This is a genomic window from Spirosoma humi (assembly GCF_054776575.1).
On sequence record NZ_BAAHBR010000020.1, the window covers coordinates 1 to 221,862 of the forward strand.

Genomic DNA, 221,862 nt, shown 5'->3' on the forward strand with positions numbered 1-221,862 from the left:
AGGTCAATGTCAAAGACTTTGGGGCCAAGGGCGACGGGAGCACCGATGACACCCAGGCCATCCTCAATGCCATCAAAGCCACCCCAACCGGGGCCACCCTCTACTTACCATCCGGCACTTACATTGTCACCAACACGCTCACCCTCAAGAACAGTCTAATCGTTAAGGGCGATGGACCCGGGAGCACCTTCATCCGTTGTGGGGCCAACTTCTCGAGCGGCTCCTATGGCCTGCTCTACATGCAGAACCTAACCAACCTAGAGGTCAGGGATCTGGCCCTGGAAGGCAACCGCACCTACCGGGGAAACTACAGCGTGCCCATCTACGGACGAGCTGCTACCCAGCTCCGGCTCACCAACCTCAAGCTCAACTTCCCCGGCTACGACCCCCTGGACCTCCACCTGAGCCAGTATGTCTTCCTGACCAACTGTGAGATCATCGGCAAGCTCACCTTCCTGGGTAACTGCTCACAGCTCTTCATCGATCAGTGCCACTTCAAGATGACCAACGACACCGAACTGGCCCTGCATTCCTGGGGGGGACTGGGGGTGAGTCTGACCAACTCGAGCTGTGAAGACCTCGATAACACAAACCCCAACGATGGGGCGGGATGGGGGCTGGGCCGCTTCTTTGTGGGCAATGGGGCCTGGGGCGGCATGCGCGCGACCTACATTGGGGGCAACACCACGCGCGACCTGGCCCCCCGCCCCACGGGCGTGGACCAGAACACGGGCGAGCAGTTGCTGTGGGAGGGCATGAGCACCGACTGGACCGGCACGGCCAGTGCATCGACCCCGTTGACCACCACCCTCAATGGCCTGTCAGGCAATATAAGTAACCCGGACTACCTGCGGTACGCGGTCATTATCAAGGGCAAGGGGCTGGGCCAGTCGCGCCGGATCGTGGGCTACAACGGGGAGAGCATCACCCTGGAGAAGGCCTGGAATGTGCCCCCCGATGGCCAGAGCTGGATCTCGATTGGCCGGTATCTGGATCAGGTGGTGGTCTACAACAACCAGTTGGATGGCAAGCAGGCGGCCGTGGAGAGTGTGGCTCACAGGGCCTCGGCCGGCATTGAGCCGTTTGGGGGGGTGTTCAACTTCATTGCCGACAACAACACCATTCAGGAGACGCGGTATGGGCTGGCCAACTGGGCCCTGGAGCATTCGGGTCAGTTGGACCCCAACTATTTCAGCTTTTATGCCAACAACAAGCTCATCAACTGCCGATGGGGAATTCACAATGCAGTAGGCATCACGAAAGCTTTCGGCACGGGTATGCTTGGAACTGTTTTTCGAAATAATACGGTTAGCAACGCTCGCCAGTCCGGCATTGCCAACTCACTGGGAAAGTCCGTCTTACCCACCAGCAATAGCTTCATTTATGAGCACAATACCATTACAGGTGTACCCAATGGCTATACAACGAGTGGTGATGTAGGCCCTTACGAAATACCCTTAACTGGTAACGAGATAGAGAATCAGTTTTTCTACAAAAATACGATAGCTGGTTCAGCAGGGTATGGCCTCAAAGTAACGCCCAAGATAGCCTTGCGCGAAAACAGTATTTCTGGTTTCCCAACCCCCTATAATGGCAGTCTACTGGTTCTCGAAGCTCCCATACATGTCATTGACATGAGTGGCTGGATTGGAGGGGAAAATATAAAAGCAGGCTTCCAGCTATGGAATTCTGGAGTTAATTCAATGGCCTGGACGGCCTCATGCAACGTACCCTGGCTAACCTTGTCGGCCACCAGTGGCACGATTCAGGATCAAAATGGCAGTACTACCCTTGAATTGAGTGCAAATCCTAGCGACTTTAAAACTGAGGGATACTTCTCAGCTACAATTACAGTGATAGCTGGAAATCAGACTAAAACATACACTGTGGTATTGAAACTATTGGCTGATGCAGCGATAACTTTTTTAAACACTCGCCCTAATCCATCACAGGAAAAAGTTACAATCGAATTTACACTCCCTGAAGACACAGATGCTATGCTTCAAATTTTTAATACTTACGGAGTTTTATTAGAAACTCTATTCGATGGACATTCAGCCATTGGCGAAAGTCATATCCTAGAGTTTGATGGAAGAAAGCATCCAGGTAATGTCTATTTATGTAAACTTACCTATGGACAAAAATCAATAACTAAAAAGTTAATTTTAAACAAATAGAATTATCTACAGCACAATTGATAATCAGAAATATCGCTCTTATTATTTTCCCAGTCGTTAGTGATAAAATTTAATTAGCCGACAATAAGTTTTAATCATAATTAGCGCGTAAATCGCTAATCGTTTTACTTCTTGAATCTCAAGATCGATTTTATTAATTGTTTTGTCTGGTGCTCTAACAAGCCTATGCCTTGTGTTAAACGAAAACGAATAGATTCATAAGATCGATTCGACTTCCACTTTCCGTATCGATCCATAACCGGTCCGGTTAATGCTTCCTCCCAAATAGTAGCAATAGTTACTTCATTATACTGTACTGCTTTTTTGTTTCCATTTTGAACAAGTTTTGAATATAATTCGGGATCATTTTGTAGTCGGCTAACCACGGCTAAAACTTCCTGCGGATTCGTCGCCAACAGGTAATCTTCATCTGGATTACCAACTTGTTTATAAGCTGAATCATTTCCCCCAACGAAAGGTATCTCGGCATGCCATGCATTAAAAAGCTTGCTAGGCGGTTTGGTATCATACGGATTTGAATTAAATCCCCGCAAAGCGATAAGAACATCAATATTGCTCATATCATGCCAGGATTCGGCCGAAAGCGTTGTAAATTCGATATTATTGGGTTCAAAAAGATGCTTCCAACTCGTTTCAGAACCGGCGAAGTTTCCATTCCACGTCTGTCCGGAGTAAGCTACTCTTTGTATACCTTTTCTATTAATATTTCGTTTGATTAAGCCCGGTTGAATCCACAGTGGAATAAAAAAACTATTCGTTCTTAGTTGATTTTTATTTTGCACAAGCGTGTAATGCGCCCATCTTCTTCGTGGATAATCTGCCTGTACGCAAACAATAAAAAATGACGCATTTCCTTTCAACTTCAGAAGGGTATCAGAATGAACTATATTTACAGCATTCTTCATTAATTTATTAGAGCACTGAACAGATATATTTTTTCTTTTAGAAAGAATCAAAAACGTTTGAAGACACCACAAATAATCACCTCTGTAAGAAATCTCAAAGGCGGAGTCAACATTTTTACTTGTATATTCATACAGCGAATTAACACTTGTGTACTCAGCAAGTTTTGCATCTTCGCAATCAATGACAAAATTGAACATGGTAGACATATTTTTCATTTTCAAGACAATCAATTTATTATCTAGTTTAAAAATCTAAAATAAAGCTCGCACAGCAGAATAAACACATAAAATTGTGTACCAATGACTTATCTTAAACTTATAATGAGTTATTAAAATAGAAATCAACTATTTGCCAATCTAATCACTTATCGAAACCTACTTTAATTTTTCCGCTCAACTACCCGGATAAATATATTGAAAAAGCATTCCTTTTTTGCAGCTTAACAGTAAGATTTATTCTATGTCAATATCTGACAAGTTGTAGCTCGGCATTCCGTTCTTTAAGTGGTTTACACGGATGCCCAGCGCAAACCATCCAAGGGGGCATATCCTTAGCGACTACCGATCTAGCGCCTATTATACAGCCTTCGCCAATCGTTACGCCAGGATGCACAAAAGCTTCAGTTGCAATCCATGCTTTGTCACCAATGTGGATTGGTTTGGTAAAAAGGGGGAAACCCAGCTTCGTGTAATCATGAGTACCCGTAACCAAATGCGCCCCTTGAGATACAACTGATCGTCGGCCAATGTAAATTTTTCCTTGTGAATAGAGAGTAGCTCCATTTCCGACCACACATTCATCCGCCAAGTTCAGATTCCAGGGTGCCCAGATGTTAACGCCAGGATAAACGTGTACACCATAGCCCACCTTTGCCCCGAAACACCGAAGGACAAAGGAGCGCCAGCTATGCATCGGCTTAGGTGAAAATCGACATAATAGAAGCCAAGTCCCTCCCCAAATAACCCTGGCTATGCGGTTTTTGAGCGAAAACGAGGGGCCGGTAAACATATCCTGGTTATGCATCAGCCAAAGTTTGAACGTGTTATTGATTAGTTTGAATGATACTGACGAAACAAATAAGCAAGCAGGAACAAAGCTTGATAGACACTATATATTTGTTTTCAGCATATCGGCGCCAAAGCTGAGTGATTCTACAGACTGAATCGCATTGAGTGCTCCCTCAGCAAAACGGTCTGGGCCCCATTCACGGATTATAACTGAGCCTTTGTTGCCTAAACGTCGGGCAAGTGTCGGATCGACAACAAACTGTTGCAGTAAATTACAGAGCTGGTCAACATTGGTAGGATCAAAACAAAATCCATTTTTCCCTTCCTCTACTAAGTCTTGCGCACATCCTACATTGTCAGACACTAAGACGGCGGCTGCACAGGCCATTGCTTCGTTAATGACCAGTCCCCATTCTTCATATAAACTAGGCAGAATGAAGGCTTCACAATGCGAGAAAAATAAGGGTGTTTTATCAATCTGCTGGAATGGATAGAAGACAACTTCGGGGCCATTTGTTGGTCTTGAAGCACTGTTAAGCCCATTACGAACGTGGAGATTTAAGTCAGTGGCCAGCTGGCGAATAGCGTTCTCTTCGCTACCTTCTCCCACTAGTACCAGCGCTATGGACATTGAATGGTTAAGTTTCACCAGTTGAGCATATGCCTGAATCAGGGTCCCTATGTTTTTCTTAGTAACAAATCGTCCGAGGTTCAGGAAGTACCGCGCGGGCAGATTAGGAATCGGCAAGTCCTGGGTAGGTACGTCCTTCCAGCGTTTGGATTCCTGCATGAAGTAATTTATATCCACGGCATCATACCCCAGAAAAACCCGGGATCGCTTTTGTCCATAGGCGTATGCGTACTCCCGCTGGGGTGTCCCCGCTACCAGGGAAGCATCGAATAATCGTATTATCAAATGCTTAAGCCACCTTCCAACCAGCCTAGCCTGTTCACTCCCATGCCAGGAATCAATCATCATGATTGTTTTGCGGTTGAGAAACTTAGCGCTGACTAAGCAAAGCAGGTTCGGTAAGGGTGAATAACTAGGTAAGAAAACAACGTCGATATTTCTCTTCTGCAACTCTGTCCTGAACGCCCTAGCCACTTTAAACGCATCGTACGGCCCTTCTGGTGGCTTTTCAGCCAACGTAACGACGTCTACTCCCACCGGAAGAACTGGTTTCCACCCATAGATATTACTCGATTTAGAAAACTGAAAGGCAAACAGCTTACTTTCCTGAGCACTTAGAGCAGCGGCTAAAGCCTCGATTCTTACAGCATGATAAGGCCCAAAATCAGAAAAAAGGATGCCTACGTTCATTTGTTATACTAATTTGGAGTCAGCTCGACTCAAGCCTACCATTAATTAAGATGAGATGCTTCCATGCTCAGCATAGGGCAATACTGTATCTGGCGTATGATTTGCCAAAATCTGTTTGTATTGATCCATTGATTGTTCGGGGCTAAACCGTTCACGAATTAGCCTTATGGCATTGTCTGAGGCAATAGACAGAGGATCTCCTCCCGTTGTAAACCATTGCAGTGCCTTTGTTAAGTTATCCACCGATAGCTCTACGACCAATCCCGCCCCATAATCGGCGACTTCAGGTATGTTGCAACCTCTGGTTATGATTACGGGCAGCCCATAGGCCATTGCTTCCAGCACAGCCATGGGTACCCCTTCACTCTGAGAAGGTAGTATGAAGCTATCAGCGGCCTGAAAATGTCGTTCTTTATCGGCACCCGTTACCAAACCTGAGAAGCGAACCATCTTGCTCAAACCACCCTGTTCTATCAGGTTTTCAATTTCGGTTTTATAACGAGCGTCACTATACTCTCCCGCGATCAGTAAGCTAAACGTACGCTGATGAACTGGGAGTAAAGCCATTGCCTGTAGCAATACATGCAAGCCCTTTTTGGGGTGCATACGACCCAAATAAAGCAACACAGGCTGGTGGGCATCGAGTCCCAGGCTACGCTTGGCCTCCCGCTGCTGTGGCTCTGGTATATTCGTTATATTTACCCCATTGGGTATAACCAGCGTGTTTTTCGGACTAACCCACGGCTTCCGAGCATTGTGCGCTTCCGACTTGCTGTTGAAAATTAAACCAGTAGCTTGGTTCAGGTTTTTCTCCACGTACAGTAGTCGGCCTATCTGCTTCCTAAGGGGGTGGCGGTTGACAATATAATCTTCCAACATGCCGCAAACACGGATGTAGACTGGCTTTTGAGGTTGCCAGGCCAGGCGCAACGCAAAGCCATCTATTGGCCCCCAAATGCCCGAGGTAATGACCAGATCATGCTCCTGGATGAGTTGCTTGAGATCACGAGTAGCTTGCCACCAGGAAAGTGTCGGGAAGACCGGGTTTTCGAATTCAACGTACTGGACGTCAGGATGCAGCGGCAAGCTTTGATGACGAGCCGTTGGACAGGCCACCGTAACTTGAACACCCTCTTGATGTACCATGAAATTTGTTAACTGAACAACTTCCGTCGCTGGTCCGCCCGATTCAGGTGCCATACTGGCAATAAGTAGCAACAACTTCATAAGCGTAAAAATTAATTTAATGAATACGTTACAACGGTATAAGACGAGTATCTATAGCTTGATTTAGACTGGTATTGGAAACAGTAAACGTGCATTTATACTAAATTCCTGGCCGTTAAGATTGTGGTTAATTCAGCAATTAACTGGTCTCCGGCGGTGTTCCAATCGCCCAATTTTTGAGCTGCCTGCAAGGCGGCTTCTGACATACGAGCGAGCAGCTCTTTATCATCAGCCATTTGCTGCAACCGTTCTCGTAAAGCAGTTGCATCGGCTGGCGGAACGATAAAGCCTTCTACCCCATCTTTAATGAGATCGTCTCCGCCGGTGTTGGTCGTAATTAACAGAGGTGTTCCAGCCGCCAAAGCCTCCCCCTGAACCAACGCGAGGCCCTCTTCTAAACTAGGAAGTATAAAAACGCTGGCCTGGCGGTACTGTTCTTTAAGTGCCTCATCCTTGAGTGGACCTGTAAAAACAACGCCTTTAGGAATCTGTGTTTGCTCCAAGCCGGTTATGGCCATTTTAGCGCCCACAATGACGAATTCTTTATTGGGATGTTGAAGTTGACGGAAAGCTTCAATAGCATACCGTAATCCTTTACGATAATGAAGTTGACCAACGTATAAAATCCGGAACGGTTCACTGTCCAACTTTGGGGGTTTAGCCGTCGCAATCTCAATCGGCGGAAAGCCAAAATTAACTTTGATCAGCCGCTCCGGTGCAAAGCCTTTGGCTAAAAAAGAACGCTTTACGAACTCAGATGGACACAGAATACAATCGGCTTCCTCATAAGCCTTGAGCCGTAATTTATGGTCCGGCAGGTCGTCGCTATAATTCCCTAAACCAAGCCGTTTCAATTCCTGCTGCATCAGGTCATGCTGCACATCAATATGGCTGTTCACTTCTTCCAGGACACATAACGTCTGTTTGCCTGTTCGATGAAGCCGCCTGGTGGTATTGTACCCCTGCGTTCGGTAATAGATAAACACATCTGATTCTTTTGCCCACGCATAAGATACCTGATCGAGCCGGTAAGCAGACAGGCGGTCGAGTGCAGACGTAATAGTAGCTGGTGAATTAAGCCTTACACTGGCGATGTACAGCGTTTGAAAAAAATCATGCCGTTTCAATTTTGTATCCACATGATGAAGGCCAGCGCGCGGACTTAACCGACTAAATCCAGATACGAATGCATGCAGATGACCGGCTCTATGTAGCGCATCCGCGTATGGGTAATGGTGAGATCGGTTAGGTGCTGTATACGTGATTTGCATTGGGTTTGAACATTTGTATCAGCTTGAAGAAAAGAATCAGAAAGATGATTGGGTATGAAAAGCTCATTAAAGCAAAGAAGGCACGGAACCCCCAGAATGCCAGAAATACCCCTAAGCCTAAAATCCCGACAGAAATGGGTCTATCTCGATGAGTATAGAAAGTGATTCCATCGAAGAAAAGCAAGAACACACCATACAGTAATGCATAAACGAGCAACCCTATGGTACCATTTGCCTGGTAAGCCTCGCCAACAATTGAGTAGGAAAGACTGGTTGTTCCCATAATAACAGGGCCATCTAACGCAAAGGCAGGCTGTTGGGATATATCTTTAGCACCAATCAGAAACGGTTTGCCAGGCCAGATAGATCTTGGTATTGGATTGACAAGAACCGTAAACAAATCGCTAAATCCCTGAAAAGCATAGCGCTTCGGATAACCTTGGATAATCAGGCACAGAAAATACATGTTATTATCCCGGTGCGATTCCGTCGGATCGAAGGTTGTTGCCGAAGCCAGACCATTTTCCCGAGCGGCCCGGGATGGATCGGCAAGAACGCCGAGAAGGTTGCCTCTGAATCGTTCCTGCAACTCCATCACACCAATTAAAACAAATAATATTGCCGTTGCTGTGATCCAAAATTTTAAGCCACGATCCCAATTATAGTAAAAGAGAAAGAATAGAAATGGAGCAACAGTGGACATCATTATACCACGAGAGCCGCTAAGGAAAAAGACAAAACTTACGAGCACCCCCAAACTCAAACTAAGTACCGCCATCGGTTGAAGCTTGTTTTTTGAGGAGACGAACGCAATGGCACCCAACAGGGGAGTTAGCTGCCACACAGAGCTGATAGGAACGAGTATTCCACCCAACGTACCTACCGATTGCCTCACCAGTTCCTCTCCGGTGCGCCCTGCCGTTAGAGCCACCCACATAATGTCGAAAGAACGGTATACGTAATAGAAGCCCATTAAAGGCAAGATGAAACAGACAATAGTAGCTCTTTGGTAGAAAACAGGCTTCAAATTAACTGTCTTCAGTAACGAGAATGTCTGTACAGAAAAACGGCTGATCGATTGCCAGAATAGTATGTAGGCTAAGTTTATAAACAATAAGAAGAGTGTAGTCCAAAATAATGCCTCCATTCTGAGAGCAGGCAGTATATACGCATAGGCATCATAACCTGGTAAAGAAGCCTCAAGATAAAGAAACCATACAGGAGCAATATTGAATGCACTGATGCAACTGAACACCAACAAAAACCGCTTATTGAAAAGGGCGTATAAAACGGGTATTACAGCAATTAATATTGCTAATACAGCACATCCTACAGCAATGTCATTGGATTTAGGAAATAGTAAAGAACAGAATAAATAAACAATGGCGGCCCAATAGTGAACACAAGCGCATACCCATGCCATGCGCTTCAAATGAAGCATGTTATCTATTTCACCTGAATCTGTGACGTCAAAATGTTTTTTTACGGTTACCATAAGCGATCAAAATACGGGTAATGTCCTACGCCGTTTTTTACTCTTTATACCTCCAAGGCCTGTTACTTCTGGGATAAACTAGGTACGAACTTTGACGTTATACGGACAAGCGTATTGACTTCCTCCTTCAAACCCGTTATGAACCCATGCCAAGTGTCATTAGTCAGTTTCAAAGACGTTTTGAATACGTAAGGAATCATGACAATATCGCCAACTAGCGTTGAAACGGCCGCTCCGGCAATACCAAAAAAGTAGGATAACGATAAACACGCGATTGCGGATAGACTAACCGCCGTTAAATAACGAACGGCCAACTTTTCGTGCTGATTACAGGCCACATGTACAACACTACTGGTGAACCATAAGGCATTGAAGGGTATAGGAAGCAGAAACAAAATCAGTAACTGCTGAGTAAGTGGAATCGTATTCCCGGTCCAGAAGTCGTACAAAACCTGTCCGAACAGCGCCAAAAATAAAACGCTAACACAGGCAGCAGTTATCGAAATAGCTACGCCAATCCGGTGCAAACGAGCTACCTGAAACAGGTTACCTGCGCCAAACAGAAGGCTAAGTTCCGGCCAGATAACCTGATTCACCATTTCCAGCATTTGATTGATGGAACGTACCAATGTCCGAACTGTACCAAATATAGTAACCGCTGTAGGGCCCAGGATCAGTTGCACAATTAGCAGATTACCTTGAAAAAGCAATGCATTACCCAATGGAAAGGCTTGAAAAGAAACTCCCTTTCTAAATAGAAATCCATAATGGGCAGAACTTACCTCAGCCCTTGAAAATACGAGTGATGGAAAAGCCCGCCAGCTAAACCATTTGATGGCAAGGAGAAAAACTACATTAGAGACGAGTACAGCCAGTGCCATGTAATCAAAGCGCATGCTGAATTGAAGGATGACATATAGACTAAGTAATTCAAGCCACGGATGGAACGATGACAATACCATACTCATATGCGCTTTGCGAGCGGCCCGAAACCGAACACCGTATGCATCCCCTAAAAAGGAAAGCAACGTAGAAATGACAAAGTAGATTACCGCCCTGGTGAGTTGATCATGCTTTTCGGGAGAAGTCCGAAAAACATTTTCCCAAGGTACATAGGGCACTACCACTACGGCAATAATTGAACCCGCCACCATAATGCCAGCCATCAAGGCAATAACGGTCGCATAAATACTACGGGCCTTCTCCTGTTCTCCACCAGCTACCGATATAGAAATCTCATTTGCGGCTACGCTGCCAAAACCCAGATTAGCCAGGTAAATCCAGGATGGAAATGAATACAACACTAACCACCGCCCGTAGTCTTCTGCACCTAAAGCAGAGAGAAGCAATGGAACTTGTATAAATCGGAATAAGACATTCGATAACTTACCGAAGCCGCTTGCCAGAGAATTACGAATAAGTAGATTCTTGAGTCGCATACGAACTGATTTTATGTACTGTGCCGGCTCCGTGCAGAAAAAGGAGCCCTAACGGTCAATTCTTAGCTTAACCCATCAGATATTTCCCTTTCGATTTCTTCTTAATCTGGCCATACCCGTATCCATACCCGTCTCCATTTTGCTTCTTCGCATCATTGAGTACAATCAAAGGGTTTGGTAAGGTGTTGTTTTTGGCTATATTATCTACTAATTCTACCTGTCCCTTAAGCGTGTAGTTGTAGCGTATTATGAAGATAGTGGTATCCACAAAAGATCTCAGACTAAATGCGTCGGCTACCTGCCCCACAGGAGCCGTGTCAATAACGATGTAGTCAAAACTTACCTTCAATTCATTGATTAAATAGGCAAGTTTTGGTGACGTCATTAACTCGGCAGGATTGAGTGGTAACGAACCAGAACCGGCTACGAACAAATGCTGTACCTTGTCGGCGGGAGTAATGATGTCAGCGATAGAGATGTCATCCGATAGTAAATAATTAGTGATGCCCATACTCTCCCTCACGCCAATTTCCTGCAGCAAGTCCGGGGCACGAAGATCTAGTTCCAGCACAATTACTTTTTTGCCAGTTAGAGCTAAACTGGCTGCCAGATTAATACTGAAAAATGTTTTTCCTTCCCCGCTCATACTAGAGGTAACAAGCAGTACCTGATTTGCTTTATGAGCTGTAGCAGCATTGAGGTGAGCACGTATAAGACCAAACATTTCAGCAATTGGACTGAAATTACCTTTGGTAACTACCACCGTTTTAGACTTATTATGGGAAATCTCACCCAGGATAGGTACCGTTGTCAGCAGCTCTATCTCCTGCTTGGTCTGTACCCGGTCATTAAGGTTGTCTTTAATTCGAATGAGCGCAAATGGTAAGCCGAAACCGAATAATAAAGCCATCAGGTACATCAATTTCGGATTGGGACTAATCGGGTAATCACCGGATGTAGCAGGATCAATCACCTTAGAGTTAGATACCGTTGCCGCTAATGCCAAAGCGGCTTCTTCACGCTTTTGTAACAGATACAGATATAGCGTCTGCTTAATCGTCTGCTGCCGATTGATATCCAACAATTCTCGCTCAATAGAAGGTACTTTTTTAATTCGCTCCTGAAACTTGGTCGAGTTATCCTTGAAATTTCGGCTGGTAATGATGAGGCCATTCTTGATATTTCGCAGATTTTCGAGAATACTGATTCGCAGTTGGCTGAGCTGTTCATTTATATTCTGAATCAGCGGATTATTAGCCTGTGCCGTACGCAGCATACGTTCACGCTCCAACTGCAACGTGTTGAATTTAGTAATCAGATCCAGCAACGTCTGATCCTGAAGGCCCAATGTACTGGGAACCATCTTATATTGAGTTGCATTTTTACTCAGGTAATCTTCGATAGATTCAAGTATATCAATCTGAATAGCCCATTCAGACAACTTTTTATTGTAATCGCTAGCCTGCGCGAGATAATTTGATGCCTGCGTATCGACATTAATTACTTCATTTGTACGTCTGTACTGTTCTACGTTCTTCTCAACTCCATTCAGGGCAGCAGTAATGCGTTTCAATCGCTCGTCGACAAACGACAATGTGTTGGTAGCCAACAGATTTTTATCCTCCAGCGCTTCTTTGTTATATACTTCCAGCAACTTATTCATGATATCTCTCCCACGTTGTGGAAGAGGATCCGTAAAATTGAGGTTAAGCACATTGGCGTCCTTGTTGACTGGCAGCACCGAGAAGTTCCAGCTATATTGCTCTGCCAGCTTCCAGGTATCAAGAAATGTAAACATAAGCTCCGGCGAAGTTGCTGAGAACGGAGTTTTTGACGTCCACAAAACAGTAAACACACCATAGTGTTTTTCTATTTGCTGGCCAAATTGATACGATTTAACTTCTCCATCTGGATCACGCAAATCAAATAAACTGTCGGACTTTATAAAAATAGAAAAGGGTCTATTGTATATGGTCGAATCCAATTTAGTAATAACTATTTTAATCGGCAGGTCATTACCATAAACTTCCGTATCTTTTATCTTTCCTTTTATCCTATAACTAGTATATAACAAGAGCTCATTTAAAACGCGCTGCATCAAACTCTTCGATTTAAGTAGCTGCATCTCGTCATTAATATTTCTCGTTACGCTGGATTTATCATCATTGAAAGCGCTATTTGTCGATATATTTGAACGACTATTATCGGCTTTAATTAATAATGTACTGCTTATGTTATATTGAGGGACAGCATAGTAACGCAGGTATAAATTTGCAGCTGACATAGATAGAAATATACCTATTAAAAATAGATACCAATAGCGGAAATATTTTTGCATGATTACAGACTAAATAATTTACAACTTACTAAATTTATAAGAACCTCTATGACTTGCAGTGTCAACCCTAGTTTATATTAATTCTGGTTAAAACGATAGCGAAAATTGAAGCAATTGAAAGGTAAATGGGTAGATTAACGTTCCGCTTACTGACCTGTAGCGCTCTAGCTTTATCGGGCTCTACATACACAATATCGTTCTGTTGTAGATAGAAATAGGGAGAACTTAGTACTTCTTTGTTATTCAAATTAATTCGGGTCATAGTACGTTCGCCGTCTTTTTCTCGAATAACCAATACGTTTTCTCGTTTTCCAAAACCAGTCATATCACCGGCCAACCCCAATGCCTCCAAAACATTTATTCGTTCTGTCGATACGACAAATGTAGATGGGCGGTTAACTTCACCGATGACTGTTACTTTAAAATTTAGAAATCGAACATTGACAATTGGGCTCTTAATATAATTCTCCGCGAGAATTCCTGTTAGCTTATCGGTTACTTGTTCACGCGTCAGGCCAGCGAGTTTGATCTTACCTAAGGCAGGGAAGTTAATAAAGCCGTTTTTATCAACTAGGTACCCTTCATTCGACTTAGCCGATAGTTCTATACCAGTAGTTATATTACCCGCGGCAGGCAATACTGCATTATTGAAAAAGTTATTTGATTCAGCACTTAAGCTGCTCACGGTAATTCCCAACAAATCATTTTGCTGAACTGCAGGTTCTATATTACTTTGGCCAGGTATTTTATATACTGTAGAACCTTTTAAATCACTAAAATATACTAGATTTCGCTGAGCACCACACGACGTAAGCCCCAGCAAGATTAATAGGTATGTAATTTTCCGACTCATATTTAGTTAATCTAGTTTCAAAATCTGGTTAGGTTTTTACTATAGTAAAGATTAAACTAATGACAGCAGTAAACAGTATGCCACTGCCATTGCTAATTATAAGATTAGATTATAACCAGTAAAAGACTACTACTCATACTTATCAATTAGTATCAGAGAGCGTTGGTACTGGAACGGCAGGCTGGATAATTAAATTGGGTGTTGATTCGTATATTACTGTTGTCTGCTCGCTGGAATTTGTAAGAAATCGTACAGTTTGTTCGAATTCTTTTAAAATACCTTCTTTACTCAAATACTTCTCAGCATACACTCTGGCATTACTCCTATACACATCTAAATCACTATCTAATGCATTTTTAATAGCGGTGCTTAAAGCTTCCGCGGATTCAGGCTCCACTAATATTCCAAACTTATGATTATTGACTACTTCATATAATGTGGTATCTGGAAGAGCCGTTACAACCGGACATCCTCCTGCGGCCAGGATACTTGTCAGTTTGGATGGCATCACTAAGTCCGAAGCTGATTTTTTCTGTAAGACCAAATGTAGGTCGGCAGAAGCCAGCATTGCCGAGAGTTTTTCATAAGGCTGTAGTGGAAGCAATTTCACATTAGTAAGTTGATAATGACTTATCATTTCTTCCAACTTATACTTTGCTCCACCAGAACCAATAATTAAAAAATATAAGTTATTATGCAGTCTTAATGAATTTGCAACCTCAATAATTAACTCTAAACCTTGTTTTTCACCCAAAGCACCAGAATACATAACAACTTTATCTGTTTGCTTCAAGCCAAATGTTGATCGCAATGAATTGGCTTTAGATACGGGCTTTACATAGTTTTCATCTACCCAGTTCGGGAATAAAATGCACTTTTCACTATCAACACCTTTCAATATAACTCTTCCTAGCATGCCTTCACTAATAGTAGAAACTCTTGTACTATGGTTTAGAATAAATTTTTCTGCCTTAAATAGAATGGATAATAAATTTTTATTTTTAATCATCCCTAAATCCTTCGCTGCGTCTATTTGCAAATCTTGAATATGGTATATAAGGGGCACTTTTCGAAGCTTACTATACAACAAAGCTAAAAAGGCTAAATGGAACGCAGGAGCCACGCAGATTACTACATCATGACGTTTTCGAAATATGGCCTTTAACCAATACGGAAAACTAGCTGCAACGAAAGAAAATTCATGAATCATCCGTGTCAATGACGTTACTTTATTAGGCACATATAGGGGCGCACGACTAACTTTAACCCCCTGTATTACTTGCGAAGACCAGCCTTTTCTTTGATAAGATGAATGAACCTGCCATTCGGGATAATAAGGTGGTGCCGTTATAACCTCTACTTCGTGCTTATTATTGGCTAGCCAAGCGCCCATCTCGCCGGAATATTTACCGATACCTGTAAGTTCTGGTGCGTAATTAATTCCGTATATCAGTACTTTCATTTTAAAATCGCTTAAATGAATCCTATTGCACGTTACACTAAATAAAGCAGTGAGTAAGGGCAATAATAAATCCACAATTCTGATTATTGATCCTTCAACAAAAGGAAAACTCAACTTTCACTACGGCAGTTACCAAGCATTTTTATCGCCTTTTACTGTCAAATTCAGCGTTTGAAATAATATTTTCATATCCAGCAAAAAAGTTTGATGGGTAATATAAAGATGGTCATAACGAATCCTGTGCTCCATTTGTTGGATTCTATTTGTTGCACCACGAGAGCCTCTAACTTGAGCTAAACCTGTGATACCTGGCCGTACCCAATAACGTTCACGATAAGCTGATGATGCCCAGTGTAAAGCATCATGAGGAACAGCATGCGGGCGGGGCCCGACAAGACTCATATGGCCAAAAAACACATTAAAAAACTGAGGCATTTCGTCTATGTTGGTTCTCCGTAGAAATTTACCTAAATCTGTTACTCGTTTATCGTCAACATCAGTCTGTTTGAATATATTTTTTGGCGTATTAGTATGAAACATTGTACGAAATTTCAAACATAGAAAAGGTTTTCCTCTTTGACCAGATCGAGTTTGAAGAAAAAAAACTGGCCCTTTTGATTCGATTAAAATCAACACACTCAAGATCGGAATCAACCACGATAGAATGAAGATAATAACTAGACCTGACACGGTCACGTCAATCAGCCGTTTCCCAAAGTCAATGTAAAAAGTTCGTTGTGGTAAAGAAACAAACTTCTGTTCAGGCGTCCATTGCAGGAAAATATTTATTAGCGCTTGGCCATCTTTATGCAAATCAATATCGACAGGAGCATAGTCTACTCCAAATTCATCCGGAATAACTTCTGAATTATTTTGCTTGAAGAGAGTAGAAATTATATTCATAGTTTATGATGGATAAAAAAGTAAAGGCAATTTATAACACGAGCATTAAAAGCAGACATTAATCACAAAACAAACAGAACTTGCTCTTGAAAATTATTAACAATATTATCGTAATAAAAAAAACCTAAGGAGCTATATCGTTATAAATCCGTGATGTGACAGTAAAACAATACTTTTTTACCGCTTTAACATATTTTACTATCTCTACTACTAATGATTACCTAGGTAACATGAAAGATTACTAGATATAATAGTTCAGCTCGCTGCCAACACGGGTAATTTGCTAAATTCTTTTGATATATATTTCGGGCAGTTGAAATAACAAATATCAGTTGAGTAAATTTTGAGCACTTTAATTTCCCAAACAGCACATTTTAATGGCCAACTTAACAGACCAACTCATAATAAAAATTTACATAAGAGTTTAATTAGCCAATAATCGTTATATGAATTGACCGACGGAAGTAGGTTTTTCTGTATCTACCTATCGCCAACCGTAGCATTCTGAAAGTAGGCGAGCTTGATGAGTATCAGCTTAACCCTACGAATAGGGTTATTTGAGAATTTAATCTATGTAAACGTTTAGCTTGTGCGAGAATGAATGCGGAAAGATGTTTCATTAGTGGTAAGATATGGCTTAACTTCCTTGATAATAATCGGTGGGCTCTCTACAAAATACAGCTTGATGAATAGAAAGACTTAGTGCAATACTACTTGATAGAGGTACAGCAAGCAAATCAACAATTTGATTTTCAATTAGTTAACTATTATTAATTACCAATAAACTTCCATCACTGTATAAGGAGGCTATTTTTGCGATAGAAGCAAGTAGGTTCAAGAATAATATTTTCAATAATATGATTGTGTAAATAATAAGAGTATTCAAAGCTGTAAAAAACTCCATTTAGTGTACCATAGAATTCTTTCGGTGTATAGTCCGCGGCTAGTAAATAAAGACATGAAATTAGCTTTAAAAACGAACCCATTATTACCACAAATCACTGATTGTCAAAGCAATATTCCGCTTAGTAAAATTTACATTCATCATATCTGCAAAATGATCGCAGGTAGTCTGTGCACATCCCATGAATGAGTATCAGATTAAGAACGATCTAGATTCGTTTCAGTTGACTGCACTGGCGGACCAGCAGATTTAAACGCATGTCGGCGGAGCTGGCGGACGACAAAGCTACCTCAGAAGGACAATCTATTCCTTTCGCCGTCTGTCACCCCTGCGGCAGACAGTCAATAAACTCCCAATTGGCAAAGTCTACTGCGGCTAAAGAGCAGCAGAATACGGCTCATTGACACTGCTCACGACTGATCCGTTAATGCTATATCACACTGGGTAGTTTCCAGCATAGCTTTTGCAAGCTATACTAACTTACTTACAGACAGGTTGTGAAGCCTGTGGGACCAGTAAGTGCACAAAATATGAATAATATTACATATAATTTACAGGTGATTAAGTATATTTGAAAATTCACTACGAAGAGAACTCCTTGCAGCCTGACCCAGCTTAGAACGTATTTCTCAAAAAGACCTCTTGTAGACTTATTGAGCGTGTTTTTAGTTGAATCACGAATTTGCCCCCGAGTAAGATTTATGCTATTACGGCCCAAGGCTTTTTGTTTTGGGTAGCCTTTATCACCAATGGGAGTTTAGGGTTAACCATGGGGATTAAAAACTATTTTATTTTATTTATTTTTACGGGCCGTTCTATGTGCTTCATATTACACACATGAGATTTAATAGAAAATCCTTCTTACCTGGCCCTTGGACACTCATTCTTTTGATCGGAATTATATTATTCGTAATAACTGCTGTATTAATCTGGACGTTTTTTAAGGGTTGAAATTAAGTTTGACACCTTGCTATCGCTCTGTTATACTGATTAGTTGATTAATCTTTTGGAAGGAACCCAAGAGTAAGTTTTAGGATCTTATCTGGCAATTCAGTCTACGATAATGAAGCCAATCCTCAACACGGCGTGCTTCTTTTAATGATTAAGAAATTAACATTATTGCCACGATCCGCAGTAACAGTTTTTAGCTGAAGCCTCTTCCCAAAATGTTCAATTAGTACCCATTCCGTTTTATTGCCCGACAGCAAAGGCTCAAGATTAAAGTAAGCTACACGTCATTGCATGAAACTCAGATTAGCATGGCAATTTGACAAGCGCCTTAAGCTCATCTGATAGCTTTATCTTGTACTGAAGCACTATGAGGACAGAGTCAATGGACCTCATGGTTACCAAGTAATCATTTGGCCGAGCTATTTCTAGTACAGATTATTGTGCTTAAAACAAGCAGCGAATAGCTAAAAGCAGTAGTTGACATCCTGGACAAACCTGCTTAGCTCAACTTTGTATAAATTGAATTGTGCTGCTTTTTATCACTCGCGATTTTTTACCTGTAGTTAACGTGAAGACAAATTATTCAGCATTCCTGAAAAGGCGACCCCAGTCTTTACCAAGCGGATTAAATTACTGACCATCAATTAATTAATCCGTTAAATAGCAAGCCTTTTACACTAATTATGTCTTTTTAATCAGTACATACCACAGCTACTTTTATTTATCCATACTGTATACTAAATAGTACCGATCTATCTCTTTTAAATGCTTATTATTTATAAAGTCTCTTACTTGGCACTAGTTGTAAGATACATAGTTATAATATATGAAAAAGTACATTCTATTTGAGCAAAAAAGTTTATAAATAAGCCACTTAAGTTAACCATCTGTAAATCAGAACAGTAATTTGCTTTCTATTTAGCGATTCAGTAGTCTTGTACTTAGTCTTTTGCCTATCCTGTTTCTCTTCTCACGATTATCCCAAGTAGCTTTAGAGAAGTTAAGTGAACTATGCCAACTATGAAACATCTTTTTTTCTTGCCTGCTAAGCCGCTCCACGGTGTTATGGCCCTAAGGATATTCGGTCCACGAATAAGTTCACCTCTCAGAATCCTGCACTGAAATACTTATGCATGGCACCCTTTGGTGCGCTAGAGTAACCCAGCGTGGCTGAATCATGCCGAGGATTCTATTAATACGGCTGACTCTACAGGCAAAAAAATACAAAAACATATTTTTTGCTGGCGTCCTGACTCAGGACATCCGTAAAGCGACTACACTTTATATCCTATTTTTCTATACCTAACGCCCACCCATAATCTATGTGGTGGCTACTTAAGCTTATTCTTAACTATCAATTAACGAACGATTTAACACGCTCTAGCGTATGGCTATCACTACTAACCCAAAACGTCGAAAGGCGAACCGAACGCCGATCTTAGTCGTAGAGAATAACGCCGATCACTGGCTCATCATTCGCTCGGCACTGGCTCAGTGCTTCCCCGAAGTAGAACCAATCTGGATGAATCATGGCACCCAAACGTTGTCTTACCTGGACAAGTGTTCGTCTGACAGCAATAGATTACCCCGACTCATTTTGCTGGAGCCTTATTTACCCAGTCAGGAAGACGGCTGGGCCCTGCTAAAATCAATAAAAGCACACCCGCAATACCAGCATATTCCGGTTATTACCCTGAGTCACTCTCGGGATTATAAAGACATTGTAAAGTCGTACAGCTTCAGTGTGGCCGCTTACATCACCAAACCCACAGTTTACAATAAATGGCTCTCGTGTTTTTATACGCTACGGCGCTATTGGTGGGAACTGGCCGTTCTGCCCGCACCGGCTTTATTACCCGATTAAGCGCTCCAGATTTGACAGCGTACCAAATGGAGCCGGTTTTTTAAATTTGACTCGACTCAAGTCTATTTTCTTGAGAAAGTCAATTCTTCCACCCGCGTTCTGCTTATCCAGGCGACCTACAAATGAGTATACATGACACCCGCTGATCGGTGTCATGTATACTCATTTGCGTCTAAAATAGCCTGTACTCATAGCTTAACCTACCTTTTTCTGCTATGTTTGAGCAATACAACCAGCGAAAAAACCACCTCTATGAAATATCGTATTCTGACGGCGCTGCTCATAACGCCTTCGCTGCTTTGGGCACAAGGCGGTTCCTTTATTCTGAACGGGAAAGCATTGGTTTACAAAGCGCCAGCCAAAGCGTACCTGCGCTACATGGAAAACGGCACGGCAAAAATGGACTCGACTCCAATCAGGAACGGCCTGTTTTCATTCAAAGGGACCCTCGAAAATCCAGTACAGGCGACTTTACTGGTCGATAAACAGGGGAAAGGATTCAGCCGGAGCCGACCCATGGCCGTTACGACGCTCTATCTGGAGCCGGGTACAGTTACCGTAACCAGTGCCGATTCGCTCGACAATGCCGTTGCGAGCGGTACCCCGCTGAATGCCGATCATCAGAAGCTGAACGCGATGCTGAAGCCTACTACCGACAAAATGGCCCAGCTCATGAAAGAATACCGGGCCTTGAGGCCAGAGCAACAAAAGTCGAAAGAGCTTGAAGAAGCCCTCGACAAGCGTTACGAAACCATCGAAGCCGACCAGAAGAAAATTCGGGCACAGTATATCAAGGAAAATCCATCCACGCTGGTTAGTCTGGACGCCTTGCAGCGCTACTCGTACACACCAGAATACGCCGAAGTAGGTCCCCTGTTTGACGGCTTGTCGGATAAACTTAAAAACAGCAAGGCCGGTCAGGACTATGCCAAACTACTGGCCTCGATCAAAGCAACGTCAATCGGATCCATGGCACCCGACTTCACCCAGGCCGATACCTCGGGCAAGAACGTCGCGTTGAGCAGTTTCCACGGCAAATACGTCCTGGTTGACTTCTGGGCAAGCTGGTGCGGTCCCTGCCGGGCCGAAAACCCGAATGTGGTGAAGAATTTCCAGCAGTATAAAGACAAGAATTTCACCGTTCTGGGTGTTTCGCTGGATCGGCCGAATGCCAAAGAAGCCTGGTTAAGAGCCATCCACAAAGATGGGCTGGACTGGACCCAGGTGTCGGACCTGAAATTCTGGGACAACGAAGTCGCCAAACAGTACGGTATTCGGTCTATTCCCCAGAATTTTCTGATTGGTCCCGACGGGAAGATCGTGGCCAAAAACGTTCGGGGCGAGGAACTGGGCAAAAAGTTAGCGGAAATTCTGGAGGCCAAACCCTGATCATCAACCGGCATGACGTCACCTACCGAACCAGCCATAAAACCGGCTATTCAGGAAAAATTTGAACACCTCTGGCATTTGGTCGGCAATACGCCTATGCTGGAGTTATTTTATACCGATCGGGGCCAGCCACGCTCGCTCTATGTGAAGTGCGAGCACTACAACCTGACCGGCAGTATGAAAGACCGGATGGCGTTGCACGTGCTGCATCAGGCCTATCGGGAAGGAAACATTCAGCCGGGCGACCGCATCGTTGAAGCCACCAGCGGCAGTTCGGGCATTGCGTTCTCGGCGGTAGGCCGGGCGCTGGGGCATCCTGTTACGATCATTATGCCAGCCGGTATCAGCCAGGAGCGTATCGACATTATCCGGAGCCTGGGGGCCGATATTGTCTTATTTACCAAAGAGGAGGGCGGTTTTATGGGTGCCATCCGGCGGTCGGAAGAACTGGCCGCCAGCGATCCACACGTGTTTTTGCCCCGTCAGTTTGCCAACAAGTACAATGCCGACGCCCACCGCCTGACAACGGGCAAAGAAATCTGGCTGCAACTCCAGGGCGTCGACATTACTCCCGATGCGTTCGTGGCGGGGGTTGGCACCGGCGGCACGGTGATGGGCGTAGGCCGCTACCTCAAATCCCGCAAACCCGACATTCGTATTCACCCGCTCGAACCCGCCGAATCGCCAACGCTGTCGGTGGGCTACAAGACGGGAACGCATCGGATTCAGGGCTTTTTCGACGAATTCATCCCGGATATTCTGAAACTAGACGAACTGGATCACGTTGTACAAGCCAACGACGGCGATTCAATCCTGATCGCGCAGAAGCTGGCTCTCCAGCTGGGCGTAGCGGTGGGTATCTCATCGGGGGCCAACCTGATCGGGGCCATCAATCTTCAGCGCGAACTAGGCCCCGACGCTCGTGTGGTAACCATTCTCTGCGATAGTAACAAAAAATACCTGAGCACGGACCTGGTGCGGGAAGAGCCCATTAAGCCGGGCTATGTAGCTCCGGAAATTGACTTCACCGACTACCGGCCCATCAGCCGACTGTTGGTCGGCCGACCGGGTGTTTTCTGAAAGCAGTTAGACCAATAGTTCAGAGCAGTGCATTTTCAATACCGTCGCCTATCCTCATTCGGCTTTACAGCATCGAATGAGGATAGGCGACGGATTCACGTCACTACCAGAATTACGCTAGCGATCAGCCTCTTTAAGTACAAACGCGCGTTCAGGAGCATGACTGTCATGCAGGGCAAATTCGCCTGGCGTCAGATACGTAAACGCTTTAAAATCGCGTACCATGTTAATTGTAGTATCCCAGTTCCAGCGTAATGCTTAACCAATCTTTACCGGGCTGAACATTACTGATTTTCATGGCCTTATCGAAGCGGACAATCTTACCGGCTGATTACTTTAACCAAAGCACCCTTTGTTACGCGATCATCAGCTTTAAGACCATTCAGCACGCCAGTCTCTTCTACCCGATTGGCCGGTACGCCTAACGCCATTATTACTTCACGAAACGAACCATCGCGGGGAGAGGCTTTCACAAAGACACGCTCGGCTTTGCGATTGAGTTTGTCGGGATCAGAAAGCGAGCGGAAGTTTTCGGCAACCTGCTTGAATGTACCGAAACTGCTGTTAAAATCGGTGGCGGCAGCCAAGCCATGCAGCGCATAAACGGCGTTATTGTACTGGATCAGCCAGGTGCCAATCTGAAGAGCCGTTTTAGGATCTTGTGCCTGTTGCTGACCTTGCTGCTGTTGGGTCTGTTGCCGCGAAATGAGTACGTAGGCCGGATTTCCGTTTATCGTGGTTTTACTGTTCTCCAGAACGTTCAGGCTTAATTCTTTTACCAGATTCTGGGCCGCTTCGTCCAGCGAATTTCCTTTTGCCAGCATCAGGATCATCGCGGATTTACCATCTTTCCCCGCCATCTGAAACTGGCTTGGCGAATTCTGAGCCTGCCAGTTGTTGGGTACGGGGAATTGAAAACGTAACTCAGGATGATAGAAATAGCCATTTTCAACAAATCCCTGCTTAGGGTCCTCGCCATACACAATTCCGTTGATCAGCCGCAGATACGGGTCGCGATCTACGCGGTAAGCCGCCGGATGCTTAGCCTGATAGTCTTTTGCCAGCTCGTGCACGCGCGTGAAACGGTTCCCCGGATCAGGGTGAGTTGACATAAACTGCGGTACGGCCTGGCCTGAATTGTCGGAAAGGCGTTTAAGCGTTCCGAAAAAATCCGCCATCTGGTGCGCATCGTAGCCAATTTTACTGGAATATTCTACCCCCAGGTTGTCGGATTCCGATTCGTGGTCCCGGCTGTACTTTAACGACAGAAGGCCTATTCCCTGCTGAAGTGCTTCGATATTCTGACCAACAACCTGAGGAGCCAGCACGGCTCCCCCAATCAGCGCAATTGTACTCAGCAACTGACTTTTCTGGGAGCGTGCCGCGTGCTTGGCCGTAATATGACCGATCTCGTGGCCCAGTACCCCGGCAAACTCCGCTTCATTGTTGAAGTGAGCCAAAATACCGCGCGTGAAATAAACGTAGCCGCCTGGCACGGCGAAGGCATTCACGATCGGGGAGTCGACAATGTAGAATTGGTAAGGAAGATCAGGCCGGTGGGAAACCTTGGCCATCGCTTTCCCTTTTTCGTTCATAAAAGCCTGCAGATTCTTGTCTTCATATAAACCCATCGTGGCAATAACCGATGGGTGAGATTCTTTGCCGATGGCAATTTCCTGCTCAGTTGACATCATGCTTATTTCGCGCTTGCCGGTAACCGGATTGCGGGCGCAGGCAAATACAACCAGAAATGTACAGGCGATAACGAGTTGTCTGCAGTAGGTGTGTGTATACATGGTGGACTATAAAATAACGTGTAGCGTACCGTTACACCTGAAAAAGTCAGGTATATCTTTATTAAACCTAGTATAAACAGCAAAAAGCCCTTCATTTGTTTAATGTATTTTTAATATCGCTGTTGTTTGAGCCCGGCTTACTACAGGATAATCGACGCACGGCTTACCAAAAACGGGTAAAACAGCCAATGACAAGGTCTTTTAAGAAATGACCCGGACACTGGAGTTACCCCGAACCCATTTGGACGGCTGTTGAGCATACCCGTAGTTTTGTTTAAATTTTAGTATTATTATTGGAAAATTTTTACCTGCGACATTCGTGTGAAGAAGGCAATATCGATCGGTTTGTTTGGCTTACTCCTGCATCACATCCTGGCCTATGTGCTGGTGTGCGTAGGTACCTGGTGGCAGGCCGAACACGATCTTTCTCAACGCCTGCAGGTATATCGCTCCGTCGATAGCATCGTCGAATTTCAGATTCCTCTCAAAGACAAGCCCGATACCAGTGCCATCACCCGCACGACATCGGATGGCTTTACATATCGAGGTCAGTACTATTCAGTCATCAGCCTGAATGTTCAGGGTGATACGCTGTACATTGCCGGCTTTCAAACGGAGAGCGATTCGTTCTGGCACAGTGACCTGCTATCGTTTATGCAGAAGCACGTGACCGGTGCAGGCGACCCGTCTGGTAAAGCAAATTCATTACTAAAATTTTTGCTGAAAGAGTACTCAACGACCCCACGGGTTGCCTTCTGTTTTCAATCGCCCCGTTGGTACAGCGACATTCGGATTCCCGAAAAGCCGTTTCTTCTCTATCAATTAGCCTTGCGGGTTTCCTCTCCACCGCCCGAAATCTAACGTGGATCTTCTGTTCGTTGTCTACTATCCAAATCAGTTGCTATCCGGTTTCTGAACGTATTGTCGTACCTGCACTGGTAGCGACAGGTTCGGTGTGAACTAACCCCTGTAGCAGCCGCGAGTCTCGCTGCCGCCAACGCGTGTTGCCATACTCACCCGACAACGAACAGCTTCATTCCCTGGCTACCCCTTCTCCACAACGCTGCTCAACGAGAGCGATTCCTGAAATCGCTCTGAGCTTTCCCTAAACGCTGTCCAGGTGTTCAGGAACGGTGTATCATTCTAATAACGAACACGTTAGTCACCGCTACCGGACGTAGCGATCGTGACTAACCTCAACATTGACTTACATCATGCCTCATATTCCTCTACCGAACCATTTGCCGGGTATCACGGGCCTGCTCGAATACCGGCTCGATACGGCCATGCCCATTCGTGAACTGACTCAGTTATTATTACGGGGTGAATCGACGCTAACCCAGGGCGAACGCGAGCTGATTGCCGCTCTGGTGTCATCGCGCAACAGGACTAATTTTTGCAACGCTGCCCACACAAAAGCCGCCGATCTACTGCTAGGTGAAGATAAAACAGCGTCTGCCGTAAAAGCTGATATCGAAACGGCGCCTGTCAGCGAAAAGATGAAAGCACTACTCCAAATTGCCGCCCTGACGCAACAATCCGGCCGTGCCGTTTCATCGGAGGCCATCGCCCGCGCTCAGGCGGCTGGTGCCACCGACCGCGAAATTCACGATACCGTGCTGATAACCGGGCTGTTTTGTCTCTACAACAAATACGTCGATGGTCTGGCAACCGTAACACCCACCGATCCGGCCTACTACGACACGCTCGGCGACCGCATTGTGAACCGGGGCTACAACCGCCCACCTGGCGGTTACCCAGCACCGTCGGCAACACCAACCAACTCATAATCAAACCAATAGTTAGCATCCCTATCCCCTCCGGCACGCCTAGTGCAGGCCGAAGAGGGACAGGACTGCGTAAACGTCTCTAAGCATTTTCAACTCATGAACATAAAAAAGCACGCCTTGCTGTACGCATGGTTCTGGCTCATTAGTACCATCACGCTGGCGCAATCGGTAAACGTAACCGGCTCGGTTATAGACCCCCTTACGCATAAGCCCTTGGCGGGTGTAAGCATTATGGCCAAAGGTCAACCGACAGGTACCGTCACGGATAATGACGGCTTCTTCCGCTTGTCTGTCTCTCGAAAAGGACCGCTTACACTTCATCTCTCGATGGTTGGTTATGAGCCACAAACGGTTTCAGTACCCAATACCAATGCTCCGCTTACGATTCAGTTAAATCCGGCCACCAGCGAGTTGGACGAAGTGGTGGTGGGTGCTTCCCGCGTTGAAGAGCGATTAGTCAGGGCCCCGGTTACGATTGAGAAAATGGATGCCCGCAGCATTCGCGAAACGCCATCCGCTACGTTCTACGAAGGTATCAACAACCTGAAGGGCGTGGATATGGTGACGAGTGGGCTCACCTATCGGCAAATCAACACGCGGGGTTTTGCCAGTACGGGCAACAGCCGGTTTCTACAACTCATCGACGGCGTAGACAACCAACCCGCCGGATTCGGCTTTTCGGTTGGCAATATGTTTGGTCTGAGCGACTTAGATGCCGAAAGCGTAGAGCTTGTGCCCGGTGCGGCTTCGGCATTGTATGGCCCGGCGGCTTTCAACGGCGCGTTACTGATGACCAGCAAAGACCCATTTACATATCAGGGGTTGAGTGTTCAGGCCAAAGTAGGCGTCAATCACTTCAACGACCCCAATACAGGCGCGGCCATTTATAACGACCATGCCATTCGCTACGCCAAAGCGTTCGGCAATCGCTTTGCGTTTAAGCTGAATGCATCCTATATGCAGGGGCTCGATTGGTTTGCCACCGATTATACCGACGTAAATCAGTCTACGCCATCGGAGCAGCGTGGTGCGCAGAATCCGGCCCGCAACGGACTCAATATTTACGGCGATGAGGTGGTCAGAACGCTGACGGGCGCAGGGCAAGTGTCGCGGACGGGGTATCTGGAGAAAGACCTGACCGATTATACGGTCTACAGCCTGAAACTGAACGGGGCGCTTCACTATCGAATTACGCCGAAGCTGGAAGCCATTTACGCCATCAATTACGCCAAAGGGACCGCCAACTATACGGGCTCTAACCGCTTCTCGGTCAATGGCTTTTCGCTTACGCAGCACCGGCTGGAGTTGCGCGGGAAGCAATTTTTTGTCCGCTGGTACAGCAATGCCGAAGACTCGCACGATTCGTATAACACCCGCTCGCTGGGGCAACAGATCAACCGAACGTGGGTGCGCGATCTGAACGGTACCGTCGTGACGCCCGATAAAGCGGACGATACGTGGTTCAGCCGGTACGCGGCAGCCTATAGCGGTACCATCCCGAACGTGAGCGGTAACGACCAAACAGCCGCCCGTACCTTCGCCGATCAGGGTCGATTGTTGCCCGGCACGGCCGAATACGAAGCCCAGAAAAACCGCCTGACGGCTATTCAGGGCTCGGCGGGTGCAGGGATTCTGAGCCAGACCAGCATGTGGCATGCCGACGGTCAGTATAACCTGACGTCGGCGCTCAACAACGTGGCGGATGTACTCGTTGGCGGTAATTTCCGGCAGTACAGTCTATTTACCAACGGTACGCTTTTCGACGATAAGGGCGGCCGGATTCTCTACCACGAGTACGGGGCATTTGCCCAAATCAGCAAAGCATTTCTGGCCGACAAACTAAAACTAACGGTCTCGGGTCGGTACGATAAAAACCAGAACTTTGCGGGTTATTTCACGCCCCGTGCCTCGGCGGTCTACTCGGCAACTGACCGGCACCATTTCCGGGCGAGTTACCAGACCGGCTTCCGTAACCCCACCCCGTCCGATCAGTTCATCAAACTCACTGTAGGTCCTACCGTCACGATTTTGGGCGGTGCACCCAGCAACAGCGCAGGTATGAACGTGTATGAGAATTCGTACACAGCCGCGAGCGCCAATCAGTTTGGAGCCGGTTTCGGAGCCGATGTAAACAAAGTAGGACCGCAACAGGCCTTACTGAATAACAAAGACAAGTTGCAGAAATCGAATGTGCCGTACATCGCCCCGGAACGAGTCAATAGTTTTGAAGTGGGTTACCGAGGTCTGCTCAGCAGCAACCTGTCGGTCGATGCCAATTATTATTACGGCGTTTATACCAACTTCATTCTCAATTCCGTCGTATTACGTACGGAAAACCCGGTACTGGGCTCGGATGGCAAGCCGAACCCAGCAGCTGCGCAGGAAATTCTGAACGGCAAGGCGCATGTATTCCAGCTGTACACCAACGCCCCCGACAAGGTATCGGCACAAGGAGCCACGCTGGGTCTGACGTATCGAACACCAGGTGGCTACCAGATCGGGACTAATGGTACGTGGTCGGCGTTCAACATTCGGAACGCCGACCCCAACAACGTAGCGGCTTTCAATACGCCCCGGTTCAAAACCAACGTAACGCTGGGGCACCGCAACATCGCACCGAACATTGGCTTCAACGTCGCCTGGCACTGGCAGGAAAGTTTCGACTGGGTGAGTTCGTTCAACGCACTCATTCCCGGACGCGTACCGGCGTATCACCTGCTCGATGCCCAGGTCAATTATCGGGTTCCATCGGTAAAAACCGTCGTGAAGCTCGGCGCGACTAACCTGACGAATCAGTATGTCGTGCAGGCCTATGGGTCTCCGGCGGTGGGCGGACTCTACTATGTATCAATCGTATTTGACCAGGGACTTAAATAAAAAGTGAATGAGTGAATGAGCGCATAGGATATGGTCTTCGCTCTTTCGCTCATTCACGCTTTCGCTATATGGAAACAATCATAACCAAACCCGAAACGTTACAGGCCAACTGGTTCGCCTTTGGGCTATGCGCGCTGTCGTATCTGCTGGGCGGAACGGCCTCTACGCTCATGGCAACGTTCCTGCCGGTTGCCATACCGGAGTTGCTGGGCCAATCGGTTTCCGCTACTCAGCTTGGCGACATCGGGGCCTACATCAGTGCGGCCTTTTTGTACGGCTGGATGGCCGGTGGGCTTGTATTTGGCCTGATCGGGGATCGGATGGGCCGGGCGCGGGCCGTTGCCTTCGTTACATTCCTCTACGGGGCGGCCATGCTGTGTACCGTTTTTGCACCGACCTGGCCGTTGCTGCTCCTCTGCCGATTTCTGACGGGTGCGGGGGTAGGTGGCGTGTTGTTGCTGACAACGGTTTATCTATCGGAAATCTGGCCTGAGAAAAATCGGGCGGTGGTGCTGGGCATTCTGGCCGTTATGTTTCCCGTAGGCATTGTGGCAACTGGCGGGCTTAATGCCGGGCTGGTTCTGTGGCGGCAGGCATTCTGGCTGGGGCTGATTCCGGTGTTGGTCGCCCTGCTGATGCTGGCCCGCCTGCCCGAATCGGCCCATTGGGCGCGGCTGCGCCACCAACCGAATCCCGAAAAAGCCTGGACGCCATCCGACCGGACCAATCTGCTGACGGGCGTCGTAATTTTTGGCGCCGTCCTGATCGGATTATGGGGTACATTTTCCTGGATTCCGACCTGGGTACAATCGCTGCTGCCTGCGGGCCAGACGGGTGGTCGTGAACGAGGGCTGACCATGATGCTGCTCGGTATGGGTGGCATTGCAGGCGGCCTGTTGTCGGGCGTTTTGATAGGCCGACTCGGTTCGCGAACGACGCTGCTGTTAACCTTCGCGGGCTGTGCCGGCGGCTGTGCGCTGCTGTTTCTATCGAACCGTCAGTTCTCGCCGGTTATTTATGCCGAAACCGCCTTCGTCGCCTTGTTTTTTGGCATCAGTCAGGGGGCACTGTCAAGTATTATCCCCGCCTTATTTTCCGTTCGTATCCGCGCCACGGCGGCTGGTATCAGCTTCAACATCGGCCGTTTCTTTACGGCGACGGCGGTGTTTTTTGTTGGTATGCTGGTCGCGGGACTAGGTGGTTTCGGGAATGCGCTACTGGTATTTTCCGTCGCGTTTCTGGTCGCCTGGCTCGCTGTTTTTATCCGATACAAGCCCGCTTCTCATTCATAAGAATCCGACGCTGCATGGGTACTCCCGACCACGCAGCATCTAATCAAACTTTTTCTCGCTAAACAGATCTTTCACAAATGGCTCACATTCAGCTTAACAACGATGCGCCCGGTATCCGCAGTCTGGTTATCTACCGACCCGATACGGGCAAACCCCTTTATGAACTGGCTCAGGCGCTGCTTCGGGCGGGTTCGCCCGACAGTACGCTTTCTGACGCTGAACGCGAACTGATTGCCGCGTTTGTGTCAGGCCAGAACCAGACGGATTTTTGCATGAACAGCCACGCGGCTGCTTCGCGCTATCTTTTTGGCGAACAGGCTGACCTTGTAGACCAAGCGCTGCAAAGCCTCGAAACAGCGTCTATCTCGCCTAAACTTCGGGCCTTGCTCACCATTGCCCAGCGCGTAACGACCGATGCCCTCACCGTGACGGACGATGTGGTAGCAACCGCCCGACACGAAGGCGCTACCGATGGCGATATTCATGATACGGTACTCATTGCGGCTTCGTTTTCGATGTATAATCGCTACGTGGATGGCCTGGCCACGCTAACCCCCGACGACCCGGCCGCCTACGCAGCCATGGGGGAACGCATGGGAACGCTGGGCTATGTATTACCTAAACCGAACTAAAACCAACCCAATCCGATGCCTCATATCGATTTTTTGCCCGGACTGCCGGGTATTCGCGGCCCCATGGCGTTCAGCCCCGAGACGGCCCGCCCTCTCAATGATCTCGTTAATGTATTGCTTCGCGCGAATGCAAGCCACCCCGAATCAACACTCCATGAAGGGGAACGCGAACTAATCGCCACGTATGTATCGGCCCGCAACAACTGTTTTTTCTGCCAGACCATTCATGGCGCGGTAGCCAGCCATCTTCTGGACGATACCGACTGGTCACTGGTACAATCGGTGAAGCAGGACTATACCCATGCTGCCATTTCGGATAAGTTGAAAGCGTTGCTGACCATTGCTGGCAGTGTGCAGCGTGGTGGAAAACACGTGACTGCCGAGCAAATTGAAAAGGCCAGAACCGAAGGCGCTACCGACCGTGATATTCACGACACGGTGTTGATTGCAGCCGCGTTCTGCATGTTCAACCGATACGTCGATGGCCTGGATACCTGGGCTCCTGAAAGTCCGGATTTATACCGCTACCGGGCACAGAAAGTAGCCGAATATGGCTACACCCATGAAGATCATTATCTGCCACCGGCCTGACTAGCCTGCAGTTATCATTAGAATAACTTGCTGACAGGCAGTGTTTTTGCCCTATGCAAATCTTGGTGGTGTCGGGTTCTTAAACCCGACAGGCGAGGTTTCTCAAAACCTCGTGCTGCCTGCTAGTCGATCAACGAGGTTTTAAGAAACCTCCCGAGTCAGGTTTAAGAACCTGACTTCACGGAACTTCACCGAATCAACAGGATAATGACCAGTGCAAAAGCCGTCCCTGACTAATCAGGGACGGCTTTTTTGTGATTCCGATATACTCTGTTAGTTGATCGCAACCAGACGAACGGGTGCTTCGGGCTGTTTGGTTGCCAACGTTACTTGGTGTTTGGTCGTTTCGACTCCGTTCGTAATTTCTATGACATATACGCCGTCAGGTAATTCGTTTACATCCAGGCGACTACGGTAGATCTTTTCATTTTTACCAAGATGCTGACTGTAATAAATCTTACCATCCGCGCCTTTGAGCATAACGTCGACTGGCCCCCCTTTTTCTTTATCAAGGCCAATGTTAAGCTTACCATCGACCGATGTGTAAATGCCCGCCTTATAGGCAGCCACTGTTGATGGGCGAGAGCCGGGTTTTCCTTCGGCAAAGGAAGCAACTGATGTAAGAACACCCAGTGACAGGGCAACGACAAATGTTTTGACAAGCGTTTTCATATTTGTATGGTTTTATTTTTTGGGAGTAAATGCTAGTCGGGTTATTCTCGATTGGTGAAACAAAGATATAGGCCACAGACAGTACTATGCATTACAAACTAGCGGAACGGTTTATTGACATGATGAGTGGAAAAAAACATATCTGACTGAGCAAACGGCGCAGGCCGCTTTAGTTAAACTTCTATTAAAAGTGAGCTAGTTACGATCTGTTCGTGTTAAATAGGGCCTGTAAAGCTATTTCCTATACCAAATGAATCGTATGGAAACCACCACAATGGCCGTTCAGCTCGCCCCTTTGGCTACTAAATGGGGCGATGAAGACGTGAAGCACCTGCTGAAGCGTACTACATTCGGGGCCAGGCCCGAGGATGTGGCCCATCTGCGTACGCTCTCTATCCGCAAAGCACTCAACGAACTGCTCTCCGACGAACCAGCTCCCCCCCCACCCGTCAACAATTACAACGACGATAAATACACCGACGACGAGATTCAGCCCGGCGAAACCTGGACGACATCCATCAATTATGATGGCATGAACAACGGTCGTCGAAAAAACTCGTTCAAAGCCTGGTGGCTGGGGTTGATGGTGAACCAGAACTGCAGCCTGCGCGAGAAAATGGTAGTCTTTTGGCATAACCATTTCGTTACGGAGACCAATATGGTTGATAACGCGCTCATGTGTTACCGCCATAATGCCCTGTTGCGCCAGCACGCACTGGGCAATTTTAAGGAGTTGGTCAAGGCCATTACCAAAGATCCGGCCATGCTTAAATACCTGAATGGTACGGCCAGCAACAAAAAAGCCCCCGACGAAAACTACGGACGCGAATTACAGGAGCTATTTACGGTGGGCAAAGGCCCCGGCTCGCATTACACAGAAGCTGATGTGAAAGAAGCCGCCAAAGTGCTAACCGGCTTTCGGAATGATACGACCACCTACGTCAGCCTCTTCGATCCGGGTCGGCATGACAGCAGCGACAAAACCTTTTCGCCTTTCTACGGGAATACCCTTATCAAAGGGCGACGCGGACCAGCAGGCGAAGAGGAATTAGACGATTTGCTCACGATGATTTTTGCGCAGGAAGAGGTAGCGCGGTTTATCTGCCGAAAGCTCTATCGCTTTTTTGTTTACCACCAGATCGACGCCGATACCGAAGCCAACGTCATCACGCCCCTGGCGGCTGTTTTCCGGACCAATAAGTACGAGATCAAACCGGTGTTGCGCGAGCTATTCGGAAGCCGTCATTTTTTTGAGGCCAACAACCGCGGGGCGATCATCAAAAGTCCACTCGACTACACCGTAGGCCTCTGCCGGGAGTTTGGCGTTGCCTTCCCCGATTCGACGAGCTACGTGGACCAGTATGCCCTCTGGCTGGCGGTCCAGAATCAGACGTCGGCGATGCAGCAGAACATCGGTGATCCGCCAAACGTGGCGGGTTGGCCTGCCTACTATCAGGAACCCATGTTCGACAAGATCTGGGTCAACTCCGACACACTCCCTAAGCGCAATGTCTTTTCGGACGGTATGACAACGGGTAGCATTGGCCGTAACGGCAAAAAATTACTCATCGATGTCGTTGCCTACACCCAGGCGCTGCCCAACCCCGCCGACCCAGTCGCCCTGATCGACGATGCCGTTCGGCGACTGTATATGCTGGAACTGCCCGATAAAGACAAGGAGTACATTAAAACCAGCATTTTACTCTCGGGTTTGCAGGATATGAAGTCAGACCATTACTGGACGCAAGCCTGGCAAAACCTAACGGCTAAACCCGACGATACGGTCAACAAAACGAACGTGACCCGCAAACTGAAGAGTTTGTACAAGTACCTCATGAACTTACCCCAGTATCAACTTACTTAACGGCGAAAGAGCGAATGAGTGAAAGAGCGATAATTACCAATTCCGGTTTCATTCTTTCACTTTTTCCCTACCGCACTCATTCACTCTTTCGCTCTTTCACTCTTTGCCTATGCAACGTCGAGACTTCCTGAAAAATACGGCTATTACCGGCCTGGTACTGCCCCAGTTTCTGAATGGGTTTTCCGTAAAAGCGATGGCGCAAACGTCGTTGATACCCATTAGTGGTCATGATCTGACGAATGATCGGGTACTGGTACTGATCCAGTTGAACGGCGGCAACGACGGACTCAACACCGTTGTTCCAATCGATCAGTATGGCGCTTATCAGGCTGCCAGGCCCAACATTGCGCTACCACAGAACAAAATTCTAAAACTGCCCGGCACCGACGCAACAGGACTACACCCGGCTTTGGCGGGGATTCAGCAACTGGTCAATGATGGCAAAGCGGGGATTATTCAGGCCGTGAGCTACCCAAAGCCAAACTTCTCGCACTTTCGGGCTACCGACATCTGGATGACTGGCTCCGACGCGGATAAGGTACTGACTACGGGCTGGGCGGGCCGTTACCTGAACGATTTATTCCCGGGCTTCCCGGATAAATATCCCAACGAAACCATGCCCGATCCGCTGGCTATTCAGGTTGGGTCGGTGGTGGCATCGGCTTTCCAGGGTCCTTCGTTTACAATGGGGCTGGCGATTAGTAACCCCGGCAACTTTTATAATCTGATCGAGGACAAAACCGATGCAACGAGCAATACGCGCTGGGGCGAACAGCTGGCCTACCTCGAAAAAGTAGCGCAGAAAACCGACCAGTATGCCGGGGTCATCAAGAAGGCCGCGCTGAGCATCACCAAACAATCCGACAAGTATCCGGCACCGGGTAAGAACCCCCTCGCCGATCAGTTAAAAATCGTTGCCCGGCTGGTGGCGGGTGGCCTTCGGACAAAAGTATACCTGGTAAGTACCGGCAGTTTCGACACGCACGCCAAACAGGCCGAACCCGATGACACCACGACGGGTGTTCATGCACAGTTGCTGAGTCGGGTAGGCGAAGCCGTTAGCGCATTTATGGATGATCTAAAGGGGCTGAACGTAGCGGACCGGGTCATGGGCATGACCTTTTCAGAATTTGGTCGGCGAATAAAATCCAATGCCAGTGGTGGCACGGATCATGGCGCAGCCGCCCCGGTTTTTTTCTTTGGCAATGCCGTTAAAGCAGGCATCATCGGCACCAATCCACAGCTACCGGCCAACGCCACCGTAAACGACAACATTGCCATGCAGCACGATTTCCGGTCAGTTTACGCCACCGTACTACAGCAATGGCTCAACCTCCCGCCCGACGATGTGCAGAAGGTGCTGATGGGGCAGTTTCCCCTATTGCCAATGGTATAGCGCGGCAGGGCTGCGAATCAACGCGTTAGTAGGCCCGCATCCAGCACAAACTGTGAACCGGTTACGTAGCGGGACTTATCCGATACCAGAAACAGCACCATCGCCGAAACATCTTCCGGTTCTACCCAGGGTACGGGCAGCAGGTTCCCCGCCGAACGTTCGGCAATTTCCTGTGTCGTGGTGCCTTCCAGTTCAGCCAGTCCATCGTTCATCGGCGTATTAACGCCCGTCGGGTGAATCGAGTTGACCCGGATAGTATACGGAGCCAGTTCAATGGCCCACGACTTCGTCAGGCCGACCAGGCCCCATTTCGAAGCGGCATAATGGCTTAGCCGGTTCATACCGCGAAGCCCGGCAATGGATGAATTATTGATGATAACGCCCGATTTCTGCTCCATCATGACCGGGATCACGCGCCGGGCCACCAGCCAGGCGCCTTTCAGATTAATATCGATTATGGCATCCCATTCATCTTCAGGTAATTCATGAACGAGACCATACGCACAGATGCCCGCATTGTTAAACAATATATCAATACGGCCAAAACGCGTCATGGCAACATCAACAGCCCGTTTGATATCTTCATCGCGCCGGACATCGCCCTGAGCTGTCAGGCAGGAACTACCCAGGGATTCTACCTCACGGATTAGTGAATCCAGCTCGCTTTCGGAGCCGAGTGCATAACCGGGATATGCCAATGGTTTGGCCAGATCGAAGGCGACAATCTGGGCACCTTCCTTGGCTAGTGCCAGAGCCACGGCCCGCCCCTGTCCATGAGCAGCTCCGGTAATAAACGCGACTTTGCCTTGTAATTCAGCCATTGGCTACGGTTGAGTTTGGTTGGTTAAGGGCAAATACGGATAGAGATATTCATCAATAGTCACATCCAGCACGTTGTTGAACACATTAGTGGCAATCATCTGTCCTGCAAATGCCACCAGCACCACAATCTGCTGATCGGTGTAGCGGTCGGCAATGGGCGTATACAGTTCATCCGAAATTTCGCCTTTATGCTGGGCAATGGCGCTGCCGAAATCAACGAGTGTCTGCTCGGGTGCCGTTAGCTGAAGGTCTTCGGGGCGTTCACCATTGTCGATAATGATACGCCGGAAAAAGGTTGTGCACAGCGGGCAGTTCGACCCTTCCGAAATAGCATGTGCAAACAGATACGCCTGTCGATCACCCACAATTTTCTTTACCTCTTCGTACAACGGGTACCAGTACATGTACACCTGAAAAGCCAGCAACGAGCGGCCCAGCGTGGCTTTCATATTGGTGATGCGGCTACCAGGGTAATCCGTAACGTGAGCCTTAAAAGCTGCGTCGATAGCAGGCGTCGCTTCAATGGCAGGCAGGGGCGTAATACGAGGCATGGCTGGTTAATACTGGGGTTGTGGTTCGTTATCTGGTTTGGGACTGGCTAAGCCGGTGTGCATCATTCCATAATTGATTTCTTCCGGGTCTTTCCGTGGTCCGTGAGGATCGGAGCGCCGACCGCACCACAGAGACGATCAAGTTACCATTCCGGCGGTCTGTACGAGAACACTCACAATTTACTCAACCGATCGGCGGCTTCCTGCAAAACGTCGTCGTCTTTGGCAAAACAGAAGCGCAGAACGTTGTAGTCGTTTTTCTGGTGGTAAAACACGGATACGGGAATGGAGGCTACACCAATCTCGTTGGTAAGCCTTACGGCCAGCTCGTAGTCGGGCTCGCGGGTAATGGCCGCGTACGAAACGGTTTGAAAAAAACTACCCTCGGCCGGTTTGATCGTGAATCGTGAACCACGTAAACCATCCAGAAACAGATCGCGCTTACGCTGATAGAAAGCGGATAATTGCTGATAGTGCGCTGGCTGTTTCAGGTAATCGGCCAGGGCGTATTGAATGGGCGTGACCGTACTAAATGTCAGGTATTGGTGAATTTTACGAAACTCGACGCTGAGATTTTTCGGGGCCAGGCAATAGCCTATTTTCCAGCCGGTAATGTGATACGTTTTTCCAAATGAACCAACCACGAACGTGCGCTCCTGCAACACCGGATGCATCATGAGTGACTGGTGAGTCCGCCCATCGAACAGAATGTGTTCGTACACTTCGTCGCTCACAATCCAGATGGCACGATCGGCTATTAGCTCCGCGAGTTGGTTCAGGTCGTCAGTTGTCCAGACGTGGCCCGTTGGATTGTGGGGCGTATTGACTAAAATAAGCCTTGTCTTGTCCGTAATCTTCGCCCGCACAACCTGCCAATCGATGGCGTAATCCGGCGAATCCACGCCGGGCGTGGATTCGTCGGATGGGGTGAGCGTCACATAAACAGGAGTACCACCGTTGAGTTCGATGGCGGGCACATAACTATCGTAAGCGGGTTCAAAGACCAGCACTTCATCGCCGGGGCGCACCACGGCTGCCACAGCCGCAAAGATTGCCTCCGTCGCACCCGACGTAACGGTCACTTCCGTTTCCGGATCATAGGCGACCCCGTATTGTTCAAACGTTTTCTGGGCCAGGGCTTCGCGCAGGGCGGGCACGCCGGTCATGGGCGCATACTGGTTGAAGCCTTTCCGCATATACTGCTCGACCAGCGACACCAACTCGGGCGAGCAGTCGAAACCGGGGAAGCCCTGCGACAAGTTGATGGCACCCGTTTCTGCCGCCAGTTTAGACATAACGGTAAAAATCGTTGTGCCTACGTTTGGTAGTTTAGTGGTAAGCCTGGCTCCTGTCCTCTCTAATTTTTGTGTACTCATTCTGACCTGGTTTACATTCTTTCACCGCCGAGTCTGTCAATGATCACCATAACGCTTTTCGCCAGCGGTTACAGCCAGCGCCAGCTTGTTTTGTTTGGGTGGTATCGGGCAGGTGGCGTAGGGAGTAAACGCGCAGGGCGGGTTAATGGCCTGATTAAAATCAAGGGTAACTAGTCCTTTTTCCGTCCCGGAACCGGCACTTCCACTACCAGAGACGGGTTTATCGGCGTACAGGAACCGGCCTGAACCGTAGGTTTCGTGCGCGTTTGTGTTATCGCCGAAGAGAATAAACAGCTTTTCTCCTTCGCCAACGGCATCCAACCGGTACGTTTTCCCCGCCCGTTCAAAAACCAGCGTACCCGCCAGCGGCTGTTGCGAGGTGATGCCCAGTACGTCAATGATCGGGATCGTTTTCGGTGAAGACGGCGCGTCGAAACGCGCTTTCACCCGCCAGCTTTCATCAACCGGGTAGCGGTCAATAGCCTGAAACTCTTTCAGATAAGGGCTTTCTAAATCCCGTAGCCGAACCCCGTATTTATCGCCCCGCTTGATGATGAACCATCGTAACGAGCCATTGGCCAGCACTGTTGGCTTCGTATCCGGCGCAAAAATAACGAGCGGTTCAACAACAGGCTTGCCATCGGCAAGTACCGTTTTAGCCGCATCTGGTACAAAACGCACGTTGCCTTTTTCGAGGTAGAGCGTGCCCAGATCGGCGGGGGCGTCGGTAGCCGGGAAAGCTAGATCGAAATCGGTGCCACGGCCAAGCGAGTTCTTACCCTCGTTGAGCCAAAATAACCCGGCAAGGTTGAGCCAGCCCGTTTCACTTTTAAGGGACTTCACCCGACTCTGGTGCCACTCGTCGATCTGTGCTTTGTAGGAGGGACCATCAGCGTGTTTCCAACCTACGGACACGGCCATTGCTAAAAACCACATGCCAAAAAAGCACCGTGAATAGCCATTGAGTGGCCCTACTGTTTGCTTAATGTGTTGCATAATGAACAGGCTTAAGGTTCTCAATTACGGAAGAAATCGCTTCCGAGTCGAGGGTACGATCAAAGTTTTCGTCCAGAAAATGGTAGGCAATCCGCCGATCCTGACCAATTACGTACAAGGCAGGCGTAAAGGCATCTTCCGAAATACCCGACACGCGCTCCCAGACAGGATAATCTTCGCTGTAAACGCCAAACCGCTGCGCCACCGTCGATTCAGCATCGTAGGCGACCCGAAAATCCAGGCTACCCACCTGACGCGCCAGAATACTGGGCGATTCGTTGGAAAATACAACCAATTCGGCATCAACGGCCAGCAATGTCTGATTGAGCCGAATGAGCGAATTCAGGTAGGGCCGCGCGTATCGGCCCCAGCAAGGGCAGTAAAAACTGACCACCAGAGGGCGCTCATCGACCAGGTCGAGCAGAGACGTTTCGCCACCCGATAATTTCTGGCCAAAAACCGATGCCCGCCAGTCATTCGGTGCGCCGGACAGGCTGAAAAAAGGAGCCAGATCGCCCGTTTTTAGTGGATTGACCGGAACCGTTTTCAAGCGCTGCTGTGTGCTTACCGTACGGATATCGCCCAGTTCATTTTGAAATTCGAGAGTCATAGTTATTTCTGTTTACTGGTTTTTATAGTCAATTGGCCACTAGCCTGTTTTTGGGCAGACGGGGAGCGTGGTTAGTGCACACCATACACTAATTGGAAGTAGCGTTTCTGAACGAGTGAAAAATAGGCCCAGATCGACAAGCTGCCGATATACCCCAGAACAATTAGCATGGGATCACCCAGCGTGGCATACAGCGCCAGCCACAGAACCGCCAGTCGGCCAAATTCCAGGTACAGCACCCAGCGACGTTGCTCCAGCAAAGCGCCACAGTTGATTACTGTCAGCAGAATGAACAAGCTGGTCAGTAGTTGTAGAGAAGCCGGTACCGACCGCTCGATTAGCAGAAAAACGAACAGAATAGCGAGTATGCCAGCCAACTGTCCGCTCACATAACCCCGAAACCGACGACTGCTGTTATGTACCGCCGAGCGTCCCGCAGCATCCGCCGATAAAAACTGTTGTTCCAGCTTTTCCCGAATAGCCGGATCGACGGTATCGGGCCGGCCAAACAGCACGGCTGCTTTCGCACGCAGATCAGGAGTTCGTCGCATCGCTACGACTACTTCGAGCAATCCATGAAAATGCTGCCACAAAAAACTGTGACTGTCGAGCTGTCTCGTCAGCCCATAGACGGGTTCCTCCTTTTCTTCGGCAAACGTACCAAACAGTTTATCCCAGATAATGAACATGTCGCCGTAGTTCTTGTCCAGGTATTGCGGGTTACTGGCATGATGCACCCGGTGGTGCGAAGGCGTCACGAACACGTATTCGAGCCAGCCCAACTTGCCAACGGTACGGGTGTGAATGAAGAACGGATATAGCCCGTGAATCAGCAGCACCCCCGTAATCATCTCAGCCGGGAAGCCGACAATGGGCAGAATGGCCCAAAAGCCTGTACGCACTACCGCCTGAAATACCGTAATGCGAGCCGAAACGGTGTAGTTAAACTCTTCGCTTTGGTGATGTACGACATGCACAGCCCAGAATATGTTGATTTCGTGAGCCAACCGATGATACCAGTACCAGATAAAATCGGTCGCGATCAGCAAGGCAAGCCAACCCCAGACGCTAGCCCGAATATCGAGTAAGGCATAGTGCCGATGCAAGTACTCGTAGACGAAGTAGAACGCGCCCGTCGTAAATGTGTCCAGCAACCGTTCGGCAATGCCGACGTTGAGATTAGCCACCGAACTATTGAACCGGAAATAGGATTTACCCTGCCGTTTCGCCACCAGATATTCCAACCCCATGAAGAACAGAAACAACGGAACCGCAAGAGCCAGCCAATTATACTGCATACCGGAACGATGGAAATTGAGTTGACAAAAGTGAGTTTACCGAAGAATTTTAGCGCCTAGCCGGTGATAAAACGGCGTTTTGCTAGCCGCATTTTTAGGCTGGTAGTCGCCCGTAACCAGCGGGATATACATGACCCGACGACGGCTCTCGGCCCCAACATTCGGCGACTGCTCAACCCGATGCCACAAACTACCGTTGTGAATGGTCAGGTCACCCGCTTCAATATCAAAGCCAACTTCGCGGGGATCGGGCCGGTGGTCGATAAACTGACGTTTACGGAACAGCGTCAGCAGCGTGTTTTGCTTATGCGTACCGGGCAATACACGCAGCCCTCCATTGCTCATCGGGCAGTCGTCCAGGTGCAGTCCTACGTTAAGCATCGGCCGGATACGTTGCCCGAGAAACAGGTCACGCGGACTATCGGTATGCCAGCCCATACGCGAAAAGTTACTTTCGGGCGTGCGGACATAGTGGTTGACAACCAGGCCATCTTTTTCCTCTTCACCAATGCGGCCGCTGTAGGGCTGCAGGAGACTGGTAAGGCCTTTCAGGCGTTCATCCTGCAAAAATTCATGCAATACGGGGCTGAAAAGCGACGTAAACGCAAAACGTTGAACGATACGTTGGCCATTTTCATCACGGCCGTATTTGATCGGGATACCATTGATTTTATCAACATCTTCGGCAATCCAGGCCGCTTCTACACGCTGCAATTCCCGCAGGAACGTTTGCACTACGTCACGACTGACGAAGTTTTTGATATGTAGAAACCCATTTTTTTCAAAGAAAGCCGTTTCCTCCGCGCTTAGGGTTTGTACAGGAAGAACAGAAGCCAAATTACCAGATAATGCTACCATTGGATTGAACGTTAGTGTCGTTTAAATTGATTTGCTCTTATTTTCTATTTACTATACAGATTAAGTATAGTAAAGTTGTTAATAAAAAAGTAAACAATCGTTTACCGTAAAAAAATGACGTTAACTGGGCCTATTGGGACTTGAGCAGGCGAAGAGACTTCACTCAACAACAACACATACCCATCATCATCAGCGCTAGCTGATTGACTACCGGACGGGCTACTGAGCGCAGATTGGCTGGTTGTTGGTCAAATTTCATAAGCTGACGGGCTACGTCGACGAATAGCCGCTTAGTTTGATGGGCAAAGGTGGATAATGATTTTTCTTTTTCCAAATTTTCAGGGGATGATTTGAAATCTCTGGTTCTCACGATAGCCATTTAAAGTAGATACAGCAATTACCGCACTTTGGGGTTAGTATTACTATAGGAAGATATTTTTGCATTTATCTGAATACATGAACTCAAAACCAATTTGTCAATTCTATGAAACGTACTCTACGGACAAGGCTTAGTGCCGCTCTGGTAGGCATTTGGGCTACCTTTCTAATCAGTCAGGCAGCTTTTGCACAAGATCACCGACTTACGGGCCGGGTGCTGTCCGGAAAAGACCAGCAACCCATACCGGGCGTAAACATCTTAGTCAGAAATACCCAGTTGGGTACAACTACAGATGGGAATGGGAATTTTACACTGAACGTTCCCGCCAAGGCTACGCTGGTCTTCAGTGCCATTGGGTATGCTGGCAATACCGTCGAAGTAGGCAGTCAAACCCAGCTCACGGTGACGCTTCAGGAAGCCGAGCAAAGCCTGGGCGAAGTCGTTGTGACAGCGTTGGGCATCAAGAAAGAAGCCAAACGCCTGGGGTACGCCACGGCCATTGTGAATCCCGAGCAAGTAACCACGAACCGGTCCGTTAACTTTATAAATGCGCTACAGGGTAAAATTGCCGGGGTTAATATATCCAGCCTCGGTACCGGGGCCGCCGGTACGAGTAAAATTCGTATTCGGGGCCAATCGTCCTTCTCCGGTCAGAACACCCCGTTGATCGTCATCAATGGCGTCCCTGTCGATAACACCAACTTCGGCCAGAACAACGGGAATACGGGTAGCGATAACTCTATCGGCAGCCGCGACCGTAACTACTCGGACGGAGGTGACGGCCTGTCTTCTATTAATCCCGACGATATTGAAGGAATGACGGTTCTGAAAGGTGGTACGGCGGCTGCTTTATATGGCTCGCGGGCAAAAGACGGGGCTATTCTGATTACGACCAAAACGAAAGGATTAAGTCAGGGAATCGGCGTTACATATAACATGAACTACACCAGCGATCATCCGCTGGATTATACCGATTATCAGTATGAATACGGTCAGGGAGAGTATGGCGTTCGGCCAACAGCACCCAACCCAACCTCGGGCGTCTGGAGCTTCGGGGAGAAGTTTGCCGGGCAGACGCAGGTATTGTTTGGGGGTATAACGGTACCTTACACACCGGTACGGAATCGAATCAACGCGTTTTACCGCGATGGGTCAACGATGACCAACTCGGTTGCGGTTTCATCTGGTAACGAGAAAGGTGGCTTCAACCTGTCCATCTCCAACCTGGATAACAAGGGCATTACCCGCAACAACTCGTTCAATCGCAAAACCATCAACCTGGGTTTCAGCTACAACCTATCGTCGAGGCTAACCGTAACCGGTACGATGAATTACTCGAACGAGTACAACAAAAACCCGCCCCAGATCGCTCAGCAGGACAACAGTACGCCAACCGTACTTTACACACTGGCCAACTCCATGCCGCTCGACCTGCTGGAAGCCAACCAGATCAACCCGGCCACTGGCAATGAGTTCATTTATTCGCGGTTTATGAACCGGACAAACCCTTATTTCGTCCTCAACAACAAATTTGAGAATATCCGCCGGGATCGTCTGTTCGGTAATATATCCGCCCGCTACAACGTGACCGACTGGCTCTATATTCAGGGCCGGGTAGGACAGGATTACTGGTCGCGCGATCAGGATTACAACTTCCCTACCGGTCAGGCATCCCTGGCGGCCGCTCCAGCCGGTTTTGTTAACGGGGCCTATGTGCAGGAAGCCCGTCGATTCCGCGAAGTCAATACCGACTTCCTGATTGGTGCTAACCGCAAGTTCGGCGTTCTTGGCATCGACCTGACCCTGGGCGGTAACCAGCTTTATCGCCGGTCTGATCTGAACAGCGTTCTGGCTACCGACTTTGTTGTCCGGGGTCTGTATACGCCACAGAATGGCCGGGTAAAAGATCCGCAGTACAGCCTGAGCGAACGGAAAGTAAACTCATTATACGCAGCCGCTGAATTCTCGTTCAAAGACGTCCTCTTCCTGAACGGAACCATTCGGAACGATTGGTTCTCGACGCTGTCTCCGGCAAACCGCAGTATTTTATATCCGTCGGTAACGGGTAGCTTCGTTTTTTCACAGGCCTTCAATAAATTGCCCTCCTGGCTGAATTTTGGTAAGTTCCGGGCTGCGTATGCCGAAGTGGGGAGTGATGGCGATGTAGGCCCGTATTCGAACAACCTATTCTACGCGGTCAATGCGAACCTCTTCCCGAACCCTGCCGGTAATGGCCAGCCACTGGGCTATATCACGTCCAATACGGTTCCCAGCACTACACTCAAACCAAGTCGCGTAGCCGAAACAGAATTAGGGTTGGAATTGAAGCTGTTCAACAACCGAGTGGGCCTGGATGTAGCGGTTTATAACAAGATCACCAGCGACCAGATCGTTGCCAAGCAATCTTCTGATGCGTCTGGCTACACGAGTTCACTCATCAACAGTGGCCAAAGCCGCAACCGGGGCATTGAAGTCTTACTGAACCTGTCACCCATACGGACCAAGGATTTCTTCTGGGACATTACCCTGAACGGTTCATACAATAAGACCAAGCTGCTCAAGTTAGTGACCGATGATGATGGCACCCCAGGTAAAGATTACAACAACGATAAATTGCCCGAGCAAATCGTAGTGGGTACGGGCATCTACGTCGGTGAACTGCGGCAGGTAGTCGGTCAGGAGTTAGGCCAGTTGTATACATACGGCTATAAGCGCGATGCACAGGGGCAACTGATCAATGGCAGTGATGGTCTTCCGGTGAGAACGGATTCGCCTATTTCGTTCGGTTCGGCCCTACCCAGGTATATTGGTGGTGTTACCAACAGTTTCAATTACAGAGGCATAACCTTATCTTTTCTGATCGACTTTAAGTTGGGTGGAAAAATGATATCAGGTACCAACCTGAACGCTTTCCGGCATGGTTTGCAGAAAGAAACACTGGTCGGTCGTGGTGAGGCAGACAACAAAATGGTCGGACCCGGTGTCAACGAAAAAGGGGAAGCCAATAATGTGCGCGCGTTCGTGCAGGACTATTATTCGGTGGGTCGCTCCAAGAGCCTGGGCGAGCAGATACTGTACGATGCTGGCTTATGGAAGCTGCGTCAGATCAGCCTGGGCTACGATTTCGGTAAGCTCCTGCCCAAAACCCTGTTCATTAAAGGCGTACGCCTGAGCGCTGTAGCGAACAATGTGGCCATCATTAAAAAATGGGTACCCAATATCGACCCCGAACAGTTTGGCTTCAGCTCGGATAACCTGATTGGTTTGGAATCGACGGGCTTACCTACCACGCGCAGTGTGGGCTTTAACCTGAATGTTAAATTCTAAACGAGTTAGAGATAATCGTTTGACGTTTGCAATGAGCTGACACCCAAAGATTGTCAACTCATTGCAAACGTCAAACCTCAAACGAAAAACTCATTTTCCATGAAAAAAACACTCCTATACATACCGCTGGTTGCCCTGCTTTTCACCACAAGCAGCTGCGACAAAGGATTCGATGAACTGAACGTCAACCCAACAGCGGCAACGACACTTAACCCCGTTTTTACGTTTAATAATGCCATGGTTGGCACGTCCTTTCCGGGTAGTATACTGACCTTCGAGGAGCCCACGGTTCAGCAAATGTTCACGCCGAACTCAGGCATCGTGGCCGGTGGTAATTTTAATATCGACAACCGGGGTCCATCCGGCGTGAATGGGGGGATCTGGCGGCAGTACTACCAGAACGTCATTCGCTATCTGGTCGACGTGGTTAACCAAACCAAGAGCGATGCGAACCGAACCAACCTCTACAACATGGCCCGTATCTGGAAGGCTTATACGTTCAACGTATTGACAGACAGCTACGGGGATATTCCGTACAGTCAGGCTGGTGCAGGGTATATTTCGGGCAACGTATTGCCGAAGTACGACACGCAGGAAAGTATTTATAACGACCTCATTAAGGAGCTTACCGAAGCAACAGCCGCCCTGGACGCATCCAAAGCGACTGAAGCTGGTGAAATTACCTATGGTGGCGACATCACAAAATGGAAACGGTTTGGCAACTCGCTGCTGCTTCGGGTAGGCATGCGTTTGTCGAAGGTGAACCCCACACTGGCGCAATCGACCGTTCAGAAAGCCATTGCAGGCGGCCTTATGCAGTCCAACGCCGATAACGCACTGGTTCGGAATAACGCCAACTACACCAACGCCGTAGGGGCCACGCTTAACTCGACCGAAGCGGCCAACTATTACCTGACCAAAACGTTTGTCGATTACCTTAAATCGACATCCGACCCACGGCTGGTGTCCATTGCGGTGCGCTACGTTGGGGCCAAAAGTGGCCCGGAACAAACGGCGACCCTGGCCACTCGGGATCCAGCCCAGCAGATTGGCATGCCACTTGGCTACGATAACGGCACCATTACAGCCCGTGCTACAACCGACCTTGGTGTTCCCTTCTTCTATGGCTATTCGCAACTGGACCGTACGCGCATGGGCAGCCAGTTTGCCCCCTGCTACCTGGTCACGTATGCGCAAACGCAATTGCTGCTGGCCGAAGCTGCCCAGCGCACCTGGACAACCGGTAGCGCTGCCGATTTCTACAATGCCGGGGTTACGGCACACATGAAACAGCTAGCCGACTATGGAACTACCTCAGCGGTAGCGGATGCCGACATTGCCGCTTATTTAGCCAAAAATCCGTATTCGGCGGCCAAAGGCCTTGAGTTGATCAATACCCAATACTGGATAGCCTCCTTCCTAAATGGGCCTGAAGTATTCGCAAACTTCCGGCGTAGTGGGTTTCCTGTCCTGACGCCTAACCCCTATCCGGGCAAGGAAATAAAAGGCAATTTCATCAATCGCTTGTCGTACCCTGATTCGGAGCAGTCGGTCAATACAGCCAACCGACAGGAAGCCGTTTCGCGGCAGGGGGCCGACAATCTGGACACACGCGTTTGGTGGGATAAGCAGTAAACCGTATTCTTTTCATTTCAAACCAGCAAGCCCAGCCCGTAACGGGCTGGGCTTGCTGGTGTATGGGTGTTTCTTTCGCTGACGCTCGTAAAGACATAGTGCTCAGCCAATAAACGCACTCAATAAACCCGATTCCTGATCCTGTTCAGCATTGCTTTTGGGATCAGGCTTTTAGCTACCGAGAGCATCAACCCCCTCAACGCCTGTGGCAGGATGTTCTTTTGCATCAACGATAGGAACAAGGCCAGACATACTATGCTTGGCTTTAAATTCGGTCATTATCGGTATGCCATGGCAGATTAGCCTAGGTATGTGTTTCTGCAAAATCCCCGACAGGTTCATTCGCTGACTAACGCATAAAGACTACGTCAGCAAAATAACCCTTGCTATCTGTAAACCAACCCGCAACAGTGAAGCCCGTTTGTCTGGCTAATTGCTCGATCTGTACCCGACTGAATTTACGCGAGATCTCCGTATGAATTATTTCGCCAGCTTGAAAGGACACCTCCGTATCCAGCGCCCTGATCGTTACAGTCTGCGCTTGCTGACTGACCAAATACGATCGCGCTTCGCCATTTTCAGGATTGTAGGTCTCGTAATGATCAAACGCATCCAAATCGAAGGTAGCATCCAGCTCACGATTGATTCGCCGGAGCAGATTCAGGTTAAACGCTTTTGTTAAGCCTGCCCGGTCATTATAAGCTGTGTGAATGACCGCCGGGTGTTTTTGCAGATCAAAACCCGTCAACACCATGTCGCCGGGCCGAAGCCGGTCATGCAGTTGCTGATAAAAACCAACGGCGTCATCGGGGGTGAAGTTGCCAATATTCGAGCCCAGAAACAGGACAACCTTGTGGTTATCTGTTTCCTGAGAAAGCAGCTCCAGCGCGCTGAAGTAATCGTCGTGGCGCGGATTTAACTGCAAATCAGGCCACTGCCTGCGTACATCGCTCACAAGGCCCGCAAGCGCATCGGCCGAAATGTCGACTGGCGCGTACGTGAAATCAGTGTGTTGGCCTTCGAAAAAACCAAGCAGAATTTTTGTTTTCAGGCCATCCCCTGCGCCCAGTTCGACCAATTCAAATGGCCGATTGTCTGGTGAAAACTGCCGCAGCATATCCGCTTTGTACGTTTCCAGGATTTCGTACTCCGACCGGGTCAGGTAGTAATCTGGCGAGTGCATGATTTCGGCAAACAGTCGGCTTCCTTCAGCGTCGTAAAAGAACCGGGACGACAGGCGCTTGGGTGTTGCCCGTAAGCCCATTTGCACCTCATTCGCAAAATCCGATAAGTCCGATCGTTGTTTATCAACCACATCCATCACCAGTCCAGTCTCCCCACTTCTCCGCTCAACTTCGCTGGTTCCATGAAGCATGCCCACTGCCTTTAGTTCTTCACTAAACGTATCCCCGTATACTGCCATCGCTTGTCTGGTTGAAAAAAATTGCGGTAAGTGGGTCGGGAATGCCCTTCAGGTGTTGCTACAGATGCCCCGCGCAACACCATCTGTCCACTCATAAACTTGCCGTTGTATTCGCCCACGGCCCCTTCGGCAGTAATAAAACCAGGATAAGGCAGATAAGCGGAGTTTGTCCACTCCCACCGCGTACCCCAGTTGAGTTGTGAAGCACTCGCTTCCCATTCAAATTCGGTTGGCAGCCGCTGGCCGGACCAACGGGCATAGGCATCGGCTTCGTAGTGGCTCACATGGCAAACCGGCGTATCCAGATCAATGAGCCGGAGTCCATCAACGGTATAATGCCACCACTCGCCATCGATGCGGTGCCAGTACAAAGGTGCCTGAATATCATTTGCTTTTACCCATGCCCAGCCATCGGAAAGCCAGTGTCGAAAATCCTGATAGCCACCTGATTCAATGAATGTCAGGTATTCCTCATTCGTAACCAGATTCCCGCTAAGTGTTGTTTTGTTGAGGTATACGTTATGTGCCCCCACCTCATTGTCGAAGTAGAAAGAGTCCCCATCCTGACCATTCGCTGGCCGATAACCAACGGTATATATTCCTTCGGCCAATACGGCATCCGGTCTGGGCCGCTGCGATTGATGCTCCTGAAAAGGCATCTCGATAGCGGGAAGCAACGGATTGTGCCCCAGGATGTATTTAATATCCGTGATGAGCAGCTCCTGATGCTGCTGCTCGTGGTTGAGCCCCAGCAGAATCAGCGCATAAAGGTCGGGAGACAGCTCAGCCGTGTCCAGAAAACGGTTCATCTGTTCGTCTACGTAGGCACGGTAAGCATACACGCCCGCCACCGTTGGGCGGCTGAGGTTCCCGCGGTCGGTGCGTAAGACCCGTTTGCCAACGGTCTCGTAATAACTATTAAAAACGTAGCTAAAATCGGCGTGAAAAATGCGGTAATCAGGCACATTTGGCTTTAGTACAAATGTTTCCCAAAACCAGGTTGTATGCCCCAAATGCCATTTGGGTGGGCTAACATCAACGACCGGCTGCACGACATAATCCTCTGTTTCAAGGCCCCGGCATATAGCTTCGGAATGCAACCGGACGTGGTAATATTGCTGAGTAAGCGTTTGTTCGGCAATCATTCAGATTTGTCGTTATAAGTACTCTGAAAGTCTATGGAGAATACTACTTACTAACCGCTAAATGAAGCACCTTGTTCAGTAACCAGCCATTTGTTCATCGACAAAGCACCAGAGCCAGCGTTCACCTGGTTCGGCTGACGTAACAACCGGGTGTTCACTCGCCCGAAAGTGCTTCGTTGCATGTTTATTCGGTGATGAATCGCAACAAAGTGTCGTTCCGCAGGTCTGGCAGGTACGCAGATGTACCCACGAATCGCCCGTTTTGATGCACTCTTCACAAACATAGTCGCTGGCAACACGGAGTTCCGTGATTGCGGATAAATGGGAGCAAATTGTCGGCTTAACCATAAGAAGAAAGGATGTATGATAGAAGGTACTCGTGTAGGATATAGGCCGTAGGGTGTATTTCACCATACACCCTACAGTCATTAACTGTCTGCCAGGTATTTATGAACGAAGCTTACGGCCATGGCCCCTTCGCCAACGGCCGAGGCAACCCGGTTCATGGCGCCGGCCCGTACATCGCCAGCGGCAAAAATACCCGCGCTACAGGTTTCAAGCGAGAACGGCTCCCGGTTATATCGCCAGACTTGTTTGAAGTCGGCGTACTTCGCCAGGTCACGGCCCGTGGCAATGAATCCCTTGGTGTCTTTGATGATGTCCATTTCAATCCAGTCGGTCAGGGGTTTGGTACCGATGAAAATAAAGAGACCACCCGCCTGCACTGTCCGGCGTTCTTTAGTATCCATGTTTTCCAGGACCAGACATTCCAGCCGCTCATTGCCCAAACCCTCCACGACTTCGGTACAACCAAGTACAGTGATGTTAGGCGTGTTATCGATTTGATCGATTAAATACTGTGACATCGTTTCGGACAAATCGGGTCGGCGCACGCAGATATACACGTCGGAAGCAGTTCGGGAGAGGTACATGGCCCCCTGCCCCGCCGAATTCCCGCCACCAACAACGTAAACGGGCTGGCCTTTGAAGGCCAGGGCTTCGGTCGTGGCGGCTCCGTAGTAGACACCCGCCCCCGTATATTTCTTGAGACTTTCGTTGTCCAGCTGGTGATACGAAACGCCCGTACTCAAAATAATCGACCGCGCTACTACTTCGTTGCCACCACCCAGCGCAATGTGTTTATACTGGCCCTCTGACCGGATGGACACGACTTCCTGCGGAGCCAGGAACTCCACGCCAAATCGTTGGGCCTGCGTGATGGCCCGCCGGGTCAGGTCGGCACCACTCAGGCCGTTGGGAAAGCCCAGGTAGTTTTCAATCCGCGAACTGGTGCCAGCCTGCCCGCCCGGAGCACGCTTGTCAATCAGAATTGTTCTCAACCCTTCGGAGCCCCCATACACGGCAGCCGCCAACCCAGCCGGGCCTGCGCCGATAATGGCCAAATCGTATAACTCTTCGGATGCTTTGGGCTGTAAGCCAAGTTTCTCGCCCAGATCAGCCAGCGTCGGCTGTCTAAGGGCGGTTCCGTTGTCGAGGATAACAATGGGCAAATCACTGGCACTTAATCCATGTAAATCGAGCAGTTCCTGGGCCTGAGCGTTGCCTTCGATATCAAACCATTGGTAAGGAAACAGATTGCCCGCCAAAAAATCCTTTAACTCATGCGAACGGGGCGAAAACTGGTAACCAACCAATTTTAAGCCTGCGGAGGGCGGTCGGTAATCGGAAAACCAGTCGCTCAGCAGATCGTCCAGTACAGGATACAGTTTTTCTTCGGGTGGGTCCCAGGGCTTGGCAATGTAATAATCCAGTTGAACTTCGTTGATGGCCCGTACAGCCGCGTCGATGTCCGAGTAAGCCGTTAGCAGCACCCGTTTCGCATTCGGAAACGCCTTTCGGGCCTGCGTCAGAAATTCAACACCCGTCATGCTTGGCATCCGCTGATCGGACAGGAAAAGAGCTACCTCTTCGCCCTTTTTCTTCAACTCCGGCAACGAATCAAGGGCCTCCTGGGCCGAGTTGGTGCAAAGAATCCGGTATTTCTTTCGGTACTGCTGCCGCAGATCATGCTGTATGGCCTGCAATACCTGCGGATCATCGTCGATGGAGAAAATAATGGGTAGTTTCATAGAAGCAAAATCGGACCGCCAAAGCGGAGTGAATGAGCAAACAAGTGGTTGTGGCGTTTGACAAATCTACTGCTAAAGCAGTGTTGTCACGCACTCTTTTACTCGTTAAACGGGTAAGCAAACACTAAATTCTGTGTGACCGGGCTCCGACTGTACCTTGATAGACCCGTTGTGGTGTTTCATAATGCCTTGCACAATATCGAGACCGAGCCCGGTGCCTTTGCCAATTTCTTTGGTCGTGAAAAAGGGCTCAAATATTTTATCCCGTATGTCTTCCGGAATGCCGGGTCCATTGTCGATGATCTTAGTCAGGACAAACGCTTCTTCCTCCGATCGCCTGTCGGGCTGGCTGATGATGTCGAGTTTGCCACCATTCGGCATGGCGTCGATGGCATTGTCGATCAAGTTGGTCCACACCTGATTCAGCTCGCCGGGCCAGCCACAAACCACGGGCAGGTCATCGGCAATGGTCAGGGTTAAGTCAATCTGCTTACTCTTGATTTTATGGGCCAGCAGGGTAACCGTATTGCGAAGGCCTTCGGCCAGTTGAACTTCCTGCTTACCCACGCCCCGATCCATCTGCGTGTAATTTTTGATGGAGTCGATCAGGGTGGCAATGCGCTTTGAAGCCTCGCCAATATCGGACACCAGCTTTTCGGTCACCAGGTTGTTGACCAGCCAGTTGGCGACACCGGCCAGATTTTCATCGCCAATCTTTTCAAGTATCCAATCCAGATCGTCGACCGTAAATCCGTAGTCGACCAGGGGCCCTGCCAGATCCATATGATCCTCAACGCCATGATCGTCCAACCAATCGGTTACGTCATCTTCCAGACTCGTCCGTTCGAGCAAGGTTAACTGACGCCTGTCGATGGTCGATTGCTGGTCCAGTTTTTTGAAGAACACGTCAGTCACGCAATCGACCTGCCCAGCGGTCAGGTTAAGATTCATAACGACTTTGAAGGCTTCGGGAGTGGCCCGCAAGTGTGTATTGAGTGTATCGACTGAGCGCACAACGGCTGCCACGGGGTTATTGAGTTCGTGAGCCAGCCCCGCCGACAAGCGCCCCAGCGAGGCCATTTTCTCATTTTGCTGCGTCAGCTTCGTATAATCACGGACGCGGGTCGTCATTTGATGCACCAGCGATTCGGTAAGCTCGTAGCAGTTTTTGGCCAGATCAGGCAGGTCGTCGCGGTGAAGCCGCAGTAGCGTTGTTGGCCGCTCGGTAATGAGCCGGTTCGACATGCCTTTCATCCGGGAAAACGGTAGTACCCCCAAAATAGCGTGATCGCCATAGACGATCAATTCATCGTCGGCTCCGTTGGCCCCGGCATCAATACGAAGGCGACCCTCCAGCAGCAATAGTAGATGGTCGACGGGTTCGTGGGGTTTGTAGAGCACGGTCTCTTTGGGATAAGACACCTCTTCGCTCCGGTCAATAACCCATTGTAATTGCGCATCCGGCACATTGGCAAAAGCCGGAAATTGGCGTAGCGTTTCTAACAGATTCATAAAAAGGAGGGCATTAACAGACAGACGGGTAACCAATTATAAAACAGATTGGTTACAGCAGTACGTCTGAACTGCCCACTTCTACTTATCTGATGCGTCTTACTATTCTGCTGCTTTGTTTGCTGGCGTTTGCTTTCCGGAACGACAAACCCGCCTATCGTTTCTATACGTCGGGCCTAAAAACGACCAGCTACACTAAATTGCTGCGCCAGGCAAACGAGGCTGACGTTATTTTATTCGGCGAACTGCACAACAACCCAATCTGTCACTGGCTCGAATTTCAGTTGACCAAAGACCTGCAAGCCGCCAAAAAAGGCAACCTTGTGCTGGGAGCCGAAATGTTTGAAACAGACGACCAGCTGGCGCTCAGCGATTACGTACAGGGCAAAACGACCAGTAAAGAGCTGGCTACCCAGGCTCGTTTGTGGCCCAATTTCGATACGGATTATAAACCCATTACCGATTTTGCCCGTGAGCAGCACATCCCGTTCGTGGCCACCAACATTCCGCGTCGGTATGCCCGGCTGGTTTCCCGGCAAGGATTATCAGCCCTTGATACGATATCGGCCGATGCGAAACGCCAGATTGCGCCACTGCCCATTCCCGTCGACCTGACCTTACCCGGCTACAAAGCCATGATGGAGATGATGGGCGGTACGGACAGCAAATCCGGCAACAGCGCACACGGAGCACAACCCAACATGACGGCTAATTTTGCGCGGGCTCAAGCGGTCAAGGACGCCACTATGGCCTATTTCATTCTGCAAAATCTGAAACCCGGCCAGACCTTGCTGCACTTCAACGGCGATTACCATTCCAAGAATTTTGATGGCATTGTCTGGTACCTGCGCCAGAAACAGCCCGGCCTGAAAATCCTGACGCTCTCTTCCATTGAATTAGTGGATATTGAAAAGCCCGATGCCGACAATCGAAATCTGGCCGATTTCGTACTAGCCATTCCCGCCGACATGACAAAAACGTATTGAGCGCTGTGATTTAGTGGCCGGGTGTCTATTCAGGTCAGGTTTATTGCAAACGCACACGTATCGAACTACCCTTTAGCTCGACAAAATCAGAATCTGTATCGCTCTGTATGGATACTTTTTTGTCATTGACCTGCCAGTTACGGTACTTGCCTTTGGGGAAAGCAAGTTTCACGGTCCAGTTCGGCTCTTTTTGGGTAATCAGTAACGTCAGCTGAGCGCCCGCTTTTGCATAGTCCATGGATACCATGTTGTCGCCTACAGCCACTTTTTCAACACGGGCTTTGTTCCAGATGCTGGGCATTTGCGGCCGAACAACGATTACTTTGTGAGACGCTTCCGGGCGAATCCCGAAAAACTGTTTGATGATCGGTACGGCGTAACTGTACATATTCCAGGCCTGGGTAACCATGCCGTAGTCCGGCGATACCTCGTAAATAGAGCCCGGCAAGGCATAGCTAAACGTTTTGGTCATTCGTTTGAGATAGCCCAACGCTTCATCAGGGTGGCCGTACCGGTTTTCACCAATGGCGGCCACTCCCGTTGGCAGGGTCATCACCGCCCCAGTATAGGTAAATACGGTTTTGTTTACATTGAACGACCCCTCGTCGGTTCCGGCCGATTCGTCGCGGTCGATCCCCGTTACAAACAGCCCAAAAGGATTCGTAAATTTACTGGCCGTCCGAAGCGCAATGGCTGCTTTGTCGGGGTCGGCCACACCCGTTTCCATGGGGGTATTGACCACCCAGTTGTGGTGAAGCACAAAGCCTTTTTTGGTCTCCTCTGGCAACTGGCGCAGCCGTTGCCGGGTTGCTTTCAGTTCTTCGACCGCCCAGGGTTTGTGCAGCGTATCCGCCCGAACAAGGGCCCCTTCCACAAGCGCCAGGGCCTCGGCTTTCGTGCCGATAAAGTCAGCATACGAACCACTTTCGGGCACCCAGAAATCGGTATTTATTTTCGTTTTCAGGATAGAAGCCTTGCGCTGGTACTCCATCGCCAGCGTTTTGTCGCCGAGTTCCGACGCCATGTAGGTCGCATTGGCAAAAGCCTCCTGCGTATACACCGCCACATCGATCATTTCGCTGTTCATGCCGTGTATTTCCATCATGCCGAAACCATCAGGAAGCAGGTTTTTGTCTTTATCGTTTTCCGCCAGCAACCAGGTCATTCCCTTTTTTACCGTCGGAAAATACTTGCGCAAAAAGTCTTTGTCGCCTGTCCATCGGTACACTTCGGCAATCATACTGGCAAACTGGGGCACTTCGTTCAGGTTGCCGGGATTGTAAACCGCGCCGTTCGTCGATACTTCGTGGATAATCCGTCCGTTGCCATTTTCCTTTTCGGAGATTCTGGTCAGCAGATCAACCGAATCATACACCAGTTGCCGGTGTCCCGTTGTGATCAGGCCCGATAATGTATAACAGCCATCAGCCCCAAACCACCACGGGTAATCGGGCAAACCTGCCGACAGCCCCCGACCCATTTCGGGCACCTCCCGAATCAGCCAGTCGGTATTGTATTTTACCCAGCGAAATGCCTGTTCCAGTTTTTTATCCGGTACCTGTACGGCTGCCAACTGGTCAATGGTAGCATACCGCTTTTTCTTATTTGCCAAATAGATGTAGGCATTTTTCTGGACGTCGGCAAAGGTCCGGTTGGCCGCTTCAGCCGATTTGTACGAACCGGCAATGGTAATCGGTAGTTGGGTTTTTCCGTTGGCGGGCACCGTGATCGTATATACCAGCGAAGCTGTGCACCCTTTTCCGGCCGACACAAATTCGCAGCCTTTAGTTTGATGATGCTGGCGGGTAGGACTAGTGGCACCAAAAACAACGAACCAGTCATTTTTTTGATCTTTAGCGATCCAGGACTGCGTTTGTGCCTGCCAGGTTGCCTGGTCCGGCGCATCGACCATGTTGGTCCGTTCGCCCAGCCAGGTCGGGCGCAGATCGGTATGGGCGGTCCAGGTAAACTGCAGCGTGAGCGGCCTGGCTTGCTTATTTACGAAGGTATACTCCACCACCAGGGCTTCCTTGTTGTCGGGCACAAACTGAAATCGCTTAATGTCCAGACCGTTGGCAACCTGTTGGTACAGGTGCTTATTGGCAAACGGATAGGTAATGAACGTATCGGCTTTGGTCAGGCAAACCTGTTGTTGATTGATGGTTATCGACGCTGTAAATCCATCCATCAATTTGATCGGATGATCCCAGATGCCGCCCATTTCGCCCGTTATGTGCCAGCCCAGATCTGGAAACTTTCCGTCCTGATGACCAACCATGTACAACCGATTGCCAGCCGTTACGAACGGAGATGCCAGATAGGTCTTCTTACCGCCAATAGATTCGACCTGCGTCATAAGCCCCTGAAGCGGCTGCTGCGCGGCTGTTTTCGGAAGACAACTCGCCAAAAGGGCAAGGAATATCAAACCCGTAGTAACGAGTTTATTGTAACAAAGCGTCAGTAAAGCCGACTGGCCATGCGTTATCATTGATTGCTCATTTATAAGTAACTCGTTAAAAATAGGTTGGCTTATTTTTTGTCATGCTGACGCAGGAAGCATCTTAAAGTAGCCTAACGAAGATGCTTCCTGCGTCAGCATGACAAAAACCCTATGGGGAATACTCTAAAGCAAATTAACTTGAGTACTTATGTTTGTAAAGCTACATCTTTATACATTGCCCGTCGATTTCGTTTAGCCCCGGTAGTTTACGTTTACAGCCTACATTATTCATAACTCGTCATTCTTTATTAAAGAAACATATTCCGCTACCAGCGCCCAGCAATGGGCTTCGCATTGCCAGCGCATCTGCATGAGTGGGCGGTCGGCAAAACGACGTAACCAGGGTTGTTCGTAGGCCGTTAGCAATCCCGCAATGAAGAAGTGAAAACCGGCAAAATCGTGTTCAATGGCACTCAGATCAATGGCGGGAACGGCCTGCCCTAATCGGTGCAGGGACGTTGCCAGCAACAGCCGCTCCACCCGATTCGGAGCAATCGCTCCCAACGAACGGGCATCGGCAATCAGGCGCGGGCGGATGGGCTCCAGCTCGGCAATCGAAAAAGCCGCCATGAGTCGCGACAAATGGTAAATGATGAGTGAGGTCCGCGCATAATGGGGGGCACATCGAAATGGCGCGGATAAATACCGGCCCGATTCGACAATGAACCGCAGATACGCCAGTGAATCCGTATCATGTTGGTTGCGAGGCAAGGCATACTGGTAAATACAGTACAGCATATTGCTCAACGCGCAGGCATCAAAATCAACGCCCATGTGTTTCCCAAACCAAGTCGAGTAAGCCCGCAACGGCCGATACTCAGGGTAGGTGTTTTGGATGCGTTGCGGCTGGCTCCCGTTAGCGTGCTGCCCCAGTTTGTCTTTCAGCCAAAGGCGTTCGGCTGGCTCAGGTGGGGCGGTCAGGTACACCATGGCCGTATCGTCGATGTCGTCGGGAATACGAAAATGCTCGAAATGGCGAAAAATGTAGCCGTTGGAAAAGTGCTGTGAGGGACGTGTAGGCCAGAAATTATAGGTATTCAGCCCATCTTTATTCCGAAAGCGGGGGTAAGCCATTGCCGCCCGATTCGCCATCCGATCGATCAATTGCTGACTTTCGAATGAGACGACCGGGCGGAGATGCTGCAACGTGAATACCGTTACGGCCGTAAAGAAAACGTTGGTATCCGGCCGACGGTAGAATACCGCTGGGTTATGCCGAAAGGAAGCAAACAGACCCGTTTCGTCCTGCAAATCAGCAATTCGCTGGATGATACTGTCGATGGATAGGACTGCCATATTTTCGCAAAAGTACCGTTTCATACGTTCTCTTTTTCCAGATTAAGGTTGGATATTTGCCGCCTGATTCTCCTGATGTCTTCAATGCCGACTTTGATTTTATTCGACGATCCAGTCATTCGCACAGCGTTGCTGCCCCTTACGTTTACGAGGCCGGTGGCGGGTATTCGTATCGGCACGCTGACGCTGGCCGAAAAATGGGCGAATAAGCTGGAACAAACACCTGCGTACCTGACCGAAGCCTATTTACAGGCCAAATTCCCGCAGAACGCAGGTGCCGATAACTGGTATATCAATGGAGCCGTATGCCCGACGGATGCGCTGGTCGACACCCTGTCGAGCCTACCGCCCAATACAGGCCTGATTACCCACGACGGATTGATTCTGGCCGTACGGACAACAAAGACCCTATCGGCAACGCCCACCGTAAACGACGGCTATCCGTTCCGCACGTTTATGGAACCACTAACGATTGTCCGCAATCTGTGGGACATTTTCGTACACAATGGGGATCAACTCCGGGCCGACTTTGCCCAATTAACAGCCGGACGAACATCCGAACCAATTACCGATCCGTTCACCCGGTGTTACGCGCCAGAAAACATCTTTGTTGAACCCGGCGCTATCATTCGGGCGGCTATCCTGAATGCGGAAGGCGGCCCCATTTACATTGGACGTGATGCCACCATCAGCGAAGGCTCCGTCGTGATCGGGCCGTTTTCGCTCGGCGAAGGCTCGACCGTGAACTGGGGAGGAAAAATGCGTAGCAATACCACCATCGGGCCCTTCTGCAAAGTGGGTGGTGAGGTGGGCAATTCCGTTTTTCTGGGCTATAGCAACAAAGGGCACGATGGCTTTCTGGGCAATTCGGTCATTGGCGAATGGTGCAACCTGGGCGCCAACGTCAACAACTCGAACCTGAAAAACGATTACAGCAACGTGAAGCTCCACTCCTACGCCACTGACCGACTGGAAGATACGGGACGGATTTTCTGTGGTTTGATGATGGGTGATTTTACCAAAGCAGGCATCAGTACGATGTTCAACACGGGAACTGTGGTGGGTGTCAGTGCAAACGTGTTTGGCGCGGGATTTCAACACAAACACATTCCCTCTTTTTCGTGGGGCGGTGCCGCCGAAGGAATAACCCCCTACCGCATCGAGAAGGCGATACACGTGGCCAGAGAAGCTTTTATCCGGCGCGGCAAGGCATTTGACGACGCAGAAGAAGCCGTCCTTCGATCCATTTTTTCGATGATCTATGGGGAATAAAAGGGGGCGTGTCTGGTTGCTCATCATGAATCATTTATCGTTTTTGTGGCGTCAGGTTCTTAAACCTGAGGCTGTGAGGTTCCTCAAAACCGATATTCACGAGGTTTCTTAAAACCTCGCCGTGTCAAATATAAGTATCCGACACCACCACAAAAGAAAGCACTCGCATACATAGTTTCCCGAGCAGTTATCATTCATCCTTGAAACCAACGTGCAATTCTCAGAAATAATCGGCCTCGACGAAACCAAGCAAATGCTGCTGCGGGCGGTGCAATCCAACCACCTGGCGCATGCCCTGCTTTTCGATGGTCCAACGGGTAGCGCGAATCTGGCACTGGCGCTGGCATTGGCCCAGTATGTCAACTGCGAAGACAAACAGCGCGAGGACTCCTGCGGCCGGTGTGCATCCTGCATCAAAGTCCAGAAACTCGTGCACCCCGATCTACACATGGTTTTCCCCGTCACGAATCAGGGAAAGGGGAAAACATCGGAAACGTATCTGACCGACTGGCGGAAGTTTTTGCTCAGTTCGCCCTACCGTACGCTGCCCGACTGGCTCGAATCGGTTGGAGCCGATAATAAACAGGGGAATATTTCGGCCGAAGAAGCCCGGAATATTCTGCAAAAGCTGTCCCTGAAAGCATACGAAGGCGCGTACAAAATTATGCTCATCTGGTTACCAGAACTCATGAACGTGACTTCGGCCAACGCGCTGCTGAAGGTACTGGAAGAGCCACCGGCGCAAACGCTGTTTCTGCTGGTAACAAACCAGTCGGATAAGCTGCTGATCACCATTCTGTCGAGAACCCAGCGCGTAGCTGTCAGAGCATTCACGGACGAAGAAGTAGCTACTTACCTGCGCCAGCACCTGAATCAGGACGAAACAACCGCCCGCCGACTCGCTTACCTGGCCGATGGTAACCTGGCCGAAGCTTTGCAGCTAAGCCAGCACGACACCAGTTCGACCCGGGACGCCGGACCGGACCAGCATGTTTGGTTCGCCGAATGGATGCGGACCTGTTATCGGCAGGATTTGATCGCGCTCGTTAAACAGGCCGACCAGTTTGATGGTTTTAGCAAGGAGAAACAGAAAGGGTTGCTCGATTACAGCATTCGACTGTACCGCGATTTGTTTCTGTGGCAACAGGGAGCTGCCGAACTACTGCGGTTGCCTGATGACGAAATGGCCTTTGTGAAGAACTTTTCCAAGATTTTGACCATCAACCACATCGAGCACATTGTGCATGACCTCAACGAAGCCGCTTATCACCTCGAACGAAATGCCCGCGCCAAAATGATCATGCTCGATATGTCGCTCACATTCAGCCGCTTGATCCGCACGTAAGCGCAAAAAGTTTACGGCATATAGCGTCAGTAAAAAATTTCCATGAAAGCCCGTACACCCAAGCCTAAGCAAATTATCGGCATGACCGATCTGGTTGATTTTCCAGATCTGGGGTTGTTCGACATACAGGCGAAAGTCGATACGGGTGCCTTTACGTCGGCGCTTCATTGCAAAGATGTCCGGCTGGTGAAGTCGGGATTGACAACAAAACTAACTTTTTGGCTAATCGACAAAACAGGGTTGCCAGCCCGGAAATTCCGCAGTGATCACTTCAGTCAGCGGATGATTCGCAACTCGTTTGGGGTCGCCGAATTGCGCTATGTCATTACCACCCGTATCGTTTTATTCGGCCGAACCATTCGGGCAGAGTTCACCCTGGCAGACCGCGAACAACTAAAAAACCCGGTACTTTTAGGTCGAAAACTGCTCCGAAATCGATTCATCGTCGATGTGTCCGAGAAAAATCTGTCGTACGAAGCCAAGATCGCCCGGAAAGCCTGCACGTTATCCACTCCGTCAGAAAGCGAATAAATCGTTCACTACTATTCGCGGACAACTATTCACAACTACTTGATCACTACATCAATGCGAATTGCCATTTTATCGGCCAATCCGAACTTATATTCGACGCAACGACTACTCGAAGCCGCTAATCGGCGTGGTCATGAGGGAGTTCTGGTAAATCACCTGAACTGCCACGTCATGATCGAAGGCGGCAAACCATCCGTGCTTTATGAAGGACAGGAATTAGACTCGTTCGATGCGATTGTTCCCCGCATTGGGGCCTCCGTAACGGACTATGGCTGCGCGGTTGTGCGGCAATTCGAGATGATGAACGTCTTTACAACGGGTAAATCGCAGGCCATCATGCGCTCCCGCAATAAGCTCCGCAGCTTACAGGTCCTCTCCAAAGCGGGTGTTGGTTTGCCCAAAACCATGTTTGCCAATCACCCGAAGAATGGCGACATCACCCAGCTCATCCACCTTGTTGGCGGCCCACCCGTTGTGATCAAACTACTGGAAGGAACGCAGGGCATTGGCGTAGTACTCGCCGAAACAACCAAAGCCGCCAAATCGACCATTGAAGCGTTTTACGGCCTGAAAAAGAATGTTCTGGTTCAGGAATTCATCGCCGAAGCCAAAGGGTCCGACATTCGGGCGTTTGTGGTGGGTGGTCGCGTAGTTGGGGCCATAAAACGCCAGGGCCTGGAAGGCGACTTCCGCTCTAACCTTCACCGGGGCGGTAACGCCGTTGCCGTCGAACTTACTCCTCATGAAGAGCAAACGGCCATTGCTGCCGCCCGAGCCCTGGGCCTGAAAGTGGCCGGTGTCGATATGCTTCCCTCCGACCGAGGCCTTCTGGTGCTGGAAGTCAACTCATCCCCCGGTCTGGAAGGCGTCGAAAATGCCACCGGTATCGACGTTGCCGCCCACATCATCGCCTACATCGAAGACAAAATTCGCACCGACGAAGGTGATACGGTAGGGGTATAATTAAGAATTTTGACTGAGTGACTTAGTGAATAGGCTCAAATAACCAGGTGTCTTCTGTATCCTTATAACTTAGCGGGCTGAGAAGCCATTCACTCATTGATGCATTCCCTCATTCAACCGTAAGCAACATGCCTGCACTCAACCCTGATCTCAAAAAAGCTATCGTTCGCATGCCGGGCGGGGAGAAAGATAAATTATTGCTCCGGCTAATTGCGAAAGATGCCGTACTGACAGAAAAGCTTGAATTTGAGCTGATTGAAGAGGGCAAAACCATCGACGAACGGCGCAGCCTGATTCGGGAATTCATTGACCGCACCTCCCGGCTTCATGCCGATACGCCTGGCTGGCTGATGATGGATATGCGCACGGCAAGCGGTTATATCAGCCGTCACCTCAAAGTAACCAAAGATAAATATGGTGAAGTCGAACTGATGCTGTGCCTGCTCAACACCTTCTACGAGCACAACGCGCACCTGTTGCAGAAATACAACTCCCGCTCCGACAAAGCTGCCGAGTACATTGCGAAACGCACCGATCAGGTGTTGAAAAAAGCCCTGAAACTCGACCCCGACTACCATATCGAGTTTGCCGATGAGATCAACAAGCTGCTGAGCTGGGTGCATTATACCGCTCCCGCCCAGTACGCCCGGCAGTTGAGTTTGCCCAAAGAGTGGCAGGTCTAGTCCCTCACTTTACGAACACCAGCCCCCCTTGGTGTGTTATGTGGCTATACCCACCAACTAATCTGCTGACGTATGAATCAAACAGTTTTAATTACGGGTGGCACAGGCTCCATCGGCCGTCGCCTAACACAACTGCTCAAACAGGAAGGGTATCAGGTGTCGTTATTGAGCCGCCGTAGTGACGGACCATCACCGAACTCCATTCCCGATGTGCGTGTCTATCAATGGGATATCAAAAAAGGACATATCGACCCGCAGGCCATTGCCACGGCCGATCATATCATTCACCTCGCGGGTGAAGGAATTGCCGATGAGCGCTGGACAGATGAGCGGAAGGACGACATTCTGAACAGCCGTACGCAATCGACAGAATTGCTGGTGCAGGCACTGGCGAAAAACCCGCACCATGTTAAATCATTTATGGGTGCCTCGGCCATCGGCTATTATGGGGGCGACACCGCCGATCGGCCGCTTACGGAAACCAGCCAGGGAGGATCTGATTTTCTGGCTCAGGTGGTGCGGGCCTGGGAACGTTCGGAAGAGCAGGTAGCAGCACTCGGTATCCGTACCGTAAAGTTCCGAATTGGGGTAGTACTCATGTCGGAAGGGGGAGCGCTGCCTAAATTAGCGCAACCCATTCGGCTGGGTGCTGGTGCACCGATCGGCTCGGGTCAGCAATACATTTCCTGGATTCACCTCGACGATCTGTGTCGACTCTTTATCCAGGGCCTTTCCGATGAGACCTGGCAAGGCGTTTACAACGCGGTTGCCCCGAATCCTGTTACGAACGAAACCTTAACTCGGGCCATTGCAGAGGTACTGCACCGCCCTATTTTATTGCCGAACATCCCAAACTTTGCGATCAAACTATTGTACGGCGAAATGGCGATCGTTGTTACCGGTGGCAATTACGTACTCAACAAACGGATTGCCGACGAGACGAATTTTGTCTACCAACAGGCCGATTTGCGGACGGCACTGCAAGATTTATTAACGTAAACGTAGCATTGACATCCTGTCTGCACAGCCGCTGAATTGAACCCGTTTACGATCAACTTAGCGGACAGGCGGACAGGATGTCGGAATGCGGCACCACCACGTTACAGGATTAACTCCATTCGCGGTCGGCGGAGTCTTTTGTATTCCAGGTATCGGTTGGAGCAAACCAGGTAGCGCCTTTCTTGAGGAATTTTTTGGCAGCCTCCTCGTTCAATTCGACACCCAGGCCGGGCTTATCGGGTACTCTGACAAAACCCTTCTCAACGATTGGCTTCATACCCGTAACCAGGTCTTCCCAACCAACCACATCCACGCCATGGTGTTCGAGGGCTACGAAATTCTCGGTAGCAGCGGCACAGTGTACGTTGGCCATCATGGAAATAGGCGAACCGGCAAAGTGCATAGCCATCGGAATGCCTTTTTCTTCAGCATAGTCGCCAATTTTCTTGGTTTCGAGCAGGCCGCCCGACGAAGCCAGATCGGGGTGGATCATGTCGATGGCTTTTGCGTCGATGAGTTTAATAAATCCTTCTTTCAGGTAAATATCCTCACCCGTCAGCGTTGGAGTGTCAATGGCATCGGTAATCTGCTTCCATTGATCGGTATAGAACCAGGGCACCAGGTCTTCGAGCCAGGCCAGCCGGAAGGGTTCCATAGCCTTGCCAATCTGAATGGCGGTGTTCACATCGAAGTGACCAAAGTGATCGGCGGCCAAAGGCGTATCGTATCCAACGATCTCGCGCACTTTACCAACGTGTTCAACCAGTCTGTCCAGGCCTTTCTTGGTGACCTGAATTCGGGTAAAGGGGTGTTTTGTGTTGGCATAATTACCGAGTTTGCCCGACTCCCGATCGTTCCACTGCTGCTTTACACTCCAGTTATTGGCGTTGACCAGCATCCCTGGCTGGTCGGCCAGCATCCCGATACCGAAGTCCATTTTTAGGAAGGTGTACCCCTGATCCCGGCGCTTCTTCATGTTTTCGGCAAACCCTTCGTAACTGTTGGATTCGGGCGTATCGGCATACAGCCGGATAAAGTCGCGGTATTTTCCCCCCAGCAGTTGATAAGCCGGAACGTTGTATGCTTTTCCGGCCAAATCCCAAAGGGCCATTTCAACGCCACAAACGCCACCAGCCGCACGGCTCTGGCCACCAAACTGTTTGATCTGTTTAAAGATCTGCTCTACATTACAGGGATTCTTGCCCAGCAACCGACTTTTCAACATCAGCGCATAGTTGGCACTGGCCCCGTCGCGCACCTCACCCCAACCCACAAGCCCCTGATTGGTGTCGATCCGAATGATGGGACTGCTGAAAGGAACCCCATTCAACACGGCAACCCGCATATCGGTGATTTTCAGATCGGCCGGCTTCGAGTCACGGGGCACTTTTTGGGTGATGTATTCCATTTCCTGTTCGGCAGCATACGCGGTTTGCTTGTCGAACATAAAACCAAGGGACAGGCCGCCTAAGCCAGCATTCCGCAAAAAGCCACGGCGGTCAGAGGAATTATCGGAGGCCGACAATCGGGAGAAAATGTTCTTCATAGGAAAAAGGATTCAGAAGTTTATGGCGGTTATAGCGTGTTTCGGTTCAGGTTTACCACCCACCGGGCGCAATGGAGTAGAACGTTGTTCAATAGTTACATAAGTAGGGTTATACCAGTATTTTACTTATGCCGCCGTCTTTTTGATTAAAATTCTCTTGCTCAATCCTTCTTTCATTCATGCAGAACAGTGATGCGCTATTGGCAGGTTGCATTGCCCGCTCAATCAAGCACTTACTCCTCTCCTCAACCCATTAACCCTTACCAAAACCATGTTGAAAAGAACGTTACTAATTGCTACGGCCATTACCCTCATGGGGAGCTTTGTCGCCCAGGCCCAACGGGTAGGCTCGTCGCCAGAATACGTCAAAGCGTTGACCGCCGACTGGAAAGGCGAACGCTTCTCCGACGGCCGTCCCAAGATTCCGGATATCGTTCTGGAGCGGCTGGCCAACTGTACGCTGGAGCAGATCTGGGGGTATCTGGGTAAAAAAGGGTACCGGAATCAGGTCGAGAAAAACTGGATCATTCTCAAACCCGGCGAGACCATGACCGGTCGGGCGGTAACAGCCCAGTTTATGCCGACTCGTCCGGACCTCGACAGCCTGGTGCGGGCGCAGGGTAAAGCAGAGGGCCGCTCCCAGAAGGGAGGTATCAATATCTGGCCAATCGATATCTTGACCAAAGGCGATATTTACGTAGCGGATGGGTTTGGCAAGATTAAAGATGGCACCCTGATTGGGTCGAGCCTGGGCAACGCCATATACGGAAAAACAGGTAAAGGTGTCATCTTCTACGGATCGGTGCGGGATATGCAGGAACTCAAGGATACCAAAGGCTTCAACGCCTGGGTGAAGGGGCATGATCCGTCTTATATTAAAGACATGACCCCAACATCCATCAATGCGCCGATCCGGATTGGAGACGTAACGGTCATTCCCGGTGATGCGGTGTTTGCCAATGAATACGGCACCGTATTTATTCCGGCTCACCTGGTAGAAGGATTGGTCTCAGCCTCTGAAATGACAGCGCTCCGTGACGAATTCGAACGGGTACTTTTGCAGCAAGGCAAATACCCGTCGGGCGAAATTCACGGCGACTGGTCCGACAAAATCAAAGGCGAGTTTAGAACCTGGGTTGGTAAGTATCCGAAGAAACTGGCCATCACGCAGAAAGATATTGACAGCTACCTGGCCAAAGAAGGCCATTAATTAAGCATATACGTTGTAAATTGGTGCGTTGTCGAATCGTAACATGGTCATTGCGGGATCAGGCCCCGCATGTTGGCCGGGTACGGTCCGGCAACGCACTGATTTTAGGCTTACTTACTATTTCACTAATTGACCGGACGAATGAAATTCCGCATTGCGTTTTTAGTATCGTGTATCACAGTATTCTGTATCGACCACTCGTCATTGGGGCAAACTATACCAAAAGACGAACTGGTCTTTTTAACCTCAGCGTGGAAAGGGGATCGGTTCCCGGATGGGCGGCCGAAAATTTCGGACGACCTGGTTGAACGAGCCAAACACATCGGGATTGATGATGCCTGGACCGTCTTAAAAAATGAAGGTTATATCAACCAGTTCGAAGGAAACTGGAAGCTGATCCACGACGACGTACCTGTTACCGGCCGGGCCGTTACGGCAATGTTTATGCCGACCCGACCCGATGTCGAGAAAACGATTAAGGAGCGGGGTATCGCTAAAGAAGGCCGCAAAGGCAATACCAATACCTGGCCCATTGAAGTGCTGACCAAAGGCGATGTCTATGTAGCCGATGCTTTCGGCAAAATTGGCGGAGGAACTCTCATGGGCGCTACGCTGGGCAACGCCATTTTCAGCAAAACCGGAAATGGAGTCGTTTTTAACGGAGCTGCCCGCGACTTACAGGAACTGCAGAATATCAAGGGATTTAACGCCTTTGTTCGGGATTTCCATCCCTCCTTCCTGGAAGAGATGGTGTTGATGGGCTTAAACGCCCCTATTCGCATTGGCAGTGTGATGGTATTGCCCGGCGATCTGGTCATTGCTCAGCGGGAAGGCGTTCTGTTCGTGCCTGCTCACCTGGCCGAGCAGGTTGTCAGCACAGCCGAATTTGTTACGCGTAAGGACCAGTTCGGCTTCGAAATGGTTAAATCGGGGAAGTACACAACTGGTCAAATCGACAGCCAGTGGACCGATGAGATCAAAACGAACTTCCTTACCTGGCTTGGTAAGCACCCCGAACTAGGCACCATGACCAAACCAGAATTAGACAAAGTGATGAGCAAACGAACCTGGTAGGTGCTGGCAGAAGTCGTTATGTAATCAAGCAAACGGGAACGCAGAAATGATCTCCGTTGCTTGATTACTTCAGTCAAATTTGTGTAGCTGAAAATTGATTTCTGGATAGGCACAAAGCCTTAAGTTTACTCTTACACAAAATCGATTAACGATTATTATAACAGACCAATACAAAAATATACTACTATACCTCGACAGTAAAATAACTTGTTATCAATCACCAATTTTTCGCCAGAATACTTTAAAAACATACCCAAAATAGCATAGATCTTATTGATAAGTTATTGACCTGCACTTTGAGTTGACGGGAACGGCCCAGCCCGCTCAAAACCGCAAGTTGCTCTTTACATCGGCCGAAATGCCGTACTGGCGCCAGTGAGTGCTTTCCAATGTTGCTATTGCCTGTTGAAATACGGGTATTGGTTGGAATGAACGTGTCCACGATCATCAAAAACCGTTGGGTATTCAACTAGTGAAAGAGTTGAGCGAAGCGTTGGGCGTGCAGATTTATTTTGGAACAAGAATCTCTCTTATTATGAACCATAAACTTACAGCAGAAGAAATTCTCGATGAATTATTTGTGTAGTTGACCCGCAAATGACCGTATGATATGGGTGGGAGTTGACCGTTATTGAAATCTTTGATTACCCCCCCCTTCTGCTGCTGATTACCCCCAACTACTTAAGAGCGCAAAGGGTGCTCTGTAGAGTTAATTAGCCCCATAGGATGAATTCACAACTAAAATTGATACCACTGAATACCGCTCAGTTGGTTTCTACTACGGATTGGCTGGCCGTTAGACCGGCCTGTTTGATGAATGATTCCAGCAAATTCTGATACGCCTGTATCTGCCCGACCCGGTGAGCATCATCCCAGGCTAGTTCACTGCCCATCAAATTGGCTACTGGTTGCGCCAGTTGAGCGGTTAACTGCCAGTTAGACAATTCAAGCCGCCATCGGCGAGCCAGCACATCGCGGAGAGTAACGGCCATTTCTTCCCGCACCTGGTACACAACTTCGGCTTTGATGAAGGGCTGACGATCCGTTAACTTTTCAGCCAGTAGTAATTGGGTCTGAGCTAGTTGAGCGACGCGCTCCGCCCGATTTCCGTACGTTCGCATCAGGTGCTGGCAAACATCGGCTGGCAAGCCGTACTGACTTTGCAACACCTGCCAATCGTCAAACCGGTATCCCTCGCCACCAACCAGGTAGTGCGTTTCCGTACGACCGGAAACCGGTCTCTTCAGCAGTTCGCCAGCCCGGTCAACCGCGTCCTGGGCCATTAGCCGGTAGGTCGTCCATTTGCCGCCCAGCAAACTCAGCAAACCCGATTCTGAATCATGTTCTACTTCGTGATCGCGAAGCAATGTTTTTGTATCGGCGCGGCTGCTGACGATCAGTGGACGAATGCCGCCAAAACCGGCCTGCACTTCCGTACGCAGAGGCTCTTTTGCCAGATAAGGCTTCACGGTTTCGAGCAGGTAATCAACTTCACCGGGCTCCAAAACCGGTTCCAGCGCCAAATCCGAATAATCGTTGTCGGTCGTTCCCACAAACACGTTATCGCCGAATGGAATGGCAAAAACGACCCGCCCATCTTTCGTTTTTGGAATCAGTATGGCGTAGTCACTTTGCAGCGTTTCGCGGGGCAGTACAATGTGAACACCCTTGCTGGGCCGGATGCGCGGCTCCAGAGCAGGGTTGGCCAGCAACCGGATTCCATCAGCATAAGGGCCTGTACAATTTAAGAATACGGTTGCCCGAACGGTTGTAGTTTCGCCCGTCAATTGGTCCCGAACAAGAGCCGTTTTGAGCTGGCTTTTCTCCCGGCTAAAATCGGTAACAGCCGCATAATTAACGACCGCAGCACTGGCTTCGTCGGCCGAGTGAGCCAGGGCAAGCGCGTAACGGGCGTCGTCAAATTGACCGTCGTAATACAGTACCGCGCTGTGCATCTGACGCGTTAGCATCGGGCTTTTTTCCAGCGCCTGTGCCTGATTAAGCCAGCTGCCTTTGGGGAAGGCATCATGACCGGCAATAAAATCATAGAGCGACAGACCGATGGTCATATACATACCCTCGAACCAACTGAATACGGGCGTTAGAATAGCCAACGGATGCGCCAGATGCGGAGCGTTTCGAATGACGGTCCGGCGTTCGGCCAATCCGTGGCGTACCTGCCGTAGTTGCGCTAAATCAAGTTTCTTGATCGCCTGTTCCAGATAGCGGACCCCGCCATGAATCAACTTGGTAGACCGGGAGGAGGTCTCTCCGGCAAAATCACCCCGATCAATGAGGGCTACGCGGTAACCGCGTAAAGCTGCGTCCAGGGCCGCACCAGCGCCACTGGCACCAGCGCCAATGATACAGATATCAAATGTTTCCTGCCGCAGCCGCTCCCAATTTTTTTTCCGATTCATACGTAAAGGTACACGGTTATTGGCTAACTCAATTCGAAAGACTTATCCGCTTTCCTCTATCTAATCAGGTCTAAAACAGAGCATTTAGTTCATTGTCTAATCCAGCCCTGCCCTTGACCTTAGTTCGTTGGCTAGCCCGAAAAACTTCGGCTACGGCCCCCAAAGAAGCCACTTCGGCCGCCTGACGGCCGAACCGTACGGGTTACGCGCGAAGTACGAATGTTTTCGCCAACGCGCGTCGACTGCTGGTAAAGGCCCGGATTCGCATACACGCCGGAGCCGTATCGACGTTGGTCATTGATGTATTGGGATGAATTGGACCGGCCCAGCATGTACCCCAAACTTCCCCATAGCAATACGTTGGCCAGACCATTGTGGTGCTGCGCCTGGTAAGCATTAGGGTTGTTGAGGTAAGTACTTGTTGATTTATCGGTCTCAACAAGTTTTTTAGCGGCTTCAACGCTCAGCGTATCCCGATGCCCATCGAAATAGCTAACAATAGCCCCCGCCTGATCAGGTCCCGTTTCCACTTCGTCAGTAATCTTAAAATTGCCGGGCGCTGTCTCGGTAATAAAGGTTCGAACCCCTTTCCGGAAGCTGGTTTCGGTTCGTTCACCTTCTTCGTCGGAGTTATTGCTGCCACAACTCTGCAACATAGCGGCCCCGTTGAGGAGCGCCAGACTAAGGGTAGCACTGAGGGTAATGTCTTTTACGCGCCGAAGAACGGCATGCTGACGAAGAGGTGTCATGGCCTGAATAATATGATGTTCAGCCACTAAACTACGGTACTGAGCCGAGGGTTACAACCCGATGCGGATGAACCGTCGGCAAAGTCAACCAGCGGTCATTAGAACGGACGGAAGCTGTTACCAAATAATAGCGTTACTCCTGCCGATACGCTGACTACACTAACGACTCTACGGCTGCTGTAAACCGAACTTTCGGAGAGAACCGATCCATTTGTAGCGGTTGAGGTTAAGTTATTGAAAGTAAAATCGGCGCGACTGTAGTCCGCATTGAGATTGAGTGCCGTGCTCCGGCCAAGGCGATAACGCAGGGTTACGCCTGCCCCCAGGGATAATGCCGTACTCTGGGAACCCGTCGTTTTCACCGACATTTCGGTTGCACCAACATTACCAGCCATTGCCGTATTGGGTAGTACCGCCAGCGCGCGGCCAGCCAGGAGACGGCCATCGATGGAGAATAGGCCCATAGGTATGGATACGTACGGACCAGCCATGACACTGAGAACCGACCAGTTATCGGCTTTAGCCGTCCAGACATCGGATTCATTGCGGTAGAGCGCATCGAGCATGGCGCTGGTGTTCACGGTATTGCGGTGCTGCTCGCCCCGGACCATAAGCCCAACGGGCCCCACGATCCGGTAACCCGTCGCTACGTTAAACGCTACCCCCTGACCAGCCATACAAGCCTGTCCATCAGCGGGTTCGCAACTGGCATACCGGCCAATGGGGAGACTGGCACCGGCTGCAACAGAGAAAAACCCTTTTTTATCCAGATGCGATAAAATAAACGTTTTCTGGCAATAAGCAGCGGTAGTCATCGCCATAGCTAACACCGTGAGAAAGAGCTTCTTCATGGCAAATTCCGTATAGAGTAAAGTACGAAATCTCATTCTACAAATTCAATGCCATATATATTAATGATCGAATAAATGAACCCAAAAGCGAAAGTGCTGATACGAATAGCCAATTCTTTTTACTTATTCACTCTTGCACTTACCCGCTCCGCATCGACGGCCCGATTCCGCTCTTCGTCCATTGCCAGGTATACGCCATTTGTCCAGCCAAAACCATCCTGATTCGGATATTCGCCCCCGCCGGTGGTAAGAGCCGCATGAACGACGTTGTATTTTTCCATCATTTTGCCCGTTGCGCGAAATACTTTGTCGTTTAAAGCCATCCACCGATTTCGTCCTTCGTGCGCGATCTCGACAAAGCCGTAATTCATTAATGACTGGTAAACAACCCATTGCAAGGGCGCCCAGCCATTGGGCCAGTCCCATTGCTGCCCGGTTTGGTGAAGCGTAGTAACCCAGCCACCAGGCTGCAAAAAATCAGCCTTGAGCTGATCATGAACGCGGGCGGCCTGCTGGGGAGTAGCCAGCTTAAAAAACAAAGGAAACACGCCCCCCAACGTTAAAGCTTCCGTTTGCCGTCCCGCCACAGCGTCATAATCATGAAAAAACCCGGTGTCTTCGTTCCAGAACATCTGCTGAATCGCCTGCGCACGCTGGCTGCTCAGCTCAGCAAATGTCGCGTTCGGGGACTCCACGGCATCAGGCTCGCCAGTTGCCTGATGCAAAGCGGTTTCCAGCGAATAGAGCAGGCAGTTCAGATCGACGGACACAATTTCGGCCGCGTGAATGCTGACCATCGTTTTCTGATCACGGAACCAGCGGCTGCTAAAATCCCAGCCCGATTCGCAGGCGGCCCGAATGTGATTGTATAGCTCGGCAGGGACAACGCCAAGTGGTTCGGCACTATGGGCCAATTCGACTTCCTCCCGGTACGATTCCGGTCGTGGCTGCGACGACTCGTCCCAATAGCGATTCAATACGTATTTACCGGCCACCTTCGCAACGCGGCTGTGTAAGATCGTTTCGTCTGTCAGGGCCTCCTGGTCCTGCATCCAGAACGCATGCTCCTTTAGCAATTGTGGCCTATAGGTTGTCCATACCTCGGGACCTTCGACTTCAGCAAGCAAACCCACCATCAAGGCAAAATAGGGTGGCTGCGACCGGCTTAGAAAATAGGTGCGGTTACCATTCGGGATGAAGCCGAACCGATCGATCAGAAACGCAAAATTGCCGAGCATATCCCGAATCAAATCAACCCGTCCGGCTTCTTTTAAACCAAGCATGGTAAAGTAGGTGTCCCAATAGAAGATTTCGCGAAACCGCCCGCCCGGTATTACGTACGGGTGTGGTAGTGGTATGCGCGAGCTGCCAACTATTGGGGCTCCGTCGGCCTGGCGGGTAAGGTGGTCCCACAGCCGGTTAATGTGCTCTGCGGTACTAATGGATGTATCGCTCACATACTTGTCGGCTACTTTCTCGGGCACATTGAAATAAGCGTGCACAAACGCACTCAAATCAAAATCGGGCTGGTTTTTCTGGCTTTGGTATTGGGCAATTACCTCGGCTGGATCCTGTTTAGGCGTGCAGTCTACAAATGTTTTAGAGTCGGCAAAGACATGGTCCAATTGCACATCATTGAATAAGCTACCGAAGAGTTGGTCGGGGGATTGAGGAAGTGCTGAATTTGTCAAAATGCAACGGAGACGTTTCAGATAGTTTCTCTCAAAAGGTCTGGTTACCCTTTTGGGTTCAATGAAAAGAGAAAAAGATCGATGACGCATGGCTGTTCCCCCGTTGGCTGTGTCCTAACAGACTGTGGAATAGCCACTCTACCTCCTGCCACAGCTCTCTTTTTACTTTACATAACCTGGTCCCATCAACAATTGGCCTGGACGCTGGCCCGTATGCCGGTTATTTTCGACAACGGGCGTGCCGTTCACCAGTACCCAGGAAATGCCCGTCGTGTACGCATGGGGCTGGTTGTAGGTCGCTTTATCGGAGACGGTTTTTTCGTCAAACAGAACGATATCGGCGGCATAACCCGGCCGGAGCAACCCCCGATCCGCTAAGTTAAAGCGCTGGGCTGGCAGGGAGGTCATTCGCCGAATGGCTTCTTCCAATGGAATAACATGCCGCTCACGCACGTAACGGCCTAATACGCGGGCGTTGGTGCCATAGGCGCGAGGGTGCGGCATGCCCGATCCGAGCGTAGCTACCCCAGCGTCTGACGCAATCATGGTATTTGGGTAGCGCATAATGGTTTCTACATCAGTCTCCGACATTGTATGGTACACCATCTGTATGTTTTGCAGATTGGCCTGCTCCATCAACTCCATAACGAGGTCGGCTTCCGTAGCGGCCGAATTCTTCCGTCCTAACTTCTGATTGATCGCGCTGATGCTCATACCATTAAAACTGGAATCCGGTTTGTAGCTGGCAACCACGGCATATTCATAGTTTTTGCGCAGGTTTTTCGCCAGAGCGTCCAGCATCTCAGTCCTGATTTTGGTGCGCGAAACAGGATTCCGAAACCGGGCAAGCACGGCCGAATCGCCATCGGCCAGAGCCCAGGAGGGAACAATGCTCTCCAGCGATGTACTGGAAGCCGTATACGGGTACTGGTCAACGGTTACATCAAGGCCCTCCCGGCGAGCCGCTTCCACGAGCTCAACCGTCTCGGTACTTTTCCCCCAAAGCGGTTTACTGGCGACTTTGAAGTGCGATATTTCGACGGGTATCTTAGCCTCCCGGCTAATCAGAATGGCCTCACCGACTGCTTGTTTGACGCTCTGGCCCTCATTACGAATGTGGGAAGCATAAACTCCACCATAGCGCGAGGCCATTTTGGCCAGACTGACTACTTCGGGGGTTCGGGCGTAGGTGCCGGGCGTATAAATCAACCCGGTCGATAAGCCGACGGCACCATCTTTCATGGCCTGCTCCACCAGGCTTTCCATTTCAGCCTGCTCACGGGCGGTTGGTTCACGAAAGGCCATTTTCATGACTTTCATGCGTACTGTATTATGCCCGATCAGCGAACCCAGATTCACCGAAATACCCTGCATCCGCAGGGTATCGAAATACGTGCGGAGGTTGGTGCTTGAGCCTCCACAATTGCCCGTAATCATGGTTGTCACTCCGTCGAAAATAAAGTTTGGCGCACCGGGCTGCACTTCCAGGTCACCTTCCACATGCGTATGGACATCAATAAAGCCGGGGGCAACAATAAGTCCGGTCGCGTCGATGGTCCGCTTGGCATCGGTTGGAGCGAATGTGCCGAGCCGGACAATGCGACCCTTCTGAACGGCTACGTCGGCATATACCCAGGGATTGCCCGTTCCGTCGACGACGCGGCCATTTTTGATAATCAGATCATACGGTTGCGCATACGTTAGACCAGCAATAAAAAGACATAAGAAGAGGGTCAGGAAGCGATGATGCATTGAGTGTATAGCGAGGTTGTATAAAATGGAAAATTAGTTGATCAATGTGGCTGTTTTTCGGCTCAAAACAAAACCAGGCCGACCTAAACCAGTGGAATTTTGCGGCAGTACGGAACAATAACCAGGCCGAAGTGCTCCATTGCACTGATCAGCCGGAAGTATCTGGATAATGGATAACGACTGGCAACCGTCCACTTCCGGCTGGTTGAGCGAAGCCATTTTTCACTCAGCAATAAGTACGAAAACGAGTTGATCAGTTAGCCCATAGAATAAGTAAATAACTAACAAGCAACAGCCTATCTGTCAGACAGCTACCTTTTCGCTACATATCTATTTTTAACGGATAAACACATACGTACATGCTCAAGGAATTCAAAGAATTTGCCATGCGTGGCAATGTTATGGATCTGGCCGTTGGGGTAATTATTGGGGCCGCTTTTGGCAAAATCGTTGATTCAGTTGTCAATGACTTGATCATGCCGCTGGTGGGTCGCGCCATTGGTAATGTCGATTTCAGCAATTTATACGTTCCGCTCTCCGAAAAAATTACCGACGGACTCTCCTTGACCGACGCCAAAAAACTGGGGCCGGTTTTCGCTTATGGCAATTTCCTGACCATTCTGATTGATTTTCTCATTCTGGCCTTCATCATTTTCCTCTTCATCCGCAGCATGAATCGCCTGATGCGGGTCAAAGCTACTGTTGAGGAAGTGCCCCTGGCTCCAACTAAGGAAGAAGTTTTACTAACTGAAATTCGGGATGCATTACGGGCCAACCCGCTTGCCGTCCGGCCATCCGGCATAAGTACACTGGAGGTTGGCGACAAACAGATTCCCTGACGTATTTATCTTTTTCTGGCTGAGTGATGTGATTGTAGCCAAATGACGGGGTTTCCAACAAACGTCATCCGGTTGCAATCACGCGCGGTTTTTCGGTACTTAGCCACTCGTACCGAATTACCCCGGCCATGAATCAACTTTTGTCCCTGCTTCTGCTGGGTATATCGTTAAGCAGCATTGCTCAGCCAGCGAAGCCTATTTTCTCAACGCCCCTGAGCCCACGTCTGGCCAATTACCAGATCGATGTGACGCTGGACCCCGTTTCCAAAAAAATTAAGGGACAGGAAACCCTGACCTGGCGTAATTCATCCAGTGATGTTATCCGGGAACTACGGTTTCACCTCTACCTGAACGCGTTTCGTAATGAAAAATCAACCTTCATGCGGGAGTCAGGCGGACAGTTGCGGGGCGATGTCATTGACCGAAATGCGAAAGAAGATCCTTATGGCTCTATCGACATTGTCTCGATGAGTCGGCGCGGTGGCCGTACAGCAGGCGTATCGGAGCCGCTGGCTTACCAGTTTATTCAACCCGACGACCAGGCAGCCGGAACACAAAACAAAGACGATCATACCGTTATCCGGGTGCCGCTGAGCAAACCCGTTGGGCCGGGCGAGACCATTGTGCTCGACATTGCCTTTCGGGCCAAACTACCCAAAATATTTGCCCGTACAGGGTTTAGCCGGGATTTTTTCCTGGTCGGGCAATGGTTCCCAAAAATTGGCGTCTATGAGCCAGCCGGAACGCGTTACGCAACAGTTGGCCAATGGAACTGCCACCAGTTTCATGCTCATTCAGAGTTTTACGCCGATTATGGCGTGTACGACGTAAAAATCACTACACCTAAAGCGTATTGGGTCAGTGCTACAGGCCTGTACCAGTCCGAAAAATTACACAGCAACGGCACCAAAACCATTCTGTATCATGCCGAAGATGTCGTTGATTTCGCCTGGACAGCCTCTCCCCACTTCAACGTCATTGAAGACAAGTGGAAACGACCCGGAGGAGGTTTCGTCAGCCTGGAACTGGCCATGCAGCCGGAGCACGCTCACCAGGCTCAACGACACCTTGATGCGATCAAGGCAGCCCTGGCGTACTTCGATAAACACCTCGGCAAATACCCATTCCCAAACCTGACCATTGTCGACCCGCCATTGCATGCGCAAGGTTCTTTTGGCATGGAGTACCCCACGTTTATTACGGCCGGAAGCGCCTGGTTTTTACCTGCCGGAGCCCGCTTTCCGGAAGAGGTAACCATTCATGAATTTGGCCATCAGTATTTTATGCAGTTACTGGCGACCAACGAATTTGAAGAAGCCTGGCTCGACGAGGGTTTCAACCAGTATTACGAGGGCCGGATTATGGATGCTACCTACGGGGCTCGTTCATCGCAGATCGACTTATTTGGTTTCGGGATGGGTGACCTGGAAAGCTCGCGGGATAGCTACGTGCATCAGGACAACCCGGCCATTGGGTCGTCGTTCGGCAATACCTGGCAACTCCCCGAAGGCCAGTATGGCGTGCTGACCTACTCCAAAACGGCCACCTGGCTGCGGACGCTGGAAGGGCTGGTCGGTCGGCCGGTGATGGACGAAATCATGCAGACGTATTTCCGCCGATGGCAGTTTAAACACCCCGACGGGCAGAATTTTATCGATATTGTGAATGAGATCGTACCCCGGCGGCTCGGTACCAAATACGGACCTAACATGAACTGGTTTTTCGATCAGGTGCTGTACGGCGACAACGTAATCGATTACGAACTGATCTCGTTGAAAAACAGAACGCAGGCGGGCCGCAAACAAAGTGTTATTACCGTACAACGGAACGGCGACGGAACAATGCCCGTTGATGTGTTGGTGCATTTCGACAATGGCCGCGAGTTAATGTTATTCTGGGATGGCAAGGGCCGCCAGCGCCAGTTCACCGTAACGGAAAATGCCAAAGCGGTCTGGGCCAATGTCGATCCGAAGCAGAAAATCTACATGGATACCAACCTGAATAACAACAGCCTGACGTTGGCACCTTCGTCGGCACCGGCCGCCAAGTTTGCCACCAAATTTTTATTCTGGATCGAAAACTGGATGCAGTGGCTGGCCTGGCTGGCGTAATATTGAGCAACTTTTTTGTATCTTTCAGCAACCGAATCGACTAAAACAGATGAGCATTCAGGAAATGAAAAGCAGAATTCATCGATTGGTAGACGAAATCAAAGATGAAACTCTTCTAGAAGAAATCAACCGGATTTTGTTAGGCAGCGCCGACAAAGACATTCTGGATGACCTGACTGATAAACAACTAGCCGGATTGGAGGAAGCTCGTAAGCAGGCGCAAGAAGGGAAAGGAATGCCATTATCAGATTTTAAACGCAAAATGGAGAGTAAGTGGCCGCAGTTAAAATCATTATAACTCCATTGGCTGATGCTGACGTAACTGGCATAGTAGATTTTTTAGAAGAAACCCGATCACCCGAAGCCGCTATCCGGTTTGTGAACGCATTCTATAAGCAACTTAACCTACTTGAGTCAACTCCAGAGATCGGCACTCCATCACGTAGAGTAGTAAGCGTAAGAAGAACGAACATCGATAAGCACAACGTTCTATATTACGAATTAATAAACGATGCTTTGTATGTGCTACGTGTTATTGATACTCGAAGCAACCCGGATACGAATCCTTACTTAGCATGACCTTTCCTGAAATTACCAGTCTTCTTTCCGTACACTTCGGCCCGGATGCCATCGTGGCCAACACGCAGAATTTACAGCCCTACCTGACGGTTCCGGTTGATCAGTTAGCCGGGATTTGCCGGTTTCTGCGCGATGATGAGCAACTGTTTTTCGATCTGCTCGCCTGCATTACCGCCATCGATAATGGCGTTCAGCTCAACACCATGGAGGTCATTTATAACCTTACCTCTATTCCCTACGAGCACAACCTGATGCTTAAAGTTGTAGTACCGCGCACAATGAGTGGCACAAAACTACCTATGGTGCCGAGTGTAGCCCCAATCTGGCGAACTGCCGACTGGCACGAACGGGAGGCATTCGACCTAGTCGGTATTCATTTTGAGGGTCATCCTGATCTACGACGAATTTTGCTACCCACCGATTGGGTCGGCTACCCCCTTCGCACCGACTATCAGGAAGAAGAGCAATATCATGGCATAAAGACGAAATAAGCCGTCGACTTTTAACGCATTTGTTGACTGTTTTCTGATTTCGGTTGTTATTGCTTTATCTGTATGCCTACACCAATGAAAAATCGTTTCCGGCTCTTTCGTAGTGGATTGCTGAGTACCCTTCTGTTCAGCTCTTGTCTAAGCTTCGCCCAAACCGATTCGGTTATCGTTACGGGCCGTATCCGCCACCTGTCGGCCCGGCTGTACCGGGAGTCGCCCACGGTTCTGGTGAGCCGCAACAACATTCTGCAGGCCAGCCGCGAACTGGTTCGTCCGGCTCCCCTTGGTATCGATGGCACATTTCGCGTCTCGTTGCCGCTTATTTACCCGCAGGAAGAAATGTACTTTAACTACGGGCGTATCTCAACCGCGTTTCTGGCGGCACCCGGCACCCTGACGATTGACCTGGATGCAGACTCGCTGTTCACGGCCGCCGTTCCGTTTCGGTTCGGAGGTGTCAATGCGCAGGTGAATGGCCAGTTTGCCCGGTATAAGGCTTTCGAAGCGTCGTTTCCGGACAAGCCGGATGGCAAAAAACTAACAACACAAATAGGCAACCTATCCAGCGAACGAGCGTTTGAGGCACTCCATAAAGCCTACCAGGCTCCTTTTGTTGCCTTTACCCGAAAAGAAAAAACGTTTCCACTGGTAGCTCGCTGGATTACAACCAGCAACCGCTACAATGCCGCGGCCTTTTTGTACGACAAAGCCACCTATGAAGCCGAAAAAATTCCGGTTTCGTTGACAGACTCCCTCCGCCCGGCCAACGATAACATACTCACGGCGGCCCGCGCTTCGGCCATGAATCGCTTCGCCAGCTACGCCACACAACGGGTAATGACAGAATCGACCAATAGCCGGTCGAACGGGCTCACAGTGCGCGCGCTATCAATTTTACTGGAACGGTATGGCAAGAACCTGACGGCCGACGAACGCCTTCGGCTTAGTGATTATGCGCTGGCAAACTCGGCCAAAGCATCGGATCTAAAATTTTTCGATGGTCTGGTCAGGCGGAATCCTGATACGCTACAGCGACTGGTCAATTACGAAACATTGATTCAGCGCAGTATTCGCCAGTTCGACAGTTTGGCGGTGAATTACATTTCGGCTTACTGGCTCGCGACCTCCCTGCCGGGCCTAACGCTCAACTTTGCCGAGCTGCTGTACAATTATGGTCGTCCGCAGGTGAAAGATCCTGCTCTTGCCCAATCGCTCGACGAGCTGTACCGGCTCGAAGTAAAAGACAGCACGCGCATTCGGGCGGCCATCGAAACCCTGAAAAAGGCAGGTAACATAGTCTCTTCGCTAGAAATCTCGCCCGGTGTTTTCGTCACAAAGTCCACCTTTGGCTATGGCTCTTCGCTTTTTGACAAGGTGGTCAATGCAAACCGGGGAAAAGTAATTTACCTTCTTGTCTTCTCCCCCACCGATGAGGCCGGGCGGCAGGCCGCCATCGACGCCCAACGTTTACGAAATGCCTATAGCTCGCGCGACTTATCACTCGTTTATTTACCCTTACCCGGTACCGATCAATCTTTATGGCCCGAAATTGCCAGCCGATACAACCTCGCCGGTGACCATCTTTTACTGACCGACAATCAGTTAATCGATGCCGTCGAACGGCTCCGTTCCGATAACGACCTTTCCGGAACAGTCATTAATCGAACGGGTAAGATCGTAAAACGAAACGCGCCCTTACCGGGCGCGTTCGATGAAGTCAAAAAGGTGATCGATAAAAACCTGTAGATAACCAGCTTGCGTCTATAATCCGTGCTGATCCAGCAGGTACACCAGAGCAGCCATCGAAGCAGCACCGAGTTCGAGCTCCCGCTGACTTACGGTCTCAAATTTATCTATCGTGGTATGGTGGTAATCAAAATACCGCTGGGAGTCCGGTTTAAACCCGAACAACACCGTTCCCGATTGCGCTAATGGGCCAATGTCGGCCCCACCGCCACCCGCCCCAATTTCCAGCAGACCGTACGGTGCCAGCAAGGGTTTCCAGGGCATGACCTTAGCCCGTTGATCGGGTGTTCCCACAATCCCAAAGCCGCGTGGGGTGAATCCTCCGTTATCGGACTCGACGGCGGCAATGTGCTTTTCATTATTCTTTTTGGCTAAGTCGGCATACTGAATACCACCCCGAAGACCGTTTTCCTCGTTCATGAACATAACCGCCCGAATGGTCCGTTTTGGTTTGATACCCAACGCTTTCAGAATGCGCAGTACTTCAATGGACTGCACACAGCCAGCCCCATCGTCGTGTGCGCCTTCGGCTAAATCCCAGGAATCCAGGTGACCGCCCACTACGATGATTTCATCGGGTTTCTCGCTTCCCTTGATTTCGCCCACGACATTATAGGACTTGGCATCGGGCAATGACTCACAATTTTGTTTGAAATAGAATGTCAATCCTGGATTTTCAGCCAGAGACTTGCTTAGCAAATCGGCTCCGTTGGTGCTTATGGCCGCTGTCGGAATCAGCGGAACACCGGTGCCGTAGCGCATACCGCCCACGTGGGGATTGTCGTCGTGGATGTTGGTCATGGAGCGGACGATAGCACCAACAGCACCCAATTTAGCGGCTTCCGTAGCACCATTGGCCCGCTGATCGACCGCTCCACCGTAGGCTTCGAAGGTATTGATTTTGGTCGGGTCCATGGGGCGGTTAAAAAAGACAATCTTACCCTTCACTTTATCCGCTCCCAACGCCCGCAACTCAGGAAAACTTTTTACTTCAATAACACCCGCTTCGACACCCTTAGGAGCGGTGGCAATAGAACCGCCCAGGGCCGCAATCGGCACCGTCGTTTTTTGTTTGCCAATGCGGATGTAAGCTTCTTCTTTAGCCCCCCGTACCCAATACGGTACCAGCACATCCTGCAAAAACACCCGGTCAAACCCTTCCTTTTCCATTACCTGCTTCGTCCAGTCAACGGCTTTCTGCGCACCTGCCGATCCGCTCAGGCGCGGTCCAACCTGCTTTGTGAGGTAACGTAGCCACTCATAAGATTTGCCATTGGCGAGAGCTTCGTTATAGATTTTCCGAATGGCGACCGAGTCAGCATGTTGAGCCTGTGCGTAGCCGACCAGCACAGTAAAGAGCAGTGTAATTGTTTTTTTCATTGTAGCGGTTGTAGCGGTTAAGCAGGCAATATACAGAAAAGCCCGGCCGCTTTCCAGCAATCGGGCTTTTGCATTCTTCTGTCAAAAACCTTACATATTGATCGCCCGGTTGTCGGTAGCGGCCAGACAGGCTTCTTTAAAGGCTTCGGTATATGTCGGGTGCGCGTGCGACATGCGCGATACGTCTTCGGCAGATGCCCGGAACTCCATCGCAACAACCGCTTCAGCAATCATATCGGCCGTGCGGGCACCGATCATGTGAACGCCCAGAATCTCGTCGGTTTCTTTGTGAGCCAGCACTTTTACCAGCCCATCCACGTCCATGCTCGCCCGCGCGCGACCCAGCGCTTTGAAGGGGAACGAACCGACTTTGTACGGAATACCTTCCTGCTTCACTTCTTCCTCCGTATAGCCTACCGATGCCACTTCCGGCCAGGTATACACCACACCCGGAATCAACTTGTAGTGAATGTGCGGCTTCTGGCCAACGATCGTTTCGGCGATAAAGGTGCCTTCCTCTTCGGCTTTGTGGGCCAGCATAGCGCCCCGAATGACATCGCCGAGGGCATAGATGTGCGGAACGCTGGTACGCAGGTAATTGTCTACCTCAACTTTTCCCCGCGCGTCGGTTTGCAGGCCAGCCGCTTCAAGGTTCAACCCATCGGTGTAGGGACGACGTCCAACCGAAACCAGACAATAGTCGCCGGTAAGGGTGATTTGTTCGCCCTTAGGCGTGTCAACGCTGACAACAACTTCGTTGCCCGTGTTCTCTACCTTGGTCACTTTATGACTGAAGTAGAAATCGGCACCGAGTTTTTTGATGGATTTCTGAAGTTCCTTACCCATCGTTTTATCCATCGTTGGAATCATCGAATCGGCAAACTCGACAAATGACACTTTCGAGCCGAGCCGCGCATATACCGAGCCGAGCTCCGCACCAATTACACCCGCCCCAATCACAATCAAGTGCTTCGGAATTTCGGGTAGATTAAGCGCTTCGGTAGAGGTGATTACCCGTTTTTTGTCAATGGGCATCGACGGAAACGACATCGGCTTCGATCCTGTTGCAATCACGATGTTTTTGCCTTTGATGACCTGCTCAGAACCATCTTCCTTGGTAATCTTGATCGTGTGCGGATCGACGAACGAGCCAAAACCATGCAGCTCATCGATCTTGTTTTTCTTCATCAGAAAGGTGATTCCTTTCGTGGTCTGGTCGACCACACTTGTTTTGCGGGCAATCATCTGAGCCAGATCAACCTGTAGGTCGGCCAGCTTAATTCCATGCTCGGCAAACGTGTGGGCGGCATTATAATAATGCTCAGACGAGTCGAGCAGCGCCTTCGATGGAATGCAGCCTACATTAAGACAGGTGCCACCAAGCGACTGGTATTTTTCGATAATGGCCGTTTTCAGTCCGAGTTGGGCACAGCGAATCGCGCCGGTGTAGCCACCCGGTCCCGAACCAATGAAAATCACATCGTATTCCATGAATGAAATTATTTTTTTGACGTTTGTGGCTTGAGGTTTGTTGATCGCTCGTGGGTAAATTCGTTGCCCGTTCGGCAACCGAAAACTTTAAGCCCCAAACATCAACCTGTTTACCAAGAAAGCATTCTGACTGCAAATTTGGTTCAGATTTTGATTACCCAAACCGATTTGTTAAAAATCGTGTTGGTTCTCTCGTAAGGCTCTCGTCATCAAAGGCCGTTTTGTCTTGATTTATGCGTTTCATTTATCCCGTTTTTCTCTTATCCACTCTGTTAATCAGTAGTTGCAACGACCCGGCCCAGCAAACCCAACCGAACGTTTATTACGATGTGTTGAGCTACGTGAAAGGCCAGATCACTGACTTGTCGGCTCAAAAACCACTCATCAGCAAAACGGTCGCCATCAATGAAAAGCGAAATCAACAAACAACCCGCGCCATCAACTGGACTCGCGAACTGGAGTTATTTACGCAGGCCGATATCAACAAGCCCGCTCTCCGAAGCAGCTACCAGATCACTCGACCCGATTCGCTGACGTATCATTATACCCTAAAAAATTCGGAAGAGCGGTTGACTGTTCGGTCGCTTACTGTGCGACTTGATGCTGCTACGCGTAAACCAAGCCAAATCGAAGCCGTATTGCAGACCAAAAACCCGCTTTATTCTTCCGAGCGCCGTTTATTACTCGACAGCGGACCTGGCGTCAACAAAGGCTGGGGTATCCGGCATTATACGGTAGCAGGTTTCCAGAAACTACCTTATTTCGATAAGAATGAATTCCTGGTTGATGGGCGGGTGCAGTAACAATAGGCTACCGGTCAGGCAATAGCCAGATTTGGAGCCACAGGCAGGATAAAAATAAATGTGGTTCCCTCGCCTTTATTGGAATGAATCTCATAGCGTCCCTGAATAAGATCCATACGAGCCTGAATATTATGAAGGCCCATACCGGTGGCATCGGTTGGGTCCATCCCACAGCCGTTGTCCTTCACGATCATGTTCAGTTCATTGTTGAAACGCCGGAACAGAATATCGGCCTCCGTAGCTTCGGAGTGCCGAAGAATGTTGCTACAAAGCTCGATACAGATCGAATAGAGATTGAATTCGGCCGTTTTTCCCAGGCGGGGCAGTTCGTTATTATCCAGCCGAAACGTTATTTTCTGGGTAAGATTTAGCTTGGTAATCAGCCGGATCAAAGCCTCCGATAAGCCTTGCTTTTCTAATTCGTCGGGTTGCAGGTTGTGCGACAGATACCGAATTTCGGCAAAAGCCTCTTTGGTCATGTTTAGCAGGTTGTAATAAATTTTCTGCTCCCCTTCGGCCATATGTGCCGGATTTAGGGCCGACATGCTGGTTTTGATAGCAGCCAGCAAACCACCTAAACTGTCGTGCAGATCGGCGGCCATACGCTTGCGTTCGAGCGTTTGTCCACGCAGGAGTGCTTCTTCGATTTCCCGGTTTTTAGCCCGCAACTGGTCGTTGGCTAGTTTCAATTCAACCGTCCGGGCAAACACCTTATCTTCCAGATCCCTATTCAGTTCTTCAATCTCCTGCTTCTGATGATTGATCAGCCTATTTTTTCGGTAATAAACTATTACGAAGCCAAGGAGCATGGCCAACCCGCCGACCATAACGACTCGCATCAGGTTAGCCTGCTGAATATCATGACTGAGCTTGTCAATGTGTGCCCGTTGCTCTAACCGGCTCTTCTGCGATTCGGCGCGTAGACGTTCGGTTTCGATACGCTGCTGAAGCTGGTTCATGCGGGTTTCTCCAGCCAATTGTTCATTTTCTGCTTCGGCCCGCAGCCGGGCAATTTCGGCTTGCCGACGAATATTCAGTAGCTGCTGCTGCTGAATAACCCGCTCCTTATCGGCAGCCAGGCGCACCTGATTGATATCATATTTTTTTTGCACTGCCGACAGTTCTTCCACCCGCTTTAGGTTGGTTAAACTATCACGAAGCATACTGTACTCCTCATACATAGCCAGCGCCCGGGCAGGCTGGTTAGCCAGTCGGTAAGCCTGGTACAGCGATTGAGTCGCCATTTGCTGAATCCGTAAAAAACCCGACTCGCGTGCAACGGACACGGCTTTCTCTCCAAACTCAATAGCCAGTTCTGGCTTGTCAATTAACGTATACCCCTCCGACAGCCGTGCCCACACAGCCGCCTGCCCTCCCCGGTCCTTAAGCTGAGTCCAGACGGCAAGTGCATCATTAAAATAGTTGATGGCTTCCAGAGGTTGATGCCGACTGAGGAAAAAATCGCCCAGACGCTCGTTTGTGTAGGCAACATTGACTTGTGAACGCACCTCCAGGGCAATCTTCAAACTGGTTTCAAACTGCTGGCGCGCCAGCTCATACTGACCACGAATTTCATATACTTCTCCTAGCTGAGTAATGGCCTGACTGATGAGTAATTTTCGATTTTTGGGCGTCAATGACGTATTATACCCTAATAGCGTCTGTGAAAGCTGGTAGCTTCGGAGCGCATTATCATATTCTTTCAGTAGCAAATAAATATCGCCCATATTCATCTGAACCTGCCAGCGCGGAGAGCTTTCGCGGGGTAGCTTTATGCATAACTCGGAGGCCCGCTGATTAATGCGCAGTGCCTGGGGAAAATCGCCTTTGATGGTTCGAATGTAATGCTCCTGCAGCATCATCGCCCGCACCACATACAGCGTATTATGGTAGCGCAAAGCCTGCTCTTCTAACTGCCTGGCATATAGAAAGCTGCTGTCGCGTTGCGTGCCCCGCATTTGCTTAAACACGAGTGCCATAAACCGCAAGCCCTCTAAACGTAACGTATCATTTGGCAAATTCCGAGGCAGCCCGCCGGTAATCTGTAGGTGTGTTCGGCCCAGGGTAAGTAAGCTATCCATGTAGACGGCATCGCCCCGCCGGTCAAAGTTCAATTCCGGCAGTTTAGGACACGCTTGTCCGAAGCAGGCCGTATACCAGCCAAGCAGTATGATTCCAGACCAACGTGATTTCATAGGACATGTATCAGCTTACCAGCAGCTGACAGGAAACTCTAAATTAAGTATTTACTACAGTAAATCAACAGGTTGGCTGAAATTTGTCTGCTCACGTATGGCTCATCAACGGCCGAGTCGTAACTTTACAGACAATCTGTTCTACGATCGTTAAAACTGAGCCTATTACTGAAGGATATGGTGATCCGCAAAGGCATTGCTTAAATTTTCATTATCAATTTAAACGAATAGCCCCTCAAGTGAATCTATAGGAAACGATCAAACGTAAGTACAATTAATTCCCTGAATAAGCTATATTTGGTAAAAGCAGGCGAGTTCGGCGCTTTTCCTGAAGAGAAAATAAGTTTTTAGTGAAAAAGCTACCGTTCAACAGATTTTTTGCAACATTTACTTGCAGTTAAGCCTATTTTTTTCTTACTTTTAAGGCTGGAAAAATTAAAAAAATCTAAAAATCCCAACTCCCCATACACTATCGAAACACTGCTCTACGTTACCTAATTGTCTTACTGAAAATGGAAAAAGCCCAGGTAAACGACAGTGAGTTGATTTCCCTGTACATCCGTGGTAATGAAAAAGCCTTTGCCAAATTAGTGCAACGGCACAAATCGAAGATTTACACGACAATTTACCTGATCGTTAAAGATCAGTACATTGCAGAAGACTTAATGCAGGACACGTTCATCAAAGCCGTGGATACGATTAAGTCGGGTAGATACAACGAGGAGGGAAAATTTCTGCCCTGGATTATTCGAATTGCTCACAACTTGGCCATTGACTATTTCCGAAAAGATAAACGCTACCCTAGTGTGGTGTTTGAAGACGGAAGCAGTGTTTTCAATACGCTTGAGTTTGCGGAGGATTCAGTTGAATCACTCCAGATTCGACAGGAAACACACGAGCATTTGCGCGAATTGATTCAGCGATTGCCGGAACAACAGCGTCAGGTGCTTATCATGCGGCACTACGAGGAAATGAGTTTCCAAGAGATTGCCGATGCAACCGGCGTCAGCATCAACACGGCTTTGGGGCGTATGCGTTATGCGTTAATTAATTTGCGCAAACAACTAAGCAAACGTTCGCCGAGTTATGATAAAAACATTTACCCAAGATGATGTGATCCGGTATGTCTATGAGGAGACCTCGCCAGAGGAAAATCTGCTCATTGAAGACTCCCTAATGACGGAACCGGAATTGATGACGTTCTTCCTCGAAGCCCTCGAACTGCGGGCTCTGATGAACAAAATTGAACGTGAACCCCGTCGAAGTACGGTTCAGTCGATCCTGAATTATTCTCAAAACCATCCGGCAAATCCACCGGCTCGCCTACGTAAAACGTAAGCTGCCTGTGGGTTTGCCAGTTTTAGTGTCTTAGGCTTTGCCTGTTCATCCTTTTGGAGTTCAGACAAAGCCTAAGACACGTATTACCATGCAAAAAAAAGAACGGTTTCGGCGTTTTATTGAGTATTTCAGCCAACATTATCCGGAGCCTAAAACCGAGTTGAATTTCGGCAACCCGTATGAGTTGCTGGTGGCCGTTATTTTATCAGCACAGTGCACTGACAAGCGAATCAATCAGATTTCGCCCGCCCTCTTTGCCCGATTTCCCGAACCGGAATCACTGGCAGCAGCCTCATCCGACGAAGTATTTACTTACATCCGTAGTGTTTCTTATCCAAACAACAAGGCCAAACACCTGGTCGGGATGGCGAAGGCACTGATGGAGAGATTTGGCGGAGAAATTCCGGCTACCGTAGAGGAGTTGCAAACCCTGCCGGGTGTAGGTCGCAAAACCGCCCATGTAATTTTATCGGTGGTCTATAATGAACCAACAATGGCGGTCGATACACATGTTTTTCGGGTATCGCATCGACTTGGGCTGGCCCCCCTAACGGCCACTACGCCCTTGGCCGTAGAGAAAGCCCTGATGGCGCACATTCCAAAGCAACACGTCCCGAAAGCACACCACTGGCTCATTCTGCACGGGCGCTACATATGCCTTGCCCGAACGCCTAAGTGCGCAGTCTGTGCGTTGAGGGAGTTTTGTAAGTATTATGAAAAAGTGGTAAGGAGTTAATACTGGGAGCGAGAAATTAGTAGCCATCCGGCGGAACAACGGGTGTCAGCCCGCCTAACTCCTCGCTCCTAATACTTTACTTAGTACTGCTCCGTGGCGGCAAAGAAAAAGCTACTCTCTATAGCTGCATTTTCATCTGAATCAGAGCCATGAATGGCATTAGCTTCCAGCGACTTTGCATATAGTTTACGGATGGTTCCTTCTTCGGCTTGAGCCGGGTTGGTGGCGCCAATGAGCTTGCGGAAATCAGCAACCGCATTTTCTTTTTCCAGAATCATCGGAACAATGGCTCCCGAAGACATATATGTACACAAGCTACTGTAAAAAGGGCGTTCACTATGCACGGCATAGAATTGGCCCGCTCGCTCGGTCGTTAACTGCGTTTTTTTGATTGCTACGATCCGGAAACCCGCTTCTTCAATCAGCTTAATAATTGCTCCCGTGTGCCCAGCTTCTACCGCATCGGGCTTAATCATGGTGAATGTTCGGTTCGTTGCCATTTTAAATGTTTATAGCCAAATTTTATTTCCCCTGCGGGCTGGCCGCAAATGTAAGGCTTTAGCTGGTAAATGCCACGCTATGGCTGGCACAAGCCTTCCTGCGAGATAGCCAGGGTACTATACCGATCAAAGTTATTGGCAACGACGGCCAAATCATCAATCGGAATTAGTATTATTCGTACTTTTGGGTTTCGATTATGGCCAAGGCCATTTCTATATGCAAGACATTGAAGCAATTGGTGCAGTTATCGGGCAAGCCCAAACTGTACTGATTACAACTCACCAGAATCCCGATGCCGATGCGATGGGGTCATCGCTGGGACTGGCGGGCTACCTTCGCAAAAAAGGCCACCACATAACGGTTATTACGCCAACCGATTATTCTCAAAACCTTCACTGGATGGCGGGTAATGACGGCGTAATTGCGTTTGACGAAAAACTACGCGTATCAGTTAGTCAGCTCATTGCCGAAGCTGACGTTATTTTCTGTCTTGATTTTTCGAGCCTCGACCGTATTCGTGAATTAGCCCCGCTCGTACGGCAGTCCCGCGCTCGTAAAATTCTGATCGATCATCACCTGGAACCCGAGTCTTTTGCTGATCTCGCCCTTTGGGACCCAACGGCTGCCGCTACCACTGAATTAGTATTTCAGCTAATTGTGGCGCTGGGTGATAAAGACCTGATCGACATTCCAATCGCTGAATGCTTGTATTCAGGCCTCATGACGGACACGGGCTCGTTCCGGCATCCGAATACAACGGGGAATGTACACCGCATGGCGGCCGAATTGGTAGATCTCAAGATCGATGTTAGCAGCATTCACCGGCGCATATTCGATAACGTAACGATCGACAAATTTCGATTGCTGGGGTATGTCCTGAACGAGAAACTGCGCGTATTGCCCGAGTATAAGTTTGCTTACATTACCCTCACCGACGCCGAACTAAAGCGATATCGGTCCAAAACGGGCGATACCGAAGGCATGGTCAACTACGCACTGGCAGTAGAAGGCGTAGTAATGGCAGCTATTTTAATTGATCGAAACGACGAGATACGTATCTCGTTTCGTTCTATAGGTAATTTTTCGGTGCGTGACCTGGCCAATAAGCATTTCGATGGGGGTGGTCACCGCAATGCCTCGGGTGGGCGATCTAAACTATCCCTGACTGAAACGGAACAAAAATTATTAGCCGTATTACCCGAGTACCAGCAGTTATTGCTAGAAACAGTATAGAAAAATTAAACCAAGTAATCTCTCATGTCTCTTAAAAATTTCGGGAAAGCCGCCCTACTTGTCGCTGTTGTCGCGGCCTGCGGTAAAAACCGCCAACAGGTGACGGAAAACGGCCTGAAGTACACGATCCACGAACAAACCGAAGGAAGCCGGAAAGGTAAAGTTGGCGATATCCTCACGCTGCACCTTACCCTGATGAATGACAAGGATTCCGTTCTGCGCGATACCCATAAAGAAGGTGTTCCTTTCCAGATGCTGCTGCAGGTCCCTCCTTTTAAGGGCTCTTACGAAGAAGGGCTAACCATGCTTGGCAAAGGGGATAGTGCCACCTTTTACGTTAGCGCCGATTCGCTCTTCACACGCGCCATGCAGCCACTGCCTCCGGGCGTGAAAAAAGGCACCGATATCGGTATAGCCGTAAAGCTTTTGAACGTACAAACGGAAGATGAGTACAAAAAGGCCCAGGCGATCGATATGGAAAAGCAAAAGGGTATCGATGCCAAAGTCATTGAGAACTACCTTGCCAAGAATGGTTTGGCAGGTAAGGCTCAGAAAACTGAATCGGGTGTGTATTACGTAGTTACACAGCCGGGCAGTGGCCCAACGCCAAACAAAGGCGACGTTGTCCAGGTGCATTATACCGGAAAGCTGTTAGACGGTAAAGTCTTCGATAGTTCGCGGACAAACCCACAGGCGGGCGGCAAACCAGCGCAGTTCCAGATTGGCGTTGGTATGGTCATTCCAGGCTGGGAAGAAGGTGTAAGCAAGATGCATAAAGGCGAGAAAGCGACACTGATCATTCCATCGACGCTGGCTTACGGCCCACGCGGGAATCAGGGCATTGCCCCAAACTCCGTCCTATTATTCGATATTGACCTGCTCGACATCCAGAAAGGCCAGCCGGGTCAGGGGCAGCCAGGCATGCCACAACCAGGCCGCTAAGCAATCAACTTAACTTTCGAAAGCCGTTTGCAGTTACGACTGTAAACGGCTTTTTTTGTTTATTATGGAACTATGCTTTGCCACGAACAATACACACAAACTAGCGGAAGTCGCAGCCATACTGGGTGATGCCTTTACGCTGAAAACGTTACTGGATATCGGTTGTACCGATGAGCTACCTGAAACCTCGGGTACCATTCCGGGCAACTCGCGCCAAAAAGCTGACTACGTCTGGACGCACTTCGGCGTTTCCTGCTTCGCGGATGACTCCGGACTGGAGGTAGATGCATTACATGGCGAACCAGGTGTCGATTCAGCGCACTATTCAGGCAGCCGAAACCATGAACAGAACATTCAGAAATTGCTGAGTAATCTGGCTGATGAGCACAACCGAAAAGCTCGCTTCATTACCGTGTTTACGCTAGTGCTACACGGCGTTGAGCACCAGTTTGAAGGCATCGTTAACGGGCAAATCATAAAAGAACCACGAGGTGCTGGAGGCTTCGGCTATGATCCTGTTTTTCTGCCAGATGGACATGACCGTACATTCGCGGAGATGACAATGGATGAGAAAGGCCGCATAAGCCACCGGGCACAGGCGCTGGCTAAAATGATTGCCTATTTGAAGGAGCAGGTGATGTAACGTAGTGGTGCAGAATCACCACGTTATAAAAGAAAATGCCCCAGTCTGCTACAGACTGGGGCATTTTTACTCATGTATACTAAAGACTAATAGAACTTAGCCCGGCGATCTTCAACTTTGGCAGCTTCTTTAATCGCTTCATTGATGTAGAAACCAATCCGCGATGTATTATTCTGCTGAATCTGTGTTTTATACATAGTATAATCAGCAATGGCGGGGGCTGGTGTCAGCGCTACTGTTTCGATAATCAGTACTCCTGATTCACCGATAAATGGCTTGCTATGCTTACCAGGCTTTTGTCCGAACGCTTTACCTAACGCGACAGGATCAACACCGGCACTCCGCAGGAAGCCCGTTGCCAGGTTCACATCATCAACAACTTCAACCAGAGCACCAGCACCAAATTTCTGGGCAATACTTTCCAGCGTTCCGCTGGTGTTTCCCAGTTTAGCAATGATCTGTTCCCCTTTCAGTTCGTTGCGAACTTTAGCCGTTAATTCATTCCGGTAGTCATTAACTTCGACTTTATCTTTAGACGTTTTGTTAGTTAACACAGCGATGACATACTGATCACCCACTTCGAATGGTTCTGAAACATCGTTAATGTTTGTCTTATCGTTGAACGCCCACCGAACAATCTGCCGAACTTCCGTACCCGTTAAGGCATTGATTTGATTAGCGCCCTCCGGAATCCGGTCAGCCGTAGCCACAACCAGTGATTTGTCTTCTTTCACTTTAGCATCGAACTCTTCTTTCGTATTCACGTCCGATGCAAACTGATCGGCTTTACGCAACGCTTCGTCGCGGGTGGTTTGGCTTGGCGTAATTGATTTACCAATAGCCGCTATACGGTATAGTACATTCGTTTTAGGTTGCGTAACCTTGATGATGTGGTAACCGAATTCGGTTTCGACCAGGCGAGGAATTAAACCCGCCGATGTTGCCCCAAAGACAGCGGTCTCAAAAGGCTTCACCATTTGACCGTTGTTTTTGAAATAACCTAGGTCGCCACCAACCGAACGTGAACCATCGTCACTGTTCGTTTGGGCCAGTGCTTCAAAGCTTGCTCCTCCCTGAATCTGCTTCAGAATACCTTCCGCCCGGCGACGGGCATCGGCTTTTGCCGAATCGGCAAGGCCTTTGGTTTGAATCAGGATGTGGCTGGCGCGGGCCGTAAAGCTGGTGTCTTTCTTGGTTCCGCTGTATTTGTAAATGAAATACGTATTGCCTTCCCGGAAAGGGCCGTAGATACCCCCTGGCGAGAATGTAGGAATAGCCGCCCGGAGTTGCTCAGGCATTTCACCGGCCGTCAGGTAAAGCGGTACACGAACATCGCTGTTCTGCTGAGCAAACGTTGAATCGTTTGTAGCCGCTCCCAGTCCGCGAGCCAGCGACTTGATCTGCGTATAGAGCGCTGCGCTGTCTTCTTTGGAAGGAGCTACAGAGAAAGTCACATATTGAATTGAACGGCTATCGGTACCCGGATATTCATCTTTATGCTTCGACAGGTAATCCTGCAACTGAGCGTCCGTTACTTTCACCGTCGTATCATTGATTGTGTAGAACGGAACGAACAGCATTTTCACATTTGCTTTCGAGTTCTGAGCCTGGTATTCTTTCTGTGCTTCGGCAGTTGTGGCAAATACGGATAGGCTCATCAATCCTTCGTATTTACTCCGCAACCGGTCAGAAGCCAGATTCTTTTCGAAGCTCGCCCAGGCAGCCTGCTGTTGAGGAGGCAGGTTTTTCAAGCCTTTAAGGTAGCTGATGATTGAGCTTTTGTCGAAAACGCCCGTCTGCGGATTCGTAAACGCCTGACGAACGGCTGGGCTGATGTTGTTGCCCTGTACCATGTCGACAAGTTCTTCAGACGAAACCGTAAGGCCCAATTTATCGAACTCTTTCTGGTAGGCAATGTCAAACAGCATCTGATTCCAGGCCTGCTCCCGAATCTGGGCTAAATCCTGATCAGCGGGTGGCCGCCCGGATTGTTGCTCGAACTGGGCCCGAAGCTCATCTACTTTGGCATTGAACTCTTGATAGTCAATGGATTGACCTGCAATCTCACCAACCTCCTGCTGGTTTCCTCCGAACAGCAAGCTACGGCCGCCCAGCAAATCACCACCTACAATGAACAAGATCAAACTGACGGCAATAATACCGACAGCCAGTCCCGAACGTTCTCTGATCTTATTAATGACAGACATTTCGCTTTTAACAGTCAATTTAGCCCGCAAAATAACAATTTTCCCCGTTGGAATACAAGCGGTAACTGTATATCTATCCTCAAAACTGAGGAAAAGGCTCCACAGTGTTTATAAACAAAAAAAGTGCCGACTTTCTTAAAAGTCGGCACCCTATAAGTAATCAGCAAGACCGATTGTTATAACTAGTTATCGTCCCGCTTCAGTTTGTCGCCTGCTTTGTCGAAGGCGTCCCCTATCTCATGACCTGCCTGCTTAAATCCGGCTTTAACATCTTTCCAGGCATCGGCAGTCGCATTTTGAGCTTTATCAATATCTTCACCTAGCTCTTTACGCTCTACCTCAAGTTTAGCTTTTTGACGTTCGGTTTCTGCCTTGGCTTTGTCGCTCTGTTTGTCAGCTTTTGCTTTCAATTCATCGATTTTAGCATCCAGCTTGTCTTTTTGGACTTTCATTTTGGCAACGGCCTCGTCTCGTTCCCGCTTGAAATCAGCAGCGATTTCGTCCGATTTGGCGTCTACTTTGTCACCCGCTTCGCGCATATCCTCTTTAGCATCGGCGGCCGCATCTTTCGTGTCAGCAGAGATAGCATCCCCCGTTTTTTCGAGAGCATCTTCAGTCCGGGACTCATTTTTGTTGTCGGAGCCACAAGCCTGTAAAAGAGCCAGTGACGACACTATCATTATTGTACCAGCAACATGTTTGATTCGGGTTAACACCAATGGATATTTTTTCATAATCGTCGTGTAGTTTGATTTTCATTAACTCGGCTGGCAAACGATATGCCAAAAAAAGCCAGAGCGTCGGAAAGAAAAACGCTGAAACATTTGCCAAACTAATTTAGTTAGGGGGCTTTTCTCTGCTTACTTCCACTTTATAGCACAACCAATCGGTTTAGTAATGGGAGACTGGACAGGACGTCCGTTGAGGAGATTACCAACCGCTTCATCGACATACCGACGTTGTGCGCTGGCACTGTCTTGTGGACTATCGTCGATAGCACCCATGTATTCGAGGATAAACTGACCGCCGGCCTGTTTCAACACATACACTTCGGGTGTGCGGGTGGCTCCGAAAGCCCGGGCAGTAGTCTGCGTTTCGTCCATGGCATACGCAAACGAGTAGTTTTTTTCGCGCGAGCGGACCTGCATATTCGCAAACGAGTCGTCTTCGTAGGCCTTGGGGTCATTGGGCATGATGGCCAGCACCGGGTAACCTTGCGACGAAAACTTACGATCCAACGCTGTTAGGCGCTCTTCGTAGGCTTTTGAAAAAGGACAGTGGTTGCTCATAAAGACGACGATCAACCCTTTCTGCGACCGGTAGTCGGCCAGCGTAATCTGACGGCTGTCGACGTTTTTCAACCGAAAGTCGGAAACAGCATCGCCCAGACTATACCCTTTTGTATTCTGGGCAACGCCTGATTGAGTCAGTATCAGAACCAGCAACCCAGTTAATGACCAACTCATAAATGATTTCATTGGTAAACCGTTAAATGTTCAATGATTAGATAGCAAACGCCCACAAAAGGTTAATCTACATTATGGCCGATCGAACGCTGCATTAGCCACTTTTTTCCAAGCTAACCATTTTAGGCGTGTATTACCTTAACGATGTTTACGTTTTTTTCGTTTTGGCTATTTGCCCTAACCAATGCAGTAAGTATACCCCTTATTATCAGCAGTTTATTGTTTATAAGTCAACTTGCCGGGACTACCTACTTTATTACTGCCTAAAGTGGCGTAATAGAACTAACGTGCAGAACGAACAACACATCGCTTTAGCGTAATATACGGGATCGTACTTTGTTCCGGGGGCAGCTCCTGTTGATGTATGACATCGAAGACACTGTCTGACACATTAGCCGGTCGGCTATCGAATCAGCACGGTTAACGTCTGCCGATGGCCTTTTATCATCACGTCGAGCCAGTACAAACCAGGCGGCAGGGATTGTTCAAAAATCAGATCGACCCCGTCGGGTTGTCGGTCAATCCGGCCGGACAAAACCTGTCCTGAAGATGATAATAGCCGTATGTCGGCGTCAGTTGCATTCCAGAGCCGCACATGAATTCGGCCGGGATTTGCCGGATTAGGGTACACACGCACTACCGGCTCATTTACCCGGATGATTGTTGATATAACTTCGGACAGATGAAGAGTACCGTCTGTATCAATCTGTTTTAATCGGTAATAGTTTGCCCCAGGGCGAGGGTTAAAATCGGTCACACCATAGTACTGACGCTCATTTGTGGTACCGATGGCTGCAACTTCACTAACCGGCCAGTATGTCTCCAGGTCATAGCTCCGTTCTACCCTGAAGCGGTCGGCGTTGTGTTCACTTGCTGTTGACCAGGCCAATTGAACACGGTCGCCCTCGGGTGTGGCGGTGAACGAAAGCAAGGTGATTGGCAATACCAGCGCGTTGATCTGGATTTCATCCAGTCTGAGTGTACCATTCGATTGCGAAGCATTGCAGGCATATATGCGAAAGGCAATAGACGATGCCTGGTTGATAAAGCCAGCTCCATTAAGTGGTACTGATGCCATTTGGTAATTCTCGCCCGTTCCTGCCGAAAACAGATCGCTCCCAAATCCGTCGACACTCGACCGAACCGTAATTTGCTGTGGCCCTTCTGCTGAGCGCGAGAAAGCGAAAGATAGCGACATGAGTGTAAGTTGAGCCGTGCCCTGAGGCTGCACCGAAAACTCAACGTACTCGCTACTGTTGCAACCCGTAGTTGACCAGTGTTGAATACTGTTCCCTAATCCTGCGTAACCTGAAAAGAATTTATTTAATGTTTTGTTGACACCTGAATAGGTGAAGGTAGAAGCCGTCACTAACCCACTCGATGAAGTCCCGTTATCAGTTCCCTCGAAAGTCCAGCTGGCCGTAAATGGAGTTGTCTGTGCCCAACCTATCGACAGGGTCAGAAGACAGATAAGTGCAGAGGCAGTAAAGAATTTCCTCATAAACAGGCGTATTTGCGTGAAACCACACAGTTCGCCTGCAATCTATACAATTAACAAGTAACCTAGTACACAAATTTACCGACTTCACTTTCTATAGTCACTCGTTTCCCTTCGAAGGACTCTACCCGGCCAATTACCTGAGCATCAATACCAAATGTTCCAGCGATGTCAATGACCCGCTGTGCATTTGCCTCGGGTAAATAAATCTCCAGCCTGTGTCCCATGTTGAAGACCTTATACATTTCCTGCCAGCTCGTACCGCTTTCGGCCTGAATCAGCCGGAACAAAGGTGGGATTGGAAATAGGTTGTCTTTGATGATGTGGAGGTTTTCTACAAAATGTAAAACTTTCGTCTGCGCTCCACCCGAGCAGTGCACCATCCCGTGAATCTGCGACCGGAGTTCATCCAACAGCACTTTGGCTACGGGTGCGTAGGTACGGGTAGGTGACAGAATAAGCTGCCCTACCGTTACATCAGCCGGAACGGTATGTTGCGTGGTTTGACTTTCGGAAGAAGCAAGCGGTAAGACATCCGTTAGCTTTTTCGACCCACTATAAATCAGCGATCTGTCAATGCCAGGATCGAAGCTTTCCGGGTAGCGGTTAGCCAGATAATGGGCCAGCACATCGTGCCGGGCTGAAGTCAGGCCATTGCTGCCCATCCCCCCATTGTAGGCTGTTTCGTAGGATGCCTGCCCATACGACGCTAAGCCAACGACAACATCACCAGCCTGAATCCGGTCGTTACTGATTACGTCATCGCGTCGCATCCGGGCAATAACTGTGCTGTCTACGATAACGGTCCTCACTAAATCGCCGACATCGGCGGTTTCGCCCCCGGTACTGTAAATATCGATGCCGTGCTCGCGCAGCATCTGCAACACGTCTTCCGTGCCGTTGATGATTTCGGCAATGACCTCCCCCGGAATCAGGTTTTTATTACGACCAATGGTCGACGACAGCAGCATAGGACCCGTTGCGCCGGCACAGATCAGGTCGTCGGTATTCATAACGACTGCATCCTGAGCGATACCTTTCCAAACGCTCAGATCACCGGTTTCTCGCCAATACAGATACGCCAGTGCCGATTTTGTCCCAGCCCCATCTGCGTGCATAATGGTGCAATACGCCGGATCCCCAGCCAGCGTATCGGGTACAATTTTGCAGAATGCTTTCGGAAACAACCCTTTATCGAGCTGAGCAATAGCGTTGTGAACGTCTTCTTTACTGGCGGAAACTCCGCGCTGGGCATAGCGATCTGTCATCCTACTGATGAATGATGAATAATAATTGATGACAAAGGTAAGAAAGTGTCCCTAAACCGGCCTCCATTTTGGGTAAACAGAGGCAGGATAGTTTAGCCGAAACCACCATTTCCACCAATGCCTGAAGGCCATTATCAATCGTTCATTACGTATAAACAATTCCCGCTTCGGCCCTCACGGCATCCAACAGGGCCATCAGGTTCAGGCTATCGTCGAGTGACCAGAGCGGGCTTTCGGTTCGTCCCTCGCTTACGCACTGCATCACGTGCCGGGCTTCATAATCGTAGCCATGCGTGGTGCGGGTAAAGTCAAATTCGGTTGACTCCCCGCTTTCCGTGACGAGGGTGATACCCATCGTTTCGTGGAATCGGCTGTGAATCCGAATTTGGCCAGTCTCGCCCTGAATCAGGCCAACACAATCCGTTTTCGCCTGTAACGTGCTGTCCAGCAGAGCCAGTTGACCATCAGCATAGGTCAGCACCATACCACATTGTTCATCCACGCCGGTTGAGCCGAAAATGGCCGCGGCCTTTATACCGGTGGGTTTTCCCAGTATGAGGTATGCTAAAAATAGCGGATAAATGCCAATGTCGAGTAACGACCCGCCCCCTAATGCTTTGTCGAAAAGCCGCCCTTCAGGCGAAAAGGGGGCTTTAAAACCAAAGTCGGCTTTCACCGAGACGACCTTCCCGATAGCGCCGGATTGAGCCAGTTCCAGAGCTTTTTGGATACCAGGCATAAATCGGCTCCAGAGGGCTTCCATTAGGAATACACCCTTCACGCGGGCAATATCAACCATTTCCCGAACCTGTTCGCTATTCATGGCGAAGGGTTTTTCGCCTAGAACAGAGATGCCTCCGCGAAGCAGCATCAGGGCATTTTCGTGATGTTTGATGTGCGGGGTAGCCACATACACCACATCCAGGTCAGGCAACGTAAGCAGCTCTTCATACGATCCGAATGCATGCGGTGCCTTATAGACTGAAGCAAATTCCTCAGCCCGCTGCAAATTGGTTGATGCCACCGCATACAGCTGAGCGTCAGGCAAGGTAAGTAGATCCTGCGCAAATTTATGGGCAATGCGGCCCGGTCCCAGAATTCCCCAGCGAGTCATGATAAAGGATTAAGAGCAGTTAGCTATTGGATAAATTGGCCGTCTGGCCAGCCGTCAAATGTATCTTTTTTTTCTAAGTTGCGGCCTCAACAACGCAACATTCAGTGAAAAGCAGTCCATTCTTCTTTTTGTCTTTCCTCTTTTTTCTGGCTTATACCGTCTCGTTCGCGCAAATTGTCGAACAGCCGGACCCACTACGTCCATCAACAACGACACCCGATAGTACAAAGGCGAAAACCCCGGCAGACTCCAGCAAAAAGACAATAGATAGTAGTGGTCTCACGAAAAAAGACACCACTACGCCAACACAGACGCATATCTTCCGGTACCGGTTTACGGCCGATGGCACCGTTACATCGGGTAACGTTAACCGGACGCTCCTGCAACTGACCAGTGCCATTGATTATGAGCTGAGCCATCAGTTCAAGCTGTCGAGCAGTCCGTCGTTTGTGTATGGTAGACAAAGTGGTATACTGGCCGAACGGGAATGGTTTGGCGATTTCCGGACGACGTATCGGTATGAAAAAAGACTCTACTATCTGGCGTTCGGGTCTTATGAACGAAGCAACCTCCGGCAGATCAACAACCGCTGGACAGTCGCGGGCGGCATCGGCTACAAGCTTCTCAATCATAAACGGGCCTACATCTCCCTTACCGATGTGATCATGAATGAGAATACGGATTTCATTGAGCTGGAAGACATCTATATTGTCCGTAACTCGCTGCGCCTATTTGGTGAATATGCCCTAGCGAATGATCGCGTTACCGTTACCCATACGGCCTTTTATCAGCCTGCGCTGGGCCAGTACAACATACGCTGGAATGCCAGCCTGAGCGTTCAGATAAAGTTGACGTCGGCCACCAGCCTGCGCACAACGCTAGCTAATGCCTACGAGAGCCTGGTGGTGCCCGGCCGTCAGAACAATGACCTCCGGTTTACGGTGGGGCTGGTATACGAGCGAAAATAAAGAGGAGTTGCCGACGCGCTAAAACTCGTTTGTCGGCAACTCCTCTTTGTGTTCGAGCGTTGGAAACGCTACTGTTTTTCCGGAAACGGAATAATTAACTTTTCGCCCCGCAGGGCAATGTCTTTGTCCTTCTTGTTAGCCCGCATGATGGCCTCTTTACTAACCCCGTATTTCTGAGCTACTACCCGCAGCACGTCGCCTGGTCCAACCGTATGAACAGCCATCGCTTTCACGTTCAGCTTCGTAACCCCGGCTTTGATGTCACTTTCCGATACGCCCGGATTTAGTTCTTTCAGGGTGTTGATTTTCATGTTGTAGCGACTCGCTACACCGTAAAACGTTTCACCAGCCCCAACCGTATATTTGCTGGAAACCCCACCCGGCTTAATCTTTGGCCGAACGATCGCTGGCTTTTCAGCCGCAACGTCCGGCTTGGGTTTCTCTTTGGGCTTGGCCTCGCTGGCTTTCTCAACGGGTTTTTCTTTCGGCTTTTCAGCGACGGGCTTTTCTTTAAGCTTTTCGTCGGGGCCGGGCTTTCCATCGGTTGTTTCCCGATTTTCTTCGGCCACTTCTTCGGCTTTGACATTAGCCTCGGGGGCATCGGCAGGCGGTGCAGCCTGCGACAGGTCGACGGGTGCCGGTTGAGACGACGTGTCTTTCTCTTCGGGCGCCATCAGCATTTCGGGGTCGTTCTGCGATATGGGCTGTTGCGAAGCCGTATCGAGCGCCACGTTGGTGAGTTCGTCGGAGCCGTTGGTATCATCGGTAACGTAGCCGTACCCAATGTACAATAGAGCTGCAATAAGCCCCACTAAAACAATAAGGGTAACGGCAGGAAGACTGGAATTACCAGTAGGGCGCGGATTGGATGATTGGTTGTCAGCCTCCATAACGTAAACTATAGTAGATTGGGATGTAGTTATAACTGGCGACTCATTTCGGCCACTTTTTCCTTTAAACTCTCTTTGAATTTGATCAGATTAGCCGCTACAGTTTCATCGAACGTGCCAACGATCTGTGCAGCCAAGATTCCGGCATTCCGTGCGCCATCGAGTGCCATCGTAGCAACCGGTACGCCACCGGGCATCTGAAGAATGGATAAGACCGAATCCCAGCCATCGATTGAGTTACTGGATTTTACCGGAACGCCAATGACGGGCAATATGGTGAGTGAAGCCACCATACCGGGCAAATGCGCGGCTCCACCAGCTCCCGCTATAATCACCCGAATACCCCGTTCCCGGGCTGATTTCGCGTACTCGACCATTTTCTCGGGAGTTCGGTGGGCCGAAACGATATCCATTTCCCATGTTACACCCAACTCAGTTAAGATGTCGGCGGCCTCCTGCATGACCTTTCGGTCGGAGAGGCTACCCATTATTATACCTACCATTCAGAAGACTATGAATTTGACTCTCTGCGAAATAACGGAGTTTACCGCAGAATCTGGCCGTATGCCAACTAATTTTTTCTCCCGGCCCTAAATCTTATACGTTTCCCGGAAGCGGTATACCCGTTCCGGCAACCTGGTCGCTAAACCGTGCGTCCGCTTCCTAGAAAAAGCCTGTACGGCACGATCACACAATCTTGAGTCCATCGAATTTACGGCCCAAAATCGCTACATCGTCGGCCCCGAGGTAATCGTGGAGCAGCGTTGCGTAGATCTGCCGGAAATCGACCGAATAGGTCAGGTCACCTTCGGTTAGTTTCGCAAGGTTTGGCGCTTCGTTCAAAACCCGTTGCGCCGGTAGCCCTCCACCGATCAGGAATACATTGTTGGCTGTACCGTGGTCCGTTCCATTACTGGCGTTCTGTTTTACCCGTCGGCCAAATTCCGAAAAGGTCATCAGCAAGACATCCTTCTGACGGCCAGCTGTTTTCAGATCGGCCATGAATGCCCCGACGGCCTCGGCATATTGCCCCAACAGCCGTTCCTGCTGGCCGGGCTGGTTGATGTGCGTGTCGAATCCGCTGATGGATACGTAATACACGCTGGTTTCGATACCCGACTGAATGAGTTGCGATACGGTTTTGAGCCGGTTTCCCAGTTCGTGATTCGGGTAGGTTGTCAGTGTAGTTGGAGCGGAAGCCGCAGAAACGGGCCGTGTGGTCCGGTTTACTTTTTCATATACATAATCGGCCGACGACACCGTCTCGGCCAGGGTTTTGTAGAGGTACGCCACCGATTCAGGTTCGTGGGCTCCGTGGCTATGAGCCTGTTCATGGCTCAGCCCCGTTACGAATCCGCTGCGGGTCTGGTTGTACAATTTCTTGGGATCCAGCACCGCCAGTCCATTCAGGTTACTGCCTTTCAGGGCCAGACTCAAGGTGTCATCTACTTCAATGGCCCGAAAAGGCTGCTGGGCTTTCCCATTGCACGACGCATCCAGATACCGGCCAACCCAGCCCGTATTGAGGTATTTATCCGAATCACTGGCCGTTTGCCAGATGTCCATCGAGCGAAAGTGCGACCGATCGGGATTGGGGTAGCCCACATTGTTGATCACCGTCATCAGCCCGTCGTCGTACAACGCTTTCAGGGGGCCCATTGCGGGATGTAAGCCAATTTCGTCATTCAATGGAAGGACTTTCTCGGCTCGTATGGCAATGGTCGGGCGTTCCCGGTAATAAATGTCGTTTCGGTAAGGCACAACGGTATTCAGGCCATCGTTTCCACCCGACAGTTGCACCACCACCAGAATTTTACCATTCGACGCTGGCCCTTTGCCAAGCATCTGCGACTCATACGCTTTCAGAAAATGCGGAATCAGCATAGTGCCCGCCGTCGTAAAAGCTGATTGTTTGAGGAAGTTTCTGCGGTTCATGGTTTTGAAGAGCGTAAGAATGAATAAATCGGGCCGCCGACGCGGAGTGAAAACCGCCTGAGTAGCCAGCGCTTTTTACACCAGATGGTTTTCACTCATTCGCCATTAAGTAAGTTGATACTCCGGCAGGCTCATCAGGGCGGCTGTTAACGCCTGAATACGTTCAGGGCGCGTTTGAGATCCGAGAGCCTGACGATCAATTAAGGTATGCTGGTCTGGACGAAGCGGAAGGGGCAACAAGGTTAAGGCAAGCGCATCGGTCAATTCGGCATCGGGTATTTTGGCAAAGGCAGCCTCGAAGTCCGCCCAATTGACCTTGGTTCGGAACTTGGCATTACCTCGCCGGGCCAACAACTGGGTATTTACGTCGCCATCTTCTTTGGGCTGTACTGTTACTTCCGTAGCTTTCAACACGTAGTTTGGCAACTGCATCCGAAACAGTAAGCTCGATGAGTCGATCCAGTTTTTGCCGCCCGGCCAGCCCGCCACATTGGGTGGGTAGAAAAGGACTTGCCCCAGTGTGCGCTGCACAAAAATCTGCGATTGGGGCTGCTCGAACTGGATACCCAGCGTATGGCGCAGTCCAACCAGCAACTCCACCGGCGACTTAATGTGGGCGCCCCTATTTTTGGGGTCATAAAACCAGTCTGCCGTAAAGATGGTCTCCATCAGATCACCAATATCGTAGCCGCTTTTGTAGAACTGCTCCGCCAGCGCATCGACCTGTTTTTTATCTTCGGTTTCGTTGACGAAGAAGCGGTAAATTTTGGCCGTAATGAAGCGCGCCGTTTGGGTATTCTCCAGCAACATTGCGATCACATCGTCGCCGGTGAATAAGCCGGTTTTGCCGAAAATCGTTTTATCCCCTTCGTCGTGTACCTGTTTCCGGAAAACAAACCGTCCTTCGGGTGTAAACTGCCAGCCCGTGAACGCCCGGGCTGCATCTTTGATATCATATTCTGAATAGTTGCCCCGGCCGAGCGTGAACAGTTCCATCACCTCACGGGCGAAGTTCTCGTTGGGGGCGTTCCTGCGATTTTGCTGGTTGTTCAAAAATTGCAACATGGCTGGCTCTTTCGATACCGCCATCAGCAAATCGCCGAACCGACCCAGCGCATGTTGCCGGATCGTGTTGGCATACTGCTGCATGAAGAGTGGGTTGCGGCCCTGCGTTCGGCAAGCGAAATGCCCATGCCAGAACAGGGCCATTTTTTCACGCAAAGACGCTTTACCAGACGCCATGCGGTCGAGCCATTGCAGATTCAGGTCACGCACCTTTTCGGCATTGAGCCGGATGCGTTCTTTCAGCATGTCCTTATCGAGTTGCCCATCCCGAACCAAGCCTTTGAGCTGTTTTTTCGTTTCATTCTCATCTGGTTCAACCACGTGCAGTGCTTCTACAGCCTTACTGTCATCGAATAATTGGCGTACGATTTTCCGTAAGGCTTTGCGATTATCTGGCATTCCCGATGCCTCGCCCAGTTGAATGGGAGTAGCCCCGAAGGTCGCCCGGGCGAAGAGGTGGCGAATCTGTTGCTGTTTCGTCAGTTTATCCATGCCTGTCAACTGTTGGCTATGGGCGTATGACAAGGCAAGAAGACAGACGTTTAATTGGCTGAGGATTAAAATTTAGGTAACGAGTTGGCGGACAGACACATTATTGCACTACGAGTAAATTCGTGAAGTTTGGCCTTACCCCCAACTCTACCTTTAGCAAGGCATAAATCGCCCATCGAACCGGCTTTTTAACGGCTCGCTGGCCCCTTCACAGACTACTTCGAGGATCAATACCTTTCATATAACAGAACTATTTTGGGTTCCATAAGGGTCTACCGAAATCATTATGCGCCACCAAAACCATATTTTTTTTTCTATCGATAATAGTAAAATTGTATTTAAAAGAAGGGCTTGAAATTTCTTTGGGTTGCCCCCATATATAGATATTACGTATAAACTTTATACTTTCGTAATCTAAATTACTGCCATACGGGTAAAGCCAATAGCCTATTGATGTATCGTGGAAAACACCTGAAACAAGGTTTCTATTTAAAAATTTAATTACTGACAATAACCTTATAACGTCCCTCCTTTCCATATTCTTAAAAGCTGGGTTAGAGGCCGATACATTACTTACCTTTCCTAGTACTTGTCCTCTAAACACCAATGTGCTATCCCATGATTGGACGTAACAGTTAAAGAATCCCTCTTTATCAACAGATTCGCAAATAGTTCGCAATAGTTTCATAGAGTCCTGCACTGCCTTAGCAGAATCTTTGAATACAAATTGACGCTTATATATGGGTGGACGAGACCAAAAATAAATAGCAACACTCACTAAAAGCAGAGATGTAAATAGGATTAGTTTTTTTACAGTAATCATAAATATATAAGAGACCGTCTAAAAATGACAACTTAGATAAATTAAGGAGTTAATAAGTTTGTAGGAACAAAGAACCACCAATGTACCCTACTAATCTTACCGACTCCCAGTGGCAAGTTATTCAAGAACTATTAGCCGACAAACGAAAGCGCAAACATGATCTACGCAAAGTATTTAACGCCTTATTCTATGTAGTCAAAGGCGGTATCCCTTGGCGACAGATGCCTACTGACCTACCGCCCTGGAAAACAGTTTATTACTATTTTCGAAAATTCCAGCGATTAGGCATTTGGCAGGAGCTGAACGATACATTACCAGAGAAAATTCGTGCTAAGGCAGGCCGAAAATTAAGTCCTTCGGCGGCCATCATCGATTCGCAAAGTGTGAAAACAACCTTGGTTGGTGGACAACCAGGCTACGACGCAGGCAAGGCCGTTAAAGGCCGAAAGCGCCACATTATCGTTGACACGTTGGGGCTGCTGTTGGCCGTAGTCGTTCATCGGGCCGATATTGATGAGCGACCAGGAGCCGGTTTTGTACTGGCTCGACTGTATCATTTACGCATCAATTTCCCTCGATTAGCCGTCATTTTTGCCGATGCAGGTTACGGTGGCGAATTTGAAACAGTTGTTAAAAGGACTTACAAATGGGTCTTGCAGATTATTGGTAAACCGTTTGGTATCAAAATGTTTGTTCTTTTGCCTAAACGTTGGATGGTCGAACGAACCTTCGCTTGGCTGACTCACCAACGTCGACTACGTGTAGATTACGAACGCTCAACGAAAGTGTCGGAAGCCATGATCCAACTGGCCATGATCCGAAGTATGATTCGACGATTCTAATTTTTAGACAGTCTCTTAAATGTTGTAGGTTTCCTGTAAAGGAGTGCGATGAGCCAGACGGCCTCTGCTAGTGTCAGTGGGATAAATTACCCGAGTATGGGCAGGACAAAACTTAGGAGTAAATGCAGCATTGGTTAACCGAATAGTTAACAGCGTCCGATCAATTGGCTGTTAACTACTCAATCCTAGTCCCCTTATCGTATAACGTCGTTCTTCACCCGGCCCACCCAAAGTTTAATCAAATTTGAGTTATTAGTCAAGAAATTCAACCTATTGATCGGCAGCTTTAGCGGTCAGCGACTTGAAAATGGCGTCTCTTGTTCTGGAAATTGTTTATAAGGGACATCCTTATATCCAACAAGAAGCATGCGCTCTTTTCTATCGAATATTTTAAAATAATAGTTCAATACTGGGCTTAATGTATCTTTGGGATCGTCCCATATATATATCTCTCGAACGAGATGTCTAGCACTATATTTATCATCCTGTCTATAAGAAAAGAACCAATAGCGTAAAACTGTGTCGTGATAAATCCCAGAAATATAATTTCGGTTTAAGAACTTTATCAATGATAATAATTTCAGTATAATCGTAGGCTTTATATCTTTAAGGCCCTCATTATGAATAGACAAAGAATCTATTTTTCCTAAATTTTTATTTTTAAATATTAGTGTATTATCCCGGTTAACAATAAAGCAATTTATAAACTCATTTGGCTCTATATCTTCGCAAATCTGTCGGAATAATACCATCGAATCTTGTATCGATTTAGCTGGGTCACTAAATATGAGACGTTGCCTCTCTGTGCGTGGTTGATACAGAGAATACAGATAAATAGTGATCATTATCAACACTATCAATAAAAATACATTTTTAGTTTTCATAACAAGTGAGAGGAAATTGAAATTTTAGGCATTTTACTACTAATAAGACTTACCGATTATAGGAAATAAATGATGAACACTATCCTTCAGAACATATAACCAGCAAGTCCTATTAAGCTATAAGCTAATTATTCCCATTATTAACAGCATTCTCGCAGCCATTAAACATCTGATATCCCATTATTATAAATGCTGAATCTTGACTATCATCAAAACATCCGACCACATTCCGAAGATCCACAGGCCCTGAATTAGGTAGCAATTGATATAGGCCAGCACCACACAAAGCAATAGATAAAGGTATACCACTAGCAGCAGCAGCTAACCCAAAATTAATATTACCATAATCATCATTACGCAATATGCCCCCAGCGTAGTTACTAATCGGACCAATTTCTCTTATCGAATATCCATGTCCATCTACCTTCAAATCATAAGTAGCTCCGCCTTTAACATCACGTATAAAATCACCAAGTATCTCACCGGCAATCGCATTAGTTGGATCGTTTGGCCCAGCCCAACCAGGTGATGTAGAATACTTAGCTATAATGTTCGCTGCCTGTTGGCAAAAATGTTCTTTTGTTTGTTTCAATTGCTGATTGAATTTGTCGTTCAAATTCAATCCTGGTAAAATATTAATACCCCCATTGCTACCTCCAGCGACTATATTTCCATTAGCATATGTATACACTGGGGCCTGGTCTCTAACATCAACAATCTCAAGTAGAATACCATTAGAAGGATCGATATAATAATTTTCAACAATAGTGCCGTAGTAACCATTGCCTGCCCCTCCACCGCAGTTATCATCCAGACCAGTTTGATAAACGTTCTGCTCGTCTGTAGCTTGTCGAGTAGAAAAGCCGTTGCTAGAAGACAGAACTTTAGTTGACCAAGACTTAGTACTCTCTACACCCTTCGTGAGTTTTGGATTGGTTTTTAATACTATATCATCGAAGTAAACGGGAGTTGGATCTTGGTTTCGCAAACGGGCCATCACATAACCATCTTGTGGAACACGTAAAACTATACTCAATAATTGCCAATCAGTTCGAGCTTTTTTGGTAATACTTACCTGTTGGCGGTGTATAAACTTCCCAGCTTTGTCATAAAAAGCCAATTCAGCAGTAGCATTAGGCAAGCGATTGCTCAATAGCTCTTTAGCCATAGGTAATATTAAAGCAGCACTCAATCCGATTGTCGGCAAAGTGGAGACTATTCGCCCCTTATCTTGAGCGGTGGTCTGATGCTTAGTCAGTGACATGCCTGCTACAACACCGCCTACGATAGCTGAAGTTAGTTTAGGAGTAATACTTCGTTTTGTTGAAGCAGGCGCGAACGCGTAGACATCTAACAATAAATTATCCCCCTGCTTAACAGGGATTAATTTGCTCGCTAATGTAGCTATACTGCCCAAAGCTTTTCTACTTAGTTTTAGAGATGTTGCACCTGTATGAGCAATTGTTATCGAATTAGTAGGTTCGCTTCCTGGAAAAAAGCGCGCTATTTGCGTGTAGCAATCAGGGTCTACATAGGTTATATGATGATCTGGGCAAACTGCTGTAGTTTTAGGACTACCTGGAATTTCGGTGTTAGTCCCCGCATACTTTACTGAAATAGTTAATGCTAATCCAACATTATACATTTTGGGGACAGGCACATTGAAACCAAATTTATTATATCCTGAGATCCCATAGGCATTGGCTACATCTTGACGACTACGAATAGCCATTACATTAGTAGCTACTAACCAACCATTTACATATACATCAAATTTTATTGATTTGTTAGGCATATTTTGATCCATAATCCAGCCGCCTATACCAGAACAATCGGCAAAGTCTAGACTACCAGCAAAATTTCCACGTGCTGGATTAGTTGGCGTCGTAGGATTGGTGGTTGTAGTATTTGAATGCGGGTCGTTCTCAGCAAAACAAGCTAACTTACTCGCATCATAACCAGTATTAGATAGCCAGTTTCTAGGTTTAAAACCGCTTGTTCCGTTTTGATAAGCAGCATATAAAATACCATTGTAATAATGAGCGTAGATTTGCTCACCAGACCAGTTAAGTAGAAACTGTCCATCTGAAAAAGCGCAATTGCCTGATAGTGGATTAGTCGTTCCCCCTGAGCAGCCATTGACTGTCTTAGGCGATGACATAACATCGGTGCTGGCCCCACGGATACGAACCGCTACTGAATGCCCCTGCCCATTACGCCATGATGCGTTAGCCGGAACACTGTAGCTGAACCCGTGATAACGAGCGGCTGAATTGCCAAACGCCCCGACTAAATCTTGCCGATCCGTATTGGCCTGAGTAGAGCCTACCAGATTACCATCGACATAAATATCTACGGTTACCGTCTGGTTCATATCAGACTGATCCAAAGCCCAACCCGACACAAGCTCACAGTTGGCTATGTCAAGGGCACCGTTTGGATTAAAAATTGAATAAATAGGTCTAGGCAGAATCAATTTCGCTTTCACTTCAGTAAGAGTGAAAGCAAGAGATAGCATCCAACCGCACAAGTAATAATACTTCGTAATAAACAAATTTAGTTTAATTTTATACAAAATTAACTCCATGTTTCTTTTTGTCAAATTTATAGGCATTAAAATTTGACAAAAAGAAACATGATACAAATGTCATCTTAAGCAGATTATCGTTAATCAAAGCACATTAAAAGTGCGTGAAAGGCGTGGCAAAGTCGCCTTCAGACGCAACAGAAAACATTTCTTTTCCGTATTGGATATATATAGTTCATCCTTGAGCCAACTTTGGCTTTAATTCAGTTATATGACTCAATGTTTATGGTCTCGCATAGGCTGGCTAACCGTCTTTTTAGGCATAATAGCCAGTTCAATTTTATCCGCTCAATCATTACCGCAGTACAGCGGTCTCCAGCGGACACAGCAAAAGGAGTTGCAAAAAACGATCGAGCAGGCACAAACCGAAAACTACCGCCAGGCCGTTGCTAAAGCCCAGCAACTTAGTCGGCCCATTCGACAAATTTCGCCTACGGGGCGGGTGGTTATGTTACGGGGCATCAGTCCCACGGGAGAACTCCTCTACGATGCTACCTACAGCACCACCAAGGCCGGTATCAGCACCCATACCAATTCACTTTATGCCGGTGGCAGCCTGGGCGTTTCGCTTTCGGGCAGTACGCTGACGAATAAACTGGCGATGTGGGATGGCGGCAAAGTGCGGGATACACATGTCGAGTTCCGGAATGGAACGGGCAGTCGCGTTGCTCAGATCGACAACTCCGCGACGCTGGTCAGTCACTCCACCCACGTTGCCGGAATCATGATGGCGGCTGGTGTCAATCCTGATGTAAAAGGCATGGCCTTTGGCACCAACCTGCGCGCCTATGATTTCAACAGCGATGTAACGGAGATGAGTGCCGCTGCCGCCAATCTGCTCATCTCAAACCACTCGTATGGCTCCAATGCTGGCTGGGTTTATAACGATACACGCACTACGACAACCAAATGGGAATGGTGGGGCGACACAACTATCAGTAAGACCGAGGATTATAAGTTTGGCTTTTATGATGCCACAACGGTTTCTTGGGACAGGATTGCCCAAAATGCCCCCTACTACCTGATTGTTAAGTCGGGCGGAAACAGCCACGGCTCCGATGGCCCCGGTGCGGGCCAGCCCTATTATCTCGGTTCAAGCAACAGAACCAGTACGATTGCCCGAAAAGATCAGGAGGGCTACGACCAGATCAGCACCTATGGCAACGCTAAAAATATTCTGGCAGTAGGTGCCGTCGGCAACTTGAACTACGGATACAATCAGGCGGGTGACGTGCCGTTAAGCGACTTTACCAGTTGGGGTCCCACGGACGATGGGCGTATCAAACCTGACATTGCCGGTATTGGAGTCGGTATTCTTTCATCGAGTTCAGAGAGCGACAGTGCCTATGTCGTATACGATGGCACGTCGATGTCATCGCCCAATGTGGCGGGTACCCTGCTTCTTTTGCAGGAATTGTATTCGCAACGCAACAGCGGCAAGTTCATGCGGTCATCGACGCTGAAGGGCCTGGCCCTCCACACGGCGGATGAAGCTGGCACTACCCTTGGTCCCGATTACCAGTTTGGCTGGGGCCTATTGAATGCCGAAAAGGCCGGACGAGTCATTCTGAACAGCAATCAGAATCACCTACTCGATGAACGAACCCTCAACCAGGCCGAGACGTATTCTCTGACGGTGGTTGCGTCGGGGCTGGGGCCGCTTGTGTCTACGATTTGCTGGACAGACCCCGCCGGAACCGCGTCTTCGCCATCGACAGCTACCCTGAACGATCGGACACCCAAGCTTGTCAATGATCTGGATATCCGGATCAGCGACGGTCAGGCCACTACGTTGCCCTGGATTCTGGACCCGAATAACCCATCGGCAGCTGCCACGCGGGGCGACAATATCCGCGACAATGTTGAACAGGTTTTAGTAGCCAATCCAATACCGGGAAGATCCTACACGATCACCATTACCAATAAAGGAACATTGAGTGGCGGGAAGCAGGATTATGCCCTGCTGGTGAGCGGTGTTGGGGGCAAAGCGTACTGTGCGTCGGGAGCCACCTCAACAGCCGACACCAAAATCAACCAGATTCAGTTTGGCAGTATCAATCAGGCCGGAGCCAGCGGCTGTACGTCGTACAATGATTTTTCGCAGGCAGTAGCCACCGTGCAGGCAGGCCAGCAGATTCCACTAACGGTCTCTCTGGGCACTTGCGGAGCGGTCAAGAATGTAGTGGTGAAAGCCTTTGCTGACTGGAATCAGAATGGCAGTTTTGACGATGCCGGTGAAACGGTAGCGACCTCGGGGGTGCTGGCCAATTCGGCTCAGTTCATCGCAACCGTCACGGTTCCGGGCACGGTTCAAACGGCCCAGAACATCCGGTTTCGGATCGTGGCCGTAGAAACCAGTGACCCCGCAGTTGTGGTTTCGTGTGGCAGTTATGGCAACGGCGAAACGCAGGATTATGTTTTGAATGTGGTTCAAACAACGAACGATGTGGGGGCTACCGCGCTTGTTTCGCCCGAAGCAAATTTTTGTGGACAAACAGGCACCGATATAACGGTTTCTGTAAAAGTCCACAATTACGGCACTGCCAACCAGACCAATGTACCCGTCAGTGTTAGAATTGCCGACGCCAACAACAACGAGGTAACGACATTGACCGGCACGGTTCCACGAATTGCAGCCTTTCGGGAAAGTGCCATTGCTCTGAAGCTACCGGCCAGCATTTCCCTGGTGGCCGCCCAAACGTATCAGTTCACGGTATCCACGAGTCTCGGCAGCGACCAGAACACGACCAATAACACCATCGTTGTAAGCCGCGCAACGGCCCCTACACCGGCCAATGGCATTTTTTCCGTAACGCGCTGCGGCAGCGATACGGCCATTTCGCTGCGGAACATTGGCGGGGGAACGGCCTTCTGGTATGATGCCCCAACGGGCGGCAATTTGCTGGCGGCCGGCAATCAGATCGGGGTTAAAGCGCTGCCCGCCAGCGGCCAGTTCTACGCTACGCTAAACGATTTCTCAGGATCAATCGGCCCAGTCGACAAAACGGTATTTGGCGGAGGTACCTACGGAACCGGTTTTCAGCCCGCCCCCCTTATTTCAACCCAGGTTCCCTTACTGATCGAAAGTGCCCGTCTGTATATCGGCTCGGCCGGAAGCTTAACCTTTACCGTTCGCAAGTACGATAACACAGCCATATCGAGCGTTACGCTGGATGTTTCACCCACGCGTACGCAGAGCACAACGACATCGACTGGCGGTACGTATCCCGATGACCCCGACGATCAGGGGGCTGTCTATCCCCTGAATTTACGCATTCCGGCAGCGGGCGATTACAAGATTACAATTGATTACGGCGATGGAGCGTCTATTTTCCGTAGTAACGTCGCGGTTGCGGGTTTTCCTTACCAGTTGAAAACGCAGACGGGTCAGCCCATTGTTACCATAAAAGGGTCTTTATTCGACAGTGGTACGTCGACGGATACCTTAAAAACGGCCTGGTATTATTTTTACAACATGCGTGTGCGGGCGCTCGATTGCCCCAGTCCGCAGCGGATCGCGGTCACGCCCACCGCGGGAGCAGGGGCTACGGCCAGTATTACGCCAAATGGGTCAACGAGTATCTGTCAGGGTTCCAGCCTTACACTTCAGGCTAATACCGGGACTGGCTTTTCGTATCAATGGTATCGGAATGGGCAGGCTATTACTGGAGCGACCGCTAGTACGCTGGTAACGGCGACCGCGGGAAGTTACGTGGTTCAGGTAGGCAACAACTGCCTGCCCGTTAGCTCGACGGCCGTTACGGTAACAGTAAGAACGACGCAAACACCGTTTATCACCGCCAATGGCTTTTCGCTCAGTTCTAACGTAACGACCAACATTCAATGGCTGGTCGATGGGGTAGCCATTCCGGGGGCGACGTCCCCCACGTACACGGTCGTAAAAACGGGGCGTTATTCGGTAAAAGGTAGCGTCAATGGCTGCGGGGAGGCTATCTCCGACGAGGTTTATCTAACGATACTGGCCACGGAGCCTACCACGGATGACGGAGAGCTGAATGTTTACCCGAATCCGGCCACGCGACAGGTAACCGTCTCGCTGTCCGCTTCGCTGGCTTTACCCAAATCGCCATCCGTTCGCCTGACGAATCTGAATGGCCAAACGGTACGTACGGGAACCCTTCTGCGGGATGGGAAAAATTATTTAACAACTTTCGATGTGGCCGATTTACCAGGCGGTACGTTTTTTGTGGTTGTAGAAGACGACCGGACGCAGAGCGTCCGGGTAAAACGGATTCGCAAGCAATAATCGTTCACGTATCTGCAACCGCTATATCAGGATATCTTTTCGAGCCAAAACGGGGCACCATGCACCAGGAGATTTTCCTTTGCTGCATGGTGCCTCGTTTTGCTCTTTTATCTGGGTATAAGCGTCCCAATCCATGCCCAGCGGCACGACAAAACCTGGCGAACAGAACTAACTAACCGACACAGCAGCTTACATCGAAGAACCTTCCAGATAGCCCAGGAGAATGGTTGGCCTCTTAGCAAAATTTATTCCAATCACCGAATACTAACGCTTCACGAGGTCGACACGTTTGGCCAGGCTGTTTATTACACGCTTCACAATGCGGAGGCTGCCCGAGGTACTCAAACACAGGCCATGTATGGTACCGGCGCACTCCCCATCGCCTTATCGGGAAATTCGGCAGTGATGGCCGGGAAGTTGGGCCTGTGGGATGGCGGTCGAGCCTTAGAATCGCACTGTGAATTTGCAGGGCTCACAGACGCTACATCCCGAATTCATCAAAAGGACATTACATCACTGAACAACCACACAACGCACCTTGCCGGTACACTCATTGCCAAAGGCATTAACGCGTCAGCAAAGGGAATGGCTTACGGCTCGCAATTGTCGGTCTGGGATTATACCAACGACATAACTGAGCTAGTGACTGCGGCCCCCAATCTTCTCGTTTCCAATCACTCCTACGGCCCGGTGGTTGGTTGGGTGTATAACGAATCGAGGCCCGGCACTAACCCGGATTTGAAATGGGAATGGTGGGGTAATACGGCAATTAGCGCGTCGGAAGATTATTTGTTTGGTTTCTACACAACCAACGCCCGCGACCTGGATCGGATCGCCTACAACAATCCTTTTTTCCTGATGGTCCGCTCGGCCGACAACAAACGAAACGAAACCGGACCACCCGCGGGAACCCCTTATTTCCTCAGAAACACAACCACCCAAAGTACATTACCCCGAAGCCGAAACGATGCTTATGACGTTATTCCGGCCGAAGCCACCGCCAAAAACGTACTTACTGTAGGGGCGGCCAATGTCTCGTTTACCAGCCAGAACAACGCTGTTTTACTCGAATCGACGGCGTTCAGCGGTTGGGGCCCTACCGACGACGGCCGCATAAAACCCGATTTGCTGGGCATTGGCTCGGGCGTTCTGTCGTCCTTAGCCACCAGTGACACCGCCTATGGCACCTACAGCGGTACGTCAATGGCAGCAGCTAATGTTAGCGGGTCGCTTTTTTTACTTCAGGAATTGTATGCCAGTCAACGGGCACCGGGCCTGCCCACAGGGGGGCAATTTATGCGGGCAGCCACGTTGAGAGGGTTAGCCCTGCACACCGCCAATCGAGCCAACCCGCAGGCTGGTCCCGACTATCGGCAAGGGTGGGGGTTGCTGAACACGGAAGCGGCAGCCCGCCTTTTATTGAATGAAAACCAGGCCAACCTGGTTCTGGAAAAAAGTCTGACACCAGGCGGCACCTTCACCCAATCTATTACGGCACAGGGTAATGAACCACTGATCATTACGCTCAGTTGGACAGATCCCGAAGCCGTGGCCACTACCCTAACGGCCAGCTCTGTTAATAGCCGAACGCCGAAGCTCGTCAACGATCTCGACTTACGGCTGAAGACAAACCAACAAACCGAGTTTCCTTTTCTATTAAACCCAGCACAACCGGCCCAGGCAGCGACACGAGGAGACAATTTTCGCGACAATATTGAGCAAATCTATATTGCCAATCCTGTAGCTGGACAGACGTACACGATTGTGGTCTCGCACAAGGGTAAAATGACCTATTCGAGCCAACCGTTTTCTCTCATTGCTAGTGGCTTACAGAGAACAAGCTGTCAAGTAGCGACGTCTATTCTACCAGCACAGGACACAACTATTTGCAGTGGCGCACGTCTTGTGCTTCAGTCCTCTAATAAAACAGCTGGCTTACGGTATCAATGGCTGCGAAATGGCCTTGCCATACCCAACGCACTAACTACCGCTTATTCAGTTACGGAGGCTGGCACTTACCTGCTGCGGGTTACCGATAGCAAAGGCTGTACAGCGACCTCGCTACCTGTACAGGTTCAGGTACGTACCGCAGCGGCTACTATTATCCCGAGTGGCGACCAATGGCTCTGCCAAGATAAGACAGCGATTTCCTTTCAAACGTCAGCCACTTCAGATGGGGCCGTTATCGACTGGCTGCGCAATGGCATCGTCATCGCCCACACAGCCTCAATTTCTACCAGCCAGCCGGGTCGCTATCAGGTTCGGATAACGAACGATGGCTGTCAGACACTTTCAACCGAAACGACGGTGTTGCTCAGTTCTGTCAACAGCCTCACCATCAGCCCGGAAGAAACGGCGTTGACACTGCCTAAAGGTGCTTCAGTAACTCTGAAAGCGCCCATTGATTCGTCTTATCGTTACCAATGGTATCAAAATGCGCAGGCCTTACCGAAAGCAAATGAGTATCAATTCTCAGTGACGCAGCCTGGTATCTATAAATTACAGGTGAAACAGCAGACGTGCGTGGCCTGGTCGACAGATCGAATCGTTGGCTCCACAGCTGTTGTTACAGCACTGTCAGGCGACCCGTCAAATCGGCTGACGGTTTATCCCAATCCAGCGGAACATATCCTTTCCATACGTTATGCCAATCCATTGACAAAACAGGCAACCATCCGCATCACGGACTTACGCGGCACGCTGCAACAACTGCCCCTTGTCGTAAACGTTCAGAATGGGCAGTTGATAGCTGATATAACTGTCCAGGCACTTGCAGCGGGTGTTTACCTTCTCCACCTTGCGGATGGTCATTCAACTGAAACAGTACGGTTTATAAAAAAATAGAACCGGTTCTTGAGAGCATAACTGCGATCAAAAACCGGTTCACCATGATTGTGTATTCAACCAGCGAATACGCTAATGTTTATTTTGCCTTCCCGGCAGCAGCTTCCTGCGTTAACGCCAACTTAACTGCGTCATACAAATTGACAATACCCCCCGTTTTTGACAGCGAAGTAAACGCTACGGTATCGGTCGACTCGGGTTTCGTCACCTTTGTGGTATAGGGCGTTGCCGACTGCAAAATGATGCGCTTTATATCGGCATACGTCAGCTTGGGAAAATACGACTTCAGGACGGCAGCCACACCAGCCACAACGGGCGAAGCCATGCTCGTACCACTATTATTTTCATACTTGCTACCCGGCACAGTCGAATAAATATCTTTACCTGGGGCAAAAACATCGACGTTCTGCTTGCCATAGTTCGAGAAGCTAGCCACCAAGTCCGCCGTGTTGGGCTCGGCGCTAGCCCCGACCGTGATGACGTTCGGAATGGCAGACCCATCGATAAAACGGGGAGCGGGGTAATTGGCAGCGGTATCGATGTCTTTACCGTCGTTACCGGCGGCATGAATCATCAGAACCCCTTTCGAGAGCGCGTATCGCTCAGCCTCTTCAACCGTCTTGCGCTGGGGCGAATAATCTTTGCCAAAGCTCATGTTAATTATCTGCGCACCATTGTCGACGGCATACCGAATGGCATTGGCGACGTCTTTATCGCGCTCATCGCCATCAGGCACCGCCCGAACACCCATAATCTGTACAGCATCGGCAATCCCCATAACGCCCAGGTTATTGGTCCGATCAGCGCCGATAATACCAGCCACGTGCGTACCGTGATCAGGGCGGGGACCTGCAATATCAGGGTTACCATAATCGCGCTGATTCACATCATTCGGATTATCACCTACAATGGAGCGGCTATTAAAGTCCGGGTTATAATTGTATTCAGCGCGGGATTTGAGCTGCTCGTTAGCTTTTTCGAGCTCGCTCATCACCACATCCGTATCAGCCGCTTTTTGTTGACGCAATAAGCGTAAAATACCCGTCACGGGGCGTTTCAGAGACGCGTCGGTGAGTGTGTCAGCCGCTTTGCTAAGCGTGATGGTATCGAGTTTCGAAACATTCAGGGCTTTTTTCAGGCTGGCAACCGCCGTTGAATATTGGGTATAAAACTGGCTGATTCCCTGATACTGCTGCTTGTACTGTGCCTGGTTTTTCTCAACCTCCGCTTTCGTTTTCACATACAGGTCATACTCTTTTTGCTGCTCGGGCTTAAGCGTTTTGCGGTCTTTACCCTCGTAAGTTGGCTTCAACTGGGCATAAAGTCGGGTCACTTCCGCGGTTTCATAATCGACGTTGCGACCGTCTTTTCCACCAATAAAATTCCAGCCATGAATATCATCTACATAGCCATTCTTATCATCGTCTTTGCCATTTCCAGCCACTTCTTTTGGGTTTACCCACAACACCCGACGAAGATCTTCGTGAGTCGTATCGATTCCTCCGTCGATGACGGCAACAATAACTGGTGTTGGTTTACGCCCTTTGAGTAATTCGCTGTAGGTACGCTCAACGCTGATACCGGCTGTATTATCGGTTTTGTCACGCAGATACCACTGCGTTTCCTGCGCCGAGGCTGCTACCGTGAACAGACAGACAGACGCACTAATAAGGAGTTTCTTCATGAATTAAGAACAAAAATTCCTCACAAATTACGAAGAAACTGGCTTAAGTTTAGCTTAAAATTTGTTAAACGAGCCGGGTTTTCTTCTTTAAGGCTTCGCTACGTGGCTGTTTTTGTAATGCTCCCGTAGCAAGTCTTCCCCAAAATCATTTGTCAAATCCCGGACTACGGTATGGATGTGATTGGCGTTGGTCTGCGTATTATCGTACTCAATTAAAAGGGTTGGACCATGAATTCGGTAATACCACCCTTTCCCTTCGCCCAGCTCTGGCGTAAGGTCACCCGCCCACGCAAACCGGAGGCTGTCCAGACCCGATTTTTCCAGTTTGGCCATTTGCTGCTTGGCCAACGTGATGCGGTAGTTGGCCATGTATATTCGCAGCAGATCTAAGAATAGCTTGCGCTGATCGGCATTCATTTCCGATAACATTAATCCATCCATCTTTTCCAGGGATACTTTCCGCTTATTGCTGGTCACGATTTCGGGGTAGGCGACGGCTGCGATAACGGCTTTCTTGCGCTGTTCGGTATCGAGCGTTTTCAACAAAGCAAAGGCTTGTTCGGTCTCTTTCTTTAATATCTGCCGCCCTTTCTGCGGTAAGTCAGCTACGCGTGGATCGCTCATCCGTTTGTCGGCCATGTGCGTATCGTAGGTGAGAATACCCGGATTGCTACCAAAAAACGTAGGTGTCTGCGCCAGTACTTGACCGGTAAGGGATAAAAATTGTAAAGACAAATGATGTCCTTCTATTCGCCAGCTCCACGGATTTTTGTCCGATGGTTCGCCAAAAATGGTGAAGGAGTAATTTTCGGGGTCACGATAGGTATCATTCAGCGGGCGATTGTCAATAACCCGTAGCACGTTTTCCATATCGATAATGGATGTTGCTTTCTCATACCCCTGATCACTCAGCCCCGTTTTGAGCATCGCCATGGCGGCCCGGCGCTGCTCGGGCGTCATTTGTTTCAGCGGTAGTCCTTTGCGTTCCCGGGGAACGTAGTGCCAGTTAAATCGTTCCACATCATCGAGCGGATAGGTAGCCAGCTTTCGCTGATCGGCCGTTAGCGTGCCCATAAATGTGGTAACGGCATCAAGCATTTCATCTTTAATCCGTTGCTGGGCTGGTGTTGGTTTGGGAGCAGGAGCCGTTTGTTGAGCCAGTGCCGGAATAGCCAGTAGCCAGCAGAAAAGTAAGCGTTTCATAAGCAGGAACGTTGATCAGTAAATGACAAAGCTGGCCAGGCTCTACATTTACCTATTTGGATGTAAGTCTCATTATATCAAATGGTTTGCTCAATAAATGAGCGTTTTGCCAACAACCGTTGCTATTTGACAGTTTATAAATCAACTCACTGTTAACATTAAGATAATGTCAACTCGGCCACCCAATGATAGCACAGGTCCCTTCGACCATCTGGCGCTTCGTTATCTGCGTCAATCACTTGACACATCACACCCAGCCGATGAACCGTATGTACTGAACCCTATTGAAAGTCGTGTAATCAGACGGACAAAAATCGTTACCCTCATTACAGCTTCCATACTCGGCATTATGGGTGTTGTTTTGCTGTATGGCCCTCAGTACATGTGGCCGGACTTATTTTCCACAACGACCATTTCATTTTTTGGCAATGCATATGAGTTACCCCTTATTACGATACTCTATGGCGTGTTGCTGGTTTATCTGGAAGTGAACATGTTAGTCGTTTTGAACCTTCATGGGGTGAAGACCATCATGCGTATTTGTCAGTTTCCCAGCGCCCACGATGCCCAGTATGATCGACACGTACAGGCGCTGGCCGACGCAGCGCTTGAAAAAGCGAATAGAGGTATTCTACGGTTTGGCATCGATCCTTATCTGAATATGCCGCGCTGGGGGCTTACGATCTACTATCTGCTGAATATGATCAAAGCAGCATTGAGCAACTTAGCCCTCAAATTTTTACTCAGACGATTTCTAGGCCGTTACTTGCTTCGTCAGATAACCGACTTAGCTGGTATGCCCATTTATGCGTTCTGGAATGCCTGGGCTTCCTGGCAGGTTCTTCACGAAGCTCAGGTGCGCGTTATGGCACCAACGACAATTCGTGAATTTGTTCACGAATTGCACGAAGAATGGGGCAAGAACGATCAGCTACGACCGCTACTGCTGGAAGCACTACAGTATGTGGCAATCCTTAAGCGGCAATACAATTATGCCCATTTCCTGCTCACGGAAACGCTCATTGACCGTTTTGATCTGAAGGCTGATACAGTGTTGACCGGTAATTTCCTGGAGCAAGCGGCCCAAGCCCCGGTGGCGGTGCGCCGGAGCTTGGAACGCCTTATCGTCTTTGGTGTTCTGGTGGACGGGAAGTTGTCGTTTACGGAAAAAAGACGGCTACGCGAATTGCGTAAACAAGGATTTCTGACGTATTCTGCCAGCGAAATCCAACGAATTGGTAATGATTACAACCAGGGCCGTGGGCTTTGGGTATAGCACGCCACCGCTTACATCGTCTTACCCTGATCAAATATATCTTCCTGATCGGGCATTGTCGGGTTAACGAATACGTCGGCCCCATTCATAGTACGCCGTACGGGCTCCGTAGTCGGGCTTTGCCGATGGTGCTTGTAGGCTTTGTCAGACGAGTAATGACATACGTATGACTTCCTGGTTTGCGCTGGATTACGGATTTCTTCTCCGCCATGCGCCAGAGCGGCATGCCAAATCAGAACCTCACCCTTCTTGATAAGCAGCGTTTTCTTTTTAAGCCCGGCACTTTCGCAGGCAGCATCGAGGTATTTGGCGAAATCGTTTGGATTCAGCGTCGACTTGCTATTGAAAAAAATACCATTACCAAAATTAAACTTATTGATTTTGTGCGAGCCCGGATAGTACGATAAGGGACCAGAGTCAATGTGCACATCTTCAAGTGCTATCCAGGCAGCGGCCAGATGACTTGAAACCTCCGATACGACATAGGCAAAATCCTGATGCGTTGGTTGCTGACTACCGTATTTGAACAGCAGGCTTTGCATGGCAATCACCTTATCACCAAACACCGCTTCCAGAAATGTAACGATATTCTTGTGAAGCATTATCTTTTTGCCAATCACCGAGTTATCGTGAAAATCATTGAATTTTATAAATGGCCCGTTTAATACAGATTTAGGGACATCTTTCACGGGTTGAACCGGATTCGATTGGTACTCTGGCAAGTCGATACGTACCTGTGTCTGGTACTTTTCATGATTCTCGATCAGTTCTTCGATCTCGCTCCAAAGCTGATCCAGCCATTCTGTTGGAATAGCCTTCCCCAAAATAACATATCCGTTTTCTCGCCAGAAAGTTAGTTTTTCGGCCAAATCATAAGGAAGGGTTTTGGCTGCCGGAAACTGCTTAACAAAAGCATCAATGTCTGCATCGCTTTTGTCGATCCAGGGCAAGGTATCGTACGCAAATTCGGTAACAGGCTCCGCTTTTTTTTCCGGACGCAATGTCTGTTTAGCGACAGACTTCAATTTGGCAAAAATAGTAGTCATGGGTTCGTATAGATAGATTTGGTTAAACTTACCCAAATCTACTAAATTCACATCCATAAATTACTAAACGGCAATTATTGTATATAAGGCAACGGTACCGGTTTAGTTATCCTCTGTGTTCTCGCTACTCTTTTTCACCCGAACTTCATTGATGCGTTTGTCATCGGCAGATAGAACATGGAATAGAAACCCTGCACACGTGATCTCCTCACCAGGCTTCGGAAGTCTATTAAATAGTTCAAGCAACAACCCACCAAGTGACTCACTATCACCCTGAACAGCTTCGAATGTGGTGGCATCGACATTCAGGATTCGGCATACATCAGTAAGGGGCATTTTGCCTTCAAACACAACGGTTTGTTCATCTTCACGCCGGTAACCAAGGGGCGTTTCATCGTCAAACTCGTCATTGATCTCGCCAAATATTTCCTCGATAATATCCTCCAGTGTAACCAGACCCCGTGTCCCACCATATTCGTCGACCACGATGGCCATATGCACACGGCGTTTCTGAAAATCCTGCAACAGGTCATCTACTTTCTTATTTTCCGGGATGAAGAAAGCAGGCCGCAGCAACGACTGCCAATTAAATGAGTCGTCCTGATGAATATGCGTCAGCAGGTCTTTGATGTACAAAATGCCTTCAATCTGATCAAGGGATTCATGAAAAACGGGTACTCTGGAATAGCCTGATGCATTAATCTGCTCCATCAGCTCACTAAATGCCAGATCATCCTCTACCGCAGAGATGTCCATTCTGGCCCGCATAACCTGTCGGGCCGTCAGATTGCTGAAATTAACAATCCCTTTAAGGATCTCTTTCTCTTCAACTGTAGCGTTGGTTCCGGTCAGTTCAACAGCTTGACTAAGCTCTTCAACAGATAACTTATAGCCTTTTCGCTCGATACGGCGATCAACCTGATTACTTAAATTGACCAGCACCATAGCCAGCGGGCGGAATACGGCCAAACCAATTTTTGCCAGGGAGGCCGTTTTACGAGCCACGGTCAGGTTGTTTTGGCTGGCATACACCTTAGGTACTATTTCACCAAAAAGTACAATAGCAATGGTTGTTGCCAGGGTTACAACGGGTAGGACCCAGCCTAGTCCCTGCGATGTCTGTGAGAATTCCCAGGTGAGATAGGTGACGATAACAACGATAGCTATATTCAATAGGTTGTTAAAGATCACCAGCGATGCCAAGAGTCTCTTTGGGCGTTCGAGAAGAGTAGCAATGCGCTGGTCATCAGCCAGATTACTATCCCGGCAAGAAGCCCGGTCATCGGGCGACAATGAGAAGAAAGCGGCTTCTGAAGCTGAGACTAAACCAGCCAGCGTAAGCAGTAAGAGAATGAGCGCCGTATAGGGGCCATATAAATCAAAATAGGTGCCCCAGCCGTCTGTGGCCAGGAGCACCTGTCGAGGAAGAGGATCACTAAGGTCCATGTATATCAAATCTCGTTCAACAAGTGAGCGCGCTGTGTAGGTTAGAACGGTAAATCGTCATCACTACTGTTGCTCTCGAAAGGTACTGGTTCTGGCTCCCGACGTGGTGCTGCCTGCTGACGGGGAGCCTGAGCGGGCTGTGGAGCCGGTTGCTGACGGGGGGCGCTGGCTGGTTGTGCCGGAGCCGCCTGTTGCCGGGGCGCTTCATAGGAAGGTTCATCCTGACGACCATCATTTGGAGCACCCAGTAGTTGCATAGTGTTGGCCCGCACGCGCAACGAAGTCCGTTCTTTACCTTCTTTATCCGTCCATAACTCCGTCCGTAAACGGCCTTCAACGTACACAGAATTCCCTTTTTTCAGATACTTCTCAGCTACTTTGGCCTGTTCGTTCCACAATTCAACGCGAAACCACTCTGTTTGCTCAACTTTTTCGCCGTTCCGATTGGTATATTTTTCGGTAGTTGCCACATTAAACGTCGCGACAACCGCCCCGCCGTCCAGATAACGTACTTCAGGATCAGCTCCCAAGTTACCGATAATTGTCATCTTATTTAGACTTGCCATACTCTTTGTGTTGTTGGTTACTTCTTAAAAATAGGTGGTGTTTAGATACTTAAAGATACTGAATTATACCGACTTATCCAAACTGCTGGCTCAAATAATTTGTAATCAAAACAGGCTTGGGTAGTTTACTTATCTCCATTGACGAATACCACTGCAAATCGATCGGCAAGCTGTTAACCGACGAATCCGGGACATCGATTAAGTAAAATTTAGCCCGTATTCGCTGATGAGACAATAATTGTACCGATTCAACTGGTGGAGCAACCAGAATTCCTTCCTGAACGATCTGGCTAATCGAATCAGCTAACAGTACGTCACGCAACGCAGTTTTCGGCTCGTCGGTTTCCTGCAGGTAGAAATCATACAGATTTTGCCAAATGTCGCGGGTAGTCCGTTCCCGGAGAGCCAGCCGACCATTATGTCTGAATATTAAGTAATTAAAAAATCGCTCACGCACAGGTGCCTTTTTTGACTTGACAGGCAACAGGTGCTGACGGCCGGTCAGGAATGCTGCGCACTGCTGCTGAATCGGGCACAAAAGGCAGTCGGGCGCAATGGGTGTACAATGAATGGCCCCAAACTCCATAATCGCCTGGTTATACGTAGCTGGATCATTGGCCGATTGAATCAACTGCATGGCTAGGGCAGCGAATGTTTTCTTAGCTGTCGTAGTGGTAATGTCTTCAACCACTCCAAATACCCGTGCTAATACCCGGTACACGTTACCGTCGACAACAGGTACCCGTTCACCAAAAGCGAAGGAGGCTATGGCAGCGGCAGTATACGTGCCTATCCCCTTCATTTTCAAGAGCTCATGATACGTACCCGGAAACTTACCAGCTAATTTATCGGTTACATAACGGGCAGTCTGGTGCAGATTTCGAGCGCGGGAGTAATAGCCAAGTCCCTGCCAAAGGCGGAGTAATTCCCGCTCGTCAGCACGTGCCATGTCGACCACGGTTGGATAGGCTTCTACAAAGCGCTCGTAATACGGTTTTCCCTGTGCTACGCGGGTTTGCTGGAGAATTATTTCCGACAACCAGATACGATAGGGATCAACGGTGTGACGCCAGGGAAGGTCTCGTTTATGCAGTGCATACCACTGTTCCAGTATGGGCGCAAAGGTGGTTTGTATACCGTTAGAGTCTGATTGCCAATTCAAAATAAAACGAAAAATTAAGTCGTTACTTAGAAAAACGAGAGGACAGAGTTTTATAATTTATGGGAAACCCCTACCTTTGTGCTCCCATTTTTGAGACCCCAATTTTCAACAATACAGTAAACGTTAAAGTTTAAGAAGTCGTGACGAAAGCAGATGTAATTGCCGAGATCTCCGATAAGACCGGAATTGACAAGGCAGAAGTGACAAACACGCTGGAAACTTTCTTTTCAGTAGTTAAGGACTCGCTGGCCGAGGGAGAGAACATTTATGTGAGAGGGTTCGGCAGTTTCATCAACAAGAAAAGAGCCAAGAAAGTAGCCCGGAATATCTCGAAGAATACCGCTATGGTAATTGATGAGCACTTCATTCCTAGCTTTAAACCCGCCAAAGTATTTGTTGAGCAGGTGAAAACCAGCGACAAAGCCAAAGTAACGGCGGAGTAAGACAAGTAATCTGAATCGAACAGATGCGGGCGTTTGCCTTGCTATACAAATCTCCTATGAATAAATCTGTGTTGTTTGTTATCCTATTGGCTGCGGCCCTGACGGTTGGGTTATATACCCGCCCGAAGGTAGTGGTACGCAATGAGGATAAACAGCTGGCTACAGTAACGTCCGGAGGTCATGCAATGCAAGCGCCCACCACTGTTCAATCAGGGACGGATTCCCTCAACGTACAAACTACCAAAAATGGGGCCGACGCGTCGGCAATCCACGAAAAACCAGTATCGCCAGCGCAACGGAAGCAGATTGAGACACTGGAAACAGCGTTTGCCTCTGCCAGCCCGGCTCAAAAGGAAGCGGTTGGACTAAAACTGATCAACGTGTTTCGGGAAGCGACGCGCTACGATAGCGCGGCCCATTATGCGGAACTGGTCGCACTAGCACAACCCAATGAGCGCACACTGGTGCGGGCTGGAGACGAGTATTTCGAAGCGTATACATTTGCTGTAGACGACAAGAAAACAGCTATGCTGGGTCAAAAAACCCGACAGTTTTACCAACAGGCGCTGGTTAAAAACCCGAACCTGCTGTCGGCAAAGGCCAACATGGCAATGACTTATGTGAATACCGACACGCCCATGCAGGGAATCATGCTGCTACGCGAGGTATTGAAACAGGAACCAACAAACGAATTAGCCCTGTTCAACTTAGGCTTGCTATCCATGCGGTCGAATCAGTACGAACGGGCGATTGAGCGATTCCGGCAAATTTTGGTTAATAACCCAACAAGCCGGAAAGCGCAGTTTTATTTGGGCGTTAGTTTAGCCGAAGCCGGTCAGAAGGCGGAAGCAAAACAAGTACTCGCTCAGGTAAAAAAGCAGGAGAAAGACCCGCAGATTCTAGCTGCTGTACAGGAGTACGAAGAGCGGCTATCCCATTGAGTTATAGAGTCGAAAAGGCGTGCGAGCATGAAGGTTTCTGATTGTTCATCAACCTTATAACCGCATAACTTTAACACTATACAACTTTTTTAAGCCGTCCGGGTGGGCGGCCGACATGTATTTTCAACCATTAAACACTGTTTAACTATGCCTTGCGGTAAGAAACGGAAACGGCACAAGATTGCCACTCACAAGCGGAAAAAACGGCTAAGAAAAAATCGGCATAAGAAAAAATAGTTTGTAGTTCATGGTTTGTTATTTACTATTATTGACTCGTTCAATAGCACGTAAGTTACAAACCGTGAACTACAAACTTATTTTGTGGAAGCCTCGGCCGGTCTGCAAAGCCCGAACGTGGCTTCTTTCTTTTTATATAGCCATTCTAACCGTACATTCATCTTGTGAGTAATGAATTAGTTATCAGTTCGACTCAGAAAGGTGATCGGATTGCGCTCTTGCAAAACAAGAGATTGCTGGAGTATCACGAAGAAGAGTTAGACAGCAGCTTCACCGTTGGCGATCTATACTTAGGAACAGTTAAAAAACTATCGTCGGGCCTTAACGCAGCATTTGTTGACGTTGGGCACGAGAAAGACGGTTTTTTGCACTACCAGGACTTGGGACCGAATATCAATTCGCTCAACAAGCTGGTCAAAGATGTAATTGCCAAGCGCGTCACTACCGGACGGCTCAACCCCAACCAGTTGGAGCCTGTTATCGAGAAAATTGGGAAAATAGATAAGGTACTGACGAAAAACGCGCCCATTCTGGTTCAGATAGTTAAAGAGCCTATCTCAACCAAAGGTCCACGCCTTTCCTGCGACATTTCTATTGCCGGACGTTATTTGGTTCTGGTACCCTTTTCAGATGGGGTAAACCTATCTAAAAAAATTACTGACCGTGCCGAGCGGTCGCGGTTGATGCGACTGATGTCGTCGCTTAAACCCAAAAACTTTGGCGTTATTGTCCGGACTGTTGCCCAGGATAAAGACGTAGAAGAACTCGACCGAGACCTGCAAAACTCACTTGCCAAGTGGGACCAGGCCATTAAAGCCCTTGCCGATGCAAAGCCCCGCGATAGAATACTGGGCGAAATGAATCGTGCTTCGTCCATTTTACGGGATATGCTTAACGAATCGTTTGAGAGTATCACTGTAGACACGCGCGAGTCATTTGACGAAATTAGAGATTACATTCACACAATTGCGCCAGACAAGGAGAAGATCGTTAAACTTCACACGGGTAAAACGAAGGTTTTCGAAGCACTCGGGCTGGAAAAACAGTTAAAATCGTTATTTGGGCGATCAGTTAGTTTACCAGGCGGTGGTTATCTGATTATTGAGCATACCGAAGCGCTGCACGTTATTGACGTCAACAGCGGTAATAAGTCAAACTCAGAAGAAGATCAGGAAGCCACAGCCGTGAGCGTAAACCGCGAAGCAGCTAAAGAGATCGCGCGTCAGCTTCGGTTGCGCGACATGGGTGGCATTATTGTCATCGATTTCATCGACATGAAGAAAGCAGAGAATAAAAAACTGCTGCAGGATATCATGCGCGATGAAATGAAACCCGAGCGATCCAAGTTCACGATCCTGCCTCTGACAAAATTTGGCCTCATGCAGATTACGCGCCAGCGGGTCAGGCCTGAGATGAACATTGTTACTAGAGAAGTTTGCCCAACTTGTGGCGGCACGGGTACTATTCAGGCCAGTGTTCTGGTAACCGATGTGATTGAAAACAATCTCGATTATATACTTACCAAGCAAAATGAGCGTGGCATCTCCATCTCGATGAATCCCTTCCTTTACGCTTACTATACGAAAGGACTCTACTCGAAACAGGTTCAATGGTATATGAAGTATAAAGTGTGGGTGAAACTGGTGAAGGACACGTCGCTTGGTATTGTGAATTTCAAATTTTTCAACAAGTCGGGAGAAGAAATCGAAGTAGGCACCAATGCCTAGTACGTAGTAAAATTTTACTACGTTTCCTGTATAAATGAGGGGCGAATCAAGTACTTGATTCGCCCCTCATTTATGTCAAACCAGAACGTTGATTAGTGAAGCACTTCCATTTCCAGTAGTTCTCCGAAAATCTCCTCTCCAACAACTTCTTCTACTGATTCTACTCCATTTAAATTGAGCAGTAGATCGCGTAAGTCTTCAGTTATCTCATACGTTTGGTAGAGCTGTCGATCGAAGAGGATAGGTGCCTGCTGAAGATCACACAGGGAATATCGTTCTTCATTAAAGGCCGGCCGAAACCCTCCTCTTCGCGAAATGCCTTCTTTAGGCACTTCAGGCTCTAAAAATGAGTGTATGTAGTTCCACCCCTCCCATTGTTCGGGATATTGGTTCAGAAACGGCCAGAAAGCATCATAAAGTTGTTGCATGGCTTCCTGACAATAGATCTCACGATCACTTTGCACAATTGGCCGAATTGACTTCAGACAGTGCAAAACATTGGTCATATCGGGCTGGCGGTAACTCACGACCGGTACGATGGGAACGCCCGTGGCATGAGATAGGTAACCAACTCCTTTGCGCGTTTTCACTCGCCGATTACCGAATCGTACGGACAAAAACTGCGACTCCTCACCTGCGATGGGCGCCGTTTCCGGGCTACCGTCGACGTAAACGATCAGGGAACGTCCCGCTTTGAGTTCCCGCAGAACCGTCAGTCCGGCCGAGGGACTCCCCGTTTCAACAACGCGAAAAACATTCGTCAATCCATGTTTTTTGCGTAATCCTTCAATATGTTCGGCCATGCCATCGCCCTGAGTCCGATTCATATTACTACCCACTAGGAGTACACAATCTACACCCTGGCGAAAGAGCACACTGGTAAGTAGACGGTAAGAACCGAGGTGGTAAGTACAATAAATGCGGGGACCAGCTTCTTTTTTCAGCATTTTATGGGCTCCGCGCAGTTTTACCAGGTCGCCAGCGCTTAAACATTGCTGATCGAAGGTGGTAAAAACCTGCTGCAACAATAATTGACTGAACATTGTTGCATGATTATCGCGGGGAACTTCGGGCAGGAGATTCCCAACGGTAGCTGAGAATGTTGTGAACTTCATCAGGTACCCTTGTTCTTTCTCAAGGTCTACCTGTTCAAAGTGTTTACGGCAGTTCTCCAGCTCTTGCTTATAAAGTTGCTTTGCGGTTAGCATGGCATGTATAAATTAGCGGGTGGCTACCATTCTCGACAGATCCCACTCGCTGCAGCAAGGAGGAGTATCTGCGAGGAATTTCAATAGATTAGCTGATTCTGATTTGGCAACTGATTTCGAGATTGCTTTAACAACTTGGGCTGGTTTGATGCTGAATTGCTTTTTCATGATAATCTGTATATTCGAATGATTGTTAAAAATTGCTTTGCGCTTAGTAAGGTCTATGTAACTTAGCGGGTGGCTACCATTCGCGACAAATCCCATTCGCTGCAGCAAGGAGGAGTATCTGCAAGGAATTTCAACAGATTAGCTGATTCTGATTTGGCAACTGATTTCGAGATTGCTTTGACAACTTGGGCTGGTTTGATGCTAAATTGCTTTTTCATGATGACCTATTGTTTGAATGATTATTAGAAGTTGCTTTGCTTGATCAGCGCCTGAACAGCGCCTTTTTGTTGATACAAAGCTACTGGCTGAGACAAGGGTCATCAATGAACAAAAAGTCACTATACGTACTTGGAATTAGTTAAATATTACTAGTATATTAGTATGAGAATTGAATAAGGGGACAGCATGAAGGAAATTCGACTGACACGGGGCTTCCTGAGAAAACCGATAAATAGCGTACTGATCCTGATGAGCATCGTGCTGTTAATCGAAGCTCTGTCATGGTCTATAGGGTACGACATCAAAGCGACTAAAGTGCAAAACGCTGGTGGTTTTGTTCATTATGTCGGCGTATTGGTTCGTTCTTTAATTATTCCAGAGTTAGTTACTCTGTTTATCACCATCACACTTCTTAATATTTTCCATAGATGGCTTGACCTAAAGGCAGTTGATAATGACTGGCGCTCCATAGGACGCTACGAACTACAGTTCCTGCCTGTGCTGTTAATTTCGTTCTGGGTTTTTGACCCCATAACCCAAACGATTCGTTACTTACTGGTTTCTTTCTCCAATTATTCTGTTGGTGATTACTGGGAGGTATACATAATAAATACTTTCGACTGGTCTCATTATTTTAAGTATCTGTTCCCAGTCATTCTGATTGGGTATACAGCCCTTAATATTTCCCTTCTTCAGGACTTTTTGCAGCAACGCCGGGAGGCACAGGAACTGGCTGAGGCAGAAGCTGCCAAAGCTGCTCAGGAAGCTCTGGCGTTATCCGCGACATTTCTGCCAAAACCCATTGTCCCATCGCCATTTCTTTCTTACCTGAAGGGGAAGAACCTGCTCGGCGAACTTGATTTCCCCGTGAACGATGTTTATTACTTTACCATCGAAGAGCGATTTTACTACGCCGAGTTAGCTAAAGGCCGATACATGATCAGCAAAACGTTGAACGAACTGGAAGCGGAGTTAGACCCCTCTCAGTTCTTTCGTATAAAACGAGACTATATTGTTAACCGGCAGGCCGTCTTAAATTATGCCTACTGGGAAAATGGAAAATATATTGTCCGTGTAAACACTCCGGAAGGCCATGACATTATCGTTCCCCGCGCACGCATGCAGGAATTCAGGGAATGGCTTCAGAATGGACAGGGACCTTTCGCGACTACTGACTCATTTATGTTGGCGACTTGAGCCGCTGTTTACAAGTAATTTTTAACCGCAATACCGTATTTCGGTAATTGACGGCAACTAGTTAATTGAAGCTTTTTGGCTATGTGGGCTTTGTGATTCACCGCCGTTCGATAGCTAATATTCAGCTGGTCAGCAATGTCGGTGGCGGTGTGGCCGTTCGCAATCATTCGCAAAACTTCACGTTCACGCTGGGTTAAGCGGCTAAGTTCGTCCCGAGTAGAATCAGATATAACATCTACGCCATAGCCTTTCAGCAAATTCATAAACCCATTGCTGTAGTAACAGCCCCCATTGCTAACCGTCTGGAAGCATCGATACAGCTCATCCAGGCCGTCGGTAGCATACAGGAATCCAAAGAATCCAATCTGCATAGCACTGGCAACCATCCGCAAATCGGAGTTACGGGTATATAGAATGAACTTCGTTTGCTGGTTCGACCGTTGCATTTGCTCAACAATTTCAAAACTTTGCTGTCCTGAAATCTCGGCTTCCAGAATGACGCACTGCGGGCGCTTCACTCTGATTTGCTGCAATGTGTCTTCCATCTCGACCGCCCGGCCTACTACATTATAGCCTTGCTCTTTCAAGAGTTGGCTCAACACCTCACAATTAAATAATTCGGATTGAGCAACGAGGATCGAAAAGTCCCGGCGTCGAATCGCGAACTTTTTTGTGAGTTCTTCACGACTGTTTAATTGATTCATGGTCTTTACACATCTATAGGTGCGACAAGGTAACACAGGTAATGCACATTCGGCAAGGGCAGATGAATGAAATCAACCATTTTCTGGATGAAATCACCTATTTCGTTAAAACTATTTGGGTGATTTCGTCCGGAAAAATGGTGATTTCACGCAAAGGGGTTTGCTTTCAGCCTAAATGGGAGCCTATTTTTGATCATCCAATTGCACAACACATATTTGACCATCGGATGATGAATCAGGAAGAATCAGCAATATCGTTCGGCTACGAAGCCTCAGAAGAGGAGATCCAAAAAGTCATTTTAGCATGGGCGCAGGCAACGGAAGCTTTTCATTATCGCTTCGCTAAATTGGATCGCCTGATCAATACGTTACAAACAGTGGCCCGTCGGAAGCCTACCGCTAACCGGTCTCGCCTGAACCGACTCATAGAACTGCGCCAACATATGGGCGATGTTCTGATGACGCTTCTGCTTGACATGTCAAGCCAGAAGACGGGACAACCGGCTCAACTCTCTAAACCTGGTCAACTCTCTTCTCATGCCAGTTTACTGGATGAGTTGAATCGCCAGATTGATGTCGAATTAATTAGCGTCACGCATGTCGCTCAAGCTTAGTGTTCACCCTCCCCTCCTATAAAGGTTAGCCCCGACATTTGCCGGGGCTTTTTTTGTGCCGTTCCCGTCGTTTATCCGGAGATGACGGTACCGAGCAGGCTCGAAATTTCGATGTCGATTCGTTTGAAATGCATAAACTCAGCGAGTAGCTGGTCAGCCTCTTCAGGCGGCTTGTTTCGTGCTTCCCGAAGAAGTTGCTGCAGTGCCGACATGCGTTGCTCAGCCAGCATTTTTTTTATACGCAGAATGTTTCGATAAGCGGCATCTGCCAGAATGCCAATCTCTTCCTCGGAAGGCACGAGAATCTCGTGTTTCAGCCATCCACCACTGATCTCATAGCGTGGTGTGGTCAGGTGAATAGCCTGACTTTGAAGGGCAGCATCAGTAGATCGCTCCGGCGCATCGGAACGGCGATTTAGAAAATCATTGGCGGTTAGAATATCGCCCCGGCTATAGGCCTCCCGGAACAAGGTCAGAATTACGTCGTAAGGGGGTGTCTGAAAGTCGATCTCATGCAACTCACTCAGCACATACTGGCAGAGCGTTATACCGGGCTCCAGTTCGCGTGCGCCGTAATTGATTAACAACCTGACACATTCCTCTTCCTGATACGATATGGGGGTTCTTACAGGCTTTGTACGCTCATCTACATAAAACTTCCCCGGTGGGGCAGTATTCGGCGGCTCAAATGGTTCAGCACCAAACCCATCAAGTAAGGAATTTATATCATCGAATGATGGCTCCGATGAGTTGGGGGCTGGCCCGGAAGCTGTTTTTTTGCTACCATCTCCGACCCGTTGCTGCCGTTCGGAGTCTTTTTTCGTTTGATCCTGCTGCTTGCGCAGTAGCCGGTTTATTTCGGATATAACCGATTGTTCACTGACGTGGAAAACCTGTGCTACCCGTTGAGAGAGCGTTTGACGTTTAAGTGGATCGGGTATTCGCGTGATACTGGCACAGACGTCCGAAATACCTTCTGCCCGCTTAAGCGGATTATCCCCCGCTTCTGTCAGCCATTGGCTGGCTTTGAAGTCGATAAAGTCTTGCGAGTGCTCCCGGATATATGCCTTGAATGCATTTGCTCCCACCTTATGCACATAACTGTCGGGGTCTTCACCATTGGGCAACAGCAATAGTTTAAGATTAAGCCCTTCTTCAAGAACCATATCCAACCCACGAAGAGCCGCCTTGATACCAGCGGCATCGCCATCGTATAAAATGGTGACGTTTGGCGTAAATCGGGAGATTAAGCGGATTTGCTCCGTCGTAAGCGAGGTGCCTGATGAAGCCACCACGTTTTTAATACCGGCCTGATGCAGTGAGATTACGTCCGTATATCCTTCCGTCAGGTAACAGACATCCTCTTGCCGGATGGATTGTTTCGCCTGAAAAATGCCATATAAAACCTGGCTTTTATGGTAGACGGTTGTTTCGGGCGAATTCAGGTATTTTGGGGGCGCCCCGCCGGGCTGATTTTTATCGACCTTTAGAATCCTGGCACCAAAAGCAATTACCCGTCCCGATACATTGTGAATAGGAAACATTACCCGTCCCCGGAATCGATCAAATACTTTTTTGTCGCCCCCAGCATTACCCTCTTTTGTTAAAACCAGCCCGGCTTTTTCGAGCAGATCACGACTATACCCCCGGCGCTGGCCTTCTTTGAGCAAGGCATCCCATTGATCTAAAGTATACCCCAGTTCAAAGGCGTCGATGGTGGGGTTTGTGAAGCCTCTTTCCCGGAAATAGCTCAGGCCAATGCTCTTGCCTTCATCGGTCGCTTTCATGGTTTCCTGAAAAAAGGTCTTTGCGAAGTTGAGCACAATGAGTAAGCTTTCGCGTTCATTTTGGCGAAGCAAATCTTCCGGGGTTTGCTCCTGCTCCTCAATCTCGACCCCGTATTTTTTAGCCAGATAGCGCAGTGCTTCTCCGTAGCCGATATTTTCGATGTCCATGACAAAACGGACAGCATCACCGGCTTTCCCACAACCAAAACATTTATAGATTTGGCGGGTAGGATTCACGTTGAATGACGGCGTTTTCTCATTATGAAACGGGCAACAGGCAATGTAGTTGCTACCCCGTTTCTTTAAGGAAACAAAATCATTTATGACCTCCAGAATGTCGGTTGACTGCCGGATTCGTTCAACAGTTTCTTCAGGAATTCGCATAGGTCAGTTAATGATTAAATAGAGTATCAAATTTACGTTGAAAGTCTTATGCTTACTTACCCGATTACTCAGGAAGCCTGTATCAGCGTACTTTATTTTAGTAGCGCTTTTACTACTGTTGCCATTTCACCTCAGGCAACTAGTAATTGATTCAACATTTCCTGCCGCAGTTGATCATGAATAATGTTAATACCTCAGCTTGGCAGAACCAGCAACGACCCTAAATAAAGCAAGGCCTCTGACCGTACGGTCAGAGGCCTTGCTTTATTTAGTTTTTCCCGACTTAATACGCTCTCACCAATTTGCCTTCCATAAAGTTTACAAAGGCTTTATTGACAACAACGTTGCCGCCAGGTGTTGGATAGTTACCCGTAAAATACCAGTCGCCCGAGTGGTTGGGACAGGCTTTATGCAGGTTTTCAACCGTCTGATACACGACAGCGACTTCGGCCTTAAGATCGGAGGGAGTAACAATCTGCGCTACTTTCTTCGATAACTCTTCGTGGGTGAACGGCTCGAACAGCGCTTTCACATAGTTCTGGCTCGATGCATTCCCCGTTTCTATAGCGGCTACGCACTGCCCGTACACTTCGTCCAGTAGTTCTTCCTGACCCCGGTCGCGGAGTAGTTCAAGGGCTGCGCGGAATCCAATGAACTCCTTGAACTTCGACATATCAATACCGTAACAGTCGGGGAAACGAATTTGTGGGGCCGACGAAACGATAATGATTTTCTTGGGTCCTAAACGATCCAGCATGCGAAGAATACTCTTTTCCAGAGTCGTTCCACGCACAATAGAATCGTCGACCACGACTACGTTATCTTTCCCTTTTTTGATGACTTCAAATGTCGTATCATACACATGCGACACCATGTCATCGCGCTGGGAATCGTCGGCAATGAATGTCCGTAATTTTACATCTTTGGCAACCAGTTTTTCGATCCGTGGCCGGAAGGAAAGTACGCGATCCAGTTCTTCTTCGAAAAGGATACCATCCATAATGGCTTTCTTGCGCTGCTTGGCCAGGTGATCCTCCAGCCCTTCGACCATTCCGAAAAAAGCCGTTTCGGCGGTATTCGGAATATAAGAGAAAACTGTGTTTTCGAGGTCGTAATCTATTTCTTTGAGAATCTGCGGAATCAGCAGTTTTCCCAGCGTTTTGCGTTCGTTATAAATATCAGGATCGGTAGCCCGCGAGAAGTAAATCCGTTCAAAGCTGCACGATCTCTTTTCAATTGGCTTCACGAACTCCTGCTCCATGTACTCACCATACTTATCGATGATAAGGGCATGTCCAGGTTTTACTTCCTGAATGGCGCTGTAATCGACATTGAAAGCCGTTTTGATCGCTGGCTTTTCCGAGGCTACCACCACTACTTCATCATCGGCATAATAATAGGCTGGACGAATACCCGCCGGGTCGCGGGCCACAAAAGAGGCCCCATAGCCCGTCATGCCAACCATCGCGTAGCCACCATCAAAATCGCGGCACGACCGGTGTAAAACGCGCTGCATATCGAGGTTATCCTCAATAATATCCGACAGATCGGGGTTTTCGTAGATACCCTTAAATCGCTCGAATACACGTTGATTTTCTTCGTCCAGGAAGTGGCCAATTTTCTCCATCACCGTTACGGTGTCAACCTTATCCTTCGGATGCTGTCCCAGAGAAACGAGTTTATCGAATAGTTCATCAACATTTGTCATGTTGAAGTTACCCGCCACCACCAGGTTTCGGCTACGCCAGTTGCTTTGGCGGAGCATAGGATGACAATTTTCGATTTCGTTGGCTCCGTGTGTACCGTACCGGAGGTGGCCCATCCATACTTCGCCCGTAAAAGCAATGTTTTCCTGGAGCCATTTCGCATCCTTCGCCTTGTCTTTGTTGCCTTTGAGCGCCTTCCGGAATTTCTTATTAACTTTTTCGAAGATATCCGTTACGGGGCGCTGATCGACGGATCGGTAGCGGCTGATATAGCGATGGCCGGCGGGTACATCGAGTTTGATGTTGGCAATGCCGGCTCCGTCCTGGCCTCGATTGACCTGCTTTTCCATGAGCAGGTAGAGTTTGTTGGCTCCGTAGAGCGCTGTTCCGTACTTATCAATGTAATATTGGTACGGTTTGCGTAGCCTAATTAGGGCAATACCGCACTCATGTTTGATGGCGTCGCTCATGAGAGAGTTTTCGAAGCTCGTTGATTTATGTAGTACTGAGGTAACGGTGCTGCATAGGCAATGGTTCGGCAGTGCCCAGAACAAATGTAATCAAAAAAAGAGAAGCTATTTCCCTGTCGACGGGTTCGGTTCTGTAGCCCAGCGACTCATAAGCGCGTAAATAACGATCGAGGACAGAATGCCAACCAGCGAACCAGCGTAAACATCTTCCACAAAATGTTGAAACAAATATACCCGCGAATAGCCTGCCAGAAGCCCCAATAACAGCCATATCCAGCCCCGACTTTTCTTCTGATCCAAGAAAGCCAACAGACCGAACATGGCAAAAGCAGTCGTCGTATGGCCCGATGGAAAGCTATTGTAACTATGAATGTCCAACCCCTCAATAAGATGATACTGAAAGGTCGAGTGTTCAAAATATTTAAGCGGTCGTGGCGAACCGTTGAAGACAACTTTCTTTAAAAACTCCGATACTAGCGACGATAGCGCAAAACTAGCAAACGCCATCAGCCCAACCCGCCAGTTGATCAGCGCAATAAGTAGCAGACAAACGGCGATGAAAAAGGCACCATCGCCTACATAGGTGATGTATGGAAAAATTAAGTCGGCTAGTGAACTATTACGGCTGTTAACCCACTGCATCAACTGCGCCTGTGAATAAACGACCTGTAGCACCCCGAATACGACCAATACAAAAGCGTAGGGAAGAAAATAGAATCGGTTTTTCCGGAATAAATCGACTACCATCAGAAGCACAAAGTCAGGTTAATGGGCAGGCGTAGCCTTTTCAACGGTAATGCCCACACTCATAATATTCAGCAAGGGATCCTGCCGCATATATTGCTTGAGCTGCATAGTGTATTTGCCCGGCTTCGGAAAATGATAATTACGCTTCATTAAAAACTTGTGGTCGAAGAGATCGCCAAGACCATCGCCATTGGGCTTCCCGGTTTTAGGGTCCATCAAAATCAGTTCATCCAGTCGCGATTCAATTTCTTTCCCGTTGGCATCGCGCAGGTAGCGGGTCAGGTAAAGATTATAATACCCGTACGAAAGGCTGTTTCGGAGGTTGTAATAGATATTGTAGGGCTGTGTTGCGTCGGTAATCTCGAACGTGAAGGATGGTGCATTTTTTATGTACCATTTTCCATCCTCAATGTCCGTGTATTCTTTATAGACCGCATTTGTGTCGCAACTACCCATTAACAAGGCCAGACACAGGAGTAACCCCAATCGTTTCATATGCATCACTAAATAGTATACAAAGCTACGACGGTGGCGCTGGCTTTTCAAGCAACAAAAAACTAGTTAAGTAGTTTGAAAACGAAAACAATAGTTCTAGATTTGTTCTATGGAAAAGTTAACCGCCAAAGAAGAAGAAGTAATGCAGGTGCTCTGGAAAATGGAGCAGGGCTATGTAAAAGACATGGTCCCTCAGTTTACCAACCCTCCGTTGCATTACAATACCGTTTCGACAATTGTCCGCAATCTCGAAGAGAAAGGCTATGTAGGCCATAAAGCGTATGGCAACACCCACGAATACTATCCAATTATTAGTAAAGAAGCCTACCAGAACCGATTTGTGCTGACCAAAGTAGTTGATGAGTACTTCGACAACTCATACAAGAACTTAGTTAGCTATTTCGCTAAAAACGAGAAGATCTCGGCGGATGAGCTACGGGAAATTCTGGCTATGATCGAGAAAAAGTAGGCAGCTTCGTCCCGGACAAACGTCCGGTTTTATAGAAATTTGAACCGGACGTCTGTCCAGAATAGGCTATCCACTATGGAAACTTTGCGCTACGTTGTGCTGGTCAATGGCCTGCTGGCCGTGGTAAGCATTGCCTTTTATTTGCTGCTTCGGCGCGAAACGTTTTTCTATGCCAATCGGCTGGCACTTTGGCTGGGCGTAGTCGGAAGCCTGCTCCTACCCCTACTCGACTTACCTGACTGGCGGCCCCAACCTATACGCACAGCGATGCAGCAAACGGCTCAGGTTATTGTCCCCAGATTAGTAACCGACCCAATCTACCCGCAAACCGACGTAACGATTACCTTCCCGAACCAACAGACATTCCGCGCCTTTCAGTCGCAGCAGAAACGCCTTATCTGGTCATGGCAACTCGGTCTGCTCGCCCTTTACATCACCGGCGTTTTCTTTTTATTAATCCACTTTGGCATCCGGCTATTATCACTCAGAAAACTCATTCGCCAATCGGCCCATGATCCTTATAACGACTTTATTCTAGTCCGTAACGAAGCTGTCACATCGCCTTTTTCGTTTTTCAACTGGGTCGTACTGAACCCCGATCAGCACACAGCTAACGAGTTGGATCAGATTCTTCGGCATGAACGCGCCCATGTGCGTGAGCAACATAGCATCGATATGCTGCTCGTGGAGATAGTCTGTATTATTTTCTGGTTTAATCCTGCCGTTTATCTGTTCCGCTATTTGCTCCACCAAACCCTCGAATTCAGTGCCGATCGCGCTGTATTGGCTGAAGGCATCGACGCGAAAACCTATCAATACAATCTTCTCAAGGTTAGTTTATCGGCTGGGCAGGCGGGCATTATCAACCACTTTAATGGTCCTTCTCTACGGCAACGGGTGCATATGATCAACAGCCAACCTTCGGAGCTACGGGCCTGGTGGCGATATGCAATCTGGCTTTTATTGATAGGCACCACGATCCTGGCCTGTCAACACGAGCGAAATCAGAATCGGCCTCAGTTCGGTAAAGCGTTCTCGCCCAACGGCCTTCCTGCCATTAATCCGTCACGAGAACTAGTGGTTGGCCTGGAAGAAAAGGGAACCTGGTATCGCCATATGGCTTTATATCAGACTACGTTCGGCACGCAAGTGGTTGAAAGCAACCCCGTTATAGTACAGCTCAAAGGAGATCAGTTCCTGTTGCCCGATGACTACAAATATGAGTCGGCGCTGTACATCGATGGGAAAGAGGTTTCGGTTGGTGAATTGGCAAAGCTATCTCCGTCGTTTGTCAGCGAATTATTTGTGATGCACCAATGGGAAAATAGGGTCAACATCGACAGACAGGCAAAACCTTATCAGATATTCATTGAAACAAGTCCCAGACCGGTTCCATTTGATGGCCAGCGGAAAGAGTTTTTTACCCTGTTACAGGCGGCTGGCATCTCAAAGTATCCGCTGGGTGAGACATTCTCCTTCAACATGAATCAGTTATTGGAAGCGACTTTTTTCCACAACAAAAATGCGCTTGTCGAACGGACTAAAAACGAGCACCTAAGCGTATACGACGAGTATGCCAATGCGGTAGACGTTGAAATCAACCATTTACCGGCCACTCTTGCCGATGTTAAGACAATCCATGTTCGGGAAGTAGCCCGGCTTTATACAAAAGAGCGTCCTTATATCGAATGGTTCCGTACCGATAATCCGCTGCCCCGCTTTCAGTTATCCATTGAGACGGCCCCCAAACGCGCCAAACGGGATAGCAGCTATTACGTTTTCAGCCCATTTTACACGGGCGATTTTTAAAGCTCTATTAACAAAAACCCCCAACCTAGTTAGGTTGGGGGTTTTTGTTACGCTTTACTATTCGGTGTGGGACGAGGAGAACTCCCCTCCGGACCCCGCGATTTCTTTTTCTTCTTTTTGTTATTACCTGTTCGAGCGGTGTATTTGGCATCCAGCTTTTGCAGGTCGCTGTTCAGAGCCGCAGCTGTGACAGGCTCTTTTGTACCAATGGGTGTCAACACATCGAACGATTCAGGAATGACGCCGTTTTTGTTCAATTCAACAATTTCCAGGACACGGCTGATGGCCAACGGATACCAGGTGCTCTCGGCTCCATAGCCAAACCACATGAGTTTACGGAAGATGTCGGTCTTTTGTAAATAAGCCCGTCCTTTCTGCGTCTCCAGCGGTTTTTCAATCGTTGGAATATCCCGCAGCGCATCCATATACGTATCTAACTCGTAGTTCAGGCAACATTTTAGTCGCCCACATTGACCCGACAGTTTTGCCGGATTTAACGATAGATTCTGATACCGGGCCGCCGACGTAGCAATGTTTTTAAAATCGGTCAGCCAGGTCGAACAACAAAGCTCGCGGCCGCAGGAACCAATACCTCCCAGCCGACCAGCTTCCTGCCGAAGGCTGATCTGCCGCATTTCGATCCGGGCTTTGAATTCACTCGCCAGCATTTTGATCAACTCGCGAAAATCAACCCGTTCTTCTGATGAATAATAAAAAGTTGCTTTGGTGTTGTCCGACTGAAATTCGACATCGGACAGTTTCATGTTGAGCTTTAGCTCACGTGAAATTTCTCGGGAGCGGTATAAAGCAGGGAGATCACGCAGAACAGCCTGTTCGTGGCGCTCCAGATCTTTTGGCGTTGCTATTCGATGAATAACTTTTGTATCGTCATTGATCTTGACCGCCCGTTTTTTCACCTGCAGTCGAACCAGCTCACCTTGCAGCGATACGGAACCAATGTGAAAACCCGATTGCATCTCAACCACTACGTAGTCGCCCGTAGTGAGATCCAACTGGTGAACATTTCGATAATATTCTTTGCGTCCACCTTTAAATTTCACCTCAACTACGTCATATCGCAGACCTGGCATGGCGATGTCACTCAGCCAGTCAAAAGAATTCAATTTGTTGCAGCCTCCACTGCTACACCCTCCGCTACCACATCCGGTAGTGGCTGTTTTCTCACCGTCGGATGCCCCTCGCTGGGTTCCACACCCACCGGTTGCACAAGATTTGCAGGACATATATATATAGTTATGAAGTCGTAACGTCATAACGCTGCAGAGTTTTACCCAACTGGATAACTCGACAACTTTACAACTCTATAACGGTGCAACTTCGTTAGTCGGAGTACCGAATCAGGTCGAGCCCAATATCTTTTCGGTACTGTTTTCCGTTAAATTGTACTATTCGGGCCGCTTCCTGCGACTTTCGAACAGCGTTTTCCAGCGAATTAGCCTGTGCCGTAATAGCCAGTACCCGTCCACCATTGGTCAATACATGACCGTCTTTTTTCAGCGTTCCGGCATGGAACGCTATCACATCGTCTAAACGCTCCAGGTCCGAAATCAGTTTACCCGTTTCATAGTCAGCGGGGTAACCACCGGACACCAGCATCGTTGTTACGGCTGTTTGCGAAGATACCTGAATAACAACATTATCCAGAGTTCCTTCCGCAGTTGCCATCATTAACTCAGCAAAATCGCTTTGGATTCGCGGCAAGACCACTTCCGTTTCAGGATCGCCCATGCGCGCGTTGTACTCAATCACATAAGGTTCGCTATTGACTTTCATCAACCCTATGAAAATGAATCCTTTATAAACGATACCTTCCTGCTGTAACCCAGCCAGCGTAGGCTTGACAACTTTATCTTCGACTTTCTGCAAAAACGACTTGTTGGCAAATACAACGGGCGAGACAGCACCCATTCCACCCGTATTTGGTCCGGTGTCACCATCGCCAATTCGCTTGTAATCTTTGGCTTCGGGCAAAATCTTATAGCCCGTTCCATCGGCCAGAACAAAGACCGACAGTTCAATGCCCCGTAAAAATTGCTCCACGACGACTTTACTGCCTGCCTCACCAAACTTTTGCCCATCTAGCATGTCCCGAAGAGTTGTTTGAGCCTCGGCCAGCGTTTCGGCAATAATGACGCCTTTTCCAGCTGCCAGCCCATCGGCTTTCAGAACAATAGGCAGGGCGTGGCTTTCCAGATAACGAAGCCCCTCCTCTAGTGTATCCGCCGTAAACGTTTGCGAAGCCGCCGTTGGAATACCATACCGAAGCATGAACTGCTTGGAAAAGTCCTTACTCCCCTCCAACTGCGCCCCTTTAACATCGGGCCCAACAATCCGCAGGTCCGCTAAACCGGTTTGCTTATGCAAATAATCAACGATTCCTTTAACTAGTGGCTCTTCAGGGCCAACGATAACCAGATCAATCTTTTGGGTTCGAACAGCGTCAGCAACAGCCGGAAAGTCGTTGTAGCTAATGGGCAAATTGGTGGCCACCTGTGCGGTTCCGGCATTACCCGGCGCAACAAATACGGTATCACACAATGGGCTTTGCGCTAATTTCCAGGCAAAGGCATGTTCGCGCCCACCCGACCCTAGTATTAATATATTCATAAATAATGATGACCGGGTCGCCGGTGCGATGATGAATGATAGCCAATGATTAGGTTGAACCCATTCATCAGCTATCACTTATCATTTAGTTAGCTACTTCCGACAGGAATTTTATGCGCATCAGGCGCAGATCTTGTTCGGTGAAATCATCGCCCCCAAATTCACGCAGTGCTACAGCGATGTTATCGCTTTCGGCCCGCATGAAATACTCGAAAATTTCGTCCTGCCGGTCTTCATCCATTACCTGATTGATGTAGTAATCGAGGTTTAATCGTGTACCCGAGTAACAGATGTGTTCAATCTCTTCCATCAGGTCTTCCATGGTTAGCGACTTCGACTCGGCAATCTCGTCGAGGTCTACCTTCCGGTCGATCTGCTGGATAATAAAAATCTTGACTTTCGATTTATTAACGGTCGACTTGATAACTACATCTTTTGCCGTTTCTATTTCGTTGTCTTCAACGTACTTCGTAATCAGGTCAATGAACTGCCGCCCGAATTTTTGCACCTTGCCCATCCCAACCCCGTTGATCTGCGCCATTTCCTCGCGCGTGGTTGGGTAGGTTGTCGCCATCTCCTCCATGGATGTTTCCTGGAAAATAACGTAGGGCGGCAGGTTTTTTTCTTTGGCGATGCGTTTGCGAAGGGCTTTCAGCAACCCAAGTAGTTCTTCATCGTAGGCGACGCCACCCGATGCTGGCGACGAATCTTTGTCTTCGTCGTCCTTTACATCCGCACTTTGCTGCTCATAATCATGATCCCTCGTCAGGGTAATTGGATAAGGATCTTCGATGTAGGTCAGGCCCCGCTGCGACAATTTCAGAATACCATAATTATCGACATCTTTTTCGAGGTAGCCGTAAATTGTGATCTGCTTAATGAGCGAGCACCAGAAGTTACAATCATCGTTGAATTCCAGTCCTTTGCCATACACGGCCAGGCGATCGTGTTCGTAACTCGTTACGTACTGGTTTCCCGTAGCTGTCAATACATCGGCTAAGTGAGCCACGTCGAAACGCTGGTCTGTTTGCAAAACCGTTTGCAAGGCTAAAACGACTTCATTCTGCACCTTGAATTTTTCCGGCGATTTCAGGCAGTTGTCGCAGAAACCGCAGTCCTTTTCCATATACTCGCCAAAATAGCCAAGCAACTGCCGTCGACGACAAACGCCGAGGTTGGCATAGGAGACCATTTCTGCTAATAAATGTTTGGCGTTATCGCGTTCGGTAACGGGTTTATCCTTGTTGAATTTTTCGAGCTTGACAATATCGTCGTAGCTATAGAACATGAGGCAATTGCCTTCCAGCCCATCGCGCCCGGCCCGGCCCGTTTCCTGATAGTACCCTTCGAGCGACTTAGGGGCGTCGTAGTGAATAACGAACCGAACGTCCGGCTTATCGATACCCATCCCAAACGCAATGGTAGCACAGATAACGTCGGCGTCTTCGTTCAGAAATGCATCCTGGTTGTGCATCCGGGTTTGTGGATCCAGACCCGCATGGTACGGCAACGCTTTTACATCATTAACGCGCAGGAGCTCGGCAATCTCTTCAACGGTCTTCCGGCTAAGGCAATAAATGATCCCCGATTTCCCTTTGTTCTGTTTAATGTACTTGATCAACTGCTTTTTAGCGTCGACCTTCGGTTTGATTTCGTAGTATAGATTTTTCCGATTGAAGGATGTCTTGTATAAGTTAGCATCTTCCATCTGCAGGTTTTTCTGAATATCCTGCTGCACTTTAGGCGTAGCGGTCGCCGTGAGGGCTATGACCGGCAAGTTGCCGATGTTATCAACGATGCCCCGAATTTTACGGTACTCAGGTCTGAAATCATGTCCCCATTCTGAAATACAGTGTGCTTCATCAATGGCCACGAATGAGATATTGGCTTTCTTCAAAAAATCCAAATTTTCTTCTTTGGTCAGCGACTCCGGCGCTATGTATAATAACTTCAGTGAACTATTGAGCGTATCCTTTTTAACCTTATTCATCTCCGCTTTCGAGAGCGTCGAGTTAAGGAACTGCGCGTTGATTCCGAACGCATTCAGCTGATCAACCTGGTTCTTCATCAGGGCAATCAGGGGCGAAATAACTACGGCGGTACCCTCACTGACAATAGCAGGGAGTTGATAGCACAATGATTTACCTGCTCCGGTGGGCATAATGACGAAGGTATTTCGCCCTGCCAGGATACTATAAATAATGGCTTCCTGCTCGCCCCGAAACTGGCTATACCCAAAAATTTCTTTTAGCCGCTCTTTAAGAGTTGAATGGACCGACTGATCAACCTGCATCATTCTACAAATCGTACAAAAGTTACTTTACTCAATGTGCTTGCCGTATCTTTGCTATATAAAGTTAGCGAATATACGTACCAATCACTTCCTGATTATCAAACCTGACGTTGAAAGTAATAAAAAATCCTAAGACTATCGCCCGTTCGGTTTTGTTGGCCGAAGCCGAAGCAATTCGCAATGCGGTTGATTTACTCGATGATCAATTTGATGCTACCGTTGAAACCATACTAAACAGTTCGGGCAGGCTGGTCGTAACGGGGGTTGGGAAAAGCGCACTCATCGGGCAGAAAATTGTGGCCACGATGAACTCGACAGGAACACCATCTCTATTCATGCATGCAGCTGATGCCATCCACGGTGATCTGGGTATGATTCAGGTGAATGATGTGGTTTTGCTGATCTCGAAAAGCGGTAATACGGCCGAAATAAAAGTTCTGATGCCTTTATTAAAGCGGACCGGCGTCCGGTTGATTGCCCTGGTAAGCGCCCGCGATTCGTATCTGGCCCAGCAGGCCGATCATGTGCTGCTTGCCTATGCCGAAGTGGAAGCCGATCCACTTAATCTGGCCCCTACAACAAGTACCACAGTAGCCTTGGCCATTGGCGATGCCCTGGCCGTTAGTTTATTGGAAGTCCGTGGATTTACACGGCAGGATTTTGCCCGTTATCATCCTGGCGGTTCGCTGGGCAAGCGGTTGTATTTACGAGTCGCGGATATTTTTCCACACAATCAATGTCCACAGGTTTCACTCACAACGCCGGTAAGGGAGGTAATCTTTACAATTTCTGCGAATCGACTGGGTGCTACGGCAGTAGTCGATGAAAATGGCGACCTAAAAGGCATTGTGACCGATGGCGACATTCGTCGGATGGCCTATGACCATGCTTCTTTCTGGGAACTCTGTGCGAAAGACGTAATGACGCCTACGCCTGTCTGCGTAGATCCGGATGAATATGCGGCCGCAGCCCTGCAACTGATGCAGGAACGCGACGTTTCGCAACTTGTGGTGTCTGAAGCAAACCAAGTACTGGGATTTATTCACTTGCATGACTTGCTCAGGGAAGGTCTTGTCTGACTTTTTATGAGCGTTTGTAAGGTGTAGATAGCAGAGAAACATAAACGAGTTTGTACAAAATCGGTAGGGCCAATCGCTCTACCGATTTTGTTTAATACCCATGCATGAACGTTAAACAAAATCCACAGTGTGGATTCCCCACAATGGGGGAAATATTCCACACTCCACAGTAAGTAGGGGGTGTTGACGGTTGCTATGGCACAATTTTAATAATTGTCAAACTCCTGTAATACAGCCATTTATTCCAATCGCTCAAGTGTTTGACCTTTAACTCAAAAAGACTGGTTTCGTTTTTGTCTAATGGATATATGTATTTGATTCAATAAGATTCAACAGAAAAACTTAAACAGCCATGACCGCTCTCGAATTTACTAACCATATTGGAAAAGTGTCTAAATCGTTGCGTCCGTTTGCACTGCGTTTGACAAAAGATGTTGAAGATGCAAACGACTTATTACAAGATACACTGTTGAAGGCATTTACCAATCGTGACAAATACACGGATGGGACCAATTTGAAAGCCTGGTTATATACAATAATGAAGAATACGTTCATCACCAACTACCAACGCATGGTGCGGAAAAATACCTTCATTGATACAACTGACAATTTGCACTACATCAACTCTATCGAGAGCAGCACGGATAACATTGCTTATTCGTCGTTCGCTCAGGATGACATTAACCGGGCGGTCAATGGCCTGGATGATACCTACAAAACCCCGTTTATGATGCATTTCCGGGGCTTCAAATACCACGAAATTGCGGCCAAACTAAACATCCCCATTGGTACTGTTAAGAATCGCATTCACATTGCCCGCAAGGAATTGAAAGGTCAGCTAAAAGTTTACGCTTATTTTAACGCATAAGCGATACTTTTTAGAAGTCTGTCGTCTAAGATTTATTGATTGAGTAGTTTTTGGTTAAAAAAGAGGAAGGTTCGAAAAGTTGGGTGGATACCACCCAACTTTTTTTGTTTGTAACTATCTCATCATCAAAAGATTTGTAGTAATAAATGGCATTTAATTGAGGTCAGTCACCTCAAGTTCGGCTGGGTGTATTTTCTCTGTTTTCGTCTGTCGCCCAGTATAATTGCCATTGTCATCGTGTAGGTAAGACCGCATTGATTAGAAATTTTAGATAGTTTAGCCCAAACAAATTTCTTCATCAAGCACTTTTTTAATCTCTTACCTACTCTTTTACCATCAATGCCCAAACGAGTTCTTGTTATAGGAGCCGGGTTTGCCGGGCTGGCAGCAGCTACAAGCCTGGCCGATAAAGGCTACGACGTTACCATCCTCGAAAAAAATAACCTGCCAGGTGGACGAGCCCGCGTTTTTGAGGCAGAAGGGTTCACGTTCGATATGGGGCCAAGCTGGTACTGGATGCCCGATGTATTTGAAACATATTTTGCCCGCTTTGGTAAAAAAACTGCCGACTACTACAACCTCGTTCGTCTTGACCCCTCATATACTGTTGTTTTCGGGCCCGATGATGCGGTCCATCTTCCTGCCGGACTGGATAATCTGGAGATCCTGTTCGAACAGATAGAACCCGGAAGCGGTCTGAAACTGCGGGAATTTTTGAAGCAGGCAGCCTACAAGTATGAGGTAGGTATGAATAAATTTGTTTGGAAGCCAAGTCGATCGATATCCGAGTTCATCAGCCTTAAGTTACTCTACGACGTTACGCGGCTGGATGTCTTCAAATCATTTGCCAGCCACGCCCGTAAGTTTTTCACAAATCCGCGATTACTTGAGATCATCGAATTCCCGGTTTTGTTTCTGGGCGCCACGCCCGAAAATACCCCTGCGATGTACAGCCTGATGAACTACGCTGAAATGGCGCTGGGCACCTGGTATCCTATGGGGGGCATGTATGAAATTGTGAAAGCGATGGTCAGTCTGGCCGAAGAAAAAGGTGTTAAGATCTTACTCAATCAAACGGTACTGAAAATTGATGTACTGAAAAATAAAGCCCAGCGTGTGGTAACCACCGATGGCATTTTTGAGACAGATGCTGTGGTAGCCGGGGCCGATTACAACCATGTCGAGACAAGCTTAGTGGCTCCGGAAAACAGAAATTATGACGACGCTTATTGGAACACACGCGTTATGGCCCCTTCCTCCCTGTTATTCTATGTGGGAGTCAGCAAGCGAATCCCGAAATTACAGCACCATACGCTCTTCTTCGACGAAGATTTTAAACTTCACGCACAAGAGATTTATGAAACGCCCCGGTGGCCTTCCAAACCTTTATTTTACGTATCGGCACCCTCGAAAACGGATCCTGATGTAGCACCGGAAGGACACGAAAATTTGTTCTTGCTCATACCCGTTGCTCCCGATCTGACCGACGATGAGACAACCCGCGAACATTATTTCGGCCTGATTATGGACCGGCTTGAAGCGTATGTTGGTGAAGACATTCGTAGCCACATCGTTTTTAAGCGTAGTTACGCTCATAGCGACTTTAAACGGGATTACCATGCGTTTCGGGGAAACGCCTATGGCCTTGCGAATACCTTGCGGCAAACGGCATTGCTCAAGCCATCGTTGAAAAACAAGCGGGTTAACAACTTGTTTTATACGGGTCAACTTACCGTACCAGGGCCGGGTGTGCCTCCTTCTCTTATCTCAGGCCTGGTTGTGGCCGATGAAGTGGCCAAAGAAGTTACTTAATTTCAGCGATATAATTGATTAAGCCTGGCGAATGACCACCAGACTTCTTGTAACTTAGGCCCTTTCGTGTCTTTCGGTAGCTTATTCCTCAACTCAAAAATACCATACACTTAATTTTATGATGGCATTGTTCGATAAAACCGCACTGGAATGCAGTAAGCTAATTACTGAGCGTTACAGTACGTCATTTACGTTAGGCATCAAAACGCTTGACCGTAAATTCCACTTGCCTATTTATGCTATCTATGGGTTTGTTCGATACGCTGATGAGATCGTAGACACCTTCCATGACTACGATAAAAAGACACTGCTTCTGCGCTTTAAACACGATACATACCAGGCTATTGAGGAAGGTATTAGTCTCAATCCTGTGCTGCAGTCCTTTCAACTGGTGGTTAGTCAGTACAAGATTGAGCAGGAGCTCATCGAAGCTTTTTTAAAAAGCATGGAAATGGATTTGTATTTCCAGGATTACGACGCCGATGGGTATAACGAGTACATTTATGGCTCGGCAGAAGTAGTTGGCCTTATGTGTTTGCGCGTTTTCTGCGAGGGTAATCTGGCTGAATTTGACCGCCTGCGGGCATCGGCCCGTAAACTCGGTGCTGCCTTTCAGAAAGTAAACTTCCTCCGCGACCTGAAAAGTGATTTTGTTGATCGCGGCCGCACTTACTTTCCCGGCGTTGATTTCAACAATTTTGGGCGCGATGCCAAGCAACTCATCGAAGCTGATATTCAGCGCGACTTCGATGAAGCCTACATTGGCATTATGAATCTGCCGCGCGGAGCCAGAATGGGTGTTTATCTGGCTTATATATACTACCGAACGCTGTTCAACAAAATTAAACAGCTGTCTGCCACGCGCATTCAGAATGAGCGGGTCAGGGTACCTAACCCGCAAAAATTCGCTCTCCTGGCCCAAACGTATCTAAAATATCGGTTGAATGCCCTTTAATGTATGGACGTTACCGAATCCACATCGCCTGCATTACTGTTCGAAGGTTTTCAATACGCCCCCCAGAACAGACAGGTAAGTTTGAACAGCTTTGGCTAACACAGGTCGGCGTTGCCGCATGTTGGTGTCAACCTCCTGCATAAAATTCTTCCAGTTGGAGTCATTCAGGCAATCCAGCGCTACGGATATGGTTGGAGTGAGCGAGCGAGCCGTATGCCACCAGCCGCAGGGAATAAACAGGGTTTCGCCGGGGCCAACTACAAATGTGACCGGCGTTGCTTTGGCAAACAACGGATACTTCTCCAGGTCCGGATTTCGAATATCGTCTACTTCAGAAACCCAGGTGTTGTCCGGTTTTGGATACACATAAGCCGTTTGATCGGGCGGAATAACGGTGAATTCTTTGTGACCATATAATTGCGTAATATAAGCATGCAGGCTCATGTAGTCGTAGTGCACATAAGGAAACTGGGAACCTGGGCTACCGAAAAAAATCTCCAGTGTATTCGCACCCGACAGCAGCCGGTTTGGTAGCAGTTTACTCTGAATACGGTCGGGCTGGGCATACTTCAGGCGGGGCAACACATCGGGAAGTAATTCAGGATAATCACGCTCGACCTGTAGCGTGCACGGGTAGGGTGCGGGATTTTCCTCGGTACCCGTTAGCATCCAGTCGATGTAGTCGCCGAAATTATAGGTTTTCCCTGCTATGATCACCTCCCGGTCGCTGTATCGCTCTTTGAAGAACTGCGGAGTAAATTTATCCTTTGCCGACCAGGCTTTACAGGCATCCCCAATGACAACCGGATAGTTCGCAAAAAGGTGTTCTTTAGCGAATTCCTCATAACTCATGTGGTACTTTTTCTCGACAATGATATTCTTCTCACGTACTAACTCGACTGTTTGGGTATTCATTGGATGGGTGGGTTGATGTTACCTAGATTTTAGACTACGGGTTTATCTAAATGGACACTTGCCCTCTTGTCTATTTATTGTTTGGTAGTTTTGGTTCGTTAGGCTAAAGCGGGCTGGCAACAAGGCTCTGTTTAATTTCTGCCTATCTTTGCTTAAACTTATTTCTTGTCAATGGTGGACCAAGTGCTTATTTCGCCGGAGGTTCTGTCTCAATACGAAGCCGTTATTGGGTTAGAAGTACACTGTCAGCTGCTCACGCAAAGTAAAATTTTTGCGGCCGATGCTAATGCATTCGGCGCTGACCCCAATACCCACATCAGTGTCATTACGCTGGGGCACCCCGGCACGCTGCCCAAACTAAACCGCAAGGCGGTTGACTACGCCATCCGAATGGGGCTGGCCTGCGGCAGTTCAATAACGCGTCATAATGTGTTTGCCCGTAAAAATTATTTTTATCCCGACCTGCCGAAAGGCTATCAACTATCGCAGGATAAAGGTCCCATTTGCGTTGGCGGGGGTGTTCTGGTCAATGTAAAGAACCCGATCACGGGCGAACCATACCAGACAACGATCCAGATTCATCACATTCACCTCGAAGAAGACGCCGGGAAATCCATTCACGATGGCAACAACTGGGCGACACAACTGGATTACAACCGGGCCGGAACCCCCCTCATCGAAATGGTAACCGATCCCTGTATCCACACGGCCGACGAAGCGGGCCAATACCTGACCGAAGTTCGGCGACTGGCCCGATACCTGGGCATTTGCGATGGCAATATGGAAGAAGGTTCGTTGCGCTGCGATGTCAATGTTTCCATTCGGCCGAAGGGCGCCACGCATTTAGGCACGAAGGTTGAAGTAAAAAACCTGAACTCGATTCGGAATGTAATGCGGGCGGTAGATAGTGAATTTCTGCGGCAGGTTGAACTGACTGAAACGAACGGGCGCATCATTCAGGAAACGCGTACGTTTGATGCAGCTACCGGGCTTAGTCATGCGATGCGGGAGAAGGAAACGATGAACGATTACCGTTATTTCCCCGATCCCGACCTGACTCCTGTCGTCATTTCGGACGCATGGCTGGCTGATATCCAGTCGAGTATGCCTATGCTGCCAGCCGCACTGCGCCAGAAATTTACCACCGTTTACGGTCTTCCGGAGTATGATGCGGCTTTATTGACCGATGCCAAAGAACTGGCCGATTATTACGAAGCCGTTTGTGTACACACAACCAATTACAAAGCTGCGTCGAACTGGATCATGGGGCCAGTGAAAGGGCAGCTTACTGAAAAGAACCTACGCGATCGCCAGTTTCCGGTCTTAGCCGAACAACTGGCCGATCTGATTAACCTAGTCGACAATGGCACGATTAGCCAGACGGCTGCCCAACAAGTATTTGCCCTTATAACTGGGCAGCCCGATGCCAAGCCCGCCGACATTGCCAAAGCGAATGGCCTGGTACAGAATCGCAATACAGACGCGCTGCAAACGTTGGTAGAAGAGGTACTGGCTGCCTGGCCCGACAAAGTAGAACAATACCGAAAAGGCAAAAAGAACTTGCTGGGCTTATTTGTCGGTGAAGTAATGAAAAAATCGAAAGGGTCGGCTGACCCCAAATTGGTGAATGAGTTATTAGCGAAGACCTTACAAAAAGCATGAAAAACTTATTTTTTAGTGTCGCCAGTTTGGTCGCGTTGAGCCTGACGGCCAACGCGCAGGCCACCAAACCCTTTACCGTAACGGGCAAAATCAATAAAGCCACGCCGGGGAGTTACGTTTATCTGGAAACGAACTCGCAGCCAACTCACAAAATCGACTCGACCAAAGTAACGGCAGGTAACCTGTTTACCCTGAACAGCAAGGTAGCCGATGGCGGAGAAGTATTTGTGCTGAATGTGGGGGGTAATCAGAAAATGGCGCTCCTGGTGGAAGGGGGCGAAACGCTGAATGTGCTGGCCGATGGTTTTGTGATGGACGCCAAGACGGGCCAGATTGGTAAAGCAACCGTTACAGGCTCCAAAAACATGGAGTACTACGGAAAGCTGACGGCTCTTCGTACCGAGATGGAAGCGAAGGTAAAAAACTGGAACAAAGAAGTTGCCGCAGCAACCGAGAAAAAAGATAACAAGCGCATTACGCAGATCGAGCAGGCCTATCAGGCGGCAGAACAGGACGTTGTCAGCAAAGTAAAAGCAATGCTTCCCGAAATGGGTACTTCGCTGGTATCGTTATTCGCGCTGAATTTTATTAACATCGAAAGCGACTTTGCTACCTACGAATCACTGGCACAACGGTTCGAGAAAGAGAATCCAAACAGTCCCCATGCCAAATCGCTGATTGGCCGGGTTGCCCGTATCAAAGGCGTATCTGTTGGAGCCCCTGCTCCCGAAATTGCGCTGAATGATACCACAGGCACACCCGTTCCGCTGTCATCGTTGCGAGGAAAATACGTATTGATCGACTTCTGGGCGTCCTGGTGCGGCCCCTGCCGGGCCGAGAATCCCAATGTTGTTCGGATGTATAACAAGTTCAAAGACAAGGGATTTGCCATTTATAGTGTCTCGTTGGACCAGGCAAAAACTAACTGGACAAAAGCCATCCGGAACGATAACCTCACCTGGACCCACGTTTCGGACTTGAAATTCTGGCAATCGGCGGCTGCTCAGCAATACGGCGTGCAGGCTATTCCGGCTACGTTCCTGCTTGACAAAGAGGGAAAGATCATTGCCAAAAATCTTCGGGGCGAAGCTTTGGAACAGAAATTAGAAGAAATTCTGAAAGGTGGCCAATAGGTTACTGGCAAGTCATTAGTTTTGTGGGGTCAGGTGTAGCAACCTGGCCCTTTTTTGTTTTGGCTTGGGCCAAAGGATTACTTCATCAGCCATGATTCATTCACTAATTTACTCATTGAAAAAATGAAAATTGCTATCGTTGGTTGCGGGAATATGGGCATGGCTTTCGCTAAATCGTTTTTACAGTACGATCTGGTCAAGAAAGACAATCTGTTGTTGATTGAAAAAAGCGCAGATCGTTCAGCCGCGCTTAAAAGCGAAAAAGCGGGTGTTGTTGTCGACACCATTGGCCCCCATATCGGTGAAACGGACCTGATTATTTTGTCGGTGAAACCACAGGATTTCAACAGCGTTCACGAAGCCCTACGCGCCGTTATTCAACCGACGCAGATTGTGCTGTCGATCATGGCAGGTATTCCAATTACGCAAATTCAGCAAAAGCTGGGGCATCCATTAGTCATTCGGGCAATGCCCAACACGCCCGCCATGCTGGGGATGGGCATAACCGGGTTTACAGCGGCCAAGGAAGTGGATTCGAGCAGCCTGCGCCGGGTCGAAAACCTGATCAATGCCACTGGGCGGTCTATTTTCCTGGAAGATGAATCAATGCTCGACGCCGTAACGGCACTTAGCGGTAGTGGCCCTGCTTACTTTTATTACGTAGTGAAAGCCATGATCGACGCAGGCAAACAAATGGGTTTCGATGATGCCGTATCGGCCCTGCTGGTCAAGCAGACCATGCTTGGTGCTTATCACCTGATCAATACCGCCGACAAATCACTTGACGAACTTATCAAAGCCGTAGCGTCAAAAGGCGGCACCACCGAAGCCGCCCTGCGCGAATTCGAAAGCGGTGGTTTGGCCGATACACTCGTGGCCGGTATTAAGGCTGCGCAGACTCGTTCAACGGAATTGTCGAACGGGTGATTGATACGGAAAACAGCATGGTGGTCCGTTGATTCGACCGTCGAATCAACGGACCACCATGACGCCAACGTCTTACAGGCCCGTATACGAAAACGGCGTTATAGCACGGAGTTCAGCTTTTACGGCATCCGATACGGTTAATTCGTCGATAAATTGGCTAATCGTTTGTGCTGTGATCTTCTGATTTGTGCGGGTCAGCGCTTTTAACGCTTCGTAGGGTTTGGGATAACCTTCACGGCGAAGAACAGTCTGGATACCTTCGGCAACAACAGCCCAGTTTTCATCCAGGTCGGCCGCAATGGCAGCCGGATTCAGCTCCAGTTTATTCAGCCCTTTCAATAAGGACTTCAGGGCAATGACCGAATGAGCAAAGGGAACACCGATGCTTCTTAATACCGTGGAGTCGGTCAGGTCACGCTGCAGCCGGGAAATCGGAAGCTTGCCCGATAGATGCTCGAACAAAGCATTGGCAATACCCAGATTGCCCTCTGAGTTCTCGAAATCAATGGGGTTTACCTTATGCGGCATTGCCGATGAACCTACCTCCCCTTCCTTCAGCTTCTGCTTGAAATAATTCATGGAGACATACGTCCAAACGTCTCGGTCCAGGTCGATCAGGATGGTATTCAGGCGTTTAAAGGCATCGAGCGTAGCCGCCAGCATGTCGTAATGCTCAATCTGGGTCGTAAACTGGCTCCTAACCATGCCCAGACTTTCGACAAACATATCGCCAAACTTCTTCCAATCGTCGTTAGGATAAGCCACCGCATGGGCATTGAAATTGCCCGTTGCCCCCCCAAACTTGGCGGCCGTTGGTATAGTCGACAGAAGCTGGAGTTGCTTTTCAATACGTTCAACAAATACCAGCAGTTCTTTACCCAGCCGGGTCGGTGATGCGGGTTGACCGTGGGTGCGGGCCAGCATGGCGACATCTTTCCACTGGTCGGCCAATACCTGCAACCGCATAAATACATTCCGATAAAGCGGAACGATCTCGGTGTCGAGAGCGTCACGCAGGAGCAGCGGAATGGCCGTATTGTTGATATCCTGTGAGGTTAGCCCGAAGTGGACGAACTCCAGAAAAGGCTCAACGGGTGAACCTTCCAGCTTTTCTTTTATAAAGTATTCAACCGCCTTAACGTCATGGTTCGTTATTTTCTCGATTTCCTTTATACGCAACGCATCGGCTTCCGTGAAGTTCTCGTAAAGCGACCGCAGCGACGGAAACTGTGATGGATCAACACCCGACAGTTGCGGAACCTGCCACTCACAGAGCGCGATGAAATACTCGATCTCAATACGAACGCGGTAATGAATCAAGCCCAATTCAGAGAAATAAGGGGCCAGGGCGTCGACTTGTGACCGATAGCGACCGTCGACTGGCGAGATCGCCGTTAATGCAGATAAATTCATGTAAGAATTAAGTTGAACGTTGACAAAGCGGATACCTCTACGAATCAAGCAACTATGAATCCTGGCTTTGTCAAGAGTTTCTGTCTGATTACTTGCTACTTTACAACTTGCGGTACAATAAAGGAAGGAGTAAGATATGTTCTCACATCTTACTCCCTATGCCCTACATCGTTCTTTATCAAAACGGGTTCAGATACAGACCAACCCCTATCCACGACGTTTGTTGTTGTTCAAACTGGCTGTAAGGCCGGAAACCCGAGTACCCTTCCAACAGAAACGTCAGATTATTTTGTGTCCGGCCTACCTCAACCCCAATACCCCCGTGAATACCCGGCCGGAAATCCGTCTGTTGCCAGAACTTGACATCGACACCGCCCACCAGGCGAGCCGCGCTAGCCGAAGGTTTTTTATAGTAAGCGCCCAGTTGAGCGCTCAGCAACTTGCGTTCTTCCGCTTTCCGCAGGACAACACCCAGCCCGCCATACAAACGCCAGTTATCAACGACACGGCTGTAAGTAGCGTCCAGCTGTTCATAATTAACTGAATTAGGCGAAGGAGCCGTCAGTTTATTTCGGTAGATGTAATCATCACCCAGGTGAGAGGAGATGTGATATACCCGAAACCGGTAATTGTTTTCGCCCCGGCGAACATTATAAATGATACTGATTTTATAATCCGTATTCATGATTTGCCGACGGGCTTTATCCATCACATCATCATGATAAGCCTCGAACTGTGTGAAGGACGCCAGATCCAGTACCCATTCCTCCGCGTGGGTTGCGTCCGTTGAGCGACGATAGAACGGCTTGGCAAACCCAAAGGCAAATGGCACGATGCTTCCTTTGTATTTTTTACCCTCCGTCCAGTAACCGGGCAGAATGCTCCCGTAGGTTTGCGCTTCGAGCGGGTCCAGTAAAATTGGATCGAACAAATGCCCTTTGGGCAAAAACTCCCGTCCTGGACGCACAACGCTTGTTTCGCGGTTACCTTCTGCAACAACAGGCTCCGAACTACCTGACCGGGGCTTTCTTTCCCGTTTAACTCGCTCGGGACGCGGAGATGCAGCGGGTGCTTCGTCGGCGGGTGCTGGTGGCGAATCGGGTTCCACAACGGGCGCATTGGCGGGTGTGGTTGCCGGTTGTGAAGCCGCTTCTTTTTTGCGCTGTTCGCGCTTTTCTTTCCGAGTCGGCTCGGCAACGGCTGGCGCAGAGGTGTTTCCCGAGGGTTGATTACCAGTCGATGCCGGTGCGGCAACGGGCGCTGACGGAGTAACCACCTTACCTGCTTTCTTGGCGGCCCGCTGGCGTTCTTTCTCGGCCTGTTTCGCTTCGTATTCGCGTTGTTTTTGCAACCACTCAGCCCGAATTTGGCGTTCGCGCTGAACTTCCCGATCTATTTTTTCTTTTTGCCGCTGTTCGGCAGGTGTTAGAACACGGGCAGGTGGCGTAGTCGGCGTTTGCGCTAAAGCGCCTGCTCCTAATAAGATACTCAGTAAAAGAACCGACAGCGTTTGTTTCATAAAAGAAAAACCGGGATTAATTGGTAGCGGGTTTAGGGAAAACTTACTGTTTGAGCGCAGCGTAATGTTTGTAGAAATAAGGGATGGTTTCAATTCCCTTGTAAAAATTAAACAGCCCGTAGCTTTCATTGGGCGAGTGCAGGGCGTCAGTATCTAAACCAAAGCCCATCAGAATGGATTTAACGCCCAGTTCCTGCTCAAAAAGTGCCATAATTGGAATACTGCCACCACCCCGCGTTGGAATGGGCTTTTTCCCCCAGGCATCTTCAAACGCTTTACTGGCTGCTTCAAACTCGATGGAATCGACAGGTGTAACATAAGGCATGCCCCCGTGGTGTGGAGCAACCGTAACCGTAACACCAGCCGGCGCGATAGACATAAAATGATTAGTGAACAGTTCGGTAATTTCGTCGGGTGTTTGGTTAGGCACCAGCCGCATGCTGATTTTGGCCGATGCTTTCGATGGCAATACCGTCTTGGCACCTTCTCCAGTATAACCACCCCAGATCCCATTCACGTCGAGCGTTGGTCGAATAGATGTGCGCTCGTTGGTCGAATAACCAGCCTCGCCCATCACCTCATTAATGCCCAGCTCGCGCTTGTATTCCGTCAAATCGAAAGGAGCTTTGGCCAGCTCGGCTCGTTCGGCCGCACTCAAATCGGCTACGTTATCATAAAAGCCCGGAATGGTTATTTTACCATTTTCATCGTGGAGAGACGCAATCATGTCGCACAACACATTGATTGGATTGGCTACTCCACCACCATATACACCCGAGTGCAGATCCCGATCAGGGCCCGTTACATGCACTTCGACATAAGAGAGTCCACGCAATCCGATTTCGATCGAAGGTGTATCGTTCGATATGATGCTGGTATCCGACACCAGAATGACATCCGCTTTCAGCATGTCGCGATGTTCAGCGACAAAAATACCCAGGTGGTCGGAACCCACTTCTTCTTCGCCTTCAATCATCACTTTTACATTACACGGCAGTCCATCGGTGGCCACCATCGCTTCGATAGCCTTTACGTGCATGTAAAACTGGCCCTTGTCATCGCAGGCTCCGCGCGCATAGATCCGCTCGTTCCGAATGGTAGGCTCAAAAGGGGGCGTATGCCAGAGTTCATAAGGATCGGCGGGCTGAACATCGTAATGCCCATATACCAGCACGGTAGGTATGGCAGGATCGATTAACTTCTCCGCATAAACGATTGGATGGCCCGGCGTTTCGAAGAGCTGAGCGTTATCTAAACCGGCTGCCTGTAGTTTATCCTTCACAAATTCGGCTGCCCGGCGAACATCGCCTTTGAAATTAGAATCGGCCGACACCGACGGAATGCGGAGTAATTCCAGCAATTCGTCTAAAAATCGCTGTTTGTTAGCGTCAAGGTAAGTCGTCATGCAAAATAAGCTGTAGATACGGGATGTATGGTCTGTGCAGGATCAATACATCCTCCCTCATACACCCCTAAAAGTTCGCCCCGAAGTTACGCACTTTTTGCGCAACGTCGGGGCGTCGATGCTGTTGGAAATCGTTTTGGGGTTTATCGTTTTTTGCGTAAACGAATCAGGACGGTACGCGTCTCCTGGCCACGAAGCAACCGGCCAATGTTTTTTTGATGGGTTAGCACAACCAGCAAAAAGACAACGAAGCCGAAGACAATGAGTAAGGGACTTTCCTTTTGACCAAAAATTCGAAGTAGTAGCAAAACGGGAAAAGCCAGGGCCGCCATAATAGACCCCAAGGATACATACTGGGATGCGATGACGACCAGCAAAAAGATACCTATGCAGACAACCGCCATTTCGGGGTGCGTAGCCAGAACCATTCCCAGTAAGGTAGCCACACCTTTACCACCTTTAAAATTAGCAAAGACAGGGTATAAATGGCCAATTACGGCGACCAGTCCGAAGACAATCTTGAATGTCAGAATTTCATTATCCGTAATAACGTCGGCATACCACAGCAGCGAAGAAAGAATAGCAGCTGTGTACCCTTTCAGAACATCCACGAGCATAACAATGGTACCAGCCCGTTTGCCCAGTACTCTGAAGGTATTGGTAGCCCCCGCATTACCGCTGCCGAATTTACGAATGTCGAGACCGAAAAAGCCCTGTCCATACCAAACAGCCGTAGGTATTGAGCCCAGTAAATAGGCCACGACCACTGTAATGCTAATGAGAAGGATATTCATCAACAGATAAAGTAAGTTATTGTTGGATAAAAGGATTGACCGATCTGACGAAACCGCCTTCGACCCTTAACTGTGAGGTCAAAATTAAGGTATTGTTACTAGACGGTCAATGCTTTTAACCTACGAAACAACTGTACTAGTAAATAAATTTCAGAAAATTAGCCAATAAACCCCTATTTTCCACCGACAATTACTTCCCGTAGACTATCAGATGCCAAATAGCGACCAGCCATTTCCATAATATCCGTTGGCGATACGGCCCTCACATGCTGAATGTATGTCGTCAGAAAATCGGCGGGCATATCGTCCAGCAGAATTACCTTGTACCGGTCCGCAATTTCGAAGGGTGTATTAAGCGAACCGACAAACTCGCCAGCCATGTAGTTCTGAACGGTTTCTAATTCATCGGGCAATACGGGCTCCGTTTGTAGAATATGAATTTCCTTTCTGATCTCATCCAGCGTCTGCTGCGTATTTTCTTTGTTGACATCGGTGCCAATCAGAAAATACCCATCCCGGCGGAAAGAGGGCATATTCGATGAGATGCCGTAGGTGAATCCTTTTTCCTCACGAATATTTTTCATTAGCCTGGACCCAAAATACCCCCCCAGAATTTCGTTGGTAACGAGCATTTTGAAGAAGTCCGGGTGCGACCGGGTAAACAGCCGTCGGCCAATTCGTATGGATGACTGAATGCTGTCGGGCTTTTCTGCCAGCACCGCCAACCGATCATCGGCCTGGATAGGCCCATCTGCCGACGCCAGCGTATCGGTGCGGATGGACAACTGGCCCAACTCACGGTTGATGGCGACAACCTCATTTTCCGTTGCCTGCCCAGCCAGTACGATCTGAAACGGTCGATTACGAACAACCCGTTCAAAAAAGTCGACAACGCCTTGTCGGGTGAGTTGCTCAACAGCTTCCGGCCGCTGACTGCGCCCGTATGGATGATCGGCACCGAAGAGCGTTTCCCGAAAGAGCACGCCCGCGAGGTAGGCGTTTTTCTCGTAATTGACACGCAGGTTCTGAAGCGTGATGTTACGCAGGTCATCCAGCTCTTTTTGTGGAAAAGCCGGTTCAGTCAGCATCTCACGAAGCAGCGGCAGCAAATCTGGCAGAAACTTCGTCAGGCAGTAAACCACCACGCTGGCCCGATCAGGTCCCGAGTTTAATTCCAGAAATGCGCCATACCGGTCAATGTATTCATTGATTTGCGCCGATGAACGGGCAGGCGTCCCTTCCGACAGCATCTTCATCGTAAAAAATGCACTCCCTGGTACTTGCTCGTACCAGGTCCCGGCATTAAATACACACTCCAAACGCAAAACCGGCTGGTGTGCAACCGAGATAAGATGCAACGGGACGCCGTTGTCCAGACGGTGCGACTGAACGGCGGGTAATTGTATTTGCTGAATGGCCTGAAAAGCAGGCGGCTGTGTTCTATCGAGAATCATAAGTCGAAAAGAGCGAAAGAGTGAGCGAGCGAAAGAGTGAAAACCATCCGGTTCAATTCACTCTTTCGCTCGCTCACTCTTTCGCTCTTTTAGTTAGTTGGAGTCGTTCGAATAAGCCTCATCATCGCCATCGATGCGGCTACCTTTGTTCAGGCTTAGCAATAATGAAATCCGGAACGTTTCGGACAAGGGGCTACCTTGTTTAACAGGAAGCAGATAAGAGAAGTCAATGCCAAACCGCTGTTGTAATTTCAGTCCAATTCCGGTTGTTACGTATTTACGACCGCCTTTTGCATTCGATTCGTTAAAATAACCCACCCGCGCAGCAAACTGATCGTTGTACCAGTATTCGACCCCTGTCGATAGTGTAACTTCTTTCAACTCTTCGCTAAAGCCGCCGGGTGCATCTGCGAACGACCCAAACACGGAACTGAAATAGTTTTTATTGGCATTCACGTTAGTTGTTACGCCATTAACAGTCTGAAAATTAGGGGTTGGCACCATTAATTTATTGGCATCCAGCACAAAGTTGAATTTGTTGTACTGATCGGCAAAAATGGTCAACCGGGTTCCTAAACGGAGGTTCGTGGGAATAAAATAGCTTTGGGTTCCGCCGTAATTGATACGGCCGCCCAGGTTAGAGATCATACCGCCAAAAGCCCAGCCAATTCCTTTACCGGTTGCGTTGTCGCGGGCTTCATTCTGATAATACGCACTGATATCGGCGGCTGCCGTAGAACCGGGCTTCAGCCCCGGATTGCTGCTGCCAGCCGCCAGATTGGAGCTAAGGTATTTAAGGTCGACGGCAAGTGAGAAGTTCTGCGAAAGACGCTGAGCAAACGTAGCGGTGATAGCGTACTCACGTGAGTTGAATGTACCCGCTGCCACACCCGTTGCCGTTGTAAAATCGACAGTACCCAGGTCAAAATACATGAGCGAGCCACCCACCACAGAGTTCTTGCCCACTTTAGAGTAACCGCTCAAGTACGTATAATACATGTCGCCGATCAGGTTACGCAGCCAGGGCGTGTAAGAGATCGAGGCCCCTTTATCCTGTTTGGCAAAAACTAACTTCGATGGATTCCAGAAAATTGCATTGGCGTCTACATCACCGAGGGCTACGCCAGCGTCACCCAGCGCACCGGAACGAGCATCAGGCGTGAAGTTGAGAAAAGGAACCGATGAAGTAGGGATATTTAACTGGCCGCTAAGGTTAGGAACTGTGGATTGAGCAGAGACGACGAACGGAAAAAAGCTACATGCGCCGAAAAGAACACGGAAAAAATTGCGGTTCATATAAAGTGGGTTGGTCAACGACAGTACCGATGATAGTGAGAATGACAGTACTGTGTGGTCAAAATTACAATGAAAGGTTGAATTAGAAAAAGAGATAACTTTAAGTCTGTGAATTCATTTGGTTAGTACTAATCGGCAGGTCGCATTGGCAACAGTTCCATCGACGGCCGAACGGACTTGACAACGAACAATATACAGCCCATTGGCCAGGGGTTCTCCCGTTTTGGTTAAACCATTCCAGGTACCAACAGCCAGATTAGCTTCGCAATTCGTACACTGACCTGTTTGCTGATACACTAATCGGCCTGTTAAATCATAAATACCCGATGTCCAGTCGAGCGGCTCTCCCGAGCGATTCAGTTCAGCGCTTAACGTAGTCTGAGAACTAACCGGATTGGGGTTGAGCCGCAATATAGTCACTTCTAATCCAGGGCGTGCCGAAACTACTATGGTCAACGTGCCCTCTGCTGAATTATTGTTGATGTCCCAGGCTTTGACCCGAATCGTATAGGTGCCCGGTATTACATTCCGAAAGGTGTATACGACCTCGCCCTGGCGTCCGTCGGTGCCAGTGGCTACGTAACTTTCATTCAGAATCACCACTGGCTGGTCATTAAGCTGAGCGGTGAGTTCGTGCCCCAGACCAGACCGGGCAATATTGATTCCCCGGTTATCGGCCAAACCAACGCGAAGGGTTATATCTGGTCCGGCTACCCGAATCCGGTCGCCATCAGCCAGACCACCAACCACCGCCATCGCTACAGTAGGGGGCTGATTATCAACCGTATCAGCCAAGACGCTGCCGCCAATAAATAGGCTATCGTAATTGCCAACCGCATCGAGTACACTATCAGCCTGCACGGCATACAGATACAATTTCCCTAAACCAACCGTATAATTAATATCTTTGGGCATAGTGAAACGTACCGTGAATTGCCCCTGCTGGACAGGTACCTGCCCCGTAAAAATTGGATTAGAAAACGTTTGGTAAGTCATCTTAGGGCTGTTGGCTTCGGAGCCCAACGTTGTTCTCGTTGCTTTCTTATCATACAGCGTCAGTCGGAGGAGGCCCGAAAAACTGGAAAGTCGTTTCTCCAGTTGCTGTATTTCACCCGACAGTTCGACCGTTTGCAACGCCCGCAATGTATCCCGACGGGTATCTGTAACGGCTTTACCATTCACCCGGGTGAGTACAGCCTTGGCTTGTGGATACGCCAGTCGCATGGATGGGTCGCCGAGAAGGGCAAAATTACGATTCACTGCTCCACTCAGGCTATTGTTCTTCGTGCTCTGCATTACGTCGCCAAGGCGGGGCATCTGACCATTAATCGGCTTAAAGACAGCATTATAGAAAGCCTGGTTCAGTAATAAATTTGTATTCGCGTATACGGGTCGGGTGGTGGTCAGTAAACCAACGGCACCTCCTGTTCGGCTTAGTAAGGCTAGCTCAGCCCCTGAAGTAATACTGGGATCATCGTAACGCCCGAATTGGCAGGTGGCCGTAACGAAGAGAGGTAATCGCCGGTTTTTCCAGGAAAGAATGTCCTTGAGCGTTACAATCTGCTCGTCGGCAAGTATTAAAGTTCCCCCATGACCACTGTAGTTGATAATCAGTTGCCCATCGGCAATTGACTGATCAATGAGTTGGTTGACAAGCGGAGCTTTCTGGCCTTCACTCGTATTTTCCTGCGGATAATCGTCCAGAAAGACCCGTTGTGGCCGGTAGGCCGGAGCGTTTTTTTCTACACTGTTGGCCAATTGGTTCGCATCCTGCTGATGAATGTTATAATCTCCATCATCGGCAATAAGCATTATCCGGGTTTGCCAGTCGCCCGATAAGGTGGGATCAGAACTGTACCGAATTAGTTTGTCGACAACCGTACTGGCCTCATCGACCGATTTTACCGGTAGGCGACCAATGCCAATATCCAGCTTATAGTCACCAGTTGTGTCTTCCTGCCATTCACCTTCATCGGCGCCCATAAATCCGAAGTAATCATCCGATGAGTAACTCAAAACCGGATGTAATGACTGCCGACTCTCGTAGACCGGAACCATGTTCGCTAGTTGTGTCGGGCTGACGGAGCCGCCAATGTTGCGATAGTTGAACGTAGCGTCGCCAAAAAGCAGCAGGTACCGAAATTTTGTGGGTTGCTTCTGGTAGAAATACCTGGCCATATCCCGAATGGCGGTTGGATCGGGTTGGCCCGACCCAAATTCATTAAAGGCTTGCTGCGTTGTTACGATCAGCACAGAAAGCTGATCATGCTCGCGCCGGTACTGTGCTAACCGTTCGGCCTGTTCGCGCCAGACGGCTGGTGTCACAATTAACAAATCGGGTGTAGCCTGGGACCGAATATCCTGATTTGATACCGTTGCCAACGATACGGGTGTTAAAACCTGAGCATCGGTAAATAGAAAATAGTCGCTTGTCCGAGTCATTTTCCAGCCCGCTTCCAGCATGGCCGATAGCGTATACAGTTGATTACCGGGAGCAAATGGATTCGTTACGTCCCAAACGCGTAAACCAGCCGTTGCCTGCCGAACAGCCGTTTGTCCAACCGATAACCGACGTATCCAAACCGGATTGTCATATTGACGCAGTTCACGCTGGGTCTGCAAGGACAGGAAATTGAGATACCCCTGCGCAAATGATTGCCCGTTTTTCTGAAACGTAAGCGCCAACCGAACGGAGCTAGCAGCGGTCGGTAATGTTGTCTGGAATGTATCGGTGCGGGCCAGTGCCTGATAATTGTATTCATAACCATCTATTACCGGCATGGACATTACACCAGCCACTTGCCCATTAACCTGCAACTGAAACCGGGTTGGTGATGTGGCTCCGGCCACTGCCGAAGCCATTACGCGTAGCGGTACGGTCGGTACGATTCCGGCCACATCGAAGGAAACGGTCTGCGTTGTATCGAGCGTCATGTACTCTCCTAACCACTCCCGACCGGAACGGACAGATGGGATTTTCAAGAGATCCAGTTCATGAAACTGATAATCTGTGAAGGTTGTGACCGTGGATGCAGTTGTAAGGGTTCCCACGGGTTTATCGGCGATGCGCAAGCCAGGTACGTCCCCAACAGTCAGAAAATAAAAAGTTGTATCGGAATAGACATTCAGTTGGTGCGTGAAACGACGTACCGTCGAATCATATCGAATTACGTGCGGACTCTGGCCAAAGAACAGTAGCGCATCGCCCGCATCAAAGTGGCCGTCGGCTTCTCCCAGTACCTGAATGGCATTCTCGGTTAAGTCAACAGGACGCGGACTAGCATTGGGTTGCGGAAGCATACCCCCACCGTTGCCGTACAAGCGGATCCGTCTGGGGTCAGCTGTGGCAAAAGCGGGATTGAGTTGAGCGAGCTGCGATTGGCTCAGCCGGTAAACGCCGGACTGAGTTACCCCAATTTTTACCCAGTTGCCCGTACGCAAAACAGATTGTGCGCTCAGAGAATGAGTGAAGAATAAAAAATGGAAAATGAAGAATAAATGGAGTAGCCCATATCGCCTTCTCCACATTTCGTCCACTACTGGGCTAGTTTTCATTGGTCATTCTTCATTTTTCACTGGGGCTACCCACGCATGAGCCAGAATGGCGTATGATCTACCCGTAGATACTTCTTTACAAACGACACGGGTCCGGCGCAGCGTACCCCGGATGAAGGTCTTTTTTGCAAATTGAAACGCCTGTCCTTCAGGCACATGGCTCAACAGTATTTTTTTCTCTCCAACCGCGTCCAGAACGACAGCATCTTCCTGACGTAACGCTATCATCAATGCCGGGCTGGCATAGGTTGTAGCGGCTGGTCTGGTCATGTACTGCTGAAGAGGCTGTAGAATAACCGGCGGAAAAACGGTTTCCGTCAGTAGCGGTTGCATGAGTCGCTGAAACGCCGTTTGCCAGGCTTTCCCATGGGGCTGCACACGCCGTTTAGAGTTAATATGGACATCGGCATGAGCCACTTCGTGGACGTAGGTAATCAGGAAGGCGTATGGATTGAGGTTGGCATTTACCGTAATCTGCATTTGGTGATTCGGTAATACTCTAAAATCACCAAGCCGGGTCTGCCGTGGTTTAACGACCCGAAAGTGAAATTTATACTGTTGCCAAAGTGCCCGACAATAGGCAGCAGCGGTTGGCGGAAAATAAATCGTGAACGGATCTGCCAAGGGATGAAAAACAAAAAGCCTTATAAAAATAAGGCTTTTTTTAAATCTTGACGAGAAGAACTTATTTCGTCGTGGTGTCAGCAGTCATCGTTGATGCAGAATCCGTCGACATGGTCGAAGCAGAATCCGTAGCCATCGTGGTGGTGTCGGTTGACATGACAGCTGTCGAATCGGTTGTTGTTTCTTCTGTTTTAGGTTTGCTTTGGCAAGCTGCGAAGGTTAGCATGCTACCAACGAACAATAAAGCGAATACTTTTTTCATCCTCTCAGTGATTTTTTAGGTTTCCAGGTACAAATATAGTTTTTTCCAGGTAAATCCAAAATCGTAGTCAATTATTAGGCCACAGACAGCAGTTGGCAGCAGAATAGTACCATTACCGATTGACTTAATTAAAGATGGGAATTGTGTCAGTATTGATTTTCTTCTTGCTTGGGGGCACGGAAGCGGATTTTGTCATACACACCTGTACTTCGAAAAGTCAGCAGTTTATGACCGAAGTAATTAGCCAGAAAGCTAAAACCCATACCCACCACGTGGGAGCCCTTCTCCCGCCAAAAGGTACTTGCGTTGGGAAAATACGGATTCGCTATCCATTCGAGCGTGGCCACAGCTACACCCACCTGAACACCCCAGGCCACTAGCGCAATGATGCCAAACTTTATCATTTCGCGTCCCGTGTTGCCCGTTTCCTTAGCCGAAAACGCGAATAGTTTAGTTGGCACGAAGCTAACGACAGTAGCCGTCAAATAACCAAGAAAAACGCTGGTGGAGTAATCGAAGGATTTGCGATAGAAAATCTGGCTGAAGAAATTAACAGATGCGCCAAGCAGAGCCGTCAGGAAAAACGAGAAAAAACTTTTGTAGTTTTTATATTTCGGCTGGTCGATACTGCTCACGTTCACTTTTTTACTGGACAATTGGTCAAATTCGTCTGCCTTCAGGCTTAACAACAGCCCAAAAGTACAAACTCAGCGCCAAAAACAAGTTCTTTTCTAGGCTATGGCCTGCCTAACAGTGACATATAGCCTAGAAAAGTCCCTGTAAAAGACCCGGCGCAACGCCCAATCCTATGGTCAGGATGCTGGCTGCCAACAATACGTACCGGTAAAAAGGAGCGATTCGGATGGGTTCAGTAGCGCCATCCCGGAAATACATCGCAATGATAACCCGAAAGTAGTAGTAGATACCGACCGCCGACATAAGAACGGCAATGACCAGCAGCCAAATTTGTCCCCGCTCAACAGCCGTTGAAAACATGTAAAATTTACCCCAGAAACCAGCCGTTAGTGGAATTCCTGCCAGCGACAGCATCGACACGGTCATGGCAAACCCCAGGAATGGATTCTGTTTGGCAAGCCCATTGAAGGAATCGAAGTTTTCCCGCATCACACCCTCTCCGGAAATCGTTTGCGTACTGCGCTGCTGAGCAATCAGCAACAAAATACCGAATGCTGAAATCGTAGCGACGGAATAAGCAAGTGAGTAAAAAACGATAGCCTGTTTGGTGAGGGCACCAAGAGCCGCTAACCCAATCAGTAAATAACCCGCGTGTGAGATGCTGGAATAAGACATCATCCGCTTGAAGCTATTCTGATAAACCGCGGTCACATTACCGATCACAAGGGTAATCGCTGTAATTACCGCCAGAACAGTCCACCAGAAGCTATATACGCCAATAAATGAAACGGATAACAACCGGAACAAGGCCGCAAAACCCGCTGTCTTCACCACAGTAGACATGAAAGCAGTGAAAATTGTTGGCGCTCCATCATAAACGTCTGGTGTCCAGAAATGGAAAGGAGCCGCCGATACTTTGAAGAGCAAGCCGATGAGCAACATCAGCAAGCCAACGTATAATAACAACGATAGGCCAACCTGCGGATGAGCCGCATAAGCACCAATTCCGGCAATGGTAAATGAACCAGTGGCTCCATACAGAAGGGCCATACCAAACAGCATGATTCCTGTGGTAAAAGAGCCCATCAAAAAATATTTCAGAGCCGCTTCATTCGAACGCAGATTACGCTTGTCGCTGCCCGTCAGCACATACATGGCAACCGATAAAATCTCGACACCAACGAATAGCATCGTCAGATTCTCGAAACTGACCATCATGACAGCGCCAACCAGCGAAAACAGGATAATGGCATAATATTCGGCAGGTTGCGACTCCTCGCCTTCGATCAAACTACCCGACAAAGCGACAACCAGAAAAGCAGATATTAACACAATAGCCGTAAATACCATAGCCAGGTTGTTGGTCCGCAGCATATCGTTGAAATACAGATAGGTCTTGTTCCAGTCGAGGAAGTTGACGGCTAACGTAATGAGCAGAAACAAGAGAGTAGCAGGCAGCAGAATGGCTCTCGACTTCATAAAGCCAAGAAACAGCAGGACTATGCCAAAAACCGATAACAGAACAATTGGAAACATAGGTTTACAGTTTACGCGGTTACCCGCCGGGTTTTCAGTTTCTGGATTACGTACCGGCAATATGCCGCCCGCAGCCTGGTCACTGGAAACAGTCTTATTTCATGGACACTGACGTTGTACCGATGTATTTCATCAGGTTAGCTACGGCAGGTTCGGTTACGTTAAGGAATGTATGTGGGTAAACGCCGATCCAGAAAACCATGACAACCAGCGGGATAAATACCCAGCTTTCTGAAGTGGTCAGATCAGCGAATGATTCTGTACGGGGCGATGTGGGGCCGAACATACTCTTCTGGAACATACGGAGCATGTATACCGCGCCGAAAATGATGGTGAACCCAGCGGCTAAACCCAGATAATGATTGTAGGTAAAAACGCCGTGTAATAGCAGAAACTCACCGATAAATCCATTTGTAAGCGGTAAGGCTACACTCCCTAGCAGCATAATCAGGAAGTATACCGTTAGTTTAGGCGTCGACTGTGTAATGCCACCAAGCTGATCGAGTTGCCGGGTACTGGTCCGGGAAAAAATAATGTCGGCGACAAAAAACAGGCCGACCACATTGATACCGTGGGCCAGCATTTGCACCAGCGCTCCCTGCATACCGGTTTCGGTTTGGGAGAACACCCCGGCCGCCATCAGGCCAACGTGCGAGAACGATGAATAAGCAATCAGGCGTTTCATATCGCGCTGGCGAATGGCAATGATGGCGCCGTAGATAATGCCAATAACAGCTAGAACAATGGCTGTTTTTCCCCAGGCTTCAACACCAAGCGGAACAATGGGGAGGATAAACCGAATTAGCCCATAAACGCCCATTTTGAGCATGATGCCCGCCAGAAGCATAGTAGCAGGCGTTGGCGATTCAACGTACGTATCAGGCTGCCACGTATGGAAAGGAAAGACGGGCATTTTGATAGCAAAAGCAATGAAGAACGCCCAGAAAAGCCAGCTCTGTGCCTGCGGTGTCAGTTGGAGCTTGTAAAAATCAGCAATGGCCGACGAGTGAGCCGATCCATCGATTGCCGGTGTCTGGTAATATAGATACACCAGGGCAATCAGCATGAATAAACTACCAAAAATGGTATAAACGAAAAACTTGAAGGTAACAGGAATCCGGTTTTCTCCTCCCCACATAGCGGCCAGAAAGTAAATCGGAATTAGGGCCGCTTCAAAGAAAAAATAAAACAGAAACCCGTCGCGAGCGGTAAACACGCCCATTAGAGCCGCCTGCATAAATAGCATCAGCGCATAGAACGTGGCGGGTTGTTTATACGTCCGGTTAAAGGTCGATAGAACAATAAACGGAACCAGCAAACCCGTCAGTAACACCAGCAATACGCTGATGCCATCAATACCCGCACTGAGCCGAATACCCAGCGACTCGATCCACGGATAATCGAACCCAAACTGAGACGTGGCATCGGGCTTAAAGATAAAAAAGGCGTAGCCAGCCAGCGCAAGTTCAATCAGCGCAGCAATCAGCGCTACCTGTTTAATTCGCTCGCCCCCGATCAGGAAAATCAGGGTGGCCGCTACGGCAGGGTAAAGTATAAGAAATAGAGTAAGCATCTTGAACAAGTTTTCGGATACGGCTTTTGCTTCCCGGCCACTTAACCGAAAAGCCCAAAGCCGGGAACCGGCTTATAACCGAATAAAGAATCGTAAGGCAAAAATGGCAACAATACTCACGACCATAGCCAGCACATAAAAGCCGATGGAGCCGCTTTGCAACAACCGCAACTGCGCTGAGCTTTTTTGAACGAGCCAGCCAATACCCGTCACGATGCCATCAACAAGCCCTTCGCCAAAACTATATAGCGTGTCGCCCAGCCCACGAATGGGCCGAATGATGATTGCTTCGTATAATTCATCTACGTAATACTTGTTGTATACCACTTGCGTCGGCAACGAACGTTCGGCTGAATCAGGCGCAGGAACGGCCTGACGGCTGATGTACATAACATAAGCAATCACAAGAGCCAGCAACGCAACACCGGCCGAAACGGCCATCAGGATATACTCCGTGCTGTGCTCGATTGTCGATTCGGCAAATGCTTCGGGATTCACCAGTCTTGATCCATCAAAAATGGGCGCCATAAAATGACTAAGCCAGCCGCCACCCGGCAGGTTGAGTCCACCACCGATCGCCGATAATACGGCTAGCACCATCAGCGGCAACGTCATCGAAATGGGCGACTCGTGTAAATGGTGACGTTGTTCCTCTGTGCCACGGAACTCCCCGAAAAAAGTCAGGAATAGTAGGCGGAACATGTAGAAGGATGTCAGGCCAGAACCCAAAACACCCAGCGCCCACAGCAGTTTGTTGTGCTCGAATACATGCGCCAGAATTTCATCTTTCGAGAAGAACCCGGCAAAGGGCGGTAAACCCGAAATAGCAATTGTACCAATCAGGAAGGTGACGAACGTAACAGGCAACGCCTTACGCAGACCTCCCATCTTGCGAATATCCTGCTCATCGGACATGGCGTGGATCACACTACCGGCTCCCAGGAACAGCAGGGCTTTGAAAAAGGCGTGGGTAATAACGTGAAACATGCCCGCGGTGTAGGCTGTTGCACTCAGACCCAGGAACATATAGCCCAGTTGTGAAACCGTCGAATAGGCCAGCACTTTCTTGATATCATTTTGCAGCAGGCCGATGGAAGCCGCCAGCAGCGCCGTGGCAATGGCAATACCACCAATTATTTCGAGCGTTAATGGGGAAAGTGTGTAGAGCACGTTTGACCGGACAACCATGTAGATGCCCGCCGTCACCATGGTAGCCGCGTGGATCAGAGCCGATACCGGTGTCGGACCAGCCATAGCGTCGGGCAACCAGGTGTAGAGCGGAATCTGCGCCGACTTACCCATAGCGCCTACAAACAGGAGCAACGTGATAATCAGCACCGTGGTGTCACCTATTTCTAAACTCGTAGCTTGTTTGAACACATCGATGTACTCAACGGTACCGAAGGTGTTAATAAGCATGAATATACCCAATAGGAAGCCCAAATCGCCAATGCGGTTCATGACGAAGGCTTTGCGGGCGGCATTGTTGTAGCTAACATTCTTATTCCAGAAGCCAATGAGCAGGTACGAACAAAGTCCCACGCCTTCCCAGCCAATGAACATGATGACGTAGTTTGACCCCATCACCAGCAACAGCATGAAGAAAATGAAAAGATTCAGGAAGGCCATGAACTTACCAAATCCTTCGTCGTGGCTCATGTAGCCAATGCTGTACAAATGAATCAGTGAGCCAACGCCCGTTACCACAAGAAGCATCAGCAGGGATAGCTGATCGATCTGAAACGAAAAATTGATGTGTAAATCGCCAACGCTGATCCAGTCGAAAAGCGTCGCAACGATTGGCTGAGAATCGCCCGAAAAAGAACTGAACAGGTAGATTGACAACAGGAAGGAGGCAAGGACAGCCGCCGTAGCGAGCACACCGGCTAAACCTTTTGGTACCCGACGAAAGCCGAGACCGTTAATCAGAAAGCCAAGTAACGGAAAGAGCGGAATTAACGCACTGAGTAATTCTATTTTCATTGGTCGCAAGTCAATAGGCGATAGTCATGTACGAATAGTCAGTTATGTAGGCATACCTACTATCCTATACGAACGACTGCCGACTTATTTTACCATTTCAGTTTATTGAGCAATCCCACGTCGATCGAGCGGGTATTTCGGTAAATCATAACAATAATAGCCAACCCAACCGATACTTCGGCGGCAGCAACGGCCATGATAAAAAAGACGAATACCTGCCCCGAAGAATCGGAGCGATACGACGAAAACGCAATTAATAATAAATTGACGGCATTGAGCATTAACTCAATGGACATGAAGATGATGATGGCATTGCGCCGGGTCAGTACGCCTATAATGCCGATAACGAAAAGCGCGGTACTGAGAATCAGGTAGTACGTAAGCGGTATTTGTTGAATGACTTCCGGAATGAGGACGTCCTGCGTGGGTTGCATGGCTTGCCGGTTAATACAAAGTTCCGCAAAGGTAAAGATTATTCGGAATCGGTGTAATGGTGTTTTCTGTCTGTAGACAGGCTTATCGTAAAACTAAGGCAAAAAACCGTGTCCTTTTGTGAGTTTCTCGTAATCCTGTCCAAAAAAATCAGCTCAGCGCTTGGCACTGCTGAACATTCGTAACCGGATTTCAGTCAGACGACGTTTGGTATCGAGCGGAAAATCACCTTTTAGGATCCAGTCGTAGAACGAAGGTTCCTTCTTCAGCACCTCAAGCACCGGAGCCCCTTTATGTTTGCCGAAATTAAAAACCTCTTCGCCTTTTTCGTTGATAACCATGCGGCCAGCCAGGTCGATATTTTTATTAGCTGTCAGGCTGTGAAGCATATCGATGTCATTTTCAAACACAACATCAGCTCCACTGTCTGATTTGGCGACCATACCCATATACCGTTGCACCTGAGCGTCGAGCACTTCGAGCGTGGCTATTGTATCAGCTTCTGCTCCGTGGGCACCAACTAACTCTTTGTTGCAGTAAAACCGGTAGGCTGCCGACAAATTGCGTGGCTCCATGAGGTGAAAAATGCGCTGAGAGTCCACCATCCGTCGGTTTTTCATGTCGAAATCGACATTGGCGCGCAGAAATTCTTCCACCAGCAATGGTACATCGAACCGGTTGCAGTTGAAACCAGCCAGATCGCAGCCATCCAGAAACTGAGCCAGTGTGCGGGCTACAGCCTTAAACGGGGGCGCATCCTGAACATCGTCATCATAAATTCCATGTATCAGACTCGACTCCAGCGGAATGGGCATGCCCGGATGAACACGCTGGTTTTTAACGATCACCTCCCCTCCAGGCAACGCTTTGATAATGCAAATGTCAATAATGCGATCCTTCGCGATGTTGATCCCAGTTGTTTCAAGATCGAAAAAGGCCAGCGGCTTTCTGAGTACAAGTTGATGCGTCATAACCAAACCGGTTTTCCAGGGTTTGACTACAAAGGTAAACAGGTTTGGCTGTTCAGCAGGTATGCCATCTACGCTAAAAAACCATGTTTTTTACAGCTTCCTCAATTCCTCAACCCAGTTAATGCCCTGTCGGGCTGCTTCGGCAGATGGCAGACGGTTTTCCTGCATCAGCTCCCGGATCGCAATAATGTCCTGATCGCGCTTAAGTCCGGCCGCGGCAAGGATCTGGCCATTTTGGCTGTACAGGGCCAGAAATGACTCGCCAGTCTCCGGGTCTCCATCGAAAATAATGTCATCGAAAGCGGTGGCGTGACCAATGTAATTGATCCGTTTGCCCTGCTGATTGCTCCAGAAAAAAGGAACCATCTGATAGGGTTCGTCCTTCCCGGCCATATTCAGACCGGCCACATGACCTTGCTGAGCCGCCACTTTCCAATGTTCGATTCGTTGCGAACCGTCGGCCGTTGGGTAGTGAACAACATCACCAGCCGCGTACAAGTCGTCGGCTATTTTGAGGAACGCATCCGTTCTGACGCCACCATCTTTTTCAAGCGAAATGCCTTTCAGGAAATCGGTGTTGGGTTTCACGCCCAACCCGAGCAAGACAAAATCAGCGGGAATGCGCTCGCCGGTATCGAGACTAACGGCGGTTACGGCATCCGCTCCTTCCAGTTGAGCCACTTTGCGACCCAGATGAAACTGAATTCCTTCTTTTTCATGCCATCCCTGAATGACCCGACCGATCTTTCCGCCTAAAATCTTCTCAAAAGGCGTGTTTTCTATGCCGATAATACTGACATCGCTGCCAAGTTTACGCAGGCTCATGGCGCCTTCCAGGCCAATAAACGAGCTGCCTATAATAACGACCCGTTTGCCTGCTTGCCCGAGTTCCCGAAGCTTCTGACTATCGTGCAGGCTTCTTAATGTATAAACGCCTTTCAGATCAGTAGCTAACCCAGGCAATGAGTTTGGCTTGCCGCCGGGGCAAACCAGGGCTTTGTCGTAGGTCAGCGTTTCACCCGATGCAAGTTCAATTTGTTTGGTTGCCGGGTCAAGGCTGGTTACGTGCTGATCGGTGCGGATATCGATCCCGTAATCTTTGTAAAACTCCTCCGACCGGAGCGACATCCACTCATCTGGCGCTTTGCCCTGCAGGTAATCTTTTGAGCAGTTAGGCCGATCGTAGGGAACTTCTCCGCTTTGGGTTAGCATCATGATATTGCCCGTAAAGCCCCCTTCACGCATTCCTTCCGCAGCAAAGGCACCGGCGCCCCCACTACCAATAATTACAAACGTTTCTGAATTGGCTTCATCTGGTGCGGACATTGGGTTCTCCAGACTTTCTTTGGCTGTCGTCAGGCGCACAAAAACCTGCCCATTTTCAATACGTACCTCGTGCGTGGGTAATCCGTTCAAAGCCGGAGCTTCGAGCCGGTGACCATCCCTAATGTCGAAACAGGCATTGTGCCACGGACAAACAAGTCGATGCCCATTGAGCAATCCTTTCGCCAAAGGCCCGCCATAATGGGTGCACTTGGGATGCAGCGCATGGAACTGGCCGTCAGCACGGGCCAGCAGCACATGGGTATCACCCACACGAACCTCTTTTAGTTCGCCATCGGCCAGGTCATCGACGCTACAAACGATGGCTTCGGTATAGTCAGCTATCATGAATGGTTAAGTTTGCCCTATAAACTCATAAGCCAACCCATTTGATTTTGCTCTTTCCGTAAAATCACGCAACAAAAAAGTCGGTACACAATCTGCATACCGACGACAAGCATGAAAACCTTAAAAATCTGATGGAGCCGCCCGGCGGTTTACTTATTTTGAGGTGGCCATTACCATTTTGATATTGAGTTTCGCTCCCGTTTGCAGTACATCGACCAAATCCTGTACGGTCAAGGTTTTGTCAAAACGCACAACAACCGTCGGCTCGGCAATGCCAGCCATCATTGTTTTCAGTTCATTCTCCAGGTTAGCCGGATCAACCGGTTTTTTGTCGATATAGTATTTCTTGTCCGCATCAACAGACAGAGTTACCTGCTTTTTGCTTAGTTGCTGCGTCGATGCGGCCTTGGGCAAGAGGAGCTTAATGACGTTTGGGTTAGCCACCGTCGATATAATCAGGAAGAACAACAACAGGAAAAACATGATGTCGTTCAACGAAGAAGTCGCTACTTCGGCAGCAAATTTATTTTTACGTCGGAGTTTCATGCTTTTATAGCAGACAGCAAACTACTGTTTGTTTTCTTGGATGAATAGACAGCAGCTTGCTGTCTGGTACGTGACTTACCGCATCCGGGCGGGTTCGGTCGTTGGTTTCTGAAGGACTTCGATAAACTCGAACGCGTTCACTTCCAGGGCAAGCGTAAACCGCTCGATCATCATATTGAGCAGGTGATAGCCTGTGTAGGCGATAACGCCGACGATAAGACCGGAACCCGATGTGATCATTTTTTCGTACAATCCCCCGGCAATAATACCGACGCTGATGTTATCGGAAAGCGATATATCGTAGAAGATGCGGATGATACCGGAAATGGTCCCGATAAACCCTAACATAGGGGCAATACCGGCAATAACGCCCAGGTAACCCATGTTACGCTCTAAGCGGGATAGTTCGATCTGCCCAACGGTCTCGATCGTACTTTCAATTTCACGAATGGGCGACCCAATCCGACCAATGGCCTTCTCGAACACACGACCCATGGCCGTACGCTGATTCTTGGCAAATGATTCGGCTGATTTGATGTTTCCCTGCGCCACCATATCCCGAATGTTATCGATGAAATTGGCGTCGTACCGGCTTTGTGACCGGATCACGAAAAAACGTTCGAAAATCAGATAGAGGGCCGAGAATAGCAGGAATGCGATGGGAATCATGACCCAGCCACCTTTGGCTACTAAATCAAATAATTGCAGCGTTTGGGGTTGGGCAGCCGTTGTGGCCGACAATGAAGTGGCCGTAGTGTCAATAGCCGGAACCTGAAGCAAGAGCATAGGAACGAGTCGGGTAAGTGTATGAGGGTAAACCTGTAATCGTTATTGAAACAAACGCACCGGGGCGTATAATGTTGTCAAAGATACGCAAGCCACCTGAAATCGTGTGAGAAAATTAGTCAGCGTTATTGGTTCAGACTTTCAGGGTCAGGGCTTCACCAGAATCTTCCCCCATCGGCCTGGCCGATCCGCATGTTCGACGGCTTTGGTAATCGTATCGAGCGAATACGTGGCTTCTACCGGCATTTTAATTTTACCCGATGCCAGTAAGTTAATGACGTTCTGCGCCACATCCATGCGCGTCTGACTATCTACCCGGCGCATCCAGTCCGTCAGCCAGAACCCCTTGACAGTCAACTCCCTGAAGATTAACAGGCCCGCGTTTAAAACGGGGTTCTGCAAGCTCATCAGCCCATAGATCAGCATCTTGCCGCCCCGGGCCAGGCAGTTAATTGACTCAGTGGCTACCTGCCCACCTACCGCGTCAAGCACGCAAGCCACGCCAGCGCCATCGGTAATTTGCCTGACGCGAGCAGCCAGATTTTCAGTCTCGGTATTGATCACTTCGCTCAGGCCAAGTGCTTTTAAGTCGTCGTTCATGTCATCGCGACGAACCGTACCAATTGTTTTGATGCCCCGCATCGCACAAAGCTGCACAACCAATTTACCAAAGGCAGATCCGGCGGCTGTCAGCATAAGCCAGCCACCTTCGGGTACTCCTGAATCCTGCACCATGGCGTAGGCCGTAAATGGATTGACAAACAACTGGGCCGCTACTTCGTCCGAAATACTATCCGGCACGGGAATCAAACTCCGATGGTGTGCAATAGCGTACTCCGCCCAGGTGCCGATACTGGTAAAGCTAACGCGTATGCCCGTTTGCATCCGAACGCCCTCTCCTACTGCTTCTACAATACCCACGCCCTCAAAACCCGCTCCCGACGGCAACTGGGGACTTATTCCGTAGAGATTCTGCACGAACATGGTATCCGAAGGATTGATAGGCGCAGCAATGACCTTAACCCGAACCTCATTAGAACCTGGCTCAGGTATCGGTAGCTCGGTAACCTTCAGAATTTCGGTCGGTTTTCCAGTCTGGTCGAATATGATGCTTTTCATAAAGAAGAATAAACGGACAAAAGAAGCTCTTCAGCGTCCAGCGGACCAGCGAATTTACGTCCCGGTTTGGAAGAGGGTCAAAAATATGACTTAATTCGCACAAACTATTCTTAAACCCTGAATCAAGTCGACAGCTACCGGGTAGCAACGACGAACGGCTTATGCAAACGTCTCCCTTTCTTGGCGAATTAATTGGTACCATGGTATTGCTTCTGCTGGGTAACGGCGTAGTAGCCAACGTCGTGCTGAAACAAACAAAAGGTGAATCCTCGGGCTGGATTGTTATTACGGCAGGCTGGGCATTTGCCGTAACAATGGGCATTTTTGTCGCTAAAGCCTTCGGGAGCGTTGATGCTCATTTGAATCCCGCGGTTACGGTTGCCTTTGCTGTGGCTACCAACGACTTCAGCCATGTAATACCTTATATAACGGCGCAACTGATTGGCGCTTTTCTGGGGGCAACCCTGGTGTGGCTGCATTACCTTCCCCACTGGGCCGCCACGCCAGACCCGGCCGCTAAACTGGCCTGTTTTGCTACGGGACCAGCCATCCGTAAACCAGCGTCAAACGTTGTGAGCGAAGCTATGGCCACGCTTATACTGATTCTTGGCCTGGCCGGAATTTCGTCCAAACATCTGGGGGAACTGGCCATTGGGGTTGGCCCCTATCTGGTGGGTATCCTGGTGTGGAGCATTGGTCTATCCCTAGGCGGCACCACCGGCTACGCCATGAGTCCAGCCCGCGATTTTAGTCCCCGTCTGGCTCACGCCCTGCTGCCCATTGCTGGCAAAAGCTCGTCGGACTGGAGTTATGGCTGGGTTCCCGTGGTCGGGTCGCTGGCCGGAGCCACTCTTGGCGGACTACTGATTCGTTGGTTTACATTGTAACGATCTAATAACACAATAGATGGACTTCTTTTTTGAAGAATTAAAAAACCTTTACAATGAATCAAGCTTTCTTGCTGACTCAGCCAATGGCATTATCACCGATGGCATTATAGATGCAGTAAAGTTTGAAAAACAAAACACCAAAATTCTATTCATTGCGAAAGAGCATAATCGATTGAACGACACCTATGAATCAGGTGACTATGCTAACTGGTGGAAGGGTACAGACAGCGTCAGGTATGGCTTTTCTCATCGAATCAGTGAATGGGCTTATGGCATGTTGCATGATTTCCCACCTTACGAAAGCATTGGCTATGCAGATAAAAATGAATCGTTACAGTCCATAGCGTTTATCAACCTTAAGAAGACTTGGGGCAGTGCATCAGCAGATCCGCTTGTACTATCAACTTACGTCGCTTTAAGTAAAAACCTTTTACAGCAACAGATCCGTGCTATAGCACCAACAATCATTGTATGTTGCTTACGATACGATTATCTACCTAAACAATTATTTGACTTCGCTGAGATGAAACCTACTCCCCACGGTTTCCAATATGGTGTGTGGGATGGTAAGCTTGTCATAAATTTCTACCATCCCTCTGCAAGAAAAAATAAATCAATTCTATATTCTCAGCTTAAAGAAGTTGTAAGCTTCGCACTCTCAGATTCTTATGCCCTCCTACATAGCCGCCATTGATCAGGGAACGACCAGTACCCGCTGCATTGTGTTTGACCGACAAGGTAATATTGTCTCACTGGCTCAAAAAGAGCATAAACAACTGTATCCGCAACCCGGCTGGGTAGAGCACGATCCGGAAGAAATCTGGCGCAATACACTCGAAGTAATCGCGCTGGCCCGCATCAAAGGCAAGCTATCGGTGCAGGATATTGCCGCCGTCGGTATCACCAATCAGCGGGAAACAACCGTGGTCTGGAACCGCCGAACAGGTAAACCCTACTATAATGCCATCGTTTGGCAGGACATGCGGACGGCCGATCTGGTTACGGAATTTTCAGGAAATGGCCACGGACCATCCAGTCGGGGACAAGATCGCTTCCGGGCCAAAACAGGCCTACCACTGGCCACGTATTTTAGCGGGCTGAAGCTCAAATGGCTGCTGGATCATGTGCCGGGTCTGCGGGATGATGCCGAACGGGGTGAAGCGATTTTTGGCAACATGGATACGTTTGTGGTTTGGAACCTGACCGGCGGCCCGGATGGGGGACTGCACCTAACCGACGTTACCAATGCCAGCCGTACGCAACTCATGAACCTCCAAACCCTTAACTGGGACGATAGCCTGCTAAATGATTTCACCATACCGCGCGCAATGCTGCCCCAAATACGCCCCAGCAGCGAAGTGTATGGAACCGTATCATCCGAAGTACTGCCCGGCGTGCCGGTAGCAGGTATTCTGGGCGATCAGCAGGCCGCTCTGGTCGGACAAACGTGTTACGAGCCGGGGCAGGCCAAAAATACCTATGGCACCGGTTGTTTTCTGCTCATGAACACCGGAACAGAAATGCGTACATCCACCTGCGGTCTCCTGACCACAGTAGCCTATCAATTTCAGAACCAGCCCGTTCATTACGCACTGGAAGGTAGCGTGGCCATCACCGGAGCGCTGGTGCAGTGGTTACGCGATAATTTAGGCATTATCAAAAAGAGTACGGATATTGAAACGATGGCCCGTTCTGTTGACGATAATGGGGGCGCTTACTTTGTACCGGCCTTTTCAGGCCTCTACGCTCCCCACTGGAAAGCCGACGCACGGGGCGTCATTGCGGGGCTGACGCGCTTCGTTACCAAAGGTCATCTGGCACGGGCCGTTCTGGAAGCAACCGCTTATCAAACGGTTGATGTAGTCCGGGCCATGGAGCAGGATGCGGGGGTATCGCTCACATCATTACGCGTCGATGGTGGTATGGTCGTCAATTCATTGCTGATGCAATTTCAGGCTGATGTTTTGAATGGTCCTGTGGTTTGCCCACGCATGACCGAAACAACTGCGCTTGGAGCCGCCTATGCTGCCGGCCTCGCCGTAGGATACTGGCAGAATTTGGACGACCTGCGCCAAAACTGGGGCGTTGCCAAAACGTATGAGTCTACAATGCACGATGTTGAGCGCAAGAAACTGATGCGTGGCTGGCAAAAAGCCATCGAACGGTCTTTCGGCTGGGAGGATTGATCCTCAAATCTGGTTGACCGGTTACTATGTTTTTTGTCAGCCCAATGAACGACCGGGCTGACAAAAAACATAACAAACAGCTAAGTAAACTTTATAAGTGGTTCAGCATAGTATTCCGACCCAGATACTTAACTCTCTTTTGGCTTCAATTCTTCGGCCAGCATCAGGCGCGTCTGCGGCAGGCTATGTGGGTATTCATCACGGATGAACGCAATCAGTTTCTCGCGCATGTGGCAACGCAAATCGAAAGCCGATGGCGAGTCAGGCGCTGACACCAGAACCCGCAGGACGATACAGGTAGGTTGTGTATCCGTTACCTGCACCGCAAACGTATCGCCGGTCCAGAGGGGATCGCTTTCAGCCACTTCCCGCGCCTTCTCTCTGATTTTTTCAACGGGAACTGTATAATCCAGATACAGGAAAATTGCCCCAATGATAGTCGCGTCCGAACGGGTCCAGTTTTCAAACGGCGTTTCAACGAAATACGTAATGGGCAATATGAGCCGACGGCGATCCCAGATGCGAACGATCACACTGGTGAGGTTGATTTCTTCGATTCGTCCCCATTCTTTTTCAACGACGACGGCATCGCCCAACCGAATCTGCTGATTGAAGGCAATTTGGATACCTGCCATTAGGTTGGCTAGCGTTTTCTGGGCGGCAAAACCAATCAATACGGATACGACACCGGCCGATGTCAATACACTGAGCCCTACTTTTCGACTTCCCTGGAAAGAAATCAATAACAGCGATGCACTAACGATGACAATGCCAGCCACGAGTACCCGGCGAAAAAAGCGAACCTGCGTAACGAATTTACGATGCGACAGATTAACATCCTGCACCGTGTCGTACTGGCGGATAAGCAGCAACTCACCTACTTTCAGCGCCTGAACGACCAGCCACGTGCTCGAAATAAGGAAAAGTACTTCCGCGGTTTTGTCGGCTACGGGATGCCGCCGGGTAAACCGTGCCGACTGGACATTCGTTGCCAGCAGAAAAAACAGGGACGGTACGAACACCCAGAACGCCCACCGTATGTATGTTTTGAGATACTCCAGTGTTTGAAACGGCCGACGCCGAACAACGAAGCGAATGATCTGGGTAACAACCAGATCAACAAGCAGGCCCATCAGTATAGCCACAGTGAGCAGCACCCAGCCCGACAAATCGCGGTTGGGTACATAGCCGCACCAGCGAACTATGGCTCGTATCCAGGTATCAAATTGTTGTAGCATATAGATTGTAGACAAAAGTAAGGCCTATAAGGTTGAAAAACCTCATAGGCCAGTCATGTCTACTCCGCGACGCTACTCCGCTTTTAGGCTAACAGCGGCTTGACAACTTTGCCATGTACATCCGTTAGCCTGTATCGACGACCCTGACTCTTAAAGGTCAGCTTCTCGTGATCGACGCCAAGCAAGTGTAAAATCGTTGCCTGAAAATCGTGAACATGAACCGGATCACGAACGACATTGTAGCCAAAGTCATCGGTTTCGCCGTATACCATACCTTTTTTGACCCCGGCACCAGCCATCCAGACCGAGAAGGCACGAGGATGGTGATCGCGTCCGTAATTATCGCGGGTAAGTTTTCCCTGTGAGTAGGCCCCCCGGCCAAACTCGCCACCCCAGATCACGAGCGTGTCATCGAGCAAACCGCGCTGTTTGAGATCCATAATCAGAGCCGCCGATGGTTGATCAACGCTCTTGGCCTGCGTTTTGATATCATTGGGCAAATTACCGTGCTGGTCCCACCCCTGGTGATACAACTGAACGAACTTCACATCTTTTTCGACCAGCTTGCGAGCCAGCAGGCAGTTAGCGGCAAATGTACCGGGCTTGCGGCTATCGGGCCCGTACATATCAAAAATGTAGTCTGGCTCTTTCGAAATATCGAGCGTTTCGGGCACCGAAGTCTGCATCCGATAGGCCATTTCGTACTGAGCCATCCGGTTATTGATTTCCGGGTCCAGTACATGTTTATATTGCTCCTGATGTAATTTGGTCAGGTAATCGAGCATCCGCCGACGGCTGGTTTTATCGACGCCGGGCGGATTGTTGAGGTAGTAAACGGGGTCTGGTCCCGACCGGAACACCACGCCCTGATGAACCGATGGCAAAAATCCATTGCTCCAGAGTTTGGCGTATAACGGCTGATCGCCATCGCGCCCTTTGGAAAGGAGTACGACAAAGGCCGGTAAGTTCTGATTATCAGAGCCTAAACCGTAGCTTATCCAGGAACCAAAGCTGGGTCTGCCCGCCTGCTGGCTTCCCGTTTGAAAGAAGGTGACGGCAGGGTCATGATTAATGGCTTCGGTATGCAGAGACCGAACGAAGGTAAGGTCACCGGCGATGCGGGCTGTATGGGGTAGCAATTCGCTGAGCCACATCTGGCCCGGCCCGTACTGCGCAAATTTATACTTCGATGCGGCTAGTGGGAAACGACTCTGGCCTGCACTCATGCCCGTCAGGCGTTGACCATTGCGTACGGAGGCCGGTAAATCCTGGCCCCACATGGTTTCTAATTTTGGCTTGTAATCGAACAGTTCCAGTTGCGAAGGGGCACCACTCTGAAACAGATAGATGACCCGCTTCACTTTAGGAGGAAAGTGCGGCTTCCCCACAGCGGGATTGTCGGCCGCTGCGCCCCCGAACAACTTCGTTGGATTGAGCAGCGAGGCTAGCGCAATGGCTCCCAGCCCCGCGCTGGACTGGCCCAAAAATGTCCGGCGGCTGAGTTGATCATGTATTTCATCCTGAATATCCATTGCCCTCTGCCTATCGTTTAATGATCGCTTCGTCGAAATTCATTATCGTACTGGCTACCACCGTCCACGCGGCCAGCTCTGCCCGGTTTGCCTTTTTATCGACCGGGTATTCGCCCACCGACAGTAGTTCGTTTGCCCGTTTGGGATTTTGCTTAAAATCAGCCAGTTCCTCATTATAAAGCTGATTCACCAGCGCTCGTTCTGCAGGCCTTGCCGGACGGCTGACAACGGCTTTGAAAACAGCGTCGATACGTTCCGATGGGTTCGCGACGGGCTGTATATGCTGCGCCAGCACTCTGGCGGCTTCAACGAACTGCGGGTCATTCAGCGTAACCAGTGCCTGGAGGGGCGTACTGGTTTTTTGCCGTTTCACCACGCAGGTATGCCGTTCGGCCGCATCGAAGTTCAGCATCATGGGCGCCGGTGAGGAACGTTTCCAGATCGTATACATCGACCGGCGGTAGAGGCTATCGCCCTTGCTTTGGGTGTATTTTACGGCATTTCGGGTAGCCAACGCTTCCCAGATTCCCGCGGGTTGGTAGGGTCGCACACTTGGCCCGCCCACACGCTGTGTCAGTAAACCACTGGCCGCAAGTGCATTGTCACGTACCTGCTCCGCCGACATCCGATAGCTTGGTCCACGGGTCAAAAATGTATTGTCTGGATCGACCTCCCGCACAGTCTCGGGCACACTCGATGCCTGTCGGTACGTGGCTGACATCACAATCAACTTGTGCATGGCCTTTGTATTCCATTGCCCCCCCGATTTTGGACGGCCCGTATCCCGAAATTTTACGGCCAGATAATCCAGTAGTTCCGGATGGCTGGGCAGAGCACCCTGATTACCAAAGTCATCGCTATTTTTAGCAAGTCCCTGCCCGAAGTACTGCTGCCACATCCGGTTCACCATCACCCGGCTGAATAACGGGTTTTCAGGTGCCAGCAACCAGTTAGCCAAGCCCAGCCGATTTTTGGGCATATTGTCAGACAAAGGATTGAGGCTGTGCAAAACAGCTGGCGTAACGACTTCGCCGGGGGCATCGTAAGCACCCCGTTTCAGCAGATGCGTTTGGCGTGGCACCGACCGCTCTTGCATGATCATCACCTGGTCGGAGTTGGTGTAGAGCTTAACTTGCTCACCGCGCAACTTCATGGCTTTGGCGTGGGCCACCCGATAAGGTGGATCCTGCGTTCTAAGGTAGTAAGTGTATAATCCTGCCTGCTGGGCGGGTGTTCGGTTGGCGGCCGGTGTGTGTAGGGCAGCCGTTAGTGCATCTGGCTGACCAGCCAGGTTGGGCATTTCCAACGGCGTCAGGCAGCGATTATAAATCCGGAGTTCATCGACTGCGAAGTCTTTGTAGAAGTTATCGTGCATCCGGCCTACGTAGAAGTTGTGCTGTGCCCAGTGCGTTCGATCTTTACCAAATACCATACTGTGCAGCAAATTGTCGGTAATGACCCTTGTCCTAACGGGCCGACCATTCAGGTAGAGGTTAACACCCCTGGCCTGGCCGGTTCCATCATAGGCAAACGCAACCTGAAACCATTGATGCACCGGCACTTTATCGACCGACTCAATGTCAATGGCATTGGCGGGCCAAACATGATTGAGTGTTAATTTCAAACGTCCATCACCCAGCAAATCGAGTTGGTAGCCGCGCTGACCATCCATAGGACCCGTCGTTCGCCCCAATAGCGTCAGGGCCATAGCCGGTTTGGCCAGATTGAACCAACTACTGATCGTGAACGGCTCATTCTGCTCGAACGCCCCGAAATTACCCGGCAACTCGATGAAGCTATCGCCAGCCAGGTAACGCGCTTTACCAAAGCGACCGGGCACTGAATACGGTACTTTATCGGGATCGCCACCCAGGCGGGCAGGCAGGGTGTCATTTACGGTATTGGCAAAGGCATTGCGCGGATCTTTCCAGAGTTCTTCTTTCGTTTTGGGCTTGGCCGGTTCTTTTTTTGCCAACTTTTTATCGTCGGACTTACCAGGTTTGGCAACACCTTCTTTTTTTCGTTTTACCTCTTCCGCTATCTTCTTCTTTTCCTCTTCCCGTTTCTGTTCCTCATTTTTAGCTTTTACAAAAGCGCCGATGTCAGCCCGGTCGTCTTCATCGAATGTGTAGTGCGCCAGCAGTCCGGAGTCGATTGATGATACCGCTTTTGTTTTGACCAGCCACTGCCCAAAACGCTGTTGATAATCGGACCGGTTAGGATTAAGTTGCTGTTGAATAGGAGTCAACTGTTCGCGAATAAAGCGCAATTTCGCTTCCGTTTCGGGTTTTGTCAGCGTGATGGTTGGAGCCGCTTCGCCATTGTAAGGAATCTGACCACGGTCGTTATTACTGTTGAAAAACGCATACAGAGAGTAATAATCTTTCTGACTAATAGGGTCGTACTTGTGGTCGTGACAGCGGGCGCACTCTACGGTGAGGCCCAGCATCGCTTTCCCAAATGTGTTCGTGCGGTCGGCTACGTATTCGGTGCGGTATTCTTCATCCACAATACCGCCCTCCTGGCTTTGCTGGTGATTACGGTTAAAAGCCGTGGCAATCAATTTATCTTGTCGGTCTTTTGATACCGATAGATTAGGCAGTAAATCACCGGCCAACTGCCAGGTAATGAACCGGTCGAAGGATAGGTTCTTGTTGTAGGCGCGAATAACCCAGTCACGGTAAGGCCACATGGTGCGCAGGCCATCATCCTGATAACCGTCCGTATCGGCATAGCGAGCCACATCGAGCCATTCAACCGCCTGCCGCTCGCCATAATGGGGGCTACTGAGTAACCGGTTCACCACTTTCTCGTATGCATTTGGCGATTTGTCGGCCAGAAACGCATCTACTTCAGCGGGCGTTGGCGGCAGGCCCGTTAGATCAAGGCTTACCCGGCGCAGTAGGGTGGTTTTATCCGCTTCGGGGGCATGGCCTAATTTTTTGGCTTCCTGTTGGGCCAGAATGAACCGGTCAATGTCATTGATGACCCATTTCTGATCGGCTACCTTCGGAATTTCGGGCATGGTCGGTGCGATAAGCGACCAGTGCTCCTTGTACTCGGCTCCCTGTTCCACCCAGCGGATAAGCATCGCTTTCTCTTCCGCCGTGAGCGTCAGATTTGATTTAGGCGTTGGCATCATCACATCCGGGTCGTTGCTGATGATGCGGCTAACCAGTTCACTCTTGGCTATATCGCCCGGAACAATCGCTTTGTGGCCACTTTTCGCCAGCGCTTCATAAGCCCCCTCGGGGGTGTCTAATCGCAGCCCCGCCTGCTGTTTGGCCTGATCGGGTCCGTGGCAGGCAAAGCAGCGGTCGGACAGAATAGGTTTGACGTGGAGGTTATAATCAACTTTTTTGGGCAGACTTGCTTCAACCGCGACAATATCAGCCGGTTTTTCGACGGAACGATGGCAGGCGGTTAACCAGGTAGACGCGCCGAACAGGCCAGCCGCAGCGCTGAGAAGAACGGATCGAAATGGTCTACCTAACCAGTGACGCATAGCAACGAACTGATTGATTATGAAACAGACTACAAAAGTAACCTCGGTAATGATGTAAAAATCGTACTATATTATCTTGTTGATAGTCTATTTTGCCCGTTTAATTTGAAGCAGATGTGTGACCTGCAAAGACCCGGGCCACAACGATGCCAGTTCGCTACCGTTTTTTCGACTCGCCATCTTTCGGCTCAAGTGGGGCCGCTTTGACAAAGTCGGCAACCGCCTGCTCATTGATACCGCCTACAACCTCTAGTTTAGGGAGAGCCGCTTTTAAAGCCGTGACGCCTTTCTCGGTCACGTTGGTTTGCCAGAGATAGACCGTTTTCAGGTTTTTCAGACCAGCGAGTTCGGTGAGTCCAGCGTCGGTGACTGCGGTTCCATACAAATTCAAATACTCCAGATTGGCTAACTGTTTTAACTGTTTCAGGCCCGCATCCGTCACCTTCGTCTCTTCCAGATGGAGTTTTTGTAAATTTTTCAACTTTGCAATCGATGCCAAGGCTGCATCGGAGATTTGCGTATCCCCCAGCTTAAGCCACACGATCTGATTGCTTAACTTTGGCAAGACGATGGCCTGCGCATCATTGAATGTTCGGGCATTAACAGCACTGACTTCGAGTTGATTTTGCTCTTTCGATAAGGGCAGTACCAGTAGGTTTGCCTTTTTCAATTCATCGACAATCTTCGGATCAGCGGCTGGTACTTTCATAATCAACACCGGCGACTCAGGAGCGGGACCCGATGCCACTTGTGTTCCTCCGGCTTCGAGCGGACCACCACCGGCCAGGGACGCCAGCACGGGACGGATGGCGTCATTGACGGCTAATTCGGCTACTTTTTTGTCGAAAGGGGCACCCTGATCAATCCACCAGGTTAGCAGGGCGATATCCTTCTCCTTCAACTGGAGTTTGCCTTTCGGCGGCATGTGGTGGTCGTCCTCTTCGGGCAACAGGCAAACCTTTACCAACTGACTCGTCTTACTTTTGCCTGCCACCAATACCGGGCCGTCTTCGTACCCTTTTTTAATCATGTCGGGTGTATCCAACCGCAATCCGGCCTTTGCTTTTCCCGCATTATGGCATTGCACACAGCGACTGTGCAAAATAGGGTTCACGATCTGCTGATACACCATCGCCTGATTGACATCCGTAATGGGCTGAAATACGACCTCTTTCTGCCTGGGTTGTCTACCGGCCAGCGTTCGCAGGGTCTCCGGCATATACTGAGTCAGATAATCCTCGCCATGGGTCAGGTTACCTCCCAAATGACCGGCCGCTAACAGCAGCAGCAACGATACGACCAGCGCTGGCAGGTACATGAGTGACGCAAAGGGCAAAATACGACCCAGGTTCTCGGACTTTACCGACCAGGCAAGCCACGCAAATACAGCGACGCCGATACCCTCCCACATGTGATTAGTTAGGGTCGCGGTTTCATAGCCTCCCCCAAGCGATAGCATATACCCAAACACACAGGCCAACGTGGCACTCACCGCCGACCAAAACAGGATCAGCGTGATGGTATGCGGACTTACGGAGTTTCGCCGGGTTAGCCGATCCAGTTCGAGTAGACCGGCAATGAGCAGAAAGCCGATAGGTAGGTGAACGATGAGCGGGTGAAAATGCCCCCAGAACAGCACCCAGTCGGCGGGAGATGTCGGCTTAGCTTGTAATAAAATCAGCTCATGCATACGTCAGGCTAGGGTATCAGGCAACACGCTCTAGTTTGATAGGATATGTTTTTTTAGATGCCCATTGAGCCACATACACGCTGTCGTCTTCATCCACCAGTACGTCATGCGGGTGTAGGAAGGGCGAGTTTTTAAGGTCTTTGCGCTGCTCGGCAAGCTTGTTATCCTGATAGACCGGGGCAGAGCCACCCGGCGTTGAAATCACCCGGTCGTTTTTATCCAGAATCTGAATGTAACCCGAGTCAGGATAGGAATCGGATGTACTCCGAAACACGGCCCCGTAAATATTGTCGCCATGAATAACCGGGCGGCAGATGTAGGAACCCGGCAGGGCAATGGTCGACACATATTTTCCGTCGAGCGTAAACCGCTTCAAGGCATTGTGCCGACGGTCGGTAATCAATAAGGTTGGATTGGTCGCTACGCGACGGTCGACAACAATGCCGTGGCAGCAATCGAATGTATCGTTACCCTCGCCTTTGCCACCCCAGTACCGAATGAGCTTACCCGTTCGATCATATTGGGTTACGTAGTTCAGGCCGTAACCATCCACGACATAAATATCCCCGTTGGCCGGATTGATAGCTGTTTCAGTAGGTTTATACTGGGATGGATAATCGTATTTGCCGGTTTCTTTTGGGTAGTCCAGCTTCATTAATTCGCGGCCTTTCAGGTCAGTTTTTATAACCTGATGCCGGTCGGTATCGCAAATGAGCAAGTACTGATCGTTTCCTTCTCCGCCCAGGGTCAACCCATGTCCACCGGGATAGCTGTGCCCCCAGGTTTCAAGCAACTTCCCCGATTTATCGTAAATAAGGATATTGTTTTTCGTCTCGTTGGTCAACAGAATGATCCGTCCTTTGGCATCCTGCACCATTTCGTGGCAATCGTTGACGGGATTCTTACCCGCATCCAGAACGCCCCAGCCCGGTACAACCCGATACCGGAAACCGTTGTGGCCAATCACGGTTGGCTCAGGATCAAACAGACCTGATTCAGCTGACACCTGTGTTGGAACTATCATACTAGAGGCTCCTATGAGCGCAGTTTGTTTAATAAATAGCCGACGGGATACGGGCGATGCCATGGAACGGTTAACCAGTTTTAACGAAAAGGAGAACGTATATAAATTTTACTGTAGACGAGGAGAGTAGGGGTATACCGCTGTCAAACCAAACGGGGCTGATGCCCAACGTTAAAGAACATTGAGTATCAGCCCCGTTTCAATGGAGACTTCGTTTAAATATGGCTCACTTTTGATCTTTGTCCTGATCGCCATTCGATGAACCGCGCCGACCGTGACGCATGCCGCCTTTGCCTTTCATAGATTCAACCTTAGCGAACTGATCAGGGGTGAGAATGCTTTTTAATGTAGCCTTGAAGTCGTCGGCGTTTGCTTTCATGGCCTGCGCTTTAGCCTTATTGTCGTCTGAGCTGGCCTGAATAGCATCTATTTTCTGAGCCCGGGTCAGTGCGGCATCGTACACCTTTTGCGACGTGGCCTGATCGAGTCCTAATTGCTGCGTCATACGATCAGTCATTTTCTTGGCACGAGTAGCCGGATCACCTTTCTGGTGCGGCTGCATGGTACCGTTTTTACCCATCCGACGGGTATTGGTCTGGGTGGGGGCATCGGGTGTAGCGGTTTGTTGCGCTAACAGGGGAAATGAAAACAGGGAGAGCAGCAATCCACTCAAAGCAATTTTCTTAATCATGGTTCTTCGTTGTTAAGTCCGAACCTAAGACGGCTGAGCAGAGCGATGGTTTAAGCACGGGCCAAACTTTAACGGCATCTTAACCACACAGATCGCGACGAAAGCCCCTTCTAGCGCTCAAAGCGCCGTGATCAAGGCGGCAATTTTTTCCAACTCCCGGGCATCAACTTCATTGAAGTCATTTAACAAATCGCTGTCTACGTCCAGCACCATTGCCACGTCGCCTGCCCGATCGAACACAGGCACGACGACTTCGGATCGAGAGGCTGAACTACAGGCAATATGTCCCGGAAACTGCTCAACATCGGGCACCAGAATGGTTTCCTGCCGTGTGTAAGCGGCCCCGCAAACGCCTTTATCAAAGGCTATTCGCGTACAGGCGATCGGTCCCTGAAAAGGCCCCAGAACGAGTTGATCCCCTTTTTTGAGATAAAACCCAACCCAGAAAAACCCAAAGGCTTCTTTGAGCGCAGCGGCAATATTTGCCAGGTTAGCAATCAGGTCAGGCTCGCCCTCTACGAGCGCAGTGAGTTGAGGAATCAGACTATCGTAAAGGGCCTGCCGGTCTCGTGTTTGAGGAAGTATGAGCGTTTCAGACATGCTATCGTGTGCGGATGAAGAATTAATTTCTGGTAAAAAACTGAATCAGAACAATGCTTACTGTCGTAAACAACGTGCTGGCGGCTACCCGAATGAGGGTTGGGATAAGCAACGTCAGGCTGCTCGCTTCGATGAAAAAGAGGGCCGTATGGTGAATAAACGCCAATATTAACACATACCGGAAAAAGGCACCGACACCCAGTTCCCGAAGCGAAAATTCAATACGCGTCTCCAGACCGGGAACGTCAATCTGAGAACGAACAATCAGTGGTCGGCAATAAGCCATTAACACAGAAGCAGCCGCGTGCATTCCCAATGTATTGTAAAACGTATCGACGATGATACCCGTCACGAACGCAATCAGCAGCAGCCAGGTCAGGCCAAGCTCATTTGGTAACAGCAAAATACAGGCGATATAGATAAAGCAGAAAGCATAATCGAACAGAACCAGATTTCGCACCAGCAGAATTTGCAGGATTAGGTACAACAAAAATAAAAGTGCCGTAGACAGAATTTCGCGCAGGGTCATTGTATAGCTCAGCCTGTCGGCCCGGGTAGGTCATTACGTTAGGTAAACGTTATAACAGATCACGAACGACAAGCTTATTTTTCCGTTTCAATTTGTTTTTCTAACTGCTCCTGCTCGTTTTGCAGGCGATTTTCGACGACATACACAAAAGACAAATTGCTGAAGTTGGTAGCCAGATTAAGCGTAATATCATGGAAAGTCTGGTTGGGCTGAACCCCAACTGTGCGAACGCGCCCCACCAGAATACCAGGCGGGAAAGTCGAATTGAATTGTGACGTTACAACCGAATCGCCTTTACTGACGGGTTTTGTGAGCGAAATATCATTCAGTTTAATCAGGTGTGGATCAACACCATCCCATTTGGCAGTGCCGGTTTCACCTGATTTTACCAATTGAGAGGACACCAGGTATTCAGAATGTAGAATAGATGTGATAACTGAAAAATGCCGGTTACAGACTTTCACCTTACCCACCACACCCGTTGGTGAAATAACGCCCATGCCAGGCCGGATACCATCGTCGGTACCTTTATCGATCGTTATGTAGTTATTAGCGAACTGCGTGGTATTATCAACCACTTTGGCTACCGAAAATTTAAACCGATCAGCAAAGGCCGAATCGGCCTGGTATTCGGCAGGGGCAACTGGTTTGCTCTGGAGTAACTTAGTCAGTTGTGTATTGAGTCGTTGGTTCTCCAGTGCCAGATCGGCATTGACCTGACGAAGACGTGCGTATTCATTAGCCGCATTTGATAAGGCCAATACTTTAGCCGAATACTGGTTCGAGGTGTTGAAGTACGTAACACTCCAGTAATTGCTGGTGTTGATGATAAAGTAAAAACAAAGTACTTCCAGCAACACAAACAGAATGAAGTTTCGGCTTCGAACGAAAAAATCGACTAATTCTCCCATTAGGTTAAAACGTAACGCAGGCGGTCGGCCACTGCCGGGAAAGCCCGTACGTTGTAGCGATAAATTTGTCTACGACGCGAAGGCTTTCCCGGCAGTGGCCGACCGCCTGGTTACCCGATTAGCTGATCAATACCGATCTGTACATTTCCAGATTCTTAATTACCTCGCCCGTACCTTTCACAACCGCCTTGAGCGGATCGTCGGCTACGTGAATAGGCAATTTGGTTTTGGCGCCCAGCCGTTTGTCGAGGCCATGCAGCAAGGCTCCGCCACCCGTCAGGTGAATACCATTGGTATAAATATCGGCGGACAATTCCGGTGGCGAAATTTCGAGGGCTTTCATGGTAGCCTCTTCAATTTTCGAAATGGATTTATCGAGCGCGTAGGCGATCTCGCTGTAAGTAACTTTGATCTCTTTGGGAATACCGGTCATCAAATCGCGGCCCCGGATTTCGTAATCGGCCGGTGGGTTATCGAGTTCAGGTAAGGCCGAGCCAACTTCCATCTTGATCTGCTCTGCCGACCGTTCGCCGATGAGCAGGTTGTGCTCCCGGCGCATATAATCCACGATATCGCGGGTAAACACATCACCCGCAATGCGGATAGATTGCTCGCAGACGATACCAGAAAGGGCAATTACCGCAATTTCGGTCGTCCCTCCGCCAATGTCGACGATCATTGTGCCGTTAGGCTGGGTGATGTCTATGCCAATGCCAATGGCTGCGGCAATGGGCTCGTGCACCATGTATACTTCTTTCGCACCGGCATGTTCAGCGGAGTCTTTAACAGCCCGCTTCTCAACTTCGGTAATGCCTGATGGAATGCAAATAACCATTCGGTGCGAAGGGGAGAACAGCTTGCTGCCCGTATCGATCATTTTTATCATGCCCCGAATCATCAGCTCGGCGGCTGTAAAATCGGCGATGACTCCGTCCTTTAACGGGCGAATTGTCTTGATGTTTTCGTTGGTCTTTTCGTGCATCTGCATGGCCTTGTGACCAATGGCCAGTACCTTGCCACTGACTTTGTCCATTGCGATGATCGAAGGCTCATCTACCACAATGCGATCTTTGTGAATGATCAGGGTATTCGCCGTGCCCAAATCAATAGCAATATCGCTGGTTAAAAAATTGAAAAGTCCCATTATAGGTTGACGCAGAACGCCTTATTACAAATACAGTTTTATTGAATGTGTGCAAAAATATAGATTATTAATCAGAATGATGAATAATGAATTATGAATCGTCCCGGCAATACAAGCTAAAGTTGCCTATCCATCATTTTTCGCTCATCATTCATCATTTAAATAAGCTTTACCTTTGTGCTACTATGGGAATTCGTTCGGTCGTCAGTAAGCCATTAGCCAAGTTTATCGTAGAGCGGCAGCAAGCCTGGATGTATCAGCCTGCCGAGGCTCAGCAACGCTGGTTTCAGCGCCTGATGGAAGGCGGTCGGGCTACTGTTTTTGGCCAGGACCATCACCTGAAGGAGGTACGCACCATCGCGGAGTTTCGGCAAGCCGTTCCTGTCCGCGATTATGAGGACCTGAAACCGTACATCGAGCAGATCTTAAGCGGGGGAACCGACGTGCTCTGGAAAGGAAAACCGCTGTATTTTGCCAAAACATCCGGCACCACATCGGGAACCAAGTACATTCCAATTACCCAGGATTCGATTCCAAACCATATCAATTCCGCCCGCGATGCGCTACTGAATTACATTAATGAAACGGGAAACGGAGCGTTTCTGGACAAGAAGCTGATTTTTCTATCGGGCAGCCCCGAACTGACCCAAAAAGCGGGCATCAACATTGGCCGGCTTTCGGGCATTGCCAATCACCACGTTCCGGCTTATCTGCGCACGAACCAGTTGCCTAGTTATGAAACCAATGTCATTGATGACTGGGAAACCAAACTGGAACGCATCATCGATGAAACGCTGACCCAGCCGATGTCGCTCATTTCGGGCATTCCCCCCTGGGTGCAGATGTATTTCGACCGGATTCAGGAACGAACGGGCAAGTTAATCAACGATGTTTTCCCGGACTTTTCGGTATTTGTGTACGGTGGCGTCAACTTTGAGCCTTACCGCGCCAAACTGTTCGATAGCATCGGCAAGCGAATAGACTCGATTGAAACCTATCCGGCATCGGAAGGATTCATTGCGTTTCAGGATAGTCAGACGGAAGAGGGATTACTCCTTCTGGTGAACAGTGGCATCTTTTTCGAGTTCATTGCGGCCGACGAATACTTTACCGACAATCCGCGCCGGTTAACGATTGACGAGGTGGAGCTCGGCAAAAATTACGCGGTGATCATTAACAACAACGCCGGGTTATGGGGTTATTCGCTCGGTGATACCGTCAAGTTTGTGTCGCGGGAGCCGTACCGGCTCCTGGTAACGGGGCGTATCAAACACTTTATCTCGGCTTTCGGTGAGCACGTGATTGGTGAAGAAGTGGAAAAAGCCTTGCAGTTTGCCATGCAGAAACACCCCGAAACCGAAGTGGTCGAGTTCACTGTCGCGCCGATGGTTAGCCCGCGAGAAGGCTTGCCGTATCACGAATGGCTGGTCGAATTTGCCACACCCCCGCACGATGCACGTGCTTTTGCCCAGGACGTAGACAACCGCCTGACCGAACTAAACGTATATTATGATGACCTGATCACGGGTTCTATTCTGCAACCCTTAAAACTAACCAGTCTGCCCCGTGGTGCTTTTCAGCGGTACATGAAATCGCAGGGCAAGCTGGGCGGCCAGAATAAAGTGCCGCGCCTGGCAAACGACCGGAAGATTGCGGAGGGGTTACTCGAGATTGGACAAACGGCGTAAGCGATGGAAGCACCAGTTGTTAATCAGGCCTATATTTTAGAAACGCTCAGCGCCAACCGCGACCGTTTACGGGTAGAATTTGGCATTGAGCGTATTGGCTTATATGGCAGTTTCGCTCGGAACGAACAAACGGAGAAGAGTGATATTGATTTGGTGTATGATCTGGAAAAGGGGCGAACCTTGCCTTGGTCTCAAAAGGATCATCTTTACCGCATCCTTTATCATCAGTTCCACAGAAAGTTAGACTTGGTCGACAGCCGATTTATGAATCCATTTATAGAGTACAAAATGGAAAAAGACGTGATCTATGTATAGTGATAATAACTTGGTATATATTTTCACTATGCTTGAATGCGTTGAGAAAATTTTCATTTATGCTGGCGATTATTCAACTGCAGAAGAATTGGTCTGGACAAATGATCAGCGAGATTATAACGCCATATGGGCGCTGCTGCTGGTTGTAGGCGAAGAGTCTAAAAAGATAAACAGCGCTTTAAAGGAAGAATATTCAGATATACCTTGGCAAAATGTGGCCGATATGCGTAACTATATGGCACATGATTATCGAGGTATTGACCACGAACGAATTTGGGAGGTAATCAAAATTCACTTGCCTAGTCTTAAAGGTGTCCTACTATCTATGGTTGACAAAGTTGCTTATGACCAGCAAATGTTAATCAGAGCTTTGGACTCCCCTTGCTACCGGCATATTCAGTACCTGCGCGAAAAACTAAATGACTGACATAAAAAAACGCCATATCGCCATCCTCGGCTCTACGGGTTCTATTGGAACCCAGGCCGTCGACGTGATAAAATCCCATCCCGACCAATTCCAAGTTGAGGTGCTGACCACCAACAACAATGCCGATCTGCTCATTCAGCAGGCCGTTGAGTTGAAACCGAATGTTGTGGTAATCTGCAATGAAGATCGCTACGATCAGGTGTTCACGGCCCTCGATCCGCTGGGCATCAAAGTTTATGCCGGAGCCAAAGCCATCGCGTCGGTCGTGCAGATGGATACCATCGACATGGTGTTGACCGCCATGGTGGGCTACGCGGGTTTGCTGCCTACCATCAACGCCATCGAAGCGGGGAAAGCCATTGCGCTGGCTAATAAAGAAACGCTGGTGGTGGCGGGCGAACTCATTACCCGCCTGGCCGCCCAAAAAGGCATCAACATTTACCCGGTCGATTCGGAACACTCGGCAATTTTCCAGTGTCTGGTGGGTGAGTTTCATAACCCAATCGAGAAAATCATTCTGACGGCATCTGGTGGGCCTTTTCGGGGGAAGACACCGGAATTTTTAGCGACGGTCACAAAAGCCCAGGCGCTCAAGCACCCAAACTGGACGATGGGTGCCAAAATTACCATCGACTCCGCCACGCTGATGAACAAGGGCCTGGAAGTCATTGAAGCCAAATGGTTATTTGGCCTGACCGCTGAGCAGATTGAGGTCGTCGTTCACCCGCAGAGTATTATTCATTCGCTGGTGCAGTTTGAAGACGGCAGCCTGAAAGCACAAATGGGCCTGCCCGATATGCGCCTACCCATTCAGTTTGCGTTGGGCTATCCAAATCGTCTGAAATCTGATTTTCCCCGCTTCAACTTTATGGATTATCCGTCCCTGACGTTCGAGCAGCCCGACCTCAAAACGTTTCGCAATCTGCAGCTTGCTTTCGATGCCCTGAAACGGGGCGGCAATGCGGCTTGCATCGTCAACGCGGCCAACGAAGTAGCGGTCGATGCTTTCCTGCACGATCAGGTTAGTTTTCTGGAGATTTCAGAAATTATCGAGTCCTGTTTGATCAAAGCAACCTTTGTGGAACAGCCGACTTACGATGACTACGTTCGTACCGACGAAGAAACCCGTCGACTCGCTACGGAGCGAATTAAAACTTTGGTTTAGCTGTTTGTATTGTATCGACCACACACAACGTTTTAACTTACGTGACTTACTGGATTTGGTTTATCATAGGTATTGTGCTCGGCATTATCTTATTTCGCGCCCTCAAAAGCCGACGCTAAGTAACGTCTCGTTTTTAATCCTCACATTAGCATTATCACCACGGTCCGCCATAGCGGTTAAACTACATGGAACCTAAGTATTTAGAAATTTTAATAATGGCGGGTCAGCTCATTCTGGGCTTGTCCATCCTGGTTGGCTTGCACGAATTAGGTCATTTATTGGCTGCCAAGGCCTTTGGCATGCGCGTTGAGCAGTATTTTATTGGCTTTCCTCCCAAAGTGTGGAGTATTAAACGGGGCGAAACGGAATATGGTCTCGGCGCCATTCCGCTGGGCGGCTTTGTGAAAATTTCGGGCATGATCGACGAATCGCTCGATACAGCCCATACCGATACGGAACCCCAACCGTACGAGTTTCGCGCCAAGCCCGCCTGGCAGCGTCTGATTGTCATGCTGGGTGGCATTATCGTCAATGTGATTGTCGGTATCCTGATTTTCGTGATTATCGCTTATAAAAACGGCAATACGTATCTGGCCGCCAAAGACGCTAAGTATGGTATCGTTGCGTACGACCTGGCCAAGAGCATCGGCTTACAAACAGGGGATAAAATCCTGAAGGTCAATGGGAAGACAATCTCCGACTTCAATGAGATTCGTAGTTCAGACGTATTTCTTGGGAATAACAGTTCGTACACGATTGAGCGGAATGGTAAACTGGAAGACATTTTCATTCCGAACAACTTTGTCGATAAACTAGCCGACAAGAAGGCCGCAGGTCAGTTTATTGAGCCTATCGAGCCCTTCAAAGTAGCGGAATTGGTGCCGGGTCAACCAGCGACCAAAGCGGGCCTGAAAGCAGGAGACATCATTACGAGCGTCAACGGCAAGCCAATCCGGTTCTACCACGAATTTACGGACATCGTAAAGCCGCTCAAGAATACACAACTAACACTGGGTATTAACCGGAATGGTCAGCCAAAGACGCTTACCGTTAAAACCACAGCCGACGGTACGATTGGTTTTTATCCTGAGTTTTTACTGCCCTTAACGAAGCAGGAATACACCTTCGGCGAAGCGATGGTCGTTGGGAGTAAAAAGGCATTCCAGGTCGTATACGACAACATCAAAGGGTTTGGCAAAATATTCCGGGGTGAAGTCTCTGCCTCAAAAGCCTTGAGCGGCCCCATTGGTATTGCGCAAAATCTTTTCGGTGGGGTCTGGCTCTGGGATCGCTTCTGGACGGTTACCGGCGTACTCTCCATGGCACTTGCGTTTATGAACGCTCTGCCGATTCCTGCCCTTGATGGTGGACACGCTACGATTTTGAGCTACGAAATCATTTCGGGCCGTAAGCCGTCTGATCGTTTTCTGGAAGGAGCCCAAAAAGTCGGTATGGTTATTCTGCTGGGCTTAATGGCTTTTGCTATCTTCAATGACGTTTTCAAGGCCGTTTTTTAATCAACTGATTACACGGGCACAACGCTATTCAGCTGAGGTTGGGTAGCGTTGTGTTCGTTGTAAAGCAACCCTGTGTTTTCTGTGCTAACAAAAATAGTCAGCGGTATTTTACTGCTTAGCCTGATGGCTAGCCGACCGGCGCATGATTTTCACGCCAGTGTAACGCAAATGCAATACAATGCAAAAGAGCGAGCTTTCGAAATCAGTATCCGGATATTTACCGATGATTTTGAGAAAACGCTGGCTGAAGCGTCTAAGAGTAAAGTCAACCTGAGTGGACCCGGAAAACAGGACCCGTTGATCGAAAAATATGTACTGTCACATTTTTCATATGTAAACTCGCAGAAGCAAATCAAGCCCATTAAATATGTAGGCTATGAAGTTGAGACAGATGCCCACTGGATTTATCTGGAAATGCCCCTCGCCGAGCCCTTTCGGGGTGGTTTATTGAAGCAGAATGTCTTGATGGAAATGTTTGACGATCAGGTAAATATGGTTAATGTTCAGTATCAGGGCCACAAAAAAACCTTTGTCTTCCGTAAAAATCAGCCCATTCAGGACATTTCAATCGAATAATAAATTTATAGGCTACTAAGTAGCCTAATTAGTTAGTTTTGTTATTGTAACGACAGGTCCGCCAGTTCGTCACAAGATCATGATTGGCACGGACCTTGCGAATATCCCGTACTCCCTGCCTTTCCCATAATTCAGGCACCAAATATTCAATGCTGCCAAGCTGGCAGTGTACTTATGCATTCAGACCAAGATTTAGCTACCCGCTTGTTGATGACCGATTTCGATTCGGACAATTTAGAGATTGTACCGCTTGGGTCGCCAGAAGGGTTAGATGATGATTACGAATTACCAGCCAACCTGCCGATTCTGCCCGTTCGAAACACGGTTTTGTTTCCGGGTATGGTTATTCCCGTTACGGTTGGCCGCTCAAAGTCGATACGATTAGTTAAAAAGGCATATAAAGGAAACCGGATTATAGGTGTAGTAGCGCAGCTGAATCAGCAGAAGGATGAACCAACGGCCGATGATCTTTACCGCTTTGGCACGGTCGCTTACATCATAAAAATGATTACGCTGCCCGATGGCAACATTACCATTATCATCCAGGGTAAGAAGCGATTTGAAATTCAGCAGTTTACGCAGGAGGAGCCGTTTATGACGGCTCAGGTTCGCCAGATTGACGACTCCTTTACGAACGTGAACAAGAAAGAAGGCAAAGCGCTGCTTCAATCGCTGAAAGATGCTGCCTACAAAATGCTGCGTCTCAATCCGGAAATTCCGCAAGAGGCTCGTATCGCACTCGATAATATAGAAAGCCCAACGTTTCTGTTACACTTTCTGTCGTCGAATGTCAACGCCGATGTCGCCGATAAACAACGCCTTTTAGAAACGCTCGAAGGACACCAGCAAGCGAATCTGCTGCTCGAATTTATGCTTCGGGAGGTTCAGTTGCTCGAACTTAAACGTGAAATTCAGTCTAAAGCGTCATCGGACCTCGACCAGCAACAGCGCGATTACTACCTGCGTCAGCAGATGAAGGTGTTGCAGGATGAGCTGGGCATGGAAAACCCCGACCGCGAGATTGATGAGCTGCGGATCAGGGCCGATCGTAAAAAGTGGCCCGCCGAGGTTCGCTCCCATTTTGATAAAGAACTTACCAAGTTACAGCGTATCAATCCAATGGCGCCGGAATATCCGGTAACCATGAATTATGTTGAGCTGATGGTCGACCTGCCCTGGAATGAATACACCAAGGACAACTTCGATCTGAAGCGGGCGCAAAAAATTCTGGATACCGACCATTTCGGCCTGGAAAAAGTGAAAGAGCGGATTATTGAATATCTCGCCGTTCTGAAACTGAAAAACGACATGAAAGCCCCAATTCTGTGCCTTTATGGCCCTCCGGGCGTGGGTAAAACCTCACTGGGAAAATCGGTAGCTAAGGCCCTGGGCCGTAAATACAGCCGTATGGCGCTGGGTGGTGTTCATGATGAAGCCGAGATTCGCGGCCACCGGAAAACGTACATTGGTGCTATGCCGGGCAAAGTCATTCAGAACATCCGTAAGTGCGGCACGGCCAACCCGGTATTTATTCTGGATGAAATCGATAAGGTGAGTTCTGATTTCCGGGGCGATCCATCGTCAGCCTTACTCGAAGTACTGGACCCGGAGCAGAACTCGACGTTTATGGACAACTACCTCGAAACGGAATTCGATCTTTCGCGGGTATTGTTCATTGCCACGGCCAACTCGCTCGACACCATTCATCCCGCCCTGCGCGACCGGATGGAAATCATTGACATTGCGGGCTATACAGTTGAAGAGAAAGTTCAGATCGCGAAGAAGTACCTGATTCCAAAGCAACGCCGGGATCATGGCTTAAAGCCCAAAGATCTGGTGTTCGACGATAAAGCCGTTCTGCGCATTATTGAAGGCTACACCCGCGAATCGGGCGTTCGGAATCTGGAACAGAAAATTGGCGCCCTCATCCGTAAGGTTGCCAAATCCATTGCGATGGAAGAGGAATACAACCATACCATTAAGGTGAGCGATATTCCCAAGATGCTGGGTGCCGAAATCTTCGACAAAGAACTGTATGCCGACGATGACATTGCCGGTGTCGTTACGGGTCTGGCCTGGACGCAGGTCGGGGGGGAAATCCTGCTGATTGAGTCGAGTTTGAGTCGGGGCAAAGGTGTACTGACGTTATCAGGTCAGCTTGGTGATGTGATGAAGGAGTCGGCGATTACGGCACTTTCCTACCTAAAAGCCCATGCCGATGAACTGGGGATTGACTATCGTATTTTTAATCATTACGATCTGCACATTCACATTCCGGCCGGTGCTGTTCCGAAGGACGGGCCTTCAGCCGGGATCACAATGCTTACGTCGATGACCTCCATCTATACACAGCGCAAGGTTAAGCCATATCTGGCAATGACTGGCGAGGTGACGCTCCGGGGTAAAGTGCTGCCCGTAGGTGGTATCAAAGAGAAAATTCTGGCAGCCAACCGGGCGGGTATCAAAGAGTTGATTCTCTGCTCGAAAAACCGCAAAGACATCGAGGAAATCAACCCGTCGTACATTAAAGATCTGATTTTTCACTATGCCGATACCGTCGATCAGGTTCTCGATATAGCTTTGCTTCCGGGTAAAGTTGGCAAGCCGATGAAGTTCATCCTGCCCGAAGAAAAGGAGCAACGCGAAGTAGAAAAAGTATATTGATTTACCTTTCCAGGAACGCGGGTCAGATGAATCTCGCGGATTAGTACGGATTTTAAAGTAACATTTATCCGTAGGTCCGCGAAATTCACCTGATCCGCGTTCTATATTTATACCGTGCTTGATTTTCAGAAACTATCCGCCACCTACCAACAGGCCTTGTTAAGGCAGGTCGTGCCCTTCTGGCTGAACAGCAGCCGGGATGAACAATGTGGAGGCTACGTTGATCTGCTGTCAGCAACGGGCGAACGAATAGAAGGCGACAAATTTGTGTCCCTGCAGGCTCAGCAAGTGTGGACTTTTGCCTGGCTTTATACAACCCTCGACGGCCAGCCGACCTGGCTCGACCATGCCAGTCATGGAGCCAGCTTTCTCAGTCAGTTTGCCCACGATGATTCACTGGCCTGCTACGCCCAACTCGACCGACGCGGTCGGCCAGTTTCCCAATCCGCAGACCTTGTTCCAGCTAGTTTTGCGGTTATGGCGTACGCACACATGCACCGCGCAACCAAGCAGGATGAATGGGCCATGTTGGCAAAACAAGCTTATTCAAGTGCACTTGAGCACCGGGCCAACGTTCATACGGAACAAACTAGTACGCTTGGTGGCCTCCGGCAAATACGGCACCTGGGCGAAACGGCAGCGGTTCTGAAAATGGTTTTGACCATGCAGCCGTTGCTGGCCGAGGATAGCTGGAAACAAACGGTAGACCTTGTCATGCAGGATATTCTGCACGGTTTTATCGACCGACGGACAGACACCCTCCGCGAATTTATCCTACCCGACGGTGCCTTTTTGAACACGCCGGAGGGCCGACGTCTGAACGTTGGACTTTCCTTCCAAACCGCTTGTTATCTACTCGACTTTTACGCCGAGAGCACATCTGCCAAGACGGGATCCCTCATCAACAACAATCGTCGGTCAGCCCTGTCAGTCGTCACCTGGTGTCTACGTCTTTGTGAACAGGCATGGGACGAAGCCAGCGCGGGCTTAAACCAGTATGTCGATTTCAAACAGCAGGCATTTATTTTCCCCGACTGGCAGCACAAGTGGGCCTGGGTTCAGTTGGAAGCGCTGTCAGCCCTGTTAAAAGGATACGAGCACACGCGCCATCCCGACTGCCTAAAATGGTTTAAACGGATACACGATTATACCTTCCAGCACTTTCCTGATCCAAAACAGACGGGTTGGTTTCTAGTGCTCGATCAGCACACGCAGCCAGTACTAACCGCTAAAGCTACGCCAACGGTCGGTTGTTATTCGCTAATTCGTTGCATGGCCGAAGTGGGAATGTTATTAACAACCCTTGATCAGCCAAAAGAATGGAGGAGCCGGGCGGGCATCCCGCTGCACTCAAAGCGTTCCACCGAACAGGCATAACCGATAAATCCTGCTTTCGAGGCCGTCCCTTACGGTCTATTTATTTTCCAGCCTGAGCGAAGCCATCGATGGCTCCACGGACGTTCCCGAATTTAGCCAGTAAGGCTTCGGCCTGTTCCCGGCTAACGCCAATTTCATCCATGACCATCTTGGCGGCCCGATCCTGTAATTTAATATTAGTCAACATCATATCGACCATTTTATTGCCTTTCACGCGCCCCAGCTGAATCATGACCGAAGTTGAAATCATATTCAAAACAAGCTTCTGAGCCGTTCCGGCTTTCATCCGCGTACTGCCCGTTACGAATTCCGGCCCTGTAACTACCTCCACTGGAAATTCGGCCGCCTGTGCCACTGCCGAACCGGCATTACAAACGATACAACCCGTTAAAAGACCCGCTTTCCGGGCTTCATTCAACCCACCTATTACATACGGCGTGCGACCCGACGCAGCAATACCAATCACTGTGTCGGTCGAATCAGGTTGATAAGGCGCAATATCTTTCCAGGCTTGTTCTGCATCATCTTCGGCGTATTCAACGGCTTTTCGAATGGCTCCATCACCGCCAGCCATTAACCCAATAACCAGGTCATGCGGCACGCCATACGTTGGTGGACATTCCGACGCATCGACGACACCCAATCGACCACTGGTACCAGCGCCAATATAAATAAGTCGCCCTCCCTTACGCATGCGATCAACGATCTGCGTCACCAGCGCTTCAATTTGCGGAATTGCCTGTTCGACAGCCAGGGGTACCGTTTTGTCTTCTTTATTGATATTGAGCAGCAAGTCATGAACCGACATTTGCTCCAGATGATCGTAATGGGAAGTTGTTTCAGTTGTCATACCCCAAAATTAATACAGCCAGATCCTAGCGAACAAATAATGCGTTTTTTCTTGCCTTTTCCATAAACATCGGCTTTATTTACGGCGTTATTACACTATCAGCGAAATTTCGCTAAATGTTAAATATGATTACCGAGCAGCCGACAACCGAACTCAACCGATTTAGCCGTACTCTGACCCAGGAGATAAGTAATCCAGCCGCAAAAGCCATGCTCTACGGAGTTGGCCTGAGCGAGGACGATATGCAGAAACCCCAAATTGGCATAGCCAGCACGGGCTATGAGGGTAATACCTGCAATATGCACTTGAACGGCTTGTCGGTCTACGTAAAGCAGGGAATTCAGGCCAGTGGCCTAGTCGGGCTGATTTTTAACACGATCGGTGTATCCGATGGTATGACCAACGGGAATGATGGCATGCGCTATTCGCTGCCCAGCCGGGATCTGATCGCCGATTCTATTGAATCCGTTGTGGCCGCTCAGTGGTACGATGGTGTAGTGACGGTAGTTGGCTGCGACAAAAACATGCCGGGTGCCGTTATGGCGATGGCTCGCCTTGATCGGCCGGGTATCATGGTATATGGGGGTACGATTCGTTCGGGCCATTATAAAGGACAAAAGCTAGACATTGTCTCTGCTTTCGAAGCACTGGGCAAAAAATACGCGGGTAATATATCTGACGAAGATTACGAAGGCGTCATTAAAAACTCCATTCCGGGGGCCGGTGCCTGTGGTGGCATGTATACGGCCAATACGATGGCCAGCAGTATTGAAGCAATGGGCCTGAGTTTGCCTTTTAGCAGCACTTACCCAGCTACGCACGAAGGCAAGCAGGAAGAATGTAAGAAAATTGGCGCGGCCATGCGGCTGTTGCTGGAACGCAACATTACGCCCGCGGAGATCATCACTCGTAAATCGCTCGAAAACGCGCTAACGATTGTAATGGCACTCGGTGGTTCGACCAATGCCGTACTGCACTACCTGGCGATTGCACGAGCGGCTGGTATTACGCTGACGCTCGACGAGATTCAGGCGATCAGCGATCGAACCCCCTTATTGGCTGATTTAAAACCGAGCGGCAAATATTACATGGAGGATATGCTCGCGATTGGGGGCGTGCCGGCCGTGATGAAATACTTATATCAGAACGGATTTATTCACGGGGAGTGCATGACCGTTACGGGTAAAACAGTAGCCGAAAACCTGGAAGAAGCACGCGATTTAAATTTTGATACGCAAAAGATTGTCTTCCCCCTGAGCAAGCCAATCAAAGCAACGGGGCATATTCAGATTATGCGAGGCAACCTATCGCCAACCGGCGCCGTTGCCAAGATCACAGGCAAAGAAGGGCTTCGATTTGATGGCATAGCCAAAGTGTGCGAGCATGAAGGCGAAGTGATCGATGCTCTTCAAAAAGGCGAAATTCTGCCTGGTCAAGTCCTTGTCATACGTAACGCTGGCCCCAAAGGCGGCCCAGGCATGAGCGAAATGCTGAAACCAACCTCCGCCATTATGGGCGCAGGCCTCGGCGATAAAGTAGCGCTGATTACCGACGGCCGCTTTTCGGGTGGTACTCACGGCTTCGTGGTGGGTCACGTTACGCCGGAAGCGTTTGAAGGCGGGCCAATTGCCCTCGTCCATGATGGTGACCGGATCACGATCGACGCTGTTAGCCGCGAACTGACGCTTCACATTTCGGACGAAGAGATGGCGCAGCGCAAAAGCGACTGGCAGAAACCCGCTCCCCTTTTCTCGAAAGGTGTGCTAGGTAAATACATCCGCAATGTAAAATCAGCGAGTGAGGGTTGCGTAACGGATGAAATGTAAAAACAGATTTTCCACCCACTACTGGACCGTGGGACTTAAATCTATTACCAACAGTAAGTCAACAAACTGAATACAACGCTAAAATTGACCATACATCATGGAAGCAATCGCCAGTATTAAACCGGAAACCGCTCACGCAGTGGAGGCTGCCCCAGTGGACGCGCCGGCTCCTACATACATCAACGGCTCGCATGCCCTGATGAAAGCCCTGTTGGCCGAAGGCGTAGATACCATTTTTGGTTATCCTGGTGGAGCCATCATGCCCGTCTATGATGCCCTTTATGACTACCAGGAGCAGATAAATCATATTCTGGTGCGTCATGAGCAGGGGGCTGGTCATGCGGCCCAGGGTTATGCCCGTGTAACAGGCCGGGCGGGCGTTTGCCTGGTCACATCTGGTCCAGGGGCCACCAATCTGGTGACAGCCATTGCCGATGCCCTGATCGACTCTACGCCCCTGGTTTGTCTGGTTGGTCAGGTTGGCAAAAAATTATTAGGTACGGATGCCTTCCAGGAAGCCGATGTTATGGGCGTTACCATGCCGATAACCAAATGGAACTACCAGATTACGGATGCCGACGAAGTGCCCGATATCCTGTCTAAAGCCTTCTATATCGCGCAATCCGGCCGGCCGGGTCCTGTCCTGATCGATATGACCAAAAGTGCTCAACTGGAGTTAATGACCAAGCCATACGTGTACGAGCGCTGCCAGAGTCTGGTGAGCTACCGGCCACGGCGCATCCCCAAACAGGAGCAGGTCGAAGCGGCAGCCGCCTTGATCAACTCAGCAAAACGGCCCTACATTCTCGTAGGGCACGGTGTACAGATCGCCAAAGCGGAAGATGAACTACGTGAGCTCGCCGAAAAAACGGGGATCCCTGTTGCAACGACCTTACTGGGGCAGTCCACCATTCCTACCAATCACCCCCTTTACGTTGGCTGGCTGGGCATGCATGGGAACTACGGCCCGAATGTAATGACCGATCAGGCCGATGTAATCATTGCTATCGGAATGCGCTTCGACGACCGGGTAACGGGGGATGCCAGCAAATACATTAAACAGGCCAAAGTCGTCCACATCGAAATCGACCCGTCAGAAATTGATAAGATCATTCGCGCCGACGCGCCCGTTGTTGGCGATGCCAAAGAAGTTATAAAAGCCTTGTTACCGCTTGTAAAGCCCAATGATCACACCATTTGGCGGAATGAGTTTCGCAAGTATGACGCCATCGAAAACGAAACCATTACGATTCCTGAGTTAACCAATACGGATGGGAAGATTCGAATGGCCGAAGTGATCGACATGCTATCCACGAAAACCAAAGGTGAAGCTATTCTGGTGACCGATGTGGGGCAGCACCAAATGATGGCCTCCCGGTACTATCAGTTTCGGCGGCCCAATAGCCTGGTCACTTCGGGTGGGATGGGTACGATGGGGTTTGCCTTACCAGCCGCCTTTGGCGCACAGGTGGGCGCTCCCGACCGGCAGGTCGTCGCCGTTATTGGCGATGGCTGTTTTCAGATGACCTTGCAGGAGCTTGGCACCATTGTGCAGAACAAGCAGCCCGTGAAGGCCATCATTCTGAACAACAACTTCCTCGGCATGGTACGCCAGTGGCAGCAGCTCTTTCATGAGCGCCGTTATTCGTTTGTTGAGCTACAAAATCCCGATTTTATTACCATCGCCCGCGGCTTTGGTATGGATGGACAAACCTGTGATGAACGAGCTAATCTCTCCGATGCCCTCGATACACTCCTGGCTAACGATGGACCATTTCTGCTCGAAGTGATCGTCGAAAAAGAAGAGAACGTATTTCCGATGGTGCCCGCCGGAGCCAGTGTTTCGCAGATCAGACTGAAATAAAATGACTACCTACACCATCTGCATATTCACGGAAAATACCATTGGGCTGCTTAATCGCATCACAATCATTTTTACCCGTCGACGCATCAACATCGAGAGCCTGACCGTTTCGGAAACGGAGCGAAAAGGCGTATCCCGGTTCACGATTGTCATCAAACACGAGTCGCGCGAAGAAGTCGAAAAACTTGTCCGCCAGATCCGTAAAATCGTTGAAGTGATGGCCGTGTTCGGTTATCTCAATGACGAGATCGTTTACAACGAAATTGCGCTGTTCAAGATTTCAACCCCACTCGGCAGCAAGTCGCTGGATGTTGAAACCATCAATAAAGAATATAAAGCCTGGGTCGTTTACTGGGGTCTGGATTACGTTGTTATCGAGAAAACAGGAAACGACACGGATATTTTCGAGTTTTTTGCTTACCTCAAACAATACGAAATCCTGGAGTTTGTTCGCTCGGGTCGCGTAGCGGTTGGCAAAACAGAGAAGGGTCTGGTCGAGTACCTGCCCGAATCCGAATGGGCGTATTATTTATAACCAATCACAATTACACAATACGAGTACAAAACCAATTAAACATGGCAACGATTAATTTCGGAGGAGTTGAGGAACAAGTTGTAACGCGGGAAGAATTTCCGCTGGAAAAAGCCCGTGAAGTGCTGGCCAATGAAACCATTGCCGTCATTGGCTATGGCGTACAAGGCCCCGGCCAGTCGTTGAATATGCGCGACAATGGCTTTAACGTTATCGTTGGGCAGCGGAAAGGCAAAACATACGACAAAGCCATTGCCGATGGCTGGGTACCCGGCGAAACCTTGTTCGAAATCGAAGAAGCGTTGGAAAAAGGCACGATCATTTGCTTCCTGCTTTCCGATGCCGCTCAAATCGAACTCTGGCCAACGGTGAAAGCCGCCCTCAAACCAGGTAAGTCGCTGTATTTTTCGCACGGATTCGGCGTAACGTACAAAGAAAAAACCGGCATTGTTCCTCCCGCTGACGTTGACGTATTCCTGGTTGCTCCTAAAGGATCGGGTACATCGCTGCGCCGGTTGTTCGTAGAAGGTAAAGGACTGAACTCCAGCTTCGCAATCTATCAGGATGCTTCAGGTCAGGCACGAACCAAAGCCATTGCAATGGGCATCGGCGTGGGTTCGGGCTACCTGTTCGAAACCGATTTCTACAAAGAAGTAACGTCTGATTTAACCGGCGAACGGGGTACGCTGATGGGCGCTATTCAGGGCATTTTTGCCGCTCAGTATGAAGTCCTGCGGGCCAATGGCCACAGCCCATCCGAAGCGTTCAACGAAACCGTGGAAGAGCTGACGCAATCGCTGATGCCACTCGTAGCCGAAAACGGCATGGATTGGATGTATGCTAACTGTTCAACGACTGCCCAGCGTGGTGCCCTCGACTGGTGGAAGCCTTTCCACGATGCGACGAAGCCCGTATTCGAGCAATTGTACAACTCGGTAAAATCGCAGGAACAGGCCGAAATCAGTATCACCCGCAACTCGCAACCCGATTACCGCGAAAAATTGGAAGTAGAACTGGCCGAACTACGTAATTCAGAAATGTGGCAGGCTGGCAAAGCCGTTCGCTCACTGCGTCCGGAACGGAGCTAGTTTCATAGTCATAGCGAACCAGTTAAACGAATTGAGCGGGTTGGAACAGATTTTCTCTGTCTGATCCGCTCAATTGTTTTATCCACACGCCCGTAATCGTGGCCCTATCTCTTAGTTTGCTTAACTTTACGTGATGAGCACTGTAGTAGACGACAAGAAATTTACCTTTCCTGACCTCGACAATATTTATTTGGCTGCCGAACGGCTTCGTGGTGTGGCTGTGCATACGCCCCTTCAGGAGAATATTAACTTATCAGACCGATACGGAGCCACTATTTTTCTCAAGCGGGAAGATTTACAGGTCGTCAGATCCTACAAGATTCGGGGTGCTTACAACAAAATGGCCAGTATGACCAAGGAGTCGCTGGTTAACGGTGTTGTGTGCGCCAGTGCAGGTAACCACGCCCAGGGCCTGGCCTATGCGTGCCGGAAAATGGCCGTTCATGGCACTATTTTCATGCCTACTACAACACCCAACCAAAAGGTAAAGCAAGTTAAACTGTTTGGTAAAGAGTTTGTGAAAGTGGTTCTCGTTGGTGATACGTACGACGATGCTTACCATGCAGCGATGGAATTTGTTGACACCCACGACAGTGTGTTTGTGCATCCGTTCGATGATGTACAGGTCATGGAAGGTCAGGGGACGGTCGGGCTGGAGATTTTCAAAGACTCCAACTTTAAGATCGATTACCTCATCATGGCCATTGGGGGAGGTGGTTTGGCTTCGGGCGTCTCGGCTGTTTTTAAGCAGTTAAGTCCCAAAACCAAGCTCATCGGTGTAGAACCTGCCGGTTCCCCATCCATGAAAGTAGCCATCGAGGAAGGTCATGTCGTTACGCTCGATCACATTGATAAATTTGTGGATGGAGCTGCCGTAAAGCGTGTTGGTGATACCACGTTTGAGATCTGCCGGAAGAACCTTGACCGCGTCTTACTGGTCCCGGAAGGAAAGGTGTGTACGACTATTCTGCAACTTTACAATGAGGAAGCTATCGTGGCAGAACCAGCCGGGGCCTTATCCATTGCCGCACTGGATTTCCTGAAAGATGAAATTAAAGGCAAAAATGTTGTGTGCCTGGTTGGCGGAGGCAATAACGACATTACCCGGACGGAAGAAATTAAAGAACGCTCCCTGCTGTATGAGGGACTGAAGCATTACTTCATCATCCGGTTTCCGCAACGGGCCGGTGCTTTCCGCGATTTCCTGAACGTACTTGGCCCCGATGACGACATCAGCCGTTTTGAGTACGCAAAGAAAACAAACCGCGAAACAGGACCCGCCGTAGTGGGCATTGAACTGAAACATCGGGAGGATTTTGGTCCACTCATCCAGCGAATGCAGGCGCAGAACATTGTCTTCGAATACCTCAACGACCAGCCCGACTTATTTCAGTTTTTGGTGTAAACAGACCAAGTTATGATATACCAACACATTGTATCTACCCCTGGTATTTTAGGTGGAAAACCCTGTATCAAAGGCACCCGCATCAGTATAGAATTGATTTTGGAAACCGTTGCCAACGGTGCTTCCGTAGCTGATATCGTTCGTGAATTTCCTCAATTGTCAGTAGAGGCCGTTCAGGAAGCAGTTCGATACGCTATTCATGCATTACGCAGCGAACGTATCATTGATGTAGATATGGCGGCCTAATGACATTAACAGATTTTGGCATCTTAGCCGATGAGAATATTAATCCATCTCTAGTGAATGTACTACGCGAGAGAGGTTTCGATATAATTCATGTTAATGGGATTGGTTTAGGCAATACACCAGACCATGAAATTCTGACTTATGCCTATTCACAAAATAGGATCGTTCTAACGCTTGATGATGATTTTGGAACGTTGATTTTCAAAAACAAGCAACCCTTTATCGGAATCATTCGGATGCATCCTGGCCACTTAATCGGTGATGTTCATATACCGACAATAAATGCCATACTCTCAGCAAATATTGACTATCAGGCGCCCTTTTTATTAATTGCAGAAAAACGAACCGACCATATACATATCCGTTACCGGATATACACAAGCTAATAGTCTAGTCAATAGTAACCTTTAATAAATAGCTATATTCAGTAAGAACATAGTAACGTTTCAATTATAGTCTCTCTTAAGAGACTATTCCTACATGCTCCGCGTTCCCTCGTCTATCCAGCCCAATCAGTTCGAATCGCTGAACATTCGCCGATCCGATGCGTCTGAGATGAAGTTTGTGGCTTACCGCAGTGACGTATATCCAGAACGGAACGAGGTTTTCTTTGAAGAACATGCCGTTATTGTGGTGCTGGAAGGCGAGAAGAAATTCAGCTCGCCCACACAGGAACTGCACGTACACAAAGGCGACATCTTGTTTTTTCAGCGGGGTTGCTATTCCATGAATGAATCCATTGACAACAATTACCGAAGTCTGGTATTTTTTGTCAATGAGAAACTCCTGAAAGAATTTGTCAGCCAGCATCTGTCTTTATTTCAGGCCTTGCCTACTCCCCTACCGGCCGATCTCATTCTATCCTTCTCATCGTCCCCCACGTTCACGACGTTCATTAACTCGCTGCTGCCCTATTTCGGCGCTAAAACGCCTTTTTTGAACGAGCTACTTCGGCTCAAATTTCAGGAATTACTGTTACACCTGCTCGAACTCGACACATCGGGGCATTTACGGGCGACACTACTCCATATCTACCAGGGGCAGAAAACAGATCTTGATTACCTGATGAATACCTACTTCCTTAAGCCGCTCTCCATGAGCGAATTATCGAAATTATCAGGCAGAAGCTTATCGGCGTTCAAACGAGAGTTCGAAGATCATTTTCATACGTCGCCCGGCCATTGGATACGCCAGAAACGACTCGAACACGCTCATTTTCTACTTCGGAACACCGATAAAAATGTGTCGGAAGTAAGCATGGAAATCGGCTACGAAAGTGTATCCCACTTCATCAAGGCATACAAACATCAATACGGTTTTACACCCAAACTAACTGTTTGAACTAAAATCGCTATTTAGTGGACGAATGGCGGGATTCGTCATTAAATAAGATTTATCAATTTTGTAGCCACCTTTCCCTATCCCCGCGATAGTCGGAAAGTACTATAGACATTACAGCGATTCGTTATCCTCTACAGCTATGAGTACCCCAACAACCCTGTTCGATAAAGTGTGGGATGCCCACGTCGTTCGGCACGTTAAAGATGGCCCCGATGTGTTATTCATTGACCGTCATTTCATTCATGAAGTCACAAGCCCGGTGGCTTTTCTGGGGCTGGAAGGCCGGGGCGCATCGGTTCTGTTTCCCGACCGCACGTTTGCAACCGCCGACCACAATACCCCAACAATCAACCAGCATTTACCGGTATCAGACCCTCTGTCGGCCAATCAATTGGCGGCACTGGAGCGAAATGCGGCTCACTATGGTATTTCGCACTGGGGCCTCGGCCATATCAAAAACGGTATTGTCCACGTAGTTGGTCCCGAAAACGGTATCACTCTGCCCGGTATGACAATCGTTTGTGGGGATTCCCATACGTCAACGCATGGCGCATTCGGTGCTATTGCCTTTGGTATTGGTACATCGGAAGTCGAAATGGTGCTGGCAACGCAGTGCATCATGCAGCCGAAACCAAAGAAGATGCGGATTACCGTAAATGGGAAACCGGGTAAAGCAGTGCTGCCCAAAGATGTAATTCTATACATCATCTCACAAACCTCGGCGAGTGGCGCCACGGGTTATTTTGTGGAGTATGCCGGTGAAGTATTCGAGAATATGAGCATGGAAGGCCGTATGACGGTCTGCAACATGACGATTGAAATGGGTGCTCGTGGGGGTATGATCGCTCCCGACGAAACGACGCTCAACTATTTGAAAGGCCGCGACCTGTCGCCGAAAGGTGAGCAGTGGGACAAACTGGTTCCTTACTGGTTATCGCTTAAAACCGACGAAGGTGCCACGTTCGATGTGGACCTTACGTTCGATGCCGCCGATATTGAGCCACAGATCACCTACGGTACAAACCCAGGCTTAGGTACGGGTGTAACGCACCAGATTCCGATGGCCGAAACAGTGAAGGACGGCTCAGCGAGTTACAAAAAATCGCTGCAATACATGGGATTCGCCGAAAACGAAACCATGCTCGGCAAGCCTGTCGATTTCGTTTTCCTGGGTAGTTGCACCAATGGCCGGATTGAAGATTTCCGGGCGTTTGCGTCTATTGTGAAAGGTCGTAAGAAGGCAGACAACATAACGGCCTGGTTGGTACCAGGATCACACATTGTCGAAAAGCAGATTCAGGAAGAAGGCATTCTTGATATTCTGACCCAAGCCGGTTTTGAACTCCGTCAGCCTGGTTGCTCGGCTTGTCTGGCCATGAACGATGATAAAGTTCCCGCCGGAAAATACGCCGTCTCTACCTCCAACCGTAACTTCGAAGGTCGTCAGGGGCCGGGAGCACGCACCTTACTGGCCAGTCCGCTGGTTGCTGCGGCAGCTGCCGTTACGGGTGTAGTAACCGATCCAAGACAGTTTATCTAAACCGTTTGTGGTTTGTTGCTGTGTCAGTAACAAACCATAAATCACCAATTCACTATGGCTTACGACAAATTCACCATACTTCGCAGCAGTGCCGTTCCCATGCCCATTGAGAACGTAGACACCGATCAAATTATCCCCGCCCGTTTTCTGAAAGCCACTGAGCGTAAGGGATTTGGCGACAACCTTTTCCGCGACTGGCGGTATGCCAATGACAATACGCCTAAGGCCGATTTTGTCCTGAATAACCCAACCTACTCTGGTAAAATCCTGGTTGGCGGCAAAAACTTTGGTAGCGGATCGAGCCGGGAACACGCAGCCTGGGCTATCTATGATTATGGCTTCCGGTGTGTTGTCTCCAGTTTCTTCGCCGACATTTTCCAGAACAACTCAATCAACGTCGGCATTCTACCGGTAAAGGTCAGCCCCGAATTTCTGGAGAAGATCTTCGCGGCCATAGCAGCCGACCCTAAAACCGAACTGGAGGTAAATCTGCCTGCTCAAACCATTACCTTGCTGGCTACGGGCGAAAGCGAAAGCTTCGCCATCAACGAGTACAAGAAGCACAATCTCACCAACGGGTACGACGACATCGACTACCTCTTGTCAATGAAAAACGAAATTGGCGCTTTCGCCGAAACGCGACCTTTTTAACTAATTGGTGAATGATAGAATGAGTGAATGAGTGAATAAATCGAACGTCGGCTATTCACTCATTCTATCATTCTATCATTCTATCATTACCTATGAAACGTCGCTACATTGAAATAATGGATACGACACTCCGCGATGGGGAACAAACCAGCGGAGTATCGTTTTCTGCCTCTGAAAAGCTGGCACTGGCTCAGTTGCTTCTTACCGAAGTTAGAGTAGACCGCGTAGAGATTGGCTCGGCACGCGTGTCGGCGGGGGAATTGGAAGCTGTTCAGCAGATTACGAACTGGGCCGCAAGCGCCGGTTTACTCGACCGGGTTGAGGTGCTGACTTTCGTGGATGGCGAAGCTTCACTCGACTGGATGCAGGCATCGGGGGCCAAGGTAATGAACCTGCTCACCAAGGGATCGATTAATCACCTGGTCCACCAGCTCAAGAAAACGCCTGAAGAGCATTTTATCGAAATTCAGCAGGTCATTGGCGAAGCCGAGCGCCGGGGTTTCCAGACTAACATTTATTTGGAAGACTGGAGCAACGGCATGCGAAATTCGCCCGATTATGTACTTCAGTTTCTGGATTTCCTCAATACCCAGCCCATCCGACGGGTGTTGCTACCCGATACGCTGGGCGTATTGACCCCAGCGGAAACCTACACATTTGTCAATCAGTTGGTAAAGCGCTATCCTGATCTCCACTTTGACTTCCACGCCCACAACGACTATGACCTCAGCATAGCCAATGTGATGGAAGCGATTCGGGCGGGGGCTCATGGCATACACCTAACCGTAAACGGACTGGGCGAACGGGCGGGCAATGCGCCTATGGCCAGTGCCATTGCGGTATTGCGGGACTTTATGCCCGACGTACGGACGGGTGTAGTCGAAAAGTCGCTGTATCAGGTCAGCAAGATCGTTGAAACCTTTTCGGGCCTGCGTATTCCGGATAACAAGCCTGTCGTTGGCGACAATGTGTTTACCCAAACAGCAGGTATACACGCCGACGGAGACAAGAAAAATAACCTGTATTTCAATACGCTATTACCCGAACGTTTTGGTCGCAAACGCAGCTATGCCCTGGGCAAAATGTCGGGTAAAGCGAATATCGACAATAACCTGCGTGAATTAGGTATTCAACTATCGGAAGGTGACCTTAAGAAAGTAACCCAGCGTGTCATTGAATTAGGCGATCAGAAAGAAACGGTCACTCGGGAAGATTTACCTTATATCATTGCCGATGTCCTGAACAATGCCGCCGTTACTTCCTGTGTAGAAGTTCTCAACTACGTCCTGACGCACTCCAAAGATCTCAAGCCTTCCGCTACCCTACGCGTCAGAATTGCGGATGAGCAATTTGAGGAAAGTGCCCAGGGCGACGGGCAATACGACGCGTTTATGAACGCCCTCAAGAAAGTATACAGCAAAAAGAAACTCTCGTTGCCCGTTCTGACCGATTATGCCGTTCGGATTCCGACGGGTGGACGAACAGATGCCCTCTGCGAAACGATCATTACCTGGAAATTCAATAACCGTGAGTTTAAAACGCGGGGCCTAGATTCTGACCAAACCGTGTCGGCAATAAAAGCAACGCAAAAAATGCTCAATACCCTGGATTAAAAATGACGAATCGTTTAATAACTTAGGGCTCGACAAAAATGATAAGAACGCTAAACGCTAAATTCGTCTTCCGAGCTTATGAGCCATGCCAAACAAACCGCAGAAAAAGTAGAATACAACGGAGCTGATAATCTGGCAATGATGAGCCATGCCGTCAATTACAACAGCGGCCTCTATCGCTGGGTATCACGTGATATTCGCCCTGGAGAAGCTATACTGGATTTTGGAGCGGGTAACGGCGAATATGCCAATCGATTTCCACTGGGTAGCGTAGATGCTGCCGAAATAGATCCGGAGTTGCTGCCGCTCATTAAACAGCCCGTTTATACGGACATCAGCCAATTATCGAAGACATATGATTTGATTTATACGATTAACGTGCTGGAGCACATTGAATACCATGGTGAAATTGTAAAGGAACTTTACAAAAAGCTCAAGCCGGGTGGGCGTCTTAAAGTGTTTGTGCCAGCGCGTCAGGAAATATTTAGTAGTATGGATGAACACGTAGGTCATTACCGGCGCTACGATAAAAAGCTGGTTCGCCAAATCCTGGAAGAGGCTGGCTTAAAGGTTACCTATTGCCGGTATTACGATTTCGCCGGCTATTTTATTTCTCTGCTTTATAAATGGATGGGCAAAGACGGCCGGATCACGAAAGAGTCGATTATTTTTTATGACCGCGTTATTTTCCCCGTAAGCCGATTATTCGATAAAGTAACAACTGGTCAGGTCATCGGTAAGAATGTCATTGCCGAAGCCATCCGCCCCAATTAACATAAGGACTTTGTCCACCGCCAATTAATTTTTTCTTACTCAGTTTTGCTCGCTTACTGTAGCGGATGACCGCCCAAACTAGCTCGTCACTCGCTTACGCTTTAGTCTTTTAAAATGAAAAAACACATTGTAGTTATTGCCGGTGATGGTATCGGTCAGGAAGTAACAGCCGTTGGCAAACAAGTTCTGGAAGCAATTGCCAGCAAGTACAATCACGAATTCAGCTTCGATACTGCCCTGATTGGTCACGAAGCCATTGAAGCTACCGGCAACCCAATTCCCGACGAAACCATTACTAAATCTAAAGCGTCCGATGCCATTTTATTCGGTGCTGTTGGCCATCCCAAATACGACAACGACCCATCGGCCAAGGTTCGGCCGGAGCAGGGGTTGCTGGGAATTCGTAAAGCACTCGGCTTATATGCTAACCTGCGGCCCATAAAACTATTTGATGAGCTCCTGAGTGCATCGAGCATCAAGCCTGAGATTTTAAGAGGGGCCGACATTCTGTTCTTCCGTGAATTGACGGGTGACGTTTACTTTGGCGAACGTGGCCGTAAAGACGAAGGTAATACGGCTTACGACACCATGATTTATAGCCGCTATGAGGTGGAGCGGATCGTTACAAAGGCGTTTGATGCGGCTATGACCCGCCGTAAAAAATTATGCTCGGTTGACAAGGCCAATGTCCTGGAATCGTCGCGTCTCTGGCGGGAAGTGGTGCAGGAAATAGCCCCCCGCTACCCAGAAGTAGAGGTAGAGCACCAGTTTGTCGATGCAGCCGCCATGTTGTTGATCAAAGACCCCAAGCGTTTTGACGTTGTTGTAACAGGCAATTTATTTGGCGATATTTTAACAGACGAAGCCAGTCAGATCGCTGGTTCGATGGGTATGTTAGCTTCTGCTTCCGTAGGCGACACAACAGGTTTGTACGAACCTATTCACGGTTCAGCGCACGACATTACAGGAAAAGGTGTTGCGAATCCCTTGGCGTCCGTGTTATCTGTAGCGCTAATGCTGGATATATCCTTTGGCATGAAAGCCGAGTCAGAAGCCGTTGTTCAAGCCGTTGACGCTGTACTTAAAGCCGGATTCCGCACACGGGACATAGCTAATACCACAACGCCGGCTACCAAGCTTTTAGGAACCAGTGCCATGGGCGATCAAATTTTACACTTCCTGACCGTTTAGGAATAGGCTTATTTTTAATAAATTGATTTTTCCTTCGTGTTTGTAAAATTAATAGAAACGCTTACTTTTGTAGCGTATTTACGCGAACAGCGAAATTTCGCAAACTAATATATGACTGATCTTTTAGCCTGCCGACTGCAAATTCTAAACGTTTTTTAAGACGGAGAAGGTTATGCTATAGTAAAGAGCCCTTTCTCTGACCGGAGGAAGGGCTTCTTTTATAATTAACGAATCATTTCTATTTCAATCGATACCAAGTTATGAGCCAGCGAGTTTACATTTTTGATACTACACTGCGCGACGGGGAACAGGTTCCAGGCTGCCAGCTAACCACTGAAGAGAAAATTGTAGTAGCAAAAGAACTAGAGCGTATGGGCGTTGATGTAATCGAAGCAGGATTCCCAATCTCAAGTCCAGGTGATTTTCGCTCAGTTGTCGAGATATCAAAAGCTGTAACAGAGCCAACGATCTGCGCCCTAAGTCGGGCTGTAAAAGGCGATATTGACGCTGCAGGCGAAGCCCTGAAATGGGCGAAGCGAGGACGTATTCACACGGGTATCGGTTCATCGGATATTCACATTCGGAATAAATTTTCCAGCACACGTGAGAAAATTCTGGAACAAGCAATTGCAGCGGTGAAACATGCTAAGACGTATGTTGAAGACGTCGAGTTTTATGCTGAAGATGCCGGTCGTGCTGATTTGGCTTTCCTAGCTCAACTAACAGAAGCCGTAATTAAAGCAGGTGCCACGGTCGTAAATATCCCGGATACGACGGGTTATTGTTTACCGGATGAGTATGGGAAGAAAATAGCCTACATCTATGAGCATGTATCAAATGTGCATCAGGCTACTATCTCTATTCACTGTCATAACGATCTTGGCCTAGCCACGGCAAATACCCTGGCAGGCGTAATGAATGGTGCCCGTCAGGTAGAAGTGACCATGAACGGTATCGGCGAGCGTGCCGGTAATACATCGCTTGAAGAGGTGGTCATGGCGCTCAAAGTGAAGAAAGAATTAGGCTTGCATACAAACATTGACGCGACACGTCTATTTCCGGTAAGCAACCTGGTGTCGCAGATGATGCGAATGCCCGTACAGGCCAACAAAGCGATTGTTGGGCGCAACGCATTCGCCCACTCGTCGGGCATTCACCAGGACGGTTTCCTGAAGCATTCTGAGAATTATGAGATCATGAACCCACACGATGTGGGCGTCCCTAAATCTTCGATTGTCCTAACAGCGCGCAGTGGCCGTCATGCGCTAAAACATAGACTTGAATTACTCGGTTTCCGCTACGATAAGCCAACGCTCGATGGCATCTATACTCGCTTCCTCGATATGGCCGATATTCGCAAAGAGGTAAACGATAAGGATTTAATGGAACTAGTACGATAAAGAAAAGCCCGCATCGATGCGGGCTTTTCTTTATCGTATGATTTCCTATGTGAACAAAACAGTTATAAGCACTGTTTCGCGGATAGTCCTGTGAACTACAAACAAAGTCAATAGCTATGGCGCGCCCAACTCCTGAATTAATTTATGCACTCCGTCAAACAGCTTCCAGCTTGCAACATGGCGCTCCTTACCAATGGGGACATATGGGTGGCTGTAATTGCGGCAATCTTGCCCAGCAATTGACTAAACTTAACAAGGATCAGATTCATCAGTATGCCATGCAACGTCATGGTGACTGGAACGAGCAGGCCGAAGATTACTGCTCTACAAGTCAAATGCCGATCGATCTCCTGATTAATGAATTACTCAATGTGGGCCTCCTGCTCGAAGATTTGAAGCATCTTGAACGGCTTGATGATCGTGCCGTTTTATTACGTTTTCCCCTTGAAAAGAGGCACCTTAAGCATAATGTACGGGAAGACGTTGTTGCTTACATGAACGTTTGGGCAGACTTATTAGAAGAGCAATTATTGGCCAGGATTACCCTGCCAACAATAGAGCAACTTATACAAACTGTACCTGCTTAGATTGTTAATCAAGTGTAGTTAAGGCATAAAAACCTAGCTGCTTAAAAAGCAAAAAGGCCTGTCCTTGTGGGACAGACCTTCGCTGGTTTCAATAGGTGGCATCTTCCTACTCTCCCGCTTGTGACAGCAGTACCATCGGCAGTA

General features: G+C 49.1%; 178 protein-coding genes. 81 read left to right on the plus strand and 97 right to left on the minus strand.

The annotated features are described in order from the left end of the window. On the plus strand, positions 1-2,177 hold a 2,177-nt coding region (locus ACYU8Y_RS26490; protein ID WP_460941227.1), incomplete at its 5' end, for a glycosyl hydrolase family 28-related protein. A 125-nt stretch (positions 2,178-2,302) separates the two neighbouring features. Here the strand turns inward: ACYU8Y_RS26490 and ACYU8Y_RS26495 are convergent. The 11 genes from ACYU8Y_RS26495 to ACYU8Y_RS26545 form a co-directional block, all read right to left on the minus strand. Next, complete coding sequence (locus tag ACYU8Y_RS26495) at positions 2,303-3,319, minus strand: hypothetical protein (protein WP_460941228.1); 1,017 nt, start codon at positions 3,317-3,319, stop codon at positions 2,303-2,305. Positions 3,320-3,566: 247 nt separating this feature from the next. Continuing rightward, complete coding sequence (locus tag ACYU8Y_RS26500; RefSeq protein WP_460941229.1) at positions 3,567-4,127, minus strand: LbetaH domain-containing protein; 561 nt, start codon at positions 4,125-4,127, stop codon at positions 3,567-3,569. Positions 4,128-4,211: 84 nt separating this feature from the next. Next, complete coding sequence (locus tag ACYU8Y_RS26505) at positions 4,212-5,432, minus strand: glycosyltransferase family 4 protein (protein ID WP_460941230.1); 1,221 nt, start codon at positions 5,430-5,432, stop codon at positions 4,212-4,214. A gap of 45 nt (positions 5,433-5,477) precedes the next feature. Beyond that, positions 5,478-6,659 carry a glycosyltransferase gene (locus ACYU8Y_RS26510; protein ID WP_460941231.1) on the minus strand — a complete coding sequence of 394 codons (1,182 nt, stop codon included), beginning with the start codon at positions 6,657-6,659 and terminating at the stop codon, positions 5,478-5,480. Between the two features lie 95 nt (positions 6,660-6,754). Then, positions 6,755-7,930 carry a glycosyltransferase family 4 protein gene (locus tag ACYU8Y_RS26515; RefSeq protein ID WP_460941232.1) on the minus strand — a complete coding sequence of 392 codons (1,176 nt, stop codon included), beginning with the start codon at positions 7,928-7,930 and terminating at the stop codon, positions 6,755-6,757. Beyond that, positions 7,905-9,425 (minus strand): hypothetical protein, encoded by a 1,521-nt coding sequence (locus ACYU8Y_RS26520; RefSeq protein WP_460941233.1) that lies wholly within the window; start codon positions 9,423-9,425, stop codon positions 7,905-7,907. The genes ACYU8Y_RS26515 and ACYU8Y_RS26520 overlap by 26 nt, the downstream gene beginning before the upstream one ends. A gap of 62 nt (positions 9,426-9,487) precedes the next feature. Beyond that, a complete protein-coding gene (locus tag ACYU8Y_RS26525; RefSeq protein WP_460941234.1) occupies positions 9,488-10,864 on the minus strand; it encodes a lipopolysaccharide biosynthesis protein in 1,377 nt (458 codons plus the stop codon). A 67-nt stretch (positions 10,865-10,931) separates the two neighbouring features. After that, positions 10,932-13,202, minus strand: coding sequence for a GumC family protein (locus ACYU8Y_RS26530; RefSeq protein ID WP_460941235.1), 2,271 nt, complete (start codon positions 13,200-13,202; stop codon positions 10,932-10,934). 67 nt (positions 13,203-13,269) lie between these two features. Further along, positions 13,270-14,055: a polysaccharide biosynthesis/export family protein gene (locus ACYU8Y_RS26535; RefSeq protein WP_460941236.1), complete on the minus strand. Its 786-nt coding sequence runs from the start codon at positions 14,053-14,055 to the stop codon at positions 13,270-13,272. A gap of 142 nt (positions 14,056-14,197) precedes the next feature. Beyond that, positions 14,198-15,517, minus strand: a complete 1,320-nt coding sequence (locus tag ACYU8Y_RS26540) for a WcaI family glycosyltransferase (RefSeq protein ID WP_460941237.1) — start codon at positions 15,515-15,517, stop codon at positions 14,198-14,200. A 129-nt stretch (positions 15,518-15,646) separates the two neighbouring features. Next, entirely contained in the window at positions 15,647-16,420 is a 774-nt protein-coding gene (locus tag ACYU8Y_RS26545) for a sugar transferase (RefSeq protein WP_460941238.1), read from the minus strand. 3,242 nt (positions 16,421-19,662) lie between these two features. On the opposite strand from ACYU8Y_RS26545, the gene ACYU8Y_RS26550 reads away from it, so the two are divergent. The 3 genes from ACYU8Y_RS26550 to ACYU8Y_RS26560 all read left to right on the plus strand — a co-directional run bounded on the left by ACYU8Y_RS26550 (position 19,663) and on the right by ACYU8Y_RS26560 (position 22,608). Beyond that, positions 19,663-20,139 (plus strand): response regulator, encoded by a 477-nt coding sequence (locus ACYU8Y_RS26550; RefSeq protein ID WP_460941240.1) that lies wholly within the window; start codon positions 19,663-19,665, stop codon positions 20,137-20,139. A 252-nt stretch (positions 20,140-20,391) separates the two neighbouring features. Then, a complete protein-coding gene (locus tag ACYU8Y_RS26555; RefSeq protein ID WP_460941242.1) occupies positions 20,392-21,528 on the plus strand; it encodes a redoxin domain-containing protein in 1,137 nt (378 codons plus the stop codon). A gap of 12 nt (positions 21,529-21,540) precedes the next feature. Continuing rightward, positions 21,541-22,608: a PLP-dependent cysteine synthase family protein gene (locus ACYU8Y_RS26560; RefSeq protein WP_460941243.1), complete on the plus strand. Its 1,068-nt coding sequence runs from the start codon at positions 21,541-21,543 to the stop codon at positions 22,606-22,608. A gap of 320 nt (positions 22,609-22,928) precedes the next feature. Here the strand turns inward: ACYU8Y_RS26560 and ACYU8Y_RS26565 are convergent, their stop codons facing one another. Next, positions 22,929-24,404, minus strand: a complete 1,476-nt coding sequence (locus ACYU8Y_RS26565) for a M48 family metalloprotease (protein WP_460941244.1) — start codon at positions 24,402-24,404, stop codon at positions 22,929-22,931. A gap of 321 nt (positions 24,405-24,725) precedes the next feature. Between ACYU8Y_RS26565 and ACYU8Y_RS26570 the strand changes: the two genes are divergently transcribed. From ACYU8Y_RS26570 to ACYU8Y_RS26595, 6 genes are all read left to right on the plus strand, one after another. Continuing rightward, the gene (locus ACYU8Y_RS26570; RefSeq protein WP_460941245.1) at positions 24,726-25,265 is read left to right on the plus strand and encodes a hypothetical protein; all 540 of its coding nucleotides are present in this window, start codon (positions 24,726-24,728) and stop codon (positions 25,263-25,265) included. 353 nt (positions 25,266-25,618) lie between these two features. Then, complete coding sequence (locus ACYU8Y_RS26575) at positions 25,619-26,194, plus strand: carboxymuconolactone decarboxylase family protein (protein ID WP_460941246.1); 576 nt, start codon at positions 25,619-25,621, stop codon at positions 26,192-26,194. 96 nt (positions 26,195-26,290) lie between these two features. Further along, positions 26,291-29,071 (plus strand): TonB-dependent receptor, encoded by a 2,781-nt coding sequence (locus ACYU8Y_RS26580; protein WP_460941247.1) that lies wholly within the window; start codon positions 26,291-26,293, stop codon positions 29,069-29,071. A gap of 68 nt (positions 29,072-29,139) precedes the next feature. Beyond that, complete coding sequence (locus tag ACYU8Y_RS26585) at positions 29,140-30,363, plus strand: MFS transporter (RefSeq protein WP_460941248.1); 1,224 nt, start codon at positions 29,140-29,142, stop codon at positions 30,361-30,363. 77 nt (positions 30,364-30,440) lie between these two features. Further along, entirely contained in the window at positions 30,441-30,995 is a 555-nt protein-coding gene (locus tag ACYU8Y_RS26590; RefSeq protein ID WP_460941249.1) for a carboxymuconolactone decarboxylase family protein, read from the plus strand. A 15-nt stretch (positions 30,996-31,010) separates the two neighbouring features. Continuing rightward, on the plus strand, positions 31,011-31,586 hold the full coding sequence (locus ACYU8Y_RS26595; RefSeq protein WP_460941250.1) for a carboxymuconolactone decarboxylase family protein: 576 nt from the start codon (positions 31,011-31,013) through the stop codon (positions 31,584-31,586). 273 nt (positions 31,587-31,859) lie between these two features. Here ACYU8Y_RS26595 and ACYU8Y_RS26600 read toward each other — a convergent pair whose 3' ends face one another. Further along, positions 31,860-32,258 carry a hypothetical protein gene (locus ACYU8Y_RS26600; RefSeq protein WP_460941251.1) on the minus strand — a complete coding sequence of 133 codons (399 nt, stop codon included), beginning with the start codon at positions 32,256-32,258 and terminating at the stop codon, positions 31,860-31,862. A 259-nt stretch (positions 32,259-32,517) separates the two neighbouring features. On the opposite strand from ACYU8Y_RS26600, the gene ACYU8Y_RS26605 reads away from it, so the two are divergent. Beyond that, positions 32,518-34,122, plus strand: coding sequence for a DUF1800 domain-containing protein (locus tag ACYU8Y_RS26605; RefSeq protein ID WP_460941252.1), 1,605 nt, complete (start codon positions 32,518-32,520; stop codon positions 34,120-34,122). A gap of 109 nt (positions 34,123-34,231) precedes the next feature. Next, the gene (locus ACYU8Y_RS26610; protein WP_460941253.1) at positions 34,232-35,518 is read left to right on the plus strand and encodes a DUF1501 domain-containing protein; all 1,287 of its coding nucleotides are present in this window, start codon (positions 34,232-34,234) and stop codon (positions 35,516-35,518) included. Positions 35,519-35,535: 17 nt separating this feature from the next. On the opposite strand, the gene ACYU8Y_RS26615 is transcribed toward ACYU8Y_RS26610, so the two are convergent. From ACYU8Y_RS26615 to ACYU8Y_RS26645, 7 genes are all read right to left on the minus strand, one after another. Continuing rightward, on the minus strand, positions 35,536-36,339 hold the full coding sequence (locus ACYU8Y_RS26615; RefSeq protein WP_460941254.1) for a mycofactocin-coupled SDR family oxidoreductase: 804 nt from the start codon (positions 36,337-36,339) through the stop codon (positions 35,536-35,538). Between the two features lie 3 nt (positions 36,340-36,342). After that, positions 36,343-36,891: a carboxymuconolactone decarboxylase family protein gene (locus tag ACYU8Y_RS26620; protein ID WP_460941255.1), complete on the minus strand. Its 549-nt coding sequence runs from the start codon at positions 36,889-36,891 to the stop codon at positions 36,343-36,345. A gap of 173 nt (positions 36,892-37,064) precedes the next feature. After that, positions 37,065-38,267, minus strand: a complete 1,203-nt coding sequence (locus tag ACYU8Y_RS26625) for a methionine aminotransferase (RefSeq protein WP_460941256.1) — start codon at positions 38,265-38,267, stop codon at positions 37,065-37,067. 36 nt (positions 38,268-38,303) lie between these two features. Then, positions 38,304-39,263, minus strand: a complete 960-nt coding sequence (locus tag ACYU8Y_RS26630; protein ID WP_460941257.1) for a DUF1684 domain-containing protein — start codon at positions 39,261-39,263, stop codon at positions 38,304-38,306. Beyond that, positions 39,250-39,873, minus strand: a complete 624-nt coding sequence (locus ACYU8Y_RS26635) for a redoxin domain-containing protein (RefSeq protein WP_460941258.1) — start codon at positions 39,871-39,873, stop codon at positions 39,250-39,252. Before ACYU8Y_RS26635 ends, ACYU8Y_RS26630 begins: the two co-directional genes overlap by 14 nt. 71 nt (positions 39,874-39,944) lie before the next feature. Beyond that, positions 39,945-41,171 (minus strand): sterol desaturase family protein, encoded by a 1,227-nt coding sequence (locus tag ACYU8Y_RS26640; RefSeq protein WP_460941259.1) that lies wholly within the window; start codon positions 41,169-41,171, stop codon positions 39,945-39,947. A 36-nt stretch (positions 41,172-41,207) separates the two neighbouring features. Next, positions 41,208-42,029: a phytanoyl-CoA dioxygenase family protein gene (locus ACYU8Y_RS26645; RefSeq protein ID WP_460941261.1), complete on the minus strand. Its 822-nt coding sequence runs from the start codon at positions 42,027-42,029 to the stop codon at positions 41,208-41,210. 484 nt (positions 42,030-42,513) lie between these two features. On the opposite strand from ACYU8Y_RS26645, the gene ACYU8Y_RS26650 reads away from it, so the two are divergent. Next, complete coding sequence (locus ACYU8Y_RS26650; RefSeq protein ID WP_460941262.1) at positions 42,514-45,735, plus strand: SusC/RagA family TonB-linked outer membrane protein; 3,222 nt, start codon at positions 42,514-42,516, stop codon at positions 45,733-45,735. Between the two features lie 99 nt (positions 45,736-45,834). Next, positions 45,835-47,370, plus strand: coding sequence for a SusD/RagB family nutrient-binding outer membrane lipoprotein (locus ACYU8Y_RS26655; protein ID WP_460941263.1), 1,536 nt, complete (start codon positions 45,835-45,837; stop codon positions 47,368-47,370). 349 nt (positions 47,371-47,719) lie between these two features. Here the strand turns inward: ACYU8Y_RS26655 and egtD are convergent, their stop codons facing one another. The 5 genes from egtD to ACYU8Y_RS26680 all read right to left on the minus strand — a co-directional run bounded on the left by egtD (position 47,720) and on the right by ACYU8Y_RS26680 (position 53,540). Then, positions 47,720-48,793: an L-histidine N(alpha)-methyltransferase gene (egtD, locus tag ACYU8Y_RS26660; RefSeq protein WP_460941264.1), complete on the minus strand. Its 1,074-nt coding sequence runs from the start codon at positions 48,791-48,793 to the stop codon at positions 47,720-47,722. Continuing rightward, complete coding sequence (egtB, locus tag ACYU8Y_RS26665; protein ID WP_460941265.1) at positions 48,757-49,938, minus strand: ergothioneine biosynthesis protein EgtB; 1,182 nt, start codon at positions 49,936-49,938, stop codon at positions 48,757-48,759. Before egtB ends, egtD begins: the two co-directional genes overlap by 37 nt. 75 nt (positions 49,939-50,013) lie before the next feature. Continuing rightward, entirely contained in the window at positions 50,014-50,286 is a 273-nt protein-coding gene (locus tag ACYU8Y_RS26670) for a UBP-type zinc finger domain-containing protein (RefSeq protein ID WP_460941266.1), read from the minus strand. A gap of 80 nt (positions 50,287-50,366) precedes the next feature. Continuing rightward, positions 50,367-52,028: an NAD(P)/FAD-dependent oxidoreductase gene (locus ACYU8Y_RS26675; protein ID WP_460941268.1), complete on the minus strand. Its 1,662-nt coding sequence runs from the start codon at positions 52,026-52,028 to the stop codon at positions 50,367-50,369. A gap of 105 nt (positions 52,029-52,133) precedes the next feature. After that, the gene (locus ACYU8Y_RS26680) at positions 52,134-53,540 is read right to left on the minus strand and encodes an ATP-binding protein (RefSeq protein WP_460941269.1); all 1,407 of its coding nucleotides are present in this window, start codon (positions 53,538-53,540) and stop codon (positions 52,134-52,136) included. A 92-nt stretch (positions 53,541-53,632) separates the two neighbouring features. On the opposite strand from ACYU8Y_RS26680, the gene ACYU8Y_RS26685 reads away from it, so the two are divergent. Beyond that, positions 53,633-54,526, plus strand: coding sequence for a ChaN family lipoprotein (locus ACYU8Y_RS26685; RefSeq protein WP_460941270.1), 894 nt, complete (start codon positions 53,633-53,635; stop codon positions 54,524-54,526). Positions 54,527-54,566: 40 nt separating this feature from the next. Here ACYU8Y_RS26685 and ACYU8Y_RS26690 read toward each other — a convergent pair whose 3' ends face one another. Together ACYU8Y_RS26690 and ACYU8Y_RS26695 are read right to left on the minus strand one after the other, a co-directional pair. Beyond that, the gene (locus tag ACYU8Y_RS26690; protein ID WP_460941271.1) at positions 54,567-56,933 is read right to left on the minus strand and encodes an alpha-L-rhamnosidase-related protein; all 2,367 of its coding nucleotides are present in this window, start codon (positions 56,931-56,933) and stop codon (positions 54,567-54,569) included. Positions 56,934-57,254: 321 nt separating this feature from the next. Next, positions 57,255-58,322 (minus strand): hypothetical protein, encoded by a 1,068-nt coding sequence (locus ACYU8Y_RS26695; protein WP_460941404.1) that lies wholly within the window; start codon positions 58,320-58,322, stop codon positions 57,255-57,257. Positions 58,323-58,406: 84 nt separating this feature from the next. On the opposite strand from ACYU8Y_RS26695, the gene ACYU8Y_RS26700 reads away from it, so the two are divergent. The 6 genes from ACYU8Y_RS26700 to ACYU8Y_RS26725 all read left to right on the plus strand — a co-directional run bounded on the left by ACYU8Y_RS26700 (position 58,407) and on the right by ACYU8Y_RS26725 (position 64,115). Next, positions 58,407-59,594 carry a putative sugar nucleotidyl transferase gene (locus ACYU8Y_RS26700; protein ID WP_460941272.1) on the plus strand — a complete coding sequence of 396 codons (1,188 nt, stop codon included), beginning with the start codon at positions 58,407-58,409 and terminating at the stop codon, positions 59,592-59,594. A gap of 211 nt (positions 59,595-59,805) precedes the next feature. Continuing rightward, positions 59,806-60,939 (plus strand): DNA polymerase III subunit delta', encoded by a 1,134-nt coding sequence (gene holB / locus ACYU8Y_RS26705; RefSeq protein ID WP_460941273.1) that lies wholly within the window; start codon positions 59,806-59,808, stop codon positions 60,937-60,939. Positions 60,940-60,981: 42 nt separating this feature from the next. Next, positions 60,982-61,470: an ATP-dependent zinc protease family protein gene (locus tag ACYU8Y_RS26710; protein ID WP_460941274.1), complete on the plus strand. Its 489-nt coding sequence runs from the start codon at positions 60,982-60,984 to the stop codon at positions 61,468-61,470. Between the two features lie 54 nt (positions 61,471-61,524). Beyond that, positions 61,525-62,433, plus strand: coding sequence for a 30S ribosomal protein S6--L-glutamate ligase (gene rimK / locus ACYU8Y_RS26715; RefSeq protein ID WP_460941275.1), 909 nt, complete (start codon positions 61,525-61,527; stop codon positions 62,431-62,433). A gap of 128 nt (positions 62,434-62,561) precedes the next feature. Then, positions 62,562-63,116 carry a hypothetical protein gene (locus ACYU8Y_RS26720; protein WP_460941276.1) on the plus strand — a complete coding sequence of 185 codons (555 nt, stop codon included), beginning with the start codon at positions 62,562-62,564 and terminating at the stop codon, positions 63,114-63,116. A 72-nt stretch (positions 63,117-63,188) separates the two neighbouring features. Beyond that, on the plus strand, positions 63,189-64,115 hold the full coding sequence (locus ACYU8Y_RS26725; RefSeq protein ID WP_460941277.1) for a TIGR01777 family oxidoreductase: 927 nt from the start codon (positions 63,189-63,191) through the stop codon (positions 64,113-64,115). A 109-nt stretch (positions 64,116-64,224) separates the two neighbouring features. Here ACYU8Y_RS26725 and ACYU8Y_RS26730 read toward each other — a convergent pair whose 3' ends face one another. Further along, positions 64,225-65,661: a mandelate racemase/muconate lactonizing enzyme family protein gene (locus tag ACYU8Y_RS26730; RefSeq protein ID WP_460941278.1), complete on the minus strand. Its 1,437-nt coding sequence runs from the start codon at positions 65,659-65,661 to the stop codon at positions 64,225-64,227. Between the two features lie 271 nt (positions 65,662-65,932). On the opposite strand from ACYU8Y_RS26730, the gene ACYU8Y_RS26735 reads away from it, so the two are divergent. Continuing rightward, positions 65,933-66,871 carry an RraA family protein gene (locus ACYU8Y_RS26735; protein ID WP_460941279.1) on the plus strand — a complete coding sequence of 313 codons (939 nt, stop codon included), beginning with the start codon at positions 65,933-65,935 and terminating at the stop codon, positions 66,869-66,871. A gap of 141 nt (positions 66,872-67,012) precedes the next feature. Next, entirely contained in the window at positions 67,013-67,945 is a 933-nt protein-coding gene (locus ACYU8Y_RS26740; RefSeq protein ID WP_460941280.1) for an RraA family protein, read from the plus strand. 764 nt (positions 67,946-68,709) lie between these two features. Here ACYU8Y_RS26740 and ACYU8Y_RS26745 read toward each other — a convergent pair. The 5 genes from ACYU8Y_RS26745 to ACYU8Y_RS26765 all read right to left on the minus strand — a co-directional run bounded on the left by ACYU8Y_RS26745 (position 68,710) and on the right by ACYU8Y_RS26765 (position 75,408). Then, positions 68,710-70,365 (minus strand): glycerol-3-phosphate dehydrogenase/oxidase, encoded by a 1,656-nt coding sequence (locus ACYU8Y_RS26745; RefSeq protein WP_460941281.1) that lies wholly within the window; start codon positions 70,363-70,365, stop codon positions 68,710-68,712. 131 nt (positions 70,366-70,496) lie between these two features. Then, positions 70,497-71,114: a hypothetical protein gene (locus tag ACYU8Y_RS26750; RefSeq protein WP_460941282.1), complete on the minus strand. Its 618-nt coding sequence runs from the start codon at positions 71,112-71,114 to the stop codon at positions 70,497-70,499. A 98-nt stretch (positions 71,115-71,212) separates the two neighbouring features. Further along, entirely contained in the window at positions 71,213-71,965 is a 753-nt protein-coding gene (locus tag ACYU8Y_RS26755; RefSeq protein ID WP_460941283.1) for a hypothetical protein, read from the minus strand. 119 nt (positions 71,966-72,084) lie between these two features. Continuing rightward, complete coding sequence (gene treF, locus ACYU8Y_RS26760) at positions 72,085-73,656, minus strand: alpha,alpha-trehalase TreF (RefSeq protein WP_460941284.1); 1,572 nt, start codon at positions 73,654-73,656, stop codon at positions 72,085-72,087. A 162-nt stretch (positions 73,657-73,818) separates the two neighbouring features. Beyond that, a complete protein-coding gene (locus ACYU8Y_RS26765; protein ID WP_460941285.1) occupies positions 73,819-75,408 on the minus strand; it encodes an N-acyl-D-amino-acid deacylase family protein in 1,590 nt (529 codons plus the stop codon). A 359-nt stretch (positions 75,409-75,767) separates the two neighbouring features. Between ACYU8Y_RS26765 and mscL the strand changes: the two genes are divergently transcribed. From mscL to ACYU8Y_RS26795, 6 genes are all read left to right on the plus strand, one after another. Beyond that, entirely contained in the window at positions 75,768-76,247 is a 480-nt protein-coding gene (gene mscL / locus ACYU8Y_RS26770) for a large conductance mechanosensitive channel protein MscL (protein ID WP_460941286.1), read from the plus strand. A gap of 128 nt (positions 76,248-76,375) precedes the next feature. After that, the gene (locus ACYU8Y_RS26775; RefSeq protein WP_460941287.1) at positions 76,376-78,358 is read left to right on the plus strand and encodes a M1 family metallopeptidase; all 1,983 of its coding nucleotides are present in this window, start codon (positions 76,376-76,378) and stop codon (positions 78,356-78,358) included. A gap of 49 nt (positions 78,359-78,407) precedes the next feature. Next, entirely contained in the window at positions 78,408-78,656 is a 249-nt protein-coding gene (locus tag ACYU8Y_RS26780; RefSeq protein ID WP_460941288.1) for a hypothetical protein, read from the plus strand. Then, on the plus strand, positions 78,632-78,937 hold the full coding sequence (locus tag ACYU8Y_RS26785) for a type II toxin-antitoxin system RelE/ParE family toxin (protein ID WP_460941289.1): 306 nt from the start codon (positions 78,632-78,634) through the stop codon (positions 78,935-78,937). The genes ACYU8Y_RS26780 and ACYU8Y_RS26785 overlap by 25 nt, the downstream gene beginning before the upstream one ends. Further along, positions 78,934-79,428: an NADH-quinone oxidoreductase subunit C gene (locus ACYU8Y_RS26790; protein ID WP_460941290.1), complete on the plus strand. Its 495-nt coding sequence runs from the start codon at positions 78,934-78,936 to the stop codon at positions 79,426-79,428. Before ACYU8Y_RS26785 ends, ACYU8Y_RS26790 begins: the two co-directional genes overlap by 4 nt. A gap of 75 nt (positions 79,429-79,503) precedes the next feature. Further along, positions 79,504-81,174: a hypothetical protein gene (locus tag ACYU8Y_RS26795; protein ID WP_460941291.1), complete on the plus strand. Its 1,671-nt coding sequence runs from the start codon at positions 79,504-79,506 to the stop codon at positions 81,172-81,174. A gap of 15 nt (positions 81,175-81,189) precedes the next feature. Here the strand turns inward: ACYU8Y_RS26795 and ACYU8Y_RS26800 are convergent, their stop codons facing one another. Both ACYU8Y_RS26800 and lpdA read right to left on the minus strand, forming a co-directional pair. Next, on the minus strand, positions 81,190-82,554 hold the full coding sequence (locus ACYU8Y_RS26800; RefSeq protein ID WP_460941292.1) for a M28 family peptidase: 1,365 nt from the start codon (positions 82,552-82,554) through the stop codon (positions 81,190-81,192). 90 nt (positions 82,555-82,644) lie between these two features. After that, a complete protein-coding gene (gene lpdA, locus ACYU8Y_RS26805; RefSeq protein WP_460941405.1) occupies positions 82,645-84,090 on the minus strand; it encodes a dihydrolipoyl dehydrogenase in 1,446 nt (481 codons plus the stop codon). Positions 84,091-84,278: 188 nt separating this feature from the next. On the opposite strand from lpdA, the gene ACYU8Y_RS26810 reads away from it, so the two are divergent. Beyond that, a complete protein-coding gene (locus ACYU8Y_RS26810; protein ID WP_460941293.1) occupies positions 84,279-84,848 on the plus strand; it encodes a hypothetical protein in 570 nt (189 codons plus the stop codon). Positions 84,849-84,862: 14 nt separating this feature from the next. Here the strand turns inward: ACYU8Y_RS26810 and ACYU8Y_RS26815 are convergent, their stop codons facing one another. Then, the gene (locus ACYU8Y_RS26815; protein ID WP_460941294.1) at positions 84,863-87,043 is read right to left on the minus strand and encodes an ATP-binding protein; all 2,181 of its coding nucleotides are present in this window, start codon (positions 87,041-87,043) and stop codon (positions 84,863-84,865) included. 512 nt (positions 87,044-87,555) lie between these two features. On the opposite strand from ACYU8Y_RS26815, the gene ACYU8Y_RS26820 reads away from it, so the two are divergent. The 3 genes from ACYU8Y_RS26820 to nth all read left to right on the plus strand — a co-directional run bounded on the left by ACYU8Y_RS26820 (position 87,556) and on the right by nth (position 89,117). Continuing rightward, a complete protein-coding gene (locus ACYU8Y_RS26820; protein ID WP_460941295.1) occupies positions 87,556-88,155 on the plus strand; it encodes an RNA polymerase sigma factor in 600 nt (199 codons plus the stop codon). Continuing rightward, on the plus strand, positions 88,130-88,381 hold the full coding sequence (locus tag ACYU8Y_RS26825) for a hypothetical protein (protein ID WP_460941296.1): 252 nt from the start codon (positions 88,130-88,132) through the stop codon (positions 88,379-88,381). The genes ACYU8Y_RS26820 and ACYU8Y_RS26825 overlap by 26 nt, the downstream gene beginning before the upstream one ends. An 88-nt stretch (positions 88,382-88,469) precedes the next feature. After that, the gene (gene nth / locus ACYU8Y_RS26830) at positions 88,470-89,117 is read left to right on the plus strand and encodes an endonuclease III (protein ID WP_460941297.1); all 648 of its coding nucleotides are present in this window, start codon (positions 88,470-88,472) and stop codon (positions 89,115-89,117) included. A gap of 80 nt (positions 89,118-89,197) precedes the next feature. Here nth and ACYU8Y_RS26835 read toward each other — a convergent pair whose 3' ends face one another. After that, the gene (locus ACYU8Y_RS26835; RefSeq protein WP_460941298.1) at positions 89,198-89,617 is read right to left on the minus strand and encodes a nucleoside-diphosphate kinase; all 420 of its coding nucleotides are present in this window, start codon (positions 89,615-89,617) and stop codon (positions 89,198-89,200) included. A gap of 217 nt (positions 89,618-89,834) precedes the next feature. On the opposite strand from ACYU8Y_RS26835, the gene ACYU8Y_RS26840 reads away from it, so the two are divergent. The 3 genes from ACYU8Y_RS26840 to rdgB all read left to right on the plus strand — a co-directional run bounded on the left by ACYU8Y_RS26840 (position 89,835) and on the right by rdgB (position 92,436). Then, positions 89,835-90,851, plus strand: coding sequence for a DHH family phosphoesterase (locus ACYU8Y_RS26840; RefSeq protein WP_460941299.1), 1,017 nt, complete (start codon positions 89,835-89,837; stop codon positions 90,849-90,851). Between the two features lie 24 nt (positions 90,852-90,875). Further along, complete coding sequence (locus tag ACYU8Y_RS26845) at positions 90,876-91,793, plus strand: FKBP-type peptidyl-prolyl cis-trans isomerase (protein ID WP_460941300.1); 918 nt, start codon at positions 90,876-90,878, stop codon at positions 91,791-91,793. A 64-nt stretch (positions 91,794-91,857) separates the two neighbouring features. Further along, positions 91,858-92,436 carry an RdgB/HAM1 family non-canonical purine NTP pyrophosphatase gene (gene rdgB / locus ACYU8Y_RS26850; RefSeq protein WP_460941301.1) on the plus strand — a complete coding sequence of 193 codons (579 nt, stop codon included), beginning with the start codon at positions 91,858-91,860 and terminating at the stop codon, positions 92,434-92,436. Positions 92,437-92,522: 86 nt separating this feature from the next. Here rdgB and ACYU8Y_RS26855 read toward each other — a convergent pair whose 3' ends face one another. From ACYU8Y_RS26855 to ACYU8Y_RS26880, 6 genes are all read right to left on the minus strand, one after another. Continuing rightward, positions 92,523-94,643 (minus strand): peptidylprolyl isomerase, encoded by a 2,121-nt coding sequence (locus ACYU8Y_RS26855; RefSeq protein WP_460941302.1) that lies wholly within the window; start codon positions 94,641-94,643, stop codon positions 92,523-92,525. Positions 94,644-94,825: 182 nt separating this feature from the next. Further along, positions 94,826-95,377 (minus strand): sll1863 family stress response protein, encoded by a 552-nt coding sequence (locus tag ACYU8Y_RS26860; RefSeq protein WP_460941303.1) that lies wholly within the window; start codon positions 95,375-95,377, stop codon positions 94,826-94,828. Between the two features lie 126 nt (positions 95,378-95,503). After that, positions 95,504-96,109 (minus strand): thioredoxin family protein, encoded by a 606-nt coding sequence (locus ACYU8Y_RS26865; protein WP_460941304.1) that lies wholly within the window; start codon positions 96,107-96,109, stop codon positions 95,504-95,506. Positions 96,110-96,512: 403 nt separating this feature from the next. Beyond that, entirely contained in the window at positions 96,513-97,610 is a 1,098-nt protein-coding gene (locus ACYU8Y_RS26870; RefSeq protein ID WP_460941305.1) for a T9SS type A sorting domain-containing protein, read from the minus strand. A gap of 62 nt (positions 97,611-97,672) precedes the next feature. Next, positions 97,673-98,875: an AIR synthase related protein gene (locus tag ACYU8Y_RS26875; protein WP_460941306.1), complete on the minus strand. Its 1,203-nt coding sequence runs from the start codon at positions 98,873-98,875 to the stop codon at positions 97,673-97,675. Positions 98,876-99,020: 145 nt separating this feature from the next. Continuing rightward, entirely contained in the window at positions 99,021-99,989 is a 969-nt protein-coding gene (locus ACYU8Y_RS26880; protein ID WP_460941307.1) for a Gfo/Idh/MocA family protein, read from the minus strand. 104 nt (positions 99,990-100,093) lie between these two features. On the opposite strand from ACYU8Y_RS26880, the gene ACYU8Y_RS26885 reads away from it, so the two are divergent. Beyond that, positions 100,094-100,957: a DUF481 domain-containing protein gene (locus ACYU8Y_RS26885; protein WP_460941308.1), complete on the plus strand. Its 864-nt coding sequence runs from the start codon at positions 100,094-100,096 to the stop codon at positions 100,955-100,957. Between the two features lie 68 nt (positions 100,958-101,025). Here the strand turns inward: ACYU8Y_RS26885 and ACYU8Y_RS26890 are convergent, their stop codons facing one another. The 5 genes from ACYU8Y_RS26890 to ACYU8Y_RS26910 form a co-directional block, all read right to left on the minus strand. After that, positions 101,026-101,847 carry a LysM peptidoglycan-binding domain-containing protein gene (locus ACYU8Y_RS26890; RefSeq protein WP_460941309.1) on the minus strand — a complete coding sequence of 274 codons (822 nt, stop codon included), beginning with the start codon at positions 101,845-101,847 and terminating at the stop codon, positions 101,026-101,028. Between the two features lie 29 nt (positions 101,848-101,876). After that, the gene (gene purE / locus ACYU8Y_RS26895; protein ID WP_460941310.1) at positions 101,877-102,350 is read right to left on the minus strand and encodes a 5-(carboxyamino)imidazole ribonucleotide mutase; all 474 of its coding nucleotides are present in this window, start codon (positions 102,348-102,350) and stop codon (positions 101,877-101,879) included. Between the two features lie 184 nt (positions 102,351-102,534). Then, on the minus strand, positions 102,535-103,782 hold the full coding sequence (locus tag ACYU8Y_RS26900) for a DUF1501 domain-containing protein (RefSeq protein WP_460941311.1): 1,248 nt from the start codon (positions 103,780-103,782) through the stop codon (positions 102,535-102,537). Between the two features lie 105 nt (positions 103,783-103,887). After that, a complete protein-coding gene (locus tag ACYU8Y_RS26905) occupies positions 103,888-105,339 on the minus strand; it encodes a DUF1800 domain-containing protein (protein ID WP_460941312.1) in 1,452 nt (483 codons plus the stop codon). A 250-nt stretch (positions 105,340-105,589) separates the two neighbouring features. Beyond that, positions 105,590-106,162, minus strand: a complete 573-nt coding sequence (locus tag ACYU8Y_RS26910; protein WP_460941314.1) for a hypothetical protein — start codon at positions 106,160-106,162, stop codon at positions 105,590-105,592. A gap of 80 nt (positions 106,163-106,242) precedes the next feature. Here ACYU8Y_RS26910 and ACYU8Y_RS26915 point away from each other — a divergent pair, with 80 nt between their 5' ends. After that, the gene (locus tag ACYU8Y_RS26915; protein WP_460941315.1) at positions 106,243-107,004 is read left to right on the plus strand and encodes an IS5 family transposase; all 762 of its coding nucleotides are present in this window, start codon (positions 106,243-106,245) and stop codon (positions 107,002-107,004) included. A gap of 293 nt (positions 107,005-107,297) precedes the next feature. Here the strand turns inward: ACYU8Y_RS26915 and ACYU8Y_RS26920 are convergent, their stop codons facing one another. Both ACYU8Y_RS26920 and ACYU8Y_RS26925 read right to left on the minus strand, forming a co-directional pair. Next, positions 107,298-107,888: a hypothetical protein gene (locus ACYU8Y_RS26920; protein WP_460941316.1), complete on the minus strand. Its 591-nt coding sequence runs from the start codon at positions 107,886-107,888 to the stop codon at positions 107,298-107,300. A gap of 124 nt (positions 107,889-108,012) precedes the next feature. Next, on the minus strand, positions 108,013-110,475 hold the full coding sequence (locus ACYU8Y_RS26925) for a polymorphic toxin type 44 domain-containing protein (RefSeq protein WP_460941317.1): 2,463 nt from the start codon (positions 110,473-110,475) through the stop codon (positions 108,013-108,015). Between the two features lie 211 nt (positions 110,476-110,686). Here ACYU8Y_RS26925 and ACYU8Y_RS26930 point away from each other — a divergent pair, with 211 nt between their 5' ends. After that, entirely contained in the window at positions 110,687-114,742 is a 4,056-nt protein-coding gene (locus tag ACYU8Y_RS26930; RefSeq protein WP_460941318.1) for a GEVED domain-containing protein, read from the plus strand. Between the two features lie 99 nt (positions 114,743-114,841). Further along, the gene (locus ACYU8Y_RS26935; protein ID WP_460941319.1) at positions 114,842-117,586 is read left to right on the plus strand and encodes a S8/S53 family peptidase; all 2,745 of its coding nucleotides are present in this window, start codon (positions 114,842-114,844) and stop codon (positions 117,584-117,586) included. A gap of 79 nt (positions 117,587-117,665) precedes the next feature. Here ACYU8Y_RS26935 and ACYU8Y_RS26940 read toward each other — a convergent pair whose 3' ends face one another. Together ACYU8Y_RS26940 and ACYU8Y_RS26945 are read right to left on the minus strand one after the other, a co-directional pair. Further along, entirely contained in the window at positions 117,666-119,270 is a 1,605-nt protein-coding gene (locus ACYU8Y_RS26940; protein WP_460941320.1) for a S8 family peptidase, read from the minus strand. Positions 119,271-119,357: 87 nt separating this feature from the next. Continuing rightward, positions 119,358-120,473: a DUF3500 domain-containing protein gene (locus tag ACYU8Y_RS26945; protein WP_460941321.1), complete on the minus strand. Its 1,116-nt coding sequence runs from the start codon at positions 120,471-120,473 to the stop codon at positions 119,358-119,360. Positions 120,474-120,639: 166 nt separating this feature from the next. On the opposite strand from ACYU8Y_RS26945, the gene ACYU8Y_RS26950 reads away from it, so the two are divergent. Then, entirely contained in the window at positions 120,640-121,749 is a 1,110-nt protein-coding gene (locus tag ACYU8Y_RS26950) for an LBF_2804 family protein (protein WP_460941322.1), read from the plus strand. Between the two features lie 11 nt (positions 121,750-121,760). Here the strand turns inward: ACYU8Y_RS26950 and ACYU8Y_RS26955 are convergent, their stop codons facing one another. From ACYU8Y_RS26955 to mutY, 4 genes are all read right to left on the minus strand, one after another. Beyond that, positions 121,761-122,795, minus strand: a complete 1,035-nt coding sequence (locus ACYU8Y_RS26955; protein WP_460941323.1) for a phytanoyl-CoA dioxygenase family protein — start codon at positions 122,793-122,795, stop codon at positions 121,761-121,763. Positions 122,796-122,897: 102 nt separating this feature from the next. Further along, positions 122,898-124,241 (minus strand): gliding motility-associated protein GldE, encoded by a 1,344-nt coding sequence (gene gldE, locus ACYU8Y_RS26960; protein WP_460941324.1) that lies wholly within the window; start codon positions 124,239-124,241, stop codon positions 122,898-122,900. Positions 124,242-124,282: 41 nt separating this feature from the next. Then, positions 124,283-124,807, minus strand: coding sequence for a single-stranded DNA-binding protein (locus ACYU8Y_RS26965; protein ID WP_460941325.1), 525 nt, complete (start codon positions 124,805-124,807; stop codon positions 124,283-124,285). A gap of 73 nt (positions 124,808-124,880) precedes the next feature. Then, the gene (gene mutY / locus ACYU8Y_RS26970) at positions 124,881-125,969 is read right to left on the minus strand and encodes an A/G-specific adenine glycosylase (protein ID WP_460941326.1); all 1,089 of its coding nucleotides are present in this window, start codon (positions 125,967-125,969) and stop codon (positions 124,881-124,883) included. 140 nt (positions 125,970-126,109) lie between these two features. On the opposite strand from mutY, the gene ACYU8Y_RS26975 reads away from it, so the two are divergent. The 3 genes from ACYU8Y_RS26975 to ACYU8Y_RS26985 all read left to right on the plus strand — a co-directional run bounded on the left by ACYU8Y_RS26975 (position 126,110) and on the right by ACYU8Y_RS26985 (position 129,317). After that, complete coding sequence (locus ACYU8Y_RS26975; RefSeq protein WP_046577075.1) at positions 126,110-126,412, plus strand: HU family DNA-binding protein; 303 nt, start codon at positions 126,110-126,112, stop codon at positions 126,410-126,412. Between the two features lie 56 nt (positions 126,413-126,468). After that, positions 126,469-127,353, plus strand: coding sequence for a tetratricopeptide repeat protein (locus ACYU8Y_RS26980; protein ID WP_460941327.1), 885 nt, complete (start codon positions 126,469-126,471; stop codon positions 127,351-127,353). Positions 127,354-127,754: 401 nt separating this feature from the next. Beyond that, positions 127,755-129,317 carry an Rne/Rng family ribonuclease gene (locus tag ACYU8Y_RS26985; protein WP_460941328.1) on the plus strand — a complete coding sequence of 521 codons (1,563 nt, stop codon included), beginning with the start codon at positions 127,755-127,757 and terminating at the stop codon, positions 129,315-129,317. 92 nt (positions 129,318-129,409) lie between these two features. Here ACYU8Y_RS26985 and ACYU8Y_RS26990 read toward each other — a convergent pair whose 3' ends face one another. Both ACYU8Y_RS26990 and ACYU8Y_RS26995 read right to left on the minus strand, forming a co-directional pair. Further along, the gene (locus tag ACYU8Y_RS26990; protein ID WP_460941329.1) at positions 129,410-130,525 is read right to left on the minus strand and encodes a lysophospholipid acyltransferase family protein; all 1,116 of its coding nucleotides are present in this window, start codon (positions 130,523-130,525) and stop codon (positions 129,410-129,412) included. 230 nt (positions 130,526-130,755) lie between these two features. Further along, on the minus strand, positions 130,756-130,911 hold the full coding sequence (locus tag ACYU8Y_RS26995; protein WP_460941330.1) for a hypothetical protein: 156 nt from the start codon (positions 130,909-130,911) through the stop codon (positions 130,756-130,758). Between the two features lie 250 nt (positions 130,912-131,161). Between ACYU8Y_RS26995 and ACYU8Y_RS27000 the strand changes: the two genes are divergently transcribed. Next, entirely contained in the window at positions 131,162-132,109 is a 948-nt protein-coding gene (locus ACYU8Y_RS27000) for a LytTR family DNA-binding domain-containing protein (protein WP_460941331.1), read from the plus strand. An 8-nt stretch (positions 132,110-132,117) separates the two neighbouring features. Here the strand turns inward: ACYU8Y_RS27000 and ACYU8Y_RS27005 are convergent, their stop codons facing one another. Continuing rightward, entirely contained in the window at positions 132,118-132,813 is a 696-nt protein-coding gene (locus ACYU8Y_RS27005) for a LuxR C-terminal-related transcriptional regulator (RefSeq protein ID WP_460941332.1), read from the minus strand. A gap of 41 nt (positions 132,814-132,854) precedes the next feature. Here ACYU8Y_RS27005 and ACYU8Y_RS27010 point away from each other — a divergent pair, with 41 nt between their 5' ends. Beyond that, positions 132,855-133,427, plus strand: a complete 573-nt coding sequence (locus ACYU8Y_RS27010; RefSeq protein ID WP_460941333.1) for a hypothetical protein — start codon at positions 132,855-132,857, stop codon at positions 133,425-133,427. Positions 133,428-133,498: 71 nt separating this feature from the next. Here the strand turns inward: ACYU8Y_RS27010 and dnaG are convergent, their stop codons facing one another. The 4 genes from dnaG to ACYU8Y_RS27030 all read right to left on the minus strand — a co-directional run bounded on the left by dnaG (position 133,499) and on the right by ACYU8Y_RS27030 (position 139,016). Continuing rightward, a complete protein-coding gene (gene dnaG / locus ACYU8Y_RS27015; RefSeq protein ID WP_460941334.1) occupies positions 133,499-135,598 on the minus strand; it encodes a DNA primase in 2,100 nt (699 codons plus the stop codon). 283 nt (positions 135,599-135,881) lie between these two features. Next, positions 135,882-137,774, minus strand: coding sequence for an amidophosphoribosyltransferase (locus ACYU8Y_RS27020; RefSeq protein ID WP_460941335.1), 1,893 nt, complete (start codon positions 137,772-137,774; stop codon positions 135,882-135,884). 105 nt (positions 137,775-137,879) lie between these two features. Beyond that, on the minus strand, positions 137,880-138,521 hold the full coding sequence (locus ACYU8Y_RS27025) for a phosphatase PAP2 family protein (protein WP_460941407.1): 642 nt from the start codon (positions 138,519-138,521) through the stop codon (positions 137,880-137,882). Positions 138,522-138,539: 18 nt separating this feature from the next. After that, positions 138,540-139,016 (minus strand): gliding motility lipoprotein GldH, encoded by a 477-nt coding sequence (locus ACYU8Y_RS27030; protein ID WP_460941336.1) that lies wholly within the window; start codon positions 139,014-139,016, stop codon positions 138,540-138,542. 109 nt (positions 139,017-139,125) lie between these two features. On the opposite strand from ACYU8Y_RS27030, the gene ACYU8Y_RS27035 reads away from it, so the two are divergent. Together ACYU8Y_RS27035 and ACYU8Y_RS27040 are read left to right on the plus strand one after the other, a co-directional pair. After that, a complete protein-coding gene (locus tag ACYU8Y_RS27035) occupies positions 139,126-139,485 on the plus strand; it encodes a BlaI/MecI/CopY family transcriptional regulator (protein ID WP_460941337.1) in 360 nt (119 codons plus the stop codon). A gap of 75 nt (positions 139,486-139,560) precedes the next feature. Then, entirely contained in the window at positions 139,561-141,294 is a 1,734-nt protein-coding gene (locus tag ACYU8Y_RS27040) for a M56 family metallopeptidase (RefSeq protein ID WP_460941338.1), read from the plus strand. 47 nt (positions 141,295-141,341) lie between these two features. On the opposite strand, the gene ACYU8Y_RS27045 is transcribed toward ACYU8Y_RS27040, so the two are convergent. The 3 genes from ACYU8Y_RS27045 to recQ all read right to left on the minus strand — a co-directional run bounded on the left by ACYU8Y_RS27045 (position 141,342) and on the right by recQ (position 146,218). Then, on the minus strand, positions 141,342-142,538 hold the full coding sequence (locus tag ACYU8Y_RS27045) for a PSP1 domain-containing protein (protein WP_460941340.1): 1,197 nt from the start codon (positions 142,536-142,538) through the stop codon (positions 141,342-141,344). 97 nt (positions 142,539-142,635) lie between these two features. Continuing rightward, positions 142,636-143,922, minus strand: a complete 1,287-nt coding sequence (gene purD, locus ACYU8Y_RS27050) for a phosphoribosylamine--glycine ligase (RefSeq protein ID WP_460941341.1) — start codon at positions 143,920-143,922, stop codon at positions 142,636-142,638. Between the two features lie 85 nt (positions 143,923-144,007). Next, the gene (gene recQ, locus ACYU8Y_RS27055) at positions 144,008-146,218 is read right to left on the minus strand and encodes a DNA helicase RecQ (RefSeq protein WP_460941342.1); all 2,211 of its coding nucleotides are present in this window, start codon (positions 146,216-146,218) and stop codon (positions 144,008-144,010) included. 107 nt (positions 146,219-146,325) lie between these two features. Here recQ and ACYU8Y_RS27060 point away from each other — a divergent pair, with 107 nt between their 5' ends. The 4 genes from ACYU8Y_RS27060 (at position 146,326) to ACYU8Y_RS27075 (ending at position 150,929) form a co-directional block, all read left to right on the plus strand. Then, positions 146,326-147,294, plus strand: a complete 969-nt coding sequence (locus tag ACYU8Y_RS27060; RefSeq protein WP_460941343.1) for a KpsF/GutQ family sugar-phosphate isomerase — start codon at positions 146,326-146,328, stop codon at positions 147,292-147,294. A 352-nt stretch (positions 147,295-147,646) separates the two neighbouring features. Next, positions 147,647-148,162 (plus strand): RNA polymerase sigma factor, encoded by a 516-nt coding sequence (locus ACYU8Y_RS27065; protein WP_046577103.1) that lies wholly within the window; start codon positions 147,647-147,649, stop codon positions 148,160-148,162. Between the two features lie 339 nt (positions 148,163-148,501). Then, a complete protein-coding gene (locus tag ACYU8Y_RS27070) occupies positions 148,502-149,974 on the plus strand; it encodes a phytoene desaturase family protein (protein ID WP_460941344.1) in 1,473 nt (490 codons plus the stop codon). A 118-nt stretch (positions 149,975-150,092) separates the two neighbouring features. Then, positions 150,093-150,929, plus strand: coding sequence for a phytoene/squalene synthase family protein (locus tag ACYU8Y_RS27075; RefSeq protein ID WP_460941345.1), 837 nt, complete (start codon positions 150,093-150,095; stop codon positions 150,927-150,929). Positions 150,930-150,962: 33 nt separating this feature from the next. On the opposite strand, the gene ACYU8Y_RS27080 is transcribed toward ACYU8Y_RS27075, so the two are convergent. Continuing rightward, on the minus strand, positions 150,963-151,844 hold the full coding sequence (locus tag ACYU8Y_RS27080) for a cupin-like domain-containing protein (RefSeq protein ID WP_460941346.1): 882 nt from the start codon (positions 151,842-151,844) through the stop codon (positions 150,963-150,965). A 171-nt stretch (positions 151,845-152,015) separates the two neighbouring features. Here ACYU8Y_RS27080 and gatB point away from each other — a divergent pair, with 171 nt between their 5' ends. From gatB to proC, 3 genes are all read left to right on the plus strand, one after another. Further along, positions 152,016-153,506: an Asp-tRNA(Asn)/Glu-tRNA(Gln) amidotransferase subunit GatB gene (gatB, locus tag ACYU8Y_RS27085; protein ID WP_460941347.1), complete on the plus strand. Its 1,491-nt coding sequence runs from the start codon at positions 152,016-152,018 to the stop codon at positions 153,504-153,506. Further along, positions 153,503-154,639, plus strand: a complete 1,137-nt coding sequence (locus tag ACYU8Y_RS27090) for a redoxin domain-containing protein (protein WP_460941348.1) — start codon at positions 153,503-153,505, stop codon at positions 154,637-154,639. Before gatB ends, ACYU8Y_RS27090 begins: the two co-directional genes overlap by 4 nt. 123 nt (positions 154,640-154,762) lie before the next feature. After that, positions 154,763-155,566: a pyrroline-5-carboxylate reductase gene (gene proC, locus ACYU8Y_RS27095; protein ID WP_460941349.1), complete on the plus strand. Its 804-nt coding sequence runs from the start codon at positions 154,763-154,765 to the stop codon at positions 155,564-155,566. A 72-nt stretch (positions 155,567-155,638) separates the two neighbouring features. On the opposite strand, the gene purB is transcribed toward proC, so the two are convergent. The 19 genes from purB to ACYU8Y_RS27190 form a co-directional block, all read right to left on the minus strand. Further along, entirely contained in the window at positions 155,639-156,979 is a 1,341-nt protein-coding gene (gene purB, locus ACYU8Y_RS27100) for an adenylosuccinate lyase (protein ID WP_460941350.1), read from the minus strand. A 178-nt stretch (positions 156,980-157,157) separates the two neighbouring features. Continuing rightward, positions 157,158-158,498 carry a DUF1207 domain-containing protein gene (locus ACYU8Y_RS27105; protein ID WP_460941351.1) on the minus strand — a complete coding sequence of 447 codons (1,341 nt, stop codon included), beginning with the start codon at positions 158,496-158,498 and terminating at the stop codon, positions 157,158-157,160. 43 nt (positions 158,499-158,541) lie between these two features. Then, positions 158,542-159,903, minus strand: coding sequence for a dipeptidase (locus ACYU8Y_RS27110; RefSeq protein ID WP_460941352.1), 1,362 nt, complete (start codon positions 159,901-159,903; stop codon positions 158,542-158,544). A 143-nt stretch (positions 159,904-160,046) separates the two neighbouring features. Continuing rightward, complete coding sequence (gene plsY / locus ACYU8Y_RS27115; protein ID WP_460941353.1) at positions 160,047-160,697, minus strand: glycerol-3-phosphate 1-O-acyltransferase PlsY; 651 nt, start codon at positions 160,695-160,697, stop codon at positions 160,047-160,049. 173 nt (positions 160,698-160,870) lie between these two features. Continuing rightward, entirely contained in the window at positions 160,871-162,151 is a 1,281-nt protein-coding gene (locus ACYU8Y_RS27120) for a M16 family metallopeptidase (protein ID WP_460941354.1), read from the minus strand. A 93-nt stretch (positions 162,152-162,244) separates the two neighbouring features. Continuing rightward, positions 162,245-163,447 (minus strand): type IX secretion system outer membrane channel protein PorV, encoded by a 1,203-nt coding sequence (gene porV / locus ACYU8Y_RS27125; protein ID WP_460941355.1) that lies wholly within the window; start codon positions 163,445-163,447, stop codon positions 162,245-162,247. A 114-nt stretch (positions 163,448-163,561) separates the two neighbouring features. Beyond that, positions 163,562-167,002: a type IX secretion system sortase PorU gene (gene porU, locus ACYU8Y_RS27130; protein WP_460941356.1), complete on the minus strand. Its 3,441-nt coding sequence runs from the start codon at positions 167,000-167,002 to the stop codon at positions 163,562-163,564. 3 nt (positions 167,003-167,005) lie between these two features. After that, positions 167,006-167,626: a SprT-like domain-containing protein gene (locus ACYU8Y_RS27135; protein ID WP_460941357.1), complete on the minus strand. Its 621-nt coding sequence runs from the start codon at positions 167,624-167,626 to the stop codon at positions 167,006-167,008. A 61-nt stretch (positions 167,627-167,687) separates the two neighbouring features. After that, positions 167,688-167,888, minus strand: a complete 201-nt coding sequence (locus ACYU8Y_RS27140) for a hypothetical protein (RefSeq protein WP_460941358.1) — start codon at positions 167,886-167,888, stop codon at positions 167,688-167,690. Positions 167,889-168,034: 146 nt separating this feature from the next. After that, positions 168,035-168,544: a GtrA family protein gene (locus tag ACYU8Y_RS27145; protein ID WP_460941359.1), complete on the minus strand. Its 510-nt coding sequence runs from the start codon at positions 168,542-168,544 to the stop codon at positions 168,035-168,037. A gap of 109 nt (positions 168,545-168,653) precedes the next feature. Beyond that, positions 168,654-170,060 carry an NADH-quinone oxidoreductase subunit N gene (locus ACYU8Y_RS27150; RefSeq protein WP_460941360.1) on the minus strand — a complete coding sequence of 469 codons (1,407 nt, stop codon included), beginning with the start codon at positions 170,058-170,060 and terminating at the stop codon, positions 168,654-168,656. Between the two features lie 94 nt (positions 170,061-170,154). Then, on the minus strand, positions 170,155-171,633 hold the full coding sequence (locus tag ACYU8Y_RS27155) for a complex I subunit 4 family protein (protein WP_460941361.1): 1,479 nt from the start codon (positions 171,631-171,633) through the stop codon (positions 170,155-170,157). A gap of 72 nt (positions 171,634-171,705) precedes the next feature. Then, entirely contained in the window at positions 171,706-173,616 is a 1,911-nt protein-coding gene (gene nuoL, locus ACYU8Y_RS27160; RefSeq protein WP_460941362.1) for an NADH-quinone oxidoreductase subunit L, read from the minus strand. An 89-nt stretch (positions 173,617-173,705) separates the two neighbouring features. Further along, complete coding sequence (nuoK, locus tag ACYU8Y_RS27165) at positions 173,706-174,050, minus strand: NADH-quinone oxidoreductase subunit NuoK (protein ID WP_046577146.1); 345 nt, start codon at positions 174,048-174,050, stop codon at positions 173,706-173,708. 153 nt (positions 174,051-174,203) lie between these two features. After that, positions 174,204-175,019 carry an exonuclease domain-containing protein gene (locus ACYU8Y_RS27170; RefSeq protein ID WP_460941363.1) on the minus strand — a complete coding sequence of 272 codons (816 nt, stop codon included), beginning with the start codon at positions 175,017-175,019 and terminating at the stop codon, positions 174,204-174,206. A 90-nt stretch (positions 175,020-175,109) separates the two neighbouring features. Beyond that, positions 175,110-176,690 carry an FAD-dependent oxidoreductase gene (locus ACYU8Y_RS27175; protein ID WP_460941364.1) on the minus strand — a complete coding sequence of 527 codons (1,581 nt, stop codon included), beginning with the start codon at positions 176,688-176,690 and terminating at the stop codon, positions 175,110-175,112. A gap of 153 nt (positions 176,691-176,843) precedes the next feature. Then, entirely contained in the window at positions 176,844-177,236 is a 393-nt protein-coding gene (locus ACYU8Y_RS27180; RefSeq protein ID WP_460941365.1) for an ExbD/TolR family protein, read from the minus strand. Between the two features lie 75 nt (positions 177,237-177,311). After that, positions 177,312-178,022, minus strand: a complete 711-nt coding sequence (locus tag ACYU8Y_RS27185) for a MotA/TolQ/ExbB proton channel family protein (protein WP_460941366.1) — start codon at positions 178,020-178,022, stop codon at positions 177,312-177,314. A gap of 147 nt (positions 178,023-178,169) precedes the next feature. Continuing rightward, positions 178,170-179,141 (minus strand): zinc-dependent alcohol dehydrogenase family protein, encoded by a 972-nt coding sequence (locus ACYU8Y_RS27190; protein ID WP_460941367.1) that lies wholly within the window; start codon positions 179,139-179,141, stop codon positions 178,170-178,172. 161 nt (positions 179,142-179,302) lie between these two features. Here ACYU8Y_RS27190 and ACYU8Y_RS27195 point away from each other — a divergent pair, with 161 nt between their 5' ends. Genes ACYU8Y_RS27195 through glpK form a run of 3 tightly spaced genes read left to right on the plus strand, consistent with a single transcriptional unit; the run spans position 179,303 to position 182,217 of the window. Beyond that, the gene (locus tag ACYU8Y_RS27195) at positions 179,303-180,028 is read left to right on the plus strand and encodes an MIP/aquaporin family protein (protein WP_460941368.1); all 726 of its coding nucleotides are present in this window, start codon (positions 179,303-179,305) and stop codon (positions 180,026-180,028) included. A 19-nt stretch (positions 180,029-180,047) separates the two neighbouring features. After that, positions 180,048-180,725 (plus strand): hypothetical protein, encoded by a 678-nt coding sequence (locus tag ACYU8Y_RS27200; RefSeq protein WP_460941369.1) that lies wholly within the window; start codon positions 180,048-180,050, stop codon positions 180,723-180,725. Beyond that, positions 180,700-182,217 (plus strand): glycerol kinase GlpK, encoded by a 1,518-nt coding sequence (glpK, locus tag ACYU8Y_RS27205; RefSeq protein WP_460941370.1) that lies wholly within the window; start codon positions 180,700-180,702, stop codon positions 182,215-182,217. The genes ACYU8Y_RS27200 and glpK overlap by 26 nt, the downstream gene beginning before the upstream one ends. A gap of 128 nt (positions 182,218-182,345) precedes the next feature. On the opposite strand, the gene ACYU8Y_RS27210 is transcribed toward glpK, so the two are convergent. The 10 genes from ACYU8Y_RS27210 to ACYU8Y_RS27255 form a co-directional block, all read right to left on the minus strand. Then, entirely contained in the window at positions 182,346-183,455 is a 1,110-nt protein-coding gene (locus tag ACYU8Y_RS27210; RefSeq protein WP_460941371.1) for a mechanosensitive ion channel family protein, read from the minus strand. Between the two features lie 83 nt (positions 183,456-183,538). Beyond that, positions 183,539-184,987, minus strand: coding sequence for a DUF1501 domain-containing protein (locus ACYU8Y_RS27215; RefSeq protein ID WP_460941372.1), 1,449 nt, complete (start codon positions 184,985-184,987; stop codon positions 183,539-183,541). Between the two features lie 10 nt (positions 184,988-184,997). Further along, the gene (locus ACYU8Y_RS27220; RefSeq protein WP_460941373.1) at positions 184,998-188,492 is read right to left on the minus strand and encodes a DUF1553 domain-containing protein; all 3,495 of its coding nucleotides are present in this window, start codon (positions 188,490-188,492) and stop codon (positions 184,998-185,000) included. 157 nt (positions 188,493-188,649) lie between these two features. After that, complete coding sequence (locus ACYU8Y_RS27225) at positions 188,650-190,182, minus strand: c-type cytochrome domain-containing protein (RefSeq protein WP_460941374.1); 1,533 nt, start codon at positions 190,180-190,182, stop codon at positions 188,650-188,652. A 16-nt stretch (positions 190,183-190,198) separates the two neighbouring features. Next, positions 190,199-191,206, minus strand: coding sequence for an NHL repeat-containing protein (locus ACYU8Y_RS27230; RefSeq protein ID WP_460941375.1), 1,008 nt, complete (start codon positions 191,204-191,206; stop codon positions 190,199-190,201). A gap of 226 nt (positions 191,207-191,432) precedes the next feature. Then, a complete protein-coding gene (locus ACYU8Y_RS27235) occupies positions 191,433-191,897 on the minus strand; it encodes a DUF4890 domain-containing protein (RefSeq protein ID WP_460941376.1) in 465 nt (154 codons plus the stop codon). 117 nt (positions 191,898-192,014) lie between these two features. Further along, positions 192,015-192,497, minus strand: coding sequence for a GAF domain-containing protein (locus ACYU8Y_RS27240; protein WP_460941377.1), 483 nt, complete (start codon positions 192,495-192,497; stop codon positions 192,015-192,017). 22 nt (positions 192,498-192,519) lie between these two features. Beyond that, positions 192,520-193,026 carry a hypothetical protein gene (locus ACYU8Y_RS27245; RefSeq protein ID WP_460941378.1) on the minus strand — a complete coding sequence of 169 codons (507 nt, stop codon included), beginning with the start codon at positions 193,024-193,026 and terminating at the stop codon, positions 192,520-192,522. 74 nt (positions 193,027-193,100) lie between these two features. Further along, positions 193,101-193,937, minus strand: a complete 837-nt coding sequence (mreC, locus tag ACYU8Y_RS27250) for a rod shape-determining protein MreC (protein WP_460941379.1) — start codon at positions 193,935-193,937, stop codon at positions 193,101-193,103. Positions 193,938-194,055: 118 nt separating this feature from the next. Further along, a complete protein-coding gene (locus ACYU8Y_RS27255) occupies positions 194,056-195,081 on the minus strand; it encodes a rod shape-determining protein (protein ID WP_018619308.1) in 1,026 nt (341 codons plus the stop codon). Positions 195,082-195,266: 185 nt separating this feature from the next. Here ACYU8Y_RS27255 and ACYU8Y_RS27260 point away from each other — a divergent pair, with 185 nt between their 5' ends. The 8 genes from ACYU8Y_RS27260 (at position 195,267) to ACYU8Y_RS27295 (ending at position 204,810) form a co-directional block, all read left to right on the plus strand. Beyond that, a complete protein-coding gene (locus ACYU8Y_RS27260) occupies positions 195,267-196,769 on the plus strand; it encodes a GH3 auxin-responsive promoter family protein (protein WP_460941380.1) in 1,503 nt (500 codons plus the stop codon). 3 nt (positions 196,770-196,772) lie between these two features. After that, positions 196,773-197,084, plus strand: a complete 312-nt coding sequence (locus tag ACYU8Y_RS27265) for a nucleotidyltransferase family protein (protein ID WP_460941381.1) — start codon at positions 196,773-196,775, stop codon at positions 197,082-197,084. 28 nt (positions 197,085-197,112) lie between these two features. Beyond that, entirely contained in the window at positions 197,113-197,511 is a 399-nt protein-coding gene (locus ACYU8Y_RS27270; protein WP_460941382.1) for a HepT-like ribonuclease domain-containing protein, read from the plus strand. Next, positions 197,504-198,676, plus strand: coding sequence for a 1-deoxy-D-xylulose-5-phosphate reductoisomerase (locus ACYU8Y_RS27275; RefSeq protein WP_460941383.1), 1,173 nt, complete (start codon positions 197,504-197,506; stop codon positions 198,674-198,676). Before ACYU8Y_RS27270 ends, ACYU8Y_RS27275 begins: the two co-directional genes overlap by 8 nt. 185 nt (positions 198,677-198,861) lie before the next feature. Next, positions 198,862-200,193, plus strand: coding sequence for an RIP metalloprotease RseP (gene rseP, locus ACYU8Y_RS27280; RefSeq protein ID WP_460941384.1), 1,332 nt, complete (start codon positions 198,862-198,864; stop codon positions 200,191-200,193). An 81-nt stretch (positions 200,194-200,274) separates the two neighbouring features. Further along, complete coding sequence (locus tag ACYU8Y_RS27285; RefSeq protein ID WP_460941385.1) at positions 200,275-200,769, plus strand: DUF6702 family protein; 495 nt, start codon at positions 200,275-200,277, stop codon at positions 200,767-200,769. Between the two features lie 174 nt (positions 200,770-200,943). Beyond that, positions 200,944-203,433 carry an endopeptidase La gene (lon, locus tag ACYU8Y_RS27290; protein WP_460941386.1) on the plus strand — a complete coding sequence of 830 codons (2,490 nt, stop codon included), beginning with the start codon at positions 200,944-200,946 and terminating at the stop codon, positions 203,431-203,433. A 114-nt stretch (positions 203,434-203,547) separates the two neighbouring features. Continuing rightward, positions 203,548-204,810 (plus strand): AGE family epimerase/isomerase, encoded by a 1,263-nt coding sequence (locus ACYU8Y_RS27295; RefSeq protein WP_460941387.1) that lies wholly within the window; start codon positions 203,548-203,550, stop codon positions 204,808-204,810. A gap of 40 nt (positions 204,811-204,850) precedes the next feature. On the opposite strand, the gene murQ is transcribed toward ACYU8Y_RS27295, so the two are convergent. Then, the gene (gene murQ / locus ACYU8Y_RS27300; protein ID WP_460941388.1) at positions 204,851-205,660 is read right to left on the minus strand and encodes an N-acetylmuramic acid 6-phosphate etherase; all 810 of its coding nucleotides are present in this window, start codon (positions 205,658-205,660) and stop codon (positions 204,851-204,853) included. A gap of 125 nt (positions 205,661-205,785) precedes the next feature. On the opposite strand from murQ, the gene ilvD reads away from it, so the two are divergent. The 15 genes from ilvD (at position 205,786) to ACYU8Y_RS27375 (ending at position 221,718) form a co-directional block, all read left to right on the plus strand. Then, on the plus strand, positions 205,786-207,486 hold the full coding sequence (gene ilvD / locus ACYU8Y_RS27305) for a dihydroxy-acid dehydratase (RefSeq protein ID WP_460941389.1): 1,701 nt from the start codon (positions 205,786-205,788) through the stop codon (positions 207,484-207,486). Between the two features lie 97 nt (positions 207,487-207,583). Continuing rightward, entirely contained in the window at positions 207,584-209,350 is a 1,767-nt protein-coding gene (gene ilvB / locus ACYU8Y_RS27310; RefSeq protein ID WP_460941390.1) for a biosynthetic-type acetolactate synthase large subunit, read from the plus strand. 1 nt (position 209,351) lies between these two features. Further along, the gene (gene ilvN, locus ACYU8Y_RS27315) at positions 209,352-209,885 is read left to right on the plus strand and encodes an acetolactate synthase small subunit (protein WP_460941391.1); all 534 of its coding nucleotides are present in this window, start codon (positions 209,352-209,354) and stop codon (positions 209,883-209,885) included. 41 nt (positions 209,886-209,926) lie between these two features. Beyond that, positions 209,927-210,970, plus strand: coding sequence for a ketol-acid reductoisomerase (gene ilvC, locus ACYU8Y_RS27320; protein WP_460941392.1), 1,044 nt, complete (start codon positions 209,927-209,929; stop codon positions 210,968-210,970). Positions 210,971-211,103: 133 nt separating this feature from the next. Then, complete coding sequence (ilvA, locus tag ACYU8Y_RS27325; RefSeq protein ID WP_460941393.1) at positions 211,104-212,375, plus strand: threonine ammonia-lyase; 1,272 nt, start codon at positions 211,104-211,106, stop codon at positions 212,373-212,375. A 12-nt stretch (positions 212,376-212,387) separates the two neighbouring features. Continuing rightward, complete coding sequence (locus tag ACYU8Y_RS27330; protein ID WP_460941394.1) at positions 212,388-212,621, plus strand: DUF433 domain-containing protein; 234 nt, start codon at positions 212,388-212,390, stop codon at positions 212,619-212,621. Next, entirely contained in the window at positions 212,621-213,007 is a 387-nt protein-coding gene (locus ACYU8Y_RS27335) for a DUF5615 family PIN-like protein (protein ID WP_460941395.1), read from the plus strand. The genes ACYU8Y_RS27330 and ACYU8Y_RS27335 overlap by 1 nt, the downstream gene beginning before the upstream one ends. Before the next feature lie 94 nt (positions 213,008-213,101). Further along, complete coding sequence (locus tag ACYU8Y_RS27340; RefSeq protein ID WP_460941396.1) at positions 213,102-213,962, plus strand: helix-turn-helix transcriptional regulator; 861 nt, start codon at positions 213,102-213,104, stop codon at positions 213,960-213,962. Positions 213,963-214,101: 139 nt separating this feature from the next. Next, positions 214,102-215,502, plus strand: coding sequence for a 3-isopropylmalate dehydratase large subunit (leuC, locus tag ACYU8Y_RS27345; RefSeq protein ID WP_460941397.1), 1,401 nt, complete (start codon positions 214,102-214,104; stop codon positions 215,500-215,502). A gap of 54 nt (positions 215,503-215,556) precedes the next feature. Then, positions 215,557-216,153 carry a 3-isopropylmalate dehydratase small subunit gene (leuD, locus tag ACYU8Y_RS27350; RefSeq protein ID WP_460941398.1) on the plus strand — a complete coding sequence of 199 codons (597 nt, stop codon included), beginning with the start codon at positions 215,557-215,559 and terminating at the stop codon, positions 216,151-216,153. Between the two features lie 92 nt (positions 216,154-216,245). After that, entirely contained in the window at positions 216,246-217,766 is a 1,521-nt protein-coding gene (locus ACYU8Y_RS27355; RefSeq protein ID WP_460941399.1) for an alpha-isopropylmalate synthase regulatory domain-containing protein, read from the plus strand. A gap of 78 nt (positions 217,767-217,844) precedes the next feature. Then, positions 217,845-218,540, plus strand: a complete 696-nt coding sequence (locus ACYU8Y_RS27360) for a class I SAM-dependent methyltransferase (protein WP_460941400.1) — start codon at positions 217,845-217,847, stop codon at positions 218,538-218,540. A gap of 114 nt (positions 218,541-218,654) precedes the next feature. Beyond that, positions 218,655-219,731 (plus strand): 3-isopropylmalate dehydrogenase, encoded by a 1,077-nt coding sequence (gene leuB / locus ACYU8Y_RS27365; protein WP_460941401.1) that lies wholly within the window; start codon positions 218,655-218,657, stop codon positions 219,729-219,731. 260 nt (positions 219,732-219,991) lie between these two features. Then, positions 219,992-221,131 carry a 2-isopropylmalate synthase gene (locus ACYU8Y_RS27370; protein WP_460941402.1) on the plus strand — a complete coding sequence of 380 codons (1,140 nt, stop codon included), beginning with the start codon at positions 219,992-219,994 and terminating at the stop codon, positions 221,129-221,131. Between the two features lie 116 nt (positions 221,132-221,247). After that, a complete protein-coding gene (locus ACYU8Y_RS27375; protein WP_460941403.1) occupies positions 221,248-221,718 on the plus strand; it encodes a hypothetical protein in 471 nt (156 codons plus the stop codon). Positions 221,719-221,862 lie beyond the last annotated feature (144 nt).

What these genes read in the sequence shown, in the direction of transcription:
- ACYU8Y_RS27080 (WP_460941346.1), bottom strand. Translation starts at nt 151,844, where the DNA reads ATGAATACCCAAACAGTCGAGTTAGTACGTGAGAAGAATATCATTGTC.
- rdgB (WP_460941301.1), top strand. Translation starts at nt 91,858, where the DNA reads ATGGAACTATGCTTTGCCACGAACAATACACACAAACTAGCGGAAGTC.
- nth (WP_460941297.1), top strand. Translation starts at nt 88,470, where the DNA reads ATGCAAAAAAAAGAACGGTTTCGGCGTTTTATTGAGTATTTCAGCCAA.
- ACYU8Y_RS26755 (WP_460941283.1), bottom strand. Translation starts at nt 71,965, where the DNA reads ATGAAGAAGCTCTTTCTCACGGTGTTAGCTATGGCGATGACTACCGCT.
- ACYU8Y_RS27120 (WP_460941354.1), bottom strand. Translation starts at nt 162,151, where the DNA reads ATGATTCTCGATAGAACACAGCCGCCTGCTTTTCAGGCCATTCAGCAA.
- ACYU8Y_RS27275 (WP_460941383.1), top strand. Translation starts at nt 197,504, where the DNA reads ATGACTGACATAAAAAAACGCCATATCGCCATCCTCGGCTCTACGGGT.
- ACYU8Y_RS26840 (WP_460941299.1), top strand. Translation starts at nt 89,835, where the DNA reads ATGCAAGACATTGAAGCAATTGGTGCAGTTATCGGGCAAGCCCAAACT.
- ACYU8Y_RS27195 (WP_460941368.1), top strand. Translation starts at nt 179,303, where the DNA reads ATGCAAACGTCTCCCTTTCTTGGCGAATTAATTGGTACCATGGTATTG.
- ACYU8Y_RS26560 (WP_460941243.1), top strand. Translation starts at nt 21,541, where the DNA reads ATGACGTCACCTACCGAACCAGCCATAAAACCGGCTATTCAGGAAAAA.
- leuC (WP_460941397.1), top strand. Translation starts at nt 214,102, where the DNA reads ATGAGTACCCCAACAACCCTGTTCGATAAAGTGTGGGATGCCCACGTC.
- ACYU8Y_RS27070 (WP_460941344.1), top strand. Translation starts at nt 148,502, where the DNA reads ATGCCCAAACGAGTTCTTGTTATAGGAGCCGGGTTTGCCGGGCTGGCA.
- ACYU8Y_RS26820 (WP_460941295.1), top strand. Translation starts at nt 87,556, where the DNA reads ATGGAAAAAGCCCAGGTAAACGACAGTGAGTTGATTTCCCTGTACATC.
- ACYU8Y_RS26670 (WP_460941266.1), bottom strand. Translation starts at nt 50,286, where the DNA reads ATGGTTAAGCCGACAATTTGCTCCCATTTATCCGCAATCACGGAACTC.
- ACYU8Y_RS27110 (WP_460941352.1), bottom strand. Translation starts at nt 159,903, where the DNA reads ATGACGACTTACCTTGACGCTAACAAACAGCGATTTTTAGACGAATTG.
- ACYU8Y_RS26870 (WP_460941305.1), bottom strand. Translation starts at nt 97,610, where the DNA reads ATGAGGAAATTCTTTACTGCCTCTGCACTTATCTGTCTTCTGACCCTG.
- ACYU8Y_RS26695 (WP_460941404.1), bottom strand. Translation starts at nt 58,322, where the DNA reads ATGGCAGTCCTATCCATCGACAGTATCATCCAGCGAATTGCTGATTTG.
- ACYU8Y_RS27190 (WP_460941367.1), bottom strand. Translation starts at nt 179,141, where the DNA reads ATGAAAAGCATCATATTCGACCAGACTGGAAAACCGACCGAAATTCTG.
- ACYU8Y_RS26740 (WP_460941280.1), top strand. Translation starts at nt 67,013, where the DNA reads ATGAAATTCCGCATTGCGTTTTTAGTATCGTGTATCACAGTATTCTGT.
- ACYU8Y_RS26535 (WP_460941236.1), bottom strand. Translation starts at nt 14,055, where the DNA reads ATGAGTCGGAAAATTACATACCTATTAATCTTGCTGGGGCTTACGTCG.
- ACYU8Y_RS26815 (WP_460941294.1), bottom strand. Translation starts at nt 87,043, where the DNA reads ATGAAATCACGTTGGTCTGGAATCATACTGCTTGGCTGGTATACGGCC.
- ACYU8Y_RS26515 (WP_460941232.1), bottom strand. Translation starts at nt 7,930, where the DNA reads ATGCAAATCACGTATACAGCACCTAACCGATCTCACCATTACCCATAC.
- ilvB (WP_460941390.1), top strand. Translation starts at nt 207,584, where the DNA reads ATGGAAGCAATCGCCAGTATTAAACCGGAAACCGCTCACGCAGTGGAG.
- gldE (WP_460941324.1), bottom strand. Translation starts at nt 124,241, where the DNA reads ATGGACCTTAGTGATCCTCTTCCTCGACAGGTGCTCCTGGCCACAGAC.
- ACYU8Y_RS27235 (WP_460941376.1), bottom strand. Translation starts at nt 191,897, where the DNA reads ATGATTAAGAAAATTGCTTTGAGTGGATTGCTGCTCTCCCTGTTTTCA.
- porV (WP_460941355.1), bottom strand. Translation starts at nt 163,447, where the DNA reads ATGAACCGCAATTTTTTCCGTGTTCTTTTCGGCGCATGTAGCTTTTTT.
- ACYU8Y_RS27025 (WP_460941407.1), bottom strand. Translation starts at nt 138,521, where the DNA reads ATGGTAGTCGATTTATTCCGGAAAAACCGATTCTATTTTCTTCCCTAC.
- purE (WP_460941310.1), bottom strand. Translation starts at nt 102,350, where the DNA reads ATGGTAGGTATAATAATGGGTAGCCTCTCCGACCGAAAGGTCATGCAG.
- ACYU8Y_RS26845 (WP_460941300.1), top strand. Translation starts at nt 90,876, where the DNA reads ATGTCTCTTAAAAATTTCGGGAAAGCCGCCCTACTTGTCGCTGTTGTC.
- ACYU8Y_RS26550 (WP_460941240.1), top strand. Translation starts at nt 19,663, where the DNA reads ATGGCTATCACTACTAACCCAAAACGTCGAAAGGCGAACCGAACGCCG.
- ACYU8Y_RS27370 (WP_460941402.1), top strand. Translation starts at nt 219,992, where the DNA reads ATGAGCCAGCGAGTTTACATTTTTGATACTACACTGCGCGACGGGGAA.
- plsY (WP_460941353.1), bottom strand. Translation starts at nt 160,697, where the DNA reads ATGAATATCCTTCTCATTAGCATTACAGTGGTCGTGGCCTATTTACTG.
- ACYU8Y_RS27010 (WP_460941333.1), top strand. Translation starts at nt 132,855, where the DNA reads ATGCACATTCGGCAAGGGCAGATGAATGAAATCAACCATTTTCTGGAT.
- ACYU8Y_RS27260 (WP_460941380.1), top strand. Translation starts at nt 195,267, where the DNA reads ATGGGAATTCGTTCGGTCGTCAGTAAGCCATTAGCCAAGTTTATCGTA.
- ACYU8Y_RS26725 (WP_460941277.1), top strand. Translation starts at nt 63,189, where the DNA reads ATGAATCAAACAGTTTTAATTACGGGTGGCACAGGCTCCATCGGCCGT.
- egtD (WP_460941264.1), bottom strand. Translation starts at nt 48,793, where the DNA reads ATGGCAGTATACGGGGATACGTTTAGTGAAGAACTAAAGGCAGTGGGC.
- ACYU8Y_RS26590 (WP_460941249.1), top strand. Translation starts at nt 30,441, where the DNA reads ATGGCTCACATTCAGCTTAACAACGATGCGCCCGGTATCCGCAGTCTG.
- ACYU8Y_RS26915 (WP_460941315.1), top strand. Translation starts at nt 106,243, where the DNA reads ATGTACCCTACTAATCTTACCGACTCCCAGTGGCAAGTTATTCAAGAA.
- ACYU8Y_RS26635 (WP_460941258.1), bottom strand. Translation starts at nt 39,873, where the DNA reads ATGACTCTCGAATTTCAAAATGAACTGGGCGATATCCGTACGGTAAGC.
- ACYU8Y_RS27030 (WP_460941336.1), bottom strand. Translation starts at nt 139,016, where the DNA reads ATGAAACGATTGGGGTTACTCCTGTGTCTGGCCTTGTTAATGGGTAGT.
- ACYU8Y_RS26775 (WP_460941287.1), top strand. Translation starts at nt 76,376, where the DNA reads ATGAATCAACTTTTGTCCCTGCTTCTGCTGGGTATATCGTTAAGCAGC.
- ACYU8Y_RS27065 (WP_046577103.1), top strand. Translation starts at nt 147,647, where the DNA reads ATGACCGCTCTCGAATTTACTAACCATATTGGAAAAGTGTCTAAATCG.
- ACYU8Y_RS26680 (WP_460941269.1), bottom strand. Translation starts at nt 53,540, where the DNA reads ATGAATCTGTTAGAAACGCTACGCCAATTTCCGGCTTTTGCCAATGTG.
- ACYU8Y_RS26835 (WP_460941298.1), bottom strand. Translation starts at nt 89,617, where the DNA reads ATGGCAACGAACCGAACATTCACCATGATTAAGCCCGATGCGGTAGAA.
- proC (WP_460941349.1), top strand. Translation starts at nt 154,763, where the DNA reads ATGAAAATTGCTATCGTTGGTTGCGGGAATATGGGCATGGCTTTCGCT.
- lon (WP_460941386.1), top strand. Translation starts at nt 200,944, where the DNA reads ATGCATTCAGACCAAGATTTAGCTACCCGCTTGTTGATGACCGATTTC.
- rimK (WP_460941275.1), top strand. Translation starts at nt 61,525, where the DNA reads ATGCGAATTGCCATTTTATCGGCCAATCCGAACTTATATTCGACGCAA.
- ACYU8Y_RS27020 (WP_460941335.1), bottom strand. Translation starts at nt 137,774, where the DNA reads ATGAGCGACGCCATCAAACATGAGTGCGGTATTGCCCTAATTAGGCTA.
- ACYU8Y_RS26730 (WP_460941278.1), bottom strand. Translation starts at nt 65,661, where the DNA reads ATGAAGAACATTTTCTCCCGATTGTCGGCCTCCGATAATTCCTCTGAC.
- ACYU8Y_RS26645 (WP_460941261.1), bottom strand. Translation starts at nt 42,029, where the DNA reads ATGGTAGCATTATCTGGTAATTTGGCTTCTGTTCTTCCTGTACAAACC.
- ACYU8Y_RS27330 (WP_460941394.1), top strand. Translation starts at nt 212,388, where the DNA reads ATGATATACCAACACATTGTATCTACCCCTGGTATTTTAGGTGGAAAA.
- ilvC (WP_460941392.1), top strand. Translation starts at nt 209,927, where the DNA reads ATGGCAACGATTAATTTCGGAGGAGTTGAGGAACAAGTTGTAACGCGG.
- murQ (WP_460941388.1), bottom strand. Translation starts at nt 205,660, where the DNA reads ATGACAACTGAAACAACTTCCCATTACGATCATCTGGAGCAAATGTCG.
- ACYU8Y_RS26825 (WP_460941296.1), top strand. Translation starts at nt 88,130, where the DNA reads ATGATAAAAACATTTACCCAAGATGATGTGATCCGGTATGTCTATGAG.
- ACYU8Y_RS27245 (WP_460941378.1), bottom strand. Translation starts at nt 193,026, where the DNA reads ATGACCCTGCGCGAAATTCTGTCTACGGCACTTTTATTTTTGTTGTAC.
- ACYU8Y_RS26555 (WP_460941242.1), top strand. Translation starts at nt 20,392, where the DNA reads ATGAAATATCGTATTCTGACGGCGCTGCTCATAACGCCTTCGCTGCTT.
- ACYU8Y_RS26865 (WP_460941304.1), bottom strand. Translation starts at nt 96,109, where the DNA reads ATGAGTTGGTCATTAACTGGGTTGCTGGTTCTGATACTGACTCAATCA.
- ACYU8Y_RS26905 (WP_460941312.1), bottom strand. Translation starts at nt 105,339, where the DNA reads ATGGATAAACTGACGAAACAGCAACAGATTCGCCACCTCTTCGCCCGG.
- ACYU8Y_RS26925 (WP_460941317.1), bottom strand. Translation starts at nt 110,475, where the DNA reads ATGGAGTTAATTTTGTATAAAATTAAACTAAATTTGTTTATTACGAAG.
- ACYU8Y_RS26650 (WP_460941262.1), top strand. Translation starts at nt 42,514, where the DNA reads ATGAAACGTACTCTACGGACAAGGCTTAGTGCCGCTCTGGTAGGCATT.
- ACYU8Y_RS27230 (WP_460941375.1), bottom strand. Translation starts at nt 191,206, where the DNA reads ATGATAGTTCCAACACAGGTGTCAGCTGAATCAGGTCTGTTTGATCCT.
- ACYU8Y_RS27355 (WP_460941399.1), top strand. Translation starts at nt 216,246, where the DNA reads ATGAAACGTCGCTACATTGAAATAATGGATACGACACTCCGCGATGGG.
- ACYU8Y_RS26800 (WP_460941292.1), bottom strand. Translation starts at nt 82,554, where the DNA reads ATGAAAAAAACAATTACACTGCTCTTTACTGTGCTGGTCGGCTACGCA.
- ACYU8Y_RS26615 (WP_460941254.1), bottom strand. Translation starts at nt 36,339, where the DNA reads ATGGCTGAATTACAAGGCAAAGTCGCGTTTATTACCGGAGCTGCTCAT.
- ACYU8Y_RS26875 (WP_460941306.1), bottom strand. Translation starts at nt 98,875, where the DNA reads ATGACAGATCGCTATGCCCAGCGCGGAGTTTCCGCCAGTAAAGAAGAC.
- ACYU8Y_RS26995 (WP_460941330.1), bottom strand. Translation starts at nt 130,911, where the DNA reads ATGAAAAAGCAATTTAGCATCAAACCAGCCCAAGTTGTCAAAGCAATC.
- ACYU8Y_RS26780 (WP_460941288.1), top strand. Translation starts at nt 78,408, where the DNA reads ATGAGCATTCAGGAAATGAAAAGCAGAATTCATCGATTGGTAGACGAA.
- ACYU8Y_RS26595 (WP_460941250.1), top strand. Translation starts at nt 31,011, where the DNA reads ATGCCTCATATCGATTTTTTGCCCGGACTGCCGGGTATTCGCGGCCCC.
- ACYU8Y_RS26720 (WP_460941276.1), top strand. Translation starts at nt 62,562, where the DNA reads ATGCCTGCACTCAACCCTGATCTCAAAAAAGCTATCGTTCGCATGCCG.
- ACYU8Y_RS27255 (WP_018619308.1), bottom strand. Translation starts at nt 195,081, where the DNA reads ATGGGACTTTTCAATTTTTTAACCAGCGATATTGCTATTGATTTGGGC.
- purB (WP_460941350.1), bottom strand. Translation starts at nt 156,979, where the DNA reads ATGAATTTATCTGCATTAACGGCGATCTCGCCAGTCGACGGTCGCTAT.
- ACYU8Y_RS27225 (WP_460941374.1), bottom strand. Translation starts at nt 190,182, where the DNA reads ATGCATGAGCTGATTTTATTACAAGCTAAGCCGACATCTCCCGCCGAC.
- ACYU8Y_RS26700 (WP_460941272.1), top strand. Translation starts at nt 58,407, where the DNA reads ATGCCGACTTTGATTTTATTCGACGATCCAGTCATTCGCACAGCGTTG.
- ACYU8Y_RS26565 (WP_460941244.1), bottom strand. Translation starts at nt 24,404, where the DNA reads ATGTATACACACACCTACTGCAGACAACTCGTTATCGCCTGTACATTT.
- ACYU8Y_RS26585 (WP_460941248.1), top strand. Translation starts at nt 29,140, where the DNA reads ATGGAAACAATCATAACCAAACCCGAAACGTTACAGGCCAACTGGTTC.
- ACYU8Y_RS26930 (WP_460941318.1), top strand. Translation starts at nt 110,687, where the DNA reads ATGACTCAATGTTTATGGTCTCGCATAGGCTGGCTAACCGTCTTTTTA.
- porU (WP_460941356.1), bottom strand. Translation starts at nt 167,002, where the DNA reads ATGAAAACTAGCCCAGTAGTGGACGAAATGTGGAGAAGGCGATATGGG.
- ACYU8Y_RS26630 (WP_460941257.1), bottom strand. Translation starts at nt 39,263, where the DNA reads ATGCAACACATTAAGCAAACAGTAGGGCCACTCAATGGCTATTCACGG.
- ACYU8Y_RS26735 (WP_460941279.1), top strand. Translation starts at nt 65,933, where the DNA reads ATGTTGAAAAGAACGTTACTAATTGCTACGGCCATTACCCTCATGGGG.
- ACYU8Y_RS26655 (WP_460941263.1), top strand. Translation starts at nt 45,835, where the DNA reads ATGAAAAAAACACTCCTATACATACCGCTGGTTGCCCTGCTTTTCACC.
- ACYU8Y_RS27210 (WP_460941371.1), bottom strand. Translation starts at nt 183,455, where the DNA reads ATGCTACAACAATTTGATACCTGGATACGAGCCATAGTTCGCTGGTGC.
- ACYU8Y_RS27180 (WP_460941365.1), bottom strand. Translation starts at nt 177,236, where the DNA reads ATGAAACTCCGACGTAAAAATAAATTTGCTGCCGAAGTAGCGACTTCT.
- ACYU8Y_RS26765 (WP_460941285.1), bottom strand. Translation starts at nt 75,408, where the DNA reads ATGCATCATCGCTTCCTGACCCTCTTCTTATGTCTTTTTATTGCTGGT.
- ACYU8Y_RS26580 (WP_460941247.1), top strand. Translation starts at nt 26,291, where the DNA reads ATGAACATAAAAAAGCACGCCTTGCTGTACGCATGGTTCTGGCTCATT.
- ACYU8Y_RS26510 (WP_460941231.1), bottom strand. Translation starts at nt 6,659, where the DNA reads ATGAAGTTGTTGCTACTTATTGCCAGTATGGCACCTGAATCGGGCGGA.
- ACYU8Y_RS27200 (WP_460941369.1), top strand. Translation starts at nt 180,048, where the DNA reads ATGGACTTCTTTTTTGAAGAATTAAAAAACCTTTACAATGAATCAAGC.
- ACYU8Y_RS26640 (WP_460941259.1), bottom strand. Translation starts at nt 41,171, where the DNA reads ATGCAGTATAATTGGCTGGCTCTTGCGGTTCCGTTGTTTCTGTTCTTC.
- nuoK (WP_046577146.1), bottom strand. Translation starts at nt 174,050, where the DNA reads ATGCAACCCACGCAGGACGTCCTCATTCCGGAAGTCATTCAACAAATA.
- ACYU8Y_RS26520 (WP_460941233.1), bottom strand. Translation starts at nt 9,425, where the DNA reads ATGGTAACCGTAAAAAAACATTTTGACGTCACAGATTCAGGTGAAATA.
- ACYU8Y_RS26860 (WP_460941303.1), bottom strand. Translation starts at nt 95,377, where the DNA reads ATGAAAAAATATCCATTGGTGTTAACCCGAATCAAACATGTTGCTGGT.
- ACYU8Y_RS26890 (WP_460941309.1), bottom strand. Translation starts at nt 101,847, where the DNA reads ATGGAGGCTGACAACCAATCATCCAATCCGCGCCCTACTGGTAATTCC.
- ACYU8Y_RS27185 (WP_460941366.1), bottom strand. Translation starts at nt 178,022, where the DNA reads ATGCTCTTGCTTCAGGTTCCGGCTATTGACACTACGGCCACTTCATTG.
- ACYU8Y_RS26950 (WP_460941322.1), top strand. Translation starts at nt 120,640, where the DNA reads ATGTCAACTCGGCCACCCAATGATAGCACAGGTCCCTTCGACCATCTG.
- ACYU8Y_RS26675 (WP_460941268.1), bottom strand. Translation starts at nt 52,028, where the DNA reads ATGAAACTACCCATTATTTTCTCCATCGACGATGATCCGCAGGTATTG.
- ACYU8Y_RS26710 (WP_460941274.1), top strand. Translation starts at nt 60,982, where the DNA reads ATGAAAGCCCGTACACCCAAGCCTAAGCAAATTATCGGCATGACCGAT.
- ACYU8Y_RS27000 (WP_460941331.1), top strand. Translation starts at nt 131,162, where the DNA reads ATGAGCATCGTGCTGTTAATCGAAGCTCTGTCATGGTCTATAGGGTAC.
- ACYU8Y_RS27215 (WP_460941372.1), bottom strand. Translation starts at nt 184,987, where the DNA reads ATGGATATTCAGGATGAAATACATGATCAACTCAGCCGCCGGACATTT.
- ACYU8Y_RS26965 (WP_460941325.1), bottom strand. Translation starts at nt 124,807, where the DNA reads ATGGCAAGTCTAAATAAGATGACAATTATCGGTAACTTGGGAGCTGAT.
- ACYU8Y_RS27035 (WP_460941337.1), top strand. Translation starts at nt 139,126, where the DNA reads ATGGAAAAGTTAACCGCCAAAGAAGAAGAAGTAATGCAGGTGCTCTGG.
- ACYU8Y_RS26940 (WP_460941320.1), bottom strand. Translation starts at nt 119,270, where the DNA reads ATGAAGAAACTCCTTATTAGTGCGTCTGTCTGTCTGTTCACGGTAGCA.
- ACYU8Y_RS26500 (WP_460941229.1), bottom strand. Translation starts at nt 4,127, where the DNA reads ATGCATAACCAGGATATGTTTACCGGCCCCTCGTTTTCGCTCAAAAAC.
- ACYU8Y_RS26945 (WP_460941321.1), bottom strand. Translation starts at nt 120,473, where the DNA reads ATGAAACGCTTACTTTTCTGCTGGCTACTGGCTATTCCGGCACTGGCT.
- ACYU8Y_RS26810 (WP_460941293.1), top strand. Translation starts at nt 84,279, where the DNA reads ATGCGTTTCATTTATCCCGTTTTTCTCTTATCCACTCTGTTAATCAGT.
- ACYU8Y_RS27175 (WP_460941364.1), bottom strand. Translation starts at nt 176,690, where the DNA reads ATGATAGCTGACTATACCGAAGCCATCGTTTGTAGCGTCGATGACCTG.
- ilvA (WP_460941393.1), top strand. Translation starts at nt 211,104, where the DNA reads ATGAGCACTGTAGTAGACGACAAGAAATTTACCTTTCCTGACCTCGAC.
- ACYU8Y_RS26575 (WP_460941246.1), top strand. Translation starts at nt 25,619, where the DNA reads ATGCCTCATATTCCTCTACCGAACCATTTGCCGGGTATCACGGGCCTG.
- ACYU8Y_RS27220 (WP_460941373.1), bottom strand. Translation starts at nt 188,492, where the DNA reads ATGCGTCACTGGTTAGGTAGACCATTTCGATCCGTTCTTCTCAGCGCT.
- ACYU8Y_RS27335 (WP_460941395.1), top strand. Translation starts at nt 212,621, where the DNA reads ATGACATTAACAGATTTTGGCATCTTAGCCGATGAGAATATTAATCCA.
- glpK (WP_460941370.1), top strand. Translation starts at nt 180,700, where the DNA reads ATGCCCTCCTACATAGCCGCCATTGATCAGGGAACGACCAGTACCCGC.
- ACYU8Y_RS27270 (WP_460941382.1), top strand. Translation starts at nt 197,113, where the DNA reads ATGCTTGAATGCGTTGAGAAAATTTTCATTTATGCTGGCGATTATTCA.
- ACYU8Y_RS26745 (WP_460941281.1), bottom strand. Translation starts at nt 70,365, where the DNA reads ATGAATCGGAAAAAAAATTGGGAGCGGCTGCGGCAGGAAACATTTGAT.
- ACYU8Y_RS27360 (WP_460941400.1), top strand. Translation starts at nt 217,845, where the DNA reads ATGAGCCATGCCAAACAAACCGCAGAAAAAGTAGAATACAACGGAGCT.
- ACYU8Y_RS27045 (WP_460941340.1), bottom strand. Translation starts at nt 142,538, where the DNA reads ATGTCCTGCAAATCTTGTGCAACCGGTGGGTGTGGAACCCAGCGAGGG.
- ACYU8Y_RS27105 (WP_460941351.1), bottom strand. Translation starts at nt 158,498, where the DNA reads ATGAAACAAACGCTGTCGGTTCTTTTACTGAGTATCTTATTAGGAGCA.
- ACYU8Y_RS26880 (WP_460941307.1), bottom strand. Translation starts at nt 99,989, where the DNA reads ATGACTCGCTGGGGAATTCTGGGACCGGGCCGCATTGCCCATAAATTT.
- ACYU8Y_RS26900 (WP_460941311.1), bottom strand. Translation starts at nt 103,782, where the DNA reads ATGAACCGCAGAAACTTCCTCAAACAATCAGCTTTTACGACGGCGGGC.
- ACYU8Y_RS27340 (WP_460941396.1), top strand. Translation starts at nt 213,102, where the DNA reads ATGCTCCGCGTTCCCTCGTCTATCCAGCCCAATCAGTTCGAATCGCTG.
- ACYU8Y_RS26505 (WP_460941230.1), bottom strand. Translation starts at nt 5,432, where the DNA reads ATGAACGTAGGCATCCTTTTTTCTGATTTTGGGCCTTATCATGCTGTA.
- ACYU8Y_RS26990 (WP_460941329.1), bottom strand. Translation starts at nt 130,525, where the DNA reads ATGCTAACCGCAAAGCAACTTTATAAGCAAGAGCTGGAGAACTGCCGT.
- ACYU8Y_RS26600 (WP_460941251.1), bottom strand. Translation starts at nt 32,258, where the DNA reads ATGAAAACGCTTGTCAAAACATTTGTCGTTGCCCTGTCACTGGGTGTT.
- ACYU8Y_RS26620 (WP_460941255.1), bottom strand. Translation starts at nt 36,891, where the DNA reads ATGCCTCGTATTACGCCCCTGCCTGCCATTGAAGCGACGCCTGCTATC.
- mreC (WP_460941379.1), bottom strand. Translation starts at nt 193,937, where the DNA reads ATGGGAGAATTAGTCGATTTTTTCGTTCGAAGCCGAAACTTCATTCTG.
- ACYU8Y_RS27240 (WP_460941377.1), bottom strand. Translation starts at nt 192,497, where the DNA reads ATGTCTGAAACGCTCATACTTCCTCAAACACGAGACCGGCAGGCCCTT.
- ACYU8Y_RS26980 (WP_460941327.1), top strand. Translation starts at nt 126,469, where the DNA reads ATGAATAAATCTGTGTTGTTTGTTATCCTATTGGCTGCGGCCCTGACG.
- ACYU8Y_RS27375 (WP_460941403.1), top strand. Translation starts at nt 221,248, where the DNA reads ATGGCGCGCCCAACTCCTGAATTAATTTATGCACTCCGTCAAACAGCT.
- ACYU8Y_RS26525 (WP_460941234.1), bottom strand. Translation starts at nt 10,864, where the DNA reads ATGCGACTCAAGAATCTACTTATTCGTAATTCTCTGGCAAGCGGCTTC.
- ACYU8Y_RS26495 (WP_460941228.1), bottom strand. Translation starts at nt 3,319, where the DNA reads ATGAAAAATATGTCTACCATGTTCAATTTTGTCATTGATTGCGAAGAT.
- ACYU8Y_RS26920 (WP_460941316.1), bottom strand. Translation starts at nt 107,888, where the DNA reads ATGAAAACTAAAAATGTATTTTTATTGATAGTGTTGATAATGATCACT.
- ACYU8Y_RS27155 (WP_460941361.1), bottom strand. Translation starts at nt 171,633, where the DNA reads ATGCTTACTCTATTTCTTATACTTTACCCTGCCGTAGCGGCCACCCTG.
- ACYU8Y_RS27140 (WP_460941358.1), bottom strand. Translation starts at nt 167,888, where the DNA reads ATGAAAAAAGTATTCGCTTTATTGTTCGTTGGTAGCATGCTAACCTTC.
- purD (WP_460941341.1), bottom strand. Translation starts at nt 143,922, where the DNA reads ATGAATATATTAATACTAGGGTCGGGTGGGCGCGAACATGCCTTTGCC.
- ACYU8Y_RS26855 (WP_460941302.1), bottom strand. Translation starts at nt 94,643, where the DNA reads ATGTCTGTCATTAATAAGATCAGAGAACGTTCGGGACTGGCTGTCGGT.
- ACYU8Y_RS27265 (WP_460941381.1), top strand. Translation starts at nt 196,773, where the DNA reads ATGGAAGCACCAGTTGTTAATCAGGCCTATATTTTAGAAACGCTCAGC.
- ACYU8Y_RS27170 (WP_460941363.1), bottom strand. Translation starts at nt 175,019, where the DNA reads ATGACGCATCAACTTGTACTCAGAAAGCCGCTGGCCTTTTTCGATCTT.
- ACYU8Y_RS26685 (WP_460941270.1), top strand. Translation starts at nt 53,633, where the DNA reads ATGCGTCTTACTATTCTGCTGCTTTGTTTGCTGGCGTTTGCTTTCCGG.
- ACYU8Y_RS26545 (WP_460941238.1), bottom strand. Translation starts at nt 16,420, where the DNA reads ATGAATATAATTTCTACTCTCTTCAAGCAAAATAATTCAGAAGTTATT.
- ACYU8Y_RS27075 (WP_460941345.1), top strand. Translation starts at nt 150,093, where the DNA reads ATGATGGCATTGTTCGATAAAACCGCACTGGAATGCAGTAAGCTAATT.
- ilvD (WP_460941389.1), top strand. Translation starts at nt 205,786, where the DNA reads ATGATTACCGAGCAGCCGACAACCGAACTCAACCGATTTAGCCGTACT.
- rseP (WP_460941384.1), top strand. Translation starts at nt 198,862, where the DNA reads ATGGAACCTAAGTATTTAGAAATTTTAATAATGGCGGGTCAGCTCATT.
- ACYU8Y_RS27040 (WP_460941338.1), top strand. Translation starts at nt 139,561, where the DNA reads ATGGAAACTTTGCGCTACGTTGTGCTGGTCAATGGCCTGCTGGCCGTG.
- ACYU8Y_RS26955 (WP_460941323.1), bottom strand. Translation starts at nt 122,795, where the DNA reads ATGACTACTATTTTTGCCAAATTGAAGTCTGTCGCTAAACAGACATTG.
- ACYU8Y_RS27090 (WP_460941348.1), top strand. Translation starts at nt 153,503, where the DNA reads ATGAAAAACTTATTTTTTAGTGTCGCCAGTTTGGTCGCGTTGAGCCTG.
- ACYU8Y_RS26540 (WP_460941237.1), bottom strand. Translation starts at nt 15,517, where the DNA reads ATGAAAGTACTGATATACGGAATTAATTACGCACCAGAACTTACAGGT.
- ACYU8Y_RS26605 (WP_460941252.1), top strand. Translation starts at nt 32,518, where the DNA reads ATGGAAACCACCACAATGGCCGTTCAGCTCGCCCCTTTGGCTACTAAA.
- gatB (WP_460941347.1), top strand. Translation starts at nt 152,016, where the DNA reads ATGGTGGACCAAGTGCTTATTTCGCCGGAGGTTCTGTCTCAATACGAA.
- ACYU8Y_RS27005 (WP_460941332.1), bottom strand. Translation starts at nt 132,813, where the DNA reads ATGAATCAATTAAACAGTCGTGAAGAACTCACAAAAAAGTTCGCGATT.
- leuB (WP_460941401.1), top strand. Translation starts at nt 218,655, where the DNA reads ATGAAAAAACACATTGTAGTTATTGCCGGTGATGGTATCGGTCAGGAA.
- recQ (WP_460941342.1), bottom strand. Translation starts at nt 146,218, where the DNA reads ATGATGCAGGTTGATCAGTCGGTCCATTCAACTCTTAAAGAGCGGCTA.
- nuoL (WP_460941362.1), bottom strand. Translation starts at nt 173,616, where the DNA reads ATGAAAATAGAATTACTCAGTGCGTTAATTCCGCTCTTTCCGTTACTT.
- ACYU8Y_RS27150 (WP_460941360.1), bottom strand. Translation starts at nt 170,060, where the DNA reads ATGTTTCCAATTGTTCTGTTATCGGTTTTTGGCATAGTCCTGCTGTTT.
- ACYU8Y_RS26625 (WP_460941256.1), bottom strand. Translation starts at nt 38,267, where the DNA reads ATGAGTACACAAAAATTAGAGAGGACAGGAGCCAGGCTTACCACTAAA.
- mscL (WP_460941286.1), top strand. Translation starts at nt 75,768, where the DNA reads ATGCTCAAGGAATTCAAAGAATTTGCCATGCGTGGCAATGTTATGGAT.
- egtB (WP_460941265.1), bottom strand. Translation starts at nt 49,938, where the DNA reads ATGATTGCCGAACAAACGCTTACTCAGCAATATTACCACGTCCGGTTG.
- ACYU8Y_RS26750 (WP_460941282.1), bottom strand. Translation starts at nt 71,114, where the DNA reads ATGACACCTCTTCGTCAGCATGCCGTTCTTCGGCGCGTAAAAGACATT.
- dnaG (WP_460941334.1), bottom strand. Translation starts at nt 135,598, where the DNA reads ATGCGAATTCCTGAAGAAACTGTTGAACGAATCCGGCAGTCAACCGAC.
- ACYU8Y_RS26610 (WP_460941253.1), top strand. Translation starts at nt 34,232, where the DNA reads ATGCAACGTCGAGACTTCCTGAAAAATACGGCTATTACCGGCCTGGTA.
- ACYU8Y_RS26790 (WP_460941290.1), top strand. Translation starts at nt 78,934, where the DNA reads ATGACCTTTCCTGAAATTACCAGTCTTCTTTCCGTACACTTCGGCCCG.
- ACYU8Y_RS26910 (WP_460941314.1), bottom strand. Translation starts at nt 106,162, where the DNA reads ATGATTACTGTAAAAAAACTAATCCTATTTACATCTCTGCTTTTAGTG.
- ilvN (WP_460941391.1), top strand. Translation starts at nt 209,352, where the DNA reads ATGACTACCTACACCATCTGCATATTCACGGAAAATACCATTGGGCTG.
- ACYU8Y_RS26795 (WP_460941291.1), top strand. Translation starts at nt 79,504, where the DNA reads ATGAAAAATCGTTTCCGGCTCTTTCGTAGTGGATTGCTGAGTACCCTT.
- ACYU8Y_RS26530 (WP_460941235.1), bottom strand. Translation starts at nt 13,202, where the DNA reads ATGCAAAAATATTTCCGCTATTGGTATCTATTTTTAATAGGTATATTT.
- leuD (WP_460941398.1), top strand. Translation starts at nt 215,557, where the DNA reads ATGGCTTACGACAAATTCACCATACTTCGCAGCAGTGCCGTTCCCATG.